The sequence below is a fragment of the Terriglobales bacterium genome (genome assembly GCA_035561515.1).
Classification (GTDB): Bacteria; Acidobacteriota; Terriglobia; order Terriglobales; family Acidobacteriaceae; genus DATMXP01.
The window spans coordinates 115,343-309,021 of the sequence record DATMXP010000027.1 but is presented as its reverse complement, the minus strand read 5'-3'; the positions used below and the strand labels follow the sequence as shown (position 1 = coordinate 309,021).

The 193,679-nt window shown below is 57.7% G+C and carries 179 protein-coding genes and 1 tRNA gene (1 of these 180 cut by a window edge); 87 read left to right on the top strand and 93 right to left on the bottom strand.

The annotated features are described in order from the left end of the window. Window positions 1–143 precede the first annotated feature (143 nt). Window positions 144–1,553 (top strand): amino acid permease, encoded by a 1,410-nt coding sequence (locus VN577_14155; protein ID HWR15967.1) that lies wholly within the window; start codon window positions 144–146, stop codon window positions 1,551–1,553. Here VN577_14155 and VN577_14150 read toward each other — a convergent pair. The 10 genes from VN577_14150 to VN577_14105 all read right to left on the bottom strand — a co-directional run bounded on the left by VN577_14150 (window position 1,550) and on the right by VN577_14105 (window position 13,218). Continuing rightward, window positions 1,550–2,764, bottom strand: coding sequence for a glycosyltransferase (locus VN577_14150; protein ID HWR15966.1), 1,215 nt, complete (start codon window positions 2,762–2,764; stop codon window positions 1,550–1,552). The genes VN577_14155 and VN577_14150 overlap by 4 nt on opposite strands. Window positions 2,765–2,796: 32 nt before the next feature. Further along, window positions 2,797–3,435: a hemolysin III family protein gene (locus VN577_14145; GenBank protein ID HWR15965.1), complete on the bottom strand. Its 639-nt coding sequence runs from the start codon at window positions 3,433–3,435 to the stop codon at window positions 2,797–2,799. 75 nt (window positions 3,436–3,510) lie between these two features. After that, window positions 3,511–5,448, bottom strand: a complete 1,938-nt coding sequence (locus tag VN577_14140; GenBank protein HWR15964.1) for an ABC transporter ATP-binding protein — start codon at window positions 5,446–5,448, stop codon at window positions 3,511–3,513. A 133-nt stretch (window positions 5,449–5,581) separates the two neighbouring features. Next, window positions 5,582–6,835 carry an ABC transporter permease gene (locus VN577_14135; GenBank protein HWR15963.1) on the bottom strand — a complete coding sequence of 418 codons (1,254 nt, stop codon included), beginning with the start codon at window positions 6,833–6,835 and terminating at the stop codon, window positions 5,582–5,584. After that, entirely contained in the window at window positions 6,836–8,146 is a 1,311-nt protein-coding gene (locus tag VN577_14130) for an ABC transporter permease (GenBank protein ID HWR15962.1), read from the bottom strand. It abuts the gene before it with no gap. A 36-nt stretch (window positions 8,147–8,182) separates the two neighbouring features. Next, complete coding sequence (locus tag VN577_14125; protein HWR15961.1) at window positions 8,183–8,554, bottom strand: hypothetical protein; 372 nt, start codon at window positions 8,552–8,554, stop codon at window positions 8,183–8,185. A 9-nt stretch (window positions 8,555–8,563) separates the two neighbouring features. Then, a complete protein-coding gene (locus VN577_14120) occupies window positions 8,564–10,192 on the bottom strand; it encodes an aspartate:alanine exchanger family transporter (GenBank protein HWR15960.1) in 1,629 nt (542 codons plus the stop codon). Between the two features lie 41 nt (window positions 10,193–10,233). Continuing rightward, window positions 10,234–10,773 (bottom strand): hypothetical protein, encoded by a 540-nt coding sequence (locus VN577_14115; GenBank protein HWR15959.1) that lies wholly within the window; start codon window positions 10,771–10,773, stop codon window positions 10,234–10,236. A gap of 180 nt (window positions 10,774–10,953) precedes the next feature. Continuing rightward, window positions 10,954–11,709: a hypothetical protein gene (locus VN577_14110; protein HWR15958.1), complete on the bottom strand. Its 756-nt coding sequence runs from the start codon at window positions 11,707–11,709 to the stop codon at window positions 10,954–10,956. Between the two features lie 606 nt (window positions 11,710–12,315). Continuing rightward, a complete protein-coding gene (locus VN577_14105; protein ID HWR15957.1) occupies window positions 12,316–13,218 on the bottom strand; it encodes a helix-turn-helix transcriptional regulator in 903 nt (300 codons plus the stop codon). A 131-nt stretch (window positions 13,219–13,349) separates the two neighbouring features. Between VN577_14105 and VN577_14100 the strand changes: the two genes are divergently transcribed. Further along, window positions 13,350–13,868 carry a hypothetical protein gene (locus VN577_14100; protein ID HWR15956.1) on the top strand — a complete coding sequence of 173 codons (519 nt, stop codon included), beginning with the start codon at window positions 13,350–13,352 and terminating at the stop codon, window positions 13,866–13,868. Between the two features lie 40 nt (window positions 13,869–13,908). Here VN577_14100 and VN577_14095 read toward each other — a convergent pair whose 3' ends face one another. Beyond that, window positions 13,909–14,862 (bottom strand): GNAT family N-acetyltransferase, encoded by a 954-nt coding sequence (locus VN577_14095; GenBank protein ID HWR15955.1) that lies wholly within the window; start codon window positions 14,860–14,862, stop codon window positions 13,909–13,911. A 132-nt stretch (window positions 14,863–14,994) separates the two neighbouring features. After that, window positions 14,995–16,557: a glycosyltransferase family 39 protein gene (locus VN577_14090; GenBank protein HWR15954.1), complete on the bottom strand. Its 1,563-nt coding sequence runs from the start codon at window positions 16,555–16,557 to the stop codon at window positions 14,995–14,997. 51 nt (window positions 16,558–16,608) lie between these two features. On the opposite strand from VN577_14090, the gene VN577_14085 reads away from it, so the two are divergent. The 3 genes from VN577_14085 to VN577_14075 all read left to right on the top strand — a co-directional run bounded on the left by VN577_14085 (window position 16,609) and on the right by VN577_14075 (window position 18,204). Continuing rightward, window positions 16,609–17,100, top strand: coding sequence for a nucleoside deaminase (locus VN577_14085; GenBank protein ID HWR15953.1), 492 nt, complete (start codon window positions 16,609–16,611; stop codon window positions 17,098–17,100). Window positions 17,101–17,118: 18 nt separating this feature from the next. Next, a complete protein-coding gene (locus VN577_14080) occupies window positions 17,119–17,694 on the top strand; it encodes a hypothetical protein (GenBank protein ID HWR15952.1) in 576 nt (191 codons plus the stop codon). A 69-nt stretch (window positions 17,695–17,763) separates the two neighbouring features. After that, complete coding sequence (locus VN577_14075; protein HWR15951.1) at window positions 17,764–18,204, top strand: DUF2141 domain-containing protein; 441 nt, start codon at window positions 17,764–17,766, stop codon at window positions 18,202–18,204. Here the strand turns inward: VN577_14075 and VN577_14070 are convergent, their stop codons facing one another. From VN577_14070 to rimP, 6 genes are all read right to left on the bottom strand, one after another. After that, window positions 18,205–19,185: a bifunctional oligoribonuclease/PAP phosphatase NrnA gene (locus VN577_14070; GenBank protein ID HWR15950.1), complete on the bottom strand. Its 981-nt coding sequence runs from the start codon at window positions 19,183–19,185 to the stop codon at window positions 18,205–18,207. A gap of 9 nt (window positions 19,186–19,194) precedes the next feature. Continuing rightward, window positions 19,195–19,557 (bottom strand): 30S ribosome-binding factor RbfA, encoded by a 363-nt coding sequence (gene rbfA, locus VN577_14065; protein ID HWR15949.1) that lies wholly within the window; start codon window positions 19,555–19,557, stop codon window positions 19,195–19,197. A 95-nt stretch (window positions 19,558–19,652) separates the two neighbouring features. After that, on the bottom strand, window positions 19,653–19,952 hold the full coding sequence (locus tag VN577_14060) for a DUF503 domain-containing protein (protein HWR15948.1): 300 nt from the start codon (window positions 19,950–19,952) through the stop codon (window positions 19,653–19,655). A gap of 111 nt (window positions 19,953–20,063) precedes the next feature. Next, window positions 20,064–23,045 (bottom strand): translation initiation factor IF-2, encoded by a 2,982-nt coding sequence (gene infB, locus VN577_14055; GenBank protein ID HWR15947.1) that lies wholly within the window; start codon window positions 23,043–23,045, stop codon window positions 20,064–20,066. 112 nt (window positions 23,046–23,157) lie between these two features. Next, on the bottom strand, window positions 23,158–24,741 hold the full coding sequence (gene nusA, locus VN577_14050; protein HWR15946.1) for a transcription termination factor NusA: 1,584 nt from the start codon (window positions 24,739–24,741) through the stop codon (window positions 23,158–23,160). A gap of 94 nt (window positions 24,742–24,835) precedes the next feature. Further along, window positions 24,836–25,324: a ribosome maturation factor RimP gene (gene rimP, locus VN577_14045; protein HWR15945.1), complete on the bottom strand. Its 489-nt coding sequence runs from the start codon at window positions 25,322–25,324 to the stop codon at window positions 24,836–24,838. 519 nt (window positions 25,325–25,843) lie between these two features. Here rimP and VN577_14040 point away from each other — a divergent pair. Then, complete coding sequence (locus tag VN577_14040) at window positions 25,844–27,937, top strand: hypothetical protein (GenBank protein ID HWR15944.1); 2,094 nt, start codon at window positions 25,844–25,846, stop codon at window positions 27,935–27,937. 54 nt (window positions 27,938–27,991) lie between these two features. Here the strand turns inward: VN577_14040 and VN577_14035 are convergent, their stop codons facing one another. The 5 genes from VN577_14035 to amrS form a co-directional block, all read right to left on the bottom strand. Continuing rightward, complete coding sequence (locus tag VN577_14035; GenBank protein ID HWR15943.1) at window positions 27,992–28,255, bottom strand: DUF2621 family protein; 264 nt, start codon at window positions 28,253–28,255, stop codon at window positions 27,992–27,994. 39 nt (window positions 28,256–28,294) lie between these two features. Beyond that, entirely contained in the window at window positions 28,295–28,723 is a 429-nt protein-coding gene (gene nusB / locus VN577_14030; GenBank protein HWR15942.1) for a transcription antitermination factor NusB, read from the bottom strand. A 125-nt stretch (window positions 28,724–28,848) separates the two neighbouring features. Further along, window positions 28,849–29,682, bottom strand: coding sequence for a 6,7-dimethyl-8-ribityllumazine synthase (gene ribH, locus VN577_14025; protein ID HWR15941.1), 834 nt, complete (start codon window positions 29,680–29,682; stop codon window positions 28,849–28,851). A 40-nt stretch (window positions 29,683–29,722) separates the two neighbouring features. Then, window positions 29,723–30,232: a TonB family protein gene (locus tag VN577_14020; protein ID HWR15940.1), complete on the bottom strand. Its 510-nt coding sequence runs from the start codon at window positions 30,230–30,232 to the stop codon at window positions 29,723–29,725. Window positions 30,233–30,317: 85 nt separating this feature from the next. Beyond that, window positions 30,318–31,436, bottom strand: coding sequence for an AmmeMemoRadiSam system radical SAM enzyme (gene amrS / locus VN577_14015; GenBank protein ID HWR15939.1), 1,119 nt, complete (start codon window positions 31,434–31,436; stop codon window positions 30,318–30,320). Between the two features lie 744 nt (window positions 31,437–32,180). Between amrS and VN577_14010 the strand changes: the two genes are divergently transcribed. Genes VN577_14010 through VN577_13970 form a run of 9 tightly spaced genes read left to right on the top strand, consistent with a single transcriptional unit; the run spans window position 32,181 to window position 40,574 of the window. After that, window positions 32,181–34,028 (top strand): methanol/ethanol family PQQ-dependent dehydrogenase, encoded by a 1,848-nt coding sequence (locus VN577_14010; protein ID HWR15938.1) that lies wholly within the window; start codon window positions 32,181–32,183, stop codon window positions 34,026–34,028. Beyond that, the gene (locus tag VN577_14005; protein HWR15937.1) at window positions 34,009–34,797 is read left to right on the top strand and encodes a quinoprotein dehydrogenase-associated putative ABC transporter substrate-binding protein; all 789 of its coding nucleotides are present in this window, start codon (window positions 34,009–34,011) and stop codon (window positions 34,795–34,797) included. The genes VN577_14010 and VN577_14005 overlap by 20 nt, the downstream gene beginning before the upstream one ends. Beyond that, window positions 34,797–35,348 (top strand): c-type cytochrome, encoded by a 552-nt coding sequence (locus tag VN577_14000; GenBank protein HWR15936.1) that lies wholly within the window; start codon window positions 34,797–34,799, stop codon window positions 35,346–35,348. Before VN577_14005 ends, VN577_14000 begins: the two co-directional genes overlap by 1 nt. After that, window positions 35,345–36,376, top strand: coding sequence for a cytochrome c oxidase subunit II (gene coxB / locus VN577_13995; GenBank protein ID HWR15935.1), 1,032 nt, complete (start codon window positions 35,345–35,347; stop codon window positions 36,374–36,376). The genes VN577_14000 and coxB overlap by 4 nt, the downstream gene beginning before the upstream one ends. 12 nt (window positions 36,377–36,388) lie before the next feature. Then, a complete protein-coding gene (gene ctaD / locus VN577_13990) occupies window positions 36,389–38,323 on the top strand; it encodes a cytochrome c oxidase subunit I (GenBank protein HWR15934.1) in 1,935 nt (644 codons plus the stop codon). Next, the gene (locus VN577_13985) at window positions 38,308–38,922 is read left to right on the top strand and encodes a hypothetical protein (GenBank protein HWR15933.1); all 615 of its coding nucleotides are present in this window, start codon (window positions 38,308–38,310) and stop codon (window positions 38,920–38,922) included. Before ctaD ends, VN577_13985 begins: the two co-directional genes overlap by 16 nt. A gap of 11 nt (window positions 38,923–38,933) precedes the next feature. After that, entirely contained in the window at window positions 38,934–39,287 is a 354-nt protein-coding gene (locus VN577_13980; protein HWR15932.1) for a hypothetical protein, read from the top strand. Continuing rightward, complete coding sequence (locus VN577_13975) at window positions 39,287–40,207, top strand: cytochrome c oxidase assembly protein (protein ID HWR15931.1); 921 nt, start codon at window positions 39,287–39,289, stop codon at window positions 40,205–40,207. Before VN577_13980 ends, VN577_13975 begins: the two co-directional genes overlap by 1 nt. Then, entirely contained in the window at window positions 40,200–40,574 is a 375-nt protein-coding gene (locus tag VN577_13970) for a c-type cytochrome (protein ID HWR15930.1), read from the top strand. The genes VN577_13975 and VN577_13970 overlap by 8 nt, the downstream gene beginning before the upstream one ends. Here VN577_13970 and VN577_13965 read toward each other — a convergent pair. Next, the gene (locus VN577_13965; GenBank protein HWR15929.1) at window positions 40,571–41,494 is read right to left on the bottom strand and encodes a hypothetical protein; all 924 of its coding nucleotides are present in this window, start codon (window positions 41,492–41,494) and stop codon (window positions 40,571–40,573) included. The genes VN577_13970 and VN577_13965 overlap by 4 nt on opposite strands. A gap of 80 nt (window positions 41,495–41,574) precedes the next feature. Between VN577_13965 and VN577_13960 the strand changes: the two genes are divergently transcribed. Both VN577_13960 and VN577_13955 read left to right on the top strand, forming a co-directional pair. Then, entirely contained in the window at window positions 41,575–42,348 is a 774-nt protein-coding gene (locus tag VN577_13960; protein HWR15928.1) for a heme-binding protein, read from the top strand. Window positions 42,349–42,652: 304 nt separating this feature from the next. Then, complete coding sequence (locus VN577_13955; protein ID HWR15927.1) at window positions 42,653–44,158, top strand: M20/M25/M40 family metallo-hydrolase; 1,506 nt, start codon at window positions 42,653–42,655, stop codon at window positions 44,156–44,158. A gap of 55 nt (window positions 44,159–44,213) precedes the next feature. Here the strand turns inward: VN577_13955 and VN577_13950 are convergent, their stop codons facing one another. Next, window positions 44,214–45,260 (bottom strand): BON domain-containing protein, encoded by a 1,047-nt coding sequence (locus tag VN577_13950; protein ID HWR15926.1) that lies wholly within the window; start codon window positions 45,258–45,260, stop codon window positions 44,214–44,216. Between the two features lie 234 nt (window positions 45,261–45,494). On the opposite strand from VN577_13950, the gene VN577_13945 reads away from it, so the two are divergent. After that, window positions 45,495–46,481, top strand: coding sequence for a PRC-barrel domain-containing protein (locus VN577_13945; protein ID HWR15925.1), 987 nt, complete (start codon window positions 45,495–45,497; stop codon window positions 46,479–46,481). 51 nt (window positions 46,482–46,532) lie between these two features. On the opposite strand, the gene msrB is transcribed toward VN577_13945, so the two are convergent. After that, on the bottom strand, window positions 46,533–46,928 hold the full coding sequence (gene msrB, locus VN577_13940) for a peptide-methionine (R)-S-oxide reductase MsrB (GenBank protein HWR15924.1): 396 nt from the start codon (window positions 46,926–46,928) through the stop codon (window positions 46,533–46,535). 189 nt (window positions 46,929–47,117) lie between these two features. On the opposite strand from msrB, the gene VN577_13935 reads away from it, so the two are divergent. From VN577_13935 to VN577_13895, 9 genes are all read left to right on the top strand, one after another. Continuing rightward, entirely contained in the window at window positions 47,118–48,371 is a 1,254-nt protein-coding gene (locus VN577_13935; protein ID HWR15923.1) for an efflux RND transporter periplasmic adaptor subunit, read from the top strand. A 57-nt stretch (window positions 48,372–48,428) separates the two neighbouring features. After that, window positions 48,429–49,133, top strand: a complete 705-nt coding sequence (locus VN577_13930; protein HWR15922.1) for an ABC transporter ATP-binding protein — start codon at window positions 48,429–48,431, stop codon at window positions 49,131–49,133. Window positions 49,134–49,151: 18 nt separating this feature from the next. Beyond that, entirely contained in the window at window positions 49,152–49,355 is a 204-nt protein-coding gene (locus tag VN577_13925) for a hypothetical protein (GenBank protein HWR15921.1), read from the top strand. A 381-nt stretch (window positions 49,356–49,736) separates the two neighbouring features. Beyond that, on the top strand, window positions 49,737–50,054 hold the full coding sequence (locus VN577_13920) for an ATP-binding cassette domain-containing protein (protein ID HWR15920.1): 318 nt from the start codon (window positions 49,737–49,739) through the stop codon (window positions 50,052–50,054). A 38-nt stretch (window positions 50,055–50,092) separates the two neighbouring features. Then, window positions 50,093–52,012: a TolC family protein gene (locus VN577_13915; GenBank protein HWR15919.1), complete on the top strand. Its 1,920-nt coding sequence runs from the start codon at window positions 50,093–50,095 to the stop codon at window positions 52,010–52,012. 6 nt (window positions 52,013–52,018) lie between these two features. Beyond that, complete coding sequence (locus VN577_13910; GenBank protein HWR15918.1) at window positions 52,019–53,425, top strand: sigma-54 dependent transcriptional regulator; 1,407 nt, start codon at window positions 52,019–52,021, stop codon at window positions 53,423–53,425. Further along, entirely contained in the window at window positions 53,412–54,761 is a 1,350-nt protein-coding gene (locus tag VN577_13905) for an ATP-binding protein (protein ID HWR15917.1), read from the top strand. The genes VN577_13910 and VN577_13905 overlap by 14 nt, the downstream gene beginning before the upstream one ends. A 63-nt stretch (window positions 54,762–54,824) precedes the next feature. Continuing rightward, window positions 54,825–55,385: a hemerythrin domain-containing protein gene (locus VN577_13900; GenBank protein HWR15916.1), complete on the top strand. Its 561-nt coding sequence runs from the start codon at window positions 54,825–54,827 to the stop codon at window positions 55,383–55,385. Window positions 55,386–55,509: 124 nt separating this feature from the next. Then, complete coding sequence (locus VN577_13895) at window positions 55,510–56,217, top strand: class I SAM-dependent methyltransferase (GenBank protein ID HWR15915.1); 708 nt, start codon at window positions 55,510–55,512, stop codon at window positions 56,215–56,217. Here VN577_13895 and VN577_13890 read toward each other — a convergent pair. Together VN577_13890 and VN577_13885 are read right to left on the bottom strand one after the other, a co-directional pair. Then, window positions 56,205–57,158: a small ribosomal subunit Rsm22 family protein gene (locus tag VN577_13890; GenBank protein ID HWR15914.1), complete on the bottom strand. Its 954-nt coding sequence runs from the start codon at window positions 57,156–57,158 to the stop codon at window positions 56,205–56,207. The genes VN577_13895 and VN577_13890 overlap by 13 nt on opposite strands. Window positions 57,159–57,171: 13 nt before the next feature. Further along, window positions 57,172–57,552 (bottom strand): hypothetical protein, encoded by a 381-nt coding sequence (locus tag VN577_13885; protein ID HWR15913.1) that lies wholly within the window; start codon window positions 57,550–57,552, stop codon window positions 57,172–57,174. A gap of 200 nt (window positions 57,553–57,752) precedes the next feature. Here VN577_13885 and VN577_13880 point away from each other — a divergent pair, with 200 nt between their 5' ends. Continuing rightward, window positions 57,753–58,472, top strand: a complete 720-nt coding sequence (locus tag VN577_13880; protein HWR15912.1) for a DUF4142 domain-containing protein — start codon at window positions 57,753–57,755, stop codon at window positions 58,470–58,472. Between the two features lie 50 nt (window positions 58,473–58,522). Here VN577_13880 and VN577_13875 read toward each other — a convergent pair whose 3' ends face one another. From VN577_13875 to VN577_13865, 3 genes are read right to left on the bottom strand one after another with little or no spacing between them, the layout of a single operon-like run. Continuing rightward, window positions 58,523–59,164 carry an LUD domain-containing protein gene (locus tag VN577_13875; protein HWR15911.1) on the bottom strand — a complete coding sequence of 214 codons (642 nt, stop codon included), beginning with the start codon at window positions 59,162–59,164 and terminating at the stop codon, window positions 58,523–58,525. Further along, complete coding sequence (locus tag VN577_13870; GenBank protein HWR15910.1) at window positions 59,157–60,539, bottom strand: LutB/LldF family L-lactate oxidation iron-sulfur protein; 1,383 nt, start codon at window positions 60,537–60,539, stop codon at window positions 59,157–59,159. The genes VN577_13875 and VN577_13870 overlap by 8 nt, the downstream gene beginning before the upstream one ends. After that, a complete protein-coding gene (locus VN577_13865) occupies window positions 60,536–61,243 on the bottom strand; it encodes a (Fe-S)-binding protein (GenBank protein ID HWR15909.1) in 708 nt (235 codons plus the stop codon). Before VN577_13865 ends, VN577_13870 begins: the two co-directional genes overlap by 4 nt. A gap of 334 nt (window positions 61,244–61,577) precedes the next feature. On the opposite strand from VN577_13865, the gene ilvD reads away from it, so the two are divergent. From ilvD to ilvC, 4 genes are read left to right on the top strand one after another with little or no spacing between them, the layout of a single operon-like run. Then, window positions 61,578–63,338 carry a dihydroxy-acid dehydratase gene (gene ilvD / locus VN577_13860; GenBank protein HWR15908.1) on the top strand — a complete coding sequence of 587 codons (1,761 nt, stop codon included), beginning with the start codon at window positions 61,578–61,580 and terminating at the stop codon, window positions 63,336–63,338. Window positions 63,339–63,372: 34 nt separating this feature from the next. Continuing rightward, entirely contained in the window at window positions 63,373–65,094 is a 1,722-nt protein-coding gene (gene ilvB, locus VN577_13855) for a biosynthetic-type acetolactate synthase large subunit (GenBank protein ID HWR15907.1), read from the top strand. A gap of 7 nt (window positions 65,095–65,101) precedes the next feature. Further along, on the top strand, window positions 65,102–65,662 hold the full coding sequence (gene ilvN, locus VN577_13850) for an acetolactate synthase small subunit (protein ID HWR15906.1): 561 nt from the start codon (window positions 65,102–65,104) through the stop codon (window positions 65,660–65,662). Between the two features lie 37 nt (window positions 65,663–65,699). Beyond that, window positions 65,700–66,737 (top strand): ketol-acid reductoisomerase, encoded by a 1,038-nt coding sequence (gene ilvC / locus VN577_13845; protein HWR15905.1) that lies wholly within the window; start codon window positions 65,700–65,702, stop codon window positions 66,735–66,737. Between the two features lie 44 nt (window positions 66,738–66,781). On the opposite strand, the gene dnaG is transcribed toward ilvC, so the two are convergent. The 3 genes from dnaG to modA all read right to left on the bottom strand — a co-directional run bounded on the left by dnaG (window position 66,782) and on the right by modA (window position 70,097). Further along, entirely contained in the window at window positions 66,782–68,620 is a 1,839-nt protein-coding gene (gene dnaG / locus VN577_13840) for a DNA primase (GenBank protein HWR15904.1), read from the bottom strand. A 95-nt stretch (window positions 68,621–68,715) separates the two neighbouring features. After that, window positions 68,716–69,300: an HD domain-containing protein gene (locus VN577_13835; protein HWR15903.1), complete on the bottom strand. Its 585-nt coding sequence runs from the start codon at window positions 69,298–69,300 to the stop codon at window positions 68,716–68,718. A 38-nt stretch (window positions 69,301–69,338) separates the two neighbouring features. Beyond that, window positions 69,339–70,097 carry a molybdate ABC transporter substrate-binding protein gene (gene modA / locus VN577_13830; protein HWR15902.1) on the bottom strand — a complete coding sequence of 253 codons (759 nt, stop codon included), beginning with the start codon at window positions 70,095–70,097 and terminating at the stop codon, window positions 69,339–69,341. A 25-nt stretch (window positions 70,098–70,122) separates the two neighbouring features. Between modA and VN577_13825 the strand changes: the two genes are divergently transcribed. After that, on the top strand, window positions 70,123–70,623 hold the full coding sequence (locus VN577_13825; protein ID HWR15901.1) for a cupin domain-containing protein: 501 nt from the start codon (window positions 70,123–70,125) through the stop codon (window positions 70,621–70,623). A 48-nt stretch (window positions 70,624–70,671) separates the two neighbouring features. Here the strand turns inward: VN577_13825 and VN577_13820 are convergent, their stop codons facing one another. From VN577_13820 to hfq, 10 genes are all read right to left on the bottom strand, one after another. Next, complete coding sequence (locus VN577_13820; protein ID HWR15900.1) at window positions 70,672–71,076, bottom strand: F0F1 ATP synthase subunit epsilon; 405 nt, start codon at window positions 71,074–71,076, stop codon at window positions 70,672–70,674. Window positions 71,077–71,080: 4 nt separating this feature from the next. Beyond that, on the bottom strand, window positions 71,081–72,529 hold the full coding sequence (gene atpD / locus VN577_13815; GenBank protein HWR15899.1) for a F0F1 ATP synthase subunit beta: 1,449 nt from the start codon (window positions 72,527–72,529) through the stop codon (window positions 71,081–71,083). 71 nt (window positions 72,530–72,600) lie between these two features. Then, window positions 72,601–73,635 carry an ATP synthase F1 subunit gamma gene (atpG, locus tag VN577_13810; GenBank protein HWR15898.1) on the bottom strand — a complete coding sequence of 345 codons (1,035 nt, stop codon included), beginning with the start codon at window positions 73,633–73,635 and terminating at the stop codon, window positions 72,601–72,603. Window positions 73,636–73,641: 6 nt separating this feature from the next. Further along, complete coding sequence (atpA, locus tag VN577_13805; protein ID HWR15897.1) at window positions 73,642–75,183, bottom strand: F0F1 ATP synthase subunit alpha; 1,542 nt, start codon at window positions 75,181–75,183, stop codon at window positions 73,642–73,644. Between the two features lie 48 nt (window positions 75,184–75,231). Then, window positions 75,232–75,768 (bottom strand): ATP synthase F1 subunit delta, encoded by a 537-nt coding sequence (gene atpH, locus VN577_13800; GenBank protein ID HWR15896.1) that lies wholly within the window; start codon window positions 75,766–75,768, stop codon window positions 75,232–75,234. Further along, a complete protein-coding gene (locus VN577_13795; protein ID HWR15895.1) occupies window positions 75,768–76,517 on the bottom strand; it encodes an ATP synthase F0 subunit B in 750 nt (249 codons plus the stop codon). Before VN577_13795 ends, atpH begins: the two co-directional genes overlap by 1 nt. Further along, window positions 76,514–76,978 carry an ATP synthase F0 subunit B gene (locus VN577_13790; protein HWR15894.1) on the bottom strand — a complete coding sequence of 155 codons (465 nt, stop codon included), beginning with the start codon at window positions 76,976–76,978 and terminating at the stop codon, window positions 76,514–76,516. Before VN577_13790 ends, VN577_13795 begins: the two co-directional genes overlap by 4 nt. Before the next feature lie 86 nt (window positions 76,979–77,064). Beyond that, window positions 77,065–78,864, bottom strand: coding sequence for a hypothetical protein (locus VN577_13785; protein ID HWR15893.1), 1,800 nt, complete (start codon window positions 78,862–78,864; stop codon window positions 77,065–77,067). A 402-nt stretch (window positions 78,865–79,266) separates the two neighbouring features. Beyond that, window positions 79,267–80,664 (bottom strand): GTPase HflX, encoded by a 1,398-nt coding sequence (gene hflX, locus VN577_13780; GenBank protein ID HWR15892.1) that lies wholly within the window; start codon window positions 80,662–80,664, stop codon window positions 79,267–79,269. Between the two features lie 8 nt (window positions 80,665–80,672). After that, window positions 80,673–80,978 (bottom strand): RNA chaperone Hfq, encoded by a 306-nt coding sequence (gene hfq / locus VN577_13775; protein ID HWR15891.1) that lies wholly within the window; start codon window positions 80,976–80,978, stop codon window positions 80,673–80,675. 255 nt (window positions 80,979–81,233) lie between these two features. On the opposite strand from hfq, the gene VN577_13770 reads away from it, so the two are divergent. Further along, the gene (locus VN577_13770) at window positions 81,234–82,010 is read left to right on the top strand and encodes a urate hydroxylase PuuD (GenBank protein ID HWR15890.1); all 777 of its coding nucleotides are present in this window, start codon (window positions 81,234–81,236) and stop codon (window positions 82,008–82,010) included. Between the two features lie 50 nt (window positions 82,011–82,060). Here VN577_13770 and VN577_13765 read toward each other — a convergent pair whose 3' ends face one another. From VN577_13765 to VN577_13740, 6 genes are all read right to left on the bottom strand, one after another. Continuing rightward, a complete protein-coding gene (locus VN577_13765) occupies window positions 82,061–84,733 on the bottom strand; it encodes a TonB-dependent receptor (GenBank protein HWR15889.1) in 2,673 nt (890 codons plus the stop codon). Beyond that, a complete protein-coding gene (locus VN577_13760) occupies window positions 84,709–85,758 on the bottom strand; it encodes a carboxypeptidase-like regulatory domain-containing protein (protein HWR15888.1) in 1,050 nt (349 codons plus the stop codon). Before VN577_13760 ends, VN577_13765 begins: the two co-directional genes overlap by 25 nt. Window positions 85,759–86,008: 250 nt before the next feature. Beyond that, window positions 86,009–87,631: a hypothetical protein gene (locus VN577_13755; protein ID HWR15887.1), complete on the bottom strand. Its 1,623-nt coding sequence runs from the start codon at window positions 87,629–87,631 to the stop codon at window positions 86,009–86,011. A 72-nt stretch (window positions 87,632–87,703) separates the two neighbouring features. Beyond that, window positions 87,704–87,928, bottom strand: a complete 225-nt coding sequence (locus VN577_13750; GenBank protein HWR15886.1) for a hypothetical protein — start codon at window positions 87,926–87,928, stop codon at window positions 87,704–87,706. A 73-nt stretch (window positions 87,929–88,001) separates the two neighbouring features. Continuing rightward, complete coding sequence (locus VN577_13745) at window positions 88,002–89,090, bottom strand: hypothetical protein (GenBank protein ID HWR15885.1); 1,089 nt, start codon at window positions 89,088–89,090, stop codon at window positions 88,002–88,004. A 44-nt stretch (window positions 89,091–89,134) separates the two neighbouring features. Next, window positions 89,135–92,584, bottom strand: a complete 3,450-nt coding sequence (locus VN577_13740) for a glycosyltransferase (protein HWR15884.1) — start codon at window positions 92,582–92,584, stop codon at window positions 89,135–89,137. 124 nt (window positions 92,585–92,708) lie between these two features. Here VN577_13740 and VN577_13735 point away from each other — a divergent pair, with 124 nt between their 5' ends. Next, window positions 92,709–94,064, top strand: coding sequence for a glycosyltransferase family 39 protein (locus VN577_13735; GenBank protein HWR15883.1), 1,356 nt, complete (start codon window positions 92,709–92,711; stop codon window positions 94,062–94,064). Window positions 94,065–94,088: 24 nt separating this feature from the next. Further along, a complete protein-coding gene (locus VN577_13730) occupies window positions 94,089–95,618 on the top strand; it encodes a Sapep family Mn(2+)-dependent dipeptidase (protein ID HWR15882.1) in 1,530 nt (509 codons plus the stop codon). Here the strand turns inward: VN577_13730 and VN577_13725 are convergent. From VN577_13725 to VN577_13700, 6 genes are all read right to left on the bottom strand, one after another. Continuing rightward, window positions 95,615–95,845, bottom strand: a complete 231-nt coding sequence (locus VN577_13725) for a hypothetical protein (protein HWR15881.1) — start codon at window positions 95,843–95,845, stop codon at window positions 95,615–95,617. The genes VN577_13730 and VN577_13725 overlap by 4 nt on opposite strands. 103 nt (window positions 95,846–95,948) lie before the next feature. Then, entirely contained in the window at window positions 95,949–96,638 is a 690-nt protein-coding gene (locus VN577_13720) for an outer membrane lipoprotein-sorting protein (GenBank protein HWR15880.1), read from the bottom strand. A gap of 32 nt (window positions 96,639–96,670) precedes the next feature. Next, window positions 96,671–97,039, bottom strand: coding sequence for a hypothetical protein (locus VN577_13715; protein HWR15879.1), 369 nt, complete (start codon window positions 97,037–97,039; stop codon window positions 96,671–96,673). Window positions 97,040–97,084: 45 nt separating this feature from the next. Beyond that, window positions 97,085–98,044, bottom strand: coding sequence for a methyltransferase (locus VN577_13710; protein HWR15878.1), 960 nt, complete (start codon window positions 98,042–98,044; stop codon window positions 97,085–97,087). Between the two features lie 41 nt (window positions 98,045–98,085). After that, complete coding sequence (locus VN577_13705; protein ID HWR15877.1) at window positions 98,086–99,333, bottom strand: GGDEF domain-containing protein; 1,248 nt, start codon at window positions 99,331–99,333, stop codon at window positions 98,086–98,088. Window positions 99,334–99,556: 223 nt separating this feature from the next. Next, entirely contained in the window at window positions 99,557–99,811 is a 255-nt protein-coding gene (locus VN577_13700; protein HWR15876.1) for a hypothetical protein, read from the bottom strand. 228 nt (window positions 99,812–100,039) lie between these two features. Between VN577_13700 and VN577_13695 the strand changes: the two genes are divergently transcribed. The 6 genes from VN577_13695 to VN577_13670 all read left to right on the top strand — a co-directional run bounded on the left by VN577_13695 (window position 100,040) and on the right by VN577_13670 (window position 106,379). Next, window positions 100,040–102,181 carry a M1 family aminopeptidase gene (locus VN577_13695; protein ID HWR15875.1) on the top strand — a complete coding sequence of 714 codons (2,142 nt, stop codon included), beginning with the start codon at window positions 100,040–100,042 and terminating at the stop codon, window positions 102,179–102,181. Beyond that, the gene (locus VN577_13690; GenBank protein ID HWR15874.1) at window positions 102,141–102,479 is read left to right on the top strand and encodes a hypothetical protein; all 339 of its coding nucleotides are present in this window, start codon (window positions 102,141–102,143) and stop codon (window positions 102,477–102,479) included. The genes VN577_13695 and VN577_13690 overlap by 41 nt, the downstream gene beginning before the upstream one ends. A gap of 257 nt (window positions 102,480–102,736) precedes the next feature. Next, complete coding sequence (locus VN577_13685) at window positions 102,737–103,582, top strand: Stp1/IreP family PP2C-type Ser/Thr phosphatase (GenBank protein HWR15873.1); 846 nt, start codon at window positions 102,737–102,739, stop codon at window positions 103,580–103,582. Next, window positions 103,564–104,304: an FHA domain-containing protein gene (locus VN577_13680; protein ID HWR15872.1), complete on the top strand. Its 741-nt coding sequence runs from the start codon at window positions 103,564–103,566 to the stop codon at window positions 104,302–104,304. The genes VN577_13685 and VN577_13680 overlap by 19 nt, the downstream gene beginning before the upstream one ends. Before the next feature lie 215 nt (window positions 104,305–104,519). Further along, a complete protein-coding gene (locus VN577_13675) occupies window positions 104,520–105,431 on the top strand; it encodes a caspase family protein (GenBank protein ID HWR15871.1) in 912 nt (303 codons plus the stop codon). Between the two features lie 108 nt (window positions 105,432–105,539). Beyond that, a complete protein-coding gene (locus VN577_13670) occupies window positions 105,540–106,379 on the top strand; it encodes a DMT family transporter (GenBank protein ID HWR15870.1) in 840 nt (279 codons plus the stop codon). Between the two features lie 4 nt (window positions 106,380–106,383). On the opposite strand, the gene VN577_13665 is transcribed toward VN577_13670, so the two are convergent. Continuing rightward, on the bottom strand, window positions 106,384–106,905 hold the full coding sequence (locus VN577_13665) for a methylated-DNA--[protein]-cysteine S-methyltransferase (GenBank protein ID HWR15869.1): 522 nt from the start codon (window positions 106,903–106,905) through the stop codon (window positions 106,384–106,386). Window positions 106,906–107,038: 133 nt separating this feature from the next. Next, complete coding sequence (locus VN577_13660; GenBank protein HWR15868.1) at window positions 107,039–108,085, bottom strand: OmpA family protein; 1,047 nt, start codon at window positions 108,083–108,085, stop codon at window positions 107,039–107,041. Window positions 108,086–108,479: 394 nt separating this feature from the next. Between VN577_13660 and VN577_13655 the strand changes: the two genes are divergently transcribed. Beyond that, complete coding sequence (locus VN577_13655; protein ID HWR15867.1) at window positions 108,480–109,880, top strand: UDP-glucose/GDP-mannose dehydrogenase family protein; 1,401 nt, start codon at window positions 108,480–108,482, stop codon at window positions 109,878–109,880. A gap of 9 nt (window positions 109,881–109,889) precedes the next feature. Here the strand turns inward: VN577_13655 and VN577_13650 are convergent, their stop codons facing one another. Beyond that, entirely contained in the window at window positions 109,890–110,375 is a 486-nt protein-coding gene (locus tag VN577_13650; protein HWR15866.1) for a hypothetical protein, read from the bottom strand. 246 nt (window positions 110,376–110,621) lie between these two features. On the opposite strand from VN577_13650, the gene VN577_13645 reads away from it, so the two are divergent. The 6 genes from VN577_13645 to VN577_13620 all read left to right on the top strand — a co-directional run bounded on the left by VN577_13645 (window position 110,622) and on the right by VN577_13620 (window position 115,856). Next, complete coding sequence (locus tag VN577_13645) at window positions 110,622–111,587, top strand: cysteine synthase family protein (protein HWR15865.1); 966 nt, start codon at window positions 110,622–110,624, stop codon at window positions 111,585–111,587. Further along, complete coding sequence (locus tag VN577_13640) at window positions 111,587–112,039, top strand: M67 family metallopeptidase (GenBank protein HWR15864.1); 453 nt, start codon at window positions 111,587–111,589, stop codon at window positions 112,037–112,039. The genes VN577_13645 and VN577_13640 overlap by 1 nt, the downstream gene beginning before the upstream one ends. Window positions 112,040–112,071: 32 nt before the next feature. Then, the gene (locus VN577_13635) at window positions 112,072–112,344 is read left to right on the top strand and encodes a MoaD/ThiS family protein (GenBank protein HWR15863.1); all 273 of its coding nucleotides are present in this window, start codon (window positions 112,072–112,074) and stop codon (window positions 112,342–112,344) included. Between the two features lie 3 nt (window positions 112,345–112,347). Then, entirely contained in the window at window positions 112,348–113,517 is a 1,170-nt protein-coding gene (gene moeB, locus VN577_13630) for a molybdopterin-synthase adenylyltransferase MoeB (GenBank protein ID HWR15862.1), read from the top strand. Window positions 113,518–113,648: 131 nt separating this feature from the next. Further along, complete coding sequence (locus VN577_13625) at window positions 113,649–115,094, top strand: kelch repeat-containing protein (GenBank protein ID HWR15861.1); 1,446 nt, start codon at window positions 113,649–113,651, stop codon at window positions 115,092–115,094. A gap of 90 nt (window positions 115,095–115,184) precedes the next feature. Further along, entirely contained in the window at window positions 115,185–115,856 is a 672-nt protein-coding gene (locus VN577_13620) for a PEGA domain-containing protein (GenBank protein ID HWR15860.1), read from the top strand. Window positions 115,857–115,918: 62 nt separating this feature from the next. Here the strand turns inward: VN577_13620 and VN577_13615 are convergent, their stop codons facing one another. The 13 genes from VN577_13615 to VN577_13555 all read right to left on the bottom strand — a co-directional run bounded on the left by VN577_13615 (window position 115,919) and on the right by VN577_13555 (window position 125,371). Continuing rightward, the gene (locus VN577_13615) at window positions 115,919–116,278 is read right to left on the bottom strand and encodes a hypothetical protein (protein ID HWR15859.1); all 360 of its coding nucleotides are present in this window, start codon (window positions 116,276–116,278) and stop codon (window positions 115,919–115,921) included. 195 nt (window positions 116,279–116,473) lie between these two features. After that, window positions 116,474–116,836 carry a hypothetical protein gene (locus VN577_13610; protein ID HWR15858.1) on the bottom strand — a complete coding sequence of 121 codons (363 nt, stop codon included), beginning with the start codon at window positions 116,834–116,836 and terminating at the stop codon, window positions 116,474–116,476. A 176-nt stretch (window positions 116,837–117,012) separates the two neighbouring features. Beyond that, window positions 117,013–117,990 carry an NADPH:quinone oxidoreductase family protein gene (locus tag VN577_13605; GenBank protein HWR15857.1) on the bottom strand — a complete coding sequence of 326 codons (978 nt, stop codon included), beginning with the start codon at window positions 117,988–117,990 and terminating at the stop codon, window positions 117,013–117,015. Window positions 117,991–118,054: 64 nt separating this feature from the next. After that, window positions 118,055–118,648, bottom strand: coding sequence for a dihydrofolate reductase family protein (locus VN577_13600; protein HWR15856.1), 594 nt, complete (start codon window positions 118,646–118,648; stop codon window positions 118,055–118,057). A gap of 141 nt (window positions 118,649–118,789) precedes the next feature. Then, window positions 118,790–119,245: a 50S ribosomal protein L9 gene (gene rplI / locus VN577_13595; GenBank protein ID HWR15855.1), complete on the bottom strand. Its 456-nt coding sequence runs from the start codon at window positions 119,243–119,245 to the stop codon at window positions 118,790–118,792. 82 nt (window positions 119,246–119,327) lie between these two features. Then, entirely contained in the window at window positions 119,328–119,678 is a 351-nt protein-coding gene (rpsR, locus tag VN577_13590; GenBank protein ID HWR15854.1) for a 30S ribosomal protein S18, read from the bottom strand. Window positions 119,679–119,745: 67 nt separating this feature from the next. Further along, window positions 119,746–120,177 (bottom strand): 30S ribosomal protein S6, encoded by a 432-nt coding sequence (gene rpsF, locus VN577_13585; protein ID HWR15853.1) that lies wholly within the window; start codon window positions 120,175–120,177, stop codon window positions 119,746–119,748. Window positions 120,178–120,193: 16 nt separating this feature from the next. Further along, window positions 120,194–120,799, bottom strand: a complete 606-nt coding sequence (gene pth / locus VN577_13580) for an aminoacyl-tRNA hydrolase (GenBank protein HWR15852.1) — start codon at window positions 120,797–120,799, stop codon at window positions 120,194–120,196. Between the two features lie 89 nt (window positions 120,800–120,888). Continuing rightward, the gene (locus tag VN577_13575) at window positions 120,889–121,599 is read right to left on the bottom strand and encodes a 50S ribosomal protein L25 (GenBank protein HWR15851.1); all 711 of its coding nucleotides are present in this window, start codon (window positions 121,597–121,599) and stop codon (window positions 120,889–120,891) included. 22 nt (window positions 121,600–121,621) lie between these two features. Then, on the bottom strand, window positions 121,622–122,707 hold the full coding sequence (locus tag VN577_13570) for a ribose-phosphate pyrophosphokinase (GenBank protein HWR15850.1): 1,086 nt from the start codon (window positions 122,705–122,707) through the stop codon (window positions 121,622–121,624). Between the two features lie 51 nt (window positions 122,708–122,758). After that, window positions 122,759–122,832, bottom strand: a tRNA-Gln gene (locus VN577_13565). A 192-nt stretch (window positions 122,833–123,024) separates the two neighbouring features. Next, the gene (locus VN577_13560; protein HWR15849.1) at window positions 123,025–124,017 is read right to left on the bottom strand and encodes a hypothetical protein; all 993 of its coding nucleotides are present in this window, start codon (window positions 124,015–124,017) and stop codon (window positions 123,025–123,027) included. Between the two features lie 43 nt (window positions 124,018–124,060). Next, the gene (locus VN577_13555; protein ID HWR15848.1) at window positions 124,061–125,371 is read right to left on the bottom strand and encodes a sorbosone dehydrogenase family protein; all 1,311 of its coding nucleotides are present in this window, start codon (window positions 125,369–125,371) and stop codon (window positions 124,061–124,063) included. A 123-nt stretch (window positions 125,372–125,494) separates the two neighbouring features. On the opposite strand from VN577_13555, the gene VN577_13550 reads away from it, so the two are divergent. From VN577_13550 to bamA, 3 genes are all read left to right on the top strand, one after another. Continuing rightward, entirely contained in the window at window positions 125,495–125,956 is a 462-nt protein-coding gene (locus tag VN577_13550) for a DinB family protein (protein HWR15847.1), read from the top strand. Next, on the top strand, window positions 125,957–127,036 hold the full coding sequence (locus VN577_13545) for a Gfo/Idh/MocA family oxidoreductase (GenBank protein ID HWR15846.1): 1,080 nt from the start codon (window positions 125,957–125,959) through the stop codon (window positions 127,034–127,036). A 134-nt stretch (window positions 127,037–127,170) separates the two neighbouring features. Further along, window positions 127,171–130,119 (top strand): outer membrane protein assembly factor BamA, encoded by a 2,949-nt coding sequence (bamA, locus tag VN577_13540; GenBank protein HWR15845.1) that lies wholly within the window; start codon window positions 127,171–127,173, stop codon window positions 130,117–130,119. An 81-nt stretch (window positions 130,120–130,200) separates the two neighbouring features. Here bamA and VN577_13535 read toward each other — a convergent pair whose 3' ends face one another. Continuing rightward, window positions 130,201–130,653 carry a GatB/YqeY domain-containing protein gene (locus tag VN577_13535; protein HWR15844.1) on the bottom strand — a complete coding sequence of 151 codons (453 nt, stop codon included), beginning with the start codon at window positions 130,651–130,653 and terminating at the stop codon, window positions 130,201–130,203. Window positions 130,654–130,803: 150 nt separating this feature from the next. Here VN577_13535 and VN577_13530 point away from each other — a divergent pair, with 150 nt between their 5' ends. Beyond that, window positions 130,804–132,018, top strand: coding sequence for a hypothetical protein (locus VN577_13530; GenBank protein ID HWR15843.1), 1,215 nt, complete (start codon window positions 130,804–130,806; stop codon window positions 132,016–132,018). Window positions 132,019–132,066: 48 nt separating this feature from the next. Continuing rightward, window positions 132,067–133,251, top strand: a complete 1,185-nt coding sequence (locus tag VN577_13525; GenBank protein ID HWR15842.1) for an alanine--glyoxylate aminotransferase family protein — start codon at window positions 132,067–132,069, stop codon at window positions 133,249–133,251. 29 nt (window positions 133,252–133,280) lie between these two features. Here the strand turns inward: VN577_13525 and tyrS are convergent, their stop codons facing one another. Next, window positions 133,281–134,516: a tyrosine--tRNA ligase gene (gene tyrS / locus VN577_13520; protein ID HWR15841.1), complete on the bottom strand. Its 1,236-nt coding sequence runs from the start codon at window positions 134,514–134,516 to the stop codon at window positions 133,281–133,283. Between the two features lie 124 nt (window positions 134,517–134,640). Continuing rightward, on the bottom strand, window positions 134,641–135,072 hold the full coding sequence (gene dut / locus VN577_13515; GenBank protein HWR15840.1) for a dUTP diphosphatase: 432 nt from the start codon (window positions 135,070–135,072) through the stop codon (window positions 134,641–134,643). Window positions 135,073–135,179: 107 nt separating this feature from the next. Between dut and VN577_13510 the strand changes: the two genes are divergently transcribed. Further along, on the top strand, window positions 135,180–136,025 hold the full coding sequence (locus VN577_13510) for a HipA family kinase (protein ID HWR15839.1): 846 nt from the start codon (window positions 135,180–135,182) through the stop codon (window positions 136,023–136,025). A gap of 221 nt (window positions 136,026–136,246) precedes the next feature. Next, window positions 136,247–136,930, top strand: coding sequence for a hypothetical protein (locus tag VN577_13505; protein HWR15838.1), 684 nt, complete (start codon window positions 136,247–136,249; stop codon window positions 136,928–136,930). Here VN577_13505 and purN read toward each other — a convergent pair. Then, complete coding sequence (purN, locus tag VN577_13500) at window positions 136,927–137,526, bottom strand: phosphoribosylglycinamide formyltransferase (GenBank protein HWR15837.1); 600 nt, start codon at window positions 137,524–137,526, stop codon at window positions 136,927–136,929. The two genes, VN577_13505 and purN, sit on opposite strands and share 4 nt — an antisense overlap. Before the next feature lie 35 nt (window positions 137,527–137,561). On the opposite strand from purN, the gene VN577_13495 reads away from it, so the two are divergent. Then, the gene (locus VN577_13495; GenBank protein ID HWR15836.1) at window positions 137,562–138,506 is read left to right on the top strand and encodes a polysaccharide deacetylase family protein; all 945 of its coding nucleotides are present in this window, start codon (window positions 137,562–137,564) and stop codon (window positions 138,504–138,506) included. 56 nt (window positions 138,507–138,562) lie between these two features. After that, complete coding sequence (locus VN577_13490) at window positions 138,563–139,123, top strand: DUF6448 family protein (protein HWR15835.1); 561 nt, start codon at window positions 138,563–138,565, stop codon at window positions 139,121–139,123. A gap of 47 nt (window positions 139,124–139,170) precedes the next feature. Here the strand turns inward: VN577_13490 and VN577_13485 are convergent, their stop codons facing one another. After that, the gene (locus VN577_13485) at window positions 139,171–140,064 is read right to left on the bottom strand and encodes a M23 family metallopeptidase (GenBank protein HWR15834.1); all 894 of its coding nucleotides are present in this window, start codon (window positions 140,062–140,064) and stop codon (window positions 139,171–139,173) included. A 306-nt stretch (window positions 140,065–140,370) separates the two neighbouring features. Here VN577_13485 and thiL point away from each other — a divergent pair, with 306 nt between their 5' ends. Together thiL and VN577_13475 are read left to right on the top strand one after the other, a co-directional pair. Then, window positions 140,371–141,366 carry a thiamine-phosphate kinase gene (thiL, locus tag VN577_13480; GenBank protein ID HWR15833.1) on the top strand — a complete coding sequence of 332 codons (996 nt, stop codon included), beginning with the start codon at window positions 140,371–140,373 and terminating at the stop codon, window positions 141,364–141,366. 65 nt (window positions 141,367–141,431) lie between these two features. After that, entirely contained in the window at window positions 141,432–143,633 is a 2,202-nt protein-coding gene (locus tag VN577_13475) for a bifunctional (p)ppGpp synthetase/guanosine-3',5'-bis(diphosphate) 3'-pyrophosphohydrolase (protein HWR15832.1), read from the top strand. Window positions 143,634–143,702: 69 nt separating this feature from the next. Here VN577_13475 and VN577_13470 read toward each other — a convergent pair whose 3' ends face one another. Then, entirely contained in the window at window positions 143,703–144,032 is a 330-nt protein-coding gene (locus tag VN577_13470; GenBank protein HWR15831.1) for a YtxH domain-containing protein, read from the bottom strand. Between the two features lie 42 nt (window positions 144,033–144,074). Then, window positions 144,075–144,704 carry a CBS domain-containing protein gene (locus VN577_13465; protein ID HWR15830.1) on the bottom strand — a complete coding sequence of 210 codons (630 nt, stop codon included), beginning with the start codon at window positions 144,702–144,704 and terminating at the stop codon, window positions 144,075–144,077. A 231-nt stretch (window positions 144,705–144,935) separates the two neighbouring features. Here VN577_13465 and efp point away from each other — a divergent pair, with 231 nt between their 5' ends. The 3 genes from efp (at window position 144,936) to VN577_13450 (ending at window position 146,436) form a co-directional block, all read left to right on the top strand. Continuing rightward, entirely contained in the window at window positions 144,936–145,496 is a 561-nt protein-coding gene (gene efp / locus VN577_13460) for an elongation factor P (GenBank protein ID HWR15829.1), read from the top strand. An 83-nt stretch (window positions 145,497–145,579) separates the two neighbouring features. After that, window positions 145,580–145,879, top strand: coding sequence for an acylphosphatase (locus VN577_13455; protein ID HWR15828.1), 300 nt, complete (start codon window positions 145,580–145,582; stop codon window positions 145,877–145,879). Then, complete coding sequence (locus tag VN577_13450) at window positions 145,879–146,436, top strand: adenine phosphoribosyltransferase (GenBank protein HWR15827.1); 558 nt, start codon at window positions 145,879–145,881, stop codon at window positions 146,434–146,436. The genes VN577_13455 and VN577_13450 overlap by 1 nt, the downstream gene beginning before the upstream one ends. Before the next feature lie 78 nt (window positions 146,437–146,514). On the opposite strand, the gene VN577_13445 is transcribed toward VN577_13450, so the two are convergent. Continuing rightward, window positions 146,515–148,350, bottom strand: a complete 1,836-nt coding sequence (locus tag VN577_13445; GenBank protein ID HWR15826.1) for a 30S ribosomal protein S1 — start codon at window positions 148,348–148,350, stop codon at window positions 146,515–146,517. 313 nt (window positions 148,351–148,663) lie between these two features. Here VN577_13445 and VN577_13440 point away from each other — a divergent pair, with 313 nt between their 5' ends. Next, entirely contained in the window at window positions 148,664–149,143 is a 480-nt protein-coding gene (locus tag VN577_13440) for an HIT domain-containing protein (GenBank protein HWR15825.1), read from the top strand. Between the two features lie 22 nt (window positions 149,144–149,165). Here VN577_13440 and VN577_13435 read toward each other — a convergent pair whose 3' ends face one another. Both VN577_13435 and VN577_13430 read right to left on the bottom strand, forming a co-directional pair. Then, window positions 149,166–150,077, bottom strand: a complete 912-nt coding sequence (locus VN577_13435) for a hypothetical protein (protein HWR15824.1) — start codon at window positions 150,075–150,077, stop codon at window positions 149,166–149,168. A gap of 45 nt (window positions 150,078–150,122) precedes the next feature. Continuing rightward, entirely contained in the window at window positions 150,123–151,052 is a 930-nt protein-coding gene (locus VN577_13430; GenBank protein ID HWR15823.1) for a cation diffusion facilitator family transporter, read from the bottom strand. 380 nt (window positions 151,053–151,432) lie between these two features. Here VN577_13430 and VN577_13425 point away from each other — a divergent pair, with 380 nt between their 5' ends. Next, the gene (locus VN577_13425; GenBank protein ID HWR15822.1) at window positions 151,433–152,989 is read left to right on the top strand and encodes a BON domain-containing protein; all 1,557 of its coding nucleotides are present in this window, start codon (window positions 151,433–151,435) and stop codon (window positions 152,987–152,989) included. A gap of 45 nt (window positions 152,990–153,034) precedes the next feature. Here VN577_13425 and VN577_13420 read toward each other — a convergent pair whose 3' ends face one another. Continuing rightward, window positions 153,035–153,622 carry a DNA-3-methyladenine glycosylase I gene (locus VN577_13420; protein ID HWR15821.1) on the bottom strand — a complete coding sequence of 196 codons (588 nt, stop codon included), beginning with the start codon at window positions 153,620–153,622 and terminating at the stop codon, window positions 153,035–153,037. Window positions 153,623–153,715: 93 nt separating this feature from the next. Here VN577_13420 and VN577_13415 point away from each other — a divergent pair, with 93 nt between their 5' ends. The 4 genes from VN577_13415 to VN577_13400 all read left to right on the top strand — a co-directional run bounded on the left by VN577_13415 (window position 153,716) and on the right by VN577_13400 (window position 158,027). Beyond that, window positions 153,716–154,564, top strand: a complete 849-nt coding sequence (locus VN577_13415; GenBank protein ID HWR15820.1) for a 3-hydroxybutyryl-CoA dehydrogenase — start codon at window positions 153,716–153,718, stop codon at window positions 154,562–154,564. 21 nt (window positions 154,565–154,585) lie between these two features. Further along, the gene (locus VN577_13410; GenBank protein HWR15819.1) at window positions 154,586–155,875 is read left to right on the top strand and encodes an aspartate aminotransferase family protein; all 1,290 of its coding nucleotides are present in this window, start codon (window positions 154,586–154,588) and stop codon (window positions 155,873–155,875) included. Window positions 155,876–155,996: 121 nt separating this feature from the next. Then, complete coding sequence (locus VN577_13405; protein ID HWR15818.1) at window positions 155,997–156,965, top strand: proline iminopeptidase-family hydrolase; 969 nt, start codon at window positions 155,997–155,999, stop codon at window positions 156,963–156,965. A 90-nt stretch (window positions 156,966–157,055) separates the two neighbouring features. Continuing rightward, the gene (locus tag VN577_13400; protein ID HWR15817.1) at window positions 157,056–158,027 is read left to right on the top strand and encodes a DUF3395 domain-containing protein; all 972 of its coding nucleotides are present in this window, start codon (window positions 157,056–157,058) and stop codon (window positions 158,025–158,027) included. A 71-nt stretch (window positions 158,028–158,098) separates the two neighbouring features. Here the strand turns inward: VN577_13400 and VN577_13395 are convergent, their stop codons facing one another. Further along, entirely contained in the window at window positions 158,099–159,283 is a 1,185-nt protein-coding gene (locus VN577_13395; protein ID HWR15816.1) for a glycosyl hydrolase family 18 protein, read from the bottom strand. A gap of 261 nt (window positions 159,284–159,544) precedes the next feature. Between VN577_13395 and VN577_13390 the strand changes: the two genes are divergently transcribed. The 4 genes from VN577_13390 (at window position 159,545) to VN577_13375 (ending at window position 165,108) form a co-directional block, all read left to right on the top strand. Then, entirely contained in the window at window positions 159,545–159,772 is a 228-nt protein-coding gene (locus VN577_13390; GenBank protein HWR15815.1) for a hypothetical protein, read from the top strand. A gap of 400 nt (window positions 159,773–160,172) precedes the next feature. Continuing rightward, the gene (locus VN577_13385; GenBank protein HWR15814.1) at window positions 160,173–160,787 is read left to right on the top strand and encodes a DVUA0089 family protein; all 615 of its coding nucleotides are present in this window, start codon (window positions 160,173–160,175) and stop codon (window positions 160,785–160,787) included. A gap of 74 nt (window positions 160,788–160,861) precedes the next feature. Continuing rightward, a complete protein-coding gene (locus VN577_13380; protein HWR15813.1) occupies window positions 160,862–162,124 on the top strand; it encodes a DNRLRE domain-containing protein in 1,263 nt (420 codons plus the stop codon). 2,159 nt (window positions 162,125–164,283) lie between these two features. Continuing rightward, window positions 164,284–165,108: a class I SAM-dependent methyltransferase gene (locus VN577_13375; GenBank protein HWR15812.1), complete on the top strand. Its 825-nt coding sequence runs from the start codon at window positions 164,284–164,286 to the stop codon at window positions 165,106–165,108. 52 nt (window positions 165,109–165,160) lie between these two features. Here the strand turns inward: VN577_13375 and VN577_13370 are convergent, their stop codons facing one another. The 4 genes from VN577_13370 to VN577_13355 are packed head-to-tail and all read right to left on the bottom strand — an operon-like array spanning window position 165,161 to window position 169,386. Then, entirely contained in the window at window positions 165,161–165,682 is a 522-nt protein-coding gene (locus VN577_13370) for a hypothetical protein (GenBank protein ID HWR15811.1), read from the bottom strand. Beyond that, entirely contained in the window at window positions 165,679–166,521 is an 843-nt protein-coding gene (locus VN577_13365) for a hypothetical protein (protein ID HWR15810.1), read from the bottom strand. Before VN577_13365 ends, VN577_13370 begins: the two co-directional genes overlap by 4 nt. Window positions 166,522–166,537: 16 nt before the next feature. Next, window positions 166,538–167,638 carry a hypothetical protein gene (locus tag VN577_13360; GenBank protein HWR15809.1) on the bottom strand — a complete coding sequence of 367 codons (1,101 nt, stop codon included), beginning with the start codon at window positions 167,636–167,638 and terminating at the stop codon, window positions 166,538–166,540. Then, a complete protein-coding gene (locus VN577_13355) occupies window positions 167,638–169,386 on the bottom strand; it encodes a hypothetical protein (GenBank protein ID HWR15808.1) in 1,749 nt (582 codons plus the stop codon). The genes VN577_13360 and VN577_13355 overlap by 1 nt, the downstream gene beginning before the upstream one ends. Before the next feature lie 360 nt (window positions 169,387–169,746). Between VN577_13355 and VN577_13350 the strand changes: the two genes are divergently transcribed. The 14 genes from VN577_13350 to VN577_13285 all read left to right on the top strand — a co-directional run bounded on the left by VN577_13350 (window position 169,747) and on the right by VN577_13285 (window position 188,496). Then, on the top strand, window positions 169,747–173,934 hold the full coding sequence (locus VN577_13350) for a tetratricopeptide repeat protein (protein HWR15807.1): 4,188 nt from the start codon (window positions 169,747–169,749) through the stop codon (window positions 173,932–173,934). A gap of 15 nt (window positions 173,935–173,949) precedes the next feature. Continuing rightward, on the top strand, window positions 173,950–175,200 hold the full coding sequence (locus tag VN577_13345; GenBank protein ID HWR15806.1) for a glycosyltransferase: 1,251 nt from the start codon (window positions 173,950–173,952) through the stop codon (window positions 175,198–175,200). Then, window positions 175,191–176,351 (top strand): hypothetical protein, encoded by a 1,161-nt coding sequence (locus VN577_13340; GenBank protein HWR15805.1) that lies wholly within the window; start codon window positions 175,191–175,193, stop codon window positions 176,349–176,351. The genes VN577_13345 and VN577_13340 overlap by 10 nt, the downstream gene beginning before the upstream one ends. Next, entirely contained in the window at window positions 176,338–176,763 is a 426-nt protein-coding gene (locus tag VN577_13335) for an STAS domain-containing protein (GenBank protein ID HWR15804.1), read from the top strand. Before VN577_13340 ends, VN577_13335 begins: the two co-directional genes overlap by 14 nt. Before the next feature lie 75 nt (window positions 176,764–176,838). Further along, the gene (locus VN577_13330) at window positions 176,839–178,092 is read left to right on the top strand and encodes an oligosaccharide flippase family protein (protein ID HWR15803.1); all 1,254 of its coding nucleotides are present in this window, start codon (window positions 176,839–176,841) and stop codon (window positions 178,090–178,092) included. Continuing rightward, complete coding sequence (locus tag VN577_13325) at window positions 178,089–178,835, top strand: hypothetical protein (GenBank protein ID HWR15802.1); 747 nt, start codon at window positions 178,089–178,091, stop codon at window positions 178,833–178,835. The genes VN577_13330 and VN577_13325 overlap by 4 nt, the downstream gene beginning before the upstream one ends. 17 nt (window positions 178,836–178,852) lie before the next feature. Beyond that, entirely contained in the window at window positions 178,853–179,362 is a 510-nt protein-coding gene (locus tag VN577_13320; GenBank protein ID HWR15801.1) for a hypothetical protein, read from the top strand. A 60-nt stretch (window positions 179,363–179,422) separates the two neighbouring features. Further along, on the top strand, window positions 179,423–180,109 hold the full coding sequence (locus tag VN577_13315; GenBank protein ID HWR15800.1) for a hypothetical protein: 687 nt from the start codon (window positions 179,423–179,425) through the stop codon (window positions 180,107–180,109). 309 nt (window positions 180,110–180,418) lie between these two features. After that, complete coding sequence (locus VN577_13310; GenBank protein HWR15799.1) at window positions 180,419–182,734, top strand: TonB-dependent siderophore receptor; 2,316 nt, start codon at window positions 180,419–180,421, stop codon at window positions 182,732–182,734. A gap of 40 nt (window positions 182,735–182,774) precedes the next feature. Continuing rightward, complete coding sequence (locus VN577_13305; protein HWR15798.1) at window positions 182,775–183,932, top strand: glycosyltransferase family 1 protein; 1,158 nt, start codon at window positions 182,775–182,777, stop codon at window positions 183,930–183,932. A gap of 72 nt (window positions 183,933–184,004) precedes the next feature. After that, window positions 184,005–184,955, top strand: coding sequence for a thioredoxin domain-containing protein (locus VN577_13300; GenBank protein ID HWR15797.1), 951 nt, complete (start codon window positions 184,005–184,007; stop codon window positions 184,953–184,955). Between the two features lie 23 nt (window positions 184,956–184,978). After that, entirely contained in the window at window positions 184,979–186,049 is a 1,071-nt protein-coding gene (locus tag VN577_13295; protein HWR15796.1) for a SurA N-terminal domain-containing protein, read from the top strand. 112 nt (window positions 186,050–186,161) lie between these two features. Further along, complete coding sequence (locus VN577_13290) at window positions 186,162–187,778, top strand: DUF2207 domain-containing protein (protein HWR15795.1); 1,617 nt, start codon at window positions 186,162–186,164, stop codon at window positions 187,776–187,778. Between the two features lie 106 nt (window positions 187,779–187,884). Further along, a complete protein-coding gene (locus VN577_13285; protein HWR15794.1) occupies window positions 187,885–188,496 on the top strand; it encodes a DoxX family protein in 612 nt (203 codons plus the stop codon). A gap of 390 nt (window positions 188,497–188,886) precedes the next feature. Here the strand turns inward: VN577_13285 and VN577_13280 are convergent, their stop codons facing one another. The 5 genes from VN577_13280 to VN577_13260 all read right to left on the bottom strand — a co-directional run. After that, window positions 188,887–191,457 (bottom strand): protein kinase, encoded by a 2,571-nt coding sequence (locus tag VN577_13280; protein HWR15793.1) that lies wholly within the window; start codon window positions 191,455–191,457, stop codon window positions 188,887–188,889. A gap of 130 nt (window positions 191,458–191,587) precedes the next feature. After that, window positions 191,588–192,001, bottom strand: coding sequence for a VOC family protein (locus tag VN577_13275; protein ID HWR15792.1), 414 nt, complete (start codon window positions 191,999–192,001; stop codon window positions 191,588–191,590). Window positions 192,002–192,051: 50 nt separating this feature from the next. Continuing rightward, complete coding sequence (locus VN577_13270; GenBank protein HWR15791.1) at window positions 192,052–192,348, bottom strand: MoaD/ThiS family protein; 297 nt, start codon at window positions 192,346–192,348, stop codon at window positions 192,052–192,054. Beyond that, the gene (locus VN577_13265) at window positions 192,345–193,514 is read right to left on the bottom strand and encodes a hypothetical protein (protein ID HWR15790.1); all 1,170 of its coding nucleotides are present in this window, start codon (window positions 193,512–193,514) and stop codon (window positions 192,345–192,347) included. Before VN577_13265 ends, VN577_13270 begins: the two co-directional genes overlap by 4 nt. A gap of 34 nt (window positions 193,515–193,548) precedes the next feature. After that, window positions 193,549–193,679, bottom strand: the end of a protein-coding gene (locus VN577_13260) for a YciI family protein (GenBank protein HWR15789.1). The gene runs 298 nt beyond the window's last position; the window shows 131 of its 429 coding nt (coding positions 299–429); its start codon lies beyond the right edge, outside the window — the gene reads right to left on this strand; it ends in the stop codon at window positions 193,549–193,551.

The window sequence follows — 193,679 nt, the reverse complement described above, 5'->3', positions numbered from 1 at the left end:
GCTTTGTTTTCTTATATAAAGGCAAAACGGGGGGAGGGGGTAGGGTCCAATTCGGAACAGGGCAAGGGCTCTACGTGCTAGCCCCTATCCCCTGAATTCCTGCTTCTTGTGCGCCGGCGTAATTCCGTCTACCGTTACACTCCATGTCCGCCGGGGCCGCCGACCTCGAAACAAATGTGAACGCCAGCAGTCGGACCACCCTCGTCCGCGGCATGTCGCCCAACGACGCCGTCCTCCTCATCGTCGGAGGCGTCGTCGCCAGCGCCATCTTCCTCACGCCGTCCGATGTCGCCGCCGCCCTCCCGTCGCCCGTCTGGTTCTTCGCCGCCTGGATCGCCGGCGGCCTGGTCTCGCTCATGGCCGGATTCGCCTTCGCCGAACTCGGCGCCATGTTCCCCGAAGCCGGAGGCCAGTACGTCTACCTCCGCGAAGCCTTCGGTGACTTCTTCGCCTTCCAGTACGGATGGCTGATGTTCGTCGCCGGTGCCGGCGGAGGCATCGCCTCCATCGCCGTCGCCTTCGCGAAATTCTTCGGAAAAGCCTTCCCCGCCCTCGCCTCCGAACGCGTCCTCGCCACCCTCGGCCGGTGGCACCTCACCACCGGCGACATCGTGGCTGTCTCCGCCATCCTGCTCCTGACCTACGTCAACGTCCGCGGCCTCCGCCCCGCAGTCATCCTCCAGAACACCGCCACCTGGCTGAAATACGCAGCACTCGCCGTTTTCATAATTTTCGGTTTCATCTTTGGAAAAGGCAGCTGGTCGAACTTCGCTCCAGCCGGTGTAACGGAAGCGTTCGGCAGCGGCTTCTACGGTTTCATGAGCGTTCTCGGCGTTGCCTTCATCGCCGTCTTCTGGACTTACGATGGTTGGGTTTACGTTTCCTGGGTCGCAGGCGAAGTGAAACAACCCGAGCGCTCCATACCGCGCTCGCTCGTGCTCGGTATCGCGATCGTCACCGTGCTCTACGTTGTCATGAACGCCGTCTATGTTTACGCGATGCCGCTTGCCGACATGGCAAAAGAAGGCACTCTCGCCGAAGCCGCGGCGATTCGCCTGTTCTCGCCCGCAGCAGCGTTCTGGCTCTCGCTCGTCATCGCCGTCTCAACCCTTGGAGGCTGTTCGAGCAATGTCCTCGCAGGCGCTCGCATCAGTTACGCAATGGGTCGCGATGCTCTCTTCTTCCGTCGCATGGGCGAAGTTCACCCGCGCTTTCGCACACCAGCGATCGCGCTGATCGCGCAAGGCATCTGGTCATCGGCGATCGCTGTCACTGGCACTTACGACCAGCTATTCACCTACACCATGTTTGGATTGGTGCTCTCGTATGTTGCGTGCGTGATCGCCATGTTCGCGCTGCGGCGCAAGCAGCCGAACACGCCTCGTCCGTACAAGTGCTTCGGCTATCCCTGGATTCCCGCAGCGTACGTTCTACTCATCGGCGGTTGGATCGTGAACACCATCCTCGAGCGGCCGCGTGAAGTCTATGCATGCCTCGCTGTAATGGCGATTGGTTTGCCCGGATACTTCTACTGGAAGCGAGCCCGAACTTAGGCGGAATGATCGACCGCGACTGGTTCTGCGGCGTTCCGCTCAGGTGAGATCCTTGTCATCTTCCCTCCGAAGCTCAACCTGTAGCGCTCGCGACGCCACACGATCTCGGAACTGGAATAACTCGCCAACCAGAAGCAGAACCCCATGAAGTCGCGCAGCGGATACAGCCAGCAGTGCTTCACCGCATTCGGGTCGCGCACAACGCCCCAACCAGCGACAACCGACAAGATCAGCCGATTCACAATCGCCGCCGCAAACACGCCTGCGCCAAACAACGGCTGTCCTGCGCCGATTCCGCCGATCAGGCTCAGCACTCCGAACGGCATCGCAAACGTCAGTACGGTTCCGAAATGGCCTTTCGGACGCGAGAAGCGCGTGCTCTTCATCCACCGAACCTGGTGAGCAAGCGAGTCCTTGAAGCTGCGGTTCAACACGATGTGATCGATAACGTGGTGCGACATCAACACTGTCCAACCAGCTTCGGCAATCCAGTTCCCCAGCAGGTAATCGTCCGAACAGTAGTCGAGCAGCGCTGTCATGCCTCCGACCTTCTCGATGGCATCGCGCCTTCCCACCATCGTCGGACCCAACGCGAACTTCATCCCTTCCAGCGTGTTCGCCGACACAGCGCCCGCAGTCATCTCCACCGACATCCCGAGCGCTTCCAGTCGGCTCCACAGTCCTCCCGTCGGAACACCGCGATACAGGCAGGTCACCATCCCGATCTTCGGATCGGCAAAAGGCGACATGATATCGCGCAGGTAATTCGGCTCCACGTGCACATCGCTGTCGCTGATGACGTAGTAATCCGTCTTTGCCAGCTTCACCATCTGCTCCATCGAGCAGACCTTCGCGTTCGGACGAGTCGGCTCGCCCGAGTATGCATACTTCACCGCCACGTGCGGATACTTTGCCTGCAGCTTCTCGGCGATCCGCAACGCCGGATCGTCATGGTTCCTCGCCCCGAAGATGACCTCGAACTCCGGATAGTCCTGCCGGAAGAAGCTCTCCAGGCTGCTTTCCAGCCGCGGCTCCAATCCACAGACAGGCTTCAGCAGCGTCACCCGCGGAGTGAATCCAGTGGACGTTTCGCGGGTTCGGCGGAAACGCCAGACTGAATAGATGACGAGGACCAAAAACCCCGTGCTACAAGCAAGGCCGAGGATGCCCGCGTAAAGCAGCACTTGCATGACTGCATGAACAATAGACAAGTATGAATCCGAGTATTGGTGTCACTGCGATTCTAATGGCCCGCGGGAACAACCGCCACCAGAACCGCCGCGAAATGGCAGCCGCTCCCGGCGAGGACAAAGCAGTGCCAGATCGCGTGTCCGTAAGGCAAACTCTCCCAGGCGAAGAAGATGACTCCAGCCGTGTAGGCGACTCCACCGGCCACCAGCCACGCCACCCCCGCCCCGGAGACCGTCGCCAGCAACGGCTTGATGGCAATCAGCACAAGCCATCCCATTGCGACACAAACGGCAGGTGAAACATACTTCGAAATGTGCAACGAGACTGCCGTTGCCACGACGCCGATAATCGCTAACCCCCAGACCACGCCGAAGAGTGCCCAACCCCACTTGCCGCGCATGTTCACCAGCGTGAACGGCGTGTAAGTGCCGGCGATCAGCAAGTAGATCGCGGCGTAATCGAAGATCTGGAACAGTCGCTTGACGCGCGGAGTTCGAAACGCGTGATACAGAGTGGAAGACGCGTACAGCAGGATGAGCGTGCTTCCATAGACGGTGCACGCTACGATCCGCCAGGGATCCGACGTGCCGGCGGTCATCCAGATGAGGATGGGAAGCGCGCCTATGCTCATCACCAAGCCAAGCCCGTGCGTGATGCTATTCGCGATCTCTTCTCTTACAAATCGCGACAAAGATGCACCTCCCCACCAAATGTTCGATATTAACTGTGGTTTACGGAAATCAGCTGTGACGTAGGTAACAGAGCTTTAAATGGCTGACTTGGCCTTCGCCTGGTGGAGTGCCACGCGGATGACCACTTCTTCTGCGTTCAAAAGGTTCGACGGCAGGAGTTGGTCGACATTGATGGTTGGCTCCTCCGACGACAAGCGGCGCAGGTAGCCTTTCACGTCCTCACGGATCACCGTCAGTTCGCCATCCTGGAAGCGCAGCAACATGTCACAGTTCTCCAGCGTGCTCAGGCGGTGAGCGATCATGAAACTGGTTCGACCCATCAACAGTTCTTCGGTCGCGGACATGACCGCTGCTTCGGTTTTCGAATCAACGGCACTGGTGGGCTCGTCGAGAATCAAAATTGGCGAGTCCTTCAAGAATGCCCGGGCGATGGCGATTCTCTGACGCTCTCCACCCGAGAGACATGATCCGCGGTCACCCACTTCGGTTTCGTAGCCTTCGGGTAACATCTCGATAAAGCTATGCGCATGGGCCGCCTGGGCGGCTTCGATGATCTTTGCCTCCGCGATGTGCGGTTGCGCGAAGGCGATGTTCTCAGCCACCGATGTAGAAAAGAGGACCGGCTCCTGAGGCACGATTGCGAACTGCCGGCGTAAGTCTGAGAGCCGGTATTCGCGAATGTCATACCCATCCAGCAGAATGCGTCCTTCGGCCGCCTCATAGAAGCGCGTCAGAAGACTGACCAGAGAGCTCTTGCCGGAGCCTGTTGGTCCCAGGATGCCGACTTTCGTGCCCGGCTCAACCTTGAATGAAACATCGTCGAGTACCTTCCGCCCATTGGCGTAGCTCATAGAGACGTGCTGGAACTCGATTGCGCCTTTCGCTCTCTCCAATGGACGCGCACCCGGAGATGAAAGCGTCTCCGGTACTTCGTCGAGCAGCGCAAAGGCACGTTCGACGCTGACAAGGGACGCCTGAACTTCGGAGACTTTATTGGTCATCGTCCGTAGCGGTTCATAGAGCTGCGTCATGTAGGACATGACGATCAGCAACTCGCCAAGCGTAAGCACGCCTGCCTGCACGTGTTTGGCACCAATCCAAAGCGCCGCGGCAGTTCCGAGAGTGATCAACATGGCAGTGGCGCAGTAATAGCTTGCCTGGGTCATCGCGAGCTTCATCTGGCTGCGCATACGCTCGTTCGAACGTGACACGAAACGCTTATCCTCGGCCCGTTCACGACCAAAGGCTTTAACCAGTTTGACCGCACCCAAAACTTCGGTGAGCACAGACATAGCGGAGCTGTCCTGCTCTTTCACTTCGTGCCAGCCAGCGTGAGTTTTGCGGCTGGCGGCTCGCGACAGCAGCATCAGAGCAGGCGAGATGATGAATGCGATAAGAGCGAGTTGCCAATCCATCCGCAGAGTGACATAAGCCATGCCGATGAACGAAAAGATCGCCGTCACAAACGGCACCATTCCCTGGATGGTCACTAATTGGATCGCCGGGGCATCGTGCTGAATGCGATATGCAGTATCGCTGGTTCCGGTTTTGTCGTGAAACCCGAGATTCAAGCGCTGCACGTGCCAGAAAAGACGTGCGCGGAAGTCGTGAACGAGTTTCTCGCCCGTGTAGGTTTGGAGCATCCAACTGGCTAGCACCTGCAATTGCATCAGTGCGCCGATCATCAGCAACATGCCTGCGGCCAGGAACAACAAGGCAGGCACGGTGCTCGTCCAAGCTCTTGGCAGCCATTCGACGAGCAGCTTCGGAAGGGGCATTTGGCTGATGGCCGAGTCGACCACCAGCTTCAACGGAAGTGGGAGTAACAGCGCAAACGGAGTAGACAGAAACGTAAGGAAGACAATACCCGACAGATGCGGCCAGCAAGGTCGAGCTTGTTCCAGCACGCGGCGAAGCGTGTGAACCGAGGACCTCAACGTCGGGGTCGCCGCCGGTTTGCGGCGACTACGCCGGTCAATTCCGACGTGAGGCAGAGATGGACTAATTGGCATCGCGAAAAAGGCGTTTCACCCGGCGACTTTCGCCGACCTTATGCCCTAATCCAGAGATTAAGGGACACAGGTACGGGCAACAATCGAACAGAACCATTAGTTTCCGGAATTCAACGCCGCTTGGAGTAAGGGATCACTCGTAGCGAAGGGCTTCCACGGGATCCATGTTGGAAGCACGGCGGGCGGGTATCCAGGCGCTCACAACGCCAACGAACATCAGGATGATAGTGGACAGGAGCACGGTTTGCCCGGAGATGGCCAAATGGATGTCGGCCTTGCCGCTCGTGTCCTCGTACAAAGGTCCTAAGAGAGGGAGCGTGCCTACGGACAGAGCAATCAGGTAGGAAATCCCGATCCCAATCGCACCTCCGACAAGGGCCAAGACCAGGGCTTCCGAGAGAAATTGGACCTGTATGTGGCGTTTGCGGGCTCCAAGCGCCCGGCGAATGCCGATCTCGCGAATGCGTTCATCGACCGACACGAGCATGATGTTCATCAGGCCGACCCCACCAATACCAAGTGTCAACGAGCCGATGAACATGAGCAGCACCTGTAGGCCGATGGTGATGCCATCAATGATGGGCCGGAACTCTTCACGCCCGAACATCTGAATGGCTTTCTCGTCAGTCGGGGAGAATTGCTGGCGGCTAGCAACTACTTCCCTGACCTGGGCCATCGCTGCTTTCTCGAACTGCGGTGACATGGGTTCAAACACCAGCACGCTGCCATACTTGGTGTCCCACAGGTCGCCGGCCGCGCTGTAAGGGATGAATGCCGATTCATCGTCGCTGGTGAAGTAGTTGCTCATTTGCATCTTGCGATCCATGGTGCCGATCACGGTGAACCGCACGCCATCAATGCGAACTTCCTCGCCGACAGCCGGACGACCTTTAAACAGTTTGTGATAGAGCCTCTCTCCCAGGAACACGACGCGCCTGCGCTCCACGATGTCGCCCGGTGTAATCCAGCGGCCTTCACGCGGCACCTCGTTGCGCATCTCGCCGTATTGTGGACAGACGCCGCGGATGGCAGTGTCGGCGAACGCGTCACCGTAGGCAATGCCGCGGAAGCGAACTGACTCCAGGCAAACATTCTTTACCAGACTGGCGTTCTGCTTGATCAGGTCCACATCTTCCTGTTCGAACTTGACGACTTTGCCCGCCCGTTGCCCACCAGGCTGTTCGCTGGTCTGCTGAGGCCAGCACACCACCGCACCACGCCCGAACGCGAAGAACGCGTGCACCAACACCTGACGGAACCCCGCGCCATACGAAATCAGCAGTGTTACGGCGGCGATGCCCCAAACGATACCCAGCATGGTGAGGACGCTGCGCACGCGACTGCGCTGCAATGCTGCCCAAGATTCCCGGAAGATTTCGAGCAGCATTTAGCCTCCCGCCTCGTAACGTAGCGCTTCGATCGGATCAATGGATGCGGCACGGCGCGCCGGATAGATCGCCGCGGCAACGGAGATGGTGCCCAGCACGGCGGCGGCGAGTAGCCCGGAACTCCACGTGGGCAGCAGGCCCGCGAAGAAAGGAGGCATGGGCATCAGGTTGACCAAGGCACAAAATCCAAATGCGATCATCAAGCCGACGCTGCCGCTAATGAAAACGATGATCATGGTCTCGGCAAAGAACTGCATGATGATCGCGCGCGATGCCGCACCCACGGCTTTGCGAACACCTATCTCGCGCGTGCGCTCGCGGACCGCAACGAGCATCACGTTCATCACGCCGAGCCCACCAAGCAAGAGAGTGGTGATTCCCACACCACCGAGGAAGTACTTCATTCCGTCGGTCATCGCGCGAAAAGCGCGAGCCTCTTCCACGGTGTCCCAAATGCCTGCGGCTTCCTTATCGTCGGGATCGAAGTTGTGTATCCGCCCGAGAACCTTGCGGGTTTGCTGCTTGCAGGATTCATGTTGCTCATAGGACTTCGGCACTACAAGAAGACGGTCGAGCGTGTGCGGCGTATCCGGAGGCTTGGCAGGAAAGTCGCGACGCATGGTCGCATAAGGAACAAAAAGCTTATTGACGTCCCAACCATCGTAGCTGGAGTCCTGGTCTTTTTTTGCCATGACGCCGATGACTATGTACGGAAACTCACCGACCTGAACAGTTTCGCCCAATGCCGCATGCGATCCGAAGAGTTGCTTCTTCGCTTCGGCGCCAAGGATGACAACGCGGCGAGCCTGCGCCTGATCGTCCCAACTGTAAAAGCGCCCCTGGGCCAAGTTGATGGAGCGTACTTCCGCAAATGGAGGCAGGGATCCGGTAACCAGGAGAGCCGCATTGTTGTAGCGACTGGTAATTCTAACCTCGTCGCGACCAAGCTCCGGGAGAGCGTACTTGCAGTCGACGGCCTCCTTTTCCAAAGTGACTGCGTCCGTGTCTTCCCAGCGGACCCGACGTCCGGCCCTCAAGCCGCCGGCCTGAAGACTGGTACGTCCGGCGAAGACGATCATGATGTCTTTACCGAACTGAGAAGCTACTTTCGCCTGTCCGACGCGAAGGCCTTCGCCGGCGGCTACCATGAGCACGATGGAAACGATGCCCCAAATGATGCCGAACATGGTAAGAGCCGTGCGCAGACGGTGCGCCATCAAGGTTCGGTAAACATCGACAAATAGGTCACGGAAGATCATCAGGGCAGCAATACGCCGAATCGCCGGCTGATTAGACGTACGAAATCGCAACCCGATTGGTTCCCGGAAAGTGACGTTACCGGTGTTTTAAGTTTTTGCTGGGACCGAACGCGGCTTATGCGGGCAGGTGGCCGTATTGATGCAACTGTCGGGCAATTGCAGCCGCTCCACTACTTTGCCGCCGATGATGTGAGAAGTTACGATCTCTTCCAAGTCACCTTCGGTGACACGGCCATACCAGACCGCATCGGGATAGACAACGATGGTGGGGCCGTGCTCGCACTGGTCGAGACAGCCAGCCTTGTTCGCCCGCACTCTGGCATGCACGCCATGCTGCGCAAGATGCTTCTTGAGAGCTTTCTGAAGTTCTCCCTGGCCGGTGGGGTCGCAACATCCGCGAGGATGTCCCTCCTCCCTCTGGTTCGTGCAAACAAAGATATGCTTCAGGAACTTTGGCATAACATCAGGTTACAACAACAGCTGCGCAAGTATGATCTTCGTAATCATGGCAGCCGGGTAGATGCTGGCGTAAGCGACGCTGGGGCTTTCCGAACGCGTAAGTTCGTCGGCGTAAGAAACGCACGCCGCCTGGGTCTGAATTCCCGATACCAGTCCGATCAGGTAGTCGAAGGGCAACTTCAACCAATAATGCCCGAGAATCAGCGCTAACGCGTTCACCAGCAAAGTCAAACCTAAGCCAGCGATCAACAAGTTGAGGCCATGCGACCGAAACGTTTCAAGGAAGCCAAAGCCTGCATTCGTACCAACGCCGGCAAGGAACAGTACTGATCCGACTTGGCGAAGCGAGAGATTCGCGCTGACCGGCATGATCCAGGTGATTCGTGCGGTACGCTCCATCCGGCCGAGGATGAGTGCGACCAGCAGTGGACCTCCGGCGAGACCGAGCCTGAGAACCTGACCGTTGGGCAAGGGGATGGGGAGCATTCCGACGAGCGCGCCAAGAACCAGTCCGATGGCAACCGAACCGAACTGAGTTTCGGCTGATCCGCGGATGGAATCGCCGAAGAACTTGGAGATCGCTCCGAATTGTTCCGCCTTGGAGACGACACGAACGCTGTCACCGAATTCGAGACGGGTTTCTTGAGTCGGGACGAGTTCGGCATCCCCTCGGCGTATGCGCGTCACAGTGGCGCCAAGCTGATTGGCGAGGTCGAGATCCGCAACGCGCTTGCCCACGACATCTTTACTGGAAACAAGATAGCGGCGGAAATCGAGTTCACTGCGGTCCTGCTCGATGTGGTGCTCTTCCGCCCGGGCGCCGAAGATCATCTCGGCTCTTCGCAAGCCTTCTTCGTCGCCGACCGCCGCGACCACGTCGCCACGAGCAAGAACGGTGTCTTCTTTCGGCAGTTCAGTTCGGCCTTTCTTTTGAATACGGCTGAGGACGAATCCCACTTGTGGATGAATTTCCGTGATCTCCGCCATGCTACGGCCCACGACGGCTGGGTTCTCGACGGTGAAATCACGTACGCGAATGTCGGGCCGCTGCCGACGCGTGCTGAGATCCACCTTCCACAGCCGACGCGAAACCTGGAAAAGCAGCAGGACCCCAATGACTCCCAGCGGATAAGTAATGCCGTATCCGAGTACCGGCTCGTTGGCGAGCTTCTGAATTTGGTCGAATGGCAACGCGGCGTTCTGTTCGCGGACGCGGTCTCGAACCGCCGCAAGTGCCGGGGTGCTGGTCAAAGCGCCAGTAAAGAACCCGGCTGCACGAGGTCCGGGCACGTGAAAAATGCGAACGAGCGGCAGGGTTACCGCAAACCCGACGCAGAGCACCGTGATGGCCAACGCTATCTGGCGCGCGCCCTGCTCGCGGAAGCTTTTGAAAAAAGCCGGACCTGCCTGAATTCCGAGCGTGTAAACGAAAAGAATGAGCCCGAGATTTGCAACCGCTTCAGGGATGTGGATATCGGGACTGAGGGCCCCGACGGCGATGCCTGCGAACAGAACTCCGGCGACTCCGAAGCGGAATCCCCAGAAGTTGATCTCACCCAAAAGATAGCCGATGCCGATCACCAGAAACAAAGTGAGCGTGGGATTGGCAATCAGCGCAGAACTGAGGGATTCGAGCATGTAGCAGGTCAGGATAACAAATCAGACCGGTGGGAACGGTATTAGAGCATCGCATTCACGCGCCCGGCAAAGGCGGGACGCTGTAGGCGTGTAAAGATCACGGCAACATCGGTGAGTTTCTGATAACGGTCGAATACTTCCGCGGGATCGAACCACATAAATGGCAAAAATGTTTTCAACCGGAGTTGAATGATCGCGCGCATGGCATGCATGCGAACGGTCAGAGCACGTTCGACCATGAAGCGGGCCGCCTTGGCGACCTCAGGGTCCGCATGGTTTCGCGAAGCTTGTCCCAACCTCAGGAGGACGGCTGAGTTCTGCGCGATCCGCTGAACGTATTCGAGTGTGGCCAAAGTGCGCTCACGCTGAACCCGGCGGAAATCTGCTGCTGGGAGACGCGATCGCAGGAACTCTGTTTCTTCGGGATTGATGAGGTTCTGGAATGCCTCGATGTCGATGGCTGACGTTTTCCCGGCAAGATCGTCGACGCTGGCAATCTCTTCGGCGTGGCCGTGCGACACGCGTAGCAGGAAGATCGCGGCCAGTAGCGTAAGCAGAACGACGATGAGAACTAACGTCATATGAACTGATAATACTGCTGCGCCTGCTTGCTAAGAAGAATAGCGCTTCCGGCTTTCAGCATAGGTCAATTCGCCTCAAGCGCCAAAAAATATCTGCGGTTGTTACGAATCTGGAACAATCGATAGATTTGAGATTTCGCATACCGTTTTGGCACTACTCTCAACACTGTGACCTACCCGTTATCCGTTCGAAGCAAGGCCCTTCAACGCTCGATCCCATCGCTCCAGGTCTGCTTGGTGCTCCTGACTGATGACTCGGGTTGGCGCCGGCGTTGGCTGCAACAGGTAAACGGTCCAGGAGATCAGCACCAGCGTGTACGCAACCTGATCGAGCAAGAGCGTCTTCCAGGCGACGATTGGGCCTTCGTGAGCCGCGTAGACGGTGCCGGCCAGATCACTGGCGGCGTAGAGACCAAGACCCATAGTGATGCCGAAAAGGTAGTGTCGCCAGGTGATCCCCAAGTACGAGGAAAGGGCAAAAACCGCAACGATCAATCCGACCTGAGCGAATCTGATGCTCCGCTGAAATGTAAACAACGCTCTCATCAGCGCATGGTCGATCTGAATGTACATGGGAACGAGAGCAAGAGAGATCAGGAAAGTTCCAATCATCGCGATGATGAAAATCCTTGTTCCTGTTCGCTTTATCTCGGGATAGTCGTTCATCAACACTCGGAATATTTCGATAATCGCCAGCAGACTCGTAGACATCCCCACGAGCGAGCCAAACCAGGCTGAATAGAAGTAGCCCCACTTATCTCCGATCTGGTAGTAGTAGAAGGCCACGGGTCGATGCGCAAACTGCGTCATCAGGTATATGGTGAACCACGAAACTTCGCGATAGAGTTTTCTGCGGATCAGGACATAAATCATGATGGCGTACGGGATTTCCGCTGATAGCAGGAAGAAGCGGATTAAGTCGCTGTCGTAATTCATGTATGGATGGTGAGCTTAACTCCAGCCACCATCCATACACAATACTTTTGCCATCAATAGCACACCGGAAATTCAGGTGGGCATTTGGGCATTGGGGACTCGGCAAACGATGATGCAACTGGTGCGGTAAGCAGCAAAAATGAGAGTACGATTGTACGAGCGAACTTCTTCATGACCATCTCCCACGTGCGAATTGCACGGGGCGATGGTCGCGGCAAAACCTGTGGACGCCGGTTCGATGCCGGAAGATTTACGAATTTGGAACAAAAACTATGTTGATGTCAGCCGAAGAGGATTTTTCGGTCAATACGTTGTCGGCGTTGCCTCGAACCTTATCGCGATTGCGGTATCTTGCGGGACTGCGTCAAGACGATGGCGAGTACTTCCACTGGGGTATGGCGCGGGTTCATGGAGAGACCAGCGCGAACGTTGCAATCGCGCAGGCTCACTCCCAGGTTTTTCGCGAATTATTGCGAAAGCCCGTTTCGTCTCTGTGGGATGAGCTTTGTATGATCGCGCTGGAAGAAGATTCCGATGTGCAAACGTTAATCAACACGCTCTTGGAAAGAAAGAAACTCCTGGCGCCTGCGGAAACGCTGGGAGGTTCTACCCTGCACCTGAGTTCAATTTTGACTGGGCTTTCGTTTCTGGCAGCTTCGTGGGGGGCGAAAACCGGTCAAGCCGCATAGCGAACCCGACCACCTGCCCAATTACCTCCGCTTCCTGTGGGAACCGCATCAGGCGCACAGATGACGGTGAAAGCGGATGCGGCTGAAGTATGATGACCTCGCCCTTCACGCTGCACCAGCAACAGAAGTAGCCGTCACGGGTTTCGACGAAATAAATGGGGCGCTCATACTCCGAGCGCCATACGCCATCGGCCACAACGTTCCTGGATTCATCCACCTGGATGAAAGATCCCGGCATCAGCAGCGGATACATCATGAAGTCTTCGGTACCGATATACCCGTAGGTGAAATCCCCGTTTGAGAGCGCCTGTAATTTGGCGATTGGCACCGTGCCCCACTGCTCGATCATCCGGCCCAGGTTTCCGGTCTTGCGAAGGTCCAATCCGGGATCAAGCTTCACCGGAATTTCGATCGTGTTGAGTGCTTTGGGAGGTTCGACCCTGTGCGTCCGGCGCGGTTCTGAGAACTTCTGATCTGCCTGAATCTGGTCCAGGTCGATCCCGTACCAGCCTAGTAGTTCTTCGACATCAACCCGGTACAGAACTGCCAGGGTGTACAAACGGAAGAGACTCGGCACATGTCCCTTGGTTTCGATGTCGGAGAGCCGGCTGAGTGGAATGATGAATTCTTCGTTCTTATACTTCTCTGCAAGGCGCTGACTGCTCATCTCCACGTCGCGAAGCGTGAAGCCGAGTTGCTCGCGCACCATGCGTAGCCGATTGCCGGGACCGATCAACACCCACCTCGAACTCTTGCCCAAGTGCTCTGATTCAGATTGCGAAGAATTATAGTCAAATGTGGCCGTTAGATTCATTTTCATTTGAATTTCCCGGCAAAACTGCGGCGATACCGGAATGAACGGTTTTCTGGGCGACTTGGGCCTTAGGGCCGCTCGGTGCTCCTGAAGCCCAATCCGCCACACAGGTACTTACTGCCGGAGGCACTGCATCGATGAACAGTCGAAACTCTCAAACTTTCGTGATCGTCGACATTGATGGCACCATTGCGGACGTGCGTCACCGCCTTCACCATATCCAGGGTCCCGGACGTAAAGACTGGAACGCCTTTTTTGAAGGGATGGACCGCGACAGCCCGAAGCCGGAAGTGATCGCGCGGGTTCACGAACTCGCTCTCGATCACCGTATCCTGATCGTGACCGGACGCCCCGAGCTCTATCGCAAACGCACCGAAAGGTGGCTACAGAAGAACAACGTTCCATTTGAGCGCCTCTTCATGCGCCGAAGCGGCGACCACTCTCCTGATTACGAATCGAAGCGTGCAGTCCTCAACGAGGTGCCCGCCGAGCAGATCGTTCTTGCCCTGGATGATCGCCCGCCCGTCTGCGAGATGTGGGAGAAGCACGGGATCAAATGTCAGAGGATTGAAAGCGACGAGGGCAATCAGGAGGTCAACCAGTTGTACCAGCAAAAACCCGAGGGCAGCCGTAAACCACCGAAGCGCAAGGCCTAGGCCGAGACAAATAACAAACTAGGCGCGAGTCTGAACTTTCTCAGCCTTCCCACACAAATGCATCGAAGACCCGGGTGATGCCGAAGCCAAGTCTTTTATACAACTCCACTGCGCCTTCATTCGCTTCAGTCACCGTCAGCGAAAGCATCTGGAAATTGCGTTTGCGCAGGTCGTAGGCGGTGGCTTCCATCAGTGCCCATCCAAGGTGATGCCCCCGATATTCCGGCAGGATGCAGACCTGCGTAACATGGCCCACGTCGCCCCGGACTCTTGAGCACAGAATGACGCCCACCACCTTTCCTGTAGCGCTTTCGACTGCCACCATGGACGCGGAGTTATCGAAGAAGCCGCAGCCGGGAAAGCGCACGATGTTGTTCAGAAATCGGAGTGCACCTTGCGTGTTTCGATACTGGTCGTTGACCTCGGAGTCGATATGTCCTCGATAGCACTCCGTGATCAACGAGGCAGCGGTGTGATAGTCCTGCTCAGTCCAGCGCCGCAACTCGAAGCCCTTGGGCACCTTGGGGACGCTGCCCTTTCCGTTGCCGTTCTTCAGAGGAAGCGTCATGAAAAGGCGGGGGAACCGGCGGAAGCCCTGCTCTTCAAATGGTTCCGATACGCTGCCTGTCTGATGCAGCAGAAGCTGAGCTTCGATGCGGTGCACCCCGGGCGACTGCTCCAGCGTCTCGCATACATGCGTGATGAGGCGTTTTTCGATCTCGTGGTCGCCGCCTTTCCGAAGGCTTTCCTCGGCGACGAATAAATCCCCGATTACCCCTTTGTTTTGCTCGTACACGAAGAACGAATATCCGTGCAGGCGTCCACGTTCGACGGCGGCGTAGCCGGGCAGGATGCGGGCATCCACGTAGCGGAGAATCATGTCGGCCGAAGACGAGTAGTCCCACGACAACAGATTGGCCCACGCCTGCGTTTCCTCTTCCAGGAGCGGACGCAGGTCCGAAGACGTGAAATGCCTGAGGTCGATAATCTCCACTAAGCTTCCGGTTATTGGATGACGGTTCCGGCCAAAAATCCTCCGGACGAATCTAGGAGTCTATGCTGATATACCCGCGGGTGTCAGTGGGATGAACAAGATTAGTAGCTAAAAATCGGTTACTTCCGGCACTTATTCCTTTGCGCCCACCATGTAAAACGCCAGCTTTTGCGGCGGGAACCCTCCCGCCTCGGTCACCGAACGTCCGGGCACCATAAGTTGAAGCCTGTCGTGGTAACCGGCAGGCGTCACCACGAGGTGGGCTTCGGTCGGAATTTCCCCGCGGCTGTAGTTCGGGATCGGCTGGTTTCGGTAGAAGTTCAGTCCGTACTCCACCTCCCGGCGAGCCGAATACACCGCTACGACCGGTGCTTTTGTCGCTTTCACAGCGAGGTCCACGGGCCGCTGGGAATCCATTGCGTCCAGAGAAGGTGCCGCGAACTTCAGGATGAACACCAATGCGAGCACGATCGGCAACAATGTTGCGACCCGCAACACCTTGATGCCCTTCAGATACGAGACCGTCAGCATCGCGATGAAGCAGACGGTTCCGGCTATGATGGCGATCCATAACGCGGTCGATACCGGCTTCATCTTCAAAACAAAGTAATTGGTCAGTAGCGCCGCGCCCAGCAATACACTGATAAAAAGCGCGTGCAAGGATTTCATCCACAGAGGCACATCTTCGGTATCAACAGCCTTGCGCCACAGGTATTCACCCGCAAGAAGCGCAAACGGCGGTATGGCCGGAAGAATGTAGCCCGGAAGTTTAGACCCGGAAAACGAAAAGAAGACTACCGGGAACGCCGCCCAGATGACAAAGAACAGTTCGAAGCTGCTACGCTCACGGATGCCTTTCCGAACCGCCCGTGCAAATGACGCACCTGCGAACACCAACCAGGGCAACAGACCCAATATGAGCACAGGCAGGAAGTACCAGACCGGTTGCGTATGCCGGTAGACCTCCGTGCTATAGCGCGCGAGGTTGTGCTCGAGAATGAACACGCGGAAGAACTGTGGATTCGCCAGTTGCACCAGCACGAACCACGGCAGCGCCACGACCAGGTACAGCAGAATCCCCGGAACCCACAGCGTCTTCGCGACTGCCTTCCAATCTCGACGCAGCGCCAGAAAGATCAGCAAGATTGCTCCCGCCAGGAACACCGCCACCGGCCCTTTGGCCAATGTCGCGAGGGCGAGAAAGAAGTAGAACACCGACAGGAATCGCGATGACCGTGTTTCGTACCAAGCGAACCAACCCAGCATGGCGATGGTGAACATCGCCGTGAGCGGCATGTCAGTGGAGGCCGCCCGCGCGAACCCGATTATGGCCGCCATCGACGCCAGGATAATCGCCGTGTTCACCTGCGATCCCTGCCGGAATCGCCGCATCAATCCGTACACGGCCATTGTCATCAGCGTTGTCATGAAGGCCGTGGGCACCCGCGCCGCCCAATCGCTCACGCCGAAGACGCTGTACGACACCATGGCGCCCCAGTAGTAAAGGACAGGTTTTTCCAGCCATGCCGTACCGTTCAACACCGGGGACACCCAGTCGCCACGCGCCAGCATCTCGCGCGCGATCTGCGCGTACCGGGGTTCATCGGCGCCAACCAGTCCAAAGCTGCCGATCCCGTAGAAAAAGAACACTCCACAGATGGCGAGCACCACGACCAGTTCCAATAAGGAACTCATGCGCTGAGTTTGCATTCCGTGCGTTATTGTATTCGTTGGAGAATAAAAGACGTGACAACGAAGATGTCCGACTTGGATTTCATGAAAGCCGCCGTCGCCAAGACACGCGAAGGCATTGAGGCCGGCAATTCCCCCTTTGGGGCCACGGTAGTAAAGAATGGCGAGATTGTGGCGAGCGCCCACAACACCGTCTGGCCCGACACCGACCCGACAGCCCACGCCGAAGTCAACGCCATTCGTTTGGCCGCGAAAAAGTTGAATACGATCGACCTCAGCGGATGCGTGATGTACACCACCTGCGAGCCCTGCCCGATGTGTCTGTCGGCCATTCACTGGGCGCGGATCGATCGTGTCGTATATGGCGCCACCATCGCCGACGCGCAAGGTTCCGGCTTCAATGAACTGAGAGTGGACGCAAAGAAACTCGCCGAAATGGGAGGCAGCAAGTTGATAGTGGAAAAGGCTGCGTCAGCGGACTCCTGCCGCGAATGCGCCGGGTTGTTTCAAGAATGGAAGAGCGCTGCCAAGTGCGACACCTACTAGGAAACTCGGGAGGCTAATGTGTCCCTACGCGACTTAATCTTCCGTCGCAAGAAAGATGAAGTCGAAAACACGCGCGTTCTTGTCGCTTGCTGCGATTCGAAGTTCGCGGACCTGGCCAAAGTTGACGCTGCTGCTTATCGTGGCGGCTTTGAAACAACACAGGATTTGACGTCCAACCTCCCCGAGTTATTCAGCAAGCTTCAGGACTGCGACATCCTTCACTTGTTTTGTGATGTTTCGAGTTTGGGAACAATCGTCGATGCCCAGGGCAACTCCGTTTCCGGCAACGAACTTGTCGAACGATGCCTTGCAGCCAACGTGAAGTTGTTGTGGATCGCTTCCGAGAACCCGGCCAACGCCTACATTCAAGGATTCAATCTCAACAATAAACCGCTCAATTTCGTGGCCACGCTCGAACGGCGAGGTCAATACTTTGCGCTGTTCGTGGAGAACATCGTTCAGCGGCTGAAGCAAGGCAAAACTCTTCCTCTCGCGTGGGTGGATCTCGCGCCACAGACTCCACAGGATCCACGTCATGAACAGCTTCCATCCTGCATGTTCGTCGCAGGACGTGGGTCAGCGATCTTTAAGTAGAGAAGTAAACAATTTGTCACAAGATTTCGTGAGCGAAACTATCGGATTCGGTCCGGTGTTTCGATTTTCATGCTCAGGATTGCCATCTGGATCCTTGTAGCCGCCGCGAGTTTCAGCGCTGCAGCTGCTCAGGAAGAACCGCCGAGCCGGTTCAATCTGACCGTAGTTGTCCAGGGCGTGGACAGCGCGAAGGGCGTCGTCGGACTGGTCCTCTTCTCCACTCCTAATGGCTGGCCTGAGGACGTCGCGGACTCTTTCCGTCATATGGCGGTTCCTTCGCAACCTGGCACCAGCACGATGGTCGTGAGCGATCTTCCAGCCGGCCGCTACGCGATCGCCGTAATTCACGATTTGAATGAGAACATGAGGCTCGACAAGAACTGGCTGGGCAAACCAAAAGAACAATGGGGAATGTCGAACAACCCACATGCCATGCTCAGAGCGCCGTCATTTCAGGATGCGGAATTTGATCTCATGCGGAACGAGCAGATCACGATTCGGCTGCAATAGCTACGTGCGCCAGTGCATGATCTTGTCCACGCCGCTGTCGCTGGGAGCGACGATTCTCAACTGAGCGCCCACCCGCTCGGTGACGACTGAGAGCGGACCTTCCAGCGAACATCCGCTGGCACAATGATGGCCGCCACCGCCGAAATATGTCGCGACCTCGGCTACGTTCACCAGCCCTTTGCTTCTTAGGCTCACGCGCCAGCGCTGCGGAGTCTGCTCGCGGAAGAACATCGCTACTTCCACGCCTTCGATGGCCAGCACGTAATTTACGAGGCCTTCGCAGTCCTCATCGCGGGCTTCCACACGGTCCATTTGCTCGCGCGTGACGTGCATCCAGGCGACGCTTTTCTCCCTATGCAGATGGGAGAGCGCCAGACCCAGCAGGCGCATTTTCGCGGTCGTGTTCGAGAAGTAAACGCTCTGGGCAATCCTCGCAGGGTCCGCGCCCGCCCGTACAAGTTCCTGCGCTAGCGCAAACGTCCGCTCGTTGGTTCCGACAAAGCAGAACGAGCCCGTGTCCGTAAGTACCGCCGTGTAGAGGCAGGTCGCGATCTCCGGCGTGATTTTCACTCCCGCTTGCTGCGCCAGCCAGAAAATCATCTCCGCGGTCGCGCAGGCGGAAGGTTCGATCCAGTTGACGTTCGCGAAGGGCTTACCCGTAGCGTGATGGTCGATGCTGATCAGAAAATGCTGGTCGAGTCCACGGATCTGGGTTCTCTGCAGGCTGTCACACTCGAGCAGGATTGCCGCTTCGAACTTCCCGTTGACCTGCTCCGCTTTCTTCACATTCTCCGCAAACGGCAACGGACGATAGATCTGTGGAACAGCATCGTGCAACACGACTTCGGCGTCCTTGCCCATCTGGCGCAGGATCTCGCCGCAAGCCAGCACCGAGCCGATGGCATCGCCATCCGGACGCGCGTGCGATGTCAGCACAAAACGCTCCCGTTGCTCGATCTCTTTCAGGACCTGTTCCAGCATACTCGTCCGTTACTTCCGCCGTTTCTGAAGCCTTTTCAGCAGCTCGTCAATTCTAGACTCGTACTGTTCCGACTTGTCCAATCGAAAAAACAGTTCCGGCGCATGGCGCAACCGCAACCGATCCGCCACTTCATGACGGATAAATCCCGTCGCAGCGGTTAATCCTTTAATCGTATTCTCGGCTTCCTTTTCGTCGCCGACTACCGCCACCATCACGTGAGCAGCTTTCCCGTCAGGCGCCATCAACACGTCCGTAACGGTCGCCAAACCGATTCGCGGATCGCCCAATTCGCCCTCGACCATCGCGGAAATCTCTTCTCGCAACGCTTCCGCCAACCGTCCCCGATGATGTTCAAATTGCCGATTTTCCATAAAAGCAGCTTTTAGTAATTAGCCCTAAGTATTTGGTAATCGACGATGAAGCTACACGACCAAATACCAAGAACTAATTACTAACGACTCCTTGCCTACTCATCTCCATCGAGATAGTTCACAAAACTATCCACCACTTCGCCGCCAGCATTGTTGGCAATCCTGGCCGCAGCGCGCTCCACATTCTCCATCAATCCCTGAAGATAATCCTTCGAGTCGGAGATGCTCACTACACCGACCGTAGCACGCTGCCACAGATCAGATTGGTCCAACTCGGCTACGGCAACATTAAAGCTTACACGCAATTTGTCCTTCAGACTGCGGACACATTGCCGCTTATCCTTCAGCGACTTCGCGCCTTCGATCCGAAGTTCCAACGTCAGGACTGCAATCATCTATGTGCAGTTGTCAGTTCTGGATTACCTGAACTGGCAACTGGATCCTCAACAAAAATGGCTAGTGCGTGTCCGTTTACCGTCCACAGTCCACTAGCCAATATCACTTCTTTAAGCGATCGCTTCGGCTGCGACCTTCTCGGTCACGAACGCTTCAATCACGTCGCCGACCTTGATGTCGCCGTATCCTGCGATGCCAATACCGCATTCCATACCGTTGCGTACTTCGCCGACGTCTTCCTTGAAGCGCCGCAGCGATCCAACTTTGCCGGTGAAGATCACCACGTTGTCACGCAGCAATCGAACCTGCGCGTCGCGCTTGATGGTGCCGTCCTGCACGTAACAGCCGGCGATTGTGCCAACCTTCGGCACTCGGAAAGTATCGCGAACTTCCGCGCGTCCAAGGTAAGTCTCCTTGAATACGGGTTCGAGCATGCCGGTCATCGCGCGCTTGATCTCGTCCTGCAACTCGTAAATGATCGAGTGCAAGCGGATATCGACCTTTTCCTGCTCGGCGAGTTCCTGCGCCTTGCGTTCCGGCCGTACGTTGAAGCCAATAATGATCGCGTTCGATGCCGAGGCCAGCAGCACGTCCGATTCGGTGATCGCGCCCACGCCTGAGCGGAGGATCTTGATCTTCACCTTCTCGTTCGAGAGCTTCGTCAAGAGGTCAGTCAGCACTTCCACGGAACCGCCCACGTCGCCCTTGAGAATGATGGACAGCTCCTTCGTGCCTTCGCTCTTGAGCTGTTCCGCCAAACCTTCCAGCGAAACCTTGGACGTTTTTGCCAGCGCAGCTTCACGCGCCTTCTGCTGGCGGTACTCGGAAACGCCCACAGCCTTTTCGCGGTCAGCGACGGCCGTAAACTGGTCGCCTGCCTGCGGCAGTCCTTCCAAGCCGAGAATTTCGACCGGCGTCGAAGGTCCGGCTGTGTCGAGTGCATTGCTGCGATCGTCGAACATGGCGCGGACACGCCCGAAGACGTTGCCGACCACAAAATAGTCGCCCGTTTTCAGCGTTCCGTTCTCGACGAGCACCGTCGCTACCGGACCGCGTCCACGATCGAGTTTCGCTTCGATCACCACGCCCGACGCCGAACGCTCCGGATTTGCTTTCAGTTCCTGCAGGTCGGCGACAAGGCAGATCATTTCCATCAGCAGGTTCAGGTTCGTCCCCTGCTTCGCCGAGACGTCCACGAACACCGTGGTGCCGCCCCAGTCTTCCGGCATCAGTCCGCGATCGGCCAACTGCTTCTTCACGCGTTCCGGCATCGCATCGGGCTTGTCGATCTTGTTGACCGCAACGATCAACGGCACACCGGCGGCCTTTGCGTGGTCGATAGCTTCAATGGTTTGCGGCATCACACCGTCGTCGGCTGCAACCACCAGCACCACGATGTCGGTGACCTTCGCACCACGGGCGCGCATACGTGTAAACGCCTCGTGGCCCGGGGTATCGAGGAACACAATCTGGCGTCCATACGCAGGTGAGTTCGGATCACTAATCCGTACCTTGTATGCACCGATGTGCTGGGTGATTCCACCCGCTTCGCCTTCAGCAACGGCCGTGTGGCGAATCGCGTCGAGCAGGCTGGTTTTGCCGTGATCGACGTGGCCCATGATGGTGACCACCGGCGGGCGCACCTGCTGGTTGACCGCATCTTCGATGGCGGCATCACCAGACAGCATTTCCTGCTCGGCCTGTTGCTCGAACGTAATCACGTCCGTCGATGCACCGAACTGACGAGCCATGTCGCTGGCCAGTTCCGCGTCGAGCGTCTGGTTGATGGTCGCGAACACACCGCGCGCCAACAGACGTGCAATCAGGTCCTTCGCGCGAATACTCAGCTTTTCCGCCAAGTCCTTCACGCTGATACCTTCCGTGATCGTGATCGCTCTTGTAATCGGAAGTGGCTCGTTCGACACCTGCATACGCGGTGGTGGAACGAAGCCCTTCATCGGGCCTTCTTTCACGCCACGCGGAACATAGCGTTGTCCCGGACGCCGTCCTGGCGCACGTGACGGACCCGGAGGCGGTGGCGGCGGAGCCATGCCCGGACCACCCATTCCCGGACGCATACCCCCCGGCGCGGAGCGTGTCGGGTGCATCGGACGTCGTTCGCCCGGACGCAGCGGCGGACGACCCGCCGGCGAGCCTGCCGCACCTTGCGGCCGTGGGCGCTGGAAAATCGGCTGACCCGGTACCGGACGACCCGGCATCGGACGGCCCTGTGGCGGACGCGTGGTCCCCATGTTCGGAGCCGGCGTCGACGGTGGACGCACCGGGGCCGTGTACACCGGACGCGGTCCCGTTTGCGGCACGATCAACCTCCGTGGAGGCGGTTGCGGTGCTGCCGGACGCGCCGGAGTTGCAGGCTTCGCAACCGGGGCCGGTGGCTCTGGCTTATGTTGAACTGTTGGCTCGGGCGAAGCAGCGACCTCTTCGACCGGTTCCGGCTCCTCTTTCTCCGGCGGCGGCACTGCGGCAGCAGGAGGCGGAGGTATTACGATGCGCGGAGCTTGGCGCGGCTGCGGAGTAATCAGGCGAGGTGTGGTAGGCGGAACAGCCGGGGTCGTAGACACTTCGGGTTCGATCTCACTCTCAATGGGTGCCGGTGGTTCAACGGGCGCTGCGGGCGGCGCAGCAGCAACGGGCGGTTTTTGCTCGACCGGCGGTTCCACAACCGGAGGCGGTGCGGGTTTCGGCGGCGGCGGTGTTGCCGGCTTCGCTGCGACAGGAGGAGGCGGCGAGGCAGGCTTCGCCGCAACCGGTGCTGCCGGCTTCGGCGGCGCCGCGGGGGCCGTCTGCTTCTGTAACATTGCCCTTAGGGCATCGCCGGGCTTCGAGATGTGGGAGAAATCAAACTTCGGCTTGATCTCTTCTTCCGCAGTCGCCCGACGGCTGGCCGGTCTCGGACCATCTCCGCCACCTTGGCGGAAATGCGCCTTCACCTTTTCAGCTTCTTCGACACTGATGGAACTTGAGTGAGTCTTCTTTTCCGTTACCCCGACCTTTGGCAGAACGTCAAGAATTGCTCTGCTCTTGACTTCCAACTCTCTCGCCAGGTCGTTAATTCGAATCTTATCTACCATCCGCCCTCGATTTTCCTCCGCAAAATCCGCTAAGTTCTCATGTCAACCCCACGGTTCAGCGTTGTTGTAGCTCCACGTTTGCGATTGCTCGCCGACGCGTCAAATACTTGCCTTACTTCTTTTCTTCCGGGATATTCTGCTCGTCCGGATGCTCCCCATGCGAGTGAACTTCTTCTTCATCCGCATTCGGAGCGTCTTCCACCGACGTTTCGATGATCGCCTCGGTGGTTTGTTGCCGTTCGAGTAGATCGTCGTAATCGGAGTGCGGTACCGGCTCGACGCCCGTTCCATCGTTCTGGACCGGATCGCCTGTCGGTTCCCCTTCTACCTGGTCTGGCCCAGCGTCAAGCGTCGCTTCTTCCGTCGCTTCGCCAGCACCTTCCTCGGTGGCTTCATAACCACCTTCCGGCACTTCCGCTGTCTCCAGGCTGGAGAAGTAATTATTGACCGCAATACTGATTTTTTCCACTGTCTTCGGGCCGATTCCTTCAATAGCCTCAAGTTGCTCAGGCGTCATATCGGCCAGGGCTTCCACCGAGGTCACTCCGGCCGCAGCCAGCTTCTCGATCACAGACTCGCCCAGATCCGGAACGTTCTCCAGCGGAGTCACAGTCTGGTTCATCACTGCCTGCATCTGCTGTTCGACTTCCTGGCGCTTCTCTTCCTCGCTCTTGATGTCGATCTTCCAGCCGAGCAGCTTCGCCGCCAGCCTTACGTTCTGGCCCTTCTTGCCGATCGCCAGCGACAGTTGGCTGTCATCCACGATCACTTCCAGGTGCTTGTCGGATGCGTCCACAACTGTCACACGGCTTACCTTCGCGGGTTGGAGCGCTTTTTCTGCGAAGACCACCGGGTCTTCGTGATACTCGATGATGTCGATCTTCTCGCCGCGCAATTCGCGGATGATCGACTGAACGCGCATGCCCTTCATGCCGACGCAGGCACCCACCGGGTCCACGTCCTTGTCTTTCGACATGACGGCGATCTTGGTACGCTCACCCGCCTCGCGGGCAATCGCACGGATCTGCACTGTGCCGTCATAGATTTCCGGTACTTCCGTCTGGAACAAGTGCTGCACCAGGTCCGGTGCCGCACGCGACACCACAACCTGAGGTCCCTTAGAGGCCTTTTCTACGCGAAGAATCACAACGCGCACGCGTTCGCCAACGGCAAAAGACTCCAGGCGCGATTGTTCTTTTTTCGGCATACGCGCTTCCGTCTTGCCGATATCAAAGACGACGTCCTGGCCCTCGGTGCGCTTCACCGTGGCGTTCACAATCTCGGCGACACGGGTGTTGTATTCCTGGAAGACGGTGTCCCGTTCGGCTTCGCGGACCTTCTGGAAGATCACTTGCTTCGCAAGTTGCGCCGCGATTCGGCCCAGCCCTTCCGTCGACTTCTGGATGTAGATCTCGCCGCCGACCTGCGCCCCTTCGTCAATTTTGAGGGCATCCTCCAGGGTGATCTGGTTCACCGGGTCTTCAATCTGTTCCGGCGTTTCCACCACGGACTTCACCGCATACGCGCGGATCTGCCCGGTGTCCTTGTCCAGTTCGGCCCGGAGGTTCTCCTGCGTCTTGTAGTATTTGCGGGTCGCCACAACGATGGCGTCTTCCACCGCGCTCACTACAATCTGCGGGTCAATTCCTTTTTCCCGGCTGATCGCGTCAATTGTGTTGTAAAGCTCGCTAGCCATGATCTTCCTATATTCCTTAGCGGTCGGGTTCCATGACAGTGCCCAGCCCATCCACCGTCACTTGCTGCCTGCTCCTGACCTCTACAATCCCGGTTCAGAACTCTGGTACAAGGTTCCCTTTTGCCACGTTGGCGATCGCAATCTCCACCGTGCCACCGGGTTGCTGCTTCTTTCCTTTACCCTTGGCGGGAAGTTCGAGCGTCACGCGCCCGTCGTTCACTTCCTGCAAGCGGCCTTCAAAATTTCTCGTTCCGTTTACTGGCTCAAGCGTCTGCACTTTGACCAAACTTCCGCGGAAGCGTTCGTAATCGCTCGCGTTCCGCAGCTTTCGATCGAGTCCCGGAGACGAAACTTCCAGCGTGTACGACCCCTTGATCGGGTCTTCGACATCGAGGATCGTACTCACTTCCCGGCTGACGTTCTCGCAATCTTCCAGCGTGACGCCTTCCGGCTTATCGATATAAATGCGCAACATCCGCGCCTTGCCGCCGGCGCCCCGAAACTCGAGATCCCATACTTCCAGCCCGTACGAAGCCGCTACGCGATCCGCTATCTCCCTTACGGCTTCTTCGACGCTCGCCATCGCGCTTCCTCTCGCACTCATTCAGGAACTGCCGGGCCCTGCTGCTGGAGCTGAAAACTGAACTCAAATAAAAAGTGGGCTCGCGCCCACTGGTCTGCTTCGCCAAGCCGGCCGGTGTCGGGTGCTCCCGCAACCCGGGCTGTTTCGCTCGGCGTTCTCGGGTTCAGAGACGCGTGTACACAGCATCTCCGGAAGCGGCTGGACTGCTATGCCGCTCACGATAATGATACCTACCTCAGGACGAAAAAACAAATGCCCAAGGTACGGTAATCACACCACTGCTTTCTGTTGGATGCAGTGCTGCTCCTGCCGGATTCCACCGCGCTTTACCCCACTCGGGAACCGTTCCACCTCAGCCGGCGCAACTTCCTGCTGAGACACGGTTTTAGTCCCAACTGACACTCTGTTCCGGGCCACCTACATTGGACAGATTGGCTTTCGGGAATCTACACTGATGGTTTCTATCCTACTCACCTGGTAAGACTTCCGCTCTGTTTGCTGTCGGAGCGGGGAGGGCAAATGCGGCAGTCTCGTTGTTTTGCAGGCTTCTTTTTTCTTATCACTCTGTTGCTCCTTTTGACCGCCTGTGGGGGCGGTGACAACAACAATGGCGGCGGAGGCGGGACCCTTACCCTGAGCCTTACCCCGGCGAGTGTGATCTCCGTGGATAGCGGTCAAGTGCAGGCCGTAGTCGCTATTCTGAAAGACTCCAACGGTTCTTCGGTCGACGCGGGAACCATCAAGTGGTCCACCGACAAGCCGGATCTTATCTCCGTTACCGAACGCGGCGGCAAGTGCGGCGATTCCCTGAACAGCACGAACACGACCTGCGTCTGCGCAGGTAAATGGGACGCCGACATCATTGTCTGCACGCCAGCCACTGCCTCCGGCGTGGCGAAAATCACAGCTACCAATGGCACCTACACCGCCACTGCTGACGTTTACGTGCACCCCAGAGTCGCACGGGTTGTAGTAGGAAGTTCGACGCCGTCCTGCTCGGCGATGGAGCCGCCGTCCAGTGACTGCATCTCCGCGGCTGGCACCCAACAATTCCTCGCCAAGGCCTGTGACGCCAGCAACAACGAAGTCACAATCGGCCCCGCCGATGGATCAGGATTCACCTGGGGCACTTCGGATTCGAACGTCGTGAAGTCAGACATCAAGGGTTTGTACACGGCAGTAAACCCGGGAATCGCCAGCGTTTACGCCAGCGTACAGAATGTCGTCAGCACACCGCTTCGTTTCAGCACGTGCGCGGTCAAGAGCATCAGCGCTCATGTGAAGGATTCGACCGACACCTCCTTCACCGTCGATAAGGGCGGCACGAAGACCCTTGTCGCCGACGTAAAGGACAGCAAGGGCCAGACGATCACGATCACGAACTCACGGCTGTCGTGGAACTCGGCATACTCCAGCATCGCAGCCACGAGTCAGGAAGGTTCCATCACCACGAGCGTGCCTGGCTCAAGTGCCGTCAGCGTTTCGTGTACGCCGCCGTTGTGCAACAACGGGTACTCGTCGATCTTCAGCAATACGGTGACGGCCAACGTCAACGGCGCTACTTCGACGAACGTTTACGTCGCCAGTCCGAGCAGCACTTCGTTGTACCCGGTGTCGACGTCTGATGGAACCATTGGTACGGCGATTACGCTGCCGTATAAACCGAACTCATTCATCTTCTCCGGAAACGGAACCACGGGTTATCTGGGGAGCGATACGGCACTGATGCTCTATGCCGTCGGAGGCACGACGGCGAGCACCCTTCTCTCTTCGCCGGGCGTCGTGCTTGGCGCCTCCAACGATGGAACGCTGGTTTCGTACTTCAACCCAGCCAATCAGAACCTTGTTCTCCTGAGCATCTCATCGAGTGGCACTGCCTCGGTGGTTGCAAGCTTCACCACCAGTGGTGTTCCGAACCCATGCGACGCGAACACTACGTGTCCGCGCGCCAGTTTCACACCGGATAACAAAACTGCGTACATGGTGAGCGGCAACACGGTCTACGTTGCGGGAGTAAACGTTACGCCCAAGACGTTCGACCTGGCTTCCACTCCCAAGGACGTTGCCGTCTCCGGTCAGGGTTCGTTCGCGTTCCTTGCGCAGGCGGACAACAACATCGTTCCGTACGCTACCTGCAACACGGGGCGGATTGACGCGAATATCGTCAACGCTCCCGCTGCGGTGCAGCGCATCGCCAGCACGGCCGATGGCAGCAAGATCTACGCAGCCACTGCGCCGAACCTCACCATCATTTCTCCGACCAGCGACTTCAACGGGTGCGTACCGTCGCTCACGACTCCGGCCAATAACATTGATCTGGGCCAAGGCGCGTTCAACGTGAAGCAACTGCTTGTTTCAACCAGCGGTACCAAGGTGGGAATGATTACCGACACCACCAAGGTCGTGCTCTACGATTCCGCGAATGGAGGGCGTGCGGTCGCGTTGACTGGCGGAGCCACGGTGCTGACCGGTGGCTTCACAGCCGATGGCGCTTCGCTCTACGTGGGTGGAAGCGACAAGGCTCTTCACCGGATCGATGTGAGCGCCGGCACGGATGCCAAGCAGATCACGCTAGCTATCACGCCTGACCTGGTCGCCGTTCCAGCTAAGTAATCGCTGAAAGTGAAAAGCCCTCGCTGCGGCGAGGGCTTTTGCATTTCGGCTAGTTTATGAGGCGAACGCGTCCTCGTATTCTTCCGGATCGATTCCGTGATAAGTGAGGGAATGCTTCAACCTGCTTCGCAGATCTTCCGGGGTGCTTTCGATGAAAGCTCGGACTGCTACTTCCATCGAGACCTCGTCCTCCCCGTCATCCTTTGTCAACGTCTCTGCCCTCATCGCCGACGCATCCTGTACGCCTTCGCGCACCGGCGCCGGCAAATCGCGCAATAATTCCTCTACGATTGAACTTGCTTCGTCTGACCAATTCATAAGCTTTCGGATTTCCCACGTCCCGGCGAAAGAGTTCCCCTACTCCTTACCGGCTGCATGTCCCCTGAGTTCCTTCGCTACGCTGTCGAGCACGCCGTTGATGAAGTTCACCGATTCCGGGCTCGAGAATTTCCGCGCGATTTCGAGTGCTTCGTTGATCACGATCGGCGCGGGCGTCTGCGGGAATCCCATCAACTCGGCCACAGCAGCACGCATCACGTTGCGGTCAACGGCGGCCATGCGTTCCATGCGCCAGTTGGCGGCGTGCGACTCAATGATCTTGTCGATTGCTTCTCCGCGCTCCGTCGCAATGCGGAAGATGTCGTCGGCGAAGCCGCGAACGGATTCGTCCATCTCCTTACGCTCCGACCAGAACGTCTTGCGGACCTGTTCCGACTCCTGTTTTCCCATGTCGGCCTGGAACAGCATCTGCAACGCCAGTTCGCGCGATTTCCTTCGTGTGCCCATCTTTGTTCGTGGCTCTTTGGTCGTTAGTTCCTGGTTGTTAGTACCTGGTCGTCGACTTTTCGCCATTTGACAGATCTCATTTCTACCGCAGGACTCGATGAATCTCCACGACCAAATACGAACTACTAACCACTGACTACTTTGCTTTTGAGCGATGCCATTTCCACCGCCGCCAAGCCCGCTTCGAAGCCTTTGTTCCCTGCTTTTAAACCAGCACGGTCGATCGCCTGTTCCAGCGTGTCGCAGGTTAACACGCCGAACGCGTGAGGAATGCCGGTTTCCTGCGATGATTGCCCGATGCCGCGTGTGACTTCGTTGACGATCACGTCGTAGTGGGCAGTATCGCCACGTAACAGACAGCCGATACAAAGGACGGCACTGTACTTCTTCGTCTCGGCCAGAGTACGCGACATGCTCGGAATCTCAAATGCGCCCGGCACGCGCACGATGTCGATGTCTTCGTTCTTTGCGCCCGTCTGACGCAGGGCCTGCAATGCACCGGCCAGCAACCGTTCGGTGACGAACGCATTGAACCGCGATACGACGATGGCGAATCGCATTCCCGACGCATTCAGTTCGGCTTCGATCGTCTTGTTGCGCCAGTTCTCGTTGTAGGAGAAGACGGCCAGTTTGCCGTATCCGGCGGGCATTTCCAGGGTGAACATCGTCGCGCCCCAATCGAGCGACTCGATATCCGCGGTCACCTTCAATCCATGCCGCTTCGCCTGTGCGTAGAGCACGTTCGCGTCGTCACATTCGATGACGATATCGCAGTCGGGAAAGCCTTCGCCAATGCCAAGCTCAATGCCCGCTTCCGGCGCATCCAGCTTCACGCCCTTCGAACGACGGCCGTTCCACGACTCTCCATGCATCAACCCGAGCGCGTCAAAAAAGGCGAGCAGCGCACGATAATCCTCCTCGCGCTTCGGCACAAGCAGCTTATGGATTGACTTGATCATCCGTTGATTGTTTTACCACATCAAGAGGGAGTTGGATGTGCTATCCAGCCGAGCACTTCCACAGATACAGGCACTTGATCGACCGCTTCTTCTTCTCAACGGTTGTGGCCGGATCGCAGAGGCACGATTTCTCGGCAAGTAAGGTGATCTGAGTCTTTGCGAACTGTGCCTCCGACATAATCTCAGCCGATCGCGACAACGCAGCGCAGCAATCGTCGGAATCTTTCAACTTGAAGGAATATACGAGCGAGTACTTTCCGGGACCGCGACAATCCTTGCATTCGAACCGTGACATCCTCGCACTCGCAAGTGCAGAGCTACTCAACATTGGATGACCATTGACGAGAACGGCTTCCGCAGTCCCTTCCGGCTGGACCGTTATCTCAACCACTACGTCCCCTACTATATTCGCCATGTGCGCTAGCTTTGGATATTCCGGCTTCGAGAGTTCTACCAGCGATACTGTCCCGACCACACGCGGCTCTTGAGCTAGAAATTCCACAACGCAGACCAGCAACAACACTCCGGCGCAAGCGAGCACTCGTTTCACAGGCAAACTGTACTTCGGAGTCTCTGGAAACCCAACGACTTTCGCGGGAGTTATTCGAAGTGCATCCCGAAACGGGATGGACCACCTAGCTGCTAACTACTCGCAATCCCGCCGCATAGGGAGTCGCCGTAATCTGACCTTCGAACTTCTGTCCCCACCTGCCCGGCACCTGCGTGTGGCACTTCGGACAGGAACCGTCGGCAGCAACGTTGTACTTTTCGATCAGGTATCCGTAGCGCTCCACCAACAGTTCCCGGCAGTTCGGGCAATACGTGTTCTCCAGATCGCCTACGCGGCCCGGCAGGTTTCCGGCATAGACGAACTTCAGTCCCGCTTCGCGGCCTATCTTTGCGGCACGTTTCAGCGTTGACGCCGGCGTATCCGCGGGATCGGTCATCCTGTAGTCCTGGTGAAACGCCGTCACGTGCCACGGGATTTCCGGCGAAACGCTCACCAGGAACTCCGCCATCTGCTTCAACTCATCGTCGGAGTCGTTGAAGTCGGGGATCACAAGGGTGACGATCTCGACCCAGATGCCCATCTCTTTCAATTGCCGGATCGTCCGCAGAATCGGCTCCAGGCGGCCGCCCAACTGGCGATAGTGCCGGTCGTCGAAGCTCTTCAGGTCAACTTTGTAGTAGTCGATCCACGGGCGCAGATACTCCAGCACTTGCGGCGTACCGTTTCCGTTGGAGACGAATGCCGTGTCCAGCCCGGCGGCCTTCGCTTCCTTGAATATGGCAACCGCCCATTCGGAGGTGATGAGCGGCTCGTTATAGGTGCTCACCAGCACCTTCGCTCCCTGCCGCTTCGCCTGGCGCACTAACTGCTCCGGCGACGCTTGCAACGGTGGCGACACCGCGCTCGGGTCCCTTAACGCCTGCGACGTCACCCAGTTCTGGCAGTACGAGCAGTGGAGGTCGCATCCGAGCATGCCAAAGCTATAAGCCAACGCTCCCGGATGCACATGGAAGAACGGTTTCTTCTCAATCGGGTCGCACTGCACGCCGCCGACATATCCCCATGGCACGTACAGCTTTCCGCCCTGGTTAAACCTTACTTTGCAGACACCGGCCTGCCCCTCGGGGATCGGGCACTCATGCCCGCACGAATAACACCGCAACCGGTTGCGCTCGAGCGGTTCCACCAGCTCCGGAGCGGCTTCGGCTACGTTCTGATTCAAGATCTCTTTTAACGACAACATCTATACATATTCTAGTCCCGACTGGAAGTAGTGGGGGTCCCCCCACCCCCTCCCAGATTTGAAAACAAAGCACTTACACGACGGACCATGAAAACAAAGGAGTTATAAGTTGCTGATTTCACAGCTACTTAGAGTTTAGATTTGAAAACAAAGAACTTAGGTGCGAGTAGCGGTCGCGATAGAGATTCTTCGCCTGTGGCTCAGAATGACAAAAAGAGAAGAAGGTGGTGAAACGGGACTTGCCGGGTTCACCACCTCAATTCTTTCTTCACTACCTACATTTTCAGAATAGCAATTTGGGTGGGGGCAACATGCCAGGTTCTTGAGAAATATATTTGTCGCTGAATCAGTGACTTACACAAAAAACGGAGCTTTGACCCCCTTGACATTGCTTTTCCCAAAGCGGGAATTGTCCGACCGCCAAGCGGACGCAGCAAGATCGCGGAATCGAGACTCAGACGCTGGTCCAATCCGCCGTGACGATTCCGGCGAAGCTTCCTCGAACAGTTGCAAGTTGGACCTGCATTCGGCTGTACACCCGACACGGGTGTTATCGACTCCGCGATGGTTAAGCAATACATCGTGTTACGACATAATGCAAGATCGACTGCGCCATTCCATGCCTGACTCGCGCGCAATCAACCTTTTGTTCGCCTGCATGCATCGGACTCCCAAAGTAGTAGACCCGTGTCCTGCCAGAGCACTTAGGGGTGGGTTCGCTCCAGGGACACGATGGAGTCCAGAATGCAAGTCGGGTACCGGGGAAAGACCTGGTGGGTTCCGCTCCTGGTTGTGTTCCTGACATTGTGCGGATGCAAGGGTTCAAAGAGCCGCCAGTCCTCTCCGCAAAATGCTCCGATCGGCCAATACACGGGAAATGCCTACACCGGCAAGATGGAGGCGGATGACGGCCAATGGGTGCGTCCGGCGAAAGACTACGCCAGCACCCGCTACAGCACGCTCAACGAGATCAACACACAGAACGTAAAGAACCTGAAAGTAGCGTTCACGTTTGACACGGGCACTGACCGCGGACAGGAAGCGGCACCGCTGGTGGTGAATAACACGATGTATATCGTGACGCCGTGGCCCAACCTTCTTTATGCGCTCGACCTGACAAAGCCGGGAGCGCCGCTGAAGTGGAAGTACGATCCCCGACCGGCGGCGGCGGCGAAGGGCGTGGCCTGCTGCGACTGGGTGAATCGCGGCGCGAGCTACGACAGCGGCCGGATCTTCTATAACACGCTCGACGGCAACACGGTGGCGGTGGATGCGAACACCGGTCAGCAGGCATGGAAGACGAAGGTGGCGGACATCAATAAAGGTGAAAGCCTGACGATGGCGCCGTTGGTGGTAAAGGGCAAGGTACTGGTTGGCGTGAGCGGCGGCGAGTTCGGTATCCATGGGTGGTTGACGGCGGTGGATGCTAAAACGGGCGCGATCGCGTGGCGCGCGTACCACACGGGTCCTGACAAGGACGCACTGATCGGGCCGCGATTCAAGCCGTTCTATCCCCAATACAAAGGACAAGATTTAGGCGTTAAGACATGGCCTCCGGACGCGTGGAAGATTGGCGGGGCGGGCGCGTGGGGATGGATTTCTTACGATCCGGAACTGAACTTGATCTATTACGGCACGGCAAATCCGGGGCCGTGGAACGCGGAGATGCGTCCGGGCGACAACTTGTGGAGCGCCGGTATTTTTGCGCGCGATCCGGATACGGGCGAAGCGGTTTGGTACTACCAGACTTCGCCGCACGATCTTTATGACTACGACTCGGTGAACGAGAGCATCCTGCTGGACCTGCCGATTAAAGGACAGACGAGAAAAGTACTGATTCGTCCGGAACGCAACGGCTACATGTACGTGATCGACCGGACGAATGGCGAGGTGCTGTCAGCCACGCCGTTCGGACACGTGAACACCACGTCGGGTGTCGATCTGAAAACGGGTTACCTGCAATACGTGGAAGAAAAGAAGCCGCGGTTTGGAGCGGTAGTGCGGGATATCTGTCCGACAGCACCGGGCGCGAAAGACTGGCAACCGTCGGCGTTCTCGCCGAAGACGGGGCTGATCTACATCCCCCACCAGAACCTCTGCATGGACGCCGAAACAACGGACGCCAATTACATCGCAGGCACGCCTTACGTGGGATCGAACAACCGCATGTACGCGGGTCCGGGTGGGCACATGGGCGAATTCACGGCGTGGGATCCGGTACAGGCGAAAGCCGTATGGGTGCTGAAGGAGCCGTTCCCTGTCTGGAGCGGAGCGCTGGCCACGGCGGGAAACGTAGTTTTCTACGGCACGATGGAGGGCTGGTTCAAGGCCATTGACGCGGTCAGCGGGCAGGAGTTGTGGAAGTTCAAGACGGGCTCGGGGATCATCGGACAGCCGGTGACATATCGCGGTCCGGACGGCAAGCAATACGTGGCGGTGCTGTCGGGAATCGGTGGCTGGGCGGGCGCGGTGGTTTCAGGCGGATTGGACGCGAGGGATTCGTCGGCCGCATTGGGATTTGCGAACGCCACCAAAGAGTTGCAGAAGCTGACTGCACCGGGAGGCACGCTGTATGTGTTCTCGCTTCCTTAGCCTGGTCTTGTTCTTCAGCCTGGTGAGTGGCGCGCAGGCACAGTTGCGGGTTTGCGCCGATCCGGACAATCTGCCTTTCTCCAACGCGAAGCAGCAAGGGTTCGAAAACAAGATTGCCGAAGTGATCGCGCGCGACCTCGGCCAGAAGCTCGAGTACAAATGGCAACGGATGGGTCGCGGCTTCGTGAGGAACATCCTCAACAAGAAACAATGCGACGTCCTGCTGGGGATTCCTGCAGGCTTCAAACCGGTGCTGACGACGATTCCCTACTACACATCGACCTATGTGTTCGTGAATCCCGCGCAAAGCGCGACGGTGAACAGTTTTGACGATGGCCGCCTGAAGCAGATGAAGATCGGGGTGCAGGTCGTAAGCGAGGACTATGCGCCTCCGGCGATTGCGCTCGGGAGGCGGGGGCTGGTGGCGAACATCGTGGGCTTCGATAACACAGGCCAGGACGCATTCCAGGTGATGGACGCAGTCGCGTCGAAGAAGGTCGGTGTGGCGGTGGTGTGGGGACCGACGGCAGGATTCTATTCGAAGCTGCATCCGAAGCAGGTGAAGCTTACGCCAACGCCGACTCGAGACGGCCCCGGGCTTCCGCTAACGTTTGCGATATCCATGGGCGTGCGAAAACAAGACGCTGAACTTCGCGACCGGTTGAACGCGGTTTTGCAGAAGCGCAGAGCGGAGATTGAGCGAATCCTGAAAAGCTACAACGTACCGCTGCTGGTTGAGGCGGCGGGGGAAGCGAGGTCGAGCGACTGATGCGAGTGATGGCAATGATCGCTGCGATGGCCTTGCTGTTGTTCGCCGCATGCGAGCGCGAGCGCCGTGATTTCCGGACGCCGACTTCCGCGGCGTCGCCGGGAGACACAGGAGTGGAGCAGAGCCCGCTGCATCCGGGCGGAGGGCCACCGCTGAAGCCGGGCGAGTCGGAATCGGAAGCGAACGGTGGCGCAGGTCCGTATGAATACAACGCGTACGCAGTTGCCGAAGGACAGAAGCTCTACATGGCATTTAACTGCGTGGGTTGCCACTTCCATGGCGGTGGAGGAATTGGATCTCCGCTGATGGACGCGAATTGGATCTATGGCAGCCAGCCGCAGAACATTCACGACACGATTGTTGAAGGACGTCCGAATGGGATGCCGTCGTTCCGGGGGCGAATTCCCGATTACCAAGTGTGGCAGATCGTTGCGTACGTGCGCTCGATGAGCGGCCAATTACCGCCAACGGTACGGCCGGGGCGCTCGGACAACATGAACATCAAGAAACCGGAGCAGGTTATCCCGTCGGAGCATCCGCAGCAACGATGAGAGCGAGCAAGTATCTGCGGTGGGGTTGCTTTGCGGCCGTGGCCATGTTGTCCGCCTGCGGCGGGCGACAGAACCAGCAGACCATGCTTCATCCGGTTGGGCCGATGTCGGGGCGGATCGAGAGCCTGTGGTGGTTCATTTTCGTGATCGCCGTAGCGGTATTCGTGATCGTGTGGATCTTCCTGGCGGGTGCGGCGGCGAAAAGAAAAGTGCAGGAGCAGTTGCCCCCGGATGTGTATCCGGATCCATCATACGAGCAAAAGCTGCTACGTCGGGTGATGGTGGCGACCGGGATCACGGTGATTGTGCTGTTCGCGATCCTGGGGCACTCGGTGATCACGAGCAAGTACATGAATTCGTTGCAGTCGAAGAATCCGGTGAGCATCCAGGTTTACGGACACCAGTGGTGGTGGGAGGTGCAGTACCCGAATCCGGATGTGAGCCAGTGGGTGACGACGGCGAACGAGATCCACGTGCCGGTAGGCGTTCCAGTGGTGCTGCAAACGGGATCGCGCGATGTGATCCACAGCTTCTGGGCTCCGAACATTCACGGCAAGCGCGACTTGATTCCGGGACAGTCGAGCGCGTTGTGGTTCCAAGTGGATAAGGAAGGAACCTATCGAGGCCAGTGCGCCGAGTTCTGCGGACATCAGCACGCGCACATGGCGTTTTACATCGTGGCGGAAACTCCGGAGAAGTTCCAGGCATGGCTGGAACAGCAGAAGAAACCGGCTCCGGAGCCCTCGAACGATGTGTTGAAGCATGGGAAAGAAGTTTTGGAGAAGGGCACATGCGTGATGTGCCATACGGTGCGCGGCACGAATGCAGGGTCGAGGCTGGGGCCCGATCTCACGCACGTGGGGAGCCGTTTGAGTATCGCGGCGGGAACGTTGCCGAACAACGCAGGATCGCTCGGAGGATGGATTTCAGATCCGCAGGCGATTAAGCCGGGCGTGCGCATGCCGCCAAACCCGATGTCGTCAGAGGACCTGCAAGCGCTGGTTGCGTATTTGCAGAGCCTGAAATAAGGAGAGTGCCGGTTGTCGACTGTTGACATCGTGAGTGCGTCGCCGGGGACGGATGCGACCCGTCATGAGCGCTTGAAAGATACGTGGGGCGATCCGCCGGGAATTCGCGGATGGTTCACAACGGTGAACCATAAAAGGATAGGGACGCGCTACATAATCACGGCATTCATCTTCTTCCTGCTGGGGGGAATTCTCGCAGTGCTGATGCGCCTGCAACTGGCGCGTCCGGAGAATCACTTCCTCAATCCCGATCAGTACAACCAGATCTTCACGATGCACGGCACGACGATGATGTTCCTGTTCGCCGTGCCGATGATGTTCGAAGCGCTCAGCGTGTATGTAATTCCGCTGATGGTGGGCGCGAGGAACATTGCGTTTCCGAGACTGAACGCGTTCAGCTACTACATCTACGTGTTCGGCGGAATCATGCTGTGGGTGGCCTTCGTATACAACACAGGGCCGGACGTGGGGTGGTTCGCATATGTGCCGCTTTCGGGGCCTGCGTACACGCCGGGCAAACGAGCTGACTTCTGGGCACAGATGATCACGTTCACCGAGCTTTCCGCGCTGGCGGTTGCGGTGGAGATCTCGGTGACGATCATGAAATTGCGGGCACCGGGGATGTCGTTGAACCGGATGCCGATGTTCTGCTGGTCGGAGTTCGTGACGGCGCTGATGGTGATCTTTGCCATGCCGGCGGTGATGCTGTCGTCGACGATGCTGCTCATGGACCGGTTGGTGGCGACGCATTTCTTCAATCCCGCCGAGGGTGGCGACGCGCTGCTGTACCAGCACCTGTTCTGGTTCTTCGGGCATCCGGAGGTGTACATCATCTTCATTCCGGGGACCGGGATTGTTTCGACGATCATCGCGGCATTCTCAAGAAGGAAGATTTTCGGCTACCTGGGGCTGGTGTTGTCCACGGTGGCGACAGGGTTCATCGGGTTTGGTGTGTGGGTACACCACATGTTCGCGACTGGATTACCGCAACTGAGCGACAACTTCTTTACCGCAGCGAGCCTGATGATCGTGATCCCGACTGGCGTGCAGTTCTTCTGCTGGATCGCAACGCTGTGGAGCGGGAAACTGCATTTTGAGTTGCCGATGTGGTGGATCGGCGGCTTCTTCTTCGTGTTCCTGATTGGCGGATTGACGGGGTTGATGCTGGCGGCGGTGCCGCTGGACTGGCAGGTACACGACACCTACTTCGTGGTGGCGCACTTCCATTACGTGCTGCTGGGTGGAGCTGTGTTCCCGCTGTTCGGAGCCATTTACTACTGGTTCCCCAAGGTGACCGGACGAATGCTGGGCGAAACGCTCGGCAAGTGGCACTTTTGGCTGTTCTTCGTCGGCTTCAACCTTACGTTTTTCCCCATGCACATCCTGGGTATGCGCGGGATGCCGCGTCGCATTTACACGTACCCGGTGGAAATGCATTGGGGCACCGTGAATGCGCTGGAGACGTTAGGCGCTTCTCTGATGGGACTGGCAGTGCTGGCGTTTCTAGCAAATGTCGTGAAGAGTTACCGGTCGGGAGTGATGGCGGGCGCAAACCCGTGGCTGGCGGGAACCTTGGAGTGGGGGACGTCTTCTCCGCCGCCGAACTACAACTTCCTTGATCTGCCGACGGCCGGAGGACGTGAGCCTCTTTGGGAAAACGCGCCAGACCAGCCTGTCGTGACAGGGGTGAGAGAAGACATCCGAGCCGTGCTGGTGACGAAGCCGATGGATGCTGAACCGGATCACCTAACGCTGTCCCCTTCTCCGACGATCTGGCCGTTCCTTGCAGCGCTGGCAGTAACGGCGCTGTTTATCGGAAGCATCTTTACGCCGTGGGCGATTGTGTGGGGCTCGGTGCCGATTGCAGTCACGTTGATCGGCTGGTTCTGGCCGACGAAAAAGGAATCTGAAAACAAGAAGGGCATGGAGAAGTGGGAGAAGAAGTAATCAAGCGTCGCGAACTTTACGTCGGGGATCTGCCGACGGTGGTGTTCGGCCATCGGAGCCTCATCTGGTGGGGCACGATCGGCATGATGGCCATCGAAGGGACGATGTTCGCGATCGTGATTGGGAGTTACTTCTATCTGCGAACTCGAACCACGGATTGGCCTCCGGGGTTGATGCCTCCGGCGCTGCTGTGGGGAATCCTGAACACGGTGGTGTTCCTGCTGAGCGTGGTGCCGAACCAGATTACGAAGAAGGTCGCGGAGAAGGGGCAGTTGGGTCCGGTGCGGATTGGACTGGTGGTGATGTGCATCGTCGGGGTCGCAAACCTGGTGATACGAGTATTTGAGTTCGCATCGCTGAACTGCCAATGGGATGCGAATGCGTACGCGTCGATCCTGTGGTTCCTGATAGGACTGCACACGGTGCATCTGGCGACGGACTGGACGGATACGGTTGTGCTGACGGTTCTGTTCTTCACCGGGCCAATAGAAGGAAAGCGTTACATGGATGTTTCGGAGAACAGCGACTACTGGTACTTCGTCGTGCTGACGTGGCTGCCGATCTGGTTCGTGATCTACTTCGCGCCGCGACTGCTATAGGAGGCGATTGGATGGATACTGCGACTGCGAAATCGGCTGCCGTTCAGTTTTATGCGGTCGCGATTGGGCCGATCGCTGCGGCTGTCGATATGGGACTGAGCTACGCAACGGTGTATCACGCCTGTTCGACGGGCCATCACTATGTGCTGCACGTCATCAGCGTGGTGTGCGTGCTTTTTGCCTTATCGGGCGCGTACGTGGGTTGGCGCGAATACCAGACGGTAAGGGAGTACTCGGACGATGGCGGACATCCGTTGGACCGAACGCATTTTCTGGCGCTTATGGGTGTCGTCGCGAGTATCGGATTTGCGCTAGTGATCGTTGCGCTGGCGGTTCCGAAATTCATTTTGAGTCCGTGCGATTGATGAGAAGACTTCTCCAACTCGGCGCGATGCTGCTTTACAGCGGGCTCGTCTACGCTCACGAAGAACCGGGCGGACACCTCACGCGCGCACAGGCGGAACGGACCTGGTCGTTTGAACCGGTGGTCGTGATCCCGGTGGTGCTAACGGGCTTGTTGTTCGCCATGGGCGCTGTCCAGCGCTGGGGACGACCCGGGTGGTCGTGGGCCCAAGTGGGGTCTTTTGCCGCGGGGTGGCTCACGCTGATTCTGGCGCTCGTGTCTCCGATCCACAAGCTGGGGTCGTTGCTGTTTTCCATTCACATGACACAGCATGAACTGCTGATGATTGTGGCAGCACCGTTACTGGTGTTCGCACGACCGATCGTGTGGTTCCTGTGGGCACTTCCACGCGCCTGGCGCGAACGTGCAGGAGCCTGGGCAAAGAACCGGAAATTCGCTGCGGTGTGGGCGGCGATGACGCTGCCTCTTTTTGTCTGGCTCTTACATGGAGCCACGCTCTGGGCGTGGCACATTCCATATCTCTATGACGCGGCGGTGCAGTATGAATCCGTCCACGCGCTGCAACACACGATGTTCCTGTTCACAGCCCTGCTGTTCTGGTGGACGCTGGTCCATGGACGATACGGACGACTCGCGTATGGCGTGGCGGTGGTCTATGTGTTCACGACTGCGATCCACACCAGCATCCTGGGCGCGTTGATGACTTTCACTCAGCAGATCTGGTACCCGATCTATGACGGCCGCACGCATGAGTTCCACCTGACACCACTGGAGGACCAGCAGCTCGGGGGGCTGATCATGTGGATCCCCGCGGGTGTGGTGTTCATCATCCTCGGGCTGTGGCTCATGGCGGCATGGCTACGAGAGTCGGAGAAGCGCGTGGGTTATACACGCGCGGAAGAGGTGTCACGCGGTGCGTAGTCTCTGGCTACTTCTGATGGCGGTAGCGTTGTTGCTGGCGTGCGATCCGGCGCGTCCGAACCGCCAATCGGAGATCGCGCGCAACACGGGTGGAAACGCAAAAGCCGGAAAGGAAAAGATGCGTGCATACGGGTGTCCGGCCTGCCATACCATCCCGGGAATTCAGGGAAATGCGTTGGTGGGACCGCCGCTGATCAGTTGGTCGAAGCGTGTGTATATCGCTGGTGAGGTACCAAATACTCCTTCGAACCTGATGAAGTGGATTCAACACCCGACTAGCATTGAGCCGAAAACAGCGATGCCCGAGATGGGAGTGACGGACCAGGACAGCCGTGACATCGCGGCGTATTTGTATTCGTTGAACTAGCCGGCACGGCGCAGAGGACGGCGAGACGACTGCATCAACGGGCGGAGATGTTCCGCAGCGTAGCACCGCATGATCGCTTCCTTGTCGTGAGTCGACATGCGCAAATAGGCGTCGGCGATGAACTCGAGATAGTCGTCGAGGGCGCCTCCAAGAGCGATGCCGGCCATGCGAATGGAGGGGTCGCGACCGGAACGTGAAGCGGATTCTGCGAGCTCGGCAAAGTACGAAAGGGTGCCGGAAAACCCGGACTGGCTGTCACCGGAGCGAAAGTAGTAGATGACCGGAAATTGAGTGAGGTCGTTTCTGCAGCTTGCCATGGAAGCGGCAAAACCCCAGAGAACGCTTTGCGATTCGGAAGGAGGAAGCTCTTCGATGCGATATCCGGTGTTTTCTTCCGCGAAGTGAAGCAATGTGGCTTCGTGCGCGAGGGTGCGGCGCCGCTCGAGTGCGGGATAGATCGAAAGCAACCAAGAAACACTAGCGGTAAGAAGTCCGAAGCCGAGTGTTGCTTCAATGCCCATGGCGAAGCGAATGAGCTTTGATTTTGCGTTGAAGTCGCCGCCGACGGTCACCAATGTTCCGAGTGAGACGTTGAATGCATCGGTGAAAGATTTGTGCAGTTGGGGATCCAGTCCCGAGGCTAACGCGAACTGCGTTGCGATGAAGGGGTAGTAAAGCAATGCAAATCCGAAGACGGAGAGGATGACCCACATGGCCATGATTGCGAGGATGGCTACCGGGCCGGCGAGCGTGATGTATCCGTTGTGAGGAGTGGAAATGGACCGAAAGATTCTCCAGACGAAACGACTCACTCGATCGCTAACTGCACCGCGTCCGGCTGGATGGAAGAGGGTATGGAACAGATCGTGAACCGCAAGCCCGATAAGCGCAAACGCGGGCACCAGCAGCAGAAGTTTCATGAAGCGTCAGAGTGCAAGCCATGTGTTTCCGTTGTCCCACCGGGACAGCATCGAAGACGAATAGGAGCGAGATTATGTGGATGGCCAGAACGATTGTTTGCGTGTTTCTACTTGCGGTGAGCGCGTGGGGGCAGCAGAAACCAGCGGCGGGATGCGAGAAGATACCGGACCACGAGAAGCTTAAGGCGGCACTGCAGCAGGTGGTCAAAGAAGGCAAGGCTGCCAACAGCGGCATGGGGAACCAGGAATGGGCCACCGTGGTAAACCGTGACGGGGTGGTGTGCGCAGTGGTCTTCAGCGGCCCGGACCGCGGTTCACAGTGGCCGGGAAGCAGACTTATTTCCGCAGAAAAGGCGAATACCGCTAACGCTCTAAGTGTGGACAACTTTGCTTTGTCGACAGCGAACCTGTATTTCGCTTCTACGCCGGGCCAGAGCCTGTACAGTCTCGCGACCAGCGCGCCTCCCAATCCGCAAGCGGTGTTCGCAGGCGATCCTAATAAACAGGGTCAAGCGGATGATCCGATGGTTGGAAAACCGATTGGCGGAATCATCGTGTTCGGTGGAGGACTGGCGCTTTACGACACAAGCGGTCACATCGTAGGAGGTCTGGGAGTGAGCGGCGATACATCGTGCGCAGACCACATAGTGGCGTGGAAGGTCCGGCACAAGCTGAACTACGACACGGTACCGAATGGAGTGGCCTCTGGGCCAGGCCCGAATGACAACATGATCCTCGACATCCAGAACGGTAACAGCGCGAGCGGGTTCGGACACCCGAGTTGCAAGGGCGGGCAGCCGCCTGATGCGATCATCAAGGAACTCCCGACGAAGTTTCCGACGGGAAAGAAGTAAAACGGAAAGAGAGCAGTGCGATTACACGCTGCTCTCTTACAATTTAGAGGTACAGGTAGATGGTGCCAGCGATCGCAGCAGCCGCCACGACCATGCCGATAACCACATTCTTGATGTTGGAAGAGCCACCCTCAACGTCAAACATGACTTACCTCCATGCGCAGATGATGTACCCGAAGGTGGAGGAGCGCAACGTAAATCGGGGGTGACTGCTCGATTTCCGCCTTAGGCGCTCGCGGTTCAAGGGATACAGGGCCAGGTGAACTATGGACAGAGCACCCCACATGCGTTAACTTCTCTCGCCATGAACCGCAGAGACTTCCTTTATGGCGCCGCGGCCACGGCTGCGGCAGTTTCTCTTACGCAGTTTTCTGAAGCTCAAAACGCACAATTTGAACCAATCTGGTCAGAAATTACCAAGCGTCACGACGAGGCACTACAGAGGCTCCGGACGTGGATGCGGCAGCCATCGATAGCCGCGGAAAACCGTGGAATGGCGGAAGGCTGTGAACTCACCATGCAGATGCTGCGCGATGCAGGATTCCAGACGGTCACGAAGGTGCCGACATCGGGACAGCCCGGCATTTTTGGCACACTTGACGCCGGTGCACCGCGCACGGTCGGCGTGTATTTCATGTATGACGTGAAGCAGGTCGATCCCGCGGAATGGTCGTCTCCGCCTTGGGACGCGGCGTTCATCGAAAAGCCAGGCATCGGCAAAGTTGTGATGGGCCGCGGGGCGGTGAACCAGAAAGGACCGCAATCAAGCTTCCTCGCGGCACTCCATGCAATCCGAGGGGCGGGCAGGAAACTGCCGGTAAACCTTGTGCTTGTAGCGGAAGGCGAAGAAGAGATTGGATCGACGCATTTCGCCGAAGTCGTGCGCAAGCAGGAAGTGACCGACGCACTGAAGAAATGCATAGGCGTTTTTATGCCGTCCGCTTCGCAAGGCCTGGATGGCAGCATCATGATGACGCTGGGCGCGAAAGGCGTGGTGGAACTGGAACTGATATCGACGGGAGAAAAATGGGGACGCGGTCCGAGCCGCGACATTCATTCCAGCAACAAAGCCCGAGTGGACAGTCCGGCATGGCATTTAGTGAAAGCGTTGAACACGCTCGTATCGGCAGATGGAAACGATCCGGCGATTCCGGGCTTTGCGGACAAAGCGCGTCCGATCTCAGCGGCCGAGAAGAAGATGATCGCCGAAGCCGCAAAGAGGATGAACGAGGAAGTCATCAAGACACAGTTGGGCGTGAAGCGGTGGATTCGTGATGCCAGTTTTGAGCAGTCGCTGGAAATGCTGATGTCGAGTCCAACGGTGAACATTGAGGGACTGGTAGGCGGCTACACAGGGCCGGGCGGAAAGACAGTGCTTCCGCACAAAGCTGTGGCGAAGCTTGACCTGCGCCTGGTTCCTGACATGACGGCCGCAGAAGCATTGGCCGCATTGAAAACTCACCTGGCAAAGCAGGGGTTCGGCGACATCGAGGTGAACATGAGCGGTGGATACGATCCGACCAGCACGGCCGCAGACGCGGCGCTGATCCGCGCGGAAATGAACGTTTATCAGCGAGCTGGGGTCGATCCCATCGTTCTTCCTCGCAACGCAGGTTCGTGGCCGGGATATTTGTTTACAGGAGAACCGCTGAAGATCGCTGCCGGGCATTTCGGGCTGGGTCACGGAAGTGGCGCCCATGCGCCCGACGAATACTATGTGATCGAATCGGCCAATCCGAAGCTGGCGGGCATGGATGGTGCGACGCGATCATTTGTCGAGTACCTGTACGAACTTGCTGCGATCCGTTAGGAAGAAAGAAGAGCGGCGGGGTTGAGATCTCCGCCGCTCTCGTGTTCGGGGCTGGTTATGCCGCGCGGGTTTTATCAGTGCCGGTACCGGTAGCACTTTTTCGAGTCGTAGTTTCGGAGCCGGAGATGCCGCCGATTTCTCCGATGACGCGGATCTGATTGTGCACGTCCTTTACGCCGCGACACCGCTCTGCTTCATCTTCCGCTAGTCGCTTGGCCCGCCGATTGTCGACGCTGCCGGTGAGAGTGACCTCGCCATCCTTCACCTGCACTTCGATGTTCGTGGCATCGACTTCCGGATTGTCTTCAAGGCGCTCGGAGACGTCCTCGCGAATGCGTTCGTCAGAACGGCGATAGCCTTTGGGGCCGAAGCCGAAGAATCGTCCGACTTTCTCGGTGAGGGATTCGTCGTGTCCGCGATCGCGGTCGTAGCGGTTCTCGTAGCGATTGCGGTAGTCGGCTCGAGTGCCGCGGTCGAACGAGGTGCTGCCAAAACGATTCGGGTACTCGGTGCTGAACTCGCCACCGTAGTCGCCGTAGTCGCGACGGTCGTAGCCGGAACCGTAGTCCGAAGATTCCTGGTAGCGATTCGAAGAATGCGAGGGTGAAGAGTAGTTGCGACCGAAGTTGCTCTGATTGCGGCTGCTGGAATCGCGGTCCTGGTAGCTGCGATACGGCTCGGAGTAGCTTGCTTCCCCGCTCCAATCTTGCGATCCGTAGTTGCGGTTTTGTCGATCCCAATTCTGTGACTGGTAGCGGTCGCGATTTTCCCAGTCGCGGTAACCGCCCCAACTGCCCTGGTTCTGGCGATTGCTTCCGTACTGATTCCAGTTCTGTTGCGATTGGCCGTACTGGTTGCCGCGATCACGCTGGCCATAGTCGTAGTTCTGGCTTCCCTGGCGCCACTGGTCCTGCGCGCGATTCCAATCGCGGTTGTACTGATCGCGATCGCGATCGTTGATGTTGCTCATTTCGCCATACTGTTCATAACGCGGTTGGTTGGTCATGAAGTCGCGGCCGCTGGCGTGGCGCTCGCGTTCGCGCCAATCGTCACGGTCATCACGACGATCACGGTCATAGTCGAAGCGCTGTCGATTGTCCATTGCATCCTCCTGCTGGGGTTTGAAGTGGAACAGGTTCAAGTTTGAAGTTGAAAGTTGCGAGGTCTTGCCTGAGCGGTTGGGATGCGACCGCCAGAGCGACCAGATGCCAGCACTCTTTGCGCATCGGGAGCTGCCGTTGGATTGCAGCTCCGCTAGTGACAACTCGCGTGATTGGCCCAGGTTCTAAACCGACAATCCCGTGGACGAATGAAAACAGCTCGCCAAGGAGGAGCCATGTTTCGAAGACTTCTAGACAGCGAATTTGCAGGGCAGGCGGATGAAATTCGTGGCGCCACACTCTATGACATCAACGACGACGAGATTGGAACGATTGAAGACGTGATCTACGATCCGGACACAAAGCAGGCCCGCTATGCGATTGTCGATTCGGGCGGGTGGCTCAGTTCGAGAAGGTATCTGGTGCCGTCGGATTACATACGATCTTCAGCGGAAGATCCGGACGACTTCCGTGTGCAGCTCACGAGGGACCAGGTTCAGGGCCTACCGGAGTTCAAGGACGAGGTTCTGACGTCGGACGAGCGATTTGCCGAGTACGAGAACCGCTTCCGACCGAGATGGCAGAGCTACGGATTTACCCTGCCAGAGTCTCGACATCCGCGAATCACGAGATTCGAAAACCGGATCAGCGGGCGCGATGTGAGGCCAATCAGTTCTGGCGTGGTCAGTTCGGCGACGGCAGCTAATCCCATTTCTGTTTACAGCGTGTACAGCGACCGCGACAAACTCGAGAGCGCCGTACAGAAACTGAAGGATCAGGGCTTCAACAGCTCGGATATTTCCGTTGTGTTCCCGGACCAGGGACGCACCGAACGCTTTGCGATGGAGCACAACACGAAGGCGCCCGAAGGCGCGGCAGTGGGAGGCGGCACGGGACTGGCGGTCGGCGGAGTGCTCGGATGGCTGGCCGGCATCGGGACGCTGGCGATTCCGGGAATCGGTCCGTTGCTGGCGGCAGGCCCAATTGTTGCTGCACTGGCGGGTGCGGGCGCGGTGGGTGCAATTGGCGGACTAGCTGGTGGCCTAATAGGGATGGGTATGCCGGAGTTGGAAGCCAAGCGTTACGAGAAGGAAATTCGCGAAGGAAGAATGCTGCTGTCGGTGAGATGCAGCGACCCACGATTCGTGGCAAGTGCGAGGTCGATTCTGGAATCGACGGGCGCTAAGGACGTGTTCCAAACCGGCGAAAAACTGGCGGCGTAAGTTTGAGTGAGTTCACCCACGACCTGGTGTGGGTCGTGGGTGGATGACTTTTTATTTGGGATCGAGCTTCAACGAAGCTGAGTTGATGCAGAAGCGCTGGCCGGTTGGGCGCGGGCCGTCGGGAAAGACATGCCCCAGGTGCGACTCGCAACGAGAACAGATCACCTCAACGCGCCGCATTCCGTAGCTATTGTCTTCATGCGTTTCGACCGCTTCAGGTTTCGCGGGCTGATAGAAGCTCGGCCATCCGGAGCCGGATTCGTACTTCGTATCGGACTCGAATACCTCCTGGCCGCATGCGGCACAGCGGTAAGTGCCGGCCTGCTTCGTGTGAGCGTATTCGCCCGTGAACGCCATCTCCGTCCCCTTTTCCCGCAGGATGCGGTACTGTTCCGGGCTAAGTTCCTGGCGCCACTGCTCTTCTGACTTTTTGATCTTTTCTGTCATGCCTTCCTCGAGGAATTAGATACCGCAAAAGGTGTTTCGATGCAGGCTGTTGCAAGGTGTTCGATTCCGGACACTCAGCGACAGTTCCGAACAAGAGGCCGAAGGGTCCGCACACCGATTTCCATTTAGGATCAACAGGTTAGGCAACGCTATCCTTTGGCGAATGGCTTGCCCTTAAGAAGAACAGTTATGGATATACCTCGTCAGAATGCCGCACGGGAACGCCGTCGCCGGCAGATCATCATAGGCGCCATCGGGATCGCACTCATTCTCCTGATCACACTGGGAGTTTCCCGTCTTAAGCCCGCGGCACCGTCGGTCGAACGCTCCACGGTTTGGGTGGACACGGTGAAACGCGGCCCGATGCTCCGGCAGGTTCGGGGACTGGGCACACTGGTGCCAACGGATATTCGGTGGCTTCCGGCTGCGACGGAAGGGCGCGTGGAGCGTCTGTTAATTCAACCGGGAACCAAAGTGAAAGCCAGTGACGTAATTCTCGAGATGAGCAATCCGCAAATCACCCAGGCGGCACTCGATGCTGAATGGCAGATGAAGGCGGCCGAAGCGGAATATCAGAACCTGGCGGTCCAATTACGCAGCCAGGTGTTGGCACAAAAGTCGGAATGGGCGAAGGTTCAATCGGAGTATTCCGCCGCGAAGATGCAGGCCGACACTGACGCAGAACTGGCAAAGCTGGGCGTCATTTCAACCAATGCCCTGAAGGTTTCCACGGGCAAGGCGACAGAGCTGAACACGCGTACGGAGATCGAGCAGCAGCGGCTCACCAACAGCGGAGAAACTCTCAAGGCGCAACTCGAAGCGCAAAAGGCAAAAGTCGAGCAGGCACGTGCGATGTATCACCTGCGGCGCGAGCAACTGGAAGCCCTGCGCCTTCGCGCCGGGACGGATGGAGTGTTGCAGGACCTGCCGCTGAAAGAAGGTCAGTGGGTGACTCCCGGAACGACGTTGGCTCGCGTCGTCCAGCCCGAACGATTGAAGGCAGAGTTGCGTGTTCCAGAAACACAGGCGAAGGACATCGCTCTCGGACTGCCGGCACAGATCGACACCCGGAACGGCATTGTTCAAGGCAAAGTGATGCGAATTGATCCTGCCGTCGTGAACGGAACCGTCACCGTTGACGTACAACTGGAAGGACAGTTGCCGCAGGGGGCGCGTCCGGACCTGAGCGTGGATGGCACGATCGACCTGGAGAACCTGAAGAACGTGATGTTCGTGGGACGCCCGGCGTTTGGGCAGGAAAAGAGTACGGTCGAGATTTTCAAGCTGGAAGCCGACGGAAAAACGGCTAGCAGGGTGAAGGTGGATCTCGGCAGGAGTTCGGTCAACACGGTGGAGATCGTGAAAGGACTCAACGAAGGCGACCAGGTAATCCTGTCGGACATGTCGCGTTGGGACAAGTATGACCGCATTCGCCTTGAGTAGAAGAGAAGTATGTTCGCAGGCAATCCAAAACGAGCGGAAAGTTTTCGAGGAGAACCGATGAGCGGAGTCGAACCACAAGCCCTGATCAAGATGGAAGGGATTAAGAAAGTGTTTCTCACGGACGAAGTGGAAACGCATGCGCTGAGCGGAATTCACATGCAGATCAATAAAGGCGAGTACGTTTCCATCGCGGGCCCCTCAGGCTCAGGGAAATCGACACTGTTGGCGATCATCGGATTGCTCGACTCGCCGAGCGACGGCAACTACACGCTCAAAGGAACGTCCGTTTCCAATCTCGATGTGGCGGACCGCGCGATGATCCGCAACCGTGAGATCGGATTTATCTTCCAGAGCTTCAACCTAATTGGCGACCTGAACGTTTACGAGAACGTGGAACTGCCGCTCACGTACCGGGGCATGTCGGCCACCGAGCGTCGCACGCGCGTACAGCAGGCGCTGGAGCGTGTGGGTATGAGCCACCGCACCAAGCACTATCCTTCGCAGTTATCCGGCGGTCAGCAACAGCGTGTGGCAGTGGCCCGCGCCCTGGCAGGCACACCGGCAATCCTGCTGGCGGACGAACCGACCGGAAACCTGGATTCCCGCAATGCGGAAGCTGTCATGGAACTGTTGCGCGAATTGCATCGGGAAGGCGCAACCATCTGCATGGTCACGCACGACCCGCGTTTCGCGCGTCACGCCGACCGCACCATTCACCTCTTCGACGGCCGCGTAGTGGAAGAAACCGTGGAAGTCGCGTAGCTGATTTGAGGATCTGTGATGAAACGAGTAGTGGCAGGAGCGATTCTGTTTCTGATCGCCGCGGCGGCAAGCGCAAACGTAGCCGCGTGTGATTCGATCCCGTACACGAAGATCACAACAATCTTCCAACGGGGCTCCAGCACGGTGATTGTTTCGGCCGACGAAGACTTCGTCACCGTTGTGACTTACGACAGCAGCGAAACCAAGTCGGAGTGGATGTAGAGGTGAGACCTTGATTCAGCTGACAAACGTCGAGCGTACGTACAAAACCCCAGCAGGTGTTACGTGGGTCCTTCGTCGTATCAACCTCAACATTCAGGAGGGAGAGTTTGTCACGATCATGGGCGCTTCCGGCGCGGGAAAAAGTACGCTGCTGAACGTGATTGGCATGCTCGATGACGGCTGGAGCGGCGAGTACCGTCTGCTTGACCATGATGTTCACAAACTCGACCGCAAGAAGCGCGGCGATTTGAGCCGGCAGTATATGGGATTTGTATTTCAGAGCTATCACCTGCTCGACAACCTAACCGTTTACGAGAACCTTGATGTGCCTTTGTCGTACCGGAACGTCGGCCGATCACAGAGGGCATCGATGTCGGCGATGTGCTGGACCGATTTCAGATCGTTGGTAAGAAGGACCTTTATCCGAATCAACTCTCGGGCGGACAACAGCAGTTGGTGGGAATCGCACGCGCTGTGGTTGGAAATCCCAAGCTCATCCTTGCCGACGAACCCACGGGCAATCTGCATTCATCGCAAGCGAAAGAAATCATGGAGTTGTTCCGAAAGCTCAACCAGCAAGGGACAACGATCATCCAGGTGACGCATTCAGAAGTAAATGCCTCGTACGGAAACCGGGTCATCACGCTTGCTGATGGCTGGGTGACGAAAGACAAAACATCTCCAGCACTACACACGTAACCGTTTAACAGCAACTCGGCTCGGCGGACCAGACACACATGAAAACTACTGCACTCGTTCTCTGTCTTGCGATATTGACCGGCTCCCTGGCGGCTCAGCAGCCTACGTTTGCCGACTATACGAAGGGCGCAAGTCACTTCCCTTTTTTGATCAGTCCGTATCGCGCACGGTCGGTTCCTGAACCAACCATGACCAACACGCCGAAACTGGAGACACTAATAAAAGATGGATCCGTCATGCTCTCGATGAGCGACGCCATCGTGTTGGCACTGGAGAACAACCTCGATCTGGCGATTGCACGTTACAACCTGTCAATTGCCGACACGGATATCCTGCGCGCAAAGTCCGGCGCGGATGTGCGCGGCGTGGCAACGGGCCTGGTGCAAGGCACGCCCGGCGGCGGGATTGGCGGCTTTGGCACCGGCGCGAGTGGAGCGGGAGCGGGCGGAACGAGCGGCGGTGCGGGCGGCGCGGGTAGCGGTGCGTCGGGCTTGGTGCAATCCACGTTGGGAACTGGAACTCCGGTGGAGTCATACGATCCGGAGGTCAGCGGTACGACACTGGTGAACCACGTGTCGGCTCCGCTCTCGAACACAGTCACCACCGGTGTCAACCTGTACCAGCAGAACGATCTCTCGGCCAATTTCCGTTATGCGCAGGCGTTCGCGACCGGCACGCGGATGACCGTGGACTTCGACAATACCCGAAGCACAAACAACAGCCTGTTCAGCACGCTGGTACCGGAAGTTCGATCTAATTTTCGGCTTACGCTACGCCAACGACTGCTGTCGGGCTTCGGCTTCGGACCAAACTTGCGTTACATTCGCATTGCGAAAAATAATCGTGAGATCTCCGACATTGCGTTCCGCAACCAGGTGATTGCCACTGTGTCGCAGATCCAGAACATCTACTGGGACCTGGTGAATGCATACGAAGACGTGCGAGTGAGGGAGCGCTCGCTGGCGGTGGCGCAGAAGACGCTGGCCGACAACCGGGAGCAGGTGCGACTCGGAGCAATCGCTCCCATCGAAGTGGTCCGCGCTGAGAACGAACTGGCGACGCGCAACCAGGAATTAATCCTGGCCCAGACGACGCTTCAGTTGCAGCAGTTGCTGATCAAGAACGCGATTGCACGAAACATGAACGATCCGGTATTGGCAGCCGCGCCCGTGATCCCAACCGACACCATGGACCTGCCCGCGGCGGAACCGATCGTCCCAGTACAAGACCTGGTGGCTGAGGCCGAAGCGCATCGTCCGGAACTGGCGCAGGCAAGGATTGATCTGTCGAATCGCAAGATCTCGCGGAAGACAGCGGCCAACTCGCTGCTGCCCTCGCTGGACCTGGTTGCCTGGTATGGCGGGTCGGGATTGGCAGGCGTTCAGAATCCCCTGAATGAAGACATTCCGACGGGATCGATTCTCCGCAGCGGCTTTTCCAATGCGTTCGCGACTCTCTTCCGGAATGACTATCCGGATTACGCCATCGGTTTCAGCTTCAGGCTGCCACTTCGTAATCGGGCCGCACAGGCGGACCAAGTCCGTTCTGAGTTGGAGTTCCGGCAGGCGGAGATGCGGTATCAGCAACTTCGCAATGAGATTAACATCGAAGTACGAAACGCGCAGTTCGTAGTGCAACAAAGCAGGGCCCGGGTGGATGCTGCCCGGAAGTCAAAAGAACTGGCTGAGCATCTCTACGACATTGAGCAGAAGCGGCAGGCACTAGGTGCGAGCACGAGCTTCCAGGTACTTCAACTGGCTCGCGATCTGGCGGTGACGGAATCTAATCTGGTCGCAACAATGACAGCCTATGAAAAGGCGAGGGTGGAACTGGATCGCGTGACAGGGGCAACGCTGACGCGAATGAACATCAGCCTCGACGACGCCCAGAATGGACGCGTAGCACAGTCACCGCAGATCCCGGGAGTTGTATCTCGTCCGGAAAAGCAGGTACGGTAGACATACGTGAGCACTGTAAACACACCAACCGAAACCCGGGCGCGCACCGCCGCTGAAACAGCGCCGCGCATCCTGATCGCCGACGACCAGCGCGACATCATTGAAGCGCTGCGACTGTTGCTGAAGCCGGAAGGCTACCAGGTGGAAGGCGTATCGTCCCCGCCTGCGGCTTTGGCTGCCATCCAGTCGAAGCAGTTTGACGTGGTGCTGATGGACCTGAACTACGCCCGCGACACGACTTCTGGACAGGAAGGACTCGACCTGCTGGCGCAGATACAAGCGATTGACAGCACACTTCCGGTGATCGTGATGACCGCCTGGGGCAGCGTGGAACTGGCGGTCGAGGCAATGCGAGGCGGGGCGAGGGACTTCGTGCAGAAGCCCTGGGACAACGCTCGCCTGCGGGCAATTGTAAAGACGCAGTCGGAACTCGGCCGCGCGCTGCGGCAGACGCAATGGCTGGAAGCCGAAAATCGCCTGCTACGCATGGATACGCAGGTAAAGCTGATTGCCGAATCGGCGGTGATGAGACCGGTGCTGCAGTTGATCGCGCAGATCGGTCCGTCGAATGCCAACGTGCTCATCACGGGCGAACACGGGACCGGCAAGGAAGTGATCGCGAACACGCTGCACGCGATGTCCTCGCGCTCGCGAAAGTCGATGATTACGGTGAACACCGGCGCAATCCCCGAAGGCGTGTTCGAAAGCGAGTTGTTCGGTCACGTGCGAGGCGCATTCACCGACGCAAAGACGGACCGAGTCGGACGCTTCGAACTGGCAGACAATGGGACGCTGTTCCTGGACGAAATCGCCAACGTTCCGCTAAGCCAGCAAGCGAAATTGTTGCGAGTATTGGAGACGGGTGAACTGGAGCGCGTGGGATCGTCGATTACGCGTAGGGTTGATGTGCGCGTGATTTCGGCGACGAATGCGAACCTTGACGAAGAAGTACGCGACGGGCGATTCCGCGAAGATTTGCTGTTCCGGTTGAACACCATCGAAATACATCTGCCGGCACTGCGCGAGCGGCGCGAGGATATCCCGCTGCTGGCAATGCATTTCATGCGCCAGTACACGCAACGGTATCGGAAGGACGTCCGTGGATTTGACGCGGCTGCATTACAGGCCTTGCTCTCGCATCCTTGGCCGGGTAATGTACGCGAGTTAGACCACGCCGTGGAACGCGCGGTGCTGCTCACCAGCGGCGAGCAAATACGGGCCGCCGACCTGGTGCTTCGGGCACCTCGCGAGAGTACGCAGAACCTCGACCAGATGAGCCTGGAAGATGTGGAAGCGTTCCTGATCAAGAAGGCGTTGTCACGATTTGGAGGAAATATAAGCCAGGCGGCAGATGCGCTCGGGTTGAGCCGAAGCGCACTGTACCGGCGGCTTGAGAAATATGGTCTCTCCTGAGCGCACGCTCGCCCGACGTCGAAAGCGTCGTTGGAGCCATGAGAACCACGTTTTCCTTTTAGCGCTGCTTTCCGGGTCGGCCGCTCTCGTGGCCGCACTGCTGTTGCTCTGGCTGGAACCACACGAACCCAGAACTCGCTGGACACTGACCGTCGTGATCAGCCTCGCTTGGATTGGGTTTGCATGGTCGGTGCGCACAACCGTTTCGCGTCCCTTACACACTCTTGCGAACATGCTGGCCGCGCTGCGAGAGGGCGACTATTCGATTCGCGTGCGACCTTCCGGCGCAAACGACGCGCTGAGCGAACTCATCTACGAAGTGAATGCCCTTTCCGACGCGCTACGCAACCAGCGACTCGGGGCGATGGAGACAACTGCTCTTCTCCTAAAGGTGATGGCGGAGATCGATGTCGCTATCTTCACCTTTGATGAGAAGCACAGACTGCGGTTGATCAATCGGGCGGGCGAGCAGTTAATTGAGCAGTTTGCCGAGCGGGCACTCGGTCGCACGGCATCGGAACTTGGCATTGAGGAGTTCCTCGGCGGGGAAAGCGCGCGCACATTGGACCGCACGTTCGGGGGACAGGCAGGGCGCTGGGGGCTTCGTCGCAGCGAATTCCGCCAGGATGGACGGCCGCATCAACTGCTGGTGATCGCCGACTTGAGTCGCGCGCTTCGAGAGGAAGAACGGCAGGCCTGGCAGCGACTGGTCCGGGTGCTCGGTCATGAATTGAACAACTCGCTGGCTCCTGTGCAATCCATTGCGGACTCCCTTTCCACGATGCTGAAACTGCAGCAGAAGCCTGCGGATTGGGAGCAAGACGTCGCGACGGGGGTGCGCGTGATTGCGGATCGCGCAGAGGCGCTGAATCGCTTCATGCGTGACTACTCGCGGCTGGCAAAGCTGCCGAAACCGCAGCCGCGTCCCGTGCAAGTGGAGACTGTGGTCAGGCATGTGGCGGCGCTGGAGAAACGCTTGCCGGTGCAGGTTGAGGCAGGTCCGCCGTTGACACTCTCGCTCGATCCGGATCAGTTTGAGCAATTGTTGATCAACCTGGTGAAGAACGCGGTGGACGCTTCGCTCGAGTCGAAGGGCGCGGTGCAAGTCGGGTGGGAGCAGAACGGCAACACTGCGGAGATTTTCGTGCGCGACGAGGGGCCGGGGATCGCGAATCCGTCGAATCTGTTTGTTCCATTCTTTACTACCAAGCAGGGCGGAACTGGAATTGGGCTGGCGCTTTCACGGCAGATCGTGGAGGCGCACAACGGCACAATCTCGCTGGAAAATCGCCATGGCAGCCGCGGATGCGAGGCGCGCGTTCGGCTGCCACTGTGACATAAGTCATTCCGCAAGCCTCTTTTGCGAAGCTAACCTCAGCTTTCATTCTTGAGGTGCGCAATGTTCCAACCTACCCAGATCCTTCGCGACGAACACGATGTGATTCTTCGCGGTCTCGAAATCCTCGAATCTTATGCCGAGAAAATGAAAGATGGCGAGAACGCCTCGCCCGACAGCCTGGAAAAGCTGATTGAGTTCTTCCGGCTCTATGCGGACAAGACACACCACGGCAAAGAAGAGGCGCTGCTGTTTCCGGCAATGGTCGCCAGAGGCTTTTCGTACGAGAGTGGCCCGATTCATTGCATGATTTCAGACCACGAGCAGAATCGAGTTCTCACGCGCCAGATGGTGGAAGCTATCGCCGCAATGCGGTCGGGCGTGCAGAGCGCCAATATGCGGTTCGCCGAAGCGGCGGAGCGCTATGTAAACGGCCTGCGGGAGCATATCCAAAAGGAGAACCTGGTGCTGTTCAACATGGCGGAACAGGTGCTGCCTCCTGCGGAAGAACCGGAGATGATGGCGAAGTTCGAGCACGTTGATCGCAACGAGATTGGGGAGGCAGAGATTCGCAGGTTGATTGCGATCCTTGACACTCTCCAAGTTGCAGTACCTGCTGTCTAGCTGTACGTCTGCTGTACCCCTGAACCGGCGCAGGTGCCCGCCCAAACGCCTGCGCCGGGCTCTTCTTCTGTCAGTGCAATTCGTCACCAAATCAAGCAGTACGTTTCGGTAGACTTACTCCCGTATGGGGACTTCCCTGATCGATGTACTCCGGAAGCGCTGGCGCGACACCCGCAGCCGACAAGGCATTCTCGGATCGGCGAGAGAGATCGGCGCGGACGTTTGGGAGTTTGTGAAAGAGTCTACGCCCGAGAGGCGGCGTTCCCTCTTTGGCGATGCGGAGTATGACTGGGAGCACGAATCGAACACGACGTCCGGAGGCGTGAGTCAACGGACACGACTGCTCGCCGCGATATCCGGTGCACCGTATCAACCAACGGAACCCAGCCTGTTCCACGAGATGTTAGGTGCGTTGAAGGTCGATGTTTCGGAGTACGTGTTCGTGGATCTTGGGTCGGGAAAAGGCCGCACGCTGCTGATGGCGGCTGAGTATCCGTTTCGAAAGATTGTCGGCGTGGAGCTGTTTTCGGAACTGGATCAGGTGGCGAAAGAGAACATCAGAAAATCCGCGCACAGCCATCGCATGGAATCGATTTGTGCCGACGCACGCGAGTTTCAATTCCCCGCCGAGCCGCTGGTCTTGTATCTATTCAATCCGCTTCCCGCCGCAGCGCTGGTCGAGGTTGTCGAGAATTTAAGGCTGTCGTTACAGCAAAGCCCGCGCAGCGTGCGCGTGATCTACCACAATCCAATTTCCGAGAATGTGCTCGCCGACGCAGGCTTCCTTCGCAAAATGTCGGCAACGCACCAGTACGCGATCTATTCGAACTGATTCCACGCGTCGCCCCACTTGCTGCGGCGCGCCGCGCGAAAGGCTGACTTCTGCGATCGCGTGACGGTCTGTTGCTGTAAACCCGAAGGCGTACACAGTTGCAGCCGGATGAATCCGCTGCGGGTTTCGGGATGACGAACGATGCGTGATGCTGCACGGGGAACCGGGCTCTTACCGAACACAAGATAAGAGAACTTCTCGTCTTCGTAGCCGAGGTCTCCGCCCTTCAGGCGACGGTGCAAGGCGGAGCGTTCAAGGCGAGCAGCGAAGTGGCACCAGTCGTCTGCCTCCCACATAGGGCACTCATCCTGGTGTGGACATGGCGCGACGAGATGAGCGCCGGCTGCGATGAGTTCCCGTCGAATACGGGCGAGCGTTTGAAAGTGGCGGGGAGTACCGGGCTCGATAATCACGAGAAGGCCCTTCGCCGCCGCGAGCGCATTCTGCACGACCAAAATGGGATCCGGCATTTCGCCCAGTGAGTAAGACAGCACAACAAGCTCAACCGGTGGATACGATGCGCGCTCCATGTTGGTGTGAACCCAGGTGGCCTCCTGAAGAACCGAGTGTTCGGAGGCCAGACGCTTCCCGGTATCGATCATGGGTGCATTGCTCTCGACGAGAGTGGCGTGGCGGATCGCGGGCCAGATCTCGCAAGCGGCCCAAGTCGCAGTGCCAGGACCGGCCCCCAGGTCGAGTATGCTCGTGGGATTCCACTCAGGCGTGATGCGCGCAATCTCGTGGAACACATGCAGGTCGGCGGCAAACGTTGCTGGAAGCCGAGTGGCCAAATATGCCAACCGCTCTTCAGGGGTATTCAGAGTAGCGGTGCCGAATTTATAGCCCGAGGTAAGATGACTTGCCGCACGGGCGACTTTAGCCAGCTCCAAGGGAGCGAGTTCCCGTTCGATGGCGTCCTTCAATATTGGCGGAAAGCTCACCTATTCAGTGTACTCAGGCGGCTTTTGGAAGGGGAGCCTCAGCCTGTTCTGCCCAGGAGAAAAAGGCGATGTGGCATCCGCCGATGTCGCAAACGAAGAGGTCCGCACCCCAATGCGTCCGCTTCACTTCGGAGAGCACCTTCATCCGATGGCGTCGCACGATCTCGACCGTGCGCTGGACGTCCTCCACCTCTACGATGACATCAGCAGGTGCGGGAGGCTGGCCGTGGTAAAACTCCAGCACCCCGTCTCCGGCGATAAGAGGAACACCCCGACTGCGATGATCATTCCAGCCGTCGCCATCCGTGAAACCCAACTCCAGCAATACTGCGCGTACCCGATCCAGTTCGTTGTGTTGTGCAACAATCCTGGGAACCACCACCGATCTGATCACTGAGGGCCGTCTCCGACTATCTCTGATGCAAGTTCGGAGACAATGAGCAAGCATCGAACGTCATTTTCCGCCAAGCCGGAATGCCACCAGAACTGACATCTCGCGCAAAGAGCGCGAGCATCCAACCCTTCAATTCAAGCTATAAACCGGGATACGTGCGCCATCCTTCGTCGGATTACACCTCAGCAACGGAGATACAAATGGAGAGTTTCAAGAAAGTTCTGCGTGGTGCTTTCATCACGTCTACAGCGGTCTGCCTGTTGTCGTTTGGGGTGGCCGCACAAGATCAAACAACCAGTCCCCAAGGGTCGACGGGTGCTGATCAGCATGCGACCCACGGAAAGACCCACAAAGGCTCGACCTCGAAGGCGGCTTCGAGCAGCGAAACTTCGAGCAGTGCCGGGGCCGCGAGCGGCAGCCTGAGCGCAGCTGATAAGAAATTCGTAATGAAGGCTGCCGAGGGCGGATTGACGGAAGTGCAACTGGGACAATTGGCTGCGCAGAAAGGCCAGAGCGATGACGTAAAGAAATTCGGTCAACGCATGGTGGACGATCACGGCAAAGCCAACGATCAACTCAAGCAATTGGCGGAACAGAAAGGCGTCACGCTTCCGACGGAGCCTTCGGCGAAGGACAAGGCGGAAGCGGATCGCCTGTCGAAACTTTCGGGCGACCAGTTCGACAAGGCCTACATGCGGCACATGGTCATGGACCACAAGAAGGACGTGGCCGAGTTCAAGAAAGAGTCGACCACTGCGAAGGATAGCGACGTGAAGAACTTCGCTACGCAGACTCTGCCGACCTTGGAAGACCACCTCAAGCAGGCGGAGCAGGTGGCCGGCAGCACTGGCGCAAAGACGGGAATGGAGCACAAGAGCAAAGCGAAAACCGCGAGCGCAACCACACCCAATCCGAAGTAACGAGTGCGAACACAACATAGAACGAGGGCACGGCTGCGGCCGTGCTCTTCCTATTTGTGTTCGACAATTACGACGAGGCGTTTGGGGCCGTGCGCACCGATGACAAGGAGCTTCTCGATGTCGCCGGTCCGACTGCATCCGGTAATGACGCCAAGGAAAGAGTTGGTATCCGCTAGCCGGTTGAGAGCAGCCAGTTCGAGCGCGGCCTCCACGTCGCGGACAAGCTGCCGTTCATGCGCGATGACGATGTGAACCGGCGCGACGACGGATGCCCCACGGCCACCGCAATCCGAAGAGACCAGCAGCGAACCGGTTTGCGCAATGAGCGCCTCGGCGCGCGTGATGGTGGCCTGACATGATTTCGTTGGAGGGCCTTCAGTGGACCAGAGAACTTGGTGGTCCGTCTTGCCGGGACCCGTGCTGCCAAGCAATGTACGGAATTGGGCGGTGTCTTCGACGAAGATCTCGCCGGGCTCAACCGAGGAGAGAACCCGAGCCAGTGCGGCGTCGACATCGCGAGTGACGATACACTCCGTCAGATTGCCACGGCATTCGTCTTCAAAGCGGCGCAGCAGATCTGGAATGGGTGCGAAAATTCCTTCAGTTGAGCGCCTCGGCTGCGCGGAGCGGCGGGTCTTAAGGGCGTTTTCGATGCGGCCTAAAATTCGCTCACGGCTGCTCAGATCAGACATCGCCGTCCCTCCACATCTGACGGAATGATTTCTTTGGCATCTGTGGGGGCGTGCGATAACGATTCCATTCGCGCAGCGGGTCGAAGGCAGTGCCACGTAACAAGGTCGCAAGTTTCTTGCCGATCCCAGCAAACCACGTATAGCGAGCGCTACTGAGCATGGTCCACCGGAAAAGGCGAAAAGCGATCCGTTCCAGCAGGGGCCGCGAGTTCTGAACTGCGTTGCGCCGGTTTCGAAGCAAGTGATGGTGCAGGTCGATCTTGACCGGGCATCCGGCGGTACACGCTCCGCACAGCGACGACGCGTACGAAAGGTGATCGAAGTCGTGTCCGCGGAAGTGCGGCGTGAGCACGCTACCGATGGGGCCTTGATATGTTGTCCCGTAGGCGTGGCCGCCGATCTGGCGATACACCGGGCAATTATTCAGGCAGGCTCCGCAGCGAATACACTTCAGGGCTTCGCGCTGTTCAGATTCGGCGAGCAGGGCGGTGCGTCCGTTGTCGAGCAGGACGACGTGGAATTCTTCAGGGCCATCGACCTCGTTTTGGCGGCGTGGTCCGCCGATGAGAGTGTTGTACGCGCTGAGAGATTGTCCGGTGGCGGCTCCGGCGAGCGTTGGCCAGAGAATTCCGAGGTCACTGAGCTTTGGAACAACCTTCTCGATTCCGGTAACGACAACATGGATCCTGGGTAGAGCCGTGCCGAGACGGGCGTTGCCTTCGTTGGTGGTGAGCGCAATCATACCGGAATCGGCGACAAGGAAATTCGCGCCTGAGATCCCCATTTCGGCCGAGAAGAAGAACTCGCGCATGACGCGGCGCGCGGCGGCAACAAGTTCCACCGGTTCGTCGGTGGTGATGCCGGGAAGTTTCTCCTTGAAGGTCTCGTAGATCTCCTTGCGGGTAAGGTGCATGGCGGGCGTGACGATGTGATACGGAGGCTCGTTCCGCAATTGGACGATGTATTCGCCGAGGTCGGTTTCAAGCACCTCGCATCCGGCACGCTCGAGCGCAGAGGTGAGGTGGATTTCCTCGGTGACCATCGACTTCGACTTAACCACTCGCTTTACGCCGCGGTCGCGCGCAAGGTTAGCGACATAGTCACGAGCCTCTTCGGCGGTCTCTGCCCAGAAAACGACTCCACCCCGCGCCTTCACCTTCGCTTCGAATTGCTTCAGGTAGTCGCCAAGATGTTCGATGGCGTCGTCCTTGATTGCGGAGCAAACGTCGCGAGCGCCTTCCCAGTCGGCGAAACGTGCAACGCCCTCCGCGAGGCGGACCTCGTAATGGTCCATGTTCTTGCGGATGATCTTGCGATGCGCGAGATCGACAGATTTGGCTGCTGCATTGAGGAGAAACTCCCGGGCTGGGTTCATTGCGCGGCCTCACTGGCGAGAATCGACGCGAGGTGGATCGTCTTCATCGGCGAGCGCTTCTTCCGCAGGATGCCGTCGATGTGCATGAGGCAACTGGGATCAACAGCGGTGACAAAGTCCGCCTGGGTCTGCTCGGCGTTGCCGGTCTTCACGTCGCCCATTGCAGCGGAGATCGCTCCAAACTTCACCGAGAATGTTCCCCCGAACCCGCAGCACTCATCGGAATCGCGCATCTCGATCAGTTCCAGGCCACGGACATTCTTGAGGAGTTTCCGTGGACCCTGGCGAATGCCGAGTTCCCGGTTGGCGTGGCAAGAATCGTGAACCGTTACTTTGTGCGGGAAGCTGGCACCCACATCTTCCATGTTGTATTTGAGGAGGAACTCTGAGAATTCGAAGAACTTCTCCAGCCCGAAGGTCGAGTGCAGAAGCTCGGGGTAGAACTTGCGGACCATCGCGACACAGGAGCCGGAAGGTCCAACCACAACCTCTGCCTTATCGAATACTTTCAGGAACCGAGCTGCGAGTTGGCGCGCATCCTGCCAGTAACCGGTGTTGAAAGCTGGCTGCCCACAACAGGTCTGGTCCTCAGGGAACCAGATTTCGCACCCGATTCGGCGTAGCACGCGGGCCATATCCACGCCGACCTGGGGGCAGACCTGGTCCACGAAACAGGGGATAAACAGCGCGACTCGGGGCAGCATCGCTTCGGTTATAGCGGCAGGAGGGCGAGTCCGCAAGGGCGTGCGCACACACGGTAACGGCAGCAGGCCAGTTGCGTACGTGATTGGGATGTATAAGTAACAACCGACTATTACTTTCGGTTATATAAGCAAAACAAATATTTGCTTGACGCCTGTTTAGCGGCTGGCTTACCTTCAGTTCACGCTACCAATGACCGATCAACGCAATTCGGTGTCGATCATCATCCGGCTGGTACGGGTCGCTGTAGGAGTGTCCATTGTAGGGACACGAACCCAAATCGGCGGATGAGGTAAAGCGAAATCAAGATTCAAAGCCACCATCCGCCAGACCCGGATGGTGGCTTTCGCGTTTAAGGACGTCATGTCTCAGCCAGGAAAAAGATACAGCACGGCAATAACTGAAGGAGCGCATCGCGCGCCAGCTCGCGCAATGCTGAAAGCGGCCGGCTTTTCCGACGAGGATCTTAGAAAGCCGATCATCGGCGTGGCCAATACTTGGATCGAGATTGGACCCTGCAACTATCACCTGCGTGAACTTGCGGCCGCTGTAAAAGAGGGCATCCGGCGCGCGGGCGGCACACCGATGGAGTTCAACACGGTGTCGATCTCGGACGGCATCACGATGGGCAGTGAGGGCATGAAGGCTTCGCTGATCTCGCGGGAAGTGATCGCCGACTCGATTGAGTTGGTCGCACGCGGGAACTTGTTCGACGGCATGGTGGCGCTGTCCGGATGCGATAAGACAATTCCGGGAACGATCATGGCGCTCGCGAGGCTGGATATCCCGGGGCTCATGATCTACGGCGGTTCGATCGCGCCTGGGCGATTCAAGAATCACGACGTCACCATCCAGGATGTTTTTGAAGCCGTTGGCGCACACGCGCGAGGCAAGCTCAGCGATACCGACCTTTGTGATCTCGAAAACCACGCCTGCCCGGGAGCCGGTGCCTGTGGCGGTCAGTACACGGCGAACACCATGGCCATGGTTGGTGAGTTCCTTGGAATCTCGCCGATGGGAACAGCGAGCGTACCGGCCGTGGAGAATGCGAAAGCGAATGAAGCAATCCGTGCCGGAGAGCTCGTAATGGAGCTGGTTCGTCGCGATGTCCGTCCTTCGCAGATCATGACGCGCGCGGCCATTGAGAACGCAATCACAGCGGTTGCCGCGAGCGGCGGATCGACGAATGCGGTCCTGCATCTTTTGGCGATTGCGCATGAACTCGGACTGGACCTTCAAATCGACGAGTTCGACCGAATCGCCGCGACAACACCCCTGATCTGCGATCTGAAACCAGGCGGGCAGTACACCGCGGTCGATATGTTCCACGCGGGTGGAAACCGTTTGCTTGCGCAACGGCTGAAGTCTGCCGGACGTCTGAATGCAGGCTGCGTGACGGTGTCGACGAGAACCATCGGCGATGAAGCGGATTCTGGCAGCGAACGCGCGGGGCAACAGGTAGTGCTGCCCATGCAGCAGGCGCTGAAGCCGCACGGGGGGTTCGCAATCCTTAAGGGCAATTTGGCTCCTGAAGGATGCGTGCTGAAACTGGCGGGGCACAACATTCGCCACCATCGGGGGCCGGCGCGAGTGTTCGACTGCGAAGAAGAAGCTTTCGCCGCCGTGCAGTCAGGGGGTATCAAGGCCGGTGACGTGGTGGTGATTCGATATGAAGGTCCACGAGGCGGGCCCGGTATGCGCGAAATGCTGGCGGTAACGGCAGCAATTAACGGTGCAGGTCTGGGAGATGACGTGGCCCTCATCACCGATGGGCGCTTTTCCGGCGCGACGCACGGATTCATGGTGGGACACGTGGCTCCCGAAGCCGCCAATGGCGGACCGATCGCAGCGGTGCGCGACGGTGATGTTGTGGAGATAGATGTGAACTCGCGCATACTGAGCGTCGAACTCACGGAAAACCAGTTGCGATCAAGACTGGCGACATGGCACGCACCCGCGTCGAAGTATCCGACGGGCGTGATGGCCAAGTACGCAAAGGGAGTCGCCTCGGCTGCGCAGGGCGCGGTAACCACGGCGTTTGTGCCGCGCACCGCAAAACAGGAATTGGAAGTCGAAGCCGGACGCTGTGTCCGTTAAAGAAAAGGGTCGTGCCTGCCGGCACGAAAAGAGGATGGAAACAATGGTCACCAAGACCGGAGCAGAGATTGTTTGGGAATGCCTGCAGCGCGAAGGCGTGAAGCATGTGTTCGGATATCCAGGTGGAGCGATTTTGCCCACCTACGACGCATTAACCAAGTACGACATCCACCACGTGCTGGTACGTCATGAACAGGGAGCAACCCATATGGCGGACGGCTTCGCACGCGCTTCGGGAGAAGTCGGTGTAGCGATCGCCACGTCGGGACCGGGCGCAACCAACATGGTGACCGGAATCGCGACGGCCATGCTCGATAGTTCCCCAATCGTCTGCATCACGGGACAAGTGGGCAGCAAGTTGATCGGCTCAGACGCGTTCCAGGAAACTGACATCACGGGTGTCACACTTCCGATCACGAAACACAATTACCTGGTTACGCACCCGCAGGAAATTGCCCGGACGATTCGGGAGGCGTTCTACATCGCGAAATCAGGGCGCCCCGGGCCGGTGTTGATCGACATCACGAAGGATGCGCAGCAGAGTTCATGCAAGTTCGACTGGGATGGTGCTGCTCCGCAACTATCTGCGTACCGGCCGGACCACTCCCCTGCTCCGACCGATTTCGATAAAGCACTGGCGCTGATCAACAGCGCAAAGCGCCCCGTCATCCTGGCCGGACACGGCATTATTTTGTCCGGTACGACTGACCTGGTACGTCGTTTCGCAGAAAAGGCTCACATTCCAATCGCCATGACATTGCTGGGGATTGGCGCGATTCCGGCTTCCCATCCGCTGAACCTCGGCATGATGGGCATGCATGGTGAAGCATGGGTGAACACTGCGATCCAGGAGGCCGACCTTCTGCTGGCCTTCGGTATGCGATTCGACGATCGCGTTACCGGCAACCTGAAGACCTACGCGCCGAATGCGAAGAAAATTCATATCGAGATCGATCCGGCGGAGATCAACAAGAATGTGCGCGTGGATGTGGCGCTGGTTGGTGATCTGGGAGAAGTACTCGAAGAACTGCTTCCACGGACCAATGAGAACGACCGCAGCGAATGGAATTCGTATATCCGCGACCTGAAGGGAGACTCGGCGGTTCGCGATATTCAGAATCTTCCCGACAGCGGACACTTGTACGCGGCCCACGTGATCAACGATCTGTGGCGCGAAACACACGGACGCGCGTTGGTGGTGACCGATGTCGGCCAGCACCAGATGTGGGAGGCGCAGTATTACCACCACGATGAGCCGCGATCGCTGATTACCTCCGGCGGTCTGGGCACGATGGGCTTTGCCCTACCCGCGGCGATTGGAGCGAAATTCGCGCGTCCCGACGCGGAAGTGTGGGTCGTTGTTGGCGATGGTGGATTCCAGATGACGCTGTGCGAACTCGCAACGATCGTGCAGGAGAAGATCGATGTGAAGATCGCAATCATCAACAACGGATACCTCGGCATGGTGCGCCAGTGGCAGGAATTCTTCTATGACAAGCGCTACGCGGCCACACCCCTGGTGAACCCCGATTTTGCAAAGCTTGCGGATGCGTACGGCATTCGCTCATTCTCAGTCGCCGGACGAGGTGATGTGGTCAGCTCGGTGCAGGCCGCGCGCCAGCATCCGGGACCTGCACTGATCGATTTCCACGTGGAGCAGGAGGACTCGGTGTACCCCATGGTGCCCGCAGGCGCCGATCTCCACGCAATGATTCGCCGTCCTTCACCGCTGTTTGAAACCGGCTCGGACGAGTAAGGAACCTATGCTGAACACATTAGTGGTTTACGTTGAAAACAAACCGGGCGTGCTGACTCGCGTCGCTTCGCTCTTTCGTCGTCGTGCCTACAACATCGAATCGCTGACGGTGGGACATACGGAAAAGGCCGGTGTCTCGCGTATGACGATCGTCGTCGATACAGACGAGTTCGGTGCACGACGCCTGGAAGCTCATCTCTACAAACTTGTGAACGTGTTGCTGGTGGAGAACATCAGCCCTTCGCCCAATGTGGCCCGGGATCTGGCATTGATCAAGGTGGCGGCAACGGCGGACAACCGGTCCAACGTACTGCAACTGGCTCACGTCTTTCGCGCACGCGTGGTAGACGTCGCACCGGAATCCGTGATCGTTGAGATCACCGGCACGGAAGACAAGATCGATGGGCTGCTCGAAGTGCTGCGACCTTACGGCGTTCTCGAAATGGTCCGCACGGGCCGCGTGGCGATGTCGCGAGGGACGAAGGCGGCTGCCGCAGCGGTTTCCGCGAGCACCGAAGTGTTTACTGACCCGTATTCCATGCCGGACGACGTCAGCTATTCAGTCTAGGTTTTCGATTTCGAAGAAGGATTTGAAGAGGAGTTTTATGGCTAACATTTACCACGATAAAGATGCCGACCTGAAGATCATCCAGTCGAAGAAGGTCGCCATCATTGGATACGGCTCGCAAGGCCACGCCCACGCTCTCAACCTGAAAGACAGCGGTGTCAACGTCCAAGTTGGCCTGTCGCTCTCTTCGTCGTCCAAGGCAAAAGCCGAGGGTGCCGGATTGAAAGTCACCGATGTCGCCAGCGCTTCGCAGTGGGCCGACGTCATCATGGTCCTTATTCCGGACACAACCCAGCCCGATGTTTACAAAAAGTCGATTGAACCGTACCTCACGGCCGGCAAGACGCTTATGTTTGCTCACGGCTTTAACATCCGCTTCGGCACGATTACCCCTCCAAAAGACGTAAACGTCAGCATGGTGGCGCCGAAGTCTCCGGGACACCGGGTTCGCGAACTGTATCGGGATGGAGCGGGAACTCCTGCCCTGCTTGCCGTTCACCAGGATGCAACCGGCGATGCCAAGGCGCTTACGCTTTCGTACGCGAAAGCTCTCGGCGTAACCCGCGCCGGCGTGCTCGAGACCACTTTCTCGGAGGAGACAGAAACCGACCTGTTCGGCGAGCAGGCCGTGCTCTGCGGCGGCGCGAGCGAACTGGTGAAGGCCGGATTCAATACGCTGGTGGAAGCCGGGTACCAACCGGAGATCGCCTATTTCGAGTGCCTGCATGAGCTGAAGCTGATTGTGGATCTCATGTACCAGGGCGGCCTGAATTACATGCGCTACTCCGTGAGCGACACGGCGGAGCACGGCGACTATACCGGTGGGCCGCGAGTAATCAATGATGCGACCCGTGCCGAAATGCGCAAAATGCTTAAGGAGATCCAGGACGGCACTTACGCCAAGAAGTGGATCGAGGAGAACAAGCAGGGACGTCCGTGGTTCAATGCGACGCGCGAGCGCGAACAGGAGCAATTGCTTGAGAAAGTAGGCGCGAAGTTGCGCGAGATGATGCCCTTCCTGAAACCGGTGAAGGTGACACCACAATCGGAACAGGCAGCAGTCGCAACAAGGTAAATAGAAGTATGTGTGAGGAGGCCGGTCGTTCGCGACCGGCTTTCTTATTGCCGCACGTGTGCTGCTAGCGCACGGTCGATTTCCACCTTCTGCCGGAGCAACTGCGCAAGCAAAGCGGAATCGTTCTTCCGTTCGGCATCGACGATCTTGTCGCGTAACTCACGCTGTTGGCGTTCGAGATGACGGCGACGCAACGCAAGGATGGCGCCCTCCATCAGTTCGGGTGTCAACGGTTCCTCTTCGTTCATGAGGCACTCCGCCAGAATTTTCCGGTCGTGATCGTTGACCGGAAGCGAGCCGAGGTCCACATCTTCGGCCACCAGCAGAGCATTGACCAGCGATTCGGTGCCGAGCCCATGATGCAGTGGCTCATGTTCAAGGGCAAAGCGGGCCTGGCGACAAGGATCAAATTCTTCTTCGGCTCCGTCGCGTGACGAGGTACGGTCGTCCGACAGGATGTCGTGTGTCCCGGCGAGTGCACGAATGATGATTCTTTCCGCGTCAGTAACCGATGCCACAGTGGGCGCTGAAACCTGCTTGGTACCGCGATTCGTCGCCGCGTGCTTCAGTTCCTGTCGTAAGACGCCGGAGTCAATCCCTAGCTTCTGCGAGATTTCGTTCGCGAGTTCATCGCGTGCAATACGGCTCGGAACCTTTTGGATGTGCGGCAGCAGAAAGTTGACGGCTTTCACTTTGCCTTCCGGCGTACGCACGGGGAACTTCATTTGGGCGCGCTCGATGAGGTAGTCGAAGTAGCGGGGAGCACCTTTCAACCTCGTCGCATATTCCTGGGCGCCTTTTTTACGGATAAACAAGTCCGGATCGAATCCCTGCTCCAGCGTCAGAACCTTTATTGTGAAGTCTTCCTCGACGAGCAGTGCGAGGGTTCGCTCAGTGGCCGTGGCACCGGCGGTATCGGGGTCGAAGTTGACGACGATATTCTGGGTGAAGCGTCCTAGGAGTTTGGCCTGAAGGTCGGTGAATGCGGTTCCGGACGAAGCAATGACGTTATGGAATCCGGCGGCGTAAACGGAAATGCAGTCCATCTGGCCTTCGACCAGAATCGCGTAGCCAAGATGGCGGATGGCTTCCTTCGCTTTGTCGAGATTGAACAAGACGCGCGACTTCACGTAGATCGGCGTTTCGGGTGAATTGAGATACTTCGGCCCGGCTTTCTCGTCAATGGAAAGCGTGCGTCCGGTGAACGCGATCACGCGTCCCTGATCGTTCATGATCGGGAACATGATCCGGTTACGGAACTTCGAATAAAGCGGGGCGGATTTCTGTGCCGCGTCGGATTGCGTGCGATCGTCCTGCTTCCAGGAGAACAGGCCGGACTGCTTCATGATCTCTTCGTCGAACTGCCCGCGGAGAGCATCGCGCAAAAGGAAGCCGGTTTCTGGTGCGAAGCCGATGCGGAATTTCGCGATCGTTTCTGGAGTCAGTCCACGTCCGGTCAGGTACTCGCGTGCCGCAGTCCCATCCGACTTTCGGAGCTGTTCCTGAAACCATGCACAGGCTCGTTCGTTGATGTCCACCAGTTGGCGGCGGAGGTCGGCCTGACGTGCTTCCGCGGGTGAATCATACTGCACCTTCGGCATCGGCACGCCGAGCTTCTGCGCGATCAATCGAATGGCTTCGCCGAAGGTGATGTTCTCTATCTTCTGGACAAACTTAAAGACATCGCCGGAATCTCCGCAGCCGAAGCAGTGATAGAACTGGCGCGTGGCGTGAACGGAGAACGAGGGGGTCTTCTCTTTGTGGAACGGGCAAACGCCCTGATAATTTTGTGCTCCCGACTTCCGCAGCGGCACGTAGTCGCCGACGATACGGACGATGTCGGCTTGCGCGCGCAACTGCTCTTTGAAATCGGTGGTGGACATCGCTATTAGTTTGCCTCAGCGGAGGCTTGACTCCAACGTCATTCGGGCCAGACTTGTGCGAAAACTGTGCAGTTTGGCCCTAAATGAGTGGAAAATCAGGCCCTCACCATTCCCGCGGCGCAGGCGTCGTCGATCAGTCTCATGACGGTCGGCCATACCTGCGGCATGCCGATCCTGACCGCTTCCATGCGCTCGAGCACCTGAGCCCGACTGACCCCGTGCTTTCTCCAGCTTTCGCCGCCTGAGTAGAAATTCTGTAGCAATGGCTGAAGGCGGTCGAGTGCATTGGCGTATTTCGATTCCGGAGTGGCGCGGTGCTCGAATTCGTTCCAGAGCGAGCGAAGGTCGTCGCGTTGCTCCGCGGGCAGAAGTCCGAAGAGGCGCTCGGCGGCCGCCTGCTCGCGTTCGTTCTGAGTCGCGACGTTGATTGTGTCGTATGCAAAGGTGTCGCCGGCATCGATTTCGACGATGTCGTGCACGAGCAACATCTTCATCACGCGAGTGACGTCAACAGGGGCGATCGCGTATTCGTTGAGCAGCATCGCCATGCTGGCAAGATGCCAGGAATGCTCGGCGCTGTTCTCGCGGCGCGAGCGGTCCATCAACAAGGATTGCCGGAAAATCGTTTTCAGCTTGTCGAGTTCGATGACAAAAGTCAGTTGCTGTTGGAGTCGATCCATTGATCCCATTTTGCCACGCCAAGCGGCATAGCATGTTTCTATTTCACGTCAGGCGATTGAAAGCCATACTTGCGAAAAATCGCCTGCGCTTCTGGTTTCTTCAGGAACTGAAGGAAGTCTCTGGCCACAGACTTCTTGTTGGACGACCTGACTACGATGGCGCCTTGTTCCAGTGCGGGATAGAGATCCGATGGAACGGCTATGTAGCGCCCTCGGCCTTGCATGGTGAGCGCCGAAACAAGAGAGAGTGCGACGAGTCCGATGTCGGCGTTACCCGTTTCCACGAACTGAGCGGCCTGCGAGATATTTTCACCGACGACTAATTTTGCAGAAACTTTGTCGTAGATACCGGCTTTGCGCATCGCAGCCTCGGCGGCGCGGCCATAGGGCGCGTGTTTAGGATTCGCAATGGCGATTCTCTTGATTGAGGGGTCGAGCAGGACTTGTATTCCCCGATTGAGATCCAGTTTCGACCCATTCGGAACCCAAAGCGCCAGCTTACCTACGGCGTAGCGATACAGGGTTCCCGGCTCAGCAAACCCGGTGGATTCTAGCTTCTTCGGGAAATCGACATCAGCGGAAAAATAGAGATCGAAAGGTGCGCCATTTTGAATCTGGGCGAAGAAGTTTCCGGACGACCCGAACGACAACTTCAGCGTGTTTCCCGTTGTTTGCTGATACTTCTTTGCAATCTCCTGCAGCGCGAAATTGAGATCGGATGCGGCGGCGACGCTCAACTCTTCCGCCGCGCACAACGAGGAAAACAGGAAGACCAGGAACAACCCGACCGTTTTCATTCAACTCAATGTTACGCTGGAACCCGTGAAAACTGCATTCAGTGCCGAAGACGTGATCCGCCTGCTCGACTTGAAACCGCTCACGGTGGAAGGCGGATACTTCAGCGAAACCTACCGTTCCTCGCTATCGCTCGATTTCCCCGGCTACAGCGGACCCCGGTCGGCTAAGACGGCCATCTATTACCTGCTCACGCCAGAATGCTGTTCGCGGATGCATCGTGTTCCGGGTGACGAGATGTTCCACTTCTACCTCGGCGAACCGGTGGAGATGCTGCACCTATCGCCGGACGGAGCAGGCGAAGTCATCACCATGGGCCAGGACATCGCGGCGGGTATGACACTGCAGCACGTCGTCCCCGGCGGCTGGTGGCAGGGAGCGCGACTGAAGGCCGGCGGACGCTTTGCGCTGATGGGAACGACGATGTCTCCGGGATTCGATTACAAGGATTACGAAAATGGAGACTTGGCGACGCTGGTGAAGGGCTGGCCCGGGTGGAAAGAATCGATTGCGGCGCTGTGTCCGTAAAAAACGAAACGCCGGACGCGAACGCCCGGCGCTGGAACTCTTGCTGAGCTAGTCTTTTTTCGCCACATCCAAACGAGCTTCGGCACGCTGCAAAGCTGCCTGAACGGCATCGTAATCGATGTCCGTTTTTCCGCTGGCCAGATCACGCTCGCAACGTTCCTTGGCGGCCTTCGCCCGATTGACATCAATCTCCTCGGGCTTTTCCGCGGTTTCTGCCAGGATCGTGACCTTGTCCGGCAGGACCTCAGCAAATCCCCAGGCAACAGAGATGTGCTTGGTCGTTCCCGCCGATTTATAGGTGATTTCGCCGACGGCAAGTTCGGTGATGAGCGGCGCGTGCCCCGGAAGCACGCCCAAGTACCCATTCTTGCCGGGTATCTGCGCCTCTTCCACGGCGTCTTTCACGACCAGCTTTTCGGGCGTGACGATCTCGAGTTCGAACGTTTGTGCCATGTGTTTACGCGGCGGCAGTCGCCTTCAGTTTCTCGGCCTTCGCCAATACCTGCTCGATGGTGCCGACCATGTAGAACGCCTGCTCAGGAATATCGTCGTGCTTGCCTTCAATGATCTCGCGGAAGCCCCTGATGGTGTCCTGGATCTTGACGTACTCGCCCTTGAAGCCGGTGAAGACTTCAGCGACGTGGAACGGCTGCGAAAGGAACTTCTGCACCTTGCGCGCGCGGGCCACGACGAGTTTGTCGTCTTCGGAGAGTTCGTCGATGCCGAGGATGGCGATGATGTCCTGCAAGTCCTTGTAGCGCTGCAGGATTCGCTTCACGCCCTGAGCCACTTCGTAGTGCTCAGCACCCACGACGTGCGGGTCGAGAATACGCGACGTGGAAGCGAGAGGATCGACGGCGGGGTAGATGCCCAACTCGGTTAACTGGCGCGAAAGCACGGTGGTCGCGTCGAGGTGAGCAAAGGTGGTAGCCGGCGCGGGATCGGTCAAGTCGTCGGCAGGAACGTAGATGGCCTGCACCGAGGTGACGGAGCCCTTGGTGGTGGAGGTGATGCGCTCCTGGAGTTCGCCCATTTCGGTGGCGAGGTTCGGCTGGTATCCGACGGCGGACGGCATACGTCCGAGCAGCGTGGATACTTCCGCACCGGCCTGCGTGAAGCGGAAGATATTGTCCACGAAGAAGAGCGTGTCGGCACCTTCTTCGTCACGGAAGTATTCGGCGACCGTGAGACCGGTCAGCGCCACGCGCAGACGCGCTCCTGGCGGTTCGGTCATCTGGCCGTAGATCAACGCGGCCTTGGAGTTCTTGGAATCGCCCGGCTTGATGACGCCCGACTCGGACATTTCGAGCCAGAGGTCGTTGCCTTCACGGGTGCGCTCACCGACGCCGGCGAACACGGAATATCCACCGTGCTGCTTCGCGACGTTGTTGATGAGTTCCATGATGACGACGGTCTTGCCGACTCCGGCGCCGCCGAACAGGCCGATCTTGCCGCCTTTGAGGAAGGGCTGGATGAGGTCGATGACCTTCACGCCCGTCTCGAACATTTCAGCGCGCGTGGACTGCTGGTCGAACGCAGGCGCATGGCGGTGAATGGGATACTTTTTCTCGGTGATGATGGGGCCGAGTTGGTCTACGGGCTCGCCGATCACGTTCATCACGCGACCGAGCGTGCCGTGTCCCACGGGGACGCGAATCGGGCCACCGAGATCGATCGCCTTCATGCCGCGTACAAGGCCGTCGGTCGGCTGCATCGAAACGCAGCGCACACGGCCTTCGCCGAGGTGCTGCTGCACTTCGAGGATGATGTCGATCGGTGCGGGAACGGTGAAGCCCTCGCTGACCACGCGAATCGACTGGTAGATCGGCGGGAGATTCGACTCGGAGAACTGAATGTCCACCGCGGGTCCGGCGATCTGAATGACTTTTCCGATATTGTCTGCCATATGAACTCTGTGTTGCCCCTCGGGGCTCAAAATCCTTTGCGTTACGTCCCACGGCTTCCGCCCCGGGCTTATTACATCGCGGCTGCGCCGCTCACAATTTCAATAATCTCTTTGGTAATCGAGGCCTGACGCACGCGGTTCATCGTCAGCGTGAGGCGGTCGATCATTTCTGTAGCATTGTTGGTTGCCGAATCCATCGCCGTCATACGAGCCGCCTGTTCGGCAGCGTTGGACTCGAGCAACGCCCGGTATACCTGTATGGCCACGTACTTTGGCAGCAAATTGCGAAATAGCTCTTCCGCTCCCTGCTCGTAGATGTAGTCGACTTGCGCGGTTCCGAACTGCGCCGCTCGCTCATCCACTTCGGTGGTGTCGGCCGCGTGGACGGAAATACCGGCGGATTGCGCGGCCTGCGCCGCCCGCTCGCGCGCATCCCTGTCAAGTTCGTCCACCTGCCGGATATCGTCCGTCCCGATTTCTTCGATGGGAAGAATTTCGTCGACGACCAGTCGCTGCGCGATTACCGACTTGAACTCGTTGTACAACAGGTAAACCGAATCAATTTCCCCGCACGTATATCGAGCGATGACATCCTCCGCCATCCCTTTCGCAAGGGCGAAAGTAACGGCCGGGATGCCGAAACGTTCGCTCCGCATCCGTACACGCGCTACCCGCGTTTCGGAATCGGCGGCCTGCACCGGGAACCGGCGGCGGAAGAAGTCACGCGCTTTGCGTCCAACCGCTTCAATGTCGACGTTCTTGTCAGGCTTGGATTCCAGGAAGCGCATCGCTGCCTTGAGGATGTTCGCATTGAAGGCGCCGGCGAGACCCTTGTCGGCAGTAACGACGATGAGGGCGATGTTGCGTTCCTCGCGGCGGGCCAACAACGGATGCTTCGCCTCGCCCGTTTCCGGATCGTACTCGTCGCCCCTGGCAACAAGCGAGTTCAGCACGTTCGTCAGCATCTGCGCATACGGACGGGCTGCCAGCGCACGGTCCTGCGCCTTCCGCAGGCGCGCGGCCGACATCATCTTCATTGCCTTGGTGATCTGGCGCGTGCTACGCACGCTCCGGATTCGACGCCGAATGTCGAGTACGTTTGCCATCGTTGTTTATTTCGCCGCCGCTGCCGCTTGCTGACGCTCCGCGACGAAACGTTCCTTGTATTCCTTCAGGGTCTTGTTCAAGTCGGACTTGATCTCGTCGTCGAGGGCCTTCTTGGTCTCGATTGCATTGAACAGACCGGGGTTCATGGTATCTACGTAGGCGTACAGGCCCTTCTCAAAGTCTCGGCACTGATCCACCGGGAGGTCATCGAGATAGCCGTTGGTACCGGCGTAGATGATCGTAATCTGCTTCGAGAACGGAAGCGGTTCGTACTGGTTCTGCTTCAGGATCTCCGTCAGACGCTGTCCACGATTGAGCTGGGCCTGGCTGGCTTTATCGAGGTCGCTGGCGAACATGGCGAACGCTGCCAGTTCGCGATACTGCGCGAGTTCCAGCTTCAGGCTGGCGCCGACTTGCTTCATTGCCTTGATGGCGGCGGAGAATCCGACGCGGCTCACCGAAAGACCGACGTTCACCGCTGGACGGATACCGGAGTTGAACAGGTCAGTTTCGAGGTAGATCTGGCCGTCGGTGATGGAGATGACGTTGGTCGGAATGTACGCCGAAACGTCGCCGGCCTGCGTTTCGATGACGGGCAGAGCGGTAATGGATCCGCCACCCAACTTGTCGCTGAGCTTGGAGGCGCGCTCCAGCAGACGGGAGTGGAGGTAGAAGACGTCACCGGGATACGCTTCGCGTCCCGGCGGACGACGCAGCAGCAGCGAGATTTCACGGTACGCCGCGGCATGCTTCGAAAGGTCGTCGTAAATGCAAAGAGCGTGCTGGCCGCGGTCGCGGAAGTACTCGGCAAGCGCGGTCGCGGCAAAGGGCGCCAGGTACTGCATCGGTGCGGGTTCGCTGGCCGATGCGGCAAGCACGATGGTGTACTCCATGGCGCCGGCGTCTTCAAGAACCTTGACCACCTGAGCAATCGACGAACGTTTCTGGCCGATGGCGCAGTAGATACAGATCAGGTCCTTCCCTTTGCTGTTGATGATGGTGTCGATCAGGATGGCGGTCTTGCCGGTCTGACGATCGCCGATGATCAACTCGCGCTGTCCGCGGCCGATCGGGATCATGGCATCAATAGCCTTGATACCGGTCGCCATTGGCTCACGCACAGGCTGACGATCGATCACGCCCGGGGCAATACGCTCGACGGGGTTGAAGTCGGTGGTCGCGATCGGGCCCTTGTCGTCGATGGGCTGACCCAGCGTGTTCACGACGCGGCCGATCATGGCTTTACCGACCGGGATGCTCATGATGCGCCCGGTGCGCTTGACCTCGTCACCTTCCTTGATCTCGGTGAAGTCGCCCATGAGCACGGAGCCGACCTGATCTTCATCGAGGTTCATGGCGATTCCGTACACGCCGTGCGGGAACTGGAGCATCTCGCCCGCCATGACTTTTTCGAGTCCATGAACGCGGGCAATACCGTCGCCGAGGGAAAGGACCGTGCCAACTTCGTCGACCGCGATGCGTGTTTCGTAGTTCTCGATCTGCTCGCGGATCAGTTTCGTGATTTCGTCTGCTTTAATTTGTGCCATTTGACTCTTCGTGGCCGCCTGCGCGGCGATATCTCGTATCTTCTGAAACTAAGAACTCAATGTTTCCTTCATCTTCATCAACTGCCCGCGAACCGACCCGTCGTAAATGGTGCTGCCCAATTTCACAAGGGCGCCGCCGATCAGGCTGGAGTCCGTTTGGTAATTTGCAAGAACGCGCTTCCCAGTCATGGACGCGATCTTCGATTCGATATCGCGGCGCTCTACTTCCGACAACTCGCGGGCACTGATAACGTCGGCTTCGGTCAGCCCCATCCGTTCGTGCATCTCGAGTTCAAAGGCACGAACAATTTCCTCAAGTTGATGAATACGGTGATGATCGATCAACACGGCCATGAAGTTGCGCACCGGCTTTGCCAACTCCATCCTGACGGCGATGGCATCCAGCAGTTTGCGTTTTTGCTCCGGAAGGATGGAAGGGTTCTCCCATACCCGGCGCAACTCCACGCTGGACTTCACCAGCTCGACAACGCTTCGGACCTGCTGGATGGTGTGATTGATATCCAGGCGTTGACTGACGATAACGTCGGCGAAAGCTCTCGCGTAGCGACTTGTGACGACTGCCATTACCGGCCGTCCTTTCCAAGTTGCCCAACGAAGTTGCGGACCAACGCCTCGTCGGTTTTGGGATCAACCTTAAGTCTCTTTTCGGCGAGTGCAACGGCGAGTTCCGCCGCATAAGCCTTCAATTCCCGGCGCGCCGACTTGGCTGCAGCCTCAATCTCATGTTCGGACATCTCGATGATCTTGCGGCGGTCCTCTTCCGCGGCAGCCCGAATCCGCTCTTCTTCCGCGATCGCATCCGCTTCTGCGGTTTTGCGCAGTTCGGCGATTTCGGAATCCAGCGTCGAAAGGCGGCCTTCGATATCAGTCAGGCGGCGGTTTGCGTCTTCGCTGGCATGGCGAGCTTCATCAAGACTCTTGCGTATGTTCTCCGTGCGCGCGCGGAACATGCCGGGAAGATTCTTCTTGAGGGCCCATCCGATCAGGAGGGCGATGATCAGGAAGTTGATAACAACCAGTACCCAATAAGCTGCCGTAAGGCTCAAGCCGGTGAGGCGAGCAAACATCTTCACGGAAGCGGACTGCTTGAATTCGGCGTGAGCGTCTTCCTCGTGACCCGCGGCCTCGTTTGAAGCGTGCGCGAGTTGATCTTTCATCCCCCCGGTAGCGGGGCCTTGGGGCTCGTGCTGACTGGTTTCCGACGCCTGCGCGCCGTGTTCGGGAGGGGCGGTTGCGCCATGTTCCTGAGCAAACGAAGAGGACAATCCCAGGGCCAGGACCAGACAGAAAAGTGCGATCGACCATCTCTTCATTTCGCACCACCTGCCACGGCCACCGGGCGAAGCACTGAATTGATCACATCGGCCGCGAGTTTCTCGACATCACCCTGCAAGCTGGCCTTCGCTGCCTGAACATCGCGCTCAATTGCGCTCCGGGCCTCTGCAACCTTTGCAGCAGCCTGCTCACGTGCCTGGTTCAGCAATTCTGTACGCGCTGCGACCGCCTGTTGGCGCCGGGCTTCCTGCGCTTTGAAGACAGCCAGTTTTGACTCGCGCAAACGCTGTTCGTATTCCGCCGTCTTCGACTCCGCGGCGGCCACGTCTGCGCGCGCCTTTTCGATAGCTCCCTGGGTTTTTGCGTAACGCTCTTCGAGGACCCGAAGCAGTGGTTTGTGAACAATGATCCGGTATCCGAAATACACCACCAGAAAGAGAATTATCGTGGGGATGGATTCGAGCAGTAACTCGCCTAGCTGTTTGAGCGTTTCATCCATGTGGGGATACAGTGGGCCGCGCTTGAAGGTTGTAAATGAGTGCTATGAAACTACTAACGTTACCAAAGACTTCCGAGTAGTGTCAATCAATCCGCGCCTTGCGACGAGGCCCGGACCGCTCGATTCTGAGTAGCCCTTCGGCTGTCCTTCGACTTCAGCTCTGAAGCAGATCCGGGAGCCGGAATCTGATAGACCCGAATGGTCTTCCCAATCACCGCAACGGGCGTATACCGGAGTAACCAGTCATACCCTCCATGGCCCTGCTTGGGGAATGTCCCATTGATGTCCGTGCCCAGGCGGAGCCGCGATTCACCAATCGCGATTGTCCCGGAAGCATGCATAAATGGCCGGAGTTCGGTTGACCGAGGCAGGCCAAGACGCTGAAGATCGGGTTTGCCCAGGAATGCGACCGCCAATTGATGGACCCGATTCCGAATGCACCAGTCCCGCAACTTTCCGACGTCTTGCCCCCAATCGAAGTCGGAATCGACCAGAATGCGTTGAGGCTCCCTGCCCCCTAATTCGTTGAAGTAGGTGAGATAGTCTGGCCGTGCCCGATATGCGGAGCCGATCTGCCAGGTCAGTAGCAGCACTAACCCGGCAGTCACCGCAGGTTGCCACCTGGTTTCAAGGCGCCACAGTTGGATCACGCCGATGGCCGCGACGATTGCGAGCATCGGGTAAATGGGAAGAACGTGCCGCACTCCGATATTGATCCGCCCCGGTATGCACGAAAGCAGGATCGCAGCGGCAATCAGTACTGGCAGCCACGCAGGAGAAAATCGACGGGTACGGCGGAGATCGAGCAGTAAAGCGGTTAACCCGGCGAATACAAAAAGCAGCGCGGTGATCGGAGTCTTGACGGCAACTGCGATCGGGAAAAAGAGGGGCGACCCTTTGCTCCCAACCGCTCCGAGCAGATATGTGGCGTGCCCTTCTCTCAAGTGCTGCATAAGCTCCGCGATTCCGGACGGCACCTGCGCCAGAGGAACGCCGGAACTCGCTATCGCGTACAGCATTGCACTTTTATCGGCGAGGTTCGCGGCGGCCCGTGGATGTCCACTGAAGACGGAAGCGGTGCTAAACCCGTACCACGCCCACATCGTGAGTAGCATCACCGCCGCGCACCACTTCAACGATCTGGTACTGATACGCGGAAGCGTGAAGTTTGATCGTTGTATCCACCAGGTAATGAGGAACGCTATCAGGAGAAATCCGGGCACTGAGAACTTCGTCAGCACTGCCGTTCCGAGAACAGCACCAAACGCTGCACTTCTTCTCGCGTTAGGATTCTCGCGCCAGTACCAAAACATCAGGACCGCTCCGGCCACGGAGGCGGCGGCAGCCATGTCTGTGGTGGCCAAACCGGCGTGAGCCAGCACGGCAGGCATAGTGGTGAATATGACGAGCGCCCAAAACGCACCCATCTCCCCCACGCTGCGATACGTCCACAGGTAGATCACCGCGCAGACGACCAGGAAAAACGGCAGCACTCCAAGCCGTGCCAGCGCGAGGTTTCGCTGGTAATCGCCGGAGTTAAGGATCGCGTTTCCCTCCAACATCATGTCCGGCAATCTCCTGCTCCGCAGGCCGATCAAGTACAGCGGGAGGGCGGCCATTACACGAGCCACCGGCGGATGTTGTGTTTCGTAGGTATAGGTCCGATGGGTCAACAGCTCCATGCCGCAAGCGACGTGTGCAGGCTCGTCTGATGTCTGTGTCAACTGTGTGTAGGTGCCGACAATTCGCCAGCAGGCGAGGAGAACAACGAGAAGACATGCAAGGCTCAGGAGCGGATTGCCAGACGCAACAGAGAAAGGCGGGCGCAATTGCATACGTCGTGAAATCTCCGCCGAACTGGAGATTTCTGCCGGACTGGCTTTCATAGCGGCGAGGCACCCTCCAGCGAGTTCGTTTCGCAGAAAGCAGAGCTCGTTGCCCGTGACGCACAAAAATCAGACGGTTTTCCGGCGCAACCTGATGGGCCGCATCGACGATACGGAACTCGTAGTTCCATAAATGTCGTTGTTCCAATGGTTTAGGAGTGTTTTCGGAATGCCCGCCGGCAAGAGTCGGGGTACCTTCGGCCATTCCCAATACAGGACAAAAGGACCTTAAGCCCTTGACTGGAGGCGTAACGGGGCTAGAATACTCATATCACCTCCGATCCGATTCAGGATCATATGGGCTGGTGATCAAGATAACCCGCATCTTGGTCGCTGGCCCATTTAGCTTTTGCCTGGAAATTACTTCGCTGAATTACTAACCCGAAGAGACGAACAGAGTTTTTATTGGACGAACTGCTTTACGCGGCGAATCACCGACTCGGGCGCCTGTACTTCAAGCATCACGTCGCCATCTTTGTACTCCCTCGAAAAGATCCGTGACCGTGCTTCAAGAAACGCAAGAACCTTCCCCTCACTCTGAGGAATGGTGAGGTGTACCCGACGCGGCGCATCTTCCGTCAGTGCTTGATCGATTTTTTCAAGCAATAGATCGAGACCCATTCGCTGTTTCGCCGAAACGTAAGCCAGGTCGTCCGTATTCGTCGCGTTCTGACGTTGCTCCGGCAACATCAAATCCAGCTTATTGAACACCTGGAGCCGAGGCTTGTCCTGCGCTTCGAGTTCCTTGAGCACCACTTCGACTTGCGCATCCTGTTCCGCTCGGTTCGTCGAGGTGGCATCGGAAACATGCAGTATCAATGCGGCCTTCTGCACCTCTTCCAAGGTGGCGCGAAACGCAGAAACAAGAGTGTGCGGCAAATTCCGTATGAAGCCTACGGTGTCCGACAGTAAGATCTTTCGCCGCGACGGGAGTTCAACTGACCGGATGGTTGGATCCAGTGTTGCGAACATTCTGGAAGACGCATAGACATCGGATTTCGTCAGCGCATTGAACAGGGTGCTCTTTCCGGCGTTGGTGTATCCGACAATGGCCACGGTTGCGACCGGAACCGATTCCCGGCGCTGGCGCTGCTGTCGCCGGACCTTGCGCACATTCTCCAGTTGCTCTTCGACGTGGCGGATGCGCCGGTTGATTTTGCGCCGATCGGTTTCCAACTGCGTTTCACCGGGACCACGTGTACCGATGCCGCCGCCGAGCTGCGACATCTCGATGCCTCGACCGGCCAGCCTGGGCAGGAGATATTTCAATTGCGCCAGTTCAACCTGCAACTGACCTTCTCGAGTGCGGGCATGGCGGGCAAAGATGTCGAGTATCAATTGCGTCCGGTCGATGATTCTTGCGTCAATTTCACGCTCGAGATTCCGGAGCTGAGAAGGGCTGAGGTCGTGGTCGAAGATGACCACATCTGCGTTGGACATCGCCGCCGCTCCGGCGATCTCTTCCACTTTGCCCTTACCGATGAGTGTTGCAGGATCGGGCCGGTCGCGCCGTTGCAGCACTTCTCCTACGATTTCCGCACCGGCACTCAGGGTGAGCTCCCGCAATTCGGCGAGTGACTCTTCCGCTCCGAACTTTGTCAGGGATTCGCTTGGTGTCGTTGTCTCGGCGGCCGCTCGAGCTGCTCTAGCCTGCGCGAGCTTCGGCGGGCGCACATCTCCCTCGGCGTCCGCTCCGGATTGCGGGGAACGTGGACGGTAATCGAGCCCAACAAGGAAGGCACGCTCTTGCGAGGTGCCCTCCCGTCTTTTGTCTTCTGCAATATCCCGGCTACTGCGCAAAACGGGAGCTAACCTTCTGTCCCCGAAGGCGGCGTAACTACGGCTCCAGCGGGTGCTGAAGATGAAGTCCGCGCCTCACCCATGCCGGTGCGCGGCTCGTGTGTTCCGCGAGGCATGACTACGGTTGAAATGGCGTGCTTGAAGATCAACTGCTCCTGGTTATTTGTCTCCAACACTACGGAATACTTGTCAAAGGAGCGAATGCGGCCCGTGAGTTTAACGCCACTCATCAGGTAGATGGTGATGATTGTTTTCTCTTTGCGAGCCGTGTTAAGGAACGAGTCCTGGATGTTCTGTGCCGGCTTGTTTTCCATTCTGCCGATCTCCTCTCTGTCCAGACCACAACACCCGCCGCCAAACTACCCCAGACCTCCCGGGGACAAACTGCTGGCGAAGTGGCACACCAATACGGCCACTCTTGCGAGCATCGATACGATACGGCCTCGTAATGAACATTTCAACCAAAAGCCGTATTTTCTTTATGTTGTACAATCGCCCGCATTCCCATTGCGACACTCGCCCGATGGGCGGTTTCGCCCAACCACGCCTACCCGGAAAGGACGAAAAAGATGACAAATGTCGCTGCGGTTGCGGCTTTTTACGTTACGGGCCTCATGATTCCCGCGGATGCTAACGCCACGGTGCAGGTGTTTTTACGTTGGATCCACCTATTTGCGGGCATCACCTGGGTGGGCCTGCTGTACTTCTTCAACCTCGTTAGCGTGCCCTTCATGAAGGAACTGGAGGCCGGAACCAGAAGCAGGGTCTATCCCGGATTGATGTCGCGCGCCTTGTGGTGGTTTCGATGGTCATCCGTGGTGACAGTGCTGATGGGCTTCGGTTACTGGAACATGATCGTCGCCGCAGATGCCCGGAATGCCCGCGCAGCCGGAATCGATGCCAGTGGAGGTGCGGCGATTTGGACGTTCCTGGTCATCTGGACACTTGCCTTCATGATTGAGATGGGCGTCCTTATGAGTCCGGCGGAAGGCCTGAAAAAAGGTCCGGTGCTTGGCATCGTCGTTGCTATCGTCGTGGTCGGAGCGTCCTATGCATATGTGGCGCTTAACTCTCACGGGTGGGAGAGCAACCGTTTGTTGTCGATCGGGATCGGCGGCGGGATGGGGTGGTTCATGATGTTCAACGTGTGGGGCTTGATCTGGCGCATGCAGAAGAAGATGCTTCGCTGGACGAGCGACAGCGCCCAGAACGGCACTCCCTTACCTGCGGAGGCGGCGAAGTTCGCAAGGCTGACATTCCTCGTCTCGCGGGTGAACTTCTTTCTGTCATTCCCTATGCTGTTCTTCATGGCAGCGGCGAGCCACTATCCGTTCCTCGTGCAGTAGCAACGAAAAAGGGGTGGCTTTCGCCACCCCGGAATCCCTCTAAGCAGAGCCTAGAAGGTCAAACGTGCTCCGAGCTGGATAATGCGCGGTCCCTGGTAATCGGAAAGGCGCATGAACGAGCTCGAGTTGATGCTTTGTGCCGTTCCTGACAGGTAGTACGTCGAATGGTTGAAGAAGTTGAACAGGTCAATTCTCAATTCATTTGTGAACCGCTCGGTGATCCTCGTTCTCTTCAGCAAAGAGGCATCCATGTTGAAGATGCCGGGACCGTCAAAGCCGCGAAGCGGTAACGTGCCGACCTGTAGCGGATCCGGATTGAAGAACTTCTGGGTGGCGAAACCTGCGGTATTGCCACCCGCAAGGGTTTCACTTCCAACAGCTGTGTTCGCCAAGGAGCCAGACGGGTTCAGCACGCCCGGATCGATGTAGTAGAAGGAATTGCCTTTGCGGTAGATGCCGAACAAATCCTTGATCTGATCTACCGTAAGGGTGGAGTTAGCAGTGTTGTTTCCGCTCGAACGGCCCGCGCGGTTGAAGGTTCCACGGTTGGATGCGATCGTCAGCGGGAAGCCACTCTGCCATTTGATAATGCCGGCGAACTGATAGCCACTGATTAGACGATCCAGGATTCCATTCGCAAAGCCGAACCTCTTGCCATGCCCAAACGGCAGCTCGTAGGTGAAGTTGGCTTTGATGTCGTGGCGGATGTCGTATTCCGAACGGCCACGATCGAGGTAAGGACGCGCGTTGTCGAGGAACACATCCTGGCGGGTCTGACCTGTGCCCAGAGCGTCCGACAACAACTTGCTGAAGGTGTAATTCAACTGCGCGCCGAAACCGCTCGTGAACCGGCGGCGGGCTTCCATCTGCATCGAATGGTAATCCGTTGTCGATCCGTTGTAGCCGTAGAGCGCTTCGTAGATTCCCGAATTCGGGAGGAAGGTTGCACGAGCGTTGGCACGAACGGCCGCCGAGGCACTCGCAATGTAGAAGTTGGCCAGATCGGCGATGGCACGATCGCGCACAGCGTTGATTACCGTGGTGGAGGTCAAACTGCCCCAGCTCGCGGTGTTCAACAACTGCAACGGCTGCGCCGCCGCACAAGACGTGGTTGTCGCGTTCAATGTTCCGGAGCAATTGAAGTAATTGTTCCGGGCCCGGTTGTAGTCGGCAATAAACGCTGAGCTGCGCGATATATCAAGCTGGTTCAAGTTGATCGAGCGGTTCAGTTCCCGTCCGAGGGTCCCTACGTACCGAACTTCAATCGCGGTGTTCAGGCCAACTTCACGCGTGATACCGAACTGGATTTCGTGCACATACGGGTTTCTGGTGTCCGGGTTGATACCGGAAACCGTTCCGGATGGAGAGAGCGCCAACTGGTCAGCCAACGTGCGCGGCACTTTGTAAGTGACGCTTGGCGTTGGGAGGGTGCCGCTTGCGGTGAAGAACTGGTTTACCAATTCGCCATCGCTCTGGAGGCCGGCGTTGCCGTCAAGGGTGCCCTGCCCGAAGCGAACGTTATCTTCCGTGATGAATGCCAGGGTGTAGCCTGCACGGATCGAGGTCTTGCCATTGCCCCACGGATCCCACGCGATTCCCACGTTGGGAGCGAAGTTGTTCAAGTCCTTGTTCCAGTACTGGCCGCTGACAAATCCGACTTGCGTAGTCGGATCCACCAACGCCTGCTGCATCGTCTGTCCGCTGCCGGGGATAGGAGTTAGCTGCAGGTTGTCACGTTCACTGAGCGGGCTGTAGTAATCCCACCGCAGGCCGGCCGTGAGAGTAAAGTTCGGCCGCAGGCGCCAGGTATCGGTCCCGAAGAAACTCCAGTTGTTCAAGATCACGTTACGGATATTGGGATACCCGGGGACGAAACCAGAATCCGTGGACTGCACCTGGAAGCGCTGGTCGACGGTTTGCACGTACCCAGAAAGGAACGAACGCAACTGGTTCGCTTCCGTGATGGAGGTGTTGCTCTGCACTCCACCCGGAAAATCAGCAGCCACCATGTTGTATCCGGTAGCAGGTGCGCCGTTGAAACCGAACGCAAGCACCGGGTACAGACCGCGATAGTTATACGGCGTGATCCGGATTTGCTGCAGGGCACCACCAAACTTCATATTGTGGTTGCCACGCACCCAGGAAAGGATGTCGCCCCACTGGCGGGTCTCCGTTGCGCGGCCTTGCGGCAGCAGAGCGCCCTGTCCAAAGTAGTCGCTTACACCGGCACCCTGGTTGGCACGGGGGTCGGTGATACCCATCGGCAGGTTGGCAAACGTGATGTTCCCGTAATCTTCCGTGTTTTTGAAGTTGGCTTCCGTGTCGTTGATACCGGCACGCACTTCGTTCTGCATGGTATTGGAGATGGTCCAGCGCCATGCGCCAACGTAGAAGCGGGCGATACCGTCTTGAGGGTTCTGGTTCTTCACGTTGACGACGTCGAGATCGGTACGGTCGGTGACTTCCTTCGACCGCTGCATCACGTATTCGAAGTGATGGTCTTTGTTCAACTCGAAGTCCAGTCGGTAGCCCCACTGGTTACGAGTTGTGGCATTGCCCTGGTTGTAGATGGCGCGGGCAATATTGAGGTTCGTGCCGACCGGCGTATTCGGACTCGCCATCGGTCCCGTATACCGGTCGATGAAGAGGCCTTTCACCTTCGCATCGATGGGCAGGTTCAAAAGCGTGCCGCCCGGATTCAGCACGTTAATGCTGCGCTGCACGCCTGAAGCATCCAGGTACCGATAGACGCCGGTGAAGAAATCGGGTTCTTAGGGACTACGTTGCCGGAACCGCTACCGGACGTGGCAGCCGAACGCTGACGCAGCCCTTCGTAATAACCGTAGTAGAACAAACGGTTTTTAATGACGGCGCCGCCGCCGTTCGCTCCAAATTGGTTACGGTTCAGGAAACCCTTTTTGTTCCCCGCCAAGTTGTTGGTCCAGGAGTTTGCGGCAAGATCAGAATTGCGGTTGAAGTAATATGCGCCACCATGAAAGTCGTTCGTACCTGACTTTGTGGTCAGTTTTACCTGAGATGCGCCACCGAAACTCTCAGCGCTCTGGTTGTTGGTTGTGACCGTGAATTCCGCCACCTGGTCCGCGCTCGGACGGTTCGGAACGAAATCAACCGCATTCGTACGGATGTAGTTGTCGTTGATGCTGACGCCGTCCTGGGTGGTATTCGTCCACGCTGGGCGTCCGCCGTTGATCGTGGTCGCCGTACGGGCATTGCCCACGACACCTGCTTGAAGAGCAATGAGGTTCAACGGGTTCCTGCCGAGGAGCGGCAGATCCGCCATCTGTTGCGCCTGAACGGTGTTGGACACGTCTGTCGTGACCGTGTTCACGATCTCCGTTCCAGCCACGACTTCTACCGATTCGCTGGCTGCACCGACTTCCAGTTGCGTGGTCATCGAATAGACGCGGCCAGCGTCTACCTTGACTTGCGTAAACACGCCTGTGCGGAAGTTAGGCGCCTCTACCTTGATCGTGTAGTTGGCGGGATTCAATTGAACGAAGGAGAAGTTGCCCTCGGGAGTCGTCTTGGTCTCGATCTTGTCCCCAGTGGCATCGTTGATGAGGGTTACCTTGGCGTTAGCGATCACTGCACCCGAAGTATCACGGACGATACCCGTAATGCCGCCCAAGCTTGCCTGTGCGAAAAGATAGGTCGAACTGCACAGGATCAGTAGCAGGGCGAGGCCAAGGAAAGTGGCGAGCCTTGTTGCTCTTGAAACCTGAAGCATGCTGCCTCCAGTTGATATGTAAGGGAAAACGGTGACCTCCTCTACGCAATTGTCATTCCGAAGAGGCAGCACGTGTTTTCAGAGACTTACAACGACGTCGTTACGAAACTCTTCTGTTTTTGGGAATTAGTTGGGATGGACTACTTAAATTTGTAGACTAACGAACATAAATCAGGGACGAACTGTTAATTTTTTCAACGTTCGACCAATAGAGGTCAAATCGGTTTAGATATGATTGTTGACAACGCTGTCAACATAACAACGAGAAGAGAGACTCCGCTTTCAGCCTGTACCGCTGATAGTCCCGGAGCAAACGATCCCGTTCGAGGGTACAGGCAACGGACGCCGCGGCCATCTTGCAAAACGCCATCCTGAAGACCGCGTATGCGAGCAGGTAAGCATGAACTCTTCCGGTTGCATCATCACCCGATTCGCGGCGGTACAGACGGAGCAACAGGTCGGTTCCGCTGTTATCAACACCCCATTCGACGACAGTGCCGGCGAGATCCCACGCAATATCGACTGGCCCGGGAAAGAAATGGTCGTCTCCGTGGCAGGCATTATCCACCTTGAAGAATTTGCCGTCGGCGTTTAGCCACTTATGGGGAAGCATGCGACCGTCAGCTATGACCGGATGTACCATGTCCAACTCCAGGTCTCGCGGAAGGTCCAGCCCAAATTCAGTCGCCACATTGTGGCGCAGCATACGCTCCAGCTCGGAACTGTCGACCTCCGAGTTAGCGCTGATCTCCCGACGGAGCACACAGTATTTCGCGAGTTGCTCTAGCACATCGGCGGAAACGTCGGAGGGAAGCAGGGTTCTCCCCTGAATCATGGGGTAAGCTCCGAATCCCTCGCACATCCCGAACGGGCGAGGCCCAAATCCGGCATCCGCAGCCTGAACAGCGCGCTCATTCGCCTCCGTCCCAAAGCGGCCGAATCCTTCGAATTTGAAGATCCGGGAACGATCGGCCGACAGGTATTTCTGCCGTTCCAGCGTCACCCAGGATGAAGGCCATTCCTCCTGCTTTCGGAAGACGAACTGGCGCCATGCACCTCCGGACACGTTAGCGTCGGCGTCCGTCGGGAGATACCTGCCGCCCTCGGTATGAAAACTATGGAACCGCACCCATCGCTCGCGAGCGCTTGGAGCGGTTAATTTGTCGGGCTCTACTCTCCTGCTGCCGAGAAACACGATCTGTCCTTCGGGAACACCTGTGCGCACGAGCGCTTCGCCGACGGATAAAAACGAAGACCCACTTATGCCAGGCCCTTCATCGACGACGAAGAACTTCGCCCCCTGAGCGAGCATGGTGGTGACCCACAGCTGCTGTGAGGACGTGAGTTGGGTGCACCGGTCGTAGGGATGACCGTGAGGACGAACGCTGATGCGGTCGGCCCGAATTCCTTGTTTCTGAAGACGTGCCTTTACGACCGCGCCAAGGGCGGTTCCAATGCTGCGGATTCCTATCACCGCAGCCAACGCCGTTTGCGGGTTCAGCCTTTGAACAAGATCGGCATAATCGAGCGGGTGCAGTGCGTAATACGCGAACCCTTCCGGCGGCGACACTTCCACCTTTTCGGGGACGGGCATTCCCTGTAGCAACCGAGTTAGTGCCCTGATGTCGGGCTGGATCCCGGAAACGAGCGCATCGGCAAATGCGTCAGTAACCCGGTTCGCCGAAGACCGGAGTTGACGATCCTCCAGGACACATTCCCACTCCCCGGCCCGGAGCAGCAGGTCGACAAGCCGAGTGCGGTCGAAGGTGGGACAACTTAGTTGATAGACGAGCCCGTTGAGAAGAGTACGACCCGAAAGAGCGGTCTTCGCATCACGGAAGACAAGCAGGTTCCAGGCACTATCGCTCGACATAGAGGCAGGGCACGTATGTTGCTAACGTGTCAGATGAGCAGGAACTCACCTCTGTTGCGTCGGCCGACTACATCAAGCGGCTTTCTTGCGTGACCCACGGGCCGAGCGAGCTACGTCGCCGTCTTTGTCTATGAAATACAGGTATTGGCCTTCTCTTTGGACGGCATTCGGGACCAGCACTTCGGCGTTCCCATCGCCCGACTTCGGCTTCTGGCAGACGTTTCCGTCGCCATCGATGTAGTACAGGTAGCTTTTGTAGTCGCGCTTGAGTTGTAGCTGCTTAACTTTTTCTGCCATGTCCGCTCCTGCAAAGCATTAGGATTCCTGGCAGGACGCCCTAGTTGTCACAGTGAATTTTTTACCTAGGTACCTAGGGGCGCGACTTTCTTCCGGACTTTTTAGGTGGCTCCGCCGCTTTGCGGGCTGCTCGCTCGGCTGCCTCGGCCTTCAGTTCCTCTGGAGTGGCAACTCTTCTCACGATGGGGCCGATCATCCGGTACTTACGTTCGGTTTCGGATCCGTCCATGTTTTTGATTTTCAGGGTGAAAACCGGCAGGACGCCTTCTTTGCCGAAATCCTCAGTTCCCGCTTTCACGGGGAATACTCCGTAAAGGTTCCGCTCGCGATACGCCGTTTCATACCGGTGACGTGCCAGGTTCCACGAGAACACCCGGATCTGGTTGTAATCCCACGGGAGACCATCCTTGTTGTCTGTTAGGACTACAAGATATTGAGGCACATTCTTGTCTCCGTCCTTTACCTGGTTCAGGACGAAACTAGAGACGATGCGCTGCCCCTCGGCATACTGCGCGACCTCCAGCGGTATGTCGACGTCGATCATGCGGCCCAACACCCATCCGGCCTGCCCGCTGCTGTTCCGCACCAGCGACCAATCCTCTAGGGCCGGAGGCGGAGGGGTCTGATCCTTGCCGTCTTGCGATTTGCTTACAGCCGGCCTTGACGGCTGGAGTCGCGCTGGCTTTTCGGCTGTAGCCCGCTTCAGTACGTCTACCTTCTCGCCTTCTTTCAACTGGAACAGGTGGTCGGTGTCGCGTCCGGGCGTCACATGAAGGTTCAGAGTGGTTCGTGCGATTCCGCGGGCCTGAACCGGAGCCTTGGCATTGTCGGCTGCCAGTTTCTGCAATTGGTCATAGACTTCGCTGCTGGTGAGATACCGGTCGGCAAGCCAGCCCTCTTCGCCCCGTTCGTTCCTGACAAAGGTGAACCGCCGCTCGCGGTCGAGGATATAAACCTTCTCGCCAAGCTTAACCGTGCCCTTCTTTTCGTAGATGGTCGCCAGGCGATCGCGCAGAAAAACCTGAGGCGCGTTGACGTAAGCAACTTCCTTCGTGACATTCGAAGCTTTATTGCAACCAGAAACAATGCTGAGAAAAGCTGCGATGAGGACTACAACCAGCAGGCGGTTGGACAGTGAAGGATGTGTTTCCGGGCAAACCACGAGAACAACTTCACTATAGCATCTTCGGTCCCGGCAACCACGACTCACGCACCAATCTTGGCATGAGACATTGACGCCGTGCGTTCCAGTTTGTCCCATGCGAAAGCTCCACCTTCCATCGCGCGTTTCAGGGTCTTGATCAGCACCAGCGAGAACAACTGCCGATAGGCGAAGCGCTGCAACCAGACGTGAGCCAGCAGCCAGCCATTCTCTTTGGCATTCGGCTCGCGCCGTTCGAGCAAGAACGCAATCGTACTGGCAATGAAATCGATCACCATGAACGTAGCGAAGAACAGCACCAATTTCTGCAGGTCGGCCGGATTTGCCGTCAGCGGATGGAAGTATTTGTTCAAACCGTAGTTAATGAGGCCGACCACAAACATGAGGTCAATGAACGGGGACACGATCGGCAACAGGATCTGGAAGATCACTATGTTCGGGATCGCTACCCAACCAAGAACGCCCCGGCGCGCAAACGCGCTGCGGTGCTTGTAAACCGCCTGCAGGATCCCGAACGACCACCGAAACCTTTGCCGCATGAGCCCATTCGCGTTGCTGGGAGCCTCGGTCCAAGCAATGGCCCGGTCTTCGTACACCACTCGATATCCGCTCTCCAGGAGCGCCATGGTGAGATCGCCATCTTCGGCGACCGTATCGGTGTGGTAGCCACCAGCCTGCTTCACGACGGCCGTTCGCCAGGCGCCGATCGCGCCCGGGACTACACTGACTGCTCCCAACGCGTTGAGTGCCCGACGCTCGAAGTTCTGGCTGGTGATGTATTCCAGGGCTTGCCAACGAGTCCACAGGTTGACCCGATTTCCGACCTTCGCGTTCCCTGCCACGGCAGCAATTCTCGTGTCGAGGAAGTGCGGGACTAAGCGGGCAATCGCCTCTCGAGCGATTACGGTGTCGGCATCTATGCCAACGAAGATTTCTTCGGTCACGAACGTCAGCGCGTGATTGAGCGCTTCCGCTTTACCGGCATTCGGCTTGGTCAGGACCAAAACTTTTCCGGCCGTAATCTCTTTTGCGAACGCTGTCTTCGCCACTTCGTATGTACGGTCCTTGGAGCCATCGTCGATAACGATCACCCGGAAGTTCGGGTAATGCGACATCAGGACGGCACGTACAGTCCTTTCAATGACCTTTTCCTCGTTGAACGCGGGAATGAGAACAGCAACTGGAGGAGTGAACTCCGGCTTAGGCTTCCTGTCGGACCTGCTTCCGCGAACGCGGTCGAAGATCGCCAGCGAGCCCACGAGCAGGAGGCGTGCGCTCATCAAGATGTCCCCGATATAGAAGACGATCACGATAAAGCCCGTGACCATGCCCATGAGTTTGAACCCGAGCAGGTCCACGTGAGCGATCCAGCGCTCCTTGCTCGTAGCCAGCGGCGGCATCACCTCAGCGCGTGTTTTGCCGATTAAGTCCGAAACTGGCACGGGTTCGTATCCTCGCGCCCGCAATCCATCGATGATCAGCGGAAGAGCCTTGACGGTCTCAGACCGGTCACCCCCGCCGTCGTGCAGTAACAGGATGTTTCCGCAACCGACCTTTCCGTTGCATGGCGGGAGGTTATTGAAGACGTACTGCGCGATCTGCTGAGCTGAGCGGCGCGGATTGTCCTGCCAGTCATTCGGATCCAGTTTGTCGCCGATGGTAATCAGGTGCTTGCCCTGCGTGACTTCAAGAGGACGCACCTGGTCCGCGGTGTCCGGCTCCTGATCGATCGAGTAGGGCGGACGGAACAGCAGACTTCTCACGCCGAAGCGGCTCGCAAACAGCATCTCGGTCAGGTTCAGTTCCACGTCCATGTAGCGGCGTGAGATGTTCGAGATGTCCGGATGCGTAAAGGTGTGATTCCCGATCTCGTGTCCTTCGCGATAAACGCGTTCAGCAATCGAGGAGAAGTTCTGCGCTTCGACGCCGATCAGGAAAAATGTCGCCTTTACGTTCTTTTGCTTCAATACATCAAGAATCTTCGGCGTCCATTGCGGATCGGGGCCGTCGTCGAATGTGATCGCGATCTTATTCGGCGATGCACCGTACTGGTTGATTACGTACGGCGCCGGAAACTTCACAATGGATTGAGAAACGACCAGCCCAGTCGCCGGGTCCACTTTCAGGCTTCGCTCGCCATCTTGCGGAGCGCTGGCAATGTGAAGGATCTCCCCTTCCCCCTCCATATCGACATCCTGGCCGGGCAACAATACTTTGAGCTTGTCCTCCGAATTCGGTTCCGATGGGAAGTCCCAGATCGACCACAACGACCTGTCTTCGGATCCCAACCGCCACAACGCAAACGTGGTGATTCCGAGATCACGTGCCGCCCTCATCTGGTTCAATACGGTAACGCCATCCAGGAACCAGACATCGTGACGCTTGTTGTCGTCGTCGAGATACGAGAAGTGCGGATTTAAGGTGTCTTCGTCAAATGCAATGCTTGATTCCGATTCCGCCGCGGTAAGCCAAGCCTCCTGCACGGACCTTTCCGGAGGCTTTGCGCTCTTGGCGCCGATCTCCCAGTCATAGCCGTAGCTGCCAACCGCGCAGATCAGTTTTTCCCGGGGAATCTCTTTCACCGCGCTTACCAGGTTTTTCGTGAACCATTCCTGTGACGCAATCGGCCCGGGATCGCCTCCGCCGAAGTGTTCGTCGTAATTCATCAGCACAAGGCCGTCGGAATTCGCAGAAAGGAAGCGGAAGTCGTAATCGCGATCTGCCACGGGGACGCTGATGTGTAGTTTCATCCCGCGGCTTTTCAGGTCGTCGTGCAGCTCTTTTACGAACGTGCGGTAATAAGCCTGGTCTTGAGTGGGGATACTCTCGAAATCAAGATTGATCCCCTTGTATTTATCGCTGGCAAGAAATGTGCCCAGTTGCTGGCGAAAATTCTGCCGCGCTGCCGGATCCTTCAGCAGGTTGGTAATGTCCTTCCACTCATTCGTTGTCGGATCGAAGTTGTTCACCAGCGGCATGACTTCGGTCGCGGCCTTTTCGAAGGTGATGAGTGGCATAACCTTGGTGTCCACCGGCTGCACTCGTCCGCCCTGCATGACGTCGAACATCTTGTTCAACTCGGTGACGGCCTGCAAACGGCCATCGCTCCCGGTCACGTGCAGCCACTCCGGATAGAGGATGTCGATGAGGTGAACGTACTCTTTTAACGAGGCGAAGCTACCCGCATCCCATGTCACGTAAAACGCCGCTCGAATTGGGTCTCCGGTGTTGAGGGCGACCTGCGATGCAGGTTTCGCTGTTTTGCGTCGGCCGACCGGACGCACATGCGTGTGGCGCCGCTCTTTCTCTTTCAGCGGTCGGTAGGCCTTCTTTTGATTGGCGAAACTGAGGCTTGGAAGATCGGCATCTTTGAGAACGGAATAAGCAAAGAAGATGACCACTAGCGTCAACAGGACCGCCAGCGCATCGAAAGCCCTGCGCAGCCGGCGCCACCGGCGACGCTGCGGATCGTAGAAGACTGGCTTCGCGCTCATGAGAGGAGTATTTCTAATCGTACAGGAACCAGACTCAGCATGGCTGTGGCAGAATCACCTATTCTGAATGAGCCAACACTCTCAATTTTGGCAGTTTCTTCGCAGGAATGCGGCTTTTTTTGTAGTGGGAACCCTTGCCGCCATCGCCTTTCGGTTGCTGTTCTTCTTCAAGTTTCGGATGATCACCTACGATTCCTTTGTCTACGGTGATATCGCCAAAAACTGGCTCCAGCACGGCATTTACGGACTCGACCAGCCACCTGACCCGACGTTTGTTCGTCTGCCCGGCTACCCGATGTTCATTGCCGCGTTGTGGTCGATCGTCGGCGTGGAGCACTACAACGCTATTCTTCTTGTTCAGATCGCAGTCGATGTTCTTACCTGCTTCGTCATTGCCGATCTAGCTCGCCGGCTTGCGTCGCAGACCGCGGCGAAGGTGGCGTTCGTCCTGACGGCCTTGTGCCCCTTTTTTGCGAACTACACCTCTGCGGCACTCACGGAAACGCTTGCCATCCTCTTCGCAGCGGCTGCATTCGATGCTGCAGTTGCGGCCTTGGAGGCTCCAACCAAGAAAATTCGCTGGGTTATCTGCGGACTGGCCCTGGCAGCGGGGATTCTGCTTCGTCCGGACGGTGGCATGTTGCTGATGGTGATCGCCGCATATAGCTTCGTGATTGCGATCAGGCGCCGTCAGCGGACCATTTTCGTTGGAGCCGTACTTGCGGCATTCATCGCGCTCGCCCCATTAATTCCTTGGACCGTCCGTAACTGGCGGGTATTTCACGTCTTCCAGCCCCTGACTACCACGACTGCGAGCATGCCGTGGGAGTTTGTGCCGCACGGATTCCATCGCTGGACCCGCACCTGGATTGCCGATTACTCCTCGGTGGAAGATATCTGGTTCAAGGTGGATGGCGAACCAATCTCGGTTGGCGATCTTCCGCGGCGAGCTATCGACGACGAAACCCAGCACATTCAGACAGAAAATCTTTTCGCAGCCTACGCGGAAAACGGGAACGCCATCTCTCCCGAACTCGACACGCAATTCAACCTGCTTGCCGAACTACGCATTCGCTCTCATCCACTGCGTTATTACGTCGGACTCCCACTTCTGCGCGCAGCCGATCTATGGCTCCGTCCTCGCACCGAAATGCTCCCCATCGATTCTCATTGGTGGATGCTGCGGCAGGATGATCCACCGCAATTCCGATGGGCGATACTGCTGGCAGCGATCAACATTGGCTACATTCTTCTAGCGCTTAGGGCCTTGCTGCGTAATGCCATTCCTTACTTCATGCTGTTCGTCTCGTTTATGCTGCTCCGCACGGCCTTCCTGGCGTGGATGCCGAATCCTGAACCAAGGTATGTGCTCGAATGTTATCCCGCCATCATCGCGCTTGCCGCGTGCGGTCTAGTCTCCGCGATTCGTCCCAACAGCACGACAAAATTCCATCGTAATCATGCAATTGCGAATCAATAATCTGTTCACCGGAGAGAGTAGTTGATGATGATTCGTTTCCTCGTGGCTGCACTACTGGTTTCTTCCGCTCTTCTCAACGCTCAACAGAAAGTAACAGCCGATTCGCTGCGTGCCATCTACAAGGATCAGTTGTCTCAACACATGGTGCCCATGCTGTCTGAGGCCGTCCGCTTCCAAACCGTGAAGGGCAATGTTGAAGCCCGACAGCAACAGCAGGCCTGGCTGCGCAAAACGGGAGAGAACCTGGGCTTCACCGTTCGTGACGCCGGACTTGTCACTGAAATCGAATTGCCCGGTCCTGCCGGTGCGCCCGTCCTGGGTTTGATGGTGCATGGCGATTTGCAGCCTGCCGATCCGAAAGAGTGGACCTATCCTCCGTTCGAAGCGACCGTGAAGGATGGAGTCATTTACGGCCGTGGCACTGCCGACGATAAAGGACCGCTTGTGCAGGCGCTGCTCGCGATGAAGGCGCTACAGATAAGCGGCGTTTCCCGTACGCATACAATTCTGCTTCTAGTCGGCAGCGACGAGGAGAGCGACAACCAAGACGTTGCCGAGTATTTGAAGTCGCACAAAGCTCCGGACCTCACTTTGGTTCTCGACTCGGCGTTCCCCGTGGTAGTCGGAGAGAAAGCCTGGGCGGAGTTCTCGCAGACCGCAGACGATCCCTATCGCGTTCGGTCGGCGGCCAATGCTCCATTTGCGCTTACGAAACTGACCGCCGGGCTCGCCACCAGCATCGTGCCCAGTCGTGCCGACGCTACTTTGAGGTGGATCTCGGATTCGCAAGATGGTCTAACGCAGGCTGTCGCTGACCTGAGCCGCACGAAAACCGGCGATGGATTTCGGTACAACGTCGAGCGCACCGGGAACGAAGTTCAGATCACCGTTTACGGCCGCGCTGCGCATTCCGGCATGAACCTTGAAGGTGGAAGGAACGCACTCGTGTTTCTCGCCAACATGCTGAATGGCAAACTGGCGAAGTCGGGTGCCGCTGATCTTCTCGCGTTCGCGCGACTCGCCGGCTCCGACCTTCACGGCAAAGCACTGGGAATCGCGCAGTCAGACCCGATCTGGGGCGGCGAAGACGTAAATGTCGCAACCATCAAAGCAACCGAGGACGGCAAGCTCAAGCAGGCGATCAACGTTCGCCATATCCCGCCGATGACGGTTGCAGACCTCCGCGCGAAACTTGAAAAGAAACTAGCCGACTTCAACGCGTCAACCGGAGCAAGCCTGGAAGCTGATGGCTGGTATGACGACACGGTGCTCAGCTTCGATATGAATTCGAAGTTGGTGAAGCGCCTCATGGCCGATTACCAACGCGCCACGGGCGAGCGGATCAAGCCTGCCGTTTCAGGCGGCGGTACCTACGCCAAACGGCTGCCCAACTCCATCGCCTTTGGCATGTGGTTCCCCGGCAAGCCGTATCCCGGTCACGATGTAGACGAGCGAGTTCCCACTGCCGACTTACATCGCGGCGTCAGCGTTTTGCTGGAGGCCTTGTTGGATTTATCTACGGGCCCGAAAATGGACAAACCGCTGGAGCCCTAAGCCTGTGAGGGCTTCTCCAGCGGACGGTCCGACATGCGGAACTGCGTGCGGAAGTGCTCCGACAGCAGTTCGATGGCAGGACGGTTTTCCTGCGGGTCCTGCTGGGTGAGGTATTTCATCGCTTCCACCAGCATGCGCTGGCCTTCGACGAATCGCGGATCGGAAATGCGCTCCTTCTTCCTGCGCGTTGGATTCGGTCGAACCGGAATGGTGAACAACTTGGCCATGAATACCCCTAATGGGAAATTCTTGTTACCGTGGTGGGACGCGAAGAAGCGCCACTGTGGTTGCTCAGTATAGCGACGCTTCTACTCTGGTTCCAGAGACAATTTATCCGTTTGGCCGAATCGTCTTTGTCTTCGACGTAGTCTTCAGTTTGAACTGCTCATCACTGAGCTTTTCATTCATCTTGATGTTCGAGTACTTGGCCAGGCGGTAGTTCCCGTCTGCGTCGAAGAATTGCTGCTGCACCGACACGCCCCGGGCTGGATCGATCCACAAAATGATCTTCACGAACATGCCACGAACGCGTTGCGACTTCGGGGTCAACTCCAGCTTTGCCGCATTGATTCCCTGCACCTGCTCTGTCCCCGCATATTTCACGTCAAATGACTTCGCCAGATCACGCCCTGCCCCGCCGAAGCCGAGCACCAGGAAGCTTTCGAAATCGGCCTTGCTCTTGCCGGCATCGTATTCGGTGACCTGGTCGATCTTGGGTTCGTATAGCCGAACCTTGCCGTCGGCAAACAGCACCTGCTTGCCCGCGGGCTTGCGGATGTCCGCCGCCATCTGCACGTCGGTCTTCGACTGTCGCCGGAAGTAGATCGTCCCTTCCTGCATGTCGTGGTCGTCGACGACCTTCGTGTACTGGTCCCAGACGAAGTCCGCCTGGGCGTTCTTAAATGTGGCCGCCTGTTGGTCCATGGCGCTCAGCACTTTTTGCAGTTGGGCACCTTGGCCAAAAGCCAAAGCTCCCATCGCCAGCAACAGGCAGACCTGAACTAGAAAATTACGCTTCATATTTGATTAGATGACCCAACTCTGCTCAGCGATCAACGTTGAACGCGTACTTTATACAACACCGTGTGGCCTTTAGAGTCGCGGACAGGCTCGAAACTGGTGATCGAAACCTCCCCCCCGATGGGCTCAATCACGCGCAGCAGGTCCGCCCGGACTGCCTCCTCCGAGCCACCTCGGACTGCCGTAGCGTCCACTTCGTAGATAAACCCATTGTTTCCATCAGGCTGAACGATGACCTCGCTCTGGTGTGGGCGGTGCTCAGCCGGTTTATCGCCGAACCACGCACGCGGCGTCACGAAGATAAAGAGAAGAATGGCCGTGACCATTACGTCGTAATGGAAACTGCCACGGGTATGGGTCCAGAAGATGTATCCCTTAATTACGTCCCAAGCACGCCGCATAAGCAGATCTAAGGATAAAAGTATTAGGGCCCGAGCGCAATTCGCCTATTTCTCGGCCACGATCAGATTCGTATTCGGCGGCAACGGTACGTGCCGGACATTTCGAAATCCAGCCTTCTCCAGCCAGCTTCGAATCTCTGCCTCGGTGTACGACGATCCCGAAGGCGTCCCCACCAACATATTGAGCGAGAACAGCACCGCCCACCGCGGCGAGGTCCTTTCCGGATCCAGCAAAAACTCCTGAATTGCTATTTGTCCACCCGGGTTTAACGCGGCATACGCGCGCTTTAGCAGTTGCCGATTTTCATCAACCCCGAATGCATGCAGTATCTGCGACAGCAGAATGAAATCGTTTCCAGACGGCAAAGAATCGACGAGCATGTCGCCCGGATGTGTTCCAATTCGATTGGCCAATCCCGCGTTCGCCACATGCCGGCTCGCAATCTTTAGCACCTCCGCACGATCGAAGATCGTGACATGAAGCTCCGGGTTCGCCTGCGCAAACGCGATGGAATAGGCCCCGGATCCTCCGCCCAAATCGAGCATTTTGCGGAAACGAGATGCCTCCACGGACTCCACCACGTGCACCGCCCGCTCGCTCGCGTTCCGATGCATTGCAGCGATGAATGCCTCAGTATCGGATTCGCTCCGCTCGCTCGGCAGAACCGCCGTGCCGGTCTTTACGCATTGCGTCAGAGAACTCCAACGGTTCCAGAGGCCGACCTGGTGCATCACGGACATCCGAGCATCGCCGGACAAGTAGCGTGACGCGACTTCCGCGTTGAAGTATTTGGAATCGGTCTTCGTCAGCAACTCGAGATTAACCAGAGCGTTCAACAGCATCTCGGTTGCCCGCGGATCAGTTCCTATCTTGGCGCCGACTTCCGCCGCGGTTGCCCCCGATGCGATCTTGCTGAAGACGTCGAGTTCGATTGCTGAGAGAACGACTCGGGACTGCCTAAATGACCAGATGAGTTCCTGCAGCTGTTCGAAGGCGAGACTCATAATGTGCTATTTCAGCACACCGGCAGTAAAAGCGTCTGTGTCTACGCTCCAGCCGCCCGCTTCCTGCCCACCGTCGCCACCACCACCCGATTCCTGCCGCGCTGCTTGGCCGCGTAGAGGGCCTTATCAGCCGCCTCGATCACCCAGTGGACATCGTCGTTTTCCGCCCGAGGCTGGGCCACTCCAATGCTCACCGTGACCGACGTTCCCACACGTTGATTCTGCAAATGCCTCGGGCTATGGCAATACCGCCGCTCGTCGCGCTTCCTCTGGCTGCGTTCCGGACCACGCACGGTGAAGGTTGTGTCTTCAATCGTGCGGCGCAGGAGTTCCGCGTGCTCCATGGCCTCTTCCGCCGACTTCCCCGGGAACACCACCGCAAACTCTTCGCCGCCGCAGCGGAACGGTCTCCCCTCGCCACTGACGTTCGCCAACCGCGAGGCCACCATGCGCAGCACCTGGTCTCCGACTTCGTGCCCGTAGGTGTCGTTGAACTTCTTGAAATGGTCTACGTCCACCATCGCGATGGAGTACTTGTCATCCAGCGCGGCGATCGTCTGGTTGAAGGCGCGCCGTCCCGGCAGACGCGTCAACTCGTCTTCATACGCGAGCTGGTAAGAGGTTTCGATCACGGACACGGTAATCGCCACCGCGCCCGCAGCGAGGTACGCCGTTCTGACCGAACCAGCCGCGTGACACGCCAGCAGCGAAGGTAACAGCGACCACGCCAGCCCCGCATCCAGCGGACGCCGCTCCTTCACGAACTTGTAGAGCAAAGCCGCCGTAGCGAGTGCAAACATCAACGTCGGGATGGGCCCGATTGACAGGGGCCACGCCGACTTTCCCGCGTTCACCCAGGCCCAGAATGTACCGGCTTCTCCCGGACGACATGTGGCTGCTAGCACTCCTGCCTGCACCGTAGCGAATCCCGCCCAGTACCCGATCGGCTCCAGCGAGAGCGTGAATTCCTCCACCATCAAGAGCGCCACCAGGTTCAGCGGCAGAAGCAGGCTCAGCGCCGCCCCCAACGACGGGTTCTGTGCGTTGGCGTACTGAAAGGCGAATGTCACCCCGGCAAACAGCAACAGCCCAGCGATACTCCTCTTCGCATGGAAGCGCCACGCCGTGAGCAGGCCTGCCGCAATGACCGCCACCGCTGCGTAGTCAGCTGTGTGTGCTATCGGTTTGCGGAACAAGCCGCTCGCAATCGCGATCGCTGCCAGCAGGACGACTGTCCCGTTCGGCCATAGCAATTGCCGGAGCACGCGTTTGAGTTCCGATTGCGGCATTGGATTGGCTAACGATATGCGTTTGCGGGAGCCTGAACGATTGGCTTGAATGGTACGGTTTGTCCCAAAAGGGAACACCCGTATCTGCCTCATGGCCACGTCCTTGAGTGCAAAAAAATCCGGGACCGCAAGTTTGCAGTCCCGGTAAATGAGCTGGGAGTCACCAGCTCTTATCCGGCTTGGCAGGTCATGCCCGCCGCACTTCCCGCCGCCGGACGATCTCTTATTCCTTCGGGCTCCTGCGCCAGAGGAAATGCGTAAGATTCCAGGCCGTGACGCTCTCCTTCGTTCCCGCCTCGGCCGCGTGCAGCGACTCGTTTGTCTCGGCTTCCACGATGGCCATGTAGTTCTCGACTTTATGGCCTAAGTCCTTCTCGCTCAATCGGTCAACCAAGTCAGCCTTGCACAGCTCGCCGCGCCCTTCACATAGCGGACATTTCAGCATTTCCGTCTTCGGGTTCTTCGGGACGTCATTCATGGCACTTCCCTCAGGGGCACTCGTTTCCCTGCCGCTGATTACAGTACCGGTAGGTTGCCCCTGCCGTGACATGGGTCACGTCCCACCGTGCAACGGAACGTGTTTTGCGGTGATAACCCCTCGAAACCACCGTTCCCAAAACGGATTCCGGATTCTGGGAATTGTGATTCAGAACACGTCCGTTATGAAAAACTCCTGCGATAATTCGCCGAATCATCTGGAGTCTCCATGTCCAAAGTCCTCAGCTGTCTGCTTTTTCTACTGTTATTTGCGAATGTATGTCTCGCCGACAAGCCGGTTGAAAACGGTAACTCCGATCCTGTCTATCGACAGTTACGCGACATCGGCGTCGGCTCTGAAGGAGTGACCGTTACCAACTTCGTGCTGAAGCGCGACGCTGCTACGTTCACCTTCACGCAGGGTACGTTTTCATTCCTGGCTCCCGTAAACGGAAAGGTCACAGGGGCAATATTCAATGGGCAGGGTACGTTCAACCTCGCTCCACCACTTCCCTTCGAACAGCGTGTTCTCTCTTATCTCACCAAGAGCAACGAAACCAGCATGACCGAGACCTTCACCCGCGTCGTTCTGCGCTTCACCGACAACACGTATGAAGAGCTGAAGAAGGCCGGTACCCCTATGCAGGGAGCAGTACCAGGAGCTTTCGAAGCGCTGCGTGAGTCTCAGGAGAACGCCCGCAAGCGAATCCAAACGAATTACGACGCCAGGATCTTGCAGGATGTCCTAAGCTCCGATCCCGGAGGTTTCTTCCTTGCCTTCATCAATGGGCAGAAATACAGCGGCAAAATGCTTCTCTGCATCGACCCGCATGGGTGTGAAGGAGTACAGCCGGAAGAAATCTCGCTGATGATCTACGACGATATGAAGTTCGGAATCTACACGGCCTTCCACTACAGCGGCGAATATGCAAACGGCACAGCGAATGGCACCCAGGAAAACACGACCTTCAACATCGAAGCCCAGAATCTCGACACCGTAATCGAGAGAAACGCCTCCCTGAAAGGTAACGCCCTCGCGACGGTGGTATCACGGGTGAACGACTTACGTGCCTTGAACTTCAGCCTGTTCTCGAGGCTCCGCGTCCAGCAGGTAACCGACGCAGCCGGCAGCCCGCTCCAGTTCATCCAGGAGGACAAGGATCGCGATTTCGATTACTGGGTCATTCTTCCGAAAGGTCTGACGAAGGGCGAGAAGTTTCAGGTTCGCACCAAGTATGAAGGCAAGGATGCCATTCGTAACGAAGGTGGCGGGAACTACTACCCCGTTGCCCGCTCTACCTGGTATCCGAATGCCAGCACAGACGAATTCTCGATGTACGAGTTGAAGTTCAGTACCCCGAAGAAGATCCAGGTTGTCGCAACCGGAACGCTGGTCAGCGAAGGCATTCAGGGCGACCAGAACGTTACGATCTTCAAGAGCGATATCCCGCTCACCGTGGCCGGATTCAACTTGGGCGAATACAAGAAGGTCGAAGTCAAGCTGCAGAAGTCCAACTACCTGGTTGAATCCTACGCCAACAAGAACTCGCCCGACGTGATCACCGCGATTCGACACGTCGCCGAAGGAACTGACGATATCTCTGTCAATCATCAGGACAGCGGCTTGGCTTTAGGCACCATGGATATGGGAACACTCATGAAGAAGCCTTTGGCGGAAGCCCAGCTTTCCATGGCACTGTATGACTCCTACTTCGGGTCCATCCCACATAAACGTGTATCCATGACGCCCCAGACGGCGTGCTCGTACGGTCAGTCGTGGCCTAACCTCGTCTACCTGCCCATGTGTTCCTTCTTCGACGGCACGGTTCGACATCAGCTTGGCCTGGACGATACTCGCGGATACTGGAAAACGGTTGCGGCTCATGAAGTCGCGCATCAATGGTGGGGACACACGGTCGCATGGAACTCTTATCGCGATCAGTGGATGAGTGAAGGGTTCTCAGAGTTCGCGGCTTCACTTTTCATCCAGGTGATCCAGAAGAACAACGGCGAGTTTCTCAAGTTTTGGAAAGATCAACTGGACCTGCTCACGGAGAAGAACAAGGAAGGTTTTCGTGCGATCGATGTTGGCCCGCTAACCCTCGGGTACCGCGCCAGCACTGCTCGCACCGGCGGAATCTACAGCCGGCTTGTCTATCCGAAGGGTGCTTTCGTGCTTCACATGGTGAGGATGATGATGTGGGATCCTCAGAAGCGTGACGGGGAATTCCAGGCCATGATGCACGACTTCGTCCAGACCTACCAGAACAAGGCCGCTTCCACTGAGGACTTCAAAGCAATGCTGGAAAAGCACATGACGCTAGGTCGGCATGAATCTCGGCGGCAACGGCAAGATGGACTGGTTCTTTGACCAATATGTTTACGGAACTCAACTGCCCAATTACAAGCTGGAGTCTGCGGTCGGCAACGGCGAGAACGGCGTTTTCAACGTCAGTCTGAAAATTACGCAGTCGAATGTAGACGACAATTTCCGGATGCCTGTGAACGTCTACCTGGAACTTGCGGACGGGCGGGTTACACGCCTGGGGGCAGTTCCGATGAAGGGCAACTACACTTTCCAGCAGGTGATACCGCTTAGCGGCCTGAAAGATGCTCCTAAGAGGGCCTTCATCAACTACTACTACGACGTTCTCGGAACCGGCTATTAGAGTCTGCTGCTCCCTGCCCCGGGCTTCGGCTCGGGGCTTTTAAGTTTCTGGCAACACTGGGGTTGCTGGCTCAAGCTTCGCGTCCCATTGTTCCGATTATCTTCTTGCCAATCGGCAAAATCGCTAAGTACAATCCGCCAACTACACGGCGCGGCGGCAGGTGCATAAATATGGATGCGAGTCTCCAGTGCCTTGAGCAGCAACATCGGAGACGATGATTCTGCGATACGATTTGCTTCGCACCACCAGGGCATGGAATGGGTTTCAGGGTTGAGGTTGCTGGAAAAACCGACGTCGGCTGCGTTCGCTCGAATAACGAAGACAACTTCGGGTACGACACGCGTTACGGCATTTACGTCGTCTGCGACGGCATGGGCGGACAAGCCGCCGGCGAAGTCGCAAGCAAGATCGGCGTAGATACCGTCCTGAACTACTATCGAACTTCGGTCCGAAGTGGGCATTTTCCCAAGATAGGTGAGCAAGTCGAAGGACTCGCCGACCGGGCCAACCGCCTTGGCAGCGCTATTCAGTTGGCGAACCAGGCTGTTTACGAAGCAGCCAGCGCGAATGCCGCACACTCCGGGATGGGTTCGACGTTGGTCGCTGTCAGCACAGACGCAAAGGGAGCGTTCTTCTCCATTGGCCACGTCGGCGACAGCCGCATCTACCTCGTCCGCAATGGCGACATCGAACAACTCACAAATGACCATTCGCTTGTGATGGAACAGGTTCGCCGTGGCCTGATCACTCTCGCCGAAGCTCGTGTTTCCAAGATGCAGAACATCATCATCAAGGCCCTCGGCAGCGAACCATCAGTTAAGCCGGATCTTGATGACCGTATGGCCGCTCCCGGCGATGTCCTCATTCTTTGCAGTGATGGCCTTACGCGCCACGTCCCCGACGATGCCATGGCCGAAGTTGTCAGCAATACACCCGATTTGCGGCACGCATGCCAGTTGCTAATAGATGCAGCCAGAGACGGTGGCGGGGAAGATAACATCACGTGTTTGCTGCTGCGGTTTACCGTGCTCCCATGGTACAAAAAGCTGCTGAGCACGGTGTTACCCGGCGGAGGGAGTCCGAAATGGCAAAACTCTATTTGAAGTTCGAGCAGGCAGTCCTCAAGGAATATGAGCTGAAGGACGGCTCTTCGATGACAATCGGCCGCTTGCCGGACAACAACGTCCACATCGATAACCTTGCCGTCTCCGGGCATCACGCCCGTCTCGTGTGGGAAAACGACCATTTCGTCCTCGAAGACAACAACAGCCTGAACGGCACCTTCGTGAATAACCGCCGTATTAATCGTGCCGCCCTGAAGCATGGAGACGTCATTCTCATCGGCAAGCACACGATTTCGTATTGGGATGAAGTACGCGGTGAGACTGGCGAACCTCACCACGCTGAGGCCCCTTCCGCTCCCGTGCCGCAGTTGGAAGCCACCATGGTCCTCGATACCCGCAAGGCGAAAGAAATGATCGGCCAGCAGGCCGCAGGTGCGGGTGCTGCTGCCGCACCGGCGAAAGAGCGTATCGGGCAACTCCAAGTCATGCATGGCAAGACGGACCAGCAGGAGTATGTGCTCAGCGGCAAGCTTACCGTCATCGGCAAGTCCGACATGGCTTCCATCAAATTGAAGGGTTGGTTCGCGCCAAAGGTGGCGGCTGTCATTAACAAGCGCGAGAACAAATACTTCATCGCCGCATCAGAGAAAGACGTCAGGGTGAAGGTGAACGACAGCGAGATCTCAGGACCGACAGAACTCACTCATGGCGACCTCATCGAAGTCGCTAAGGTGAAACTGACTTTTTCGTACGCCGAATAAGAACTGAACAACTTCACCGTTAAAGCGCGCCACCTCGGCGCGCTTTTCTTGTTGGCCCTATATTGCACCACAACTGCGGCATTCCCATTTTTGGAACACAGAAGAAAAGGTCGGGTTTGCACACGTCATCGGTGCTAAGCTCCTTCTGTTTCAGACGCACTTCTGTCTGAGACGACTCCTTGGTTAATTCAGTCCCCACCTTTCAAGGAGGAAAGATGCCTGAGAAAACAATCCCATTCCCACCCTCAAAGGGATACTCACTTCACATCGGTCTGAACCGGGTCGACCCCGCGCACTACAACGGTTGGTCCGGTCAGCTTAACGCCTGCGAAAAAGATGCTCTCGATATGGAGGCAATCGCGAAGGCGCAGGGCTATCAGACACAGAAGCTACTAACCGCTCAGGCAACTGCGGCGAATGTGATCACAACGATCAAGAAGGTCGCCTCTCTTGCTAAACCAACGGACACCTTCCTGCTCACCTATTCCGGCCATGGTGGTCAGATCAATGACGCAGCCGATGATGAACCGGACGGTCTCGACGAAACCTGGGTCCTGTATGACCGGCAGTTGATCGATGACGAACTATTCCAGCTCTGGTGCTCTTTCAGGCCAGGCGTTCGCATCTTCTCCCTCTCCGACAGCTGCCATAGCGGCACCGTCACCAAGGCCATGTTCCAAACGCCAAGGGAAATGCTGCCGAAGTTCGAGGAAAAGACCCGGATGGCAAAAGACACTTCGACCAAGATCAAAGCAATGCCGCCGGATGTCCAGTTCGAGACATATCAGAAGAACAAGAAAATGTACGACGACATCCGCCTCACTTTGGGGCCATTCCGTCGCATCAATCCAGCCTGCTCGGTGATCCTGATCTCCGGATGTCAGGACAACCAGACCTCGATGGATGGCCCAGTCAATGGCGCCTTCACCGGGGCTCTGCTGAAGGTATGGAGCAATGGGACCTTCGTTGGCAGCCATCCGCATTTCCGCAAGGACATTGCGGCCTTACTGCCGCCGACACAGAGTCCAAACTACTATGTGGTCGGTTCCAGCAATGTGCTGTTTGAAATGCAGCGTCCGTTCACGGTTATGGCACCCCATTTTGCGGCGGTTGGCAAGGCCGCCTGATTCCTCACACTGCTTCTTTCGCGCCCGGCTCACGTAGCCGGGCTTTTTTATCGGCAGAATTGCGGAATTGCCAATTCATGCTCCTGCAAGTGAGAATCGAATTTCGGAATGACAGGGGAATACATTAGCGCATCTCTCTCGCTTGCGGCAGCGGCAGCGTGGGGCGCCGGAGATTTCACCGGAGGCCTCGGCACTAAGGGCTCTAATGCCTTCGGTGTCGTTGTTGTCGCGCACGGCACCGGACTCATTTTCATGTTGGCCATGGCGATCCTGACCGGCGACCCCATGCCTTCACAGACTGCCCTCTTATGGGGCGTTGGTGCGGGACTTACCGGTGGCCTCGGACTTGTCTCGCTCTACAAAGCGCTTGCCGTCGGGCACATGGGCATCAACGCTCCGATCGCCGCAATCATTACTGCTGCTCTTCCGGTCGTATTCGGAATCTGGAATGAAGGTCTGCCCTCCGGTGTTCAGTTGGTGGGCTTCGGCATCGCCGCGATAGCAATATGGCTCATCGCATTGCCAAACGGTGAGTTGGGACGGCCTCGCGGACTTGGCTTGGCCGTGATTGCTGGAGTCGGATTCGGAGCTTACCTCATTTGCAGTAAGCAGGCGTCACACGAGGCGGTGTATTGGCCGCTGGCTGCCGCGCGTGCCGCTTCCATCATCGAGATGTTCCTGATTATCGCCGTCCTCGGACGTCCCTGGCAGCCCGTTCGCAAGTTCCTGCCGTTCATGATGTTCTCCGGCGTGATGGACTCGGTGGGAAACGCTCTGTTTGTCTATGCAGTGCGGCATGGTCGTCTCGACGTTGCCACCGTACTTTCGTCCCTTTATCCGGCGACCACAGTCATTCTGGCTTGGATCGTTCTGAAAGAACGTGCGGGACGGCTGCAGCGCGTGGGAATGTTCGCTGCCCTGATCGCGGTTCCACTGATCGCCCGGTAAAGAGCTAAGGCTGCGCTGCAAACGCGAGCGTAGGATGCGGTTCACGCCACCGTGCCCCTTCCAGACGCAACAGCTTCTCTTTCACATCCAATCCGCCACCGTAGCCACCCAACTTGCGGTCACTGGTGATCACCCGATGACACGGCACAATGATCGGAATCGGATTATCGTGGTTCGCCATACCTACGGCGCGAAATCCTCGCGGACTCCCCACCTTGCGGGCCAAGTCCGCATAAGAACACGTCTCGCCATAGGGAATCTCCAGCAACGCCCGCCAGCAGCGCATCTGGAAGTCTGTCCCGCGAAGATCCAGAGGAACCGTAAACTCCCTCAGCGTACCCGCGAAGTAGGCATCAAGTTCAGCTCGGCACTGCAAGAGTGCTTCGTCCGACTCGATCCCGTCCTTCCTCCCGCGAGCAGCAGCAAGCCTCGCCCGGTTGTAGTCGAAGGAGATTTCGCGAACGCCCTGATCAGATGCGACCAGGAGAAGATGACCGATTGGCGAATCGTAAGACGAGAACCGCATAACCAAATCAGCATATCGCAGCATGCATTACCCGCACTCGCCAAATTCGGCTGTAGAACTGTGGACGTGGTGCGGCAAAAAAGAAAACCCGCCGCTATACGCGACGGGCGTTCCGTTCTGGGGGTTGTTGGAACTATCGATTGCTCTCGGGCTGCTGAGCCGACGGCTTTTCCTGCGTCGTGTTGCTCTGCACACCCTGCTGCTGCATACCGCTGGACGGCGTCTGCTGGTACTGGTTCTGCGACTGAGAAGCTGCTCCGGCCACGCCACCCTGCTGCGACTGCGTGCCGAACGTGTTCTGCTGCGGCGTCGCCATCGCCTGCTGGTTCAACTGGTCAACGCTGGTGTTCTTCAGCACCGAAACCTGCACGCGAGGTCCGCGGTAAGCCTTCGCCGGCTTGCTGCCTTCCTGCTGCTCAGCCGCGGGCTGCGCCACTTTGGCATTGCCCATGCCCAGCGTGAAGATGCGATACACCGGGATGTCGTGGTTCAGCACCATGTAACGGACAACCGCATCGGCCATCTTCTGCGAAGCCTGGATCGAGGCCGCGCTGTTACCCGGCGAGAATCCCTGCACTTCGATGATGTAGTTGTTCTGACCCTGTAGCGAGCTGGCCAGTTCGTCCAGAGCCTCCTTCGCGTTCTTGCTCAGCGCGGTCTGGCCCGAGCGGAAACGAAGTTCAGTCTGGTTGGTCGCCTGATACTGGTCGAAGTTCGTGATCACCTGCTCCACGGTCTGCAAACGAGTGCTGGCCTGCTGCGCAGTCTGGTGAGCCTGCTGAGCGCGATTGCCGGCTTCGATTGCATGCTGGTCGGCTTCGGTGGCTTTGTTGTTCGCTAGGCGAATGCCTTCCTGTGCACGGCTATCGACGTCCTTAAGGTTCTTGGCGTTCGCCGCGGTGAGTTCGTCCAGTTCGTTCACGCGATTGCGGATCGGGCTCATCTGGCGCTGAACATACTTCTTGCGGGCAAATGGATTCAGCTTGCCCCAGAAACCTTCATGCTGTTCGGGAGTGAGCGGCTGGCGGGCCGAAGTCTGGTCCGGCTGAGCCTGGGCCTGGTCCTGGGCCGGTTGAGATTGTGTGGCCTGATTCTGGTCCTGGGACGCGTTCTGCTGGGCAACGGCTGGCAGCATCAACGTGGCGGCCAACGGAAGCATCATTAAGCTACGGATCTTCATTGCGAAATTCCTCCGGGAGATAAGGAGTTCGTCGACTCCCTGCGCCGCTTTCCGCTCGTTCGCGGGCCATTCTGGCTGCGGCGCACAAACTGTCCGATCTTGCTATTGCGATTGGCGTGCCAAAACTCCCGGCCTGTAAGTCCTTCAAATACAACACGCAAACAGGCGGTGCTTTGGCCAGCTACGTAGGAACGCTCGCAGGCTCGGTAAATATTGCAGACGAGTCCGGATTTGCCCCGAATACGCAGCACCTCCTCCACCGAACGAAGTTAAATGCAGGATTTGGCATGACTTGCACGCCGTTCAACTTACATCTCGTCAGGTAGGCAGGGCATCCACACTCTACGTCCGTGCTGGGGACGCACGGCGTCTACTCTCGTATTTTGGGGAACGAATGAGGCTGGCGATTGTTGGATCTGGATACGTCGGGCTGGTGGCAGCCGCCTGTTTTGCCGAATTAGGTCACAACGTAATCTGCATTGATAACGATACTCGCAAGATCGATGCCCTGCGGCACGGCGAGATTCCCATCCATGAAAAGTTCCTGCCCGAACTGCTGGCCCGCCATGTAGGCGACCGCCTGACTTTCAGCTCTTCCCTGCGGGACGCCGTTCAAAAAAGCCAGGTGATATTTATCGCGGTTGGTACTCCCTCGAGCGAGGACGGTGAATGCGATCTGTCTCATGTAGAAGCGGTGTCGCGCGAAGTAGCTCACGTCGTCAACGACTACAAAATCGTCGTTGAAAAAAGTACCGTTCCGGTTTGTACCAGCGAATGGGTGCGGAAGATTATGGTTCTGAACGGCGCACCCGAGCACCTCTTCGAGGTCGCTTCCAATCCGGAGTTCTTGCGCGAAGGAACCGCGGTAACAGATTTCCTATTCCCTGATCGCATCGTGATCGGCGCCAACTCCGACCGGGCTGCCAGGGTACTTTCCAGTCTGTACGAGCCTCTTACTTCCGGCGCGTATCGCAAGCAGGAACACTCGATCCCTGAGCCCGACCACGCCTCGGCACAACCTCAGTTGATCGTTACCAGCGCTCGTTCAGCAGAGTTGATCAAGCACGCTTCCAACGCCTTCCTCGCCATGAAGATTTCTTTCATCAATGCCGTGGCGAATCTCTGCGAAAGCGTAGGCGCCGATATCGAGCAGGTCTGCAAGGGAATTGGTTCGGACTCTCGCATCGGGTCGAAGTTCCTCAGTCCCGGCATCGGCTATGGCGGCTCCTGCTTTCCGAAAGACTTGAAAGCTTTCCGCTCCGTGGCGCGCACAAACGGTTTCGACTTCGGGCTTCTCGACGAAGTCATCCGCATCAACGAGCGTCAGGCCACACGGTTCGTGCGCAAAGTTCGAAATGCGCTTTGGACTTTGAAGGGAAAGCGCATCGCCGTTTTAGGTTTGTCCTTTAAGGGAGGAACCGACGACATTCGCGAATCGCCGGCGATCGCGATCATCCGGCACTTGTTGAATGAGCGTTGTGAGGTAGTCGCCTATGATCCGGCCGCGATGGATCGTGCCCGCGAAATTCTGGATGGCAAACTCGGCTATGCCGAAAATGCCTACGATGCGGCGCTGGATGCCGACGCCCTTCTCATCCTTACCGATTGGGAAGAATTCGAGAGCCTTGACCTTGCCCGGTTGCAGCTACAGATGAAGTACCCGATCGTAGTCGATGGCAGGAATCTTTATGTTCCGGAAGAAATGTCCCAGGCTGGTTTCATGTATTACAGCATTGGACGCCCGGAGGCATTCCCTGCAAAGAAGAGAGCCGCACGCCTGAAGAAAGCGGGATAGTTTGCGCCGCTATGCTCTTTTTTTGGCAGGCTGCAATTTCTCCCACGGCCGCGGCTTGCGCGCAGCTTCCTCGCGTCCGTTGACACGGTCGTAGTGATAGCTTTCGCTCACCGTTCCCAAAGACTCGTTGTAGAGGCTCGGCAACCCGGTTGCCTCTTTCAACTCCTCGGCGAAGGCATGCAGTGCCTTCAGGATGTCGGCGGTGGCGCCGATCTCCGTCTTCGTCGTCTTCAGGAACTGTTGGTAACCTTTGTTGACCAGCTTGGAAATCTCGCCGCCCAGCAGGTATCCCGGATATGCAAACACCTTGGTGTTGCCGTCCGCCGTGCGCTCAATCGCCGCAGAAATATTGTTCTTCTTCAGGAAGGTACGTCCCTGTGTGCCGGGGGCTTCTAGAAGTTCAAATCCGTGTCCGCGCAACCACTCGAGCGCTTGATCGTAAGTGCGAAGTTTTGTGTCGCTGGACCGTAACGATGTTTCTCTCTTTTTGGCCATTCTCTGTTGTTTCCAATCGGTTAGCTCAAACCATGAACCATACCATGTTACGGCTATTCCCCTCTACCTGTACCGCACCAAGGTTCGGGCACCCAAGTAATTTTGACGCCTTCTGACACCCTCGTGCATCGGATCAGGTAATTGTGGATGGTGAGATGTGCCGTCCGTTGCCCCTTTTGGGGTTCGCTCTGGCGGGACACGAGCGTATATCGCTCCTTTCTCATTGATGGACAGAATCCCAGTCTTATGACAGTTGCCTTCAATCAACTGGCGGCGAAGCCTATCCGAAATACATACCGGACGGGCGTCCGCCTATTGGAAACCATCGGCAACACCCCGCTCCTTCGCCTGGAGCGCGTAACAGAAAACCTGCCCGGCATTGAGCTTCTCGGTAAGGCCGAATGGACCAATCCCGGTGGCTCGATCAAGGACCGTGCAGCTTCCTCCATCGTGAAAGCGGCGATTGAATCCGGCCAACTTACCGCCGGCAAGCGCCTGCTCGATGCGACGAGCGGCAATACGGGAATTGCCTACGCGATGCTCGGAGCGGCACTCGATTTTCCCGTCACGCTCTGCATGCCGTCCAATGTCTCGCCCGAGCGTAAGCGCATCCTCAAGGCTTACGACGTCGAGATCGTTTACAGCGATCCAGCCGAAGGATCCGACGGTGCCATCGTTATGGCCCGGGCACTCGCCGAGGCGGATCCCGCGCGCTACTTCTACGCCGATCAGTACTCGAACGATGCCAACTGGCGCGCCCACTATTGCGGGACCGCTCGAGAGATCTGGGATCAAACCGGAGGACGCGTTACCCACTTCGTTTGCATGATGGGTACGAGCGGCACCTTTGTCGGTACCAGTCGCCGCCTGAAGGAACTGAACCCGTTCATTCAATGCATCTCACTTCAGCCCGACTCACCTTTTCACGGCATCGAAGGCGCTAAGCACATGCTTTCGGCGATCGTCCCGAAGATTTACGATCCGAAGCTCGCCGACGCCAATCTCGAGATCACCACAGAGTCGGCTTACGACATGTGCAAGCGACTGGCTCGGCAAGAGGGGTTGCTGGTCGGCGTGTCTGCGGCTGCGGCTGTCGTAGGCTCATTGCAAGTCGCGCACGAATGCGCACGGCGCGGAGAACGCGCGACAATTGTTACTGTCCTTTGCGACAACGCGGACAAATATCTAAGCGAACGGTTCTGGGAGGAATAATGCTTCTGATGCGCCAACCCGAGTACGATGAGATTCGCCGTCACGGCGAAGAGACCTATCCGCACGAATGCTGCGGAGTCCTGCTCGGGACCATCACGGATGGCACTAACTACGTCAGCGCCGCAGTTCGTTGCGGCAATACCCGTCAGGATCAGCCTCACGACCGCTACAACATCGATCCGCGTGAGCTAGTAAAGATCCAGCGGGAAGGACGCGAACGCGGTCTCGATATCGTCGGCTTTTATCATTCCCATCCGGATCATCCCGCCCAGTGGTCAAAAACCGACCTCGCGGAAGCTCACTGGATCGGCTGCTCGTACGTGATCACCTCGGTTGTACAAGGTCGGGCGGACAAGACAAATTCGTTTTTGCTCTCGGGCACGCAGGAAGAAGACAAGTTTTTTCAGGACGAACAGATCAGGCTGGAAGTCGCTTCCGGCATCGCTCGCTGACAATTCAATCCAAGAAGGATGTCAAACTCGCTATGAAGGTTCTGATCCCTACACCACTCCGTCAGTACGCTGAGAAGAAAGACGCCGTGGAAGTCTCGGCCGCAACCGTGGGTGAAGCATTGTCGCAGCTCACCAGCGTTCACCCTGACTTGCGCAAGCACCTGTTCACCGAAGCCGGGCAGCTTCGCGCCTTCGTGAACGTTTACCTCAACGACGAAGACATCCGTTACCTGGCCAAGGACAAAACTCCGGTCTCCGCCACCGATACCTTGTCCATTGTGCCTTCCATCGCTGGTGGACGCTGAGTTATGGCTACTGTTACTTCTCTTCCTCAATCCGTTTCGCTGTCGAATGACGAAGTTTTGCGCTATTCGCGCCACTTGATCATGCCGGAAGTTGGCATGGACGGTCAGTTGAAGCTAAAGGCCGCCAAAGTTCTTTGCGTCGGCGCCGGAGGCTTGGGCTCGCCGCTTGCGCTGTACTTAGCCGCCGCGGGTGTCGGCACGATCGGCATCGTCGATTTCGACGTCGTCGACTTCACCAACCTTCAACGTCAGATCATCCACACCACTGCCGACGTTGGTCGCAAGAAGCTCGATTCCGCGGAAGACAAGCTGAAGGCCATCAATCCGCATATCAACGTCGTGCGTTACGAAACGCGCCTCACCAGCGCCAATGCTCTCGAGCTCTTCCGTGACTTCGACATGATCGTCGATGGCACCGACAACTTCCCCACGCGCTATCTCGTCAATGACGCTTGCGTGCTCACCGGAAAGCCGAATGTCTACGGATCCATCTTTCGTTTCGAAGGACAGGTCAGCGTCTTCGCCACCGAACAGGGGCCGTGCTATCGCTGCCTGTATCCCGAACCGCCTCCGCCCGGACTCGTTCCTTCCTGCGCTGAAGGTGGCGTGCTCGGAATCCTCCCCGGACTCGTTGGTGTAATGCAGGCCACCGAAGCCATCAAGCTTATCCTTGGCTCCGGAGAACCGCTCATCGGACGCCTGCTCCTCGTCGACGCTCTCGCCATGCGCTTCCGCGAACTCAAGCTGCGGAAAAATCCTGATTGCCCTGCGTGCGGCACGCACCGTACTATCAATGCACTGATCGATTACAACGAATTCTGCGGAATTCGTGGGGAAGAAAAACCAGTGGACAATCAGATTCCCACCATCTCGGTGGAAGAACTCAAGCGCCGCAAGGATGCGGGCGAAGACCTGTTCGTGCTCGACGTGCGTGAACCGAACGAATATCAGATCTGCAATATCAATGGCTATCTCATTCCGTTGAACGATCTCCCAAAGCGGGTGAGCGAACTCGACTCCAGTCGTGAGATCGTGGCTCATTGCCGCTCCGGCGTTCGCAGCGCCAAGGCCGTAGACTTCCTTCGTCAGGCGGGTTTCACCAAAGTCCGCAACCTGACCGGCGGTATTTTGGCGTGGGCGGAAAAGATCGATCCCAATATGCCAAAATATTAAGTGGGATAAAGCGATCAAATTGAGACGACGGCCCGTGACAATTCAGGGATGCTCACCTTGTCACGGGTCATGCGTCCAATCGTGTAAAGCCCTAGGCTGACGCTCGTCAGCAACCCAAAGGAACATCAGTAATGCAGAAAGTTTGGAAAGTCCCGACGTGGGCTGCCGCCCTCGTCACGCTCTTATGTCTGTGTGTTCTGTCCGCTTGCGGCGGTGGTGGATCGTCGACGACCCCGCCTCCGTCACCTGTTTCCATCACCATCTCTCCGGCAACGGCGAATATCCTCGTGGCCACCGGCGCGAATTTTTCCGCCACCGTCTCCGGCCATTCGAATACCGCGTTCACTTACAGCGTTCGCGAAGGCACAGCGGGCGGCAATGTGCTGCCCACCGGTGAGTACCTCGCACCAACCACACCCGGCACGTATCACGTGCGCGCCACCAGCGCTGCCGATTCCTCGAAGTACGCCGAAGCCGTTGTCACCGTTCGTGACTACGCCAAGCGTTTCGACCTGACCTCCAATCCCCCCGACGGCTTCGATTACCACACCACCAACTTGCTCGCGGATGGCTCTGTGCTCATTGTGGGCGGACGCGGTCTTAACAACATTCACCAACTCGCGTATCGCTATGTCCCCGCGGAAAACAAATATGCGACTGACGGGTCTCTCACGACCGCCCGCATGGCTCACGCGTCGTTTTCACTTCCGGATGGCAGAGTCATCATCGCCGGCGGCTACAACCCGCTGCTGCCGGGCGATGACTTCGATCCCGTCTTCACGTCGAGCGAACTGTACGATCCAGCTACAAAGACATTTTCTGCCGGACCGGACATGAATTTCCCTCGACGTCATCACGTGACTACGCAGTTGAAGGATTCGCGGGTGCTCGTCACCGGCGGCATTCAGTTGCGCGGAAGCGGGTTCGGCGCCTCCACCAATACGGAGATCTACGATCCGGCGACCGGCAAGTTTACCGCCGCGAATACCATGAACGAAGGCCGTTGGCTGCACACGGCGACTTTGCTTCCCGACGGTCGCGTGCTGATTGTTGGTGGACGCAACAACAATTGCACCGGCAACTGCCCTGTTTACTCGCTGAGTAGCGCTGAAATTTATGATCCGGCCACAGGCAATTTCACCACGACAGGCTCGCTCCATATCAGTCGCTTCAATCACACCGCGACGTTGCTGACGAATGGCAAGGTGCTGGTCCTCGGCGGCCAATCCACCGACGACCTCGGCGGGCAGACCGACCAGGTCGCTACGGCGGAGATCTACGACCCCGCGACGGGTCAGTTCACTCTCGCCGGTAACCTCGTGCTCGCCCGGAGCGGGCACACCGTCACCTTACTGAACAACGGCAAACTACTTCTGGCCGGAGGGTGGAAAATCAGCGGCGTTGCCACCCAGAACACCGAAATCTTTGATCCCGGCACAGGCACCTCGCAGGAGGGTCCGCAAATGACCGAGGCGCACGTTCGGCATACTGCGGTTCGTTTACCTGGCGGCGAAGTCTTGGTCGTCTCTGGGAGCAACGGTTACCAGCCGATTCCGGTTGCGGAAATTTTCCGATGAGTACTCGCGCAACAACTTGTACGCAGTCGGGTTCAAGAAAAATCCAAGTTAAGTTGTAGGGCCCCATCGACAGGAGAAGAAAGGATAGTTATGAGGCTCGTACTTAGCTCGTTATTTGTAATGTTTTCGCTGGTAGCGATCGCGGCGGAAGGTCCTCGCGTTTATGTCGAGGAAAGCAGTTCCTGGGAAGTTCAGGGCCATTCGGGCGGCAGCGATGACTCGTTTGGCGGCGAAATGAGTGGCGGTGCGCGCCCGCAAACCGCCGAGATCATCAAGACCTTCAGCGAAAAATGCGGCAACGTTGTCGTCAATAACAGGCGCGAAAAGGCCGACTATGTCGTACTGCTCCACCACGAAGGCGGCAAGGATCTCGTCCGTCGAGACAACAAGGTTGTCGTCTTCAATCGCGACGGCGACGCCATTCTGAGCCGTTCCACTCGCACCCTGGGCAATGCCGTCGGCGACGCCTGCCAGGTCATCAACCGTGACTGGGCGCTTGCGAAGCCGGCCGTGAATGCCTCCGTCAATCAGTCGCCGGCAACGGTTTCATCCGACACCAAGGTCGAGGTCTCGTCCTCTCCAGTCGGCGCTGACATCGAAGTGAACGGCAAGTTCGTCGGCAACACGCCATCGGCCATTCACCTCACGCCCGGTGAGTATAGGATCGCTGTGAAGAAGAACGGTTACACCGCCTGGGAACGGGAAGTAAAAGTCACGGGCGGCAATGTCACGCTTCTTGCTGAATTGGAAAAATTGAAATAGGCAAAAGCTGTAACAAAGAAGCAAGGCGCGCCGTGGCGCGCCTTCTTTGATTTCAACTGACGCTACTTACCAACTGCGGTGTCGCCGGTTTCCAGTCGAATCACTTTCTTGTCTTTTGCGACCTGGATCTCTTTCAGCGATTCGGAACCGTCCGCATTCGGGCTGCGAACCACACCGTCGTAGCGAACACCGTCCTTCACGTCCACAACCGATGCCTTGGAAGTGGCAACCACTTTCTTACCCTTGAGAATCTGCACGTCCGCCGTATCACCTTTCACGTCATAGCGAAGGGTATATTCGCCGGCTGGCAACTTCTGTCCATTTACGACCGTTGGCGTCCTGAAATTCACGGTGCGGTCTGTAGCCAACGCGACAACACTAAGAATGCAGACCAACATGATGGCGATCAAAACTTTCTTCATTTCATCTCCAAACAGCTTATGGGGGTGGCAATCTCGTATTACTTCCGTGATTGCTCAGTTTGCATGTTAGCCCTTGGCCAATTCGGCTGCCGTGACGCAACGCACCTCGGATTGTGGGTCGCATTACCACCAATTGTGGCAAGAAAAAAAGCGGGGAGCCGCAAGGCTCCCCGGGTCACCATGGGAGAACTTCTGTTATTTGCCGGAAGCCGTCTCCGGGCTAAAGCGAATCGCAGTCTTATCTTTCGCGAACTGAAGTTCGACTAGCGAGTAAGTGCCGTCGCCGTTCTTGCTGTTCACAACGCGGTTCCGATCCGCTTTCTGCGTGGCGTCAATCACTTGGCCGGTCGCGGATGCAACCGTTTTCTTGTTCTTCAGGATCTCTACGTTAGCCGTGGTGCCGTTAATGTCGTACTTCAGTTTGTAATCACCAGGCTCAATCTTCTGACCATTCAGGTTTGTCGGCGACGAGAACGTAATCGATTTCTCGGCTGCGAACGCCCCTACTGCAACTGCCAGCACTGTCAACAAAAGCACACACTTCACGAACTTCGTCATCTCAAATCTCTCCTGAAATCTTCAGCTAGTTCAATATTCAGACACATCGTGTCCGAGCTTCATCCGTGCAATTGATTAACTTGCGACGTCGAAGAGATAGACGAGCGAGAAGTGTGAAAGTAAACGATTCGGCATAGGCAATCCCATTGATTGGGATGAGTCGATGGTTTTTGAGTCTAGAATTTCAGGACAAGCTTTCCGTAGTTCTTTCGCTCCAGCATTGTGCGAAATGCTTCCGGCGCTTTCTCAATCGGATACACATGTCCAACCTGCGGACGCAAATGTCCTTGCGCAATCCACTCCGACAACTGTTTCCACGCTGGTTCCATGTATTCCGGATGCATCGACAACGGAGATAACCACAGCCCGTGTACCGCACAGTTCTTCGCGTACATCGTTCGCGTGTCGAAGTGGTGCGCTGCTCCTGTCGCCGAACCATAAACGATGACCCGCCCGCCGAACTTCAGGCAACGCGTACTCTTGGCAGTATGTTCTCCGCCGAGCATCTCCAGCACGGCGTCAACGCCCTGGTTCTTCGTTCGTTCGCAGACCACTTTTTCGTAATCCAATTCCTTGTAGTTGATCGGATGATTCAGCCCGAGTTGCTGTGCCTTCGCGAGTTTCTCGTCCGAGGACGACGTGCCGTACATCTCGACGCCAAGCAATTTACCAATCTGCACCGCCGCCGTTCCCACACCGCCGGCGACTGCATGGATTAGCACGCTCGGCTTTCCCTGCGACACCCTCGATGGCTGCTGTCCCGCGGGTGCCCACAATCCCGCCCACCAGTACGCGAAGAACGCAGTGAAATAGTTCACCGGGAATGCTGCCGCCTCTTCGAATGACCACGCGTCCGGCTTCTCCCACAGGAATTCGCGCCGCGTGACAATTCGCTCGGCGAATCCGTTTGCCTGTGCGTAACCCATTACGTTTTCTCCGGTCGACAGCACGCGACCAGAAAACTCGCGCCCGGCGATGAAGGGAGGCTTCGGCCCGCCCGCATAGGTGCCACTCGCCATCAGGATGTCGGCGAAGTTCACGCCACAGGCTCTTACGTTAACGAGAAGTTGGTTTTCTTTTGGCTCGGGGCCGGGAATCTCCTGCACTTCCAGGGAATCAGGCCCACCGGTGCGGGTCACGACAATGGCTTTCATAGACGGTTAGATGAAACGGAGGATTGTAACAAAGAGGTCAATTGCTAGTCGGTGTCACAGAATTTCATTTCCGGCCGGCTGCCTTGGCTCGCGCCTTCTTAGCTTTCGATTTCGAGGAAGACTTCTTCGCGACGGGAGCAATGTTGTATTGGGTCTGGACTGCTCCGCCTTTCGAGCTGCGGGTTCTGACGTGCTCGAGCCTGATGTCTTTCGCTAAGGAACCAAAAAGTGGGATGCCTTTCCCGATCAGAACGGGCACGCGAGTGACGGTCATGCGGTCGATGAGGCCGGCGGCGAGAAAGCGCTGGATGGTGATGCCGCCGTCGATATAGGCGTGCTCGAAGTTTTGCTTTTCGAGCTGCTTCACGACGTCGGCGGGTCTGCCGGACATTTGCTGGATGACAGCGCCTTTCAGTTTCGAAAAATCGAGTTTGCGGCGGCTTAGTACCACAACCGGCTTCTTGCCGTAGAACCATCCTCCAAACCCGCGTACGACTTCGAACGTTTTGCGGCCGATCACAACGACGTCCACACTGTTATAGAACGCATGGAAACCGAGTGGCCCGCCTTCACCAGTGCCATGGAGGAAGTCGAGTTTGTGATTGGGACGGGCGAGAAAGCCGTCGACGCTGATGCCGCAGAAGACCGAGCACTTCATGCGAAGAGAGTCTACTGGAAGAAGGCACGTAGTGGTTAGTGGGTAATGATCGAAAAAAGACGAAGCCGCTCGAAGACGAGCGGCCCCAAATGCTTCGCGAGTCGTTGACCAACGACTAACGACTAAAAACTAACGACTGTTTTACTGCGCTTCTGCTTCCTTCGCGACCGTGACCTTGATTGATGCCGTCACTTCGCGGAACAACCGGAGCGCCACATTGAAATCGCCGAGCGTCTTGATCGGCTCGTCGAGTTGGATCTTGCGGCGGTCCACGGTGAAACCCTGCTTCTCGAGTTCAGCCGCGATGTCCGACGACGTAACCGAACCGAACAACTGCTCGTGCTCGCCCGAACGGCGGACCAGCGTGATCGACACGCCATCGAACTGCTTCGCCAGCGCCTCGGCATCGGCTTTGTCCTTCTGCGTCTTGCGGACCGCAGCGGCCTTCATCTGCTCGATCACTTTCTTGTTGCCTGCCGTCGCCTCAATCGCGAGCTTCTTCGGCAGCAGGAAATTACGGCCGTATCCGTCGGCGACCTTTACCACATCGCCGCGGTGGCCAAGCTTTGGAACATCTTCTTTCAGGATGACTTCCATCTCATGACTCCGATCTTGATGTATGCCGCCTGCACGGCGGCGCTGCCATGGCGGAACTCCGCCACGCGTAAACCAAAATGCGCTACTGGCGCTGTCCGAACGGCAGCAGGGCGATGTTGCGGGCCTGCTTGATCGCCCGTCCGAGCCGACGCTGATGCGGCGTGCAAACTCCGCTCAACCGCCGGGGAACAATCCTTCCGCTCTCGGCAACAAACTGTCCGAGCAGCCGGAAGTCCTTGTAATCAATCGCGTCAATCTTCTCGGTGCAGAACTTGCACACCTTCTTGCGGCGGAAATACTTGCGCGGCTCGCGCGCGCCACCCGGGCCGCCGGGGCCGGTGCGTGGCGGACGTCCACCCTGCGGACGTGCTCCACCTTCCGTCGTTGTCGTCACGGCTGGTGCCTGCGGTTGGTCGTTCACTTCGTCAGCCATAAATCTCCTATTTCTCTTTCGCCCGTGTGGGCTTCAAATTCGTTGTGCACCTTCGGTGCAAGGGTTCTTACGCCTGGGCTGGTGCTTCCGGCGTGGGCTCCGCGCTGGCCTGCACCTGCGCGGCTTCGGCTGCCGCCGCTGCGGCGTGCGTGCCCTGTCCACGACGATGTGCATCCCGGATCTTCTTCACCTTGTCGAGGCGCTTCTGCTCTTCGTCGACGCGCACGGTGATGAACTTGATCACCGGTTCCGTCACGCGCAGGCGGCGCTCCACTTCGCGGATCGCCGAGCCCGGACCTTCAATCGTCACCAGGATGTACAGTCCGTCTGCAAAATTCCGGACCAGATAGGCCAAGCGGCGCTTGCCCATGCGCTCGACGCTCTTCACCGTTCCACCGGCGGAGGTGATCTGGTTCTCGACCGTCGAAATTACCTTGTCCACGTCTTCGTCCGCCATGTCGGGACGAACGATGAACATGAGTTCGTATGTGCGATTCATTCTTGTCTCCAATCCTTTACTTTCCCGCCTCGGCGCTTCCTGTCTCTTCCGATTGCGCCTTGCGGTTAAAACGGTTCATCGCTGCCTGCGCCCCGTCGGTAACGATCGCCATCACCGCGTCCGCCGCTGTATCCAGCAACAGGTCAACCGCCTCGTACTGCGACTTCTTAAACTGCGCCAGAACGTATTGGGCTGCGTCGCGCACCGGATGTTCCGGCGCGATGCCCATTCTCACGCGCGTAAACTGATCGGTCCCAAGCGCGCCAAGAATGCTTTCCAATCCGTTGTGGCCTGCCGTCCCGCCGCGCTGCTTGATGCGAACCGTGCCAAACGGCAAATCGAGTTCGTCGTGCACCACGATCAGGTCGGCGGAAACATCGACTTCGTACTTTTCCACCAGTTCCCGCACCGCCTGCCCGCTCAAGTTCATGAACGTTTCCGGCTTGGCCAGCAAAACGTCGTGCGGACCGATCCGCATGCGCCCTGTCTGTGCCCGGCAGTGCCGGTTGTTCACCGTGACCTTCTCGCGTTCTGCCAGCAGGTTCACGGTAAGAAAACCAAGATTGTGGGGCGTGAGTTCGTATTCCACACCCGGATTTCCAAGCCCCACGATCAGTTTCATATCTCTCAACCACAAAGGTCACTGGGTTCCACCGAGGATGCTCCAGGGCGGAAACCCCAGAACATCTTCGTGCCCTGTGTCCTTGGCGGTTACTTCTTTCCCTTCTCTTCCTTGGCCGGAGCAGCGCCCTCTTCGGTCTCCTGCTTGCCCTTCTTGATGACTTCGGGCTCGGCCGGAGCAGCGCCAGCGGCAGCTTCTGCGCCTTCCGCGGGAGCGGCTTCCACCACTTCCTTCACGGCGATGACGTGTGCGACCGGCTGGTCTTCGTCCGTCAGGAACTTCAGCTTGCCTTCGCCATGCGGTAACTCGCTGACGCGCAGCACATGACCGAATTCCAGGTGCGAAACGTCTACGTCGATGTGCGGAGGAATATCGCTGGGCAAACACTCAACTTCCACTTCACGCAGCACCTGCTCCAGAATTCCACCCTGCGTCTTCACGCCGATCGGATCGCCCTTCAGCACGACCGGTACCGTGACTTTCAGCTTCTGGTCCATCGCGATCCGCTTCAGGTCGATGTGCAGAAGCGAACCCTTGATCGGTTCCGTCTGCCAGTCCACGATCATCGCTTTCGTCTTTTCGCCCTCGAGTTCCAGGTCGAAAATCGTGTTGTGACCCGAATCGGACTTCAGGATGCGGAACACCTGCTTTGGATCCACAGCCACCGATAGTGGCGCTTTGCCCGCTCCGTATACCACTGCGGGGATGGAGCCGCTCTTGCGCAGACGACGCGCTTCGTTTTTACCGCGGCTCTCGCGTCCGGCGGCCTTCACATTGAAGCTCTCTATTGCTGTAGCCATAACTTGATTCCTTTAGCGTCTATCAGACAAAAAGTTTGCTGACCGAAGTCTCTTCGTGAATCGACTTGATCGCCGAGCCAATCAGGCCTGCAATCGACAGCACCTTGATCTTCGGCTCGTTACGTCCGGCTTCCGTCAGCGGAATTGTGTTCGTCACCACTACCTGTTCCAGCACCGAGTTCGCGATGTTCTGGATCGCCGGGCCGGAAAGTACTGCGTGTGTTGCACACGCGAAAACTCGTTTTGCTCCGTTCTGTTTCAGCGCAGCCGCTGTCTTGCACAAAGTGCCTGCGGTATCGATGATGTCGTCCAGAATTACGCAGGTCCGGCCTTCCACATCGCCGATCACGTGCATCACTTCCGTCACATCCATCGCTACACGGCGCTTATCGACAATCGCCAGCGCGCTATCCATCTTCTTCGCAAAGAACCTTGCGCGCTCCACGCCGCCCGCATCCGGCGAAACAACCGTCAAATCCGGCAACGCCAGCTTGCGGAAATAATCCACCAGCACCGGCGACGCAAACAGGTGGTCCACCGGGATGTTGAAAAATCCCTGCAACTGCGGCGCATGCAGGTCCACAATCACGGCGCGATGCGCACCGGCCGTCGTCAACAGGTCGGCAATCAGCTTCGAAGAGATCGGCGAGCGCGGCTTGTCCTTGCGGTCCTGCCGTGCGTACCCGAAATACGGGATCACCGCCGTAATGCGCCGTGCCGACGCGCGCTTCAACGCGTCGATAAACAACAGCAACTCGATGATGTGCTCGTCCACCGGATGCGATGTCGGCTGCAGGATGAACACATCCGCACCGCGCACGTTTTCCAGCAACTGCACGTAGTTCTCGCCATCCGAGAACCGCGTCACCAGCGATTGCCCGCGCTCCAGGCCGAGGTAATGGCACACTTCGTCCGCCAGCCCGGGATTCGCGGTTCCGGAAAAGATCTTGAACTTTTCATCGATCCGGCGCTGTTGGGGTTTGCGTTCTTTGGACTGAGCGTGCTCGTCCTTCTTCTCTGCGGTGGTTGCCGCCGTCGCCATAGCGTCCGCCCTTGCGGTCGTTTGACCAGGATTGGATTGCTTTGCCAATTCAGGAGCCGTTGACATGAGAATTCAGAACCGCTTTCCTTTGACCCAATTTACCTTGACCCTAAAACCTGGCTGGGCGGCTAGGATTCGAACCTAGACAAAGTGCTCCAAAGGCACTTGACCTACCATTAGTCGACCGCCCAGTAATACTCATCTGCAAACGCCAAAACCATTCTCGACCCGGGGTCCCCGACGAGCGCGCAGCGCTTGGCGGGGTGGAATGGCACTTGACCTACCATTAGTCGACCGCCCAAAAGCATTTGGTAATTTCGAAATTTGGTAATTCGGTAAATTGGAGAACTGTCGTGACGTTTTTCAATTACCAAATCACTAAATCATTCGAACATCCTCTGCCAGTACTCTGCTCTGGTCAGTGTGCTTGTGGCCCGCGCCGGTACGCCATCCGCATTCAGCTTTGCCGCCGCATTCTCGGCAGCTTCCGCCTCATCGAACAGTCCATACAGAGCGGAACCAGAGCCCGACAGGGACGCATAACGCGCACCTTCGCGCTCTAACACACGCTTCACGTCACGCAATTCGGGATGCTTAGGAAAGACGACGCGTTCGAAGTCGTTTTCGATCCCGGCACGGACGAGGTCGAGAAGCAGTGTCTCGGCCCGGTCCCCACTCGCAGTGGGAACACCGGTTGAGGTACCCATCAGCCAGCTAAATGCAGCTCGACTGAACGGCTTAATTGTATCGGAGCCGGTACTCTGCGTCAATTTAGACAATTTCGCGGGATCGCGCGCCGGCCCCTGCGTTGCAAATTTCTCGTCCCACTCCGCGAAAGCTTCCGGAGTTGATACCGCCCGATCAGGTGTCACCAGCACACACGCAATCGGAGGCAGATCCTGCAATGGGAACACCTGCTCTCCACGTCCGATGCCCAGGATGGTCCCCCCCACCAGGAACAGCGGCAGATCCGAACCCACCTCTGCCGCAATATTCAACTTGTCTTCCGGCGAAAGCGGCTCTTTCAGTTCCTTTTCCAGCGCCAGCATCGTTGCCACCGCATTCGACGAACCCGCCCCCAACCCGCCTTGCACCGGCAGGTTCTTCTCAATCGTGATGGTCAGCTTTCCGCGCTGCCTCACCTTCCGCAGGACACGTTCAGCTACCCGGTAACAGGTATTTGTCTCGTCCGCCGGAACTCGCGGATCTTTGCACCGGATTTCGATCCCCGTGCCCTTTCCCATCTGCACGCGAATCGTGTCGTAGGCATCCACCGTCTGGTAGACGGTCAGCAGGTCGTGAAAACCATTGTCCCTTCGCGCCCCGATACACAGGCCGATGTTGATCTTTGCATATGAGCGCGCTGTAACTGGCATAACCCTTGATTGTACAGGCATGCCCTACGGAGCGCCGGGCTCGTTACTTCTGGTAACTCACCCTCCAGATCACCTTTCCTCCATCGTCCGAGACCAGCAAGCTTCCATCCTTCATCACCGCTACTCCCACAGGCCTGCCCCACACATCGCCATCCTGCGTTACGAAACCTGTCATGAAGTCCCGATACTCACCGGTTGCCTTTCCATTCTGGTCCACCGGAACAAAGATGACCTCGTATCCCGTCCTTATCGCCTTGTTCCACGATCCGTGCTGTGCCGCGAAAATTCCGCCACGGTACTCCGCCGGAAACTGCTGCCCCTGGTAGAACAGCATCTGCAACGACGCATTGTGCGGCTGGACCAGCACATCCGGCACAATCACCTTGTTCTTCAACTCCGGATGCTTCCCCTTATGCCGCGGATCCTGGTTCCCGCCGATGTAGTACCACGGCCATCCGTAGAACCCGCCGTCCTGCACATGCGTGATGTACTCCGGCGGCAGGTTATCTCCCAACTCGTCGCGCTCGTTTACTGATACCCAAAGTTGCCCGGTCTTCGGGTGCACCTCGATTCCCACTGCGTTCCGGATGCCGGACGCGTAAATCCGCCGCCCCGATCCGTCCGGACTCATTTCCAGGACTGCCGCCCGTTCATGCTCAACCGGATTATTGTCCGTATCGTCCACGTTCGAGTGCGAACCGACCGACACATACATCTTCTTTCCATCATTTGAAAAAACTATGTCTCGCGTCCAGTGACCACCACCACGCAGACGACCTCCACCCGGCAAATCCGCGATTTGCTCCGGCTTACCCGTCGCCTTCAGATCGCCAGCCTTATACGGAAACCGCACCACCGAATCCGTGTTCGCCACGTAGACCCACTGCGGGTTAGGTCCCGGCGGATAGAAGTTGATCCCAAACGGCTGCTTCAGTCCGGTCGCATAGACTTCCGTCTGCTGTGCCTTGCCGTCATTCGTCACGCCACGAAAGACCTTGATCTCCCCTGCTCTGCTCTCGGCCAGGAACACGTCTCCGTTCGGCGCCGTTCGCATCAACCGCGGATTCTGTAATCCCGTGGCGAACAACTCCACCTTGAAACCGGCCGGCACTTGTGGCCACGCTTTCGCTGGGCGGTCGACCTGGTCGGGCCCGTTATCGACAGACTTCGTGACATACGGTGCCGGAAGATCTGCGGGCGTGATCTTGTGAACTGTTCCCGGTTTTTGCGTGCGGTAGTCAGAGAATGGCGACTTCGAAGCAGGGCTGTCAGCAGCATTGGACGTACAGCCAACACCAGCCACCAGCAACAGAACTAAAGCAATAAAGGCGAAAGGGCGCTTGCAGACGAACATTCAGCAGGTCTCCAACACAGGTTTTCGATTCCTGTATCGGATGCACTCAGCTGCCTTCACGAATCTTTAATACCGCTGCTCGGCGCTTTCCTAACCCTTTGCCCCGCCATTAACATGGTGCGCATGTCCGAAATCGACCGCATCGTTGACCAACTCGACCGCGCCTTCGACGGCGACGCCTGGCACGGCGATCCTTTGATGAAGATCCTCGACGGCATCACCGCCCTGCAGGCTGCCGCTCATCCCGTTTCGAATGCCCACTCAATTTGGGAAATCGTCCATCACATCCGCGCCTGGAAAGTCGCCGTTGTCACACGTTTAAGCGGACAGCCGATGGAACTTTCTCCCGCACAGGATTGGCCAGCCGTCACAGACACCACCGACTCCAGTTGGCGAGACTGCATCAGCGATCTTCGCAAGAAGCACGAAGCATTCATTCGTGCCGTGCGAGCATTCCCGGACGCGAAGCTCTCTGACAACGCACCAAACCGCGATCACAGCTTCTACGTTCTGCTCCAGGGAATGGTCCAGCACGACCTCTATCACGCGGGACAGATCGCAATCCTGAAGAAGGCGGTCAGCTAGGTGGCAAAAACGAAAGTCGCAGTCATTGGCGCCGGAGCTTTTGGCAAAAACCACGGGCGCGTATATCACGAACTTCGGCAGGAAGGTTTAATCGACTTCTGCGGCATCGTAGACTCCGACCTCGGCCGCGCGCAGGAGCAGGCATCCAAGTACGGCGTCTCCGCGTTTTCCTCCGTCGCTGCCCTTTTAAAAGCCGCTAAGCCCGATGCCGCCTCCGTTGCTGTCCCCACCATCCATCATGCTGCCGTCGCTCGCCAACTGATGGAAGCTGGTGTCGATGTCCTGATCGAAAAGCCGATCGCTGCCACACTCCAGCAGGCCGATGAAATCCTTGAACTGGCCGCCCGACACAACCGCATCGGCATGGTCGGGCATCTCGAACGATTCAATCCCGCCGTGCGTGCCACCGTCCCGCTGTTGAATCACCCGATGTTCTTCGAGGTCCACCGTCTCAGTGTGTTCACTCCTCGCGCGCTCGATGTGGACGTCGTTCTCGACCTGATGATCCATGACCTCGACATCGTCTTGTCCTTCGTCCCCTCCCCCGTGAAAGAAATTCGCGCCGTCGGCCTGCCGATCCTTTCTCCGAAGGTGGACATCTGCAACGTCCGAGTGGAGTTCGAATCCGGATGCGTCGCCAATTTCACCGCCAGCCGCGTCAGTACCGAACGCGTTCGCAAACTTCGCTTCTTCCAGAAACGCCAGTACATCTCCGTTGACTACGGCCGGCAGGACGTTCTCGTCTTCACGGTCTCGAAAGGATCCAGTATGCCTGTCCCGATGCCCGCAACCATTCCCGAGCATCCGGGTTTGTTGGGCTCAGCGGATCTGGCCGCCGCTCGGCAATTGTTTTCCGGTGCGGCGGTTCTCGCGCAATCGGGAATCAAAATGGAAAAACCTCCCGTCGCGCAGGAAGAGCCGCTGAAAGCAGAGTTGAAAGCTTTCTTGCAGGCGGTGCAGGACCGTTCGCGGCCCGTGGTAACACTGGAAGAAGGACGTCGCGCTCTCCAGTTGGGACTTGCCATCCTGCAGCAGGTTGAAGAGCACACGAAACGCTTCGGCTTGCACGATTTGGACTAGGGTGTGGTAACCGCGACTCAGTCGTGGCGATCTCACCACAGATTTCCATTCGTCCCAATCGCGTAAACGGTTTAATTAGCAGGAATTTGGCGTGATAAACTGCTGCACTTTATAATTCACATTTCCTTCATCACGTGACCCGAGGTTGTCTTATTCCTAGCTTCCATCTGTCGCGAAGGGAACCGGCGCGTTTCTATCGCACCCTCGTCCCTAATTTAAGGCTGAACTCTCCCGGTATTGTTTCCCGGTTGTTGGGTCTTTTTCTCGTTCTGATCCTCTTTGCCGGATTTGCCTTAGCACAGCAGGAGGTAATCACCGAAATTGTGCCTCACGGCAACCGCCGTATTCCCGGCGAAACGATCCGTGCCCGCATGTTCAGCAAGCCCGGCGACGTCTACGATCAACAGACACTCGAACGTGACTTCAACTCCCTCTGGAATACCGGCTACTTCGAAGACCTTCGCTTCGAACGTGAGCAGAGCGATAAAGGCTGGATCATCCACGTCTACGTGAAAGAAAAACCGACTATCCGCGAAATCAAGTATGTCGGCCTGAGTTCCGTAGCCCAGTCAGATGTCCTCCAGCGCTTCAAGGAACGCAAAGTCGGACTCACCCAGGAAAGCCAGTACGACCCAACCAAGGTCAAGCGTGCGCAGGTCGTCCTTCAGGCATTGCTTGCGGAACACGGCCGCCAGTTCGCTACTATCACCCCGGAAGTTCGCCCCATTCCTCCGGCCTCAGTGGGCGTCACCTTCGTGATTAAAGAAGGTCCCAAGGTCAAAGTCGGCAGCATCAAGTTCGAAGGCAATAAGAAGTTGGGCTCTCGCGAACTCCGCAGGGCGATGAAGAACCTGCGGCCCATCGGCATTCCGAGATCCATTTTCCTTGAGAATCTTTTCTCGAAAACCTACGACGCAAGCAAGCTGAACGAAGACGCCGAACGCGTTCGCGATGCCTACCAACAGAAGGGCTACTTCAAGGCCCTTGTTCAGGATCCGAAAACGAAGATTCGCGATGTCGGTGGTGTGGCCTGGTACTTCCCCTTCAAGCCTCGTCACGGCAAGGTCGTGGACATCACCATGCCCGTCGAGGAAGGGGATCGCTTCCGCCTGAAGGAAGTCAAGTTCACCGGCAACAAAGCCATTCAGGATCTCGCGTTGCTTCGACGTCAAATCCCCATGAAGGACGGCGAGATATTCAACGTTGAGAACCTTCGCAAGGGCATCAAGAACCTCCGCGACGCCTACACCGGAATTGGCTACATCAATTTCACCCCGGTTCCGAATACCGACATCGACGACGAAAAGAAGCTCATCACCGTCACCTTCGACCTCGACGAAGGCAAGCAGTATTCGGTCCGGCGCATTGAGTTCAAGGGCAACACCACCACTCGCGACAAGGTAATCCGTCGCGAATTGGCTCTTGAAGAAGGCGGCATCTACAACGGCAAGCTTTGGGAACTCAGCTTGCTCCGCCTCAACCAGCTCGGCTATTTCGAACCTCTCCAACCGGAGCAGGATTCGGAAGTTAAGCAGGACAATCAGAACGCCACGGTTGACCTTCTGCTGAAGGTAAAGGAAAAGGGCAAGAACTCCATCGGCCTCAATGGTGGTGTCAGCGGTCTTTCCGGATCGTTTATCGGAATCACCTACGAGACCAACAACTTCCTGGGTGTCGGCGAAACTCTGACCGTTCAGGCCTCCGTTGGCGACCGCTCGCGGAACATTCTCTTCGGATTCACTGAGCCCTATGCGTTCGACCGTCCGCTGCAGTTCGGCTTTACGGTGTTCAGCCGCCGGTTCGACTACAACTACGCGAAGGAACTCCAGATCGCGTCCGGCGTTCAGCAGAACTTCAATGAAGCGATCCTGAACACACTCCAGAACTTCAGCCAGTCCTCGACAGGTTTTACAGTCTCCGCCAGCTATCCGTTGCGGCGCTCGTTCACCCGACTCGGACTCACCTACGCCTTCGACAACTCCTCCGTTGAAGTATTCAGCGATGCCTCACGTCTGTACTTCCAGACGTTGAGTTTCCGTACCATCTCCGGACCCGACTCGCTGAAAGGTGTCATCACCAGCAAGGTCATTCCCAGCATCTCGCGGAGCACCATCGACCATCCGCAACAGCCGCATTCCGGAAAGAGCTTCTTCCTCGCAAGCGAAATCTCAGGTCTCGGCGGCAACGTCGCATCTATTCGCCCGATCTTCGAATGGAAACAGTTCATTCCGATGAAGGGCATCAAGCCGCGCATGAAAGAACCGTACGAAGCCCGGCAGACTCTCGGCTATCGCATTCAGGCCTCGTTCCTGAGCGGTTATGCCGGCAAAGTTGCGCCCCCCTTCGAGCGCTTCTTCTCCGGTGGCGAGAACGACATCCGCGGCTTCGACATTCGCTCAATTTCGCCGTTGGCGTATTTCGTCGAGAAGGTGGACGCTCCCTACTTCTCTCCTGACGATCCGTGCCTTACCAACCCAGGTGTTCCTTGCAGCGGCATCCCGCTCGACCCGAACAACCCGCGTCGCGGAAGTCAGACGGTACCCATCCCGGTTCGCCGCCTCATTTATCCCGGCGGAGACACCAACATCATCGCGAACCTCGAGTACCGCATTCCCATTGCCGGCCCTGTCACCCTGGCGACCTTCGCCGACTTCGGCCTGAATATGGCTCTGCGTAACTCTCAGTTGAAGGTGAACGACGAGCAATTCAATACGCTGCAAACCACTAGTTTCGGGTGCCCGGTTGTTGACGTCAATTTCAAGTGTGTCGGCATCGGCAACCAGTCCTTTAACCAGGAACTCCAGATCGTTCCCGGAACCAACTTTGTGCCGCGCATGTCGACCGGACTCGAACTTCAGGTCATCATGCCCGTCGTCAATGCACCATTCCGTATCTACTACGCGTATAACCCGCTGCGCCTGAACACGTTCATCACCACGCCCAGCACCATCACTCGTAACATGTTCCCGGCCACCGGCGCGGGTGATGTCAGCTACGCTCAGGCAATCGCAAACTACGCCCCCGGATACTCCATACTCGAACCCCGCAAGACACTGCGGTTCACTGTCAGCACCACGTTCTAAACAGACTCGCATCACAAAAGCCCTGCGCGAATCACGCAGGGCTTTTGTTTCACTAGCCGGGTGACGAATCACCCGGACGGATTACTGTTTCGATAGCTCCCTTTTCACGATCTCGCTCACGACCTTCCCATCCACTCTCGCCCCGCCGAATTTCGCCATCGTGTTCTTCATCACCGTTCCCATGTCTTTCATGGTAGGCGAACCAATCTCCGCAATCGTCGCTTTCACCGCGGAGACGATCTCATCTTCGCCGAGTGCCTTTGGCATGTAGGCCTCAATGATGTCAATTTCAGCCTTCTCTTTGTCCGCCAGTTCCTGACGACCACCCTTCGTGAACTGATCGATGGAATCCTTCCGCTGCTTGATCAGCGTGCTCAACACCGCCAGTTCTTCCTTCTCGTCCAGCGGCTCCCGCTTGTCGATCTCTTTGTTCTTCAGTGCCGATTTCACCATCCGCAACGTCGAAAGCCTCAGTTCCTCCCGGGCCTTCATCGCCGTCGTGATGTCCTTGGTAATACGTTCTCCAATGCTCATATCGTCCTCTTTATCACTGCCTCAAATCGCCATTATAGAGGCACCACCCTACATGACCTTTCGGCTACATCTAGGGAAGCTTTCGGCTTGAATGCTCCGCGAGGACAGGGATATCATTCGCCCCAGCCGATTTCGCGCCAAATTTCGATCATGCTTACATCGCTTTCGCCGGTACAAACCGCCTGTCTCATCGTCCTCGCCGTGGCTCTGGTTGGCGCAATTGTTGCCTACATACGCTTCCATAGTCGGTACGACGGGCACTGGCACGTGTCCGGCGCGGCGCGCGAAATCGCGGGCAAACTCAAGGCCGAGGTCACCCGTGACGGGCCGGACCTCATCATTAGCGGCGCCTACCGCCAATTGCCCACATTCCTTCGGTTTTCGAATTCGGAACACGCTCCCGGCGTCACTGTGCACATGCGCGCGCGGGCCAGTTTCGGTCTGTCCGCCACCCCGATTTCCGCTGACGTCCCCGATCTCGGCCGCAACGAAATCCGTTCCGGTGATTCCATCTTCGACCAGCGCTTCACCATCCGGACGGATCAGCCAACTCAGGCCCGCCTCTTGCTTTCGCGTCAGAACCTGGGCCATTTGCAGAAGCTCTGCTGTTCCAGCAACACCTTCTTCAACATCTCGCGCGGAGAGATTGAACTCAACGAGATGGTCGTTCCCGCCAGCAACACCGCCGACCACCTCCTCCAGCACATCGAAAGCATTCGGTCGCTTGCGGACGCAATTCATGCCATCCCCGGTTCGGAAAACGTACGGATCCCCGAGTATCACCGAGACCGCCATATCCCTCTTCGCATCGCGCTGGTCTTGGGTGTCCTGACTGCAATCATCGTCGTCGTAGGCGCAGCCCGCTCTTCGAAAATACTGCCGTCATTCGCCGCTCAATCCCAATACGTTCCCGATGGCATGTCGCCTAACGAAGCTGTTGTCATCAACAAACTCGAAGGATGGCGCCTCGCCACCATGGAAGACCTTCCGCCCGAAGGTGCCGGATGGCTTCGCAGTGTCGGACTTGAGCCCGGCAAGGTTACCGGCGACTTCTCCGGTCTCGGCACCAACAACGACGTCGCCTACTTGCTCGTCAACGACAAGCACCATTTCCGGCTTCTTCTGATCGCGAACCACGCAGTCCGTTATGACGTCGAGTACCCGAACATGGGAGCCATCGGCCGCATTCCGAAAGGCGTTGTTCGCAGCACCCAGTGGAATGGCGACGCGCCAGAAGCCGTGACCGACGGACTCCTTGTCATTCCCATTCCCCAGGACCGCAGCGGTGCTATGGCCATGTTCTTTGGAGAAAAAGGCATCACCGCCGGATCGCCGCAGGATTATCAGACCGTGTCCGTCCGCTGAACACTCAATTTATCCTTCATACGCGGACGCAACATTTACACTGGAATCATGCTCCGCAAGAATCGCCTTTTTACTCCCGGACCTACCCCGCTCCTCCCGGTCGCGCAGCGCGCCATGGCGGCCGCTGATTTCCATCACCGCACCGCCGACTTCCGCAACCTTTACCAGCGCGTCCTGTCCGACCTCAAGACCTTCATTGGAACCCGCAACGACGTACTTTTGCTCGCATCCTCCGGAACCGGCGCGATGGAAGCCGCGGTCTCGAACCTGACGAATCCAGGTGATCGCGTCCTTGTCATTACTTCAGGGAAGTTCGGCGAGCGTTGGCATGAGTTGGCGAAAGCGTTCGGTCTTGCTGTCGATCTCGCTCAGGCGCCTTACGGACACCCCGTCTTTCTCGATTCCATCCGCGCTAAACTCGCCTCCGACACTCGCGTCGTCTACATGCAGGCCACCGAGAGTTCCACCGGTGTTCGTCAGGACGTCGAAGGAGTCGCCGCTCTGCTCAAGGGTACCGACACCCTCCTGGTCGTCGACGCCATCACCGGACTCGGCACCACCCATCTCGATGTCGACGATTGGGGCATTGATGTCATCGTCGGTGGCTCGCAGAAGGCTGTCATGATCCCGCCCGGGCTTGCTTATCTGGCTGTCAGCGAACGCGCCTGGCAACGCATGGATACCACTCGCCAGCCCCGGTATTACTTCGATCTTAAGAAGGAACGCAAGAACGCGAAGAACGGCGAATCCGCCTTCACTCCCGCCACGTCGCTCATCGCCGCTCTTGCCGCCGCCATGGATTACATCCGTTCCAATGGCCAGGGCGATCTCGTGGCCGGCCGCGAACTCCTCATCGAAAACGCCGAAACTGCCGCCGCCATGACTCGCGCCGCCGCCAGTTCACTCGGCCTGGAACTTTTCTCGCCCTCGGCGCCGGCAGCAGCCCTGACGGCTCTTGTCCCTCCAGCCGGAGTCGACTCCACCGAAATCGTTCGCCGATTCCGCGATCAATTTGGTGCCATCGTCGCGAATGGTCAGGGCGAAATGAAGGGGCAGGTCTTCCGCATCGCCCACCTCGGCTATTACGACTACATGGACACCATCGGTGTCCTCGCCGCTCTCGAGCAGATTGTCGCCCAGATCAAACCTGGCCACATCGAGTTCGGCTTCGCACTGCGCGCGGCGCAGGAAGTCTACGCCCGCACGCGTGCCGACAAAGCAACGGCTCGCTAAAGCTGTAAGAGAGAAATTAAGAGTGGCGATTAAGAGGTAATCGCCACTTTTTTCATTAGGCGTCCGGCGCGGACTGTCACTTCCACCGGGGCCGACAGATGCAGTACCGGCTCCAGCTTCACTTCGCCGTCCACGCGCACGGCCTTCGCCTTGATCTTCCGTGCACCATCCGACGCAGATTCCGCCAACCCTGCTTTCGCCAGCAATTTGTCCAGCCTGACTCCATTCGACCCAGCGACATCCGCCAACGCGATCGTTACCGTCTCGATATTCTCCGGAACTTCATCCTTCTGGAACTGCTTCGCCCAGTCTTCCGCCGCTTGGCGACCTGCCTCGACGCCGTGGAAGTCTGCCACAATCCGCTGTGCCAGTTCTTTCTTGAACTGCATCGGATTCGCTTCCCCTGCATTCGCCTTTGCCGTCATCGTTTCGATTTCGGCGGTAGTCACGTCCGTCAGCAGCTCGTAGTAGCGCCACATCAACAGGTCGGAGATCGACATCAGCTTGCCGTAAATTTCTTTCGGGCTCTCCGTAATGCCGATGTAATTTCCATACGACTTCGACATCTTCTGAATGCCGTCCGTGCCTTCCAGCAGCGGCATCGTCAACACGATCTGCGACGGCTGTCCGAACTCTCTCTGCAATTGACGTCCCACGAGCAGGTTGAATTTCTGGTCCGTGCCGCCTAACTCAACGTCGGCTTCCAGCGCGACCGAGTCATACCCCTGCGCCATCGGATAGATCAACTCGTGTACGGAAATCGGCTTCTCTTCCTGGAAGCGCTTGTGAAAGTCCTCGCGTTCGAGCATCTGCGAAACCGTGAACTTCGCCGTCAGCCGGATCATCCCTTCAAACCCGAGCTTGTCGAGCCAATCGCTATTGAAGCGAATCTCCGTCTTTTCTTTGTCAAGAATCTTGAACACCTGCGCCTTATAGGTCTCGGCATTCGCATTGAGCTGTTCGCGAGTCAACGGCGGACGAGTAGCATTCCGCCCCGTCGGATCGCCAATCAATCCCGTCCCATCACCGATCAGGAAGATAACCGTGTGCCCCATGTCCTGGAAGTGCTTCAGCTTCCGGATCAGCACCGTGTGTCCAAGATGAAGGTCGGGCGCGGTCGGATCGAATCCGGCCTTCACCCTCAACGGCTTGCCCGTCGCCAAAGACTTCTCCAGACGAGCCTTAAGCTCCTCTTCGCGAATGATCTCAACGGAGCCTTTTCTTATGTATGCGAGTTGTTCATCAACAGGTAGAAATTGCGGCATTGCACTTTGATTATAACGATGGCCATCTAAACTCTGGCTTGCTCAACACTTCAGCCTGGCCCGACTAACATCTTGCTTCTCGAACTTAGCCTGGAACTTTTCCCATCTTGACACAGCTGCACTTCTACTTCCGTCCCGTCGACCCAAAACCTCCGGCAGCTCTTCTCGACTCGCCCAGTTCTTCCACCACTTCCACCTCGCTCGTAAGCACCGGATACGGAATCAGATTCGCGATCTTATCTCCCTGGTGAATCTCCGCCGGAGCATCGCCAAGATTCTCCATCACCACGCGAATCTCCCCGCGATAGCCGGCATCCACCACACCCGCAGTGCAGATCACCCGTCGCGCCGCCATCGACGACTTATCGCGAATCAACGCCCCCGCCGGGCGTCCGTCAACGTCCAATTCAATGGATATCCCGGTCGAAACGATGTGGTGTCCTCGCGCCGGGATCGTCACCGTCTGCGCCGAATAAAGGTCGTACCCGAGGTCTTCTCCCGGATGAGCAATGGTCGGCGCCTTGGCCGACGCGGTCAGAAGCTTCACTTTGAGCATGGGTTCCCAGTGTAAAACACGTGTGTCGCAGGTCACAGAGCGCCTGTCACGGCCACGTTATGCTTTAGCTCGAATCCTGCTCCAGATGCGGGTTCTCAGGAGTCACGTTGCCAGTCCAGGCGGTCCAGCACGTCAAGCGTATGCGCGGAGGCGCACAGTCCCACCTCATGCGCGCCGATGACGGCCACTTCTACGTCGTCAAGTTCCAGAACAACCCGCAGCATCAGCGCGTGCTCGCCAACGAGTTCTTCGCTACCCGCCTCGCCGAGCGCGTCGGCCTGCCCGTACCCATCGTCGAAATCGTCGAAGTCGACGGCTGGCTCGTCGAGCATACCGCCGATCTCAACTTCCAACTTGCCAGCCACGTAGTTCCCTGTAAGGAAGGCCTCCACTTCGGCTCCCGCTATGTCATCGATCCGCTCAAAGGGCAAGTTCTCGATTACCTTCCCGAGAGCATGATCGGCCAGGTTCGCAATCTCGAAACTTTCGCTGGCATTCTCGCCCTCGACAAATGGACCTGCAACGCCGATGGCCGCCAGGCTGCCTTCTGGCGCAAAATGCGTGAGAAGAAATACACCGCCACTTTCATCGATCAGGGATACTGCTTCAACGCCGGCGAGTGGACCTTCCCCGATTCGCCCCTCCGCGGCGTATACCTTCGCAACGACGTCTACGTCGGCGTCACCGGATGGGAGAGCTTCGAACCATGGCTCAGCCGCCTCGAAGAAATGCCGCTCGACGAAATCGCCGCCTGCGCCGAGAACATCCCCGCCGAGTGGTTTGAACACGATTTCGACGGCCTCACCCTGCTCATCCAGGCACTCGATCACCGCCGCAAGATCGTCCGCCGCCTCATCGAAGAATTCCGCAAGAGCACGCGCTCGCCCTTCCCCAATTGGCGCGACGAAGCGCGCGAGAAACCGGCCACTGTGCCAGCCGCTTGGGTGAACTGATGAAAGAATTCAAGCACAAGTGCGAACTTCAACTCCTCATGTGCGAACCAAACCCGCTGCGGCCGGATAGAGTAACGATCGGCTTCATTCTTCGCGACATGAATCCGGAATCGAATCGTGTGGAGGTTCGTCTTGCGCGCGATTTGCGCCCGATCCAGTGCATCTATCCCGCCGTCGACCTCGACGCGATCCAAGGAACACTCGAAGATATGCGGTCGATAATGGAGAACGTCGCCGACTTCGAGCAGTACCTTCAAAATCTCCCTTCCGATTTCCCTGTCGATCTGAGTTTGATGCCTAAAGGAGCAGTGTTAACGGAATCGATGGAGTCCGAGGTCAACCTTTTAGAAGATCAATATTTGAAGCGAATGAAATTGGCCAAGGTAGACAGAGCTTCCACGAGCGACAGTGAAATTGGGAACAGTGAAACTGAGAACAGTCAAAGCGAGAAGAATGATTCGGGCCGTGAGTCTACATCTGTCCAGGGCAGAGCGTACATTCGTCGACGGATGCAGGAATCTTTTGTTCACTTCGGGCTGTGGGATTTCCTTCACAAGGAAATATCGATCGAGAGCTACACCTTTAAAGGCGATCCGTTGAAGATCGATTTCGGATATCTGAACCCTGCCGCCAACACGTTCCGCATGCTCCACGCCGTTTCACTCACAATGAACCTCAATCAAACTCGGAACTTCGGACTGAGTTGGGAACCTATTCGAGATGGCTTTAATAAAGGAAAGAATCAAACCGCAGAAATGATCGCGGTTGTAGAAGCGGAGAACCTCTGCCAGAGCGAAGTTGCGCGCAGTGCCCGGTCCTGGATGGAGAGAAATGGAATACTCGTGCGGCCGGTAACAGAGATGATGAACATTGCTGCCGAAGCGCTAGCAGAACTCCGCCTCTAGCGCACCACAACCCTTCTCTCCACCACCTCATACTTCCCGCTCAGCACGACGTTGATCGCCTCGCTATATGCTACGTGCTCCTGCTCGAGGATCCGTGCCGCCAGTGTGTGATCGTCGTCATCCGCCAGCACCGGCACCACCTTCTGCACGATGATCGCTCCGTGGTCCAGGAATTCGTCCACGAAATGTACCGTGCATCCGGACACCTTCACTCCATACTCGAACGCCTGCTTCTGCGCATCCAGCCCCGGGAATGCCGGCAGCAGCGACGGATGGATGTTCAGGATCCGCTGCGGAAAAGCCCGTATGAAATCCGGCGACAGCAGCCTCATATACCCGGCCAGGCAAATCAAATCCACCTGCGCCTGCTTCAACGCCGCGATCACCTCGGCATCATGCTGCTCGCGCGCCTTCCCCTTCGACGGTATGCAAACTGCGTTCAGCCCCAGTTTCCGCGCGTGCTCCAACCCGGGTGCCTCCGGACGGTTCGATATCACCGCCGTAATCTGTGCCTGAATGGTGCCGCGCCGAATATTCTCGGCGATTGCCATGAAATTCGAACCGCGCCCCGAAAGAAGAATGCCAAGGTTTTTCATTTGAATTCGTACACATTGTACAAACGCGGCAAAAATTGACTACCACCACCCCGCTGTTCCACGATGGCGTCATGCGCCGCCTCATCCTTGCTGTGCTTCTCGCCCTCATAGCTATATCGGTATCTGCTCAGCAGAAGTCACTTGCCGAACGACTCGGATATCCCGCGGATTCGCGCCTCCTTATCGTGCAAACCGATCTCGGCATGATGCACTCCATCAACCGCGCCGGATTCGAAGCGCTCGAAAAGAAACTCGTCACCTCGGCGACGATCCTCGTTCCTTGCCCATGGTTCCCCGAAGTCGCCCAGTTTGCCCGCAATCACCCGGATCTCGACTTCGGACTTCACCTCGCGCTCAACAGCGAATGGCGTCCGTACCGATGGGGTCCTGTGAGCCCCCGCGCTGCCGTCCCCAGCCTCATCGGCGCCGACGGCTACTTCCCGCCGCTTGAAACCGACGTCTACAAAAACGCCAAACCCGCCGAAGTGGAACAGGAATTCCGCGCCCAGATACAGAAAGCCCAGAACGCCGGGGTCCGCGTTACTCACGTCGACTCCCACATGAGTGCCGTCTTCGGCTCACCCGCTCTCTTCGAGATCTACAAGAAAGTCGCCGACGAGTTCGGCCTGCTTTACCTTCTGCCGCGCACCTCGAAACTTGCCGAGAACGCGCCATCCAACGCCATTCTTATCGATCGCGACATCCAGATGAAACCTCGTATCCCGGCCTCCGAGTGGCTCGATTGGTATCGTCGCGAACTTGCTGCCCTTCCGCCCGGCGTTTACCAACTCACCGTCCATCTTGGCTACGACGACGAGGAAGCCCGCGGCGCCACCGAGGGCCGTGACTGGGGAGCCAAATGGCGACAGACCGACTGGGACGTGGTTCGCAGTCCCGAGTTCCAGCAGATGCTGCGCGACCAGAAATTCGTGCTGATCTCGTGGGGCGACCTCGCCAAAGCCGCCCGCAGCACTCCGTGACTTAAGTCGTATTCCGATGTGTCTGGGCGCGAGTCTACTAATGAGCGGAGGATTACATGCGGAAGATCGCATCTTGCATTCTGTTTCTGCTCTTCTCAGTCGCTGCCTTCGCTCACTGCGACGGACTCGACGGTCCGGTCGTCAAAGCGGCCCGCGCAGCGCTCGCTGCGAAGAACGCCAACCTTGTGCTGATCTGGGTCCAGCCCAGTCACGAAACCGAGCTTCGCGAGGCATTCCAGTCCGCTCTCAAAGCTGCCGGTTCCACTTCCGAAGAAGCAGCCAACCATAAGTTCTTCGAAACCGCCGTCCGTCTCCATCGTGCCGGGGAAGGCGCTGAATTCGACGGACTCAAGCCTGCCGGCAACATACCCGCTCCACTTGTCGCCGCCGACCGTGCCCTCGAACTCCGCTCGCCGGACATGCTTCTAGAGCAGATCAATGCCGACCACCGCGAGAAAGTTCGTCAGCAATTCCAGAAGGTCGTCAGTGTCGCCGACTATCGCCCCGACGATGTTTCCGCCGGACGCGAATACGTCCACCAGTACGTGGTGCTGCTCCATCTCGTCGAGCACCTCACTCAGGAAGCAGCTCCGGCTTCAGCTCACGATCACCAATAAAAAAACGGCGCGTCATACGCGCCGTGTCCCAAATCCAAAACTCTGAATTATCCGATCAACCCTGCATTCGCAGCCAACCGCAGGAACTTGTACGGATTCACTGGGCTCCGGTGTACCCAAACTTCGTAGTGCAGGTGCGGCGCCGTGCTCCGTCCAGTATTGCCGACGTAACCAATCACCTGTCCCCGGGTCACGTGCTGTCCGGAATTCACCGCGAACGCGGACATGTGCCCGTACCGCGTCGTGATTCCGTGCGAATGCTCAATCTCGATCAGTCTTCCGTATCCGTTCTCCGGACCGGCATACATCACTACGCCGTCCGCGGGTGCCACAATTGGCCTGCCGTAGTCGGTCGAGATGTCGATTCCGCGATGGAACGCGCCTTCACCGTTGAACGGATCAATGCGCTCGCCAAAAGCTCCCGTAATGCGCCCTGCGACCGGCCAAAGGTTCGGCATTTCTGCCATACGCAGCCACTCTGTGATGCTCGTCTTCCGGGTCACTCCCATGCCGATTCCGATCGTCGCGGCGCCGCTCATCGCGGTGTGTCGCAAAGCATTCAGTTGGTCGATGGAAAGCTGGATGGAATCCTCAGGACCTTCGACGTCAGCCGTCAGGTAGGCGTCCTGCTTCAGACCGTAAAGGGCAGACACTTCGCTGGCCAGTGTACCGAGTGAGGCCACTTGGATGTCCTTCTCCTTGGCCACCTGCTCCAACTGGCTATACCGCGTTTTAAGCGCTTCCTTCTCGGACCGTAACTCGTTGAAACGCATCACCTTGGTCAGCATCCGGCCATACGAGCCGGCCATGCCGGTGATCGTCATCATCCCGATCAGGGCACCTGCCATGAATACATACAGATAATGCAATGGGATCGGGATTTTGCGCAGTTCACCTTCGGGGTCGCGCGCTACGAACAGAATGTAGAATCGCTTACGCAAATTCACAAACTCCATTGAATAAAAATCAGGACCTCACGACGAAGATCAGGTCCGATACTGCGCCGATTGGCTGGTAGGCCCTCAACAACGCTGGCGCTTCTCACGTCCCGTGGCGCCGGAACGCTTCCAAACCCGGCTTGACCGGGTAACGTACCTACCGAGTACTAAGGTACTTTGGAAGCTTGAAAGGTACCAAAGGCTTTCCGGCAGTGTCAACTTTCTTCACTTCGAGGGAAAATCTTTAGAACTATTGGACACTCCTGCTGTTCCTCTGGTTACCCACTGGCCGTAAGTTCATGGTCCGGCATGACCTCACGGATAAATCCGCCCCCGGCGCTGTATATTGGCAGCGTGCCACGGCCCGAACGACAACTGATTCAGCGCGTGCGCAGTCTCGCACAGGCCAGTAAACCCACTCTTAGGACATTGATCACAGGAATCGGTGACGACTGCGCCGTCCTCCGCCCGCCCGCCGGACACGAGCTCCTCGTCACCACCGATTTCAGCCTCGAGGGCGTTCATTTCCGCCGCGAATGGCACCCCCCGGAATCCGTCGGCCACCGCTGTTTGACGCGCGGATTGAGTGACATAGCCGCCATGGGAGGACAGCCCCTTGCCTGTTTCCTCTCGCTCGGCTTACCTGCCGGCTTGCCGCAATCCTGGGTGGACCGCTTCTATCGCGGACTCCTACGCCTCGCCTCCGAGCACAACGTCGCTCTCGCCGGTGGCGACACCGCTCAGTCCCCTGCCGGCGTTCTCGCCGACATCATGGTCCTCGGCTCAATCGCTCGCGGCAAAGCCGTCCTTCGCTCCGGTGCGAAACCCGGCGATCGCCTTTACGTCACCGGACGCATCGGCCTCGGGGGTTCGACCGTCCGCCGCCTTTACGCTGGTGAGAAAATCCGCCCTTCCGCCGCTTCCGGCTACTTCTATCCGCAGCCCCGTCTCTCGGCAGGCCATAAGCTCCAACGGCTCGCGTCCGCCATGATCGACATCTCCGACGGCCTCACCACCGATCTCTCCCACATCTGCGAGGAGAGCAACGTCGGTGCTCTGGTTTTTCAAACCGAAATTCCGATTCATAGAAACACAAATTTGAATGACGCGCTCTCCGGTGGCGACGACTACGAACTCCTCTTCACCTCATCGAAACGTGTCCCCCGCGAAATCGCCGGTCTCACCATCACGGAAATAGGCGAAATCATTGATCGTCCCGGCATGTGGCTCCAGGACTCTAACGGTCGCACCAGGCCCCTCAAAGCGAAAGGATGGGAACACTTCTCCGCCGATACCCGTCCTTGACTTGGTCCGTTTGGCGCTCCATTTGAATCCAATCATCAGGAGCCAAGTTCCCCTATAATTCAAAAATGGCGACGCTCCGCCACCCATTTCAGAACATGCTGAAGGTCACCCGCTTCCGTGATCTGATGAAGCAGGTTCGTATCAACCGGCCCAACGACGACCTCGTCGTTATCGAGCGCGCCTACGAGTACGCCCTCCAGCATCACGAAGGACAATCCCGGGCTTCCGGCGAACCCTATGTCGTCCACCCCATTGGTGTGGCCGCCATCCTCGCCGATATGAAGCTCGACCCCAACGCCATCGCCGCCGGACTCCTTCACGACTTGGTCGAAGACACCTCTGTCACCATCGTCGACATCCGCAAGGAATTTGGTGAGCAGGTCGCGCATCTCGTCGAAGGCGTCACCAAGATCGGCAAGATTAACTTCTCCACTCGCGAGGAGCGCCAGGCTGAAAACCTGCGCAAGATGATGCTCGCCATGGTGGACGACATTCGTGTCGTCCTCATTAAGCTCGCCGACCGTCTGCACAACATGCGGACTCTCGACGCGCTTCCGCCCGAACGCCAGGAGACCATCGCCCGCGAAACCCTTGAGATCTACGGGCCAATTGCTCACCGTCTCGGCATGGGCAAGATCCGCGGCGAACTCGAAGACCTTGCCTTCAAGTACGTCGACCGCATCTCCTACCAGCAGGTTCACGACGCCGTCGAACAGCGTCGCAAAAAGGGCGAAGAGTTCCTTACGCGGATGGTTTCCGTCATCCGCGAGAAGCTGAAGGAAGCCGGGATCGAAGCTCGCGTTGAAAGTCGTACCAAGCGGCTTTACTCCATCTGGCAAAAGCTTCAACGGCAGCGCATCTCCGTCGACCAGACCTACGATCTCTACGCAGTCCGAATCATCACCAAGTCCGTCAACGACTGCTACGCCGTGCTCGGCATCATCCACAACATGTGGCGTCCCGTTCCTGGCCGCATTAAAGACTTCATCGCCATGCCGCGTCCGAACCTCTATCAGTCGCTGCACACGACTGTCATCGAGGAAACCGGCAACGCCTTCGAAGTGCAGATCCGCACCGAGGAAATGCACCACATGGCGGAGGAAGGAATCGCCGCCCACTGGAAGTACAAGGACGGCCCCATCTCCGCGCGCGACGAGCAGCGTCTCGCCTGGCTCCGCCAGCTTGTGGAATGGCAACGCGACGTCAGCGACCCCGACGAATTCCTCTCGACGCTGAAGATCGACCTCTACCCCGAAGAGGTCTACACCTTCACGCCAAAAGGTAAAGTCGTCACTCTGCCGCGCGACTCAACGGCCATCGATTTCGCCTACTCGATTCACACCGAGGTCGGCCATCAGTGCGTCGGAGCTCGCGTCAACGGACGCATGGTCCCCATTCGGCACAAGCTTCGCTCGGGCGATATCGTCGAAATCGTTACCCAACCTGGACATCAGCCCAGCCGCGATTGGCTTTCCATCGTCAAGTCCACCCGTGCCCGGCAGAAGATACGGCATTGGCTCAATGTCCACCAGCGTGAGCGTGCGATCGAAATCGGGAAGAAGCTGATCGAAAAGGAAGCGCGCAAGTATCGCGTTTACCTCAAGGACATCAAGGAAGCCGACTATCAGCGCGTCGCCGTCGATCTGGGTCTAGGTCGTCCCGACGACCTGCTTGCTGCCATCGGCTACGGCAAGTTTGCCGCGCGCGCGGTTCTCGGACGGCTTTCCCCCGCTTCCACCGACGGCACTGCTGCCGCCGAAAAGACCGAAGCCGGACTCACTAGTGTCGTCCGCCGCGTCTTCGGCAGCGACTCCTCCGCCATCGTCGTTCGCGGCCACGACGACCTTCTCGTCTATCGCGCCCGATGTTGCAATCCCATCAAGGGCGAAGACGTCGTCGGCTACGTCACCCGCGGCAAGGGCGTCGCGGTGCACTCGAAATCCTGTCCCAACGTGCAGAACCTCATGTACGAAGTCGACCGTCGGATCGATGTCGAATGGGGCAAGAAAGAAGCCTCCCCCAGTGCTTACCCGGTAAAGCTCACCGTATTCTGCGACGATCGCGCCGGCATGCTGAAACAGATGACGGCGCTCATCTCCGACGAAGACACCAATATTCGCAACATCAGCTCCAAACCTACCGGCGACCGCCAGGCCAATATCGATCTCGTCGTCGAAATCGAAGACCTCAAGCACCTGGAGCGCATCATCAGCGGCCTTCGCAAGATCCCCGGCGTCCACGACGTCCAGCGCATCCAGAAGATCTAGTCTTCGCAGACCCGAAACAGAAAAGAAAAACCCGGCACGAATGCCGGGTCTTGGCTGGTATTCAGAAACCTAGTCGCGGCGAATCGCTTTCGCCATCGGAGCTACCTTCTCGGCGGCTTTGCGCGCCATTTCACTCCCGCGGTCACGAAGGTCGGACACTGAGTCCTTACCCTTTTCCCACATGTCCGCGGCCTGTTCCGCCCAATCTTCTACCGAATCCACCGCATCCTCATACTTGCGGCGGATGATTTTGCGGGTTTTGTCGCCGCTATGCGGCGCAAACAGCAGCGCCGATACCGCGCCGATCCCCAATCCGATAAACAGAAAGGTTATCGCCGTGCCGATTTGCGAACCTCGGTCACTGCCTTCGTACAGACCAAACCGTTTGTAATCCGCCATCAATCACCTCTTCGGATAGTTCTAGGGGCCCAGACAAACATTCTAACTCGCTCTCCGCTTGCTCGGCTTTTTCTGCCCGCGCGGAAGTGCATTCGCATCGTCGCGGATGGCCACCACCTTTTGCTGCCGCCGCTCCTCATCTTCCAGATCGTGGTTCGCGATTCCCTGCGTCGCGCTGCGTTCAGTCTTGCTGGTGGCATTCCGTGTCGCTGTGTTCGTCGTGCGCGGAGCCGGTTGCGCCGCCCGCCGAGATTCTTTTACTCCCTTCGACACATCTTTCAGGGCTTCCCCCGTATCCTGCTCGTCGCCCTGCTTAACCGCCAGATCGCCGATGGACACCATCCCGACCAGTTCCCCGTTCTCCACCACCGGCAATCGGCGAATTTGCCGACGCCCCATGATGTCCAGTGCCTCGGCCACATCGGTATCGGTATCCACAACTTCCACATCTTCGCTGACGATGTCTTCCGCGCAGAGTTCCGATGGGTCCTTCCCTTCCGCCACGCAGCGCAGCACGATGTCACGATCTGTAACAATGCCGATAAGTTCGTCTTCTTCCACCACCGGAATAGCCCCGGTGTCTTCCGACTTCATCATCGTTGCGATCTCTTCCAGTGTCGTGTCCGGTGCAGCGGTCACCACTTCAGACGTCATTACATCGCGCACTTTCATGATCTTCTCCTCCTTCTGCGATTGGCTTAATGGGATTCACGCCTATGCCAGACTGGGTTAGAACGGCACTCCGCAATGGCGCGTTGTCCACAATTTCCGCTCACACACACGATTCCCAAACCGGTACTTGCCCGTGTAAAATCAAATGTTTGCCAGCGCTGTTCCGGCATTGCAGTTCCCACAGCGACCATCCCGCTGTCCCGAATTTCTAGCTCATAGGAGAGTTTCCCAATGGCGATTCCAGCCACACAATTGCGCCCCGGCATGATCATTAAGCACAACAACGATCTGCACGCGGTCTTCAGCGTTGAACACCGCACCCCGGGCAACCTGCGCGCCTTCATCCAAGCCAAGCTGCGCAACCTGCGCTCCGGCGCCATGTTCGAGCACCGTTTCCGCTCTGCCGACGCCATCGAGAAGATCACCGTCGATGAGGTGAAAATGGAATACCTCTACAATGACGGCGACACCTACCACTTCATGAACACCGAGAATTACGAACAGCTCGGCCTGAATCGCGACATCCTGGGCGATGCGGTGGAGTACCTCATCCCGAACCTGCAGATCAGCATCGAGTTCTTTGACGGCAAACCCGTAGGCGTCGAACTGCCTCAGACCGTCGAACTCACCGTCGTCGAAACCGAACCGGGCCTGAAATCAGCAACAGCTTCCAGCGTTACCAAGCCGGCCAAGCTCGAAACCGGCCTCGTGGTGCAGGTTCCCCCGTTCATCAACGAAGGCGAAAAGATCCGCGTGGATACCAGCGAAGGCGCATACTTGTCGCGTGCATAGTTCTTAGTGACTGGTCGCGTAGCCAAACTCTTCTCGACCAGGTACCAGCTACTAACGACTAAATACCGAGTTACCAGAAGGCAATGGCGCTAGAAAACGTAAGAGTCGAGGCGAAGACCTACAGAGTACGCGGGCGCGTTCAAGGTGTCGGCTTTCGCTGGTTCGTCGAGAACGCCGCCCGCCAACTCGGGGTCGCCGGATGGGTTCGTAATCGTTCTGACGGATCGGTCGAGGTTCTGGCGCAAGGTTCGCGCGAGCAGTTATTTTCGCTGCGCGCCAAGTTACACGAAGGCCCCCGCGCCGCCCGCGTGGACGAAGTAGAAGAGTTCGAGTCGCAACCTCAGCAGGACATGAAAACTTTCCGCATTGAAGGAGCATGGTGATGCAACAGGCCCAGCAGCCTCAACACTCGTTTGACGGCGACAAACTGAAGAAGCTCATCCGCGGCGTGCCCGACTTCCCCAAGCCCGGCATCCTCTTTTACGACATCACCACCCTGCTGAAGGACAAAGTCGGTTTTGCCACGCTCATCGACGAACTCTCGCACCGTTACGTCGGCAAGGCGATCGACCTCGTTCTAGGCATCGAAGCCCGCGGCTTCATCTTCGGACCCGCACTCGCCTACCGTCTCAACGCCGGCTTCGTTCCCGTCCGCAAACCCAAGAAGCTTCCTGCCGAAGTCGCCCGCATGACCTACGACCTCGAATACGGACAGGACACCCTCGAGGTCCATAAGGACGCCATCCAGCCCGGACAGCACGTCGTCATCGTCGACGACCTGCTCGCAACCGGCGGCACCGCCACGGCAACCGCCAAGCTCGTCGAATCTCTCGGCGGCAAGGTCGAAAGCCTGGCCTTCATCGTTGAGTTGGATTTCCTGAAAGGCCGCGACAAGCTGTCGAAGTACAACGTCGTCAGCCTGCTGCACTACGACGAGTAGTTCGCGAACCCAAGGTTCCGCAAGCACAAAAATTGAGGCCGCCATCGCTGGCGGCCTTTAGCTTTGTTCGACAGAGCCTTAGTTGTTTTCGTTGCTCGCGCGCTTCCAGTCGATCAGTTCGCCGATCGTAGAAGTCGAGCTCGAACTCGAAACCGGATGCTTGTAGGCTTCCACTTCCGTGCGGGTCGCTTCGTCGCCCACCGCGCGGATGCTCAGGCCCACCTTCTTCTCGGCCGGGTTCATCTTGATGATCTTGAACTCGTGCTCCGAGCCCGGCTCCAGCTTGATCGGGTTCTGGTGTTCGTCCACGGCTTCCGAGTTGTGGCACAGGCCCTCAACTCCCTCAGCCAGCTCCACGAACGCACCGAAGCTCGCCAGGCGCAGAACCTTGCCCTTGAGCACATCGCCGATTTTGTGGGTCGCGAAGAAAGTCTCCCACACATCCGGCTGAAGCTGCTTCACGCCCAGGGACAGGCGGCGGTTCTCCGGCTCGATCCCGAGAACGACAGCCTTCACCTTGTCACCCTTCTTCAGCACTTCCGAAGGATGCTTCACGCGCTTCGTCCAGCTCAGGTTGCTCACGTGGACCAGCCCGTCGATTCCGTCTTCGATCTCGATGAACGCACCGAAATCCGTCAGGTTGCGGACGCGGCCTTCCACCTGCGCGCCGATCGGATATTTGTCGTGCAGCGATTCCCACGGATTCGACAGCAACTGTTTCAGCCCAAGGCTGATGCGGCGCTCCGTCGGATTCACATTCAGCACAACCGTCTCAAGCTCTTCGCCAACGTTGACGATCTTCGACGGATGCTTCATCCGCTTCGACCACGTCATCTCGCTGACGTGGACCAGACCTTCAATGCCCTGCTCCAGTTCGACGAACGCACCGTAGTCGGTCACGCTGATAATGCGGCCTTTCACATGCGCGCCAATCGGGTACCGTTCGGCGGCGTCGAGCCACGGATCAGGCGTCAACTGCTTGAAGCCCAGCGATACGCGCTGCTTGTCTTTATCGAACTTCAGCACCTTTACCTGGATCTGATCGCCCACCTGTACCAGGTCGCGCGGATGCGTCAGGCGTCCCCACGACATGTCGGTGATGTGCAACAGTCCATCGATTCCGCCCAGGTCAACGAACGCACCGTAGTCGGTCAGGTTCTTCACCGTGCCGGTAAGGATGCCACCTTCTTCCAGGTGCTCCATCGTCTTTTCGCGCTTCTCGGCAACTTCCTCATCGAGAATCTGCTTGCGCGAAACCACCACGTTGCCGCGCTTCTTGTTGAGCTTGATGATGCGGACTTCGATCTCTGTGCCCTTCATGCCATCCAGGTTGCGCACCGGACGAACGTCCACCTGCGAACCGGGCAGGAACGCGCGGGCGCCCAGGATGTCCACGTTCAAACCGCCCTTGATGCGGTCGATCACGCGGGCCTTGATCGGCGTCTTTTCGTTATAAGCCTTTTCGATCTCGTCCCAGGCACGCAGGCGCTGTGCCTTCTGGTGCGAGAGGTTGACGTAACCTTCGTCCGTCGTTCCCTTCTCGCGCATCACGTCGATTTCATCGCCCGGCTGAAGCTTTACGTTGCCCTCGTGGTCTTTAACTTCATCGAGGGGAACCGAGCCTTCGGACTTCGTGCCGATGTCGACGACTACCTGCGTCGGGGTGATCTTGATGACCGTGCCTTTAATCACCCGGTCGTCACTGATGTCCGACTCTGCGTCGGATGTGAACGTCTCCAGGGCGGTGGCAAAATCGTCCATCGTTTCTTTCTGTGGTTGTTCCGGTCCGTGACTGGTTTCGGCCGGGGAGGATTGCGCACGCACTTCGCCGGAATTCTCGGTTGGGTTTTCAGTCGAAGACGTAGCGTTTTCGGGTTGGTTGTCGGTAACTTGGATTTCGTCGAACAAAGCCATTCTCAGCGCAACCGCTGCTCGCGACGGGCAACGGTTTAAATTGGGATTTACGGACTGCTGGCGTGGATCGTTAGATGAGATTGAACATTCCAGCGGCCGGATTCTCAGTGGCGAAAAATCACCAAAGCGAACCCTCCGACTATAGCAATCGCTCACCAGCAGTGTCAAACCAACCGGCCCACTTTTCCCACGTCAAATCCTGCACAAAATCTATGTCAGGTGCGCTTTTTACGCACCTCTGTCACAACGTCACATCGACGCGTGACGTAACCACCCTGTGGACACTGCCCACCCGTCTGCTACCCTGTCGCGCATGGACTATTTGTGGACTCCCTGGCGCTACGCCTACGTGTCGCAGGCCGAGAAAATCGAAGGTTGTGTCTTCTGCCACCGGGAAGAAGCCCGCGACGACGAGAAGGCCTACATTCTCCATCGCGCCGAGCACTGTTTCGTCATCCTCAACGCTTATCCCTACACCTCGGGGCACGTTATGGTCGTCCCCTACCAGCACACCGACGAACTCCAAAAGCTCAGCCCTGAAGCCGCCACCGAAATGATCCTTCTCACCCAGAAACTCGAGGGTGTTCTCCGCCGCGCCTACAACCCTGACGGCATCAACGTCGGCATGAACATCGGCAAAGCCGCCGGGGCCGGCATCGCCGGACACATCCACATGCATGTCCTGCCCCGCTGGGTCGCCGACTCAAATTTCATGACCACGGTCGGCGAAACCCGAGTCCTGCCCGAAGCGCTCAACGAAACCTACCAGCGCCTCAAATCGCTGTTGGGCTAACCGAAACCGGCAACGTCGCGAACTACTTCAACCAGCCTAAAAACTCCGGTAGTGAGTGCAATTGGTCTACGTGGTCCGGCGCGGAGTTCCCCGCAAAACCCGCCAACAGGAACTTCCCCGACCGCACTTCGCTCAATTGCTGTGTGCCCATCGGCCCCCATTTCACCACCGGACGGCGTTTCAGCCCTGCTTGTGCCAGGATGTAGTCCGCCGTTTCGGTTGTGCTCGCAAACGTGCCCGGAAAAATCTCGGTGTGAGTGATGATCACCTTACGTTTGCCCGCCATCGCATCCTGTGCCAGTTTCACGTAGATCTTCAGGTACTCCGGGTCCAACTCCGACTCGAGCGGCCCAGGCGTTCCGTTCACGTACGACGTATGAATTCCATCGATCATGATGGTGTTGGCGATCTGGTCGTAGTACTCGGGCGTACTCATGATCTGGCGGATGGCGCCGCATCCTGCGCTCCATCCGGCGAGTGTGATGGGCCGCAGTTGCGCGCCTGCTTTCTCTTCGGCCTCCTTCAGCAGCCGCCCGAACAGCGCCGTTTCCGCAAACGGCTTTGCATACGTCGAAGATCCCGCCCCGAGTTGAATCGAGACCACCACCATTCCGTTCCTCGCTCCGGCGATTTCAGGCACGAACGGTGCTGAATGGAAGAAGAACAGCACCGGCATTGTCGGTTTCACTTTTAGCTTGGCCGGAACGAACAGTGTCCCCATCGACAGCTTTTCCCGGCGCCCCTCCGGAGGAGTAGCAGGCAATCGCGGATGCGTCCTGGTGTGCTCCACCATCGGAGATGGATTCTGCGCGCTCGTCTTCGGCGCCGATGGCGGTTGCGCCGGTGGCTGATTCGGTGGTGGCTCCTGCGCCATGGAGAGACCGATCAGCAGAACTCCACACAGCAGCAGCGCTTTCACTCGTTCGGGACGCATGTCGCCCGAATCCTACTGCAACGTTTTCAGGAATGCACTCTTGGACTAGTGCGCGTGGCCGTGATGCTGAGGGTCCGTCACCGGCATCACGCACCCGTGTGCGATCTCGCACTCGGCGTGTTCGAACTGGATCGTTGTGTGGTTAATGTGGAACTTGGTCCGTAGCTTCTCCTGAACTTCTCTGAGGATGATTTCGCTCTCCGATGGCGGAATATCGGCGATCGTGATGTGGCACGCCAGCGCTCGCGACGCGCTCCCGATGCTCCACACGTGCAGGTCGTGTACATCGTTCACCCCGGCAACACCCAGGATGGCCGTCGACACCTGCTCCACGTCCACGCCGCGCGGAGTCCCTTCCAGCAAAATATTCAACGTCTCGCGAATGATGCTGAACGACGACCACAGGATCAGTGCCCCGATTCCAAACGACAGCGCCGGATCCACCCACGTCCGGCCCGTCTCCATGATCACAACTGCGCCGACGATCACCGCCGCTGTCGAGAGGGTGTCGCCGATTTCATGCAGGAACGCGCTCCGGATATTCAGGTCCGTACGGCTTCCCTTGAACAGCAGGATCGCAATGATGCCGTTCAGCACCACACCGGCTACCCCCACCCAGATCATCTCTTTTGGGTGTACCTCTACCGGCGAGTAGAGCCTCTTCCCCGCTTCCACGAAGATAAAGAACGAAATCCCCACCAGGGCAAGCGCGTTCAGGAACGCCGCCACCACCCCGGCCCGATCGTACCCAAATGTCTTGGTCGCACTGGGCGGACGCCGCTGCATGTACACCGCGGCTAGCGAGAGTAGCAGGGCAAGAAAATCGGAGACGTTGTGGCCTGCTTCAGAGAGCAGCGCCAGGCTTCGGGCCTTAATGCCAAAGACGATGAGCAGCCCGATGTACACGACCGTCAGGACCAGCGAAACTCGCAGGACCCGCAGTGAATCTACGGGACTGTGATGATGACCGGCCATGCCCTCAGTTTAATACAGCCTTCACCCTCCTCTTCGTAACCATTTCTCCCATACTGATGTAAGCGCTTCGGTATCTCCGCATGGGGAACATGTGCAATCAAATGCCAACAGAAAGCATGCGCCGCACGATTCCAGATCCCTCCTCTCGCCTTCTCTGCAACTAGGTCCACAAGTCCATGAAATCTGGTGTTTTACGGGTGTTTGCAGCTGACTCCCTAATGGTGGATTACGTGCATAAGTCTTGTGAGCAGGTTTCTTCTGGCCGGACCTGTTTGCGCGCCAAGTAGTCGAGTTCGCCTCCCCGGCAGGTGCGCCGGGAACATTCGCATCGCGGAATGCTGCAAATCCAAACTATCCACGAATTCGGGGAGAAATAGAAAATGAAGAAGTCTCTACAGGCATTTGTGTTCGTACTGGCGCTCAGCACAGCCATCTCGCTGGCTCAAACAGGCGGGACAGGCAGCTCGAGTTCCGGTTCCGGAACGGGCACCGGCTCACCTTCGAGCGGCTCTTACGGCGACCAGAACCAGGGCATGGGCACCGGTTCCACCGCAGGCTCCACCGGCTCCATGACCGGCGACCAATCCACCGCTACCACCGGGACAGCGACCGACAAGTCCAAGGCCAATGTTCAGGTTGACGATCAGACGATTCACCGTCAGGTCCACGAGCAGCTTGCGACCAACCCCAATCTCCAGAACGTTCAGGTCACCGTTGAAAACGGCACCGTCAACCTGGCCGGCACTGTCGCCAGCAAGGAAGACCGCAAGGAAGCAAAGCGCCTTGCCAAAGCCGTTCCGGGCGTTCATAAAGTCAAAGACAAGGAACTCACCGTTTCGGCCTCGGCCAGCGGCACAACTTCCACCACTGGCGGGCTTTCGGGCTCCGCTTCTGACAACAACTCCATGACCGGTTCCAGCTCCAGCGGCAACACGGCTGGCAGCATCTCCGGCAATTCCGGCTCGACCGGCAGCACCAGTGGCCAGACGTCGACCACTTCGCCGAACAGCCCCTCTTCCAGTACCGAACCGACCACCCCTAAAAGCAACACCGCGTCGAGTGACATGAGCGGTTCGTCGAGCAGCGTTGGCAGCAGCACCGATACCAGCAGCACCACCGGTGCTCAGACTTCAACCAGCCCGAGCACCAGCTCCAGCTCTTCGTCGACTCTGCCGGACAGTGCGTCGTCGTCCTCGCAGTCCAGCACGACCAGCAGCACGGGCAACACCAGCAGCACCAGCTCCAGCACGTCGACCCCTGACAGCACCTCGAGCAGCAGCCCGCAGGTAAGCGGTACTACTGGCGGCGTGAGCGGCTCCGCTCAAACCTCTTCGACGCCCGGCAGTTCGACGTCTTCCACGACGCCCGACAGCTCGGCTTCGTCCACCTCCTCTGTGGGTTCGCAATCCACGAGTTCGCAATCAACCACTGGCAGCAGCACGACCGGCGCCACCAGCACCACGCCCGGCGCGAGCAGCTCCAGCAGCAGCATGCCCGGTCAGTCCAGCACCACCGGATCGACCCCCGAATCTGGTAGCGCTTCCTCGATGGGCAGCAGCACCACTGGCGCTTCCTCTGCCAGCGGCTCTTCCGATCAGGTTCGCAACGACATCCAGACCGCTTTCCGCAATGAACCCACGCTGACCAGCGCGAACATCTCCGTGAACGTTACGGACGATTCCATCGAACTGAGCGGCACGGCGCCTTCTGCGAAGGATCGCGACGAAGCCAAGCGCATCGCGCAGTCGTTCGCCGGCAATCGCCGCATTGTGGACAACATCAAGGTGAACGGTTCGGGTGCGGCTTCCGATCAGTCGGGCAGCAGCTCGAGCATCGGTGGCTCTTCCACCAGCCCTTCCACGACTGGAACCTCTGGCTCCAGCACGGGTAGCACTTCCACCAGCACTCCAGATCAGACCACTCCTCCGAAGAAGTAGCTCGGATTGTCAGTGGCCACAGGGCGGCCCTTGCGGCCGCCCTTTTTATTTGCTCGCGCGCACCGCTCGCGCTTTCGTCTTTCGGAAACACCCCACCATGTGGTCATCCACCAGGCCTGTCGCCTGCATGAACGCGTAGCAGATCGTGCTCCCCACGAAGTTGAACCCACGCTTCCGCAGGTCCTTGCTCATCGCGTCTGATACCGCCGTCTTCGCCGGAACATCTCCCATCCCCCGCGGCTGATTCACAATCGGCTTCCCTCCCACAAACTGCCAGATGTACTGATCGAAACTCCCAAACTCTTTCTGTACCTTCAGGAACGCCTTCGCATTACCCACTGCCGATGCAATCTTCAGCCGGTTCCGCACGATGCCCTCATCCTTCATCAGCGAGTCCATCTTCTTCTCCGTGTACTTCGCCACGCGCTCCGGATCGAAGCCATCGAACGCCTTCCGATATGCCTCGCGCTTCTTCAGGATCGTGTCCCAGCTAAGCCCCGCCTGCGCGCCTTCCAGGATCAGGAACTCAAACCATCGCCGGTCATCGTGTACCGGCACACCCCACTCTTCGTCGTGATAACGGATCGCTAACTCGTTCGACGGCCAGCTGCATCTTTGTCGTTCAGATTTCATCCGATGAACCCTATCAGAATTCCGCCAACAAGCCCATGAACCACCCGCTCCCATTCCCGTATACTGTCCCGTTCCTTTTAGGAGACAGTCATCATGGATTTCAAAACCATCGGCGTCATCGGCGCTGGCACCATGGGCAACGGCATCGCTCACGTTTTCGCCAAGTCCGGATTCGACGTCATCCTCTGCGACATCGAAGATCGCTTCCTCCAGCGCGGACTCGACACCATCGGCAAGAATCTTGAGCGCGAAGCCGCCAAGGGCAAGATCAGCGTGGCCGACCGCGAAGCCGCCCTTCGCCACATCCGCACCACCACCCGTCGCGATCAACTCGCCTCCGCCGACTTCATCGTCGAAGCCGCTACCGAAAAGTTCGACATCAAGACCGAGATCTTCCGCGACCTCGACGCCATCACCCGGCCCGAAGTCATCCTCGCCTCCAACACCTCCTCGATCTCCATCACCAAACTCGCCGCACAAACCAAGCGCCCCGACAAAGTCATCGGCATGCACTTCTTCAACCCGGTTCCGGTGATGAAACTCGTGGAAGTCATCCGCGGACTCGCCACCTCGCAGGACACCTACAACGCCGTCCGCGACCTCTCCGTTAAGCTCGAAAAGACTCCCGTCGAAGTCAACGACTACCCCGGCTTCGTCTCGAACCGCGTGCTCATGCCGCTCATCAACGAAGCGATCTTTACAGTTATGGAAGGCGTCGCCACCCCTGAGGCCGTGGATGAAGTCTTCAAACTCGGCATGGCGCACCCAATGGGACCGCTCACTCTCGCCGATTTCATCGGACTCGACGTCTGCCTCGACATCATGCGCGTGATGGAATCCGGCCTCGGCGACCCGAAGTATCGCCCTTGCCCGCTGCTCATCAAGATGGTCGATGCCGGCTGGCTCGGCCGTAAATCCGGACGCGGTTTTTATAAATACTAATCACGAAGAAATCAGGTACTCATGACCCGCGACGAAATCATCAAGAAGCACAAGCAATACGTCTTCCCGGCGATCACCACCTACTATCCCGACCCGCTCGTCACCGACCACGCCTCCATGCAGTACCTCTGGGACGTCGACGGCAACAAGTACCTCGATTTCTTCGGCGGCATCGTAACGATCTCCGTCGGACACACCAATCCCCGCGTCACCTCGAAAGTTAAGCAACAGGTCGACAAACTCCAGCACGCCTCCACGCTCTTCCCCAACGAAGCCATCGTCGCCCTCGCCGAGAAGATCGCGCAGATTACGCCCGGCGAAATCAGCCAGAGCTACTTCACCAACAGCGGCTCCGAAGCCAACGAAACCGCTATCCAACTCGCGCGCATCCACACCGGCAACTTCGAAGTCGTCGCCCTCCGCCACGGCTACAGCGGACGCACCGCTCTCGCCCAGTCCCTCACCGGACACAACACCTGGCGCAAGAACGTCCCCATCGGCATCGGCATCACCCATGCGCTAAACGCTTACTGCTACCGCTGCCCATTCGGCAAAACCTATCCCGATTGCGGTGTCGCTTGCGCAAAAGACGTTGAGAACGTCATCCAGACCACCACCTCCGGTCAGATCGCCGCCTTCATCGCCGAACCCATCCAGGGTGTCGGCGGACTCGTCACCCCGCCGCCCGAGTACTTCAAGATTGTCTTCAAGATCGTGAAGGACTACGGCGGCCTCTTCATCTCCGACGAAGTTCAAACCGGCTGGGGTCGCACCGGCAAGAAGTGGTTCGGCATCGAGCAGTGGGAAGTCACCCCCGACATCATCACCTCCGCCAAGGGACTCGCCAACGGTGTCCCCGTCGGACTGACCGCCACCCGCGCCGAGATCGCCTCAAGCTTCCGGGGACTCCAGATCTCCAGCTTCGGTGGAAACCCCGTCACCTGCGTCGCCGCCAAGGCCACCATCGACCTCATCGAAGAAGACCGCCTCATGGACAACGCCGCCGAAGTCGGTGGGTACTTCCGCCAGGGCCTAGAAGACCTCCAGAAGAAGCACATGCTCATCGGTGACGTCCGCGGCATGGGACTGCTTCAGGCCATGGAATTGGTGAAAGATCGCAACACCAAGGAACCCGCTCCGGCCGAAACCAACACCCTCATGGAAGAATGCCGCAAGCGCGGTCTCCTCATCGGAAAGGGCGGACTCTACGGCAACGTCATCCGCATGTCGCCGCCGCTCAACATCGCCAAGTCCGACGTCGACGACGCCATCCGCATCATGAACGACGCCTTCACCGCCATGAAGAAGTAACCCTCGGCCACTCGCCGTGTGTCAGCGCGGGCCCGTCGCCCGCGCTTTCATTTTCCCCGCCGGAACGACACAGCCCAAACGCTAGCGCCTTCCTGCTCTGTTTGTGCTAGCATCCCGGCCCATGCGAGCAAAACTTATTGCTTTCGTTCTCTTCTTCTCTTGCTTCGCTTTGGCACAATCCAATCCCAACCTCTTCCCCGTGCAGGAAGGCTTCGTCCACAGCAACGGCGCCTTCATCTATTACAAGGTCGTCGGACAAGGCCCACCTCTCCTCATTCTCCACGGTGGCCCGGGCATGTCCCACGACTACCTGCTCCCCTATCTGCTCCCGCTGATGAAGACCAACCGTCTCGTCTTCATCGACGAGCGTGGCGGAGGCAAGTCGTCCAAGCTCGAAGATCCAAAGCAATACACCGTCGCCAACATGGTCGAAGACGCGGAAGCCGTTCGCCAGACGCTCAATCTCGGCAAAATCAACCTGCTCGGCCACTCCGCCGGAGGCGTTCTCGCCCAGGCCTACGCCCTCAAGTACCAGAAGAACCTTTCGCACCTGATTCTCGGCAGCACCTTCGCCAGCACCCGCGAACTCAATCAGGCTCTCGCGAAGATCAAGTCGGAAATGGATCCTCGCGATCGCAAGCGTGTCGACGAACTTGAAGCCGCCGGACTCTTCGGCAAAGGTGAGCCTTGGGAACGCGGACGTTACCCGGATGAGTACGCCAGACTCGCCTGGGGCAAGGGCTACTTCCCACACCTGTACGCCAATCGGCCCGATGAGAATTACGATCCCGTCGCGGGAAACACCGGGACCGCCTGGGATGTCTATCGCGAGATGTGGGGCTCCCACGGCGAGTTTGTCGTCGACGGCAACCTCACCGAAGTTGAGTACCTCGACAAGCTTTCGCAGATCAAGGTTCCAACCCTTATCATCGTCGGCGACAACGACACCACCGATCCCCGGATGTCAGAGGAAATGCACCAGAAGATCCCCGGTTCGAAGCTGGTCGTACTGCCCAAAAGCGGGCACATGACCTTCGTCGATCAGCCGGACAAATTCCTTACCGCAGTCGAGACCTTTTTGTCTCACTGAAGATACGTGGCCTTACGTTACTAGAGTTACGCAACTGATTGTGACTAACATGGTTTCCATATCCAGCGGCAGACAAGTTCGGAGATGCATATGAAATTCACCAAGCCGTTCATCTGTTTCGGTCTTCTGTGCTTCTTTATGTTGGCAACCCTGGCGGGTATGGCTCAGACCCAGTTTCCTCCGCAGCCCACCCAAAACATTCAGGCGAACATTTCCGGTGCGCCGGGCAAAGGCAAGTGCACCTTCGAAGCTGTCGTCGACGGCTCTGCCGATGTCGAGATCCGCGGCAATGAAGGCCGTCTCCGCTGGGTCTCCGGCGGCGCCATTTCCTGGCGCCGGCTGGACTGCAATCAGCCCCTTCCGCTTAACCCCACCAACTTCCGTTTCCAGGGCGTTGATGGCCGCGGCAGTCAGACGCTCATCAAGAGCCCGAACCAGAACAACGGTGTCGCCGTCATCCGTCTCGACGACCCCCAGCGTGGTTCCGAAGGCTACACCGGCGACCTCACCTGGGACGGCGGTAACGACAATGGTGGATGGAGTGGCGGCTGGAACAACCTCCGTATCGTGCGCGCCGAATACGGCCTCGGTAACCGCTTCATGGATGTCACCGATCGCCTGAATTCCCAGGTCCAGAACAACCAGCTCACCTTGCAGGTGAACAACTACACCATGGGTGGCGACCCGGCCCGCGGTCAGGACAAAATCCTCCGCATCCGCTACACCTACAACGGTCGCCAGGAGGAAACCTCCATCGCCGAAGGCAGCTATCTCCGGCTCCCGAACGGCAATGTACCCCCCGGCCAGAATTACCCCGGCACGCTGCAAATCCTTCGCGCCGACTACGGCTTTGGAAACCGGTTCACCGACGTCACCTCCCGTCTTAACTCCCAGATTCGCGGAGGCCAGCTCAACTTCCAGGTCACCGACGACTCCATGGGAATGCCCGGAGGCGGAAGACGCAACGGAATCCTCTTGATCCAGTACACGTACAACGGACGCGTTAGCCAGGCCACCGTCCGCGAAGGCGAATACCTCCGCCTCCCGGCCCCACAATACTGACGTTAAGAGACCTCATGTAGAAAAAGGCCCACTCGCAAGAGTGGGCCTTTTCGCTTCTGTTGTGAACGCAACTACTTCCCTTCTAGCAACCTCGCCGCCCGTTTCGCCCGCTCTTCCTGCGTCCCTTTAACTGCCGGCGACTTCGGATGCGTCACTCGGAACTCCCGGTCCAGCATCGTCCAGAAGTCCGGGTCTTCCATGCCGATTACCCAGGCCGAGATTCCGGGCATACCCGACTCCACTGCAAGCGTGAGCTTCGGTTGCAGACTGCGCGCGTCTTCGTACCAGATCACGCTGTTTGCGCCGTCCGCTGTAGTCAGTTCGTACCGGTTCGCCTGCTCCGTCTCGTCCCATATCGGCGTGCTTTGCGCCACCACGTCCTTCAGCCCCGTGAACCACATCGACTTCACCGTCCACTTTTTCTTCTGCGCACCCGCGTTGTCCTGCACGAAGTCAGCCGGCTTTACGTTCTGGTCCGCACTCACAGCCGTCCAGCGGATCCCATACGTCGGCACGCCCAGCGACAACTTCCGCGCCGGCACTTTCGAGAGCGAAAACTCCGCCACCTGCTTCACCCACGGCACTCCCGCCAGTGGGCCGGGATCGGAGAACCCCGCGTGCTGCGGATACGCCATGATGCTCAGAAAGTCCGCCACCTTCCCCAAGTCTGTGTAGTCGTACACGCCGCTCCAGTTGTCGTAGCCTCCCGGCGACTCCGAGTTGCGGTCGTCCGAATATTTGCCCACCACCGCCAGGCTCAGCTTCAATCCGTGCTTGTGAAACTCCTTCGCCGCTTCGCGCACGAACACCGTGAACTTGTCACGATACGTATAAAGGATGTTCTCGTAATCGAATTGAATTCCGATGTAGCCATCGCGCAGCGACAGGTAGATCAGATACTTGATCGCACGTGCCCGCGAGTCGGCGTTATCGAGCATCGTGTGCATCAAGGGCTGGTTAAATCCTTTGTTCGTCACCAGCGGCATCAGCGCGACACCGTTTGTTCGCGCGATCTCCAGCACCTCGGGCGGAACTTCTCCGCCGACAAATCCTTCCGCATCCATCGAGAAGCACTGCGGTGCAATGATCGACACCTGTTTCGCATGTTCGCGAAAGCTCTGAATCGAATCCGCCCGATTCACCAGGTACATTAACGTTTCAATCTTCGCTTTTTTCGGAGCGGATTTGCTTGGCGTGGCGGCGAGGGCAGCGTAACTACAAAAGACCAATAACAGTACGACGACAATTTTCTTCATGACCTGGTCCGTTGTTTCAATGAAATATGCGCGCAGCCTACTCCATCGCACGCTGGATTCACAAGTACAGGACGTCACCGCCGGTTCGCCCAATCGGCGAGTGGCCCACTCAACCTTCTCGTTAACAACTGCACTGAAGAATGGGCAGATAGCCTCGTTTGGTAAGGCGAGTAACTACCCTGCTCGACCCGTTTGGTTCGAACTGCAGTAGCCATCTCCTCCTTGTGAGGCCTTCATCACATTACGGAGGAGCATCCACACATGCACGAACGACAGTTCTCGCCACTTGAATTTGCCATCTTCGCAGGAACACGCGTCGCTCTCGGAATCGGCATTGGGCTTTTGCTCTCCGGGCGCCTCGGTCGAGACCAGCGCAAAGGTGCCGGAATCGCTCTGCTCGCTGTGGGAGCGAGCTCGACCGTTCCGTTTATCGTCAACGCCATCATAAGGAAAGCGCGCCACCAGAAAGAATGGGAGCACGCTGCCTAAAATCAGCCACTAAACCGTAGTCAGGCGACCGGTCCTTTCCTGCTTTTGGAAAGGGCCGGTTCACCACAGGATCTCACCGCGCAGCATTGCCTATTCGTTCGAAAAGAATGTTTTCTCAATCGGGGCTGCGGAGAGCGAGCACGACCCGCGCATGAAGTCCGGGTCGTTAATCACGTCAGTTCCAAAATGGACCTGAAGCCTAAATTTATTTCATCAATTGCAGTTGCCAGTTCACGCCAGAGCTATAATTCGCGCGTCTGAATTTCCCCCATCAGAATATTTGCAAGGAGACAGTCTCCATGGGATCACTGTCGGGCCTTGCTGTAATCGTTGAACACCAACGTTCCTCCGCCAATAAACTCGAACTGCAACTTCTCTCAACCACATCAGGAGCAGTCTTATGATGAGCACGTGTACGACTGCGCTTCGGGCGTACTTAATCCTTGGTCTGATGATTTGTGCGCCCACGTTAGCTTCCGCTGATTTAACCTCGATGTCATTCACCGGTACTCTCGCTGACGCCAACGATGTCGCACTGGCAACATTCACTCTGAGCGATCCTTCGTCCGTGTTCCTTCAGACCTGGAGCTATGGCGGAGGGATGAATGCTGCAGGCACAGCGATACCATCCGGCGGCTTCGCTATGGAGTTGGCTTTGTATAGCCCGTCTCCAGACGAAAGTCTGCTTCTGTGGCTTAGCAATGGGCTGGATTTGGGATGCCCTCCTGGAAATGACACGGGAGCATACTGTGGTGACTTAGCCGGCAACGTTTTTCTTTCCGCCGGGACGTACACGCTGGCTATCTTCGCTCAGGGAAACCAAGCGCCTCTGTCTTTGCCAAACAGCTTCGGTACATCGGGTCAATTCTGGAACTTCGATTCCAGTGCGGACGCCACACCCGCTTATGCTGTGGATGTTTCCGTATTACAAATACCAGTGCCCGAGCCTTCCAGCGCAGTTTTGCTTGCTTCTGCTGCCGCGCTTTTCCTTCGCAAATGGCGCCGTATGCCTTAAGTTGCGACGCGACAAGGTAGCCCCGGCCTCTTCGGCTCCGGACCCACGGCCCTAAATTTCCGTGGAGGTTACCCATGCTTCGCTCTGTTCGCTTGATTCCCATCATTTTGTTGGCCCTTGCACTTACCTCGAATGCCCAAACCCTGCGTCTGACGGACGACGCCTACACAACTCCCGCGTTCGCCGGCAACAATTACGGGACCGCAGTGGTCATGCTGGTCACAGGACCGAATGCCACCGCGACCATCTACAACGGCCCCAACAACCGCGCGTATGTGAAGTTTGACCTTTCCACGCTTCCAGGCACTCCCATCGGATCCGATGTCGCGTCTGCCACGCTGACCCTTTATGCCAGCCGCGTTTACACCCCGGGCAGCATCGACGTGCAGTACGCAAGCTCTGCCTGGACAGAACTGACGGCCAAAGAGGGCACCGTAGGAGTAGGCGGTGTTGTAGCTTCTGCACAGGCCATCTCGGCTTCCAACACGTTTGTATCGGTGGATGTAACGGGAGCCGTTCGCGATTGGTTGAATGGTACGGAGAACAACGGATTCATCATCGCCGCCAATGCAACCACGCCCGCGGTAGCCGTAGCGTTCGACAGCAAGGAGAACACCGGTACAAGCCACCCTGCGGTGCTTACAGTTGTGTTGAACAATAGCCTCACTGGTCCAGAAGGCCCGATTGGGCCGCAAGGTCCTATCGGGCCTATCGGGCCTATCGGACCCATAGGCCCGGTTGGTCCACAAGGTCCTGCTGGAGTGTTGAGCTCGTTTGATTCAATCTCGGGACTTTCCTGCACCCGAAACGGCTACGCCGGAACCGTTTCGGTAACCTATTCAGGTTCGGGCGCGGCGACGTTGACCTGTGTCTTGCCTCCCCATCTGACTGCCGACGCGTATGAGCCCAATGATGTTTTCGGTACCGCCTACAATCTCGGAACTGTTTCCGGAGACACGGGAATGGACATCCTTACTGTGGCAGCGAATCTGCACCTCAATACGGATGTTGACTGGTATCGGTTCACCCTGTCGGAAGACGACAACAGTATCCTCTACTCGATTTACCTTTCAGCTGACACGAGCCTGTTCAACATGCCCCCGTCATCTGATTACGACTTGTACGTATACAACAGTAGCGGTGCGGAGATCGGGAGGTCCATCCTGGCCGGAAATGCAACCGACAGCGTCTGCGTCAGGAAAAACGATGAGTGGCTTTCGGATGACAGCAGAACCGTGTATCTGAAAGTCAGGCCATACACGTGGAACTCCAACGCCACCGCCTATTCGCTTCAGATAGTTGGAAACACTACCTGTCCGGTGGCCAATTTGGACTAAGGGACGAAGGAGGGCGACAACTAGTATCGCCAGTGGGTGCCCCATCCTTTAGCCGCGAAGCGGCGTAAGGGTGGGGCCAGAATCTGACGCGGGTGCCCCATCCTATTCGTGAAGCGAATAGGGTGGGGTGAGAAACTGCCGGTGTTGCGACACTCTGTGTGCCCGATTGTGGCTCGCGTTAACCCGCCTGCGAGGCGACACAACCGGGAGCCCAACGCGTAAGCGTTGGGTTCTCGAACACACAGGTCGTTGTCCCGTGGCGGTGCGCAGCACCGCACGGTTAACCACACCTTTCGTATTTGGCCGATCTTGTTGTGCTGTAATCCCCTTCGGAGACCGTTACTCCACAACCCGACCGTAAACGCCGCGCGGGTGCTCCACCCTATTCGTCGAACGCGACATTTCTGAAGCAGTTGTAGACATTGCCCGTTTCGGGAAATCGGGCCGGTCGAGATCGAATCGAAATGGACATAACGCGAGCGTGAGAGGAAAATTACGGTAAGGTCGGAACGTAGTTTCGAACGTTAACAATACGAGAAAGGACTCTCACGCGAATGAAGCTCTGTAGAAAAGTCCTGTTTGTCAGCTTCTGCTTGGCGTTCCTATCCTCCGTCGTCGCTCAGCAACCCAACGGCCCTATGCGTCCCCACGAGGTCGATCCTGGGGGCTACCTCCGTTTACCGAGTGAGGTCATTTCTCATGGCAACAACGAGCGGCCAGTTGGCAAGTTTGGTCTCACGACATATCGATTGGAGCGAGTTAAGCTGGAACGGCCGCTGCAGTTGGCAAGAGGGGCCCTGATAAAGAATGTCTATCATCTGATAATAACTGGCGGTCCTTTTCTGGGCGCTTATACCATTTGGATGGATGATGTCGCTCTACCGACGTTCACGTTTGACGACAAGCACTTAGTCGCTCAGTTTCTTGGCTCAACGATAAAATTGCCGGACGGGGCTCTGCTCTCTGTATCAGATCGCAGTTGTCCAACGACCTCGGAGTCAGTGGAGACGGGAACGGCCTCGGAGACAGTGCTGCCGGAAAGGCTATCGGTTCCTCCAGAGCTGCGCGCCGAACCGCCATCAGAGAGAATCGAACTGCGAACATTCACAAAGAAGGGTCAGCAATTTGTAGGTATAACAGTTGCTACAGATATGGCCGACCCGTTCCGTAACGCGTCGCTCTATATGCAGATCGGGCGACGAGTATTTCGGGCTGCGAGCGGTCTTGATCAACACGGGTTTTCCGCAAAGACTGCTTCGACGTCAGTTCCGATTGACACATTTTGGAAGATTCCGGACGGTGCCCAAGTGATAGTGAAGTGGGGAGCTTGCGCCCCAGGCGGTCATGTAGTCGGCCGATTGCGCAAGGATACTCTCGATCAATAACCCGGGAGGAGGTGGCCCGTGGTTCCCGTTCACCTACAAACAGTCGTTGATGGGGCTGGTGGCCCACGTAACAGACCAGTTACACGGCTTCCGTGCCCCACCTTCACGTCTCGTATTGAGGGACGTTAAGTGCCTGCCCTGAGCGAAGCCGAAGGATGGGAGACCACCGCACTCCGATCCCGGAGGGTTCTTCAACGCCTAACCGGTGACACCAATGACCGGGACTACCGCCGGCCCTCACGCCGAGTTCTTTCCCATTCCAACTCTCTGTGTCTCTGCGCCTCTGTGGTCATCTTTTTGTTCCCATTTCGGCACAAACCGCTCCAAACGATGTCAAGGGGGTCACCGCACCCTTTTCCCCGCAAACTCCTGAAAACACTCACAAAATAAATTTCCAAACTGTGGCATGTTGCCCCCACCCAAATTGCTATTCTGAAAATGTAGATGGTTTTGGTTCTTGTCATTCTGACCCTGACGCTCGAACGAAGTGAAGCGGAAGGGCAAGAATCTCTATAGTCATCGCTGACTCTTCAGGAGGAGACCTTCTGCCTACGACCAAGTACTAATAACTAATGACTAATGACTTGTCGTTTAACTCTTTTGTTTTCATATACAAGCCGTATAGTGTTGATTTTAAAGGATTTATAAGCCCTTTGTTTTCATATACAGAGAATCCGACGCTCGCGTAACTGCTTTGTTTTCTTATAGGAAGCCAAAACCGGGGGGAGGGGGGTACCCCCTCGAAAGGTTCTTTAGAATGGAATGGGAACTCCAATGACCGATACCGCCTGGAACTCCTTCGCCCGTGCCAACGCCTCCGAGCGTTGGCGTAAACACTCCGCCTCCATGGGCACGCCGCTCACCGAGCTCATCGTCCGCGAAAGCGATGCCCAGCCCGGTATGCGCCTGCTCGATGTCGCCTCCGGCACCGGGGAACCCGCCATCTCCCTCGCCACCCTGCTCAACGGCACCGGTGAGGTCGTGGCCACCGACGTCTCCGCCGAGCCGCTCAAGATCGCCGAAGACCGCGCCCGCCAGCGCGGTCTCACCAACATTCGCTTCCAGTCCGCCGACGTCCACAAACTCCCCTTCGAAGACCAGCACTTCGACCGCGTCACCAGCCGCCTCGGCCTCATGTTCTTCGCCGACCTGAACCGCGCCCTCTCCGAGATCCGCCGCGTCCTTAAGCCCGCTGGCCGGTTCACCGCCGTCGCCTGGGGCACCATCGACCAGCCCTACTTCCAGACCACCATCGGCACCATCCTCGAGATGTTCCCCTCGCTCGAACTGCCGAAGTCCGGCGCCAACATGTGCAAGTTCGCCAGCCCCACCACCCTTACCCGCGCCTGTATCGAAGCCGGCTTCTCCGACGCCTCCGCCGAAGTCCGCAACGTCGACTGGACCTGGCCCGGCACCCCCGAGGAAGTCTGGGAATACTTCCAGGCCGTCACCGTCCCGTTCGCGCCGCTGTTCCAGTCCGTCCCGGAAGACCGCCGCGCCGACGTGACCCGCGTCGTTCTCGAAAAAATGCACCGCTTGTCTTCGAACGGCGAAGTCCGCTTCGGCGCAAAATTCGTCCTGGCCACCGCCGTTCGCTAAAACAAAAAGCGCACGGCCAAAACCGTGCGCTTTCACCCACAACAGAAACAACTTACTGTCCGATCACTTCCTGCAACACACGGACTTTCCAGCGGTTTTCGCCGGCCGTCATCACAACCGTGTAAGTCTGCGTGCGCTGCTCCGAGTTCACCATCTTGTCGCCATCGAGATACTGGACTTCAAAGTCAGCCACATCGCGCAACTGGATCGCCGAACCTTCCGGCGAATAAAACACGGCTTGCAGTTTGTGACCGCGATCCACGTAACGCGTTCGCAGTCCCGACTGCTGTTGCTGGTTCACGCGCTCGCGGATCTCGTCCAGCGCAACGCCGACAAAATCCGCATCCAGAACATCGGTTCGATTCTCTGCCAGCGCAGTGGCCATCGAACTCCAGGCTTTCGCATAGTCGCGAGCTACGGCCTTTTCGGTCGTGTCCTCGATCTCGCGCGGACCTGCGGACGAAACATCGAGGTTCACCTGCGGAATGTTCGACGCCGCTTGCACCGCCACAATCCAAACTGAACACGCGAGAATCAGACCGGCGATAAATACATAAGAAACCCAGCGCTTCACATTCCACCTCCCCAGCGCATTTCATTCCCCATCACAACGCCGGAAGCAACGCTGAGAGTGGCACTTTCCAAGGCCGGGAATTGCGCCCGCGCAATTCCCTTCTTGACCCTCGAATCGATGGTGCTGCGTCCGTTCTTACCGATTGCGGTAAACGTAACGATCGTTCCGTCCGGAACTGGATTGCCCGCGCAGTCGCGGACTGGATCCGTTTCGACCACAACGCCATCCTTGGACTTCTGCACCCGCATGCGCAGGTTGCAAGGATCAGACGCGGTCTGCTGAACGACGCGACGAACCGACTTCTCGCCGGCGCTCGCTACGAATTGCGCAGCGCCTGCTTTCCGTCCCGAATCCATCTTGATGTAGGCAATTCCGTCCTTCGCCTGAACGGAATGCGATTGCGCAGCGCCTCCCTCAACAGACAGGTCGAACTTCACCTGTGTCGGAGTTAGCACCATGTTCTTGTTCTGGTCGAAGAGGAACACCGTTCCGGCGATCACACCTTGCCTGTCAGCAGGAACGCGAGATGGCCGCGCCAGAAACGCGAGATCTCCAATCTTTCCAGGTGTGACTTCGAACGTGCTCGCGGAACCATTTAGGATCGCCGTGTAGCGACCAGCGTTCTTGACCGCAACGCGCACTTCCTCACCGGACTTCACGTCCTTCTTCATGGCCGTTCCCGGACCGAACAGGTAAAGGGTTCCGCTGCCGCTGGACGAGAGGCTGATCTCAGTTCCCGCGACAGCTTTCTGGGGAACCTGGACCTCAGCTGCTTGCGCCACGTACGCAGCGAACCAGCAGACAGCGATTAACAACGAGATTTGCAAGACGCGATACATGGATCCCGAATCCCTGTTACAGCTGAGTCTTATTGATGCTGTAGCTGTTAACTGTCACCCGATAGGTCTGAACCTTGTCGGCGATGTCGTCGCGCATACCCAGCGTGAACGGCTCGGGCGATTGCGGCAGCAGCGCACGGTCAACGTAACCGTCTGACACCCAGATCACTCGTCCCTGGTTGTCGTAGAAGGTTGCGAGAACGTGCGGGATATTGACCGTTTGTCCGCTCTCGTTAATGAGTTCCCCGCGCAGAACCTTGCGGCCGTTCGAGTCCGTATCCAACTTCTGGTTCAGCACACCAATGGTCGGATCGGCGGAAGCGGGCACAAGCAGTGCGTTTGGCTGCATCCGCACGTTCTTCACATCGGCCAGCTTGATGCCGGGAAAATCGACGCGGAACGGCGAGACTTCCTTCGGCAGCAGCACGTGGGAAATCTTGTCGAAGCTGCTCTCTTCTCCGAGTGTCTGGCCGTTCTTGCCGACCAGCGTTGCGTTGACGGCAACGAATCCCGGAACAGTGTCTTCATTCACGATCTCGCCCAGGATGATCGTCGCGTTGTCGCGCTCGACGGCGTTCATCGACACGATGCGCACGCGCGGGGCTTCCACGTTCTGCGCACCCCAGTCGTCGTCGGCACCTCGCGTGACGATATCCCAGCGGAGGAAGTTCACGGGAATGACCTGCGGCGGAACCTTGGCCTGCACCGTGACCGGCCAGTCGAGTTTCCAACCGCCGCCTGATTTGACGAGGTTCAGATCCTTGCTCTCGTACATCGCGCCAACCGCGGTGGACCATTGCAGGTCGGTGCGGACTAGCGCCTGCGTGTCATTCTCTTTCAGCACCTTCGGCGTCGCCTTCGACAGGGTGGAGAAACTGCGGAGGTCGCCATTGTTGCCATTCAGTTCCTTGACAAGGCTGGTGAGATCAACCTTGTTCTGGTTGTTCACCAGGTTGTAAGCAGCCTTCCAGTCCTTTGCCTTCACGTAGTCGTAGAAGGTTCTTACGGCTCCGTCCGGAGTGCTCGTATCAACTTCGGCCTTGCCGGCCGTCAGCGTGCCGACCGCAAAGAGAAGGACTGTTACTGCAACCATTACGATGAGAAATACGCGGCCCATTACTTCGCCTCCCGCAACGCCACCGCTTCGTCAGTGGCTGGGAATTCGTAGGTTTCAGCGAGTCTGCGACGCTCGTGCAACAGCACAACGCTGAGCAAGGAAAGCAGCGCCACCGAGATCGGCAACAGGCCCCAGATCAAGCCTTGCCATGGCGGAGGCGGAGCGCCAAAGTCCATTTTCTGGGCGGGAGGAACATCATCCTTCACCCAGAGCGTAACGTTGCCGTTATCGTACTGCTCGGCCGTACGCCATCCGGCGAACGCGAGCAGCGGCTCATAGAAACGGTCGCGCACGAAAATGTACTTCAGGCCGTACTGGTTGGCGTGCTTGAGCATGGCACGGAGCGACTCCATGCCACCCAGGCCGTAGTACTTTGCGTTGTCCAGTTTTCCTGCGCCGTACTGCGTCATTTCGGGCAACAAACGGGCGGAGTTGTAGTCGCCGTCGACGGTACTGGCATTCACCTCGATCGAGACCTTCGAGAACAATGAGCCAAACCCAAGCGTCAGGTAGCGGAACTTCGAATGGTCATCGCGATTCATGAACGCGATGACCTGGTCTACCTTGAAGCTCGTGTCCCCGATGGGGTTGAACTGCATCCAGGCAACGGATGTCGCGAACGTCGCCACCATGGCGGCGAAGACTCCGACCAAGGCCTTCCGTCCATAACGGTTGATCAGATGAGCTGCCAGCAGACCCGCTAATGGAAGCACCATCAACGTGGATACGAACGTGAAGCGCTCGTAAGTGAAGACGTAGAAGAAACGATTGAACAGCAACTTCGCGAAAGGTGTGGTTCCACCGAGGCCGATCAGGAACGTGACCCACCATCCAACGAACAGTGGACGAAGACGACGGCTCGTCGCACCACGCAGGAACATGTACGGCACCACCAGCGCGAGCGCTCCATACGGAATCAGCCAGTAGTTGAGACCTGTTTTCAAATTGAGCAGATAGTTGTCGCGGCTCGGATGTGGAATCGGAAGCTGCGTGACCGGATTCTTGAAGAACGAAATCCAGAACGGCAGCAGCACAAGGGCAATTCCGATGCCCACAAGAGCGCCGAACGCCAGCGCGCGGGAAATAACGCCGGGCGCAGAAGCCTCGGCACCTTCCTGGTTGCGATCCACCAAAGCAAGCCAAACCACAGGCGCGGCAAACAGCACAATGCTGATGAGCGTGATGTGGTGTACAGCCGCAGCGCTCATCGTCAGCAGAACGCCCTTCACCAGGTTGCTGAGAGTGTTCGAGCGCAGCCAGCGATAGAAGTATGGGATCGCGTTCAGCGTTAACGCCGAGCCCAGGATCGTATTGATCTGCCCGGACTGGTAAGTGAGCATGCCGAGCGATCCCAGGAAGACGGCTCCCAAGGCGGCATAACTCGCGCTTTGTTCATCGACCCAGAGCCGCGCATAACGCAAGATGCCCACCGCAATCAGAAGAATGGCGACCAACTGCACGAACATGTAGGACATCGTCAGTCCGAACAAGTACGAGAACAGCGCGATCAACTGATGGGCGAGGGGCGGGTAGGTCGTCTGTGAGAAACCTGCAAACCACTTCTCATTCCACGGATTGAACCAATGTCCGGCATAGTGCGACGCCATGAACATATGCGTATAGGCGTCGTATGAATTCGCCGGCAGCTGCATCAGCAGGAGCGGACCATGCACCGCCAGGGCGAGGAGAAGAATGACTGTAACGGACACAGCGCGCGATGCGCTGGGAGATGGTGAAACCGAGTTCACTGAATTCCTCCATGCTTTTCCCTTCCGGAGCAGTTTTGATTCCTGACGTGCTTCTCGGGTTGACTTGAGAAGAAACGAAACTTATGTGAGCTGTTGCTTGCAACCAAAAGCCGCTCTGGAGTCACAAACAAGCAGCGGAGCAATTACGAACGACGCAGACGTCCCGTTACGTAATGGCGCAATGCGGAACAAGTGAGTACACAAAGACACATACTGGGTACTTTCGAGCTCACTACATTCAGAGATGGAATCAAGCGCAATCCAACTTCGGCAGTTTTCAGGCGTAAGCCGTAACCCCTTGAGATGGAATCCGGCTTGCGATGGTGAGAAGTGCCACGTCTGCTTACTCCTGGTGGTCCCGTGAAAAGTTTTCTTATAAACGTTACTAACTGTTCCCTCCTGGCGCTCGCGTTCGTAACCGCGAATGCGCAGACGTTTGAGATCGGCGGGCAGCAACAGGCCCAGCCGGCTCAGAACAGCCGCAAGGGTGCGGCTGCCAGCAGCAACTCATCCGGCGGAATTGGCTGGGGCAGCAGTATCGAAGTTGGTCGAATGGCACGTGCAGCAGAAACCGCGCTAAAGAACGGAGATACCTCCGGCGCCGCGAACTATGCCGAACGCGCCGTGAAGGCTGCCCCCCAGGATGCGAAGCTCTGGTTCCTGCTCGGTTACACTTCGCGCCTGGCGGGCCGATACCCGACGTCGCTCAGTGCGTTTCAAAAAGGCCTGCAACTTCAGCCAGGCTCAGTGGAAGGCCTTTCCGGTCTGGCGCAGACGTACATGCGCATGGGCCGTACCGATGAAGCCAAGCGGTTGCTTCTTCAGGTAATCGCAGCAAACCCGAAGCGCGACACCGACTTGCTGATCGCAGGCGAGCTATTCATCCAGACAGGCGACACCCAGCGCGGACTCGACCTCCTGCAACGTGCCGAAAACATGAAGCCCTCGTCACACGCCGAGCTGCTGATGGCCATCGCCTACATGAAACTGAAGCAGCCTGAACAGGCTAAGGCCCTTCTCGACAAAGCGAAGCGGCGTTCGCCGAACAATGTGGATATCTTCCGGGCGGTTGCAAACTACTACCGTGAAGTTCATGACTACCGCAATGCAGTTCTTACACTGAAGAGCGCGCCCAAGAAGACGCCCGACGTACTAGCCGACCTCGCATACAGCTACGAGTTAAACGGAGACAAGAAAGAATCGGCCGACACCTATTCGAAGGCCGCGGATCTGCAACCGCAACAGATCACGCTGCAACTGAGCGCGGCACAGGCACAGTTGCGAGCAGGAGATCTCGGCAAAGCCCGGCAATATATCGCCCGTTCCGAAAAGCTCGATGCCGGCCACTACCGCCTGCACGCTATTAAAGCGGTCCTCGCCCGAGCCGAAAACCGGCAGCAGGATGCGATCGCCGAGTACGAAAAGGCGTTGGCGGCGATTCCCGCCGGCGGAACTCCGGAAGGAATGCTTTATCCGATTCAGTTGCGGCTGAACCTTGCTGATCTCTATCGCGAAGCTGGAAACAAGGAAGGCGCGCGTCAGCAGATGCAGATCGCCGAAACCGAGATGAGCAAGCTCCAGGTGGAAGGTCCCGCGAAAGCAGAGTTCCTGCGTGTTCGTGCAGCGATTCGAACTGCCGGCGAAGACTACGCCGGAGCGGAAACGGACTTGAAACAAGCTCTTCAGATCGATCCGGAGAACATCAACATTACCCTCCAGTACGGCAACCTCCTGTGGAAGCTGAAGAAGAAGGACGAAGCACGCAAGTTATACATGACGGTCCTCAAAAGAGAACCGAACAATCGGTTTGCCCTTGAATCGCTCGGCTACCTGTATCGGGAAGACGGCGACGTAAAGACGGCTGCCGAATATTTCATGAAGCTGGCGAAAGCCTATCCGGACGATTACGTAGCGTACCTCGCCATGGGCGATCTTTACGCCGGGGCGGGACGGTTTAAAGAAGCGAACGACAGCTACGAACGCGCCTACAAGATCGCGCCGCAGAACCCGGCGGTGGTAGCCAATGCCGCCAACGCTGCACTTGAAAACCATCAAGTCCCGTTGGCCGGACATTGGGTTGAGCGTGCCAAAGGGTCGATGAACGATGACCCTCGCGTAAAGCGCGAAACGGCACGCTACCTTTTCCACATCGGCAAGTACCGCGAATCGGCCACTCTCGCCCGGCAGGTGCTTCAGACGCTTACTGATGACCGCAACGCCGCGGTCTATCTCGGATATGACCTGTATAACCTGGGCCGATACGATGACACGCTTGAGGTGGTGAGCCGCTTCGAGAGCATTCTGCCCAAGGAAGCGAACTTTCCGCTACTTGCCGGACACGTTCATAAACAGTCGCAGTTGCTGACCCAGGCTGTTGCCGATTACACGCGAGCCATCGAGAAGGATCCCAAGATGGTGAACGGGTACGTGAACCGCGGGTACGTCCTGAACGATCTTCAGAACGCGAACCAAGCCGTGAAGGACTTCCAAACCGCCCTCAAGATGGAGCCCAAAAATGGCGTCGCACAGCTCGGCATGGCGTTCTCAGCCTTACAGCTTCGGCGCTCGAAGGATGCCCTGGATCATGTGGACACGGCGGAGAAGTTGCTGGGTGAATCCGGTGCGACGCATCTGGTTCGCGCCACGGCGTACCGTCAGCAGCGCCTACTGAACAAGGCGGAAACAGAATATCGAGCGGCGCTGAGGTATTCGCCAAACGACATCAAGCTGCATCTCTCGCTGGCAGACACCCTGTATTACCAGCACCGCTACGGCGATGCCATCCAGGCCCTGAACACGGCGCTTCAATTGCAGCCGGAGGATCCGTTCATCTACGCGCAATTGGCACACGCCAATGCGCAACTTCACCGCCGGGCCGAGACGTTCCGGTACGTGGAAGCTGCGGAGCGTGAGGGTGGCGATCAGGCTGGCGTGCTGCTGGCCACCGGCGATGCCCTGCTGATACTCGGCGAACGCGACGCTGCCATGGAGCGGTTTACCGCCGCACTGGACGCGCCTGACACGAACCGCGTGGATGCCCGCCTTGCTTTCGCGAGGGTGATGGCACGCGACGGAAAGTGGGACGATGCTAAGCAGCAAGTCTCGCTGGCATTTGCCGAAGCGCGAATCGGAGAATCAACTCCGGTGACCGCCGATAATTACGTTGAAGCGGCGAACATCATGCTGGGGATGAACGACTTCGACCTGGCACGTCGCATGTTCGAGCGCGCGAAAACCGCTGGCGCTGCCGACGAAGTGGTGGCGATCGGCCTGGCGAACACCTTCCTCGCACAGGGAGACAACGCCGATGCCCAGGCCGTGCTGGCAAGCCTGGGAAGTCCGGACGACTATTCCGACAACTATGACTACAAGCTGGCCATGGCGAATATGTATCGGCAGCGCCATGAAGATGCCCGCGCTCTGACGGCGTTCGCCCAGGCCGATTCGCTGGCTGGGCAGGAGAACGACGTCACTTCGCGAGCGATGCTCGACCTCGCTGGTGAGCAGGGACTCACGATTAACAACAAGTTCTCCGTATCGAGCGACTTCACCATGGCGCCAATCTTCGAGGACGCCACCATATACGGACTCGATGCTCAGTTCTTTGGCACCGGCGCGAATGGCGCACTGCCTCCGCCGCGCTCGTCTCTGGAATCGCGGTGGACGAATGCCTTCCGCATGAGGCAGCCCGGATTGCCGGCCATCACCGGATTCTTCCAGGTACGTAACGCGAGAGGCGAGGTTTCGCTTCCAAGCGAGAATGTGATCCTAAGCCGTAACACTTACGACTATACCTTGAACGGAGCTCTGAACCCGATTCTGAGGATCGGACGCAATTCGCTAATCTTTAACACCGGGGTTCAGATGACCTTCCGGCGCGACAAGGAATCGCCCCTCGAGATCAACCAGAACCTGTTCCGGCAGTTCGTGTACATGACGACGAACTCATTCTGGAACTGGCTCTCGATCAGCGGCAATGCGTATCACGAATCAGGTGGATTCAACGAACGCGACTTGAGCTCGCGCGACCTCGGGGCGAGGCTGGAATTCACAGTAGGCCGTCCGTGGGGTAAGACCGCGCTGGTGACGGGCTACTCGGTCCGCGACCTTCAATTGAACCCGCTGCCACGTGAATTCTTCTCAACTTCGAGCTACGCGGGTATCTCGCGCAAATTCGGCCAGCGCGTAAAAGCCACAATATTGGGCGAATACATACGTTCCTGGCGCGTGCAGGACCAGTTCTACGCCATTGCACAGGCAGCGCGGCCCGCCATGCGCCTGGAAATCAAGCCGGCCAAGAATTGGGAGATTGAGGCCAACGGCGCCTACTCTCGTGGCATGGGTATTCACGATTATGACAACGTACAGAGCGGAATCTTCATCTCTTATGTGAAGCCTCTTCGTCGCATGTTCGATGACGGTTCGGGGCAGTTTCCGGTGGAGTATCCGCTGCGGTTCTCAATCGGTTTCCAGCAAGACACATTTATGAATTTCTCTGGCCGCGGCCAGTCGATTTTCCGACCGGTAATTCGCCTGTCGCTCTTTTAGGTCAGATAGGGGCCCATGAAGATCTGTTTGGTCACTGCGTTTCCGCCGAGCCGGCGGGGACTAAACGAATACGGATACCACATCGCGCGGGAACTCCAGGCGGATCCGTTGCTGAGTGTTACGGTGCTCGGCGATGAAACCGAAGGAATAGCGACGGAGGAGTTGCACGACTTCGACGTTCGCCGCGTGTGGGACTTCAATCGCCAGACGAACGCGCTTCGACTACTGAATACAGTTCGCGACATCAAGCCGGATGTAGTGTGGTTCAACCTGCTGTTCTCGACCTTTGGAAATCATCCTGTAGCCGCTTTCACCGGATTAACGGCCCCTGCGCTCATTCGTATGGCGGGCTTTTACACGCACGTGACTCTGCATCACCTGATGGACAACATCGACCTGACCGATGCAGGTGTTCGTTCGCCGAAGCTTTACCGTCTTGCCGGCAAGATCGCGACGCGCATGCTGCTGGCCGCGAACTCCGTTTCAGTGTTGTTGCCAGCGTATCGTCGAACATTGATCGAGCGTTATCGCGGCGAGAATGTTCATTTCCGGTCACATGGAATCCTGAGCGCACGTCCTGAATATCCGAACTTCGACCTTCGTGGAAATCCACACAAAATTCTGGCATTCGGCAAGTGGGGCACCTACAAGCGCCTGGAACTGTTGATCGATGCCTTCAAGCATGCGTCACGGGAACTGGCCGACTGCAAACTGGTGATTGCCGGCGCGAACCATCCGATGACCCCCGGATACGTCGAGTCAGTGGCAGCGAGCGTGCAGGACGATCCTCGGATTGTGTTCACCGGGTACGTGCCGGAAGAAAAGATTGCGGAACTGTTCCGCAGCGCAACCGTCCTCGTGCTGCCGTACTCATCGGCCACGGGAAGCAGCGGTGTCGCGCACCTCGCAGCCGAATACGGCGTCCCGATTATCTCGGCCGACATCGAAGATTTCCGCGACATGGCAATCGATGAAGGTCTGGCTATCGATTTCTACCAGACAGGTGATTCCAAAAGTCTCGCCAATGCGATGACTGAACTCGTGCATTCCCCTGAGAAGCAGAAAGAAATGGCGGAAGCAAATTTTTCCGCAGCATTGCGGATGACGATGCCGCAGATTATGCGGCGATACCTGCGGTCGTTTGACGTACACCAGAGAGCCAAGGCCCTTCAGCCGATTTCGCGGTTCCGGCGCCTGCCGGCGTGGATTCCATCGCGTTCGGCCATTTTCCGCGCCGCTGCGCCGAGGTGGGCACCATGGATGTAAGAGCGATCGTTGTTCTTGGGGCCCCGAGCAAAACCCACGAGAGTATCGGCGGACTTCCCTACGCGTTGTCCGACGTGCTCGGGAAGCCGATCGCATTCCGGATTATTGAAAAGCTGAGAGATGCGGGTGTGGAGCGCGCGACGGTGATCACCGAAGCGCCACCGAGCGCGTGGCCGACCGGCACGGCAGAACACGGGAACTGGCAGCAGGCAGCGGGAGACGATCTTTGGCGCAAGGCGGAGGCCGTATTCGAGGAGTACTCCACGGCCGGCGCCGACCTGGTATTGTTTTTGCGGTTAGGCGCATACGCGGACATCGATTTCGGCGACCTGATGCAGTTTCACAATGGCCGGGGAAGTCGCATCACCGCTGTCATCGACGAAACCGGCGAGCGCCTGGACATCTACGCGATCACCGGTTCCCGGCGTAACGATGCTGCGTACCTGTTCCGTCATGAGTTGAAGGAGTTCCGGCAGTCCTGCAATTCGTATCTGTTCACCGGATACCTGAACCGCCTTACGTCTCCTCATCACCTGCGTGCTCTGGCCGTGGATGCGCTGATGCAGCGCGTTCGGATTGTGCCGGAGGGGAAACAGATCCGGCCAGGAGTCTGGCTCGGACGCGGCGCTCAAGTTCATCGCCGGGCACGGGTATTAAGCCCTGCATATATCGGCGCGGGATCTCGTGTCCGTGCCGCCGCTGTTGTAACCCGTTGCAGCGCCCTCGAACACCACACCGTGGTGGACTGCGGCACTGTAGTCGAAAACATAAGCACTCTTCCCTACACCTATCTCGGCGCCGGACTGGACGTAAGCCATTCCGTCGTCGGCCGTAGCCGGGTGTGGAACCTCAAGCGCAATGTGGAAGTGGAATTCTCGGATCCGCGCTTGATCGGTGAGGCGTCGGCGAACGCTCCCCTGCGTGCCCTCGGCGGCTTCCTGTCCTTAGTGAGTTTCTTACCCGCACAAGTCCTGCGGGGGGTATTCGCGTCGTCCCATCGCGAATGTCCGCCGTCATTGCCGGATTCGATCGCTACGCCTGCGGCGGCGTTGGAGGTTCCGGCGAAAACCAAGGCACCGGCCGCCCCCGCGGTTGATGCCGGAGAGTTCCCCGCAAACCTAGCAATTGCGAGGAGATATGGAAACGAGTAGGCCCGTGATCGTGAAACGCATGCCCGACCGGCTTAATCAGAAACAGGCGAGCATGTTTCTTCGCGACATTCAGCCGCTCCTCAACACCGACAGGCCGCAACTCGTGTTCGACTGCTCCATGATTCGGCAGATGGACGCCGCCGGCGTAGACATGCTGCTCCATTGCATGGCCGAGGTGATGAAACGCGATGGCGAATTGAAACTCGCCGCCGTTTCGCCCCAGGCATCGGTGGTTCTGGAGCTAACGAGAACGGACAGGTTGTTTGAGGTATTCGAAACTTCTGGCGACGCGGTGCGCAGCTTCTACCGCTTCCTGCCGAACGCCATGAAGAACCAGCCCGTGTTCATGCCGCGCTCCGTCGACGACGGAACCGGCCACACGAATTCCGACGGTAACCACGTAGCAGCATAAGAACGGAACTGATTCATTCTCATGAAGCAAGGAACCATTGCGACTGCACCACCACGTCTCGGTTGGCGAGACGCGATGGCAACGCTGCGTTCGGAACCGGCACACGCCCGCGTCCTGGGCGGCAGCATCATCATGCTGGTCGGTTCCGGACTCGTCAGCGTGGTGAACTTCGGATACAACGTCGCGGTCGCCCGGATGCTCGGGCCCTCCGCTTTTGGCCACGCCGCGGCAGCCGTGACGCTGCTGATGCTGGTCTCGGCAATGACTCTCTCATTCCAGTTAGTTTGCGCGAAGTTCGTTGCCCGCAACGAGACGGATGCGGGTAAGTCTGCTGTCTACGCCTCGCTTACCAGGCGGGCGTGGACCGCCGGCATCATGCTGGGCTCGGGCCTCATACTCTGCAGCGGCATCGTGGCGCGATACCTTAACCTGCCTACGCCCTGGGTCGTAATTATCCTGGCGTTCGGCATTGCCTTTTACGTCCCCCTCGGCGCAAAGCGTGGAGGCCTCCAGGGAACCTGCGCGTTCGCGAAACTAAGTTGGAATTTCATTCTTGAAGCGGTGGTCAAGTTCCTGGGCGCGGTGGTGTTGATCCAGCTCGGATATGGAGTGCTGGGCGCGGTCGCCGCGATCTCCGTTTCTGTCATGCTGGCCTACTTCTTCCCGAGTGTTCCTCAGGAGTTGAAGGTCAATCCGACTGCAGCTTTACCAGCCTCATTCCGCGAAGGGATGCAGGCCATCATCTTCTTCACCGGACAGGTGATCATCAACAACATCGACATCATCCTGGTGAAGCACTTTTTCAGCAGCGATCAAGCCGGCATGTATGCGGCGATCGCTCTGGTTGGGCGCGTCATCTACTTCGCTTCGTGGTCGGTCGTCAGCGCCATGTTCCCGGTTTCGGCAGGCGCGAAGCCGAAGGACGAGAACCACGCGGTACTTGTGGTGCCGCTGGTCATCGTACTCGCCATCTCCCTGGTATTTATCGTCGGCCTCACCATGTTCCCCGAACCGGTGCTGCGAGCCGTGTTCGGCGCCCAGTTCGAAATGGCGCTTGGCATGGAAGCGCTGCTGAGCCTTTATGCGGCAGCCGCTGGAATCTACTCCCTCGGTGTGGTGCTCATGGCCTACGAGATGTCCCGGAAAATCGCCAACACTGGCCTGGTACAGCTGGCCGTAAGTGGCGCGATCTTCCTGGGAATCAACATATTCCATTCAACCTTGCATCAAGTTGTGCTCGTTCAACTTGTGCTCATGGTGGCATTGCTCATGATCGTGTCACTACCATTTTTCCGCTTCCGCCGGATGAATCGAGAGGAGGCAGCATGAAAAAGCTGCGGCGGGTAACTGAAGCAGAAGTAATTGCCGAGTTTCTCCGGAACGAGTTCTACCAGGAAGAATTTCATCGCGACCGCGACCGTTTCGAGCATCTTGTGCTCGAAGCAGACGTAACGAATGACGAGGACAATCTGATGCGCCGCGCACTTCTCTTTCGCCGTCGTGGCCACATGTGGCGTGAGTTACCCTCCGACACCCAGTGGTGGGAAGTGCAATTGGATCCCGAAGACCTGCCGAAATTACGTGTGTTCCCCCGCGCTCATTGGAGAAAGATCGCCAACGGCAGCTTCGGACTTTCCGACATCGTCCATCAGATCCGCTCCAGGAAATTCGGCGGCAAGATTGGTGACTTCATTTCGAAGATTCATTCTCTCAGCTACCGGCTTCGCTTCGACCACGAAGTTAGTTCCGTAATCCTGATCGGCGTGGATGAAGAACACACGGTCACGATTATCGAAGGCAATCACAGGCTGACGGCCGCCATGCTCGGCGCGCCGGAAACGTTACACACGCGGTTCCGGGTTTTTCTCGGGACCTCATCACGAATGAACGAAGTTTGCTGGCATCACCACAGCGTGGCGAACCTGATGCGGTACATCCAGAACCGCCTGAAGCACTTGTTTCACGACCCGGAGGCCGATCTCTCCCGCCTCCCAGTCCCAGAGAAGAGCTTGACGGCGGCCCAGTACGCAAAGGCAGTTGCGGCACGCAAGGTAATGCCGGAATCAAAGTAAGCACGATGGAGTTGTCTATGGGCAGTCCCGTTTGTTTCACTCGCTGCATGATCGCGGTGGTTGCGTTTGCACTCTGCGGAGGTCCCCAGGTTTTGGCCGCACAGCAAACCGAACAGCAGCCATCTCAACCCGCAACCCAGAATCAGGACTTGGGCACCTCGCAAGACAGCGCAACGCCCGATCCGAGCCGGGGTCCGCAGAAACCAGTCGAGAACCCGTTGCCCGATTCGCCTGGCAGCGCCCGGCAGAACCAGAACACGGCGCCCGCGCAGAATAAGCCGCAGGAAGCACCTGCGGGTGCAGCCGCGGCCGGAGCCGCTACCACCGTGGGTGGCGCGGCCTCGAAGCCCGCCGGTGCCGCCATCGCACCCGCGAAGCAGCCGCAGCGCCGATCGCTCGTATTGAAGATCGCTGCCATTGCGGCGGCTGGAGCGGCGGTGGGAATCGTCTACGGTCTCTCGCGCAGTTCACCGAGCGTTCCCCCGGGCGCGAACACGACCACTACGGCATCCGCGCAGCAAAGGTAAGCTTCGTCGACGCAGCAAAAGAACACCCGTGCCGCTAACCGGCGGCACAATCGGAAACGAATGAAATTGTTGCGCCCAATTCTCATTAGCTTCTCCGGCATGGACGGCGCCGGAAAGAGCACACAGATTGAGAACCTGCGATCTGTGGCAGAACGCCTTGGCCTGAAGACGACTGTCCTGACTTTTTGGGATGACGTGGTCGTGCTCTCCCGGTACCGCGAAAAGTTCGTGCAGAAAGTCTTCAAGAGCGAATCCGGTATCGGTTCCCCGGAAAAGCCCGTTAACCGTCGCGACAAGAACGTTCGCGGCTGGCATGTGAACCTTCTCCGGCACGGACTCTACGGCCTGGACGCCCTGTACCTGCCAAAGGTAATCCTGCACGCCCGCCGCCAAGGATCCGACGTCATCATCATGGACCGCTATATCCACGATGAACTGGCGAACCTTCCGTTAGAGCGAGCCATGACCCGCCGGTTTGTGAAGGCGATCGCAATGTCCGCTCCTCAACCTGACATCGCCTTCGTTCTCGACGCCGATCCCGAAGCGGCGCGCGCGCGAAAGCCTGAGTATCCGCTCGAGTTCCTGCACCAATGCCGCGCCTCCTACCTCGAACTGGCAAACCTACTTGGGACTATCACTGTGGTCCCCGCCCTGAGTCTTGCGGAGGCCAAACACGTGGTCGAAATCTCCTTTCGACGCGTGTTGGCAAAACGGGGTCTCAGGCAAATGGGCATGTGGGCGGCCTGATCGAATCCTCGTCCAGAGTGTTTGCTAGCGGCGATCTGCACCAATAGATAAATCCGGGGGCACTGGATGGCGTTCCTGTCGAATCACTGTTCTTAAACGCCCGAGTTGCACTATTACCAGTGCGGATTCCGTCTTCCTCAGGCGTAGCTGCCAGCCCCGTTTTCCCATTTTGGGAATAGAAAAACGCAGTTTGATGATTTTTCCGTTGCAGCAGCGGGAAAGCGGAGGTATCGTCTTTGTGTGTTGAAAATGAATTTCAATTTCATTTTCAATTAGAATTCATACCTCTTTACTGCCCCGGAGTCTCTCGTGAAGTATCCCGGACTGGTTCTCTTCCTGATCCTCGCCCTTCCCTTCGCTTTCGCCCAACAACTCATGGACATCACCGGCACCGTCATGGACCAGACTCAAGCTGTGGTTCCCGGCGCCAAAGTCGAACTTCAGGACGCCACCGGAAAGACCGTGAAAGCCACGGTTTCAGACCCGCTCGGCCGCTTCGTTGTTCCGGAAGTCCTGGCGGGCGAATACACCCTGATCGTTCATCTCAACGGTTTCCAGTCGCAACAGCAGCGCGTCATCGTCGCCGAAGGCAAGCCGATTATGGCCTCGGTGGAGCTTCAGGCCGCCGGGTCAAGCCACGTCGTTAACGTTGTTGCCGAAGCCGCATATTCCGAAAGCCAGGCCTACACGGCCACCAAGACTAATATCCCCCTTCGCGACGTCCCACAGGCCATTGAGGTCGTGAACAGCGAATTGATTCGCTCACAAGCCGCGGTCTCCATGCAGGACGCGGTCCGCAACGTCAGCGGAGTAAGCGTTCACATGGGCGAAGGTCGCCGGGATCAGATCCTGATCCGCGGTTTCAGCGCTGTGAACGATTACTACGTAAACGGCGTACGTGATGATGCTCCCTACTATCGGGACCTTTCCACACTCGATCGCATTGAAGTGCTGAAGGGACCGGCAGCGGTTCTGTACGGACGCGGTTCATCTGGCGGGATCGTCAATCGAGTCACAAAGACTCCGGAAGCTGAGCAACCGCTGATGGGCGAGTTGACCACGATGGTGGGCGGATACGGCATGAAACGCGTCAGTGGCGACACGGGACTTTCGTTCCTGGGCGGAAAAGCTGCGGTCCGGCTTCCCGGTGCGTGGGAGAGTTCCGGAAGCCATCGGCATGATTTTTATGTCGACCGCTTTACCTTCGCCCCTTCCCTGTTGTGGAAGATCAGTGACAACACGAAATTTGTCGCGCAGATCGACTATCTGAACGACGACCGCCTTCCCGACCGCGGCATTCCATCCATCAATGGGCGGCCCGCCAACATCGATATCGGCAGCTATTACGGTTACGCACCCGATGACTTTCTCGATAATCAGGCCTTCAGCCAGTGGATCAACCTTGAGCACCGCATGGGAACCTGGTTGGTTCGCAACAACTTCCGCCACACGAACTACGATTCTGCTTATAGCAATACGTACTCGAACGGCATCCTCGAAACGGGCGGAGAGACCTTCGTAAAGCGGGCGCAGTACAACTTCAGCGGCACACAGCGCAATTACTTCAATCAGACGGAAGCGGTGAAGTTCACCCGAATCGCCGGCATGAACCACACCATCCTGATGGGAGCTGAGTACGGCTGGCAGGACCGTGATGGGATTCGATTCACCGGCACCGCCGGCAATGTAGCGCTGATCAATCCGGTGCTGACGCGACCGAACTATTCGACGACTCCGGCCACCGACAACATCTTCACCGGCACGGTGTGGGCCGCTTATATACAAGACCAGATCGACATCGCGCCGAAGTGGAAGGCTACGGTAGGAGCGCGTTTCGACTATTACCGTCAACGCCTTGACGATCGAAGGCCAGCGAACGCCGACCTTGGCCGCATCGATCGCGAAGTGAGTCCGCGGGTCGGGCTGGTCTATCAGCCGATCAAGTGGGCTTCGGTGTATGGCAGTTTCAGCCGGTCATTCCAGCCGTCGGGTGAAGCGCTTTCCTTAGCAACGGACAATTCCGAGTTGAAGCCGGAGACTACCCGCAATTATGAAGGCGGCGTGAAATTCGAAACCCTTGGCGGGCGCCTGACCTCGACGGTGTCGGCCTTCCACTTGATCCGCAATAACATCAAGACCACTGATCCGCTTGATCCGACGAAACTTGTGCTCTCTGGCGAGCAGCGCACCAACGGCATGGAGCTAAGTTTCAGTGGGCGTGTCGTCAGGAATCTTGAAATCTATGGCGGTTACGCCTGGCTCGACGCCAAGATTCTGAAGTCCAACTCTCTTTCCAGCGGAGTGCTGATCCAGGGCAAACGTCCGGGACAGGTGCCGCTGCATAGCGGAAGCTTGTGGGCGACCTATCGGTTCCAGAATGGCTTTGGGTTCGGCACAGGCGTCATCTACAACGCCGATCGATTCGTCGCCAATGACGATCTGGTGCTGCTGCCTGGCTACACGCGGGTGGATGCCACCGTTTCGTATCGCAAGAGCCGTTACGAAATTGCCCTCAACCTGCGCAACGTCGGCAACATCAAGTATTACGAGTCCGCGCACGCGAATTACAACATCTACCCGGGATCTCCGATCAGCGGCGTATTAACCACTCGCGTGCGCTGGTAGTTCACCGCGTTTTGGCAGGCCGCTCTTATATACTCACGGCGTGCGAGTTGGCATCGATATAAGAGCGGCCGGAGATTTCGGCGTTGGGACTTACATCCGCAACGTCGTCCGGGAACTGGGGAATCTCGACCGCAAGAACGAGTACATCCTGATCGGAGAGGCCGACCGCATCTTCGATGTCGAGCGTCTTCCGGCGAACTTCAAGACTGTTCAACTCGCCAAGCCGGTCACTTCCACCCGCGGATACTTCGAGCTTCGGCGGATCGTTCAGGAAGAACGATGCGACCTGGTACATCTTCCGTCACTTTTCTGGTTGCCGCCCTACCTGCCGCCGTGCCCATATGTCGTCACGGTGCACGATGTCCTCGACTACATGTACCGCACCACAAGCCGGCACGGACTTAGGGGGACCCTGCAGTTCTACTCGACACGCTACGTCCTTAGCAAAGCCTCCAAGATCCTGGCGGTTTCGAATTTCACCAAGAATGACGTGATGCGTTTGTTCCAGATACCCGGTGACCGGATCGAAGTCATCTACAACGCGATTGACGAACGGTTTCTTCAGGGCCACGCGACTCCTGAAGAGCGCCAGTTCATCGCCGAGCGGTACCAGGTGAGCTATCCGTTCATTCTTTATGCCGGGAAGATCAGCCCTCACAAGAACGTCATTCGCATCATCGAGGCGTTCTCATCGCTTAAATCCGAACTCAGCAAGGAAGACCGTTTCAGTGAGCTGAAACTCATCATCATCGGGGACGAAGTCTCCCGGCATCCTGACTTGCGGCGCACCGTTATTCGAAGTGGCGTACAGAATGACGTCCGCTTTCTGGGGTTCGTGCCGATCGACGTCTTAAGGATCTTCTACGACACGGCTGCGGTCTTTGTCTTCCCATCCTTATATGAGGGCTTCGGCCTGCCTCCGTTGGAGGCCATGGCGCACGGCACCCCGGTGGTGACCTCGAACACCAGTTCCCTGCCGGAGGTGGTGGGGAACGGCGCGATGCTGGTGAACCCCGAAAATATCTTCGACATCCGCCGGGCGCTCTACCGGACACTGACGGACCAGGCGCTCCGTGAGAAGTTGAAAGCATGCGGTTATCAGCAGGTGCAGCACTTCTCCTGGAGAAACTCCGTGACCCGGTTGATTGAGGTATACGAGACGCTGATCAACGGGCGGGAAAGATCCCGCAGCGCCTGAAGGGCTTTTCAGCCCTCTATTCTGTAGAACCTGAGCTCTGCATGCGATAATTAAAGATTCCGGACCTTAATTATGACGAAGTATGTAAACAGCTTTTTCTGGCGCATCTGTAGTGCTGCGCTCCTGGTCTGCGTGGGATGTGCGGCGCAGTCGAGTACCCCCTCCAATGCCGATCTCGACCGCAAGGTCGAACGCCAAATCCGCGCTCATTTTAGCGTCCCGGCGCAGGTTGGTATCGATGTAACCGGGAGGAAGCCCTCCACGGAGTTCCCTGCCTTCGATGCGCTGACGGTCACCTTTTCTGTGGGTGACAAGAAGCAGGACCAGGAGTTCCTGATCTCCAAGGACGGCAAGCAGTTGATCCGCATGTCCAAGATCGACCTGACCAAGGATCCTTACGCTGAGACCATGAGCAAGATCGACATCAGCGGCAGGCCTGTCCGTGGCAACAAGAATGCCAAGGTCACGATCGTCAACTACGACGATTTCCAATGCCCGTTCTGCGCCCGCATGCACGACACCCTGACTCAACAGGTGTTGAAACAGTATGGCGACAAGGTAAAGGTGGTTTATAAAGATTACCCGCTGGTGGAGATCCACCCGTGGGCAAAGCGCGCGGCCGTGGACGCGAACTGCCTCGGCCAGTTGAAGGAATCCGCTTATTGGGATTTCGCCGATGCACTGCACGCGAACGCCCGCTCCATTTCCCAGAAGCAGGGCGCCGACGCACAGCGTGCGGAAGTGGACCGTCTGGTGATGGAAGAGGGCAAGAAGGCCGGCGTTAACACAAGCGAGTTGCAGGCTTGTGTTTCGGCGCAGAAGGAAGATAAGGTTCTCGCTTCCATGGCGGAAGCGGAAGCTCTGGGTGTCAGTTCCACCCCGACGTTGTTTATCAATGGACAGAAGTTGGAAGGCGCCGTGCCGGCCCAGGAAGTAAAGTCCGTAATCGACCGGGCGCTGGCCGATGCCGGGGACACCGCTCCCGCGGCTGCATCACAGAAAACCGGAAACGGCGGAAACTAAGATACGGTGAGACGGAGGACCGATTGATCGCTCATCAACGTTGGACACGCAGTTATCTAAGTTCTGGGTTTTTACTGCTGGCAATTGCGCTCACAGTGGCCTGTAACACCGGCAAGAACGCCGCGGACGTTATGGCCAAAGTAAACGGCCGCAAGATCATGGCCAACGAAGTTGAAAAGTATTACAAGAACCAGACCGCCGGCGCCCCCCAACAGCCGACGGAAGAGCAATCCGCCAGCTTGCGCCTCAGCATTCTGCGTGAGCTCATCGACCAGGAAATCATGATGCAGCGAGCCGAAAAGCTCGGATTGCTCGCCACCGATGAAGAAATTGACCGCAAGCTGAACGAGGTGAAGGCTCCTTACTCACCGGAAGAGTTCAATCAGCGGCTTCAAGAGCGCAACATCACGCTCGACGACTTCAAGAAAGACCTGCGTCGCACGCTGACTGTGGACAAGGTACTGAATAAAGAGATCACGTCGAAGATCAACGTGACCGACAGCGAAGTGGCCGCGTATTACAACGCTCACAAGCCGGAATTCAACCTTATTGAGCCGCAGTATCACCTGGCGCAGATAGTCGTGACTCCGTCGCCTGAGCCGCCGGTCCGTAACCTGAAGAACGACAACGCCCAGAACGACACCGAAGCCAAGAAGAAGGCTCAGCAACTCTTGAACCGGCTCGACAGCGGCGATGACTTCGCGACCGTAGCGATGAACTACTCGGAAGACCCCGAGACGGCCGGCAACGGCGGCGACCTCGGCTTCACTCCGCAGTCGGGATTGCAGCGTACCGACCCGCAGACGCGTGACGTTGTCCTGAAATTGAAGCCTGGCCAATACAGTGACGTCATCACGGTGGTGAATCCGCAGACGAAGCAGCCTGCTCTCTACCGCATCGTCAAGTTGATCTCGAAAGAGCCTGCCGGACAGCGCGAATTGAACGATCCGCGCGTGCAGCAAGCCATTCGCGACCAACTACGTGAACGCCGCGAGCAATTGCTGAAGGCCGCCTATTACGACGTAATTCGCGACGAGGCGAAGATCCAAAACTACTACGCCGAGCAGGTTCTCAAGAACGCCGGACAGAAGTAGACTCGTCCGCCAACTACCCTGGCGCAGGTTACCCTGCGCCTTTTCTTTTTGCCTGCCGGGCTGAACCACGAATCGCATTGTCGCCGTTGCCGTCCCGCGCCAAACTGTGTAGTTGCGTCGACTGCTGCTCCAACTCGCGATCTTTTTCCTTCCTGTCGGCCTCTACGCCGCAATTCCGCTCAACACCTTCGACACAGTCATTGGCATCCAGCGAGACGGATCCGTGGTCGTGGTGGAGAGGTTCGCTCCGGCGATTCCCACCGCTAAAGTCGTCTGGAGCACCAGCAATGTTTATCCGGCTCGGTGGACCATTCATCAGCCCCGTGTAGTGAATATCATTCAGGTCACCGGCACCGGCGGACGGACGCTCAAGCACTCGGTTCATAACGGATTCACCCGGCTCGAACTCGAAATCGAGACAGCTGGTTCGCCGGAGATCCGGCTCGTCTACGCGGTGCGCAATGCAGTGCAGTTCCTTTCAGATCGCGACGAGTTGCTCTGGAACGCAGGCGAGGGCTGGCACGGGGAGACAGCCCGTACGACGCTGTTCGTGCAGGTTCCGCCTGAGATGGCGCAGGCCTTCCGTGTTCAAGGATTCGTGCGCGGAAAGGGCCTGGTGCCGGTTAAAGAGAGCGACGCCGGTCCTGACCGGGTCTGGTTCGACGCCTCGCGCCTGCTGGACGCTCGCGAGAATCTGAGTGCCGACGTTATCTTTCCGAAAGGTCTGATGATTCAGCCGTCGTGGGGAAGGCGTGCAATCTGGTTTCTAGGTTCCAACCTGATCCTGCTTTTGCCCGTAGCGACGCTGGTAGTAATGCTGGCGCTACGCGCGATGAAGCGCTTGCCGTCGCCGGAAGAAGCTTCGATTACCACACGCTACGAGCCTCCCGACGCTCTTACGCCGGCCGAGGTCGGCCTGCTAGTAGACGATGTACTGAACCCGCGTGACATTACCGCGACCATCATCGATCTGGCGATCCGTGGCAACATTCGCCTCGAGAGCTGCAAGCCCGATGAGGGCATCGATTTCGCAGGTAAGGATTTCATCATCCGGCTACTCCGGCCTCGGGATGAATGGGTATCGCTCGCTTTACACGAACGCACGGTGCTGTTCCATATGTTTTACGGCGGTGAGTGGACAAAGCTTTCCAGCCTCAGCCTGCGGTTCTACTCCGTCGTGCCGCTGGTACGAAGACAAGTCGTCCAATTACTTCGTGGGAAAGGCATGTACTGGACCGACCCCGGGCGTGCTATGGCCGTGCGAATGAACATGCTGCTGGGGTTCCTAGCCGTTGCGTTCGTTATCCAGGTTGCCGGCCTGCTCTCGTTCGCTAGTTCCACGCTCCTCTCGGGAATTGCGATAGCCTGTTCCGCCGCCATCGTGTACTACTTCGGACGGCACATCACCTCGAAGACCTTGCGTGGCATTCACGCTTGCGAACAGATCGTGGGATTCCAGCACTTCCTCGATTCCGTGGAGCGCGACCGCCTCGAACGTCTGCCAGCGCAACTCTTCGAAAAGTGGCTGCCCTATGCCATCGCGCTCGGAGTCGAGCAGCACTGGGCGCAGAACTTCGAAACCGTTGCGATCGCCCAATTCGAGTGGTTCGGCGGATTGGAAGAAGCCGTATTTGACACGGCCGGTCTGGCCAAAACTCTCGAGTTTTTCACCAGCCAGACAGCAGGTGTGCTCCTGACCGTGCCCCGATCCTACCCCACCTGGAGCTAACCGGAGCGGGAAACTCTTGCAAATAGAGGTGGCTTGAGCCATGATTCTGCTCACTCCTCCCCCATTCGGCTCCCAAGGCTCCCAGGAAGTTTCGCAGAGGCGCGCCATGAGCTACTCCTACCGCCGGTTTCGCCGGGTGTTGGCGTTCGTCCGTATCGTCCTTGGAATGGTCTTCACCTACTACGGTGCGACCAAACTCTTTGACCCGAACTTCTTCTCCTTCGGATTCAACAACACACTGACAGATCTGAACCGCAGTGCTGCCACATGGTACTCACCGATTGTTGAGAGCATGTGGAAACACCCAAGCAGCTATGCCGTCGCGATTGGCATGGTGGAGTTGTTTATCGGCCTCGGACTCCTGTTCGGCCTGGCGACCCGCCCGGTCTCCTTTGTCGGAATGCTCTACTCCATCAACAAGACGCTGATCGCCTGGCAGCCAAACGTGCAGTATCCGACAACGTGGAACTATCTCGACGCCCATATGGCCCAAATCGCACTGTTCTGCCTTTTCTGGATCTTCCTTGTTGAGCATGCAGGTGAAACCTGGGGACTCGGCGCCATCTATCATGCGCATCGTTTCCGCCTGCTTCCCGTTAGTAGCCCAATCATGCCGCAAGTGACAGAAGAAGAAGAAAACGAACAGACCAGCGATTCTGACGAAAACGAAATCGATACTCCTCTTCCCCGCCGCCCTGTGGGACGAAGAGCTGTGTAACCCGGCAGCACTCGATTTCTGTTTTGCGGTGACAACCGCCGAGAAGAATTCTCACTCTTATGTTTACGAAGGCCAGCGGGATAGACACGATGGCTCAAGGGAACTGAGTTGTTGTCGGGTTATCGGCAACGTTCAGGAACTCGAAAGTTTCGACTTTCGAAACCGTTGTGAACGATTACGGTCGTTACACATCGGAACCGTTAGTGATTCGCTACGGCGCTCACTTACGCACATGAAATAGCGCGGTTTAACCTATGAATGATGCTGCTTCGGCAGTTCGTTGATGGGTTGAGCTGAACAGGATCATGAACTCCGCAACGCGCGAGCGTTCCGGTCCCGAGAGCGAAACGTCGCGTATGTTCCGTTGGCTCTTCGCCATTTTGGACCGGTTTATTTCTGCGGTTTCAGAATCCAGACTTCATCCTGTAAATGAGTGCTATTGCTGGTGGTAACCAACCTTCCGTCTCGTGAGATGTCGATGGGGTAATTTACGCCCTCGAACCTGACGCCCTTCAGTGTCCGGGTCGTGCCGTTCTCAATGTCAGTAACTCGAATTTCCTGATTCCCATCTGCCCCGTCGACAACATAAGCGATGCTCTTTCCATCCGGCCACCACACTGCCCAACTTCCAATCGACACCACTCGCCGTTCACCTATGCCGTCCGCACGGATGATCCAGACACCGCTGCGGTAACTCCGGTCGGCACAAAAGAGCAGTGACTTTCCATCCGGCGACCATCTCGGCAGGGTCGAAGGCGTTGGAGTAAGCTTCCGCGCCTCACCTCCACTGAACGGCTGTACATACACGTTCACCTTGCCACGATCGTTTCGGGCGAACGCGATCCATTTTCCATCGGGTGAGATATCCGGGAAGGAATCGCCATCCGCGGCGGTCGCAGGTTGCGCTGGGCCCCCTTGCGCTGGCACTCGCCATGCTCTCCCTCGTCCGGGCCAGTTGCAGAAAACGATGGTCGAACCGTCTGGCGAGAATCGCGGATAGATTTCATCTTGTGCTCCAGCCGTCAGCCGCTTCGACGGGCTGTTGCCATCCGCGGCGGTGATCCAGATGTGCCACTCCTTCATGTTCTCGTAATAACTGTAGGCAATCTGCCTCCCGTTCGGAGAAAACGCCGGAGCCCACACAAACCCCGTGTGCCGGCCGATGCTGCGAGTTGTGTTCACGTTGATGTCGTGCACCAGCAACTCATACTTCCAGCGAGAGTTCGTAAACGACACGGTACCGTCACGCGCGACCGAGGGCGTTTCGTCGGGGCCCGCCCCGGTCGTCACGCGAGAAGCCTCGCCGCCTGCAACTGGCCTCACCCAAAGGTTCTTGGCACCTCCTCGGTTCGAGGCATAAACCAGGGACTTGCCGTCAGGGGTGAAGACAGCGGCCTCGCTGAACACGTTCGGCGGATCCTCCCATAACCTGCGAGCAGCGCCGCCGTTTGTTGGAACCAGCCAGATTTCGCCCGCCACTCCGCCAGTGCTACGCGTTACAGCGAGCGTGGTTCCGTCCGGAGACCACTCGGCGCTTTTGAAGAAGGGATACACATCATCGGCTTTGAGCAGTATCCGCTCATCCTGCCCGTCGAGATTGGAGATGCCGATCGACATCGGCTCTCCGGGACGGCTTGCAATGTAAGCAAGCCGTTTTCCATCCGGCGACCAACGTGGACGTCCGGCATTCGATACAACCGTTGTGACCTCGCCGCCGAGAATGGGGATAATCGCAATCTCCGGTTCCTTCTCTGTGCTGCTGCGCAACCGGCCGAAGGCGATTCGCTCGCCATCCGGCGAGAACGACGGACCACCCTCCATATAGGAGTCGTTGGTCAGCCGCACTCGACCACCTCCGGCGGCCCGGTTCAGGAAAAGGTCGAAATGGCCATCTTCCTCGGCGACGTACGCCACCATCTTTCCGTCCGGCGAAAGCGACGCACCGTTAATGCGCCCTTCCGATGAAACAAGCAGTGCCAGTTCCCCTCCGACGCCGAGCGTCGGACGCTGCATCTTCCGGAAAACAAGAAACGAAATCGCAACCGCAATCGCGACCAGCGCTACGCTACCCGCAAACCACACCCACGTTGGCGTCCGCGCGGGCGCTTCGACTGCAATGGTGCCGGTGCTTGAACACAACAGATCCAGTGCCGCTCGCAGTTCGCCGGCATTTTGATACCGCTCTTCGGGAGACTTGGCCAGGCACCTGCCGATGACGGTACGCAGGGAAGGAGAGATCTCCGATCCCAGCGGCGCAGGTTCCTGTTTCATGATTGCTTCGTAAAGTTCAAACCCGCTCGCGCCACCGAACGGCGATCGAGCGGCCGCCATCTCGTAAAGTGTTACCCCGAGCGCCCAGATGTCGCTTCGTGGGTTGGCCGGCTTTCCGGAAAGCAACTCGGGAGCAAGATAACGTGGCGTTCCGGCTACCAGATTCACTTTGGTGCTTCGCGTCTCGGTTTGCTCCTCGATCTCCTTCACCCCGGCCAACCCGAAATCGAGGACCTTCACGGCACCCTTCGCAGTCACCATCACATTCGCGGGTTTCAGGTCCCGATGGATGACGCCTTTCTCGTGAGCCTCTTCCAACGCCCGTGCGATCTGTTGGCCGACCCGGATCACTTCGCGCTCGCTGAGCGGCCCGTGACCGATCATGGACTCAAGTGTCGTTCCCTCCACCAATTCCATCACGAGGAAATCGACGTTCGCTTCGGAGTCGAAGTCGTGGACGATGGCGATGTTGGGATGATTCAGACGGGACAGAGCGAGTGCTTCACGGCGGAACCGGCGTCGCGCCGATTCCTTCGCCAGCAGATCCGGTGGCAGAACCTTGATGGCGACTTCTCGATCGAGCCTCTCGTCTCGCGCACGATAGACCTGCCCCATGCCGCCTGACCCAACCTTGCCAACAATGCGGTAGTGGCCCAGCGTCGCCGGAAGTGCAGAATCCACCTTGCCCATGGGCGAGGTCTCCAGACCTGCTTGGATGTTGGCTCACATCTTAGAACGGTTTTTGCCGCCTGCAGCCCACGAATTGAAAAGGCATCCCATTTCGGGATGCCTGGCCTTTGCGGTGGTAGCTTCGTCGGTTTTACGGCCGCGGACGTTCGCAGTTCACCATCCACGGAGTGCCGTACTTGTCGGTGAACATGGCGAAGCGCTGGGCCCAAAATGTCTCGCCGAGCGGCATCATCACCTCTCCGCCATCGGAAAGCTCCTTATAGATGCGTTCCGCTTCCGCGATATCGGTGACATTGATGGAAACTGAGAATCCTTGCGGCTTACAAAAATGCTGCGGAGGCGCATCGGACCCCATCAGCACCGCGTCGCCTATCTGCAAAGAGGTGTGCATGATCTTGTCTTTAAAGTTGGCGGGTGTCTGATCCGCCATCGGCGACTCGCCATGCGTCATGCTGAAAACAATCTTCCCTTTCAGCACCTTCTCGTAAAGCTTGAACGCTTCTGCACACTTCCCATCGAAAACGAGATAAGTATTCAACTTCATATTGCACCTTCTGTCTTTCTGTCTTTCAGATTGGTTTCAGAATCCGGCCCCTATCCGCCGGCGATTGCCCCAATAATCAGGAACGGCTCCTTGCCCGATGCCACTTCTTCCGGCAAGGCCGCGTCCGGCGACTCGAGTGAGAGGTCCTGGGCGCACGCGAAGAACCGCAAGAAGTCCCGCCGCTTCTTTGTCACGTGATCACGGATCGTACCCCGCAGCATCGGATAGCGCTCTTCCAAAGCATCGAGCACCGATCGCTGCGTAACCGCGCCATTTACCTCGATTTGTACTTCGCCGCTCACCTTCGCCAGTGTCCGAAGGTGAGCAGGCAATTCCACGCGAATCATGGCAGTGTTTGCACCTCTACCGAAAGAACCGCCGGAAGATCATGCACGATGGGCTTCCACGAATCGCCCGCGTCAGACGAGCAATACACCTGTCCGCCCGTGGTGCCGAAGTACACTCCGCATTTGTCGAGCGAATCAACGGCCATCGCATCGCGCAGGATGTTCACATAGCAATCTTTCTGTGGAAGCCCTTTCGTCAGCGGCTCCCATTCTCCGCCGCCGGTGCGACTGCGGAAAACCTTCAGAGCACCGTCCAGCGGGAAGTGCTCGGAATCGCTCTTGATCGGAATCACATAGATCGTCTCCGGCTCATTCGCGTGTACATCAATCACGAAACCGAAGTCCGTCGGAAGATTGCCGCTGACTTCGCGCCAGTTGTCGCCGGCATCGTCGGTGCGCATGACATCCCAGTGCTTCTGCATATAGAGGGTGTTCGGACGCGCGGGGTGCATCGCGATCCTGTGCACACAGTGTCCAACCTCCGCGTCCGGATTCGGAATGTACTGCGACCTGAGCCCGCGGTTGATCGGCTTCCAGGTCTTGCCGCCGTCCTCCGTACGAAATGCCCCCGCAGCGGAAATTGCGATGAACATCCGGTTGGGATTGTTGCGGTCAATCACGATCGTGTGCAGACCCATGCCGCCCGCACCCGGCTGCCACTGCGGTCCGGTGCCGTGACCTCTCAACCCGGACATCTCGTGCCATGACACGCCGCCATCCGTGGAGCGGAACATCGCCGCGTCTTCCACTCCCGCGTACACCGTGCTCGGATCCGTCACCGACGGTTCCAGGTGCCACACCCGCTTGAACTCCCACGGATGCTGTGTGCCGTCGTACCACATGTGCGTCTTCAACTCATGCGTCGAAGTGTCATACGCAAATTTGTTGCTCTGTCCTTGCGGCATCCCGTCTGGCGTGGGATCCGGCGCACCGCCCGGGACCTCCCACGTCTTGCCGCCGTCGTTCGATCGCTGGATTAACTGCCCGAACCATCCACTCGTTTGCGACGCGTAGATGCGGTCCGGGTCCACGGGCGATCCCTTGAGGTGATACATCTCCCAACCCGCGAAGTGGGGCCCGTTCACCTGCCACTTCTCACGCTTGCCATCTGATTCCAGGATGAACGCGCCTTTGCGCGTACCAACAAGTACTCTTACTTTGCTCATTGCCTCACCCCTGTAAGGTTTCTTCTGTGACTTGTTATGCGGAACGCTTTGCCAATTGTTCCGCTTCGGCACGCAAACGGTCTTCCTGCTCGCGTAATTCTGGCGTGAATTCAGCCCCGAAATCTTCTGGTTCGAAAATCCGGCGGATCTCCACTTCGCCATCCC

Bases quoted from the DNA above. Each gene is read 5' to 3' on its own strand.
- VN577_13675 (HWR15871.1), top strand. From the start codon at position 104,520: ATGCCTGAGAAAACAATCCCATTCCCACCCTCAAAGGGATACTCACTT.
- VN577_14135 (HWR15963.1), bottom strand. From the start codon at position 6,835: ATGCTGCTCGAAATCTTCCGGGAATCTTGGGCAGCATTGCAGCGCAGT.
- VN577_13680 (HWR15872.1), top strand. From the start codon at position 103,564: ATGGCAAAACTCTATTTGAAGTTCGAGCAGGCAGTCCTCAAGGAATAT.
- VN577_13445 (HWR15826.1), bottom strand. From the start codon at position 148,350: ATGGCTTTGTTCGACGAAATCCAAGTTACCGACAACCAACCCGAAAAC.
- VN577_13435 (HWR15824.1), bottom strand. From the start codon at position 150,077: ATGCGTCCCGAACGAGTGAAAGCGCTGCTGCTGTGTGGAGTTCTGCTG.
- ilvB (HWR15907.1), top strand. From the start codon at position 63,373: ATGGAAACAATGGTCACCAAGACCGGAGCAGAGATTGTTTGGGAATGC.
- VN577_13345 (HWR15806.1), top strand. From the start codon at position 173,950: ATGAAGATCTGTTTGGTCACTGCGTTTCCGCCGAGCCGGCGGGGACTA.
- VN577_13620 (HWR15860.1), top strand. From the start codon at position 115,185: ATGAGGCTCGTACTTAGCTCGTTATTTGTAATGTTTTCGCTGGTAGCG.
- amrS (HWR15939.1), bottom strand. From the start codon at position 31,436: ATGTTGTCGTTAAAAGAGATCTTGAATCAGAACGTAGCCGAAGCCGCT.
- rimP (HWR15945.1), bottom strand. From the start codon at position 25,324: ATGGCGAGCGTCGAAGAAGCCGTAAGGGAGATAGCGGATCGCGTAGCG.
- tyrS (HWR15841.1), bottom strand. From the start codon at position 134,516: ATGCCGCAATTTCTACCTGTTGATGAACAACTCGCATACATAAGAAAA.
- VN577_13715 (HWR15879.1), bottom strand. From the start codon at position 97,039: ATGCGGCGTGCTTGGGACGTAATTAAGGGATACATCTTCTGGACCCAT.
- VN577_13385 (HWR15814.1), top strand. From the start codon at position 160,173: ATGATGAGCACGTGTACGACTGCGCTTCGGGCGTACTTAATCCTTGGT.
- VN577_13415 (HWR15820.1), top strand. From the start codon at position 153,716: ATGGATTTCAAAACCATCGGCGTCATCGGCGCTGGCACCATGGGCAAC.
- VN577_13935 (HWR15923.1), top strand. From the start codon at position 47,118: ATGGATATACCTCGTCAGAATGCCGCACGGGAACGCCGTCGCCGGCAG.
- VN577_13570 (HWR15850.1), bottom strand. From the start codon at position 122,707: ATGTCAACGGCTCCTGAATTGGCAAAGCAATCCAATCCTGGTCAAACG.
- VN577_13760 (HWR15888.1), bottom strand. From the start codon at position 85,758: ATGCTTCAGGTTTCAAGAGCAACAAGGCTCGCCACTTTCCTTGGCCTC.
- VN577_13660 (HWR15868.1), bottom strand. From the start codon at position 108,085: ATGAAGATCCGTAGCTTAATGATGCTTCCGTTGGCCGCCACGTTGATG.
- VN577_13270 (HWR15791.1), bottom strand. From the start codon at position 192,348: ATGATTCGCGTGGAATTGCCTGCTCACCTTCGGACACTGGCGAAGGTG.
- VN577_13600 (HWR15856.1), bottom strand. From the start codon at position 118,648: ATGAAGTGCTCGGTCTTCTGCGGCATCAGCGTCGACGGCTTTCTCGCC.
- VN577_13915 (HWR15919.1), top strand. From the start codon at position 50,093: ATGAAAACTACTGCACTCGTTCTCTGTCTTGCGATATTGACCGGCTCC.
- VN577_13655 (HWR15867.1), top strand. From the start codon at position 108,480: ATGAGGCTGGCGATTGTTGGATCTGGATACGTCGGGCTGGTGGCAGCC.
- VN577_13525 (HWR15842.1), top strand. From the start codon at position 132,067: ATGCTCCGCAAGAATCGCCTTTTTACTCCCGGACCTACCCCGCTCCTC.
- VN577_13895 (HWR15915.1), top strand. From the start codon at position 55,510: ATGGGGACTTCCCTGATCGATGTACTCCGGAAGCGCTGGCGCGACACC.
- VN577_13470 (HWR15831.1), bottom strand. From the start codon at position 144,032: ATGGCGGATTACAAACGGTTTGGTCTGTACGAAGGCAGTGACCGAGGT.
- VN577_14060 (HWR15948.1), bottom strand. From the start codon at position 19,952: ATGATTGCAGTCCTGACGTTGGAACTTCGGATCGAAGGCGCGAAGTCG.
- VN577_13530 (HWR15843.1), top strand. From the start codon at position 130,804: ATGCTTACATCGCTTTCGCCGGTACAAACCGCCTGTCTCATCGTCCTC.
- VN577_13965 (HWR15929.1), bottom strand. From the start codon at position 41,494: ATGAAACTTCTGCTGCTGGTGCCCGCGTTTGCGCTTATCGGGCTTGCG.
- VN577_13315 (HWR15800.1), top strand. From the start codon at position 179,423: ATGAAATTGTTGCGCCCAATTCTCATTAGCTTCTCCGGCATGGACGGC.
- VN577_13625 (HWR15861.1), top strand. From the start codon at position 113,649: ATGCAGAAAGTTTGGAAAGTCCCGACGTGGGCTGCCGCCCTCGTCACG.
- VN577_13320 (HWR15801.1), top strand. From the start codon at position 178,853: ATGGGCAGTCCCGTTTGTTTCACTCGCTGCATGATCGCGGTGGTTGCG.
- VN577_13690 (HWR15874.1), top strand. From the start codon at position 102,141: ATGAATCTCGGCGGCAACGGCAAGATGGACTGGTTCTTTGACCAATAT.
- VN577_14035 (HWR15943.1), bottom strand. From the start codon at position 28,255: ATGAATTGGTCAGACGAAGCAAGTTCAATCGTAGAGGAATTATTGCGC.
- ilvD (HWR15908.1), top strand. From the start codon at position 61,578: ATGGTGGCTTTCGCGTTTAAGGACGTCATGTCTCAGCCAGGAAAAAGA.
- rplI (HWR15855.1), bottom strand. From the start codon at position 119,245: ATGGAAGTCATCCTGAAAGAAGATGTTCCAAAGCTTGGCCACCGCGGC.
- VN577_13560 (HWR15849.1), bottom strand. From the start codon at position 124,017: ATGCCAGTTACAGCGCGCTCATATGCAAAGATCAACATCGGCCTGTGT.
- VN577_14005 (HWR15937.1), top strand. From the start codon at position 34,009: ATGTGTTCTCGCTTCCTTAGCCTGGTCTTGTTCTTCAGCCTGGTGAGT.
- VN577_13945 (HWR15925.1), top strand. From the start codon at position 45,495: ATGTTTCGAAGACTTCTAGACAGCGAATTTGCAGGGCAGGCGGATGAA.
- VN577_14040 (HWR15944.1), top strand. From the start codon at position 25,844: ATGCGGCAGTCTCGTTGTTTTGCAGGCTTCTTTTTTCTTATCACTCTG.
- VN577_13300 (HWR15797.1), top strand. From the start codon at position 184,005: ATGACGAAGTATGTAAACAGCTTTTTCTGGCGCATCTGTAGTGCTGCG.
- VN577_13550 (HWR15847.1), top strand. From the start codon at position 125,495: ATGTCCGAAATCGACCGCATCGTTGACCAACTCGACCGCGCCTTCGAC.
- VN577_13870 (HWR15910.1), bottom strand. From the start codon at position 60,539: ATGAACCCAGCCCGGGAGTTTCTCCTCAATGCAGCAGCCAAATCTGTC.
- VN577_14010 (HWR15938.1), top strand. From the start codon at position 32,181: ATGCAAGTCGGGTACCGGGGAAAGACCTGGTGGGTTCCGCTCCTGGTT.
- pth (HWR15852.1), bottom strand. From the start codon at position 120,799: ATGAAACTGATCGTGGGGCTTGGAAATCCGGGTGTGGAATACGAACTC.
- VN577_13640 (HWR15864.1), top strand. From the start codon at position 111,587: ATGCTTCTGATGCGCCAACCCGAGTACGATGAGATTCGCCGTCACGGC.
- VN577_13265 (HWR15790.1), bottom strand. From the start codon at position 193,514: ATGAGCAAAGTAAGAGTACTTGTTGGTACGCGCAAAGGCGCGTTCATC.
- VN577_13475 (HWR15832.1), top strand. From the start codon at position 141,432: ATGGCGACGCTCCGCCACCCATTTCAGAACATGCTGAAGGTCACCCGC.
- hfq (HWR15891.1), bottom strand. From the start codon at position 80,978: ATGGAAAACAAGCCGGCACAGAACATCCAGGACTCGTTCCTTAACACG.
- dut (HWR15840.1), bottom strand. From the start codon at position 135,072: ATGCTCAAAGTGAAGCTTCTGACCGCGTCGGCCAAGGCGCCGACCATT.
- VN577_14090 (HWR15954.1), bottom strand. From the start codon at position 16,557: ATGAGTTCCTTATTGGAACTGGTCGTGGTGCTCGCCATCTGTGGAGTG.
- VN577_13430 (HWR15823.1), bottom strand. From the start codon at position 151,052: ATGGCCGGTCATCATCACAGTCCCGTAGATTCACTGCGGGTCCTGCGA.
- VN577_13555 (HWR15848.1), bottom strand. From the start codon at position 125,371: ATGTTCGTCTGCAAGCGCCCTTTCGCCTTTATTGCTTTAGTTCTGTTG.
- atpA (HWR15897.1), bottom strand. From the start codon at position 75,183: ATGGCACAAATTAAAGCAGACGAAATCACGAAACTGATCCGCGAGCAG.
- ilvC (HWR15905.1), top strand. From the start codon at position 65,700: ATGGCTAACATTTACCACGATAAAGATGCCGACCTGAAGATCATCCAG.
- VN577_13635 (HWR15863.1), top strand. From the start codon at position 112,072: ATGAAGGTTCTGATCCCTACACCACTCCGTCAGTACGCTGAGAAGAAA.
- VN577_13710 (HWR15878.1), bottom strand. From the start codon at position 98,044: ATGAGTCTCGCCTTCGAACAGCTGCAGGAACTCATCTGGTCATTTAGG.
- dnaG (HWR15904.1), bottom strand. From the start codon at position 68,620: ATGTCCACCACCGATTTCAAAGAGCAGTTGCGCGCGCAAGCCGACATC.
- VN577_13375 (HWR15812.1), top strand. From the start codon at position 164,284: ATGACCGATACCGCCTGGAACTCCTTCGCCCGTGCCAACGCCTCCGAG.
- coxB (HWR15935.1), top strand. From the start codon at position 35,345: ATGAGAGCGAGCAAGTATCTGCGGTGGGGTTGCTTTGCGGCCGTGGCC.
- VN577_14110 (HWR15958.1), bottom strand. From the start codon at position 11,709: ATGAATTACGACAGCGACTTAATCCGCTTCTTCCTGCTATCAGCGGAA.
- VN577_13575 (HWR15851.1), bottom strand. From the start codon at position 121,599: ATGGCTACAGCAATAGAGAGCTTCAATGTGAAGGCCGCCGGACGCGAG.
- VN577_14120 (HWR15960.1), bottom strand. From the start codon at position 10,192: ATGCTCGAATCCCTCAGTTCTGCGCTGATTGCCAATCCCACGCTCACT.
- VN577_13465 (HWR15830.1), bottom strand. From the start codon at position 144,704: ATGAAAGTGCGCGATGTAATGACGTCTGAAGTGGTGACCGCTGCACCG.
- VN577_14105 (HWR15957.1), bottom strand. From the start codon at position 13,218: ATGAAAATGAATCTAACGGCCACATTTGACTATAATTCTTCGCAATCT.
- VN577_13645 (HWR15865.1), top strand. From the start codon at position 110,622: ATGACAGTTGCCTTCAATCAACTGGCGGCGAAGCCTATCCGAAATACA.
- ribH (HWR15941.1), bottom strand. From the start codon at position 29,682: ATGATCAAGTCAATCCATAAGCTGCTTGTGCCGAAGCGCGAGGAGGAT.
- VN577_13740 (HWR15884.1), bottom strand. From the start codon at position 92,584: ATGAGCGCGAAGCCAGTCTTCTACGATCCGCAGCGTCGCCGGTGGCGC.
- modA (HWR15902.1), bottom strand. From the start codon at position 70,097: ATGAAAACGGTCGGGTTGTTCCTGGTCTTCCTGTTTTCCTCGTTGTGC.
- VN577_13275 (HWR15792.1), bottom strand. From the start codon at position 192,001: ATGAAGTTGAATACTTATCTCGTTTTCGATGGGAAGTGTGCAGAAGCG.
- VN577_13720 (HWR15880.1), bottom strand. From the start codon at position 96,638: ATGAAGCGTAATTTTCTAGTTCAGGTCTGCCTGTTGCTGGCGATGGGA.
- VN577_13420 (HWR15821.1), bottom strand. From the start codon at position 153,622: ATGAAATCTGAACGACAAAGATGCAGCTGGCCGTCGAACGAGTTAGCG.
- VN577_13785 (HWR15893.1), bottom strand. From the start codon at position 78,864: ATGAAAGCCAGTCCGGCAGAAATCTCCAGTTCGGCGGAGATTTCACGA.
- VN577_13880 (HWR15912.1), top strand. From the start codon at position 57,753: ATGGAGAGTTTCAAGAAAGTTCTGCGTGGTGCTTTCATCACGTCTACA.
- VN577_13730 (HWR15882.1), top strand. From the start codon at position 94,089: ATGATGATTCGTTTCCTCGTGGCTGCACTACTGGTTTCTTCCGCTCTT.
- VN577_13875 (HWR15911.1), bottom strand. From the start codon at position 59,164: ATGTCTGATCTGAGCAGCCGTGAGCGAATTTTAGGCCGCATCGAAAAC.
- nusA (HWR15946.1), bottom strand. From the start codon at position 24,741: ATGGCTAGCGAGCTTTACAACACAATTGACGCGATCAGCCGGGAAAAA.
- atpH (HWR15896.1), bottom strand. From the start codon at position 75,768: ATGGCAGTCGTCACAAGTCGCTACGCGAGAGCTTTCGCCGACGTTATC.
- VN577_13665 (HWR15869.1), bottom strand. From the start codon at position 106,905: ATGCGGTTCTCGTCTTACGATTCGCCAATCGGTCATCTTCTCCTGGTC.
- rpsF (HWR15853.1), bottom strand. From the start codon at position 120,177: ATGAATCGCACATACGAACTCATGTTCATCGTTCGTCCCGACATGGCG.
- VN577_13950 (HWR15926.1), bottom strand. From the start codon at position 45,260: ATGGACAATCGACAGCGCTTCGACTATGACCGTGATCGTCGTGATGAC.
- VN577_13795 (HWR15895.1), bottom strand. From the start codon at position 76,517: ATGAAGAGATGGTCGATCGCACTTTTCTGTCTGGTCCTGGCCCTGGGA.
- VN577_13280 (HWR15793.1), bottom strand. From the start codon at position 191,457: ATGGGCAAGGTGGATTCTGCACTTCCGGCGACGCTGGGCCACTACCGC.
- VN577_13900 (HWR15916.1), top strand. From the start codon at position 54,825: ATGTTCCAACCTACCCAGATCCTTCGCGACGAACACGATGTGATTCTT.
- VN577_14155 (HWR15967.1), top strand. From the start codon at position 144: ATGTCCGCCGGGGCCGCCGACCTCGAAACAAATGTGAACGCCAGCAGT.
- VN577_13610 (HWR15858.1), bottom strand. From the start codon at position 116,836: ATGACGAAGTTCGTGAAGTGTGTGCTTTTGTTGACAGTGCTGGCAGTT.
- VN577_13325 (HWR15802.1), top strand. From the start codon at position 178,089: ATGAAAAAGCTGCGGCGGGTAACTGAAGCAGAAGTAATTGCCGAGTTT.
- VN577_13490 (HWR15835.1), top strand. From the start codon at position 138,563: ATGCGGAAGATCGCATCTTGCATTCTGTTTCTGCTCTTCTCAGTCGCT.
- VN577_13285 (HWR15794.1), top strand. From the start codon at position 187,885: ATGAGCTACTCCTACCGCCGGTTTCGCCGGGTGTTGGCGTTCGTCCGT.
- VN577_13380 (HWR15813.1), top strand. From the start codon at position 160,862: ATGCTTCGCTCTGTTCGCTTGATTCCCATCATTTTGTTGGCCCTTGCA.
- VN577_13835 (HWR15903.1), bottom strand. From the start codon at position 69,300: ATGGATCGACTCCAACAGCAACTGACTTTTGTCATCGAACTCGACAAG.
- thiL (HWR15833.1), top strand. From the start codon at position 140,371: ATGACCTCACGGATAAATCCGCCCCCGGCGCTGTATATTGGCAGCGTG.
- VN577_13605 (HWR15857.1), bottom strand. From the start codon at position 117,990: ATGAAAGCCATTGTCGTGACCCGCACCGGTGGGCCTGATTCCCTGGAA.
- rbfA (HWR15949.1), bottom strand. From the start codon at position 19,557: ATGGAAAATCGGCAATTTGAACATCATCGGGGACGGTTGGCGGAAGCG.
- ilvN (HWR15906.1), top strand. From the start codon at position 65,102: ATGCTGAACACATTAGTGGTTTACGTTGAAAACAAACCGGGCGTGCTG.
- VN577_13695 (HWR15875.1), top strand. From the start codon at position 100,040: ATGTCCAAAGTCCTCAGCTGTCTGCTTTTTCTACTGTTATTTGCGAAT.
- VN577_13925 (HWR15921.1), top strand. From the start codon at position 49,152: ATGAAACGAGTAGTGGCAGGAGCGATTCTGTTTCTGATCGCCGCGGCG.
- VN577_13905 (HWR15917.1), top strand. From the start codon at position 53,412: ATGGTCTCTCCTGAGCGCACGCTCGCCCGACGTCGAAAGCGTCGTTGG.
- VN577_14140 (HWR15964.1), bottom strand. From the start codon at position 5,448: ATGCCAATTAGTCCATCTCTGCCTCACGTCGGAATTGACCGGCGTAGT.
- rpsR (HWR15854.1), bottom strand. From the start codon at position 119,678: ATGGCTGACGAAGTGAACGACCAACCGCAGGCACCAGCCGTGACGACA.
- VN577_13405 (HWR15818.1), top strand. From the start codon at position 155,997: ATGCGAGCAAAACTTATTGCTTTCGTTCTCTTCTTCTCTTGCTTCGCT.
- VN577_13750 (HWR15886.1), bottom strand. From the start codon at position 87,928: ATGGCAGAAAAAGTTAAGCAGCTACAACTCAAGCGCGACTACAAAAGC.
- VN577_13400 (HWR15817.1), top strand. From the start codon at position 157,056: ATGAAATTCACCAAGCCGTTCATCTGTTTCGGTCTTCTGTGCTTCTTT.
- atpG (HWR15898.1), bottom strand. From the start codon at position 73,635: ATGGCAAACGTACTCGACATTCGGCGTCGAATCCGGAGCGTGCGTAGC.
- VN577_14115 (HWR15959.1), bottom strand. From the start codon at position 10,773: ATGACGTTAGTTCTCATCGTCGTTCTGCTTACGCTACTGGCCGCGATC.
- VN577_13410 (HWR15819.1), top strand. From the start codon at position 154,586: ATGACCCGCGACGAAATCATCAAGAAGCACAAGCAATACGTCTTCCCG.
- VN577_13705 (HWR15877.1), bottom strand. From the start codon at position 99,333: ATGCCGCAATCGGAACTCAAACGCGTGCTCCGGCAATTGCTATGGCCG.
- VN577_13770 (HWR15890.1), top strand. From the start codon at position 81,234: ATGACAAATGTCGCTGCGGTTGCGGCTTTTTACGTTACGGGCCTCATG.
- VN577_13725 (HWR15881.1), bottom strand. From the start codon at position 95,845: ATGGCCAAGTTGTTCACCATTCCGGTTCGACCGAATCCAACGCGCAGG.
- infB (HWR15947.1), bottom strand. From the start codon at position 23,045: ATGGTAGATAAGATTCGAATTAACGACCTGGCGAGAGAGTTGGAAGTC.
- VN577_13865 (HWR15909.1), bottom strand. From the start codon at position 61,243: ATGCTGCCCCGAGTCGCGCTGTTTATCCCCTGTTTCGTGGACCAGGTC.
- VN577_13820 (HWR15900.1), bottom strand. From the start codon at position 71,076: ATGGCACAAACGTTCGAACTCGAGATCGTCACGCCCGAAAAGCTGGTC.
- VN577_13455 (HWR15828.1), top strand. From the start codon at position 145,580: ATGGCGCTAGAAAACGTAAGAGTCGAGGCGAAGACCTACAGAGTACGC.
- VN577_13535 (HWR15844.1), bottom strand. From the start codon at position 130,653: ATGAGCATTGGAGAACGTATTACCAAGGACATCACGACGGCGATGAAG.
- VN577_14100 (HWR15956.1), top strand. From the start codon at position 13,350: ATGAACAGTCGAAACTCTCAAACTTTCGTGATCGTCGACATTGATGGC.
- VN577_13450 (HWR15827.1), top strand. From the start codon at position 145,879: ATGCAACAGGCCCAGCAGCCTCAACACTCGTTTGACGGCGACAAACTG.
- VN577_13960 (HWR15928.1), top strand. From the start codon at position 41,575: ATGGCCAGAACGATTGTTTGCGTGTTTCTACTTGCGGTGAGCGCGTGG.
- VN577_13615 (HWR15859.1), bottom strand. From the start codon at position 116,278: ATGAAGAAAGTTTTGATCGCCATCATGTTGGTCTGCATTCTTAGTGTT.
- atpD (HWR15899.1), bottom strand. From the start codon at position 72,529: ATGGCAGACAATATCGGAAAAGTCATTCAGATCGCCGGACCCGCGGTG.
- VN577_13755 (HWR15887.1), bottom strand. From the start codon at position 87,631: ATGTCGAGCGATAGTGCCTGGAACCTGCTTGTCTTCCGTGATGCGAAG.
- VN577_14000 (HWR15936.1), top strand. From the start codon at position 34,797: ATGCGAGTGATGGCAATGATCGCTGCGATGGCCTTGCTGTTGTTCGCC.
- VN577_13335 (HWR15804.1), top strand. From the start codon at position 176,338: ATGGAAACGAGTAGGCCCGTGATCGTGAAACGCATGCCCGACCGGCTT.
- VN577_13980 (HWR15932.1), top strand. From the start codon at position 38,934: ATGGATACTGCGACTGCGAAATCGGCTGCCGTTCAGTTTTATGCGGTC.
- VN577_14075 (HWR15951.1), top strand. From the start codon at position 17,764: ATGCTCAGGATTGCCATCTGGATCCTTGTAGCCGCCGCGAGTTTCAGC.
- VN577_13930 (HWR15922.1), top strand. From the start codon at position 48,429: ATGAGCGGAGTCGAACCACAAGCCCTGATCAAGATGGAAGGGATTAAG.
- VN577_13700 (HWR15876.1), bottom strand. From the start codon at position 99,811: ATGAATGACGTCCCGAAGAACCCGAAGACGGAAATGCTGAAATGTCCG.
- VN577_13395 (HWR15816.1), bottom strand. From the start codon at position 159,283: ATGAAGAAAATTGTCGTCGTACTGTTATTGGTCTTTTGTAGTTACGCT.
- VN577_13365 (HWR15810.1), bottom strand. From the start codon at position 166,521: ATGTATCGCGTCTTGCAAATCTCGTTGTTAATCGCTGTCTGCTGGTTC.
- VN577_13330 (HWR15803.1), top strand. From the start codon at position 176,839: ATGGCAACGCTGCGTTCGGAACCGGCACACGCCCGCGTCCTGGGCGGC.
- VN577_13425 (HWR15822.1), top strand. From the start codon at position 151,433: ATGAAGAAGTCTCTACAGGCATTTGTGTTCGTACTGGCGCTCAGCACA.
- VN577_13955 (HWR15927.1), top strand. From the start codon at position 42,653: ATGAACCGCAGAGACTTCCTTTATGGCGCCGCGGCCACGGCTGCGGCA.
- nusB (HWR15942.1), bottom strand. From the start codon at position 28,723: ATGGGCACACGAAGGAAATCGCGCGAACTGGCGTTGCAGATGCTGTTC.
- efp (HWR15829.1), top strand. From the start codon at position 144,936: ATGGCGATTCCAGCCACACAATTGCGCCCCGGCATGATCATTAAGCAC.
- VN577_13650 (HWR15866.1), bottom strand. From the start codon at position 110,375: ATGGCCAAAAAGAGAGAAACATCGTTACGGTCCAGCGACACAAAACTT.
- VN577_13790 (HWR15894.1), bottom strand. From the start codon at position 76,978: ATGGATGAAACGCTCAAACAGCTAGGCGAGTTACTGCTCGAATCCATC.
- VN577_14125 (HWR15961.1), bottom strand. From the start codon at position 8,554: ATGCCAAAGTTCCTGAAGCATATCTTTGTTTGCACGAACCAGAGGGAG.
- VN577_13685 (HWR15873.1), top strand. From the start codon at position 102,737: ATGGGTTTCAGGGTTGAGGTTGCTGGAAAAACCGACGTCGGCTGCGTT.
- VN577_13340 (HWR15805.1), top strand. From the start codon at position 175,191: ATGGATGTAAGAGCGATCGTTGTTCTTGGGGCCCCGAGCAAAACCCAC.
- VN577_13670 (HWR15870.1), top strand. From the start codon at position 105,540: ATGACAGGGGAATACATTAGCGCATCTCTCTCGCTTGCGGCAGCGGCA.
- moeB (HWR15862.1), top strand. From the start codon at position 112,348: ATGGCTACTGTTACTTCTCTTCCTCAATCCGTTTCGCTGTCGAATGAC.
- VN577_13360 (HWR15809.1), bottom strand. From the start codon at position 167,638: ATGGGCCGCGTATTTCTCATCGTAATGGTTGCAGTAACAGTCCTTCTC.
- VN577_14070 (HWR15950.1), bottom strand. From the start codon at position 19,185: ATGCTGGAACAGGTCCTGAAAGAGATCGAGCAACGGGAGCGTTTTGTG.
- VN577_13390 (HWR15815.1), top strand. From the start codon at position 159,545: ATGCACGAACGACAGTTCTCGCCACTTGAATTTGCCATCTTCGCAGGA.
- purN (HWR15837.1), bottom strand. From the start codon at position 137,526: ATGAAAAACCTTGGCATTCTTCTTTCGGGGCGCGGTTCGAATTTCATG.
- VN577_13505 (HWR15838.1), top strand. From the start codon at position 136,247: ATGGAGAACGTCGCCGACTTCGAGCAGTACCTTCAAAATCTCCCTTCC.
- VN577_13975 (HWR15931.1), top strand. From the start codon at position 39,287: ATGAGAAGACTTCTCCAACTCGGCGCGATGCTGCTTTACAGCGGGCTC.
- VN577_13440 (HWR15825.1), top strand. From the start codon at position 148,664: ATGGACTATTTGTGGACTCCCTGGCGCTACGCCTACGTGTCGCAGGCC.
- msrB (HWR15924.1), bottom strand. From the start codon at position 46,928: ATGACAGAAAAGATCAAAAAGTCAGAAGAGCAGTGGCGCCAGGAACTT.